At 68.4% G+C, this 229,667-nt stretch carries 221 protein-coding genes, 2 tRNA genes, 1 other RNA gene and 2 pseudogenes (2 of these 226 cut by a window edge); 83 read left to right on the top strand and 143 right to left on the bottom strand.

What is annotated here, in order from left to right:
• A protein-coding gene (locus AU197_RS19000; RefSeq protein ID WP_064404341.1) for an RDD family protein crosses the window boundary here: on the top strand, positions 1-254 show its 3' portion. 229 nt of this gene lie to the left of the window's left edge; the window shows 254 of its 483 coding nt (coding positions 230-483); its start codon lies off the left edge, out of view; its stop codon occupies positions 252-254.
• A gap of 43 nt (positions 255-297) precedes the next feature.
• Here the strand turns inward: AU197_RS19000 and AU197_RS18995 are convergent, their stop codons facing one another.
• Together AU197_RS18995 and AU197_RS18990 are read right to left on the bottom strand one after the other, a co-directional pair.
• Entirely contained in the window at positions 298-1,740 is a 1,443-nt protein-coding gene (locus tag AU197_RS18995; protein ID WP_064404338.1) for a GntP family permease, read from the bottom strand.
• Positions 1,741-1,853: 113 nt separating this feature from the next.
• Positions 1,854-2,357, bottom strand: a complete 504-nt coding sequence (locus tag AU197_RS18990; protein ID WP_064404336.1) for a gluconokinase — start codon at positions 2,355-2,357, stop codon at positions 1,854-1,856.
• Positions 2,358-2,481: 124 nt separating this feature from the next.
• Between AU197_RS18990 and AU197_RS18985 the strand changes: the two genes are divergently transcribed.
• From AU197_RS18985 to AU197_RS18975, 3 genes are all read left to right on the top strand, one after another.
• The gene (locus AU197_RS18985; protein WP_064404334.1) at positions 2,482-3,195 is read left to right on the top strand and encodes a FadR/GntR family transcriptional regulator; all 714 of its coding nucleotides are present in this window, start codon (positions 2,482-2,484) and stop codon (positions 3,193-3,195) included.
• A gap of 56 nt (positions 3,196-3,251) precedes the next feature.
• Positions 3,252-4,136 (top strand): SCO6745 family protein, encoded by an 885-nt coding sequence (locus AU197_RS18980; RefSeq protein ID WP_064404332.1) that lies wholly within the window; start codon positions 3,252-3,254, stop codon positions 4,134-4,136.
• A 90-nt stretch (positions 4,137-4,226) separates the two neighbouring features.
• Positions 4,227-4,553: a YnfA family protein gene (locus AU197_RS18975; protein ID WP_064404330.1), complete on the top strand. Its 327-nt coding sequence runs from the start codon at positions 4,227-4,229 to the stop codon at positions 4,551-4,553.
• Between the two features lie 93 nt (positions 4,554-4,646).
• On the opposite strand, the gene AU197_RS18970 is transcribed toward AU197_RS18975, so the two are convergent.
• Entirely contained in the window at positions 4,647-6,602 is a 1,956-nt protein-coding gene (locus tag AU197_RS18970) for a DUF7064 domain-containing protein (RefSeq protein ID WP_064404328.1), read from the bottom strand.
• A gap of 42 nt (positions 6,603-6,644) precedes the next feature.
• Positions 6,645-8,153, bottom strand: coding sequence for a carboxylesterase/lipase family protein (locus AU197_RS18965; protein WP_064404326.1), 1,509 nt, complete (start codon positions 8,151-8,153; stop codon positions 6,645-6,647).
• Between the two features lie 85 nt (positions 8,154-8,238).
• Here AU197_RS18965 and AU197_RS18960 point away from each other — a divergent pair, with 85 nt between their 5' ends.
• Positions 8,239-8,913, top strand: a complete 675-nt coding sequence (locus AU197_RS18960) for a hypothetical protein (protein ID WP_064404324.1) — start codon at positions 8,239-8,241, stop codon at positions 8,911-8,913.
• A 9-nt stretch (positions 8,914-8,922) separates the two neighbouring features.
• Here the strand turns inward: AU197_RS18960 and AU197_RS18955 are convergent, their stop codons facing one another.
• The 6 genes from AU197_RS18955 to AU197_RS18930 form a co-directional block, all read right to left on the bottom strand.
• A complete protein-coding gene (locus AU197_RS18955; RefSeq protein ID WP_064404322.1) occupies positions 8,923-10,017 on the bottom strand; it encodes an LLM class flavin-dependent oxidoreductase in 1,095 nt (364 codons plus the stop codon).
• Between the two features lie 7 nt (positions 10,018-10,024).
• Positions 10,025-11,038, bottom strand: coding sequence for an ABC transporter substrate-binding protein (locus AU197_RS18950; RefSeq protein WP_064404515.1), 1,014 nt, complete (start codon positions 11,036-11,038; stop codon positions 10,025-10,027).
• Between the two features lie 27 nt (positions 11,039-11,065).
• Positions 11,066-11,788, bottom strand: coding sequence for an ABC transporter ATP-binding protein (locus tag AU197_RS18945; RefSeq protein WP_064404320.1), 723 nt, complete (start codon positions 11,786-11,788; stop codon positions 11,066-11,068).
• On the bottom strand, positions 11,785-12,507 hold the full coding sequence (locus tag AU197_RS18940; protein WP_231745031.1) for an ABC transporter permease: 723 nt from the start codon (positions 12,505-12,507) through the stop codon (positions 11,785-11,787). The genes AU197_RS18945 and AU197_RS18940 overlap by 4 nt, the downstream gene beginning before the upstream one ends.
• A 207-nt stretch (positions 12,508-12,714) precedes the next feature.
• Positions 12,715-13,398 (bottom strand): hypothetical protein, encoded by a 684-nt coding sequence (locus AU197_RS18935; RefSeq protein WP_064404319.1) that lies wholly within the window; start codon positions 13,396-13,398, stop codon positions 12,715-12,717.
• Positions 13,399-13,497: 99 nt separating this feature from the next.
• Positions 13,498-13,839 (bottom strand): hypothetical protein, encoded by a 342-nt coding sequence (locus tag AU197_RS18930; RefSeq protein WP_231745030.1) that lies wholly within the window; start codon positions 13,837-13,839, stop codon positions 13,498-13,500.
• A 125-nt stretch (positions 13,840-13,964) separates the two neighbouring features.
• Here AU197_RS18930 and AU197_RS18925 point away from each other — a divergent pair, with 125 nt between their 5' ends.
• Positions 13,965-14,300 carry an RNA polymerase-binding protein RbpA gene (locus tag AU197_RS18925; protein ID WP_064350208.1) on the top strand — a complete coding sequence of 112 codons (336 nt, stop codon included), beginning with the start codon at positions 13,965-13,967 and terminating at the stop codon, positions 14,298-14,300.
• A 105-nt stretch (positions 14,301-14,405) separates the two neighbouring features.
• On the opposite strand, the gene AU197_RS18920 is transcribed toward AU197_RS18925, so the two are convergent.
• Genes AU197_RS18920 through AU197_RS18905 form a run of 4 tightly spaced genes read right to left on the bottom strand, consistent with a single transcriptional unit; the run spans position 14,406 to position 18,894 of the window.
• Entirely contained in the window at positions 14,406-15,182 is a 777-nt protein-coding gene (locus AU197_RS18920; protein ID WP_064404318.1) for a polyprenol monophosphomannose synthase, read from the bottom strand.
• On the bottom strand, positions 15,179-16,816 hold the full coding sequence (gene lnt / locus AU197_RS18915; protein WP_064404315.1) for an apolipoprotein N-acyltransferase: 1,638 nt from the start codon (positions 16,814-16,816) through the stop codon (positions 15,179-15,181). The genes AU197_RS18920 and lnt overlap by 4 nt, the downstream gene beginning before the upstream one ends.
• Positions 16,809-18,395, bottom strand: coding sequence for an amidohydrolase (locus tag AU197_RS18910; RefSeq protein WP_064404312.1), 1,587 nt, complete (start codon positions 18,393-18,395; stop codon positions 16,809-16,811). Before AU197_RS18910 ends, lnt begins: the two co-directional genes overlap by 8 nt.
• A gap of 13 nt (positions 18,396-18,408) precedes the next feature.
• Positions 18,409-18,894 carry an FxsA family protein gene (locus AU197_RS18905; RefSeq protein WP_064404310.1) on the bottom strand — a complete coding sequence of 162 codons (486 nt, stop codon included), beginning with the start codon at positions 18,892-18,894 and terminating at the stop codon, positions 18,409-18,411.
• 47 nt (positions 18,895-18,941) lie between these two features.
• Here AU197_RS18905 and AU197_RS18900 point away from each other — a divergent pair, with 47 nt between their 5' ends.
• Positions 18,942-19,649 carry a dienelactone hydrolase family protein gene (locus AU197_RS18900; RefSeq protein WP_064404308.1) on the top strand — a complete coding sequence of 236 codons (708 nt, stop codon included), beginning with the start codon at positions 18,942-18,944 and terminating at the stop codon, positions 19,647-19,649.
• Here AU197_RS18900 and AU197_RS18895 read toward each other — a convergent pair.
• From AU197_RS18895 to AU197_RS18860, 8 genes are all read right to left on the bottom strand, one after another.
• Positions 19,633-20,031, bottom strand: a complete 399-nt coding sequence (locus AU197_RS18895; RefSeq protein WP_064404306.1) for a PPOX class F420-dependent oxidoreductase — start codon at positions 20,029-20,031, stop codon at positions 19,633-19,635. The genes AU197_RS18900 and AU197_RS18895 overlap by 17 nt on opposite strands.
• Before the next feature lie 2 nt (positions 20,032-20,033).
• Entirely contained in the window at positions 20,034-20,414 is a 381-nt protein-coding gene (locus tag AU197_RS18890; RefSeq protein ID WP_064404303.1) for a PPOX class F420-dependent oxidoreductase, read from the bottom strand.
• Between the two features lie 9 nt (positions 20,415-20,423).
• Positions 20,424-24,005 (bottom strand): cobaltochelatase subunit CobN, encoded by a 3,582-nt coding sequence (cobN, locus tag AU197_RS18885; protein ID WP_064404301.1) that lies wholly within the window; start codon positions 24,003-24,005, stop codon positions 20,424-20,426.
• A 347-nt stretch (positions 24,006-24,352) separates the two neighbouring features.
• Positions 24,353-25,816, bottom strand: a complete 1,464-nt coding sequence (locus tag AU197_RS18880) for a flavin-containing monooxygenase (RefSeq protein ID WP_064404299.1) — start codon at positions 25,814-25,816, stop codon at positions 24,353-24,355.
• A 63-nt stretch (positions 25,817-25,879) separates the two neighbouring features.
• Positions 25,880-26,845, bottom strand: a complete 966-nt coding sequence (locus AU197_RS18875; protein WP_064404297.1) for a glycine betaine ABC transporter substrate-binding protein — start codon at positions 26,843-26,845, stop codon at positions 25,880-25,882.
• Complete coding sequence (locus AU197_RS18870) at positions 26,842-27,612, bottom strand: ABC transporter permease (RefSeq protein ID WP_064404295.1); 771 nt, start codon at positions 27,610-27,612, stop codon at positions 26,842-26,844. The genes AU197_RS18875 and AU197_RS18870 overlap by 4 nt, the downstream gene beginning before the upstream one ends.
• On the bottom strand, positions 27,609-28,811 hold the full coding sequence (locus tag AU197_RS18865; protein WP_064404293.1) for an ABC transporter ATP-binding protein: 1,203 nt from the start codon (positions 28,809-28,811) through the stop codon (positions 27,609-27,611). Before AU197_RS18865 ends, AU197_RS18870 begins: the two co-directional genes overlap by 4 nt.
• Complete coding sequence (locus AU197_RS18860) at positions 28,808-29,455, bottom strand: ABC transporter permease (RefSeq protein WP_064404292.1); 648 nt, start codon at positions 29,453-29,455, stop codon at positions 28,808-28,810. Before AU197_RS18860 ends, AU197_RS18865 begins: the two co-directional genes overlap by 4 nt.
• 149 nt (positions 29,456-29,604) lie before the next feature.
• Here AU197_RS18860 and AU197_RS18855 point away from each other — a divergent pair, with 149 nt between their 5' ends.
• The 4 genes from AU197_RS18855 to AU197_RS18840 are packed head-to-tail and all read left to right on the top strand — an operon-like array spanning position 29,605 to position 33,801.
• Entirely contained in the window at positions 29,605-30,525 is a 921-nt protein-coding gene (locus AU197_RS18855; RefSeq protein ID WP_064404291.1) for a TauD/TfdA dioxygenase family protein, read from the top strand.
• A 55-nt stretch (positions 30,526-30,580) separates the two neighbouring features.
• Positions 30,581-31,696: a precorrin-3B synthase gene (gene cobG / locus AU197_RS18850; RefSeq protein WP_064404510.1), complete on the top strand. Its 1,116-nt coding sequence runs from the start codon at positions 30,581-30,583 to the stop codon at positions 31,694-31,696.
• A 9-nt stretch (positions 31,697-31,705) separates the two neighbouring features.
• Entirely contained in the window at positions 31,706-32,332 is a 627-nt protein-coding gene (locus tag AU197_RS18845; RefSeq protein WP_064404289.1) for a precorrin-8X methylmutase, read from the top strand.
• Positions 32,329-33,801, top strand: a complete 1,473-nt coding sequence (locus tag AU197_RS18840) for a precorrin-2 C(20)-methyltransferase (RefSeq protein ID WP_064404287.1) — start codon at positions 32,329-32,331, stop codon at positions 33,799-33,801. Before AU197_RS18845 ends, AU197_RS18840 begins: the two co-directional genes overlap by 4 nt.
• 9 nt (positions 33,802-33,810) lie before the next feature.
• Here AU197_RS18840 and AU197_RS18835 read toward each other — a convergent pair whose 3' ends face one another.
• Genes AU197_RS18835 through AU197_RS18825 form a run of 3 tightly spaced genes read right to left on the bottom strand, consistent with a single transcriptional unit; the run spans position 33,811 to position 38,151 of the window.
• A complete protein-coding gene (locus AU197_RS18835) occupies positions 33,811-36,375 on the bottom strand; it encodes a multicopper oxidase domain-containing protein (protein ID WP_064404285.1) in 2,565 nt (854 codons plus the stop codon).
• A complete protein-coding gene (locus tag AU197_RS18830) occupies positions 36,372-37,460 on the bottom strand; it encodes a DUF8744 domain-containing protein (RefSeq protein ID WP_064404284.1) in 1,089 nt (362 codons plus the stop codon). Before AU197_RS18830 ends, AU197_RS18835 begins: the two co-directional genes overlap by 4 nt.
• Entirely contained in the window at positions 37,453-38,151 is a 699-nt protein-coding gene (locus AU197_RS18825) for a helix-turn-helix transcriptional regulator (protein ID WP_064404282.1), read from the bottom strand. The genes AU197_RS18830 and AU197_RS18825 overlap by 8 nt, the downstream gene beginning before the upstream one ends.
• Before the next feature lie 58 nt (positions 38,152-38,209).
• On the opposite strand from AU197_RS18825, the gene AU197_RS18820 reads away from it, so the two are divergent.
• The 3 genes from AU197_RS18820 (at position 38,210) to AU197_RS18810 (ending at position 41,155) form a co-directional block, all read left to right on the top strand.
• Complete coding sequence (locus AU197_RS18820) at positions 38,210-38,968, top strand: DUF2249 domain-containing protein (protein WP_064404280.1); 759 nt, start codon at positions 38,210-38,212, stop codon at positions 38,966-38,968.
• A 24-nt stretch (positions 38,969-38,992) separates the two neighbouring features.
• Entirely contained in the window at positions 38,993-40,063 is a 1,071-nt protein-coding gene (locus tag AU197_RS18815; protein WP_064404279.1) for a phosphotransferase family protein, read from the top strand.
• A 162-nt stretch (positions 40,064-40,225) separates the two neighbouring features.
• Positions 40,226-41,155, top strand: coding sequence for a VOC family protein (locus AU197_RS18810; protein WP_064404277.1), 930 nt, complete (start codon positions 40,226-40,228; stop codon positions 41,153-41,155).
• 8 nt (positions 41,156-41,163) lie between these two features.
• On the opposite strand, the gene AU197_RS18805 is transcribed toward AU197_RS18810, so the two are convergent.
• From AU197_RS18805 to dprE2, 4 genes are read right to left on the bottom strand one after another with little or no spacing between them, the layout of a single operon-like run.
• Positions 41,164-41,907, bottom strand: coding sequence for a cobalt-precorrin-6A reductase (locus AU197_RS18805; protein WP_064404276.1), 744 nt, complete (start codon positions 41,905-41,907; stop codon positions 41,164-41,166).
• Entirely contained in the window at positions 41,907-42,662 is a 756-nt protein-coding gene (gene cobM, locus AU197_RS18800) for a precorrin-4 C(11)-methyltransferase (protein WP_064404274.1), read from the bottom strand. The genes AU197_RS18805 and cobM overlap by 1 nt, the downstream gene beginning before the upstream one ends.
• The gene (locus AU197_RS18795; protein ID WP_064404272.1) at positions 42,659-43,840 is read right to left on the bottom strand and encodes a bifunctional cobalt-precorrin-7 (C(5))-methyltransferase/cobalt-precorrin-6B (C(15))-methyltransferase; all 1,182 of its coding nucleotides are present in this window, start codon (positions 43,838-43,840) and stop codon (positions 42,659-42,661) included. Before AU197_RS18795 ends, cobM begins: the two co-directional genes overlap by 4 nt.
• A gap of 28 nt (positions 43,841-43,868) precedes the next feature.
• Complete coding sequence (gene dprE2 / locus AU197_RS18790; RefSeq protein ID WP_064404270.1) at positions 43,869-44,627, bottom strand: decaprenylphospho-beta-D-erythro-pentofuranosid-2-ulose 2-reductase; 759 nt, start codon at positions 44,625-44,627, stop codon at positions 43,869-43,871.
• A gap of 35 nt (positions 44,628-44,662) precedes the next feature.
• Between dprE2 and AU197_RS18785 the strand changes: the two genes are divergently transcribed.
• Complete coding sequence (locus AU197_RS18785) at positions 44,663-45,088, top strand: F420-dependent biliverdin reductase (RefSeq protein ID WP_064404268.1); 426 nt, start codon at positions 44,663-44,665, stop codon at positions 45,086-45,088.
• Between the two features lie 7 nt (positions 45,089-45,095).
• On the opposite strand, the gene AU197_RS18780 is transcribed toward AU197_RS18785, so the two are convergent.
• On the bottom strand, positions 45,096-46,223 hold the full coding sequence (locus tag AU197_RS18780) for a M24 family metallopeptidase (protein ID WP_064404267.1): 1,128 nt from the start codon (positions 46,221-46,223) through the stop codon (positions 45,096-45,098).
• Between the two features lie 69 nt (positions 46,224-46,292).
• Here AU197_RS18780 and AU197_RS18775 point away from each other — a divergent pair, with 69 nt between their 5' ends.
• Positions 46,293-47,249, top strand: coding sequence for a 5'-3' exonuclease (locus AU197_RS18775; RefSeq protein ID WP_064404508.1), 957 nt, complete (start codon positions 46,293-46,295; stop codon positions 47,247-47,249).
• Positions 47,250-47,261: 12 nt separating this feature from the next.
• Here AU197_RS18775 and AU197_RS18770 read toward each other — a convergent pair whose 3' ends face one another.
• The 7 genes from AU197_RS18770 to pafA all read right to left on the bottom strand — a co-directional run bounded on the left by AU197_RS18770 (position 47,262) and on the right by pafA (position 55,572).
• Positions 47,262-48,083 (bottom strand): DUF4333 domain-containing protein, encoded by an 822-nt coding sequence (locus AU197_RS18770; protein ID WP_064404264.1) that lies wholly within the window; start codon positions 48,081-48,083, stop codon positions 47,262-47,264.
• A gap of 60 nt (positions 48,084-48,143) precedes the next feature.
• The gene (locus AU197_RS18765; protein WP_156434480.1) at positions 48,144-50,912 is read right to left on the bottom strand and encodes a DEAD/DEAH box helicase; all 2,769 of its coding nucleotides are present in this window, start codon (positions 50,910-50,912) and stop codon (positions 48,144-48,146) included.
• Positions 50,902-51,852, bottom strand: coding sequence for a twin-arginine translocase subunit TatC (gene tatC, locus AU197_RS18760; protein ID WP_064404260.1), 951 nt, complete (start codon positions 51,850-51,852; stop codon positions 50,902-50,904). Before tatC ends, AU197_RS18765 begins: the two co-directional genes overlap by 11 nt.
• 51 nt (positions 51,853-51,903) lie before the next feature.
• Positions 51,904-52,167 (bottom strand): Sec-independent protein translocase subunit TatA, encoded by a 264-nt coding sequence (tatA, locus tag AU197_RS18755; protein ID WP_064404258.1) that lies wholly within the window; start codon positions 52,165-52,167, stop codon positions 51,904-51,906.
• 35 nt (positions 52,168-52,202) lie between these two features.
• Positions 52,203-53,162 (bottom strand): helix-turn-helix transcriptional regulator, encoded by a 960-nt coding sequence (locus AU197_RS18750; protein WP_064404256.1) that lies wholly within the window; start codon positions 53,160-53,162, stop codon positions 52,203-52,205.
• Positions 53,159-54,148 carry a helix-turn-helix transcriptional regulator gene (locus tag AU197_RS18745; RefSeq protein ID WP_064404254.1) on the bottom strand — a complete coding sequence of 330 codons (990 nt, stop codon included), beginning with the start codon at positions 54,146-54,148 and terminating at the stop codon, positions 53,159-53,161. The genes AU197_RS18750 and AU197_RS18745 overlap by 4 nt, the downstream gene beginning before the upstream one ends.
• Before the next feature lie 65 nt (positions 54,149-54,213).
• Positions 54,214-55,572: a Pup--protein ligase gene (gene pafA, locus AU197_RS18740; protein ID WP_156434473.1), complete on the bottom strand. Its 1,359-nt coding sequence runs from the start codon at positions 55,570-55,572 to the stop codon at positions 54,214-54,216.
• Between the two features lie 164 nt (positions 55,573-55,736).
• Between pafA and AU197_RS18735 the strand changes: the two genes are divergently transcribed.
• Genes AU197_RS18735 through AU197_RS18725 form a run of 3 tightly spaced genes read left to right on the top strand, consistent with a single transcriptional unit; the run spans position 55,737 to position 58,485 of the window.
• Complete coding sequence (locus tag AU197_RS18735; RefSeq protein WP_064404251.1) at positions 55,737-56,012, top strand: DUF7162 family protein; 276 nt, start codon at positions 55,737-55,739, stop codon at positions 56,010-56,012.
• A complete protein-coding gene (locus AU197_RS18730; protein ID WP_064404249.1) occupies positions 56,009-57,577 on the top strand; it encodes an alpha/beta hydrolase in 1,569 nt (522 codons plus the stop codon). The genes AU197_RS18735 and AU197_RS18730 overlap by 4 nt, the downstream gene beginning before the upstream one ends.
• A gap of 20 nt (positions 57,578-57,597) precedes the next feature.
• Positions 57,598-58,485: an alpha/beta fold hydrolase gene (locus AU197_RS18725; RefSeq protein ID WP_156434472.1), complete on the top strand. Its 888-nt coding sequence runs from the start codon at positions 57,598-57,600 to the stop codon at positions 58,483-58,485.
• Between the two features lies 1 nt (position 58,486).
• On the opposite strand, the gene prcA is transcribed toward AU197_RS18725, so the two are convergent.
• The 4 genes from prcA to dop all read right to left on the bottom strand — a co-directional run bounded on the left by prcA (position 58,487) and on the right by dop (position 61,928).
• The gene (prcA, locus tag AU197_RS18720; RefSeq protein WP_064404244.1) at positions 58,487-59,230 is read right to left on the bottom strand and encodes a proteasome subunit alpha; all 744 of its coding nucleotides are present in this window, start codon (positions 59,228-59,230) and stop codon (positions 58,487-58,489) included.
• Entirely contained in the window at positions 59,227-60,147 is a 921-nt protein-coding gene (prcB, locus tag AU197_RS18715; RefSeq protein ID WP_064404243.1) for a proteasome subunit beta, read from the bottom strand. Before prcB ends, prcA begins: the two co-directional genes overlap by 4 nt.
• Complete coding sequence (locus AU197_RS18710) at positions 60,144-60,338, bottom strand: ubiquitin-like protein Pup (RefSeq protein WP_064393943.1); 195 nt, start codon at positions 60,336-60,338, stop codon at positions 60,144-60,146. Before AU197_RS18710 ends, prcB begins: the two co-directional genes overlap by 4 nt.
• Before the next feature lie 93 nt (positions 60,339-60,431).
• The gene (gene dop / locus AU197_RS18705) at positions 60,432-61,928 is read right to left on the bottom strand and encodes a pup deamidase/depupylase (protein ID WP_064350045.1); all 1,497 of its coding nucleotides are present in this window, start codon (positions 61,926-61,928) and stop codon (positions 60,432-60,434) included.
• Positions 61,929-61,968: 40 nt separating this feature from the next.
• On the opposite strand from dop, the gene AU197_RS18700 reads away from it, so the two are divergent.
• Both AU197_RS18700 and AU197_RS18695 read left to right on the top strand, forming a co-directional pair.
• Positions 61,969-63,138 carry a hypothetical protein gene (locus tag AU197_RS18700; RefSeq protein WP_064404240.1) on the top strand — a complete coding sequence of 390 codons (1,170 nt, stop codon included), beginning with the start codon at positions 61,969-61,971 and terminating at the stop codon, positions 63,136-63,138.
• 30 nt (positions 63,139-63,168) lie between these two features.
• On the top strand, positions 63,169-64,326 hold the full coding sequence (locus tag AU197_RS18695; RefSeq protein WP_064404239.1) for a hypothetical protein: 1,158 nt from the start codon (positions 63,169-63,171) through the stop codon (positions 64,324-64,326).
• Here the strand turns inward: AU197_RS18695 and AU197_RS18690 are convergent.
• Both AU197_RS18690 and arc read right to left on the bottom strand, forming a co-directional pair.
• Positions 64,308-64,934: a hypothetical protein gene (locus tag AU197_RS18690; RefSeq protein WP_064404237.1), complete on the bottom strand. Its 627-nt coding sequence runs from the start codon at positions 64,932-64,934 to the stop codon at positions 64,308-64,310. The two genes, AU197_RS18695 and AU197_RS18690, sit on opposite strands and share 19 nt — an antisense overlap.
• A 105-nt stretch (positions 64,935-65,039) precedes the next feature.
• Positions 65,040-66,881, bottom strand: a complete 1,842-nt coding sequence (gene arc, locus AU197_RS18685; RefSeq protein WP_064404236.1) for a proteasome ATPase — start codon at positions 66,879-66,881, stop codon at positions 65,040-65,042.
• A gap of 145 nt (positions 66,882-67,026) precedes the next feature.
• On the opposite strand from arc, the gene AU197_RS18680 reads away from it, so the two are divergent.
• Genes AU197_RS18680 through AU197_RS18670 form a run of 3 tightly spaced genes read left to right on the top strand, consistent with a single transcriptional unit; the run spans position 67,027 to position 68,377 of the window.
• Positions 67,027-67,518 (top strand): MTB12 family secreted protein, encoded by a 492-nt coding sequence (locus tag AU197_RS18680; RefSeq protein ID WP_064404234.1) that lies wholly within the window; start codon positions 67,027-67,029, stop codon positions 67,516-67,518.
• Between the two features lie 7 nt (positions 67,519-67,525).
• Entirely contained in the window at positions 67,526-68,074 is a 549-nt protein-coding gene (gene lppK, locus AU197_RS18675) for a lipoprotein LppK (protein ID WP_064404232.1), read from the top strand.
• Positions 68,075-68,080: 6 nt separating this feature from the next.
• The gene (locus tag AU197_RS18670; protein ID WP_064404230.1) at positions 68,081-68,377 is read left to right on the top strand and encodes a DUF503 domain-containing protein; all 297 of its coding nucleotides are present in this window, start codon (positions 68,081-68,083) and stop codon (positions 68,375-68,377) included.
• A gap of 53 nt (positions 68,378-68,430) precedes the next feature.
• On the opposite strand, the gene AU197_RS18665 is transcribed toward AU197_RS18670, so the two are convergent.
• Positions 68,431-69,264 (bottom strand): tRNA (adenine-N1)-methyltransferase, encoded by an 834-nt coding sequence (locus AU197_RS18665; protein WP_064404227.1) that lies wholly within the window; start codon positions 69,262-69,264, stop codon positions 68,431-68,433.
• A gap of 74 nt (positions 69,265-69,338) precedes the next feature.
• Between AU197_RS18665 and AU197_RS18660 the strand changes: the two genes are divergently transcribed.
• The 6 genes from AU197_RS18660 (at position 69,339) to AU197_RS18635 (ending at position 73,069) form a co-directional block, all read left to right on the top strand.
• On the top strand, positions 69,339-70,226 hold the full coding sequence (locus tag AU197_RS18660; protein WP_064404225.1) for a RecB family exonuclease: 888 nt from the start codon (positions 69,339-69,341) through the stop codon (positions 70,224-70,226).
• 67 nt (positions 70,227-70,293) lie between these two features.
• On the top strand, positions 70,294-71,091 hold the full coding sequence (locus tag AU197_RS18655; RefSeq protein WP_064404223.1) for a thioesterase family protein: 798 nt from the start codon (positions 70,294-70,296) through the stop codon (positions 71,089-71,091).
• A gap of 199 nt (positions 71,092-71,290) precedes the next feature.
• Positions 71,291-71,575, top strand: coding sequence for a YiaA/YiaB family inner membrane protein (locus AU197_RS18650; protein ID WP_064404220.1), 285 nt, complete (start codon positions 71,291-71,293; stop codon positions 71,573-71,575).
• 46 nt (positions 71,576-71,621) lie between these two features.
• Complete coding sequence (locus AU197_RS18645; RefSeq protein ID WP_064404218.1) at positions 71,622-71,942, top strand: ArsR/SmtB family transcription factor; 321 nt, start codon at positions 71,622-71,624, stop codon at positions 71,940-71,942.
• Positions 71,935-72,435 carry an SRPBCC family protein gene (locus AU197_RS18640; RefSeq protein WP_064404216.1) on the top strand — a complete coding sequence of 167 codons (501 nt, stop codon included), beginning with the start codon at positions 71,935-71,937 and terminating at the stop codon, positions 72,433-72,435. Before AU197_RS18645 ends, AU197_RS18640 begins: the two co-directional genes overlap by 8 nt.
• Position 72,436: 1 nt before the next feature.
• Positions 72,437-73,069, top strand: a complete 633-nt coding sequence (locus AU197_RS18635) for a flavodoxin family protein (RefSeq protein WP_064404215.1) — start codon at positions 72,437-72,439, stop codon at positions 73,067-73,069.
• A 1-nt stretch (position 73,070) separates the two neighbouring features.
• On the opposite strand, the gene AU197_RS18630 is transcribed toward AU197_RS18635, so the two are convergent.
• From AU197_RS18630 to metH, 9 genes are all read right to left on the bottom strand, one after another.
• Positions 73,071-73,622 (bottom strand): nuclear transport factor 2 family protein, encoded by a 552-nt coding sequence (locus AU197_RS18630; RefSeq protein ID WP_064404213.1) that lies wholly within the window; start codon positions 73,620-73,622, stop codon positions 73,071-73,073.
• 26 nt (positions 73,623-73,648) lie between these two features.
• The gene (locus AU197_RS18625) at positions 73,649-75,028 is read right to left on the bottom strand and encodes an FAD-containing oxidoreductase (protein WP_064404211.1); all 1,380 of its coding nucleotides are present in this window, start codon (positions 75,026-75,028) and stop codon (positions 73,649-73,651) included.
• Between the two features lie 16 nt (positions 75,029-75,044).
• Positions 75,045-75,527: a DUF4126 family protein gene (locus AU197_RS18620; protein ID WP_064404208.1), complete on the bottom strand. Its 483-nt coding sequence runs from the start codon at positions 75,525-75,527 to the stop codon at positions 75,045-75,047.
• 63 nt (positions 75,528-75,590) lie between these two features.
• Positions 75,591-76,442, bottom strand: coding sequence for an ATP phosphoribosyltransferase (gene hisG, locus AU197_RS18615; protein WP_064404206.1), 852 nt, complete (start codon positions 76,440-76,442; stop codon positions 75,591-75,593).
• A 65-nt stretch (positions 76,443-76,507) separates the two neighbouring features.
• Complete coding sequence (locus tag AU197_RS18610) at positions 76,508-76,789, bottom strand: phosphoribosyl-ATP diphosphatase (protein WP_064404205.1); 282 nt, start codon at positions 76,787-76,789, stop codon at positions 76,508-76,510.
• Positions 76,790-76,805: 16 nt separating this feature from the next.
• Positions 76,806-78,365 carry an FAD-binding protein gene (locus AU197_RS18605; protein ID WP_064404505.1) on the bottom strand — a complete coding sequence of 520 codons (1,560 nt, stop codon included), beginning with the start codon at positions 78,363-78,365 and terminating at the stop codon, positions 76,806-76,808.
• On the bottom strand, positions 78,362-79,819 hold the full coding sequence (locus AU197_RS18600) for a sugar porter family MFS transporter (protein WP_064404204.1): 1,458 nt from the start codon (positions 79,817-79,819) through the stop codon (positions 78,362-78,364). The genes AU197_RS18605 and AU197_RS18600 overlap by 4 nt, the downstream gene beginning before the upstream one ends.
• Before the next feature lie 57 nt (positions 79,820-79,876).
• Positions 79,877-80,560, bottom strand: coding sequence for an HAD family hydrolase (locus tag AU197_RS18595; RefSeq protein WP_064404202.1), 684 nt, complete (start codon positions 80,558-80,560; stop codon positions 79,877-79,879).
• A 5-nt stretch (positions 80,561-80,565) separates the two neighbouring features.
• A complete protein-coding gene (gene metH / locus AU197_RS18590) occupies positions 80,566-84,315 on the bottom strand; it encodes a methionine synthase (RefSeq protein WP_064404200.1) in 3,750 nt (1,249 codons plus the stop codon).
• Positions 84,316-84,733: 418 nt separating this feature from the next.
• On the opposite strand from metH, the gene AU197_RS18585 reads away from it, so the two are divergent.
• The gene (locus AU197_RS18585; protein WP_197415602.1) at positions 84,734-85,600 is read left to right on the top strand and encodes a PAC2 family protein; all 867 of its coding nucleotides are present in this window, start codon (positions 84,734-84,736) and stop codon (positions 85,598-85,600) included.
• Between the two features lie 4 nt (positions 85,601-85,604).
• Here AU197_RS18585 and AU197_RS18580 read toward each other — a convergent pair whose 3' ends face one another.
• Genes AU197_RS18580 through AU197_RS18545 form a run of 8 tightly spaced genes read right to left on the bottom strand, consistent with a single transcriptional unit; the run spans position 85,605 to position 91,952 of the window.
• Positions 85,605-86,483: an SDR family oxidoreductase gene (locus AU197_RS18580; protein ID WP_064404196.1), complete on the bottom strand. Its 879-nt coding sequence runs from the start codon at positions 86,481-86,483 to the stop codon at positions 85,605-85,607.
• 49 nt (positions 86,484-86,532) lie between these two features.
• Positions 86,533-87,771 (bottom strand): cysteine--1-D-myo-inosityl 2-amino-2-deoxy-alpha-D-glucopyranoside ligase, encoded by a 1,239-nt coding sequence (gene mshC / locus AU197_RS18575; RefSeq protein WP_064404194.1) that lies wholly within the window; start codon positions 87,769-87,771, stop codon positions 86,533-86,535.
• 57 nt (positions 87,772-87,828) lie between these two features.
• Positions 87,829-88,608, bottom strand: a complete 780-nt coding sequence (locus tag AU197_RS18570; RefSeq protein WP_064404192.1) for a 3'(2'),5'-bisphosphate nucleotidase CysQ — start codon at positions 88,606-88,608, stop codon at positions 87,829-87,831.
• Between the two features lie 4 nt (positions 88,609-88,612).
• Positions 88,613-89,446, bottom strand: coding sequence for an SCO1664 family protein (locus AU197_RS18565; RefSeq protein ID WP_064404190.1), 834 nt, complete (start codon positions 89,444-89,446; stop codon positions 88,613-88,615).
• Positions 89,430-90,017: a DUF3090 domain-containing protein gene (locus AU197_RS18560; RefSeq protein WP_064404188.1), complete on the bottom strand. Its 588-nt coding sequence runs from the start codon at positions 90,015-90,017 to the stop codon at positions 89,430-89,432. Before AU197_RS18560 ends, AU197_RS18565 begins: the two co-directional genes overlap by 17 nt.
• A gap of 46 nt (positions 90,018-90,063) precedes the next feature.
• Complete coding sequence (locus AU197_RS18555; protein ID WP_064404186.1) at positions 90,064-90,768, bottom strand: histidine phosphatase family protein; 705 nt, start codon at positions 90,766-90,768, stop codon at positions 90,064-90,066.
• Positions 90,765-91,595 (bottom strand): undecaprenyl-diphosphate phosphatase, encoded by an 831-nt coding sequence (locus AU197_RS18550; protein WP_064404503.1) that lies wholly within the window; start codon positions 91,593-91,595, stop codon positions 90,765-90,767. The genes AU197_RS18555 and AU197_RS18550 overlap by 4 nt, the downstream gene beginning before the upstream one ends.
• 45 nt (positions 91,596-91,640) lie before the next feature.
• Positions 91,641-91,952 carry a hypothetical protein gene (locus AU197_RS18545; RefSeq protein ID WP_064404183.1) on the bottom strand — a complete coding sequence of 104 codons (312 nt, stop codon included), beginning with the start codon at positions 91,950-91,952 and terminating at the stop codon, positions 91,641-91,643.
• A 126-nt stretch (positions 91,953-92,078) separates the two neighbouring features.
• Between AU197_RS18545 and AU197_RS18540 the strand changes: the two genes are divergently transcribed.
• The 3 genes from AU197_RS18540 to AU197_RS18530 are packed head-to-tail and all read left to right on the top strand — an operon-like array spanning position 92,079 to position 94,460.
• The gene (locus AU197_RS18540) at positions 92,079-93,128 is read left to right on the top strand and encodes a YncE family protein (RefSeq protein WP_064404182.1); all 1,050 of its coding nucleotides are present in this window, start codon (positions 92,079-92,081) and stop codon (positions 93,126-93,128) included.
• Positions 93,125-93,394, top strand: a complete 270-nt coding sequence (locus tag AU197_RS18535) for a DUF5703 family protein (RefSeq protein WP_064404180.1) — start codon at positions 93,125-93,127, stop codon at positions 93,392-93,394. Before AU197_RS18540 ends, AU197_RS18535 begins: the two co-directional genes overlap by 4 nt.
• Positions 93,395-93,401: 7 nt before the next feature.
• A complete protein-coding gene (locus tag AU197_RS18530) occupies positions 93,402-94,460 on the top strand; it encodes a quinone-dependent dihydroorotate dehydrogenase (protein WP_197415601.1) in 1,059 nt (352 codons plus the stop codon).
• Here the strand turns inward: AU197_RS18530 and AU197_RS26785 are convergent.
• The 3 genes from AU197_RS26785 to AU197_RS18520 all read right to left on the bottom strand — a co-directional run bounded on the left by AU197_RS26785 (position 94,457) and on the right by AU197_RS18520 (position 96,583).
• Positions 94,457-94,585, bottom strand: coding sequence for a hypothetical protein (locus AU197_RS26785; protein WP_286145565.1), 129 nt, complete (start codon positions 94,583-94,585; stop codon positions 94,457-94,459). The genes AU197_RS18530 and AU197_RS26785 overlap by 4 nt on opposite strands.
• A gap of 104 nt (positions 94,586-94,689) precedes the next feature.
• Positions 94,690-95,220 (bottom strand): YbhB/YbcL family Raf kinase inhibitor-like protein, encoded by a 531-nt coding sequence (locus AU197_RS18525; protein WP_064404176.1) that lies wholly within the window; start codon positions 95,218-95,220, stop codon positions 94,690-94,692.
• A gap of 19 nt (positions 95,221-95,239) precedes the next feature.
• Entirely contained in the window at positions 95,240-96,583 is a 1,344-nt protein-coding gene (locus AU197_RS18520) for a M20/M25/M40 family metallo-hydrolase (RefSeq protein ID WP_064404501.1), read from the bottom strand.
• 100 nt (positions 96,584-96,683) lie between these two features.
• On the opposite strand from AU197_RS18520, the gene AU197_RS18515 reads away from it, so the two are divergent.
• Positions 96,684-96,772, top strand: a tRNA-Leu gene (locus tag AU197_RS18515).
• Positions 96,773-96,774: 2 nt separating this feature from the next.
• On the opposite strand, the gene AU197_RS18510 is transcribed toward AU197_RS18515, so the two are convergent.
• From AU197_RS18510 to AU197_RS18480, 7 genes are all read right to left on the bottom strand, one after another.
• A complete protein-coding gene (locus AU197_RS18510) occupies positions 96,775-100,725 on the bottom strand; it encodes a bifunctional nitrate reductase/sulfite reductase flavoprotein subunit alpha (RefSeq protein ID WP_064404174.1) in 3,951 nt (1,316 codons plus the stop codon).
• 5 nt (positions 100,726-100,730) lie between these two features.
• Complete coding sequence (locus AU197_RS18505; RefSeq protein WP_064404171.1) at positions 100,731-102,161, bottom strand: nitrate/nitrite transporter; 1,431 nt, start codon at positions 102,159-102,161, stop codon at positions 100,731-100,733.
• 179 nt (positions 102,162-102,340) lie between these two features.
• Complete coding sequence (locus tag AU197_RS18500) at positions 102,341-103,837, bottom strand: DUF222 domain-containing protein (RefSeq protein ID WP_064404170.1); 1,497 nt, start codon at positions 103,835-103,837, stop codon at positions 102,341-102,343.
• Between the two features lie 76 nt (positions 103,838-103,913).
• Complete coding sequence (locus tag AU197_RS18495) at positions 103,914-104,663, bottom strand: alpha/beta fold hydrolase (protein WP_064404165.1); 750 nt, start codon at positions 104,661-104,663, stop codon at positions 103,914-103,916.
• Positions 104,664-104,672: 9 nt separating this feature from the next.
• Positions 104,673-107,945, bottom strand: a complete 3,273-nt coding sequence (locus AU197_RS18490; protein WP_231745028.1) for a helix-turn-helix transcriptional regulator — start codon at positions 107,943-107,945, stop codon at positions 104,673-104,675.
• Between the two features lie 72 nt (positions 107,946-108,017).
• Complete coding sequence (locus AU197_RS18485; protein ID WP_064404162.1) at positions 108,018-109,559, bottom strand: phospholipase D family protein; 1,542 nt, start codon at positions 109,557-109,559, stop codon at positions 108,018-108,020.
• On the bottom strand, positions 109,556-111,103 hold the full coding sequence (locus AU197_RS18480) for a phospholipase D family protein (protein WP_064404160.1): 1,548 nt from the start codon (positions 111,101-111,103) through the stop codon (positions 109,556-109,558). Before AU197_RS18480 ends, AU197_RS18485 begins: the two co-directional genes overlap by 4 nt.
• A gap of 42 nt (positions 111,104-111,145) precedes the next feature.
• Between AU197_RS18480 and AU197_RS18475 the strand changes: the two genes are divergently transcribed.
• Positions 111,146-111,880, top strand: a complete 735-nt coding sequence (locus tag AU197_RS18475; protein ID WP_064404159.1) for a type 1 glutamine amidotransferase — start codon at positions 111,146-111,148, stop codon at positions 111,878-111,880.
• Here AU197_RS18475 and AU197_RS18470 read toward each other — a convergent pair.
• Positions 111,859-113,208 carry a TIGR01777 family oxidoreductase gene (locus AU197_RS18470; protein WP_064404157.1) on the bottom strand — a complete coding sequence of 450 codons (1,350 nt, stop codon included), beginning with the start codon at positions 113,206-113,208 and terminating at the stop codon, positions 111,859-111,861. The genes AU197_RS18475 and AU197_RS18470 overlap by 22 nt on opposite strands.
• A gap of 95 nt (positions 113,209-113,303) precedes the next feature.
• Here AU197_RS18470 and AU197_RS18465 point away from each other — a divergent pair, with 95 nt between their 5' ends.
• Entirely contained in the window at positions 113,304-113,975 is a 672-nt protein-coding gene (locus tag AU197_RS18465; RefSeq protein WP_064404155.1) for a phosphoribosyltransferase, read from the top strand.
• 16 nt (positions 113,976-113,991) lie between these two features.
• Here AU197_RS18465 and AU197_RS18460 read toward each other — a convergent pair whose 3' ends face one another.
• The 20 genes from AU197_RS18460 to AU197_RS18365 form a co-directional block, all read right to left on the bottom strand.
• Positions 113,992-114,312, bottom strand: a complete 321-nt coding sequence (locus AU197_RS18460) for a hypothetical protein (RefSeq protein WP_064404153.1) — start codon at positions 114,310-114,312, stop codon at positions 113,992-113,994.
• A 26-nt stretch (positions 114,313-114,338) separates the two neighbouring features.
• A complete protein-coding gene (gene wag31, locus AU197_RS18455) occupies positions 114,339-115,142 on the bottom strand; it encodes a DivIVA-like cell division protein Wag31 (protein WP_064404149.1) in 804 nt (267 codons plus the stop codon).
• 206 nt (positions 115,143-115,348) lie between these two features.
• Positions 115,349-115,639 carry a YggT family protein gene (locus tag AU197_RS18450; protein WP_064349985.1) on the bottom strand — a complete coding sequence of 97 codons (291 nt, stop codon included), beginning with the start codon at positions 115,637-115,639 and terminating at the stop codon, positions 115,349-115,351.
• Positions 115,640-115,749: 110 nt separating this feature from the next.
• Positions 115,750-116,385 carry a cell division protein SepF gene (locus tag AU197_RS18445; protein ID WP_064404148.1) on the bottom strand — a complete coding sequence of 212 codons (636 nt, stop codon included), beginning with the start codon at positions 116,383-116,385 and terminating at the stop codon, positions 115,750-115,752.
• Positions 116,386-116,398: 13 nt separating this feature from the next.
• On the bottom strand, positions 116,399-117,202 hold the full coding sequence (locus AU197_RS18440; protein WP_502687889.1) for a YggS family pyridoxal phosphate-dependent enzyme: 804 nt from the start codon (positions 117,200-117,202) through the stop codon (positions 116,399-116,401).
• The gene (gene pgeF / locus AU197_RS18435; RefSeq protein WP_064404146.1) at positions 117,199-117,906 is read right to left on the bottom strand and encodes a peptidoglycan editing factor PgeF; all 708 of its coding nucleotides are present in this window, start codon (positions 117,904-117,906) and stop codon (positions 117,199-117,201) included. The genes AU197_RS18440 and pgeF overlap by 4 nt, the downstream gene beginning before the upstream one ends.
• Positions 117,907-117,925: 19 nt before the next feature.
• Complete coding sequence (gene ftsZ, locus AU197_RS18430; RefSeq protein ID WP_064404144.1) at positions 117,926-119,065, bottom strand: cell division protein FtsZ; 1,140 nt, start codon at positions 119,063-119,065, stop codon at positions 117,926-117,928.
• Positions 119,066-119,245: 180 nt separating this feature from the next.
• Entirely contained in the window at positions 119,246-120,193 is a 948-nt protein-coding gene (locus AU197_RS18425) for a cell division protein FtsQ/DivIB (RefSeq protein ID WP_064404142.1), read from the bottom strand.
• Positions 120,190-121,593: a UDP-N-acetylmuramate--L-alanine ligase gene (murC, locus tag AU197_RS18420; protein WP_064404497.1), complete on the bottom strand. Its 1,404-nt coding sequence runs from the start codon at positions 121,591-121,593 to the stop codon at positions 120,190-120,192. Before murC ends, AU197_RS18425 begins: the two co-directional genes overlap by 4 nt.
• Before the next feature lie 38 nt (positions 121,594-121,631).
• The gene (gene murG, locus AU197_RS18415; RefSeq protein ID WP_064404140.1) at positions 121,632-122,798 is read right to left on the bottom strand and encodes an undecaprenyldiphospho-muramoylpentapeptide beta-N-acetylglucosaminyltransferase; all 1,167 of its coding nucleotides are present in this window, start codon (positions 122,796-122,798) and stop codon (positions 121,632-121,634) included.
• Positions 122,795-124,300 carry a putative lipid II flippase FtsW gene (ftsW, locus tag AU197_RS18410; protein WP_197415600.1) on the bottom strand — a complete coding sequence of 502 codons (1,506 nt, stop codon included), beginning with the start codon at positions 124,298-124,300 and terminating at the stop codon, positions 122,795-122,797. The genes murG and ftsW overlap by 4 nt, the downstream gene beginning before the upstream one ends.
• 15 nt (positions 124,301-124,315) lie before the next feature.
• Positions 124,316-125,794 (bottom strand): UDP-N-acetylmuramoyl-L-alanine--D-glutamate ligase, encoded by a 1,479-nt coding sequence (gene murD, locus AU197_RS18405; protein WP_197415587.1) that lies wholly within the window; start codon positions 125,792-125,794, stop codon positions 124,316-124,318.
• Positions 125,787-126,866: a phospho-N-acetylmuramoyl-pentapeptide-transferase gene (gene mraY, locus AU197_RS18400; RefSeq protein ID WP_064404135.1), complete on the bottom strand. Its 1,080-nt coding sequence runs from the start codon at positions 126,864-126,866 to the stop codon at positions 125,787-125,789. The genes murD and mraY overlap by 8 nt, the downstream gene beginning before the upstream one ends.
• Complete coding sequence (locus AU197_RS18395; protein WP_064404133.1) at positions 126,863-128,368, bottom strand: UDP-N-acetylmuramoyl-tripeptide--D-alanyl-D-alanine ligase; 1,506 nt, start codon at positions 128,366-128,368, stop codon at positions 126,863-126,865. Before AU197_RS18395 ends, mraY begins: the two co-directional genes overlap by 4 nt.
• Complete coding sequence (locus AU197_RS18390) at positions 128,365-129,876, bottom strand: UDP-N-acetylmuramoyl-L-alanyl-D-glutamate--2,6-diaminopimelate ligase (protein ID WP_064404131.1); 1,512 nt, start codon at positions 129,874-129,876, stop codon at positions 128,365-128,367. Before AU197_RS18390 ends, AU197_RS18395 begins: the two co-directional genes overlap by 4 nt.
• A 66-nt stretch (positions 129,877-129,942) precedes the next feature.
• The gene (locus AU197_RS18385) at positions 129,943-131,856 is read right to left on the bottom strand and encodes a peptidoglycan D,D-transpeptidase FtsI family protein (RefSeq protein ID WP_064404128.1); all 1,914 of its coding nucleotides are present in this window, start codon (positions 131,854-131,856) and stop codon (positions 129,943-129,945) included.
• Positions 131,853-132,845, bottom strand: coding sequence for a cell division protein FtsL (gene ftsL / locus AU197_RS18380; protein WP_064404127.1), 993 nt, complete (start codon positions 132,843-132,845; stop codon positions 131,853-131,855). Before ftsL ends, AU197_RS18385 begins: the two co-directional genes overlap by 4 nt.
• Positions 132,842-134,008 (bottom strand): 16S rRNA (cytosine(1402)-N(4))-methyltransferase RsmH, encoded by a 1,167-nt coding sequence (gene rsmH / locus AU197_RS18375; RefSeq protein WP_197415599.1) that lies wholly within the window; start codon positions 134,006-134,008, stop codon positions 132,842-132,844. The genes ftsL and rsmH overlap by 4 nt, the downstream gene beginning before the upstream one ends.
• Positions 133,983-134,414 (bottom strand): division/cell wall cluster transcriptional repressor MraZ, encoded by a 432-nt coding sequence (gene mraZ, locus AU197_RS18370; protein ID WP_064349961.1) that lies wholly within the window; start codon positions 134,412-134,414, stop codon positions 133,983-133,985. Before mraZ ends, rsmH begins: the two co-directional genes overlap by 26 nt.
• A 296-nt stretch (positions 134,415-134,710) precedes the next feature.
• Entirely contained in the window at positions 134,711-135,115 is a 405-nt protein-coding gene (locus AU197_RS18365) for an SCO2097 family morphological protein (RefSeq protein WP_064404124.1), read from the bottom strand.
• 229 nt (positions 135,116-135,344) lie between these two features.
• Here AU197_RS18365 and AU197_RS18360 point away from each other — a divergent pair, with 229 nt between their 5' ends.
• The 4 genes from AU197_RS18360 to AU197_RS18345 all read left to right on the top strand — a co-directional run bounded on the left by AU197_RS18360 (position 135,345) and on the right by AU197_RS18345 (position 139,471).
• Complete coding sequence (locus tag AU197_RS18360; RefSeq protein WP_064404122.1) at positions 135,345-135,941, top strand: GNAT family N-acetyltransferase; 597 nt, start codon at positions 135,345-135,347, stop codon at positions 135,939-135,941.
• 103 nt (positions 135,942-136,044) lie between these two features.
• Positions 136,045-136,680: an LppM family (lipo)protein gene (locus tag AU197_RS18355; RefSeq protein ID WP_197415598.1), complete on the top strand. Its 636-nt coding sequence runs from the start codon at positions 136,045-136,047 to the stop codon at positions 136,678-136,680.
• Between the two features lie 116 nt (positions 136,681-136,796).
• Positions 136,797-137,885 (top strand): bifunctional (2E,6E)-farnesyl/geranyl diphosphate synthase, encoded by a 1,089-nt coding sequence (idsA2, locus tag AU197_RS18350; protein WP_064404119.1) that lies wholly within the window; start codon positions 136,797-136,799, stop codon positions 137,883-137,885.
• 2 nt (positions 137,886-137,887) lie between these two features.
• On the top strand, positions 137,888-139,471 hold the full coding sequence (locus AU197_RS18345) for an alpha-(1->6)-mannopyranosyltransferase A (RefSeq protein ID WP_064404117.1): 1,584 nt from the start codon (positions 137,888-137,890) through the stop codon (positions 139,469-139,471).
• Here the strand turns inward: AU197_RS18345 and AU197_RS18340 are convergent.
• Positions 139,392-139,796: an Rv2175c family DNA-binding protein gene (locus AU197_RS18340; protein WP_064404496.1), complete on the bottom strand. Its 405-nt coding sequence runs from the start codon at positions 139,794-139,796 to the stop codon at positions 139,392-139,394. The genes AU197_RS18345 and AU197_RS18340 overlap by 80 nt on opposite strands.
• A gap of 67 nt (positions 139,797-139,863) precedes the next feature.
• Here AU197_RS18340 and AU197_RS18335 point away from each other — a divergent pair, with 67 nt between their 5' ends.
• Positions 139,864-141,054 (top strand): protein kinase domain-containing protein, encoded by a 1,191-nt coding sequence (locus AU197_RS18335; protein ID WP_064404115.1) that lies wholly within the window; start codon positions 139,864-139,866, stop codon positions 141,052-141,054.
• An 11-nt stretch (positions 141,055-141,065) separates the two neighbouring features.
• Here AU197_RS18335 and AU197_RS18330 read toward each other — a convergent pair whose 3' ends face one another.
• The 3 genes from AU197_RS18330 to AU197_RS18320 are packed head-to-tail and all read right to left on the bottom strand — an operon-like array spanning position 141,066 to position 143,881.
• The gene (locus tag AU197_RS18330) at positions 141,066-142,451 is read right to left on the bottom strand and encodes a class II 3-deoxy-7-phosphoheptulonate synthase (protein ID WP_064404113.1); all 1,386 of its coding nucleotides are present in this window, start codon (positions 142,449-142,451) and stop codon (positions 141,066-141,068) included.
• Between the two features lie 33 nt (positions 142,452-142,484).
• A complete protein-coding gene (locus AU197_RS18325; RefSeq protein ID WP_064404111.1) occupies positions 142,485-142,982 on the bottom strand; it encodes a polyadenylate-specific 3'-exoribonuclease AS in 498 nt (165 codons plus the stop codon).
• The gene (locus AU197_RS18320; protein WP_064404108.1) at positions 142,982-143,881 is read right to left on the bottom strand and encodes a hypothetical protein; all 900 of its coding nucleotides are present in this window, start codon (positions 143,879-143,881) and stop codon (positions 142,982-142,984) included. The genes AU197_RS18325 and AU197_RS18320 overlap by 1 nt, the downstream gene beginning before the upstream one ends.
• Positions 143,882-143,992: 111 nt before the next feature.
• Between AU197_RS18320 and AU197_RS18315 the strand changes: the two genes are divergently transcribed.
• On the top strand, positions 143,993-145,276 hold the full coding sequence (locus AU197_RS18315) for a glycosyltransferase family 87 protein (RefSeq protein WP_064404106.1): 1,284 nt from the start codon (positions 143,993-143,995) through the stop codon (positions 145,274-145,276).
• A 6-nt stretch (positions 145,277-145,282) separates the two neighbouring features.
• Here AU197_RS18315 and AU197_RS18310 read toward each other — a convergent pair whose 3' ends face one another.
• The 5 genes from AU197_RS18310 to AU197_RS18290 all read right to left on the bottom strand — a co-directional run bounded on the left by AU197_RS18310 (position 145,283) and on the right by AU197_RS18290 (position 148,606).
• Positions 145,283-146,008, bottom strand: coding sequence for a lysophospholipid acyltransferase family protein (locus AU197_RS18310; protein WP_064404105.1), 726 nt, complete (start codon positions 146,006-146,008; stop codon positions 145,283-145,285).
• Between the two features lie 83 nt (positions 146,009-146,091).
• Positions 146,092-146,481 (bottom strand): hypothetical protein, encoded by a 390-nt coding sequence (locus AU197_RS18305; protein ID WP_064404495.1) that lies wholly within the window; start codon positions 146,479-146,481, stop codon positions 146,092-146,094.
• Entirely contained in the window at positions 146,478-147,737 is a 1,260-nt protein-coding gene (locus AU197_RS18300) for an ArsA family ATPase (RefSeq protein ID WP_064404103.1), read from the bottom strand. The genes AU197_RS18305 and AU197_RS18300 overlap by 4 nt, the downstream gene beginning before the upstream one ends.
• A gap of 1 nt (position 147,738) precedes the next feature.
• A complete protein-coding gene (locus AU197_RS18295; RefSeq protein WP_064404101.1) occupies positions 147,739-148,176 on the bottom strand; it encodes an SRPBCC family protein in 438 nt (145 codons plus the stop codon).
• 40 nt (positions 148,177-148,216) lie between these two features.
• Positions 148,217-148,606 (bottom strand): hypothetical protein, encoded by a 390-nt coding sequence (locus AU197_RS18290; RefSeq protein ID WP_064404099.1) that lies wholly within the window; start codon positions 148,604-148,606, stop codon positions 148,217-148,219.
• 92 nt (positions 148,607-148,698) lie between these two features.
• On the opposite strand from AU197_RS18290, the gene AU197_RS18285 reads away from it, so the two are divergent.
• Positions 148,699-150,498, top strand: a complete 1,800-nt coding sequence (locus AU197_RS18285) for an AMP-dependent synthetase/ligase (protein ID WP_064404098.1) — start codon at positions 148,699-148,701, stop codon at positions 150,496-150,498.
• Here AU197_RS18285 and AU197_RS18280 read toward each other — a convergent pair.
• The 4 genes from AU197_RS18280 to AU197_RS18265 all read right to left on the bottom strand — a co-directional run bounded on the left by AU197_RS18280 (position 150,486) and on the right by AU197_RS18265 (position 153,922).
• Positions 150,486-151,622: a glycosyltransferase family 4 protein gene (locus tag AU197_RS18280; protein ID WP_064404097.1), complete on the bottom strand. Its 1,137-nt coding sequence runs from the start codon at positions 151,620-151,622 to the stop codon at positions 150,486-150,488. The genes AU197_RS18285 and AU197_RS18280 overlap by 13 nt on opposite strands.
• Before the next feature lies 1 nt (position 151,623).
• Positions 151,624-152,475: a hypothetical protein gene (locus tag AU197_RS18275; RefSeq protein WP_064404096.1), complete on the bottom strand. Its 852-nt coding sequence runs from the start codon at positions 152,473-152,475 to the stop codon at positions 151,624-151,626.
• On the bottom strand, positions 152,444-153,565 hold the full coding sequence (gene ripC, locus AU197_RS18270; RefSeq protein WP_064404095.1) for a peptidoglycan hydrolase RipC: 1,122 nt from the start codon (positions 153,563-153,565) through the stop codon (positions 152,444-152,446). Before ripC ends, AU197_RS18275 begins: the two co-directional genes overlap by 32 nt.
• A 153-nt stretch (positions 153,566-153,718) precedes the next feature.
• On the bottom strand, positions 153,719-153,922 hold the full coding sequence (locus tag AU197_RS18265) for a hypothetical protein (RefSeq protein WP_064349930.1): 204 nt from the start codon (positions 153,920-153,922) through the stop codon (positions 153,719-153,721).
• A 111-nt stretch (positions 153,923-154,033) separates the two neighbouring features.
• On the opposite strand from AU197_RS18265, the pseudogene AU197_RS18260 reads away from it, so the two are divergent.
• Positions 154,034-155,821 (top strand): annotated as a pseudogene (locus tag AU197_RS18260) (DEDD exonuclease domain-containing protein); the annotation flags it as partial.
• Here the strand turns inward: AU197_RS18260 and trpD are convergent.
• The gene (gene trpD / locus AU197_RS26090; protein WP_231745021.1) at positions 155,759-156,826 is read right to left on the bottom strand and encodes an anthranilate phosphoribosyltransferase; all 1,068 of its coding nucleotides are present in this window, start codon (positions 156,824-156,826) and stop codon (positions 155,759-155,761) included. The pseudogene AU197_RS18260 and the gene trpD overlap by 63 nt on opposite strands.
• 67 nt (positions 156,827-156,893) lie before the next feature.
• Between trpD and ctaE the strand changes: the two genes are divergently transcribed.
• The 4 genes from ctaE to qcrB all read left to right on the top strand — a co-directional run bounded on the left by ctaE (position 156,894) and on the right by qcrB (position 161,365).
• Complete coding sequence (gene ctaE / locus AU197_RS18245) at positions 156,894-157,505, top strand: aa3-type cytochrome oxidase subunit III (RefSeq protein WP_156434469.1); 612 nt, start codon at positions 156,894-156,896, stop codon at positions 157,503-157,505.
• A 121-nt stretch (positions 157,506-157,626) separates the two neighbouring features.
• Positions 157,627-158,448, top strand: coding sequence for a cytochrome bc1 complex diheme cytochrome c subunit (qcrC, locus tag AU197_RS18240; protein WP_197415597.1), 822 nt, complete (start codon positions 157,627-157,629; stop codon positions 158,446-158,448).
• Positions 158,445-159,659 (top strand): cytochrome bc1 complex Rieske iron-sulfur subunit, encoded by a 1,215-nt coding sequence (gene qcrA, locus AU197_RS18235; protein WP_064404091.1) that lies wholly within the window; start codon positions 158,445-158,447, stop codon positions 159,657-159,659. The genes qcrC and qcrA overlap by 4 nt, the downstream gene beginning before the upstream one ends.
• Positions 159,656-161,365, top strand: a complete 1,710-nt coding sequence (qcrB, locus tag AU197_RS18230; RefSeq protein WP_064404090.1) for a cytochrome bc1 complex cytochrome b subunit — start codon at positions 159,656-159,658, stop codon at positions 161,363-161,365. Before qcrA ends, qcrB begins: the two co-directional genes overlap by 4 nt.
• Before the next feature lie 31 nt (positions 161,366-161,396).
• Here qcrB and AU197_RS18225 read toward each other — a convergent pair whose 3' ends face one another.
• The 4 genes from AU197_RS18225 to ctaC form a co-directional block, all read right to left on the bottom strand.
• The gene (locus AU197_RS18225; RefSeq protein ID WP_064404089.1) at positions 161,397-162,068 is read right to left on the bottom strand and encodes a DUF2561 family protein; all 672 of its coding nucleotides are present in this window, start codon (positions 162,066-162,068) and stop codon (positions 161,397-161,399) included.
• Positions 162,068-162,931: an MmpS family transport accessory protein gene (locus AU197_RS18220; RefSeq protein WP_064404088.1), complete on the bottom strand. Its 864-nt coding sequence runs from the start codon at positions 162,929-162,931 to the stop codon at positions 162,068-162,070. The genes AU197_RS18225 and AU197_RS18220 overlap by 1 nt, the downstream gene beginning before the upstream one ends.
• A 213-nt stretch (positions 162,932-163,144) precedes the next feature.
• Positions 163,145-163,564, bottom strand: coding sequence for a cytochrome c oxidase subunit 4 (locus AU197_RS18215; protein ID WP_064404087.1), 420 nt, complete (start codon positions 163,562-163,564; stop codon positions 163,145-163,147).
• Between the two features lie 9 nt (positions 163,565-163,573).
• Positions 163,574-164,641, bottom strand: a complete 1,068-nt coding sequence (ctaC, locus tag AU197_RS18210; RefSeq protein ID WP_064404086.1) for an aa3-type cytochrome oxidase subunit II — start codon at positions 164,639-164,641, stop codon at positions 163,574-163,576.
• 128 nt (positions 164,642-164,769) lie between these two features.
• On the opposite strand from ctaC, the gene asnB reads away from it, so the two are divergent.
• On the top strand, positions 164,770-166,701 hold the full coding sequence (gene asnB / locus AU197_RS18205; protein ID WP_064404085.1) for an asparagine synthase (glutamine-hydrolyzing): 1,932 nt from the start codon (positions 164,770-164,772) through the stop codon (positions 166,699-166,701).
• Here asnB and AU197_RS18200 read toward each other — a convergent pair whose 3' ends face one another.
• A complete protein-coding gene (locus AU197_RS18200; protein ID WP_064404084.1) occupies positions 166,702-167,676 on the bottom strand; it encodes a carbohydrate kinase family protein in 975 nt (324 codons plus the stop codon).
• Positions 167,677-167,807: 131 nt separating this feature from the next.
• Here AU197_RS18200 and AU197_RS18195 point away from each other — a divergent pair, with 131 nt between their 5' ends.
• Positions 167,808-168,440, top strand: coding sequence for an Rv0361 family membrane protein (locus AU197_RS18195; RefSeq protein WP_064404083.1), 633 nt, complete (start codon positions 167,808-167,810; stop codon positions 168,438-168,440).
• 16 nt (positions 168,441-168,456) lie between these two features.
• Here AU197_RS18195 and AU197_RS18190 read toward each other — a convergent pair whose 3' ends face one another.
• Positions 168,457-168,831, bottom strand: a complete 375-nt coding sequence (locus AU197_RS18190; RefSeq protein ID WP_064404082.1) for a HesB/IscA family protein — start codon at positions 168,829-168,831, stop codon at positions 168,457-168,459.
• Between the two features lie 135 nt (positions 168,832-168,966).
• Here AU197_RS18190 and AU197_RS18185 point away from each other — a divergent pair, with 135 nt between their 5' ends.
• The 5 genes from AU197_RS18185 to AU197_RS18165 all read left to right on the top strand — a co-directional run bounded on the left by AU197_RS18185 (position 168,967) and on the right by AU197_RS18165 (position 172,396).
• Positions 168,967-169,653, top strand: a complete 687-nt coding sequence (locus AU197_RS18185) for a DUF3043 domain-containing protein (protein ID WP_064404081.1) — start codon at positions 168,967-168,969, stop codon at positions 169,651-169,653.
• 5 nt (positions 169,654-169,658) lie between these two features.
• On the top strand, positions 169,659-170,189 hold the full coding sequence (locus tag AU197_RS18180; RefSeq protein ID WP_064404080.1) for a bifunctional adenosylcobinamide kinase/adenosylcobinamide-phosphate guanylyltransferase: 531 nt from the start codon (positions 169,659-169,661) through the stop codon (positions 170,187-170,189).
• Positions 170,186-171,241, top strand: a complete 1,056-nt coding sequence (gene cobT, locus AU197_RS18175) for a nicotinate-nucleotide--dimethylbenzimidazole phosphoribosyltransferase (protein WP_064404079.1) — start codon at positions 170,186-170,188, stop codon at positions 171,239-171,241. Before AU197_RS18180 ends, cobT begins: the two co-directional genes overlap by 4 nt.
• A 3-nt stretch (positions 171,242-171,244) precedes the next feature.
• Positions 171,245-171,967, top strand: a complete 723-nt coding sequence (locus AU197_RS18170) for an adenosylcobinamide-GDP ribazoletransferase (RefSeq protein WP_064404078.1) — start codon at positions 171,245-171,247, stop codon at positions 171,965-171,967.
• 96 nt (positions 171,968-172,063) lie between these two features.
• Positions 172,064-172,396, top strand: a complete 333-nt coding sequence (locus AU197_RS18165; protein ID WP_064404077.1) for a DUF732 domain-containing protein — start codon at positions 172,064-172,066, stop codon at positions 172,394-172,396.
• Between the two features lie 21 nt (positions 172,397-172,417).
• Here the strand turns inward: AU197_RS18165 and AU197_RS18160 are convergent, their stop codons facing one another.
• Positions 172,418-173,524 (bottom strand): branched-chain amino acid aminotransferase, encoded by a 1,107-nt coding sequence (locus AU197_RS18160; protein ID WP_064404076.1) that lies wholly within the window; start codon positions 173,522-173,524, stop codon positions 172,418-172,420.
• Positions 173,525-173,546: 22 nt separating this feature from the next.
• On the bottom strand, positions 173,547-174,641 hold the full coding sequence (gcvT, locus tag AU197_RS18155; RefSeq protein WP_064404491.1) for a glycine cleavage system aminomethyltransferase GcvT: 1,095 nt from the start codon (positions 174,639-174,641) through the stop codon (positions 173,547-173,549).
• A gap of 45 nt (positions 174,642-174,686) precedes the next feature.
• Between gcvT and AU197_RS18150 the strand changes: the two genes are divergently transcribed.
• Together AU197_RS18150 and AU197_RS18145 are read left to right on the top strand one after the other, a co-directional pair.
• On the top strand, positions 174,687-175,772 hold the full coding sequence (locus AU197_RS18150; protein ID WP_064404075.1) for an adenylate/guanylate cyclase domain-containing protein: 1,086 nt from the start codon (positions 174,687-174,689) through the stop codon (positions 175,770-175,772).
• A 17-nt stretch (positions 175,773-175,789) separates the two neighbouring features.
• Positions 175,790-177,313 (top strand): leucyl aminopeptidase, encoded by a 1,524-nt coding sequence (locus AU197_RS18145; protein ID WP_064404074.1) that lies wholly within the window; start codon positions 175,790-175,792, stop codon positions 177,311-177,313.
• A gap of 70 nt (positions 177,314-177,383) precedes the next feature.
• Here AU197_RS18145 and AU197_RS18140 read toward each other — a convergent pair whose 3' ends face one another.
• Both AU197_RS18140 and AU197_RS18135 read right to left on the bottom strand, forming a co-directional pair.
• A complete protein-coding gene (locus tag AU197_RS18140; protein ID WP_064404073.1) occupies positions 177,384-179,153 on the bottom strand; it encodes an SDR family oxidoreductase in 1,770 nt (589 codons plus the stop codon).
• A gap of 51 nt (positions 179,154-179,204) precedes the next feature.
• A complete protein-coding gene (locus AU197_RS18135) occupies positions 179,205-179,561 on the bottom strand; it encodes a hypothetical protein (protein ID WP_064404072.1) in 357 nt (118 codons plus the stop codon).
• 158 nt (positions 179,562-179,719) lie between these two features.
• On the opposite strand from AU197_RS18135, the gene sucB reads away from it, so the two are divergent.
• From sucB to AU197_RS18105, 6 genes are read left to right on the top strand one after another with little or no spacing between them, the layout of a single operon-like run.
• Positions 179,720-181,570: a 2-oxoglutarate dehydrogenase, E2 component, dihydrolipoamide succinyltransferase gene (sucB, locus tag AU197_RS18130; protein ID WP_064404071.1), complete on the top strand. Its 1,851-nt coding sequence runs from the start codon at positions 179,720-179,722 to the stop codon at positions 181,568-181,570.
• 19 nt (positions 181,571-181,589) lie between these two features.
• Positions 181,590-182,495, top strand: coding sequence for a TIGR01777 family oxidoreductase (locus AU197_RS18125; protein ID WP_064404070.1), 906 nt, complete (start codon positions 181,590-181,592; stop codon positions 182,493-182,495).
• Positions 182,496-182,505: 10 nt separating this feature from the next.
• On the top strand, positions 182,506-183,186 hold the full coding sequence (gene lipB, locus AU197_RS18120; RefSeq protein ID WP_064404069.1) for a lipoyl(octanoyl) transferase LipB: 681 nt from the start codon (positions 182,506-182,508) through the stop codon (positions 183,184-183,186).
• Positions 183,186-184,112 carry a lipoyl synthase gene (lipA, locus tag AU197_RS18115; protein ID WP_064404068.1) on the top strand — a complete coding sequence of 309 codons (927 nt, stop codon included), beginning with the start codon at positions 183,186-183,188 and terminating at the stop codon, positions 184,110-184,112. Before lipB ends, lipA begins: the two co-directional genes overlap by 1 nt.
• A gap of 4 nt (positions 184,113-184,116) precedes the next feature.
• Positions 184,117-184,869, top strand: a complete 753-nt coding sequence (locus tag AU197_RS18110; RefSeq protein ID WP_064404067.1) for a DUF4191 domain-containing protein — start codon at positions 184,117-184,119, stop codon at positions 184,867-184,869.
• Between the two features lie 30 nt (positions 184,870-184,899).
• On the top strand, positions 184,900-186,678 hold the full coding sequence (locus AU197_RS18105; RefSeq protein WP_197415586.1) for an amidohydrolase: 1,779 nt from the start codon (positions 184,900-184,902) through the stop codon (positions 186,676-186,678).
• Between the two features lie 24 nt (positions 186,679-186,702).
• Here the strand turns inward: AU197_RS18105 and AU197_RS18100 are convergent, their stop codons facing one another.
• Positions 186,703-187,185, bottom strand: coding sequence for an RDD family protein (locus AU197_RS18100; protein ID WP_064404489.1), 483 nt, complete (start codon positions 187,183-187,185; stop codon positions 186,703-186,705).
• Positions 187,186-187,340: 155 nt separating this feature from the next.
• Here AU197_RS18100 and glnA (AU197_RS18095) point away from each other — a divergent pair, with 155 nt between their 5' ends.
• The 3 genes and pseudogenes from glnA (AU197_RS18095) to AU197_RS18085 all read left to right on the top strand — a co-directional run bounded on the left by glnA (AU197_RS18095) (position 187,341) and on the right by AU197_RS18085 (position 190,410).
• Complete coding sequence (glnA, locus tag AU197_RS18095; RefSeq protein ID WP_064404065.1) at positions 187,341-188,777, top strand: type I glutamate--ammonia ligase; 1,437 nt, start codon at positions 187,341-187,343, stop codon at positions 188,775-188,777.
• Positions 188,778-188,864: 87 nt separating this feature from the next.
• A pseudogene (locus AU197_RS18090) lies at positions 188,865-189,284 on the top strand (DoxX family protein); the annotation flags it as partial.
• A gap of 160 nt (positions 189,285-189,444) precedes the next feature.
• Positions 189,445-190,410, top strand: a complete 966-nt coding sequence (locus AU197_RS18085; RefSeq protein WP_064404063.1) for an asparaginase — start codon at positions 189,445-189,447, stop codon at positions 190,408-190,410.
• Here the strand turns inward: AU197_RS18085 and AU197_RS18080 are convergent, their stop codons facing one another.
• The 7 genes from AU197_RS18080 to AU197_RS18050 all read right to left on the bottom strand — a co-directional run bounded on the left by AU197_RS18080 (position 190,411) and on the right by AU197_RS18050 (position 199,582).
• Entirely contained in the window at positions 190,411-191,271 is an 861-nt protein-coding gene (locus AU197_RS18080; RefSeq protein WP_064404487.1) for a TIGR03619 family F420-dependent LLM class oxidoreductase, read from the bottom strand.
• A complete protein-coding gene (locus AU197_RS18075; RefSeq protein ID WP_064404062.1) occupies positions 191,268-191,900 on the bottom strand; it encodes a PaaI family thioesterase in 633 nt (210 codons plus the stop codon). The genes AU197_RS18080 and AU197_RS18075 overlap by 4 nt, the downstream gene beginning before the upstream one ends.
• Positions 191,901-191,916: 16 nt before the next feature.
• Positions 191,917-194,883, bottom strand: coding sequence for a bifunctional [glutamine synthetase] adenylyltransferase/[glutamine synthetase]-adenylyl-L-tyrosine phosphorylase (locus tag AU197_RS18070; RefSeq protein ID WP_064404061.1), 2,967 nt, complete (start codon positions 194,881-194,883; stop codon positions 191,917-191,919).
• 26 nt (positions 194,884-194,909) lie between these two features.
• A complete protein-coding gene (glnA, locus tag AU197_RS18065) occupies positions 194,910-196,250 on the bottom strand; it encodes a type I glutamate--ammonia ligase (protein WP_064404060.1) in 1,341 nt (446 codons plus the stop codon).
• 63 nt (positions 196,251-196,313) lie between these two features.
• Positions 196,314-197,510, bottom strand: coding sequence for a DUF1214 domain-containing protein (locus AU197_RS18060; protein WP_064404059.1), 1,197 nt, complete (start codon positions 197,508-197,510; stop codon positions 196,314-196,316).
• Positions 197,511-197,522: 12 nt separating this feature from the next.
• On the bottom strand, positions 197,523-198,662 hold the full coding sequence (locus tag AU197_RS18055) for a sulfotransferase family protein (RefSeq protein WP_064404058.1): 1,140 nt from the start codon (positions 198,660-198,662) through the stop codon (positions 197,523-197,525).
• 5 nt (positions 198,663-198,667) lie between these two features.
• Positions 198,668-199,582, bottom strand: coding sequence for an NAD-dependent epimerase/dehydratase family protein (locus tag AU197_RS18050; RefSeq protein WP_064404057.1), 915 nt, complete (start codon positions 199,580-199,582; stop codon positions 198,668-198,670).
• A gap of 26 nt (positions 199,583-199,608) precedes the next feature.
• Between AU197_RS18050 and AU197_RS18045 the strand changes: the two genes are divergently transcribed.
• From AU197_RS18045 to AU197_RS18025, 5 genes are all read left to right on the top strand, one after another.
• Positions 199,609-200,205: a VOC family protein gene (locus tag AU197_RS18045; protein ID WP_231745019.1), complete on the top strand. Its 597-nt coding sequence runs from the start codon at positions 199,609-199,611 to the stop codon at positions 200,203-200,205.
• Between the two features lie 38 nt (positions 200,206-200,243).
• Entirely contained in the window at positions 200,244-201,176 is a 933-nt protein-coding gene (locus AU197_RS18040) for an acyl-CoA thioesterase (protein WP_064404055.1), read from the top strand.
• Between the two features lie 9 nt (positions 201,177-201,185).
• On the top strand, positions 201,186-201,965 hold the full coding sequence (locus AU197_RS18035; protein WP_064404485.1) for an SDR family NAD(P)-dependent oxidoreductase: 780 nt from the start codon (positions 201,186-201,188) through the stop codon (positions 201,963-201,965).
• Between the two features lies 1 nt (position 201,966).
• Complete coding sequence (locus AU197_RS18030) at positions 201,967-202,569, top strand: TetR/AcrR family transcriptional regulator (protein WP_082696731.1); 603 nt, start codon at positions 201,967-201,969, stop codon at positions 202,567-202,569.
• 94 nt (positions 202,570-202,663) lie between these two features.
• A complete protein-coding gene (locus tag AU197_RS18025; RefSeq protein WP_197415585.1) occupies positions 202,664-203,452 on the top strand; it encodes a hypothetical protein in 789 nt (262 codons plus the stop codon).
• 49 nt (positions 203,453-203,501) lie between these two features.
• Here the strand turns inward: AU197_RS18025 and AU197_RS18020 are convergent, their stop codons facing one another.
• Together AU197_RS18020 and AU197_RS18015 are read right to left on the bottom strand one after the other, a co-directional pair.
• Entirely contained in the window at positions 203,502-205,019 is a 1,518-nt protein-coding gene (locus AU197_RS18020) for an alpha/beta hydrolase (protein ID WP_064404054.1), read from the bottom strand.
• Positions 205,020-205,064: 45 nt separating this feature from the next.
• Positions 205,065-206,456 carry a WS/DGAT/MGAT family O-acyltransferase gene (locus tag AU197_RS18015; protein ID WP_064404053.1) on the bottom strand — a complete coding sequence of 464 codons (1,392 nt, stop codon included), beginning with the start codon at positions 206,454-206,456 and terminating at the stop codon, positions 205,065-205,067.
• A 161-nt stretch (positions 206,457-206,617) separates the two neighbouring features.
• Here AU197_RS18015 and panB point away from each other — a divergent pair, with 161 nt between their 5' ends.
• Positions 206,618-207,451: a 3-methyl-2-oxobutanoate hydroxymethyltransferase gene (panB, locus tag AU197_RS18010; protein WP_064404052.1), complete on the top strand. Its 834-nt coding sequence runs from the start codon at positions 206,618-206,620 to the stop codon at positions 207,449-207,451.
• On the opposite strand, the gene AU197_RS18005 is transcribed toward panB, so the two are convergent.
• A complete protein-coding gene (locus AU197_RS18005; RefSeq protein WP_064404051.1) occupies positions 207,448-208,227 on the bottom strand; it encodes an enoyl-CoA hydratase/isomerase family protein in 780 nt (259 codons plus the stop codon). The genes panB and AU197_RS18005 overlap by 4 nt on opposite strands.
• A 76-nt stretch (positions 208,228-208,303) precedes the next feature.
• Between AU197_RS18005 and AU197_RS18000 the strand changes: the two genes are divergently transcribed.
• Positions 208,304-209,785: a CYTH and CHAD domain-containing protein gene (locus tag AU197_RS18000; RefSeq protein ID WP_064404050.1), complete on the top strand. Its 1,482-nt coding sequence runs from the start codon at positions 208,304-208,306 to the stop codon at positions 209,783-209,785.
• Between the two features lie 18 nt (positions 209,786-209,803).
• Here AU197_RS18000 and rnpB read toward each other — a convergent pair.
• An RNA gene (rnpB, locus tag AU197_RS19395) (RNase P RNA component class A) lies at positions 209,804-210,222 on the bottom strand.
• 59 nt (positions 210,223-210,281) lie between these two features.
• Between rnpB and AU197_RS17995 the strand changes: the two genes are divergently transcribed.
• Together AU197_RS17995 and AU197_RS17990 are read left to right on the top strand one after the other, a co-directional pair.
• Positions 210,282-210,722 (top strand): helix-turn-helix transcriptional regulator, encoded by a 441-nt coding sequence (locus AU197_RS17995; RefSeq protein ID WP_064404049.1) that lies wholly within the window; start codon positions 210,282-210,284, stop codon positions 210,720-210,722.
• A gap of 24 nt (positions 210,723-210,746) precedes the next feature.
• Positions 210,747-211,184, top strand: coding sequence for a VOC family protein (locus AU197_RS17990; protein ID WP_064404048.1), 438 nt, complete (start codon positions 210,747-210,749; stop codon positions 211,182-211,184).
• A 674-nt stretch (positions 211,185-211,858) separates the two neighbouring features.
• On the opposite strand, the gene lpqN is transcribed toward AU197_RS17990, so the two are convergent.
• Both lpqN and AU197_RS17970 read right to left on the bottom strand, forming a co-directional pair.
• The gene (gene lpqN, locus AU197_RS17975) at positions 211,859-212,548 is read right to left on the bottom strand and encodes an envelope biogenesis lipoprotein LpqN (protein ID WP_064404045.1); all 690 of its coding nucleotides are present in this window, start codon (positions 212,546-212,548) and stop codon (positions 211,859-211,861) included.
• Between the two features lie 107 nt (positions 212,549-212,655).
• Positions 212,656-214,143 (bottom strand): HNH endonuclease signature motif containing protein, encoded by a 1,488-nt coding sequence (locus tag AU197_RS17970; protein ID WP_064404044.1) that lies wholly within the window; start codon positions 214,141-214,143, stop codon positions 212,656-212,658.
• Between the two features lie 128 nt (positions 214,144-214,271).
• Between AU197_RS17970 and AU197_RS17965 the strand changes: the two genes are divergently transcribed.
• Complete coding sequence (locus AU197_RS17965) at positions 214,272-214,988, top strand: 2OG-Fe(II) oxygenase (RefSeq protein ID WP_064404043.1); 717 nt, start codon at positions 214,272-214,274, stop codon at positions 214,986-214,988.
• Between the two features lie 3 nt (positions 214,989-214,991).
• On the opposite strand, the gene AU197_RS26500 is transcribed toward AU197_RS17965, so the two are convergent.
• Together AU197_RS26500 and AU197_RS26495 are read right to left on the bottom strand one after the other, a co-directional pair.
• A complete protein-coding gene (locus AU197_RS26500) occupies positions 214,992-215,618 on the bottom strand; it encodes a class I SAM-dependent methyltransferase (RefSeq protein ID WP_064404042.1) in 627 nt (208 codons plus the stop codon).
• Entirely contained in the window at positions 215,605-216,561 is a 957-nt protein-coding gene (locus AU197_RS26495) for an NAD(P)/FAD-dependent oxidoreductase (protein WP_064404041.1), read from the bottom strand. Before AU197_RS26495 ends, AU197_RS26500 begins: the two co-directional genes overlap by 14 nt.
• 46 nt (positions 216,562-216,607) lie before the next feature.
• Between AU197_RS26495 and AU197_RS17950 the strand changes: the two genes are divergently transcribed.
• The gene (locus AU197_RS17950) at positions 216,608-217,180 is read left to right on the top strand and encodes a helix-turn-helix domain-containing protein (protein WP_064404040.1); all 573 of its coding nucleotides are present in this window, start codon (positions 216,608-216,610) and stop codon (positions 217,178-217,180) included.
• On the opposite strand, the gene AU197_RS17945 is transcribed toward AU197_RS17950, so the two are convergent.
• Genes AU197_RS17945 through cobC form a run of 4 tightly spaced genes read right to left on the bottom strand, consistent with a single transcriptional unit; the run spans position 217,177 to position 221,139 of the window.
• The gene (locus AU197_RS17945) at positions 217,177-218,265 is read right to left on the bottom strand and encodes a bifunctional RNase H/acid phosphatase (RefSeq protein WP_064404039.1); all 1,089 of its coding nucleotides are present in this window, start codon (positions 218,263-218,265) and stop codon (positions 217,177-217,179) included. The two genes, AU197_RS17950 and AU197_RS17945, sit on opposite strands and share 4 nt — an antisense overlap.
• The gene (locus AU197_RS17940) at positions 218,262-218,999 is read right to left on the bottom strand and encodes a zinc ribbon domain-containing protein (RefSeq protein ID WP_064404038.1); all 738 of its coding nucleotides are present in this window, start codon (positions 218,997-218,999) and stop codon (positions 218,262-218,264) included. The genes AU197_RS17945 and AU197_RS17940 overlap by 4 nt, the downstream gene beginning before the upstream one ends.
• Positions 219,000-219,001: 2 nt before the next feature.
• Positions 219,002-220,120, bottom strand: a complete 1,119-nt coding sequence (locus AU197_RS17935; protein ID WP_064404037.1) for a Nif3-like dinuclear metal center hexameric protein — start codon at positions 220,118-220,120, stop codon at positions 219,002-219,004.
• A complete protein-coding gene (gene cobC, locus AU197_RS17930; protein WP_064404036.1) occupies positions 220,117-221,139 on the bottom strand; it encodes an Rv2231c family histidinol phosphate aminotransferase CobC in 1,023 nt (340 codons plus the stop codon). Before cobC ends, AU197_RS17935 begins: the two co-directional genes overlap by 4 nt.
• Positions 221,140-221,203: 64 nt before the next feature.
• Here cobC and AU197_RS17925 point away from each other — a divergent pair, with 64 nt between their 5' ends.
• The 3 genes from AU197_RS17925 to AU197_RS17915 are packed head-to-tail and all read left to right on the top strand — an operon-like array spanning position 221,204 to position 223,189.
• Positions 221,204-221,875 (top strand): HAD-IA family hydrolase, encoded by a 672-nt coding sequence (locus AU197_RS17925; RefSeq protein WP_064404484.1) that lies wholly within the window; start codon positions 221,204-221,206, stop codon positions 221,873-221,875.
• A complete protein-coding gene (locus tag AU197_RS17920) occupies positions 221,868-222,362 on the top strand; it encodes a low molecular weight protein-tyrosine-phosphatase (protein WP_064404035.1) in 495 nt (164 codons plus the stop codon). The genes AU197_RS17925 and AU197_RS17920 overlap by 8 nt, the downstream gene beginning before the upstream one ends.
• Entirely contained in the window at positions 222,362-223,189 is an 828-nt protein-coding gene (locus tag AU197_RS17915) for an SURF1 family cytochrome oxidase biogenesis protein (protein WP_064404034.1), read from the top strand. Before AU197_RS17920 ends, AU197_RS17915 begins: the two co-directional genes overlap by 1 nt.
• On the opposite strand, the gene AU197_RS17910 is transcribed toward AU197_RS17915, so the two are convergent.
• Positions 223,143-224,117 (bottom strand): cobalamin biosynthesis protein, encoded by a 975-nt coding sequence (locus tag AU197_RS17910; RefSeq protein WP_064404033.1) that lies wholly within the window; start codon positions 224,115-224,117, stop codon positions 223,143-223,145. The two genes, AU197_RS17915 and AU197_RS17910, sit on opposite strands and share 47 nt — an antisense overlap.
• A 36-nt stretch (positions 224,118-224,153) precedes the next feature.
• Between AU197_RS17910 and AU197_RS17905 the strand changes: the two genes are divergently transcribed.
• Positions 224,154-224,981, top strand: a complete 828-nt coding sequence (locus tag AU197_RS17905; protein ID WP_064404032.1) for an oxygenase MpaB family protein — start codon at positions 224,154-224,156, stop codon at positions 224,979-224,981.
• A 25-nt stretch (positions 224,982-225,006) separates the two neighbouring features.
• Positions 225,007-225,402: a VOC family protein gene (locus AU197_RS17900; RefSeq protein WP_064404031.1), complete on the top strand. Its 396-nt coding sequence runs from the start codon at positions 225,007-225,009 to the stop codon at positions 225,400-225,402.
• A gap of 29 nt (positions 225,403-225,431) precedes the next feature.
• Here the strand turns inward: AU197_RS17900 and AU197_RS17895 are convergent, their stop codons facing one another.
• The 6 genes from AU197_RS17895 to AU197_RS17870 all read right to left on the bottom strand — a co-directional run.
• Entirely contained in the window at positions 225,432-226,472 is a 1,041-nt protein-coding gene (locus AU197_RS17895; protein ID WP_064404030.1) for a hypothetical protein, read from the bottom strand.
• Positions 226,473-226,567: 95 nt separating this feature from the next.
• The gene (gene putP / locus AU197_RS17890) at positions 226,568-228,088 is read right to left on the bottom strand and encodes a sodium/proline symporter PutP (RefSeq protein ID WP_064404481.1); all 1,521 of its coding nucleotides are present in this window, start codon (positions 228,086-228,088) and stop codon (positions 226,568-226,570) included.
• A 60-nt stretch (positions 228,089-228,148) separates the two neighbouring features.
• Positions 228,149-228,220 (bottom strand) — tRNA-Val (locus tag AU197_RS17885).
• A 45-nt stretch (positions 228,221-228,265) separates the two neighbouring features.
• On the bottom strand, positions 228,266-228,730 hold the full coding sequence (locus AU197_RS17880) for a peroxiredoxin (protein ID WP_064404029.1): 465 nt from the start codon (positions 228,728-228,730) through the stop codon (positions 228,266-228,268).
• A 28-nt stretch (positions 228,731-228,758) separates the two neighbouring features.
• The gene (locus tag AU197_RS17875; protein ID WP_064347257.1) at positions 228,759-229,187 is read right to left on the bottom strand and encodes a DUF3052 domain-containing protein; all 429 of its coding nucleotides are present in this window, start codon (positions 229,185-229,187) and stop codon (positions 228,759-228,761) included.
• 135 nt (positions 229,188-229,322) lie between these two features.
• Positions 229,323-229,667, bottom strand: the 3' portion of a protein-coding gene (locus AU197_RS17870; RefSeq protein ID WP_064404478.1) for an Rv2240c family protein. The gene runs 156 nt beyond the window's last position; the window shows 345 of its 501 coding nt (coding positions 157-501); its start codon lies beyond the right edge, outside the window; the stop codon is at positions 229,323-229,325.

Below are 229,667 nucleotides of genomic sequence, written 5' to 3'. Positions count from 1 at the left end.
AGGCCGGCATGGGCTCGACACCGGGCAAGAAGATTCTCGGCCTCACCGTCCGCGGTCCCGGTGGGGCGGCCAAGCCGTCCGCCGCGCAGGCGGCCATTCGCAACTCGTGGACGCTGCTTCCGATCATCCCGTTCGTGGGCGGACTGCTAGGCGTCATCGCGATCATCGTCATCGCCGTGACCATCAGCGGCAGCCCGACCAAGCAGGGCAAGCACGACGAACTCGCCGGCGGTACGCAAGTCATCAAAGGCTGACCGTCACCAGCGGTCGACCCATTGACCCGCAACTACTTTGGGGTCAGATCACCAGCCACAGGACGAGGCTGAACGCGAATGCGGTGAGGCCGAGCGTGGTCTCCATGACCGTCCACGTCTTCAGCGTGGTCTTGACGTCCATCCCGAAGAAGCGGCTCACCAACCAGAAGCCCGAATCGTTGACGTGTGAGAGCACCGTTGCTCCGGCGGCGATGGCGATGACCAGCAGGGTGAGGTGAAGACCGCCCAAGCTCGCCTCGGCCGCTGCCGCGCTGATCAGCCCGGCCGTCGTCGTGATGGCGACCGTGGCCGATCCCTGGGCCACGCGCAGCAGCGTCGCGATGATGAAGGCCTGGACGATCAGCGACATCCCCAGACCCGACAGGGAATCGCTCAGTGCGCTGCCGATGCCGCTCAAGCGCAGTACCCCGCCGAACATGCCGCCGGCCCCGGTGATCAAGATGACCGAGCAGATGGGCCCCAGGGCTTTGTCGTAGAGGGCGCTGACCTCATCCATAGACCGACCGCGCCGCAGACCCAACACCACGGCCGCCACGATCACGGTGATCAGCAGCGCGACGCTCGTGTTGCCGAGCAACATGAGATACCGCACCCACGTGGCGTCCTCTTCCAGGATCCCGGCGGTCACCAGTGTGTCGAGAACGGTGTTGAAGGAGATCAACACGAACGGCAGAAGCAGCACGCCGAGCACAGAGACGAAGGACGGAGCGGTCCGGGCCGCGGTGGCCACGCCTCCGGCGCCGGACCCGTCGGGGGCGCCGGCGTCGCGCTCGGAAGTCGATGTCCCGCCGTTCATCTCGCCGAACAAGGCCGTCGGAACGTCGACATGCACCCGGCGCCCGATTGCCCGGGAAACCAGCAGCACGCCCACGTACCAGGACAGAACGGCGACCGGGGCGCCGACCAGCAGCGTGACACCGATGCTCGCCCCCAGCGCCTCGGCCGCCGCGACCGGTCCCGGATGGGGTGGCACCAGGGCGTGCATGGCGGCGAACGCGCCTGCGGCGGGCAGACCGTAGAACAGCAGCGACCCCCCGAACCGTCGCGCGACGGTCATGATGATGGGCAGGAACACCACCAGGCCGGCATCGAAGAAGATCGGGAAGCCGAACAGCAGCGCGGCGACTCCGAGCGCGAGCGGCGCCCGCTTCTCACCGAACCGGGCGATGAGGGTGTCGGCCAGAACCTGTGCCCCGCCGGTGACTTCGAGTAATCGACCGAGCATCACGCCGAAGCCGACGAGCAGAGCCACCGAGCCGAGGGTGTTGGAGAAGCCGTAGCTGATGGCGTCGGGAACGTCGCCCACCGGAATGCCCGCGGCCAGCGCCGTGAGCACGCTGACGAGCACCAACGCCACGAAGGCGTGCAACTTGACCTTCATGATCAGAAACAGCAGGACCGCCACCGCCCCCGCGGCGATCAACAGGAGCGTCGTCGCTCCGTAAGCGGGATCGATTGCTTCCATCAGGCCTCCGAACAGTCAGTGCCGGGCAGTTCCGGACATTTCACGCCTATCAATGGATGGTCGAAGTGCCTGACTGGCATCGTCTTCGGCCATCGGTGCGTCGGTCACGTGTCTTACCGATCGGCCGAACCCGTTGCCGACACATAACTCTCGACGATGGCATCGATGCTCTGGTCGACGTCGATGTCGACGCCGTGCTCATCGGACCCCAGCGGTTCGAGCGTCTCGAATTGAGAAGCCAGCAACGATGCCGGCATGAAGTGACCGGGGCGGCTGGCCTGTCGCCTGCCGATGACCTCGGGAGTCCCGACCAGATGCAGCAGTTCCATCTCCGGGCAGTGGCGCCGCAATTGGTCCCGGTACTTGCGCTTGAGCGCCGAGCAACTCATCACCCCACCGGTCGCGCAGCGGTCGGCCAACCACTCCCCGATCGCTTCCAGCCACGGATAGCGGTCGTCGTCGTCGAGCGCCTCACCGGCCGTCATCTTCGCGATGTTGGCAGGCGGATGAAAGTCGTCCGCGTCGGCGAACGGTACGCGCAAGCGCTGCGCGAGGGCCGCACCCACTGTCGACTTGCCTGAACCCGACACGCCCATGACCACGATCGGAGCCGCCATTACCTCCACCTACCCGGTTGTGTTTGGCATCACACAGCATGCCCCAATAGGCATACGATTGCAATAGCATCACGTATTGGTATGTCTTTACGGCTGATGGTCGATCGTATGGAACGATCTATTTGTGGCGTCTCAACCAATCGTCGGCGCGCTGCATGGCAATCTTCTCAAGGCGCTGGGCACCGCGATCGTCTCCGGTGAGTATCCCGCCGGGCAGGTGCTAACCCTCGACGGGGTCAGCTCGCGTCACGGGGTGTCGCGCAGCGTCGCGCGCGAGGCGATCCGGGTGCTCGAATCGATGGGCATGGTGGAGTCACGGCGGCGGGTGGGCATCACGGTTCAGCCTTCGGAGAAGTGGAATGTCTTCGACCCCAGACTGATTCGCTGGCGCCTGGACGCCGGCGACCGGGCCGCTCAGCTCCTCTCGCTGTCCGAGCTACGCCGCGGATTCGAACCGGCGGCCGCCGCGCTCGCAGCGCGGCGGGCCGGTCCCGAACAGTGCCGAATCATGGCGGCCGCCGTTTCGGACATGGTCGTGCACGGCCGCGCGGGCGACCTCGAGGCCTACCTGGAGGCCGACAAGCTGTTTCACCGGACCATGTTGGAGGCCAGCGGCAACGAGATGTTCCGGGCGTTGGACGGTGTTGTCGCCGAGGTGCTCGCCGGGCGAACCCACCACGGGATGATGCCCTCGAAGCCGAACCCGGCCGCCATCAACCTGCACGACGAGGTGGCGCGCGCGATCAGGATGCGCGACGAGGCGGCGGCCGAACACGCCATGCGGGCGATCATCGACGAAGCCAGCTCGGCGGTGTCCGAGGATCCCCCGGGCCGCTGACCCGTCGTGATCGGCCCGCGGCGAGCGCGGATCGGGGCCAGTGGTTAACTGCCGACGTGGACAGGCAACCATCGTTGGCGCGCCGATTCTTCGATCGACTCGAACCCGTGCACGCCGTCACCTACTTCGCGCCGGAAGCTCGCGCCGCCCTCGACGGCCTCGGCTACAAGGGATTCTGGATGGGCTATTTCGGGGCCAGGTCGGCGCCGCTGGGCGAGGTGCCACCCGAGGTGGTCACCGCGGCGTTCTACAACTTCGCGCCGCAGCGGGTGGCCAAGGCCCTTCCGGCGGCGTGGCAGGTCGCTCCCCCGGCGGAGGCGCTGCGCGTGCGGCTCGAGTCCGCGGTGGCGGCGCTCGAACGCTACGGCGTCGGACAGGGCGACGATGTGGCGACCGCGGCTGACTTGTTGGCGAAAGCCGCGCGCAACGCCGCGCTCGACGGTCGATGCCTGTTCGCCGCCAACGCGTCGCTGCCCTGGCCGAACGAACCGCTTTCCAAGCTCTGGCATGCCACCACGTTGCTGCGGGAACAGCGCGGCGACGGTCACATCGCGGTGCTCATCAGTCACGGGATCTCCGGTCGCGAGAGCAACATCCTGCACGCCGCTGCGGGTCGCGTGCCCAAGGAGATGATCATGCGCAGCCGCGACTACGACGACGAGCAGTGGGCCCTGCACCGCGGCCGGCTCGCCGAGCGCGGGCTGCTCGACGGTGATGAGCTCACCGACGCCGGCCGCGACCTCAAGCAGCGGATCGAGGACGACACCGATCGGTTGGCGTTGCCGGTGCTCGACGCGTTGAGCGACGACGAGATCGAGACGCTGTTCCGCACGCTGACCCCGATCACCCGCAAGGTGGTCGCCGCCGGTGACCTGCCCGCCGCGACGCCGATGGGCCTGAACCGCGACGACCTCGACGACGACAGCGCCCACCTGGCATAGCCCCTTCGTGCCGCGACGGTGCGTGTCTGCACACGACACGCCGCGCCATGACATCATTTTGCGCACGCTCACGGCACGCTGAGTGACGTGATGGTGCTCAAGTCGGTGATGCTGTTCGTCCTTGCCGCCGTGCTCGAGATCGGCGGCGCGTGGCTGGTGTGGCAGGGCGTGCGTGAGCACCGCGGGTGGTGGTGGATCGGTGTGGGCGTGATGGCCCTGGGCGCTTACGGTTTCGTCGCCGCGTTTCAGCCCGACGCCCATTTCGGCCGGGTACTGGCGGCGTACGGCGGAGTCTTCATCGCCGGTTCGCTCGCGTGGGGCATGATCGCCGACGGCTTTCGGCCCGATCGGTGGGACGTCACCGGTGCGCTGATCTGTCTGGCCGGGGTCGGTCTGATCATGTACGCCCCACGCTAGCGCACGCTCGCTGCGGCGCGAGGGTGCGGAAAACGTCGAATTTCCGCGGCGTGTCGTGTGCAAACACGCACGCTCGCACAACAAAGATGGAGGCTAGGGCTGGTTGCGGTTCCACTCCAGCCAGCCCACGCCCTTGCGGCCGTCGGCGGTCGTGACCGTCGCCCACGCGCGAGGGAAATGGCTGATCCGGCCGTCGGGTGATTTCAGCAGCACCGGAGCATGGGCGCGCACCTCGGCCGTGACGGTGACATCGCCGGGCGCCAGCGTCAGCGTCGTCTTCACCGGTAAAGCGTTGTCGGCGAACGTCTCTCGGGCGGTGACGCTCTGCAGTTCGATCAGCGGCTCGCCGGTCGACTGCACATAACCGATCCCGAGCGGCGGAGCGCCGGGGATGCGGATGTCGACACCGTGCAGATGGGTGCCGTCGTCGAGGTGCAGCGCGCTCCACACCCAGTCCATCGCCCACCAGTCGCGCACACCCCACGAGTGGTCGCGCTGGCCCGGCACATCGGTGAACGTGAATTCGCGACCGTCGACGGATACCGTGCCCGACACCGAACACGGTATCTCGTAGCGGGGCGTCACCCGGTACAGATACGGCGTGCCGGTGGTGGTCCACTCGAGTTCCATCGACACGTCGACAGGACGGCCGGATTCGTTGCGGAGCAGCCCAGCCGGATCGTCGTACGCCTGGCCGCGGCCACGCATCGTGACGCGGACGGTCTTGAGCGGTTCGGTGGGGGTCAGCGTCAGTTCGATCGCATCGGTGCCCTCGAAGTCGAGCAACGCATAGGTCGGGATGTCCGGACCACACACCAGGCCGTTGACCCAGGAGGTCTTGAGGTTCGGGTACAAGCCGAGACGTATCCAGCCGCCGATCTCCTGCTGCGGGTCGACGAAGTCGTAGTACCAGCTCTCGTTCCACAGCGGCTCGTCACCGGGCGGATGTTCACCCTCGTCGTCGGCCGTGGGTGTAAGGGGTTCGGGCGCAACCGGTTCCGGGAGTATGCTCAGCGCGTTGACGTCGATTACGTGCTCGCAGTGGCGCTGCAGCATCGTCATGAACATCTCGTCACCGCGCTCGGTCTGCTCGACCAGCATCGAGGAGATGATCGCCATCATCACCCCGAAGAAGGTCTGCCTGCGCACGCCGTCGCGGACGTCCTCGAAGCTGATCGGCGCGTCGGGACCCAACGCCTGGTGGTAAGCGTCCAACAGCGCGTCGTAGTGCTCGCGGCGCAACTCGACAGGGAGCGCACAGCCCATGAAGTACGCCACGTCGGTCATCGCCGGACCCCAGGTGACCGTCTGCCAGTCGACGACTGTCAGCGGCCGGTCGGCCCCGGCCTGCCCGAACAGCATGTTGTCGAGCCGGTAGTCCCCGTGCACGAGCCCCTTGACCCGGTCGTCCGCCGACTCCGCGGCCAGATACCCGTCGAAGCTCGCGAGCAGTCGCTCGCACACCTCACGATGCTCGGGCGCGATCTTGTCGGCGTAGCGCTCGGCGAAGCCCGCGTACAGGTTGGCGATCAGCGCCTGGTTGACCGGCGCCTCCCGGTTGAGCCACTCGGCGCTCGCGGCAGCGGGATCGCCGAGCAGCGGTCCGTGCAACCGGCCGAGCTCGGACAGCGCCAGCATGGCCTGTTCGACTGAGGCGCCGCGGATCTCGTCTCCGACGGTCGCGGGTCCCGCGTCACCGAGTAGCAGATGGAAGGCGCCCGTTTCGGGGTTGAATGCCGACGAAAAGCACGGCGCCACCGGTCCCCCGATCCGCGGCGCGATGTCGGTGTAGAACCGCACCTCGCGTTCGTAAAGGCCCAGCGCCAAACCGGTCTGCCTGCTGACCGGGTCGGTGGCGGCCACCTTGAGCACCACGGTCGCGGGGCCGGTGTCCGCACCCGCGTACGTCAGCGCGACGCGGTAGCACTCGCTCATCTGGCCCGTCCCGATGCGCTCGTAGGAGAAGTCCGCGACCGCTGAGCCGATCGCGGACGTCAACCACTCGGCGCTCAGTTCTGCGGGGCGCTCGACGACGTTGATGGTGGGCACTCATTCCTCCGTGTGACGATTCGTGGTCGCTGGGCGCCAAGGTTAACGCGAGACCAGCGAGATGTTCTCCCACGCCTCCCTGCGGGCGGCGTGCGGGTCGAACTCGATGCGTGGGCGCTGATCGAAGACTCGCACGGCGCGGTCTGCGCCGGTGTAGGCGGGCCAGTCGGCGCCGGGAACTCCGGTGCGGGCGAATTCGCGCCAGCGGCGTTGGACGTCATCGCTGACACGCAAAGCGGTTCTGCGGTCACCGGCCGCGGTGAGCAGACGGCCGAACCCGCTGCGGTACACGTCGAATACCGCCAATAGCTCGGTGGCGTGCGTGGCTCCCAGGCCCGACCAGCGCAACGAGCGCGGCGCGTAGTCGTAGCGGTACAGGTAGGTCGGCGCATGGCGGCTGTGGGCTTCGGCGATCTGCCAGGCGGCCGAGCCGAACGCGAAATCACCGCCGAATTGGATGCATGCCCTCGGGCTCGGATAGTCCGGGTATGCCGCGGTGATGCGTTCCCGCTCTTCGGGTTCCGCTTCGGCGAGCAGCCGTTCGATCATCGGCTCCGACATGGGTAGCAGCTTGAGGAAGCGACCGAAGAGGTTGGCCTCTTCGGCATTGGTCCCGACGATCAACGGAAGCTGGTGCCCCTTACCGCTGCGCATCGCCTCCACCGGATCCTCTGGCAGGTAGTCGGTTCCGCTCGTCGGCCCGGCCGCAAAGGCGCCGAGCATCTCGCGCTGGCCGTGTTTGATGAGCTCTTCGAACGCATGGACCAGTTCGGCCGGCCGCGCCGCCATCACGGCGTTGGCGCCGTCATCCTGCCCCGCGCCCAGCATGGCGGCGAACCGGCTCGCGTACTGTGCGGCCACATCCGGGGTACGCACCATTCCCGCCGCCGGACTCTCCGAGATCGCCTTGGCGAAAAGGCCTTTCGCGGCGGGCACCGCAAGCAGCGTGGCCACGGCGTGCGCTCCGGCGCTCTCGCCGAAGATCGTCACGTTGTCGGGGTCGCCGCCGAACACCGCGATGTTCTCGCGCACCCAGCGCAGGGCCATCACCAGATCGCGCAGATACAGGTTGTCGTCGATCGTGACGTCTGAGTTCGACAGCGACGACAGGTCCAGACACCCCAACGCACCCAGGCGGTAGTTGACCGATACGTACACGCATCCCTTGCGGGCCAGCGCCGCACCGTCATAGATCGGGGTGGCCGAGGTCCCCATGAAATAGCCGCCGCCGTGGATGAAGACCATCACCGGCAGCGCGGCGTTCTGCCGCTTCTTCGGGCTGACCACGTTCAGGGTCAGGCAATCCTCGCTCATCGGCTGGTATTTGCCGGGTGCCAGCATGGTGTACATGCGTTGCTGGGGGGCGCAGTTGCCGTATCCGTGGCAGTATCGGACCCCGCGCCACGGCTGCACGGGCTGGGGTGCGCGCAGCCGCAGCGGGCCCACCGGCGGGCGCGCGTAGGGAATGCCGCGCCAACGGTGCACGCCGTCGCGGGTGAACCCCTCGATCGTGCCGGAGGCGATGGTCGCGCGGACGGTGTGTTCGTGCATCACCCGACGTTAGCAATGACCTTGACGCCGGGCCTCCCGCCGCGCCTGGCCTGCGATTGCGTATCGGCCCGCTAGCCTGGCCGGTATGCGAATGGCAGTGCTGATCGCGGCTGTGCTGTTGGCGGGGTGTTCGACGACGACGGGCGGACAGGCCGAACGGATCGAACCGATTCCACCGTCCCCGTCCGCGAGTTCGCCCACTCCGACCACGACCAAACCGAAGCCGACCGCTCCGCCAGCCGCCGGCGCGCCGATCGGCGACGTGGTGGCCTGGGTCGAAGCCGGCGAGCCTGCGGCGCCCGGCCAGTACCACTCGGCCATCCGCGACGGCCAGACGACGGACCTCGGCGAGGACGTCGCGTTCACCACGCCGTCGGGCAAGACCAGCTGCATGACCGACAGCCAATACGCCGACGGGGCGCTGGCCTGCCTGGTGGACCTGGTCAACCCGCCACCGCGGCCGGATGACGCGTACGGCGAGTGGAAGGGCGGCTGGGTCGACTACGACGGCACCAGCGTGACCGTCGGCTCCGTGCACGGAGACCCCGGTCGGTTCACCGCCGGCGAAGGCGCCGAGCTGCCGTACGGACGGGTGCTGTCCTTCGGGGACTACCGCTGCCGGACCGACACCGTCGGACTGTTCTGCGTCAACTACGCCCATCAGTCCGCGGTCAAGTTCAGCGACGCGGGCATTGAACCCTTCGGCTGCCTGCAGTCGGTCACCGCGCCGCCGCAGACCGGCCAGAAGTTCAGCTGCTGAGCGCGTGCGCTAGGCCACGCCCTTGCGCTTCAGCAGCGGCAGCACGCCTTCGGCGAACCAGTAGGCCTCTTCCAGGTGCGGGTAGCCCGACAGGATGAACTCGTCGAAGCCGAGCGAGTAGTACTCGTAGATCAGATTGGCGACCTCCTCGTGGCTGCCGACGAGCGCCGTGCCCGCGCCGCCGCGCACCAATCCGACGCCGGCCCACAGGTTCGGGTAGATCTCCAGCTGATCGGTCCGACCGCCGTGCAGTGCGGTCATCCGCCGCTGCCCCTCGGACTGCGACTTGGCGTGCAGCGCAGTGGCGTTGGCGATCTGATCCGCGCTCAGTCCCGACAGCATCTCATTGGCGACCGCCCATGCGGCCGCCGAGGTGTCGCGGCTGATGGTGTGCAACCGGACGCCGAACCGCACGGTGCGCCCGCGTTGTTCGGCGAGTTCACGGACGCGTGCGATCTTGGCGGCCGCGTCATGCGGGGGTTCGCCCCACGTCAGGTACACGTCGACGTACTGCGCGGCGATGGGCAGCGCGGCCGGCGAGGATCCGCCGAAGTAGATCTGCGGCAGGGGATCCGGCGGCTCCGACACTCGCGCATCGGCGACTTTGTAGTAATCGCCCTCGAAGTCCAGCGAATCCCGACGCCAGATGGAATCGACGATGTGGAGGAACTCCCCCGTTCGCGCGTAGCGCTGGTCGTGGTCGAGCCAGTCGCCGAACCTCCGCTGTTCGAGGTCGTCACCGCCGCTGACGATGTTGAGCAGCACCCGCCCCTCGGAGAACCGCTGGAGCGTCGCGGCCTGCTGCGCGGCGAGCGTGGGCGGCGTCAGCCCCGGACGGAACGCGACCAGGAACTTCAGCCGCTCGGTCTCGGCCAACAGGGCCGATGCGCTCAACCACGCGTCCTCGCACCAGGTTCCGGTCGGGGTCAGCACCCCTTCGTAGCCCAGCCGGTCGGCGGCGCGGGCAACCTCGGCGAGATAGCGCCGCGTCGGCGGGCGATAGTTGGCGGGCACCGTCTGCTGTGACGACGCGTGCGACGATCCGACGATGGACCGGCTGTCTCCGGCGGTGGGCAGGAACCAGAAGAACTTCGCGGAAGACATGTCGCTCCTAATCGCGAGTCAGGTAGAGCGGCTTGAGCACCTCGGTATAGCGGCGGTCGACCCATCGTTGGAATACCGGTGCCGCCGCGATCTGTTCGGACTCGGCGAACAGATCGGCCATCTCCTGCTCGGATGCGATCAGTTCGTCGGACAGGTCGGTGGGCAACCGCAGGCTGCGTCCTTGTGCGAGCCCGGCGACGGCGGGATCGAGGCCGACTTCCTCGCCGTAGCGCTTCGCCCACTGCTCGCGGTTGTCGTCGGCCCACCGGACGGCCTTGGCGTACCGCTGCAGCAGATCGCTGAGCGCGGTGTTGCGCTTCGGGTCGGCCAATGCGGCGTCGGAGGCGATTCCGAACCCGGCACCATTGGTGACACCGGTGGCTCGGGCGATGCTGCGCACCGCCAAGTCGGTTTCAGCCTGTGCGGTGTAGGGATCCCAGACGGCCCACACGTCGACGCGGCGCTGGGTGAACGCCGACAGGGCGTCGGCGGGTTGCAGGAACACCAGTTTGACATCGGCTACACCCAACCCGGCGCGGTCGAGTTGAACGAGCGTATGGCCGTGTGCCGAACTGCCTTTGGCGACCGCGATGCTCTTCCCACGCAGGTCGGCCACGCGTTGGATGGGCGCATCGGCGTGGACGAGAATCTGGTCCCCGTATCCACCGCCGTCGTATGCCGACACCACCTTGACCTTCGCGTTGGACGCGGCGCCGAAGATGGGTGGTGTGTTGCCCGTGATCGCGAAGTCGATCTTCCCCGCGGTGGCTGCCTCGATCTGGGGCGGACCGGACGTGAACGTGGAGAAGTTGATCGAGTACGGCAGGCCGTCGAGGGCGCCCGATGCGCGCAGCAGCGCCTCGGTGCCGCCCTTCTGGTCGCCGACGTTGAGCGTGAGGCCGGCGAGGTCGGACAACGCCACCGTGGCCGGCGCTTCCCGGGCACCCGCGCTGTCCTGCCGCGACACGCATCCGGTCGCCAACAGGCCGATGAGCGCGAGCACAGCGACGACTTTGGACATGACGATCCCCTTCGGTTGCATACGGTTTCAGCTCTGTACGCCGAGCTTCTCGAGCAATTCGGCGCGATGGTTCTCCGCGCCTATCGAGGTGCGCGGATCGGCGATGTCGAGTGTGTGGGTGACGCGCCCGTCGTCGAGCACGAGCACACGATCGGCGAGCGCGACGGCCTCGTCGACGTCGTGGGTGACCAACAGCACGCCGAAGCCGTGCTCACGCCACAGGTCGAGCAGCAGCTCGCGCATGCTCAACCGCGTCAACGCGTCCAACGCGCCGAACGGCTCGTCGAGCAATAGCAGATCGGGTTCGGCCACCAGAGCGCGAGCGAGCGAAACCCGTTGTGCCTGACCGCCGGAGAGCGTCAGCGGCCATGCGTCGGCACGATCGGCGAGCCCGACATCGGCCAGCGCGCGCTCCGCGCGCGAACGGGCCTGATCCTTGGGCAGCCCGCTGCGGGTGAGGCCGTACTCCACGTTCGTGCGCACATCCCGCCACGGGAACAGCCGCGGCTCCTGAAAGGCCAACGCGGGCGGCCCCGACACGACACGTTTCCCGCTGTGTTCGGTCGACAGGCCCGCGAGCACCCGCAGCACGGTCGACTTACCGGATCCGCTGCGGCCGATCAGCGCGACGATCTCCCCGCTGCCGATCCTCATCGACACATCCACGAGCACGTGGTGCTTGCCGTACCACTTGTCGACGTGCCTCAGTTCGGCCGCGGTGCGGACTTCTCGTGCGGTGGCCAATGTCATGAGCGGTACCTCAATGCACGTCGTTCCAGGACCCGGACGATCGCGTCGGTACCGATGCCGAGCAACGCGTACACGATCAGGCCGAAGATGATGATGTCGATGCGCAGGAAGTCGCGGGCGTTGTTGATCAGGAAGCCGATCCCGCTGTCGGCGTTGATCTGCTCGGCGACGATCAACGTCAGCCATGCGATCGCCAACGACTGCCGGAAACCGACGAGCACCTGGGGCGCCGCGCTCGGCACGATGATGCGCCAGAACCGCTGCCAGAACGAAAACCCAAGCACCTGAGCCGTTTCGAACAGTTTCGGGTCGACCTGTCGAATCGCCGAGAACGTGTTCAGGTACAGCGGGAAACTGACACCCAACGCGACCAACAACACCTTGGGCAATTCGCCGATGCCGAACCACAGGATGAACAGCGGGATCAGACCGAGATGGGGCAGCGCCCTGATCATCTGCATGGGCGGGTCGATTCCGGCCTCCACCCACCGCGACAGGCCAACGGCCGTCCCGAGCGCGACGCCCAGAACACCTCCGAGCACCAGGCCCTCGACCACCCGGATCCCGGAGACATGCAGCGCATCGGCGAGTTGGCCGTTGCGAACAAGCTCCACGCCCGCCTCGAGGATCAGCGACGGAGCGGGCAGCACGTCCTGGGGAATCACCCCGACCGCGCTGAGAAGCTGCCACAGCGCAAGCAGTATGACCGGTGACGCCAACCGAAAGGCGGCCCACTTATGGTGCCGCCGAGCGTGATTCGCGGCCGGTCCAGCTGTGATGGGCGAATTGGGCGCGGCGAGGTCTGGCGGGGCTGTCACGGTGATCTGACGCTACGGAGGGCCGCGCGGGACCTGAAGGATTTGATTCGGGGTGAACGAAAGACACAAGCCGCGCCGGGCGCACCGGCGCGGCTGTGACGCGGGTTGTCAGTTCAAGCGGAACGCACCCGTGACGAGGGTCGGGGTCACGTCCCTGCCGTTGATCCTGGAGCTCATCGCCCCGTTCGACAGGCGGGTGATCTGCTGTGCCTGCTGCAGCTGGCGTTTGTTGCGGACCTCGGCGCGGAACTGGGCGTCGTTGAGTTGTTGGATGTCGGCCTGGTCGAGCGTGCCGCTGAACCCGTTGATCTGCACACCGACGGCCGAGCCGTCCTCGCGGACCACCCATGCCGCGCGCGCGCCGTCGAGATCGGCGGTATACACACCGGCCTCACCGGACACCGGTGCCGCGGTGAACTCGTAGGTCACTCCGTTCATGGTCAGGTCGCCATCGACGTCGGCGCCGTCGAACTGCGCGGTCAGCGTGTCACGGAACCTCGACGTGAGGTCGATCTTGCCGTCGGTGTGGTTGCCGAAGAACCACGCTTCGTCATTGCTGCCGTTGCAGGCGTAGGCGGCGAGCTCACCGCCGTCGACGGAGATGCCGATGGTCATCGGCTCGCCGTCGGGCGATTTCATGTCCGCGACGTAGCGGGCCGACTGTGGAAACGCCCGGGCGTCCGCCGTCGACTCCGATGGCGAGCCGCCCGAGCAGGCAGTCAAGGTGCCGAACACGAGCGTCGCGCTGATACCCACCAACAGCGTGCGGGTCCATCTCTTCTTCAAAGTCATGGGGCTGGTCCTATCGGGCCGAACTGACTGGTCATAGCAACGACGAGCCAGCACCCGGCTGGGTTCAAGACGCAGCGAAATTACCGGGGAACCCGGCTGTCAGCGCCAACCGTCGGCGGCCTTGGCCGCCGTCATCAATGCCTCGCACAGTTGGCGCAGTTCACCAGTGTCGGCGCCTTCCCCGACTGCGGTGGCAACGTCCTCGGCGGCACATCGGACCTGGTAGATGCGGTCGGAAAGCTCGGCGGCCTCGTCCGCTGTGAGGACAACCGCGTCGGGGGCCAGCGACGTGCCCTTGATCACGCTGCGCTGTTCGTACGCGCGTTGCCGGCACGACTGCCTGCAGTACTGCCGACGCCTGCCCAGCCCCGCATCGCCGACCTCCCGCCCGCACCAGCGGCAGGCCTGAGGGCGGAGCCGCCTCTTGATCCCGGTTGCCACAGGCCAGACTGTAAACCGAGGGGCAACGGTTTCCCGGTATCATGGTGGGTCGAGTCGGGAACTTCACAGCATGCTGCGGCGTTGATGATTCGGACAATTACGCGCTGATCGAGGAGTGTTTGACGATGGCTGATCGCGTCTTGAGGGGAAGTCGCCTCGGAGCCGTGAGCTACGAGACCGACCGCAACCACGACTTGGCGCCGCGTCAGGTCGCGCGGTACCGCACCGACAACGGCGAGGAGTTCGACGTTCCGTTCGCCGATGACGCCGAGATTCCCCACACCTGGCTGTGCCGCAACGGCATGGAGGGCACCCTGATCGAGGGTGACGCACCCGAGCCGAAGAAGACCAAGCCGCCGCGCACGCACTGGGACATGCTGCTCGAGCGCCGGTCGATCGAGGAGCTCGAGGAGCTGCTCAAGGAGCGGCTCGACATCATCAAGGCCCGCCGCCGCGGCTGATCGCCGCGCTCGGCGAGCGACCGCTTTGCGTCACGAAATCACGGCGTGTCGCCGTGCAGACACGGTCGCTCGCGGGTGTTGAGGGTTGCTCGCGGTTGTTGAGGGTCAGCGTGTGACGCGGGCGCCACGGCCGCGGTCGATGCGGCCGCGCAGACCCCACTCCGCGACCTTGAACAACGCCTCGCGGATATTGGACCCGCTCATCTTGGACTGACCGAACTCGCGCTCGGTGAAGGTGATGGGCACCTCCACGACGACAAACCCGTTGTTGATCGTGCGCCAGGTCAGGTCGATCTGGAAGCAGTAACCCTTCGAGTCGACCGCGCTCAGATCGATCTTCTCCAGCGCCTCGCGACGGTAGGCGCGGTAGCCGGCGGTGATGTCGTGGATGTCGACGCCGAGCAGGACGCGCGAATAACCGTTGGCGGTACGCGACAGCAGCAGGCGGCGGCGCGGCCAGTTGCGGACCTCTCCGCCGGGCACATAACGCGAGCCGATCACCAGATCGGCACCGCCGTCGATGGCGTCGAGCAACCGGTAGAGCTGTTCGGGCGGGTGGCTGCCGTCGGCATCCATCTCGACCAGCACCGCGTACTCGCGGCTCAGCCCCCAGGCGAACCCGGCCAGGTACGCCGCGCCCAGTCCGCCCTTGGCATTGCGGTGCATGACGTGGATGCGGTCGGGGTCCGCCAGGGCGAGTTCATCGGCGAGCCTGCCGGTGCCGTCGGGGCTGCCGTCGTCCACGATGAGGATGTGGACGTCGGGCCGCGCCTTCTGGACACGCTCGACGATCAGCGGAAGGTTCTCCCGCTCGTTGTACGTGGGGATGATGACCAGCGTGCGCTGGCTGGGTCGCTCCCCCGGGTCCCGGCCCGTCGTCATGTGGCTCCTCTGTCTGTGGTGCCGCCGCCCGCGCGGCGTCGCACAAAGCCTTCATTGTGCAGCATCGCGACGATCAGGCTGCCCACGCCGAGGGCGATGAGCAGCCCCTCCACCAGCGGCCCGAACCGTGTCGCGGCGCTGAGCTGGGACTTCAGCCGTACGGCGGAGTCCAGGTAGGCGGGTTCGTAGAACGCGGTGCGAGCCAGCTCACGGCCGTCCGGCGCGATGACCGCGCTGATCCCCGTGGTGCCCGCCACCACCACGTAGCGGTCGTGTTCGACCGCACGCAGCCGGGCGAAGGCGAGTTGCTGTTCGCTCATCGACTCGGTGAACGTCGCGTTGTTGGACGGCACGACCAGCATCTGCGCGCCGTTGCGCACCGACTCGCGGGGCGCCCGGTCGAAGATCACCTCCCAGCAGGTGGCCACCCCCACCGGCACGCCGGCGGGGTGCACGACGCCCGTTCCGTCGCCCGGTACGAAGTAGCCGGCGCGGTCGGCGTACTCGGAGAAGTTGCGGAAGAACCCGCGCCACGGCAGGTACTCGCCGAAGGGCTGCACGATCTGCTTGTCGTGGCGCTGGCCGGGGCCGCTGCCCGGATTCCACACGATCACCGAGTTCGTCGTGGCCGGCTCCTCGGGCGTGGCGCCGGGCGCCTCGACCACCGCGCCGACGAGGATCGGCGCGTCGATGGCCGCGGCGGCGGAGGAGATCAGCTCACGGGCGTCCGGGTTGGCCAGTGGATCGATGTCGGAGGAGTTCTCGGGCCAGACAACGAACATCGGCCGCGGCGCCCGCCCCGCCCGCACATCCTCGGCCAGCCGTAGCGTCTCGCGGACGTGGTTGTCGAGCACGGCGCGACGCTGGGCGTTGAAGTCCAATCCGAGCCGGGGCACATTCCCCTGGACGACGGCGACGGTGACCGATTGCTCGTCGCCCGCTCCGAGACCGGACTGCCGCACATGCGGCCACGTCAGCGCGGTGGCCAGCAGTACCGCGCTGATACACAAGCCGGGTACCACCACGGCCGGCGGCGCGGTCTGTGCGTCGTCGCGCCGCCACCATTGCACAACCTCGAAAACCATTGCCGTCAAGCTGAACCCGACGAGCACGACCGCGAAAGACAGCAGTGGCGCCCCGCCGAATTGGGCGATCGACCGCAGCGGGCTCTCCGTCTGGCCGTACGCGACGACGCCCCACGGGAATCCGCCGAACGGCACCGTGGACTTGAGCCACTCCTGCGCGGCCCACAGCCCGGCGAACCACAGCGGCCAGCCCGGCAGCCGGCGAACCACCACAGCGGCCGCGGCGAACAGCGCAGGGAACACCGCCTCGGCGAGCGACAGCCCGATCCACGGAAAGGGTCCGACGAACGCCCCCACCCATGGCAGCAGCGGCAGGTAGAACGCCGCCCCGAACAGGAACCCGTAGCCGAATCCGCCTCGCACCGTGGTGGTCTCGCGTGTCAGCACCCATGCCAGCAAGGCGAACGCGACGAAGCCCAGATACCACCACCCGAACGGCGGAAAGCTCAGACACAGCGCGACACCGGCGACGATCACCACGCCCAGCTGCGGCAACCGGTCGACCAGCGCCAGGCCGAACCGCCTTGCCTTCGAGGCAGTTTCAGCCATGAATGACGACACCTCGGTGGACGGTCTGCCGACACCGGGGTGGCGGGCCGTCGAGTCGCGGCAACGGCGGCACCCGCGACCGCCGATCGGTGGACCACCGTTGCACCGCGTCGGCGGGTGCGCTGACCTCGAGCTCGTCGGCCTCCCAGATCGCGTACGACGCCGGCGCACCGGGAACCAGGGTGCCCGCCAACCCGTCTCGCACCCCGGCGGCGCGCCACGCGCCGCGGGTCAGTGCTGCGAACGCGGCGCGCGCCGAGAGCGCACTGCCCGGCGTCCGGTGTCGCGTCGCCGCGCGCAGCGTCGCCCAGGGGTCGATCCCGGTGACGGGGCTGTCCGAGCCGAAGGCGAGGGGCACGCCTTGGGATGCTAACAGCGCGAACGGGTTCAGCGATCTGGCTCGCGGCACCCCGAGACGCTGGGCGTACATGCCGGTTTCGCCGCCCCAGAGCGCATCGAAATTCGGTTGCACGCTGGCCAGCACGCCCCAGGCGCCGAGCTTGTGCGCCTGGGCTGAGGTGACCATCTCCAGGTGTTCGAGCCGGTGCCCGCACCGCGCGACCGCGGGAGCGCCCGAGGATGCGACGACGGATTCGAGGGCGTCGACCACAGCGCTCACCGCGGCGTCGCCGATCACGTGGAAGCCGGCTGTGATGCCCGCCTGCGTGCACGCCTGCAGGTGTGCGGCGATGGCGTCGGGGTCGAGGTAGGTGTTCCCCACGCAGCCGGGCGCGTCGTCGTAGGGCTGCTGCAGCCAGGCGGTGCGCGAGCCCAGCGCCCCGTCGACGAACAGGTCACCCGCCAGCCCACGGGCGCCGGTGCGGTCGATCACCGCGCGTGCCTCCTCGGCCGTGGTGACCGCTTCACCCCAGTAGCCGACGACCTCGACGCCGTGGCCGAGGGCGCGGATCTCGTCCCAGTCGTCGAGGCCGCCGATGTCGGGTCCCGCGCATTCGTGCACCGCGACGATGCCGTGCGCAGCCGCCGCGTCGAGTGCGGCGGTGCGCGCCGCGTCCCGCTGTCGATCCGTCAGTCCGGCCCGCGCGGCGGCGCGAACCAGGTGATGGGCATCGCTGGTGAGCGGTCGCTGCGGGTGGTATCCGGCTGCGCCGGCGAGGTCGGGGCACAACGTGCGCAGCGCGGTGGACGCCGCGGCGGAGTGCACGTCGACCCTGGCCAGGTAGGCCGGCCGGTCCCCCACGACGGCGTCGATGTCGTCGGTGCTGGGCGGGTTGCGTCGGGGCCAGTTCGACTCGTCCCAGCCGTGCGCCCAGATCGGCCCCTCGGGGTGGCTTCTGGCGTGGTCTGCGAGCAGTTGCAGGCAGTGCTGAAGCGAGGCGGCGGACCGCAGGTCGAGCCCGGAGAGGGTGAGACCGGTGGCGGTGAGATGGATGTGACTGTCGACGAAGGCGGGTGCGACGAAGGTGCCGTCGAGGTCGATGACCTGCGCGTCGGGAAATTGGTTCCGGCCGACGTCATCGCTGCCCAGCCATGCGATCACGCCGTCGCGCACGGCCAGCGCCGTGGCGTCGGGCATGGCGGGGCTGTGCACCCGCCCGTTGAGCAGAAGGGTCGTCACCTACGGGAGGTTCTCACAGGTCGTCGTCGGGGCGCGGCGCGCGCTCCACAGCGGGCGGTTCGACGTCGACCACATCGACGACCTCGCCGTCGACGTAGTCGTGCCGCCTCGCGGTCGCTCCCCAGCCCGCCACCCCTGCGGTGATCAGCGGCATCCGGCGCGCGGCCAGCGCGGTCAGCATCGGACGTGCAGCCGCCCGCGTCGGGGGCAGCAGGAGCAGCGCGCCCACGACCGAGCTGGCCAACCCCGGGATCACGACCAGCACGGTTCCGACCGCGACGAGGATGCTGTCGGCGGCCGCACCGTGCACGGTCGCCGGGGTCAGGCCCGAACGCAGCCGGCCGACCTGGCGTCTGAGCTGCGATCCGGCCAGCGCGAAACCCAGCACGAACGTCGTGAGCAGCAGCAGTAGCGTCCAGCCGATGCCGATCGTCGACACCAGGGCCACCACGACCGCGGTCTCGATGACCACATAGAGGACAAACAGCCGCATCGCCATATGCGGTCAACGTCCGGACGCCTCCGGGGGTTCCGTAGATTGGCGGTGTGGCCACGATCAAGATCGACACACCGGGCGGTCCGATCGACGCGTTGTTCTCGACGCCTGAGGGCGACGGGCCGTGGCCGGCGATCGTGGTCGTGCACGACGCGATCGGGTATGGACCGGACAACGATTCGATATCGGCGCGCATCGCCGACGCGGGCTACGTCGCGATCACCCCCGACCTGTACTCGCGCGGCGGCCGCGCACGCTGCATCACCCGGGTGTTCCGCGAACTGCTGAGCAAGCGGGGTCGCGCGCTCGATGACATCCTCGCCGCCCGCGACCATGTCCTGGCGCTGCCCGAGTGCACGGGCGCCGTCGGCATCGCCGGCTTCTGCATGGGTGGGCAGTTCGCGCTCGTGATGTCACCGCAGGGGTTCGGCGCGTCGGCGCCGTTCTACGGCACCCCACTTCCCCGTCGTCTCGACGAGACGCTGACCGGGGCGTGCCCGATCGTCGCCAGTTTCGGCAGGCGCGACCCCATCGGCATCGGCGCGGCGGGTCGGTTACGAAAAGTCGTCGCGGACAAGGAGATCCCGGCAGATATCAAGGTGTATCCCGACGCTGGGCACAGCTTCGCTAACAAGTTGCCCGGGCAGCCGTTGTTGCGGATCACCGGGTTCGGGTACAACGAGGCGGGCGCCGACGACGCCTGGGGACGGGTGTTCGCGTTCTTCGGCCAACACCTGGCCGCTACCCCGCGGGGCTGACCGCGGGCTGGATCTCGATCCCGATGTGCACCTTGTCGATACCGCCGCGGATGAGCGCCTGCGGAATCCACCACCACGCGTGCCACCAATAGCGCCGGGTGACCTTGTCGAAGACGCGGCGGGTCTCTTCCTTCGGCAGCACCCTGGCGGTCGCCTCGACGGGCTCACCTTTCGGTTTGCCCAGCGCCGTCGACTTCTGGATCGTCACCCGAGGGGTGTTGTTGATGCGCTTGGTCTTCCACGATCCGTCGTCGGTGATCACCAGCAGTTTGTCGCCCTCGGAGGCGCCCCAGATCGGGGTGGGCTTCGGTTTGCCGTCCTTGGTGAAGGTGGTCAGCAGGATGTATTTCGAGCGGGCGACGTCCTCGAACGTGTCGGCCATGGTCAGCCCGGCTGGATCTCGATGGTCACGTTGTTCTTCATTCCCCCGCGCAGCTTGGAGAAAACGTTGAACGTCTTGCCCAGCAGCCCGTAGCGCTTGCCGATCGCGTCGTAGGTCGCGGCGTTGGCGGACTTGTCGAGTATCGCGGCGACGGCTTCCACCGCCTCACCCTTGGGGTTGCCGCGCATGTCGCACGGCGCGATGGTCACCCGCGGGGTGTTGCGGATCCGCTTGACCTTCCACGACGTCTCCTGCGTGATGGCGATCAGCCCGTCGCCCTCGGGCACCGCCCAGATCGGTGTGGGCTTGGGCCGGCCGTCCTTGGTGAACGTGGTCAGCAGGATGTACTCGGACTTGGCGACATCGGCGAACGTGGCAGACACGTCACCAACCTAGCCCTCCAGGTCGCCCTCGGTCTCCAGCAGCACCTTGCGCAAACCGTCGAGCGTCACCTGCTCGGGCGCCGCCCACATTCCCCGGTCGGCGGCCTCCAGCAGTCGTTCGGCCATACCGTGCAGAGCCCAGGGATTGGACTCGGTCATGAACTTGCGGTTCTCGTCGTCGAGCACGTACTCCGCCGAGAGCCGCTCGTACATCCAGTCGGCCATCACCCCGGCGGTGGCGTCGTAGCCGAACAGGTAGTCGACGGTGGCGGCCATCTCGAAGGCACCCTTGTAACCGTGCCTGCGCATCGCGTTGATCCAGCGCGGGTTGACCACGCGCGCGCGGAACACCCGGGTGGTCTCCTCGGACAGAGTGCGGGTCCGCACCGCGTCGGGCCGGGTGTTGTCGCCGATATAGGCGGCGGGGTCCTTGCCGGTCAACGCGCGGACGGTGGCGATCATGCCGCCGTGGTACTGGAAGTAATCATCGGAGTCGGCGATGTCGTGTTCGCGGGTGTCGGTGTTCTTGGCCGCCACCGCGATTCGGCGGTACTGCCGGCTCATGTCATCACTGGCGGCGGCCCCGTCCAGACCGCGGCCGTAGGCGAATCCGCCCCACGCCGTGTACACCTCGGCCAGGTCGGCATCGTCGCGCCAGTTGCGGCTGTCGATCAGCTGCAGCAGCCCGGCGCCGTAGGTGCCCGGCTTCGATCCGAAAATTCTTGTGGTGGAACGTCGTTGGTCGCCATGCTCGGCGAGATCGGCCTGGGCGTGGGCGCGCACATAGTTATCTTCGGCTGGTTCGTCGAGTCCGGCGACGAGCGCCACGGCGTCGTCGAGCATCGTGACGACGTGCGGGAAGGCGTCCCTGAAGAACCCGGAGATGCGCACGGTGACGTCGATGCGGGGCCTGCCGAGGTCGGCCAGCGCGATCGGTTCGAGATCGACCACTCGCCGCGACGCCTCGTCCCACACCGGGCGCACACCCAGCAGGGCGAGCACTTCGGCGATGTCGTCACCGGCGGTCCGCATGGCGGACGTGCCCCACACCGACAGCCCGACCGACCGCGGCCAGTCGCCGTAATCCTCGCGGTACCGGGTGAGCAGCGAATCGGCCATCGCCACACCGGTTTCCCAGGCCAGCCGTGACGGCACCGCCTTGGGGTCGACCGAGTAGAAGTTTCGCCCGGTGGGCAGTACGTTGACCAGCCCGCGCAGCGGCGATCCGGACGGGCCGGCCGCGATGAAGCGCCCGTCGAGCGCCCGAAGGATCTGGGCGATCTCGTCGGCTGTGCCCGCGAGCCGCGGCACCACCTCGGTGGCGGCGAATCGCAGCACCGCGGCGACGTCGGCGTTGTCGGTCAGATCATCGACCACCTCGGGGTTCCACCCCGAATCCTGCAGCGCGGCCACCAGTTTGCGGGCTTGCTCTTCGGCGGCATCGACGGCGGCGCGTTCGTCGTTGCCGTCCTCGGCCAGCCCGAGTGCCTGCCGAAGGCCCGGCACCGTCTGCTCACCGCCGAACAGCTGGCGGGCCCGCAGGATCGCCAGCACCAGGTCGAGTTCCTCCTCGCCGGCCGGGGTCTGCCCGAGGATGTGCAGCCCGTCGCGGATCTGGACGTCCTTGATCTCGCACAGCCACCCGTCGACGTGCAGCAGCATGTCGTCGAACGAGTCCTCCTCGGGTCGCTCCTCCAGCCCTAGGTCGTGGTCCATCTTCGCGGCGCGTATCAGCGTCCAGATCTGCTGGCGGATCGCGGGCAGCTTGCCGGGGTCGAGCGCCGATACGTTCGCGTGCTCGTCGAGCAACTGCTCCAAACGGGCGATGTCACCGTAGCTTTCGGCGCGTGCCATGGGCGGGATGAGGTGGTCGACGAGGGTGGCGTGGGCGCGACGCTTGGCCTGGGTGCCCTCGCCGGGGTCGTTGACCAGGAACGGGTAGATCAGCGGCAGGTTGCCCAGCGCGGCATCGGATCCGCAGGCCGCCGACATGCCCAGCGTCTTGCCCGGCAGCCATTCGAGATTGCCGTGCTTGCCCAGATGTACGACCGCGTCGGCGCCGAACACCGACTCGATCCACCGGTAGGCGGCCAGGTAGTGGTGGCTGGGCGGTAGGTCCGGGTCGTGGTAGATGGCGACGGGATTGTCGCCGAATCCGCGCGGCGGCTGCACCATCAGCACGACGTTGCCCGCCTGCAGCGCGGCGATGACGATCTCGCCGTCGGGGTCGGCGCTGCGGTCGACGAACATCTCCCCCGGCGGCGGACCCCAGTGCTCGACGATCGCGTCGGTGAGCTCGGCAGGCAGCGTGGCGAACCAGTCGCGATAATCCTTGGCCGACACCCGGATCGGGTTGCCTTCGACCTGTCCTTCGGTCAGCCAATCGGGGTCCTGGCCGCCGCGTTCGATCAGGGCGTGGATGAGCGCGTCGCCGTCGCCGGCGTCGAGGCCGGGGACATCATCGATGCGGTAACCGTGTTCGCGCATCGCGCGCAGCAGGGCGACGGCGCTGGCTGGGGTGTCGAGGCCGACGGCGTTGCCGATGCGCGCGTGTTTGGTCGGATAGGCGGAGAACACCACCGCGATCCGCTTGTCCTGCACCGGGATTGCACGCAGCCGCGCGTGCCGCACGGCCAGCCCGGCGACTCGCGCGCAGCGTTCGGGATCGGGCACGTAGGAGGTCAGGCCCTCGTCGTCGATCTCCTTGAACGAGAACGGCACTGTGATGATGCGCCCGTCGAACTCCGGCACGGCGACCTGCGTCGCGACGTCGAGCGGTGAGAGCCCGTCGTCGTTGTTCTGCCACTGCGCACGTGGACTCGTCAGGCACAACCCTTGCAGCATCGGAATGTCCAGGGCAGCAAGATGCGCGACGTTCCACGCGTCGTCCGCGCCACCGGCCGACACGCTCGACGGGGTGGCGCCACCCGCGGCGAGCACCGTCGTGATCAGCGCGTCGGCCGTACCGAGCTGCTCGAGCAGGTCCGCGTCGGCCGTGCGCAGCGACGCACAGAACACCGGCAGCGCTCGGCCACCGGCACCCTCGATCGCATCGCACAGCGCCTCGACGTAGGCGGTGTTGCCCGCGAGGTGCTGGGCGCGGTAGTACAGCACCGCCACCGTGGGACCGTCGCCGCCGCCGTCGCGGGGCACGATGCCCCACAGCGGTGTGCTCTCGGGCGGCGAAAACCCGAAGCCGGTCATCAGCAGGGTGTCGCACAGGAACGCGTGCAACTGACGCAGGTTCGACACACCGCCCTGAGCCAGATAGACGTGCGCCTGCAGCGCGACCCCGGCGGGCGTGGTCGAGTGACCCATCAACTCCGCGTCGGGTGACTGTTCGCCGCTGACGACGACCGCGGGCACGCCGCTGGCCACCACCTCGTCGATGCCGTCCTGCCAGGCGCGGTAGCCGCCGAGGATTCGCACCACCACGATGTCCGCGCCGCCCAACAGTTCGGCGAGCTCACCGTCCACCAGTCGTGACGGGTTGGCCCACCGGTAGTTGGCGCCGCTGGACCGTGCCGTGACCAGGTCGGTGTCGGAGGTGGACAACAGCAGGACGGTCGGGTCCGAGGAGGGGTGAGCCACGCACCATTCCTACCCCACGCCCTATCCCCACTCGCGACGGTGCGTGTCTGTCGACGACACGCCGCCCTGCATCAGACATTCACGCACGCTCGACGGTCATCGATCGTGCGCAGTTGCCGAAACGGCTAGCGGCGGTTCCAGCGGCCGTAGGTGCTCTGCGGATAGGGCAATCCGAGGGCGGCGATGAGTACGACCAGAAGAGCACCGAACACGATGAGTTCGAACATCGTCGTTCCTTCCTGACGCTTACTGCACACGCGTGCAGTAATCCGGAACTTACGACGTCAGCCGGCGTTTGAGACCGACTTGTGTGGCACGGATCACTAGAGGTTCTAGTGTGACCACCGTCACTTTTCGGCGGTGTGGACGGTGAAGTCGGACAGCACCGGCGAAGCCAACAGCCGGCGGTGACGAACGGGTTCCCAGGGGAACAGCTCGGGCAGACCGTTCTTGTCGAGATACCAGCTGTTGCAGCCGGTCGTCCAAACCGTCCGCGGCATAGCGGCTTTCATCTCCTCGTTGTAATCCTTGGTGGCGACGTCGGTCGGCGCCGCGGCAGTGATGTCACCGTCGCGGATGCGCTCGATCCACCACATCGCATAGTCGGCCTGGTTCTCGGCGATGATCACCAACGACTGTTGCCCGATCGGAGAGTGCGGACCCATCAGCATGAACAGGTTCGGGAACCCCGGCACCGCGACCGACCGGTAGGCCTGCGGCCCGTCTGCCCAGGCTTCGCCCAGCGTCAGCCCGTGCTCGCCGATGATCTCCATCGGACGCACATAGGCGTGGGCGTCGAAGCCGGTCGCGACCACGAGCAGATCCACCTCGTGCAGTGTCCCGTCCGCGGTGACGACGCCGTTGGGCTCGATGTGATCGATCGGCTCGACGACGACGTCGACACCCTGCTTCTGCACGGACTGGTAGTAGTGCCCGGCCGCGACGATGCGCTTGCACATCGCCTGGTAGTCCGGGGTCAGTTTGCTGCGGAGCTCGGGGTCGCGCACCGAGAGAGTGAGATTCCACCGGCACAACGCCGATACCAGTCGTCGGCGAAATCCCGGCTTGACCATGGCTTTGGCGAAGAAGTTCTCGTAGACGGCCTGCCAGAAGCGGTAACCGAGGCGGCTCATCGCCGGGAAGCGCCGAAGCGCTGCCTTGGTGATCGGCGAGTAGCGCGGGTTCGGGAACGGGAAGACCCACTGCGCGGTGCGTTGGAAGATCGTCAGACCGCGCACGTTCCCGCCGAGTTCAGCCGTGATCTGGACACCGGTTGATCCCGTCCCGATCAGTCCGATCCGCTTGTCCTGCAACGGCACCGAGTGGTCCCAGCGCGACGAGTGAAACATCGGGCCGGCGAATGTGTCCAGTCCGGGGATGTCGGGATAGCGTGGCACGCGCAGGATTCCGGTGGCGGTGATGAGGATGTCGAACTCTTCGGTGCCGCCGGCCGTGGTGAGCCACCACTTACCGTCGCGGTACTGCGCCGATGTCACCGCTGTACCGAAGCGGATGTGGGACCGGATGTCGCGTTCGGTGGCGACCTCCATGAAGTAGGACTGCACCTCGCTGCCGGGGGGCAGGAGCCGCGTCCACTCGGGATTGGACCGGAACGTATACGAGTAGAAGCGCGACGGTACGTCGCAGTGGAGTCCGGGGTAGGTGTTGTCGCGCCAGGTGCCGCCGACCTCGTCGGCTTGTTCGAAGATCGTGAAGGTGTCCACGCCGGCGTCCTGCAGCTTGGCCGTCATGCAGATCCCCGACATGCCCGCGCCCACGATCGCGACGTTCACCGCCCGCTTCACTGCCATCGAGCCCCCCTTCGGTTATCGGAAGGCTACGCCTGACCAGCGCCGTTGTTGCCGCAAACGGGGCTATGGGACGGTGACGAAACCCTGAGCCACCATCCAGTCGCGCGCCACCACGCTCGGGTCGCGACCCTCCACGTCGACCTGCTTGTTCATCTCCATGATCGCCTCGTTGGTCAGCGCGGCCGTCACCGGCGCCGTGACCTCCGCAATCTGCGGATGTGCTTCGTAGAAGGCGCGTTTCATGGTCACCGACGGGTTGTAGTGGGCGAAGAACTGCTTGTCGTCGACGAGTACGACGAGGTCGAGCGCGGCGATGCGGCCGTCGGTGGTGAACACCTCACCGAAATCGCACTGCGTTCCGTCCGCCGTGGCCTGGTAGATGATGCCGACCTGGAGTACCGGCGTCTGCGCCCGCGCCGGATCGAACCCATAGGCCGCCGCCATTCCGGGGAAGCCGTCCTGTCGGGCCCGGAATTCGGTGTCGACGCATGTCCGCGCCGCCGCCGGGTCGCGCTTGACCAACTCGGCGTACTGCGAAAGCGTGTGCACCCCGGTCCGTTCGACGACCGCCCTGCCGGCGGCCAGTGCGTAGGTGTCGTCCATCGGCCCGGGCGGCAACCACACCATGTCGTTGCGAGCCAGGTCCTCGTCACGGACGGCCTCGAATTGCCTGCGACTGTCGGGGATCGGCTTCTCATGGCCCAGATAATTGATCCATGCGTTGCCGGTGAACTCGTAGGCGACGTCGACCTGACCCGACAACTGCGCTTCCCGGGTGCTGCGTGAACCCACGATGCCGGTGAGGTCACGGACATCGGCTCCTGCGGCGGTCAATGTGAACTCCAGGATGTATCCGAGGATCACCTGTTCGGTGTATTCCTTGGAGCCCACCGTGATTCGCACACCATCGAGCGCCTCGACGGGTTGGATGGAACCCGGCCCCACCTCGAGCGGCACGGTGCTGCCCGCGCCCAGCCCGCACCCGGTGAGCAGGAGGCAGGCCACCGCGACCATGGCGCGGCGGATCATCGAAGACCCTTGGGATTGAGGTAGAACTCGGCCAACCCGCCCAGCCAGTCGACCAGCAGGGCAAGGCACACCGCGAGCACGCTGCCGAGGATCAGGGTCACGTTGTCCTGCAGCTTGTATCCGGTGTCGATCAGGATGCCCAATCCGCCGGCGTTGACGAGGAAGCTCAGCGTTGCGGTCCCCACCGCGAGCACCAACGACGTGCGCAGCCCGGCCAGGATGTACGGAATCGCCAGCGGCATCTCCACCCGTGTCAGCACCGAGCGTCGCGACATGCCCTGTCCCAGCCCGGCGTCCACCAGCGACCGGTCCACCTGGTTGATGCCGAGGATGGTGCTGGCCAGCACCGGCAGCAGCGAGTACAGCGCGATCGGAAGGACGCCGATCCAGAACCCGGTCCGGCCGGTCCACAGAAACAGCAGCACCAGCAACCCGATCGCCGGCGCCGCCTGGCCGATGTTGGCGATGCCCATGAACAACGGGCGCAGCAGTTTCGCGCCGGGCCGGGTGAGCAGCACCCCGAGCGGAACCCCGATGGCGAGCACGATCGCGGTGACCGCCACCGTGATCAACAGGTGCTGCCAGATCAGCGTGGCGATGTTGGCGGGGTTGATGTTCTCCTGCTGAGTGGCGGTCAGGTCGCGGTTGAACGCCCAGAACACGACGGCGGCAGCGATGACCAGCACCACCACGGGCTGGATGAGCAGTCGTCTGCGCTCACCGGGATCGGCGCGCGCCGATCGAGCGGTGTCCGTGACCGCGGTCATGGTTGTCCGCCCGTGTCGGCCTCCGCCGACGCCCGCAGCCAGGTGATCGTGTCGATCAGGGTGTCGAGTGTGACAACGCCGGCGTACCGGCTGCCCGGGCCCGCCACGACGGCCGACGCGTGTTGTTGCGCAAGGATCGCCTCCAGCGCGTCTTCCAGGGTTGACTGGGTGCTGACCACGTCGAGCGATTCGACGACGTCGGCAAGCGCGGTCGTGTGCTCGAGCCTGCTCTCCCGCACCCAGCTGACCGGACGCTCACGGTCGTCGAGCACCACGGCCCAATCGAACTCGCTGCCCGCCAGGGTCTTTCGTACCTCATCGATCGAATCCGTCTGGCGCACCGAGGGATGCGGCCGCAGCTCGACGTCCTTGATCCGCATCAGACCCAGCTGGCGCAGCGACGCGCCGGACCCGACGAAGCCGGCCACCGTGTCGTCGGCGGGACTGGCCAGGATGTTCTGCGGAGTGTCGTACTGCAGCACCTTGGACTGGTTGCCCAGCACGGTGATCCGGTCACCGAGTTTGACGGCCTCACCGAAGTCATGGGTGACGAAGACGATGGTCTTGCGCAGTTCGCCCTGCAACCGCAGCAGCTCATCCTGCAGCGTGCTGCGGGTGATGGGGTCGACCGCGCCGAACGGTTCGTCCATCAGCAACACCGGAGGGTCGGCGGCCAACGCGCGCGCAACACCCACTCGTTGCTGCTGCCCGCCGGACAACTGGCGCGGGTACCTCTCGGCGTACTGGCCCGGCTCCAGCCCGACCATGTCGAGCAGTTCGTCGACCCGTTCGGCGATGCGTTTGCGGTCCCAGCGCAGCAACCCGGGCACCAGGCCGACGTTCTGCCGGATCGTCATGTGCGGAAACAGCCCGGCCTGCTGGATGGAGTAACCGATCGAACGGCGGAGCTCGGTCGGGCGGATCGACATCGCGTCCTTGTCGCCGATCATGATCGTGCCCGACGTCGGCTCCGACAGCCGGTTGATCATCCGCATCATCGTGGTCTTCCCGCAGCCGGACGGGCCGACGAACACCACGATCTCACCGGCGGGGATCTCGAGCGACACATCGTCGACCGCAGGACGGTCGGAACCTGGATAAACCTTCGAGACGTGATCCAACACGATGCGCACACCGGTGCTGCCGTTCGGGTCCCCCTCTTCCGGCACGACTTGCGCTGTCTTCGAATGCCCTGTCATCGAATGCCTTTCGACGTGGTGAGGCGGCCGATCAGTACGAGCACCGCATCGAGCGTGAGCGCGAGGATGACGATGAGCAGCGTCCCGGCCAACGCCATGGGGACGGCCGTCGGGCTGCCCACCCGCGCCAACCCGGTGAAGATCAGGTTCCCCAGCCCCGGTCCTTTGACATAGGCGGCGATCGCCAGCACGCCCATCGACATCTGGGTGCTGATCCGCATGGCCGACAGGATCGACGGCCACACCAGCCGCAGTTCCACCCTGGCCAGCGTGTCGAGCCTGCTCATCCCGATGCCCCGCGCCGCGTCGGTCAGCGCAGGGTCCACCGCGTTGAGGCCAACGATCGTGTTGCGCACGATCGGCAGCAGTGAGTACAGCACCAACGCGGTGATGCTGGGTACCACGCCGAGTCCGAACAACGGGATCAGCAGGCCCAGCAACGCGAACGCCGGGACGGTCATGATCACGCTCGAGGTCGCGGTGGCGAGGTTGGCGGCCATCGGGTTGCGGTAGGTCAGCACACCGATCACCACACCGACGATCGTCGCGATGAGCACACTTTGGACGACCGCACTGACGTGCTGGTAGGAGTCGAACGCCAGCTGCGCTTGGTGGGCCCAGATGTAGTCCCACAGTGCCCTCACGGCGGTGAGCTACCCGATCTTGATCCAGCCGAAACACCTGCCCGGTTCGATTCGCGCTGAGTCCAACGGTTGGCGTCACATGTTCGGCACGGCAACGTGATCACCACTTTTCATCATTTGGAGGTTTCCACGTGCCGTCATCTCTGCGGATGGTCAAGCTCGGCGCCCACATCGGTGCCCGGATCGAGGGTGTCGACCTCAACGCGGGGGTCGATCCGGGAACCGCGTCGGCGATCAACTCGGCGCTGCTCGAACACAAGGTGGTCTTCTTCCGCGACCAGCACGGTCTGGACGACGACGGTCAGCTCGCCTTCGCGCAGGCGTTGGGCACCCCCACCACGGCACACCCGACGGTGACCTCGCGCGGTGAGCGCTTCTTGCCCATCGATTCCCGTTACGACAAGGCCAACAGTTGGCACACCGACGTGACGTTCGTCGACCGGATTCCCAAAGCATCGATCCTGCGCGCCATCACCCTGCCTCCGTACGGCGGCACGACGACGTGGGCGTCCACGGAGGCCGCCTACGACCGTCTGCCGGCACCGTTGCGCGCGTTGGCCGAGAACCTGTGGGCCGTGCACACCAACCGGTACGACTACGCCACACTGCACGACGAGCCGGACGCGGCGCCCACTGCCGAGCAGCGGTCGTACCGCGACGAATTCGTCTCCGACTATTACGAAACCGAGCACCCCGTGGTCCGGGTGCATCCGGAGACCGGAAAGCGGGTGCTGTTGCTCGGCCACTTCGTCAAGAAGTTCGTCGGGCTCGGATCGACCGAGTCGGCCACCCTGTTCGACCTCTTTCAGGCGCGAATCACCAAACTGGAGCACACGATTCGGTGGAGCTGGCAGCTCGGCGACGTGGCGCTGTGGGACAACCGCGCCACCCAGCACTACGCCGTCGCCGACTACGACGACCAGTACCGCCGGCTCAACCGCATCACCCTGGCCGGTGACATCCCGGTCGACATCCACGGCAGGCGCAGTCGCGCCGTCGTCGGCGACGCCTCGGCATATTCGGCGGTGGAGGGTGTCCCGACCACGCAGACCGAGGCCCTGGCCAGCTGATCACTCCCCTGCACTACCTGTGTTTGCGGGGTCGGCCACGGGCTACCGTGAACTCGTGGCCAGGACCCGCGACCAGGACGCCTGCCCCGGTGCGCTGCAGGTGCATCGGGCCGCGGACGGTGCGCTGGCTCGGATGCGGCTGCCGGGCGGGGTGATCACCGCCGCGCAATTGGAGGTGCTCGCACGGGCGGCCGCCGACTGGGGCGCTGGCACGCTGGAACTCACGTCGAGGGGCAACCTCCAGATCCGCGGCGTGACCGACACCGGGGCGGTCGCCAGCGCCGTGGCGGCCGCCGGTCTCCTGCCCTCCCCGACCCATGAGCGCGTGCGCAACATCGTCGCCTCACCGCTGTCGGGCCGGGTGGGAACGAGCGCCGACATCCGTGGAATGGTGACCGAACTCGACGACGCCATCCAGGCCGAGGCGGAACTGGCCGCCCTGCCCGGCCGGTTCCTGTTCGGCATCGACGACGGGCGCGGCGACATCTCCGGTCTCGCGCCCGACGTCGGCGTGCACGCCGGGGCAACCGAGGCCGCGCTGCTGTTGGCCGGGCGCGACACCGGTGTCCGGGTGCCGAGACAGACGGCGGTGTCGACGATGATCGACGTCGCCCGGCGCTTTACCGCCGTACGCGGGAACGCTTGGCGCGTCAAGGAACTCAGCAATACCGATGTGCTGCTGGGTGAATTGGCGCCGACCGTGGATCCGGGTGCGACGCGGCCCGCGGTCACCCGCCCGCCTGTCGGTTGGCTCGAACAGCACGACGGACGCATCGCGTTGGGCGCCGCGGTCCCCCTCGGTGTGCTGCCCTCCCGGACGGCGGAGTTTCTCGCCGCGATCGAGGCGCCGATGGCCATCACGCCGTGGCGCTCGGTGCTGGTCTTCGACCTTGCCGAGGACGTTGCCGACGTCGCGCTGCGTGTGCTCGCCCCACTGGGGTTGGTGTTCGACGAGAACTCGCCCTGGCTGTCGATCAGCGCGTGCACGGGGCGCCCCGGCTGTGAGCACTCGCGCGCCGACGTCCGCGCGGACGCCGCCGCGGCCGTTGATCAGCCGGCCGCGGGTCACCGGCACTTCGTCGGATGCGACAGGGCCTGTGGCAGCCCGCCCACCGGGGAGGTGCTGGTGGCAACCGGAGACGGATACCGGACGCGCGACGCTCACCCGTAGGGTGATCGCGTGCTCGACTACATCCGCGATGCCGGGGAGATCTACCGGCAGTCTTTCGCGACCATCCGCGACGAGGCGGACCTGACGCGATTCCCCGAGGATGTCGCCCGGGTGGTTGTGCGGTTGATCCACACCTGTGGCCAGGTCGACGTCGCCGACCATGTCGCGTACCGCGATGACGTCGTCGGCAGGACCCACGCCGCGCTGGCCGCCGGCGCCCCGGTGCTGTGCGACTCGTCGATGGTCGCCGCGGGGATCACCAGGTCCCGGCTGCCCGCCGACAACGAGGTGGTCTCGCTGGTGGCCGATCCGCGCGCGGCCGATCTCGCCGCGCGCCTGGGCACCACCCGGTCCGCCGCGGCCATCGACCTGTGGGCCGACCGGCTCGGCGGTGCGGTGCTGGCGATCGGCAACGCGCCGACGGCGTTGTTCCGGCTGCTCGAACTCCTCGACGAGGGCGCCCCGACTCCTGCGGCGGTGCTCGGTGGTCCGGTCGGCTTCGTCGGTTCGGCGCAGTCCAAACAGGAACTCCTCGACCGCCCCCGCGGGATGTCCTATCTGGTGGTGATGGGTCGTCGCGGCGGCAGTGCGATGGCCGCCGCGGCCGTGAATGCGATTGCGACGGAACGGGAATGAGCGCGACGCGAGGAACGCTCTGGGGCGTCGGGCTGGGCCCCGGTGATCCGGAACTGGTGACGGTCAAGGCGGCGCGGGTGATCGGCGAGGCCGACGTCGTCGCGTACCACAGTGCGCGCCATGGAAAGAGCATCGCGCGCGGTATCGCCGAACCGTACCTGCGGCCCGGTCAGATCGAAGAGCACCTGGTCTATCCGGTCACCACCGAGACGACCGACCACCCCGGCGGCTACGCCGGCGCGATCGAGGACTTCTACCGCGAAGCCGCCGAGCGCATCGCCGCCCACCTGGAAGCGGGCCGTAACGTGGCCCTGCTCGCCGAGGGCGACCCGCTGTTCTACAGCTCCTACATGCACATGCACACCCGGCTCACCGAACGGTTCCACGCGGTCATCGTGCCGGGGGTGACGTCGGTCAGCGCTGCGTCGGCGGCGGTGGCCACTCCCCTCGTCCAGGGTGACGAGGTGTTGACGATCCTGCCCGGCACGCTGCCCCCCGACGAACTTCAACGCAGGCTCGCCGATACCGACGCGGCGGTGATGCTCAAGCTCGGGCGTTCGTATCCGGCTGTGCGCGAGGCGCTCTCGGCGACCGGTCGGTTGGACGACGCGTTCTACGTCGAACGGGCCAGCACGTCGCAGCAGCGGGTGTTGGGCGCCGACGAGGTCGACGCCTCCACGGTGCCGTACTTCTCGCTGGCCATGCTGCCGGGACGACGCGATCAACAGGCGCCGACCGGAAGCGTCGCGGTGGTCGGACTGGGCCCGGGCAGCACCGACTGGATGACCCCGCAGTGCCGTCGTGAACTCGCCGCGGCCACCGACCTAATCGGTTACGGCCCCTATCTCGACCGGGTGGGAAACCGGGCAGGCCAACGCAAACACCCCAGCGACAACACCGATGAGCCCGCCCGCGCCCGGCTGGCGTGCACCTTGGCCGAGCAGGGCCGCACGGTCGCGGTCGTGTCATCCGGCGACCCGGGGGTTTTCGCGATGGCGACCGCGGTGCTCGAGGAGGCCAAGCAGTGGCCGGGGGTCTCGGTGCGGGTGATACCGGCGATGACGGCGGCGCAGGCCGTCGCCAGCCGGGTCGGCGCGCCGCTGGGCCACGACTATGCGGTGATCTCGCTGTCGGACCGGCTCAAGCCGTGGGACGTGATCGCCGCGCGGTTGACCGCGGCCGCGGCGGCCGATCTGGTGCTGGCGATCTACAACCCGGCGTCCAAGACCCGCACCTGGCAGGTCGGTGCGATGCGCGAGTTGCTGCTCGAGCACCGCGATCCGGGCACTCCGGTGGTCATCGGCCGCGACGTCTCCGGCTCCGGCGAGGAGGTCAAGGTGGTGCGACTGGCGGACCTGGACCCCGGCGACGTCGACATGCGCTGCCTGCTGATCATCGGCTCGTCGCAGACCCAGTGGTACACCGATGACGGTGACCGGGTGTTCACACCGCGCCGCTACCCGGAGTGAGTCTCGGATCTACCCGGGTTGCGCCGTGACCTCGATGATCCCGTGCGCGCCGCGTTCGGCGTCGACCATCGCGTGGGTGACGAACGGATAGCGCCCGGGCTGATCGAAGCTCAGCTCCACGAAACCGCCTTGGGCCGCTGATAATCCGAGGACCTGCGCGCCGCCGGGGCCTGGCCGCAGCCGGTAGTCGCCCTCGGCCCACACGGTGTCGAACTGGCCACCGACCACGTGGAAGGAGCTGGCGCGGTTCGGCCCGGCCGCCAGCACCCAGATCCGCACCCGCTCCCCGATCCGGGCGGTCAGCGGCGCGTGGTCGTACTGGTTGGCGTAGCCGTTGAAGACCACCAGGTCGGGCTTTTCGGCGACGACCTTGTCGGCGTCGACTTCGCCGCCGGGCGGACCGAGGTAGAACTCGGACTGCACGAGAAGGTATTCGCGGTCCACGGGTGCGAGGTCGGGCGGGTCGATGATCACCGCTCCGAACATGCCGTTGGCGATGTGCACCGACATCGGCATCGTCGAGCAGTGATACATCCACACGCCGGCACGGTTCGCGCCGAACCGGTAGACGAGGCGTTCGCCGGGTTGGATGGTGCGCATCGGCACGTCCGGGGCGAGCGCCCCGGCGTGGAAGTCGATCGAGTGCCCGATCGTGCCGTCGTTGACGAGGGTCACCTCGAAGACGTCGCCGACCTTGCCCCGCAGCGTCGGTCCGGGCGCCGAGCCGCCGAATGTCCACTGGCGCTGGGTGATTCCCGGCGACACTTCGCGCTCGACCTCGGTGACCGTCAGCGTGACGCGGTGGTTGGGCGTCGCGGCGGCCAAGGCGGCGTCACGCGGCACGAAATCCGGGCCGGCCGCCGCGGCAAGACTGCGCGCGACGTCGTCACCGGCGATCGACTCCGGTGCCGTCTCGTGGTGTTCCGAATGGTGGATTCCGGCCGCCCGCACCGACATGGTCATTCCCATCTGGCGGTGCCCGGCGATCGAGCACCACCCGTCGAGGTCGGCGCCGATCACGCCGGCGTCGAGGACGGCTCGCTCTCCCGGTGCGAGGCGGCCGGTCCTGGTGCCGTTCGACAGCACCAAGTCGTGGTGATCGGATCCGCCGTTGACGAGTGTGACCTCCAGCCGGTTCCCGGCGGGTACCGAGATGGTGTCGGGCACATAGCGCATGCCCTCGATGCGCACCTCGACCTGTGTCGTCTGCCCCGTCGCAGGCACCGATGCCGACGGCGCGGTCGCGACTCCGATCGCCGACGGGTCCGCGGCCACCGCGGCCGCTGCGGTGAGCACGACGACGCCCAGGCCGGCGGCCGCGACGCCGAGGCGATAGCGCGCCGGCGGCCCCGGCGGGGGCGGTCCCGGCGTCGACGGTGTATCGCGGAGCCTGCGTGCCTTCCACACCGCCCGCACCAGCAGCGGCAGGAATGCTGCATATGCCGTCAGCACCAACACCGACGCCGCCACCCGCAGCAGGCTCGGAGTCGGCAGTACACACAGCAGCAGTGCGAAGTTGGCGACGGCGAGCCGCCACGGTGCGCCGCGTTCCAATTCGATCGTCGCCGCGATGGAGGCAGCGCGACCGCCGACGACGATGGTGGTCAGGTAGCTCAGCGAGCCCAAGAGAACCTGCACCAGGAAACCCGCGAGCACGGACACGGTGAGCAGACCCGCCCGGTCGAGCAGTGCGGACCACGTCGGCGCGGTGGCGAACGCGAGCACGGCGTAGGCCAGCGACCCCACCAGCCACACCACACCGGCCAGCACCGACAGCGTCGGGAAGGTGCTCGGCCGCTTACGCCGCAATTCGTCGAGATGCGGCCACAACACATAGAGCGTGGCCGTCAGGTAGCCGAGCGCTCCCGCGGCGGTGAGAAGTGGTGAGCCGACAAGCGCTCCCGCCCCGGCGATCGCCAATCCACCTGTGAGAGGGGCCAACCCGCGGCGGGCGGCGACCTCGACACCGTCGGCCATCCGGGTGCGCAGCATCGTCGGCCACAGCGTGACCAAGGTACCGAGCACCGAGAGCCCGAGCCATCCGAACAGGTTCACCGCCGCGTGGGCGATGACGATCCGGTCGTAGGTGGTCCCAGGTAGGGCCGGGTTCGCCATCGCCACGCCCAGCCCGGCGCCGATCGAGAGCAGCACGGCGGCAGCGACGTAGTAACGCACGGTGTCGTCGAAGCGCGCCGGCAGTGCGCGCCGAAGCTGGCGGATCAGCGTCACGCAGTGGGCCAGCGCGACGGCGCCGACGGCAACCCCGCCGGTCAGCACCACCGGCCACATGCCGGTGGGCACGCCCGTGACCACCGCCACCGCCCCCGCGTTGAACACTGCGATGCGCCACGCCTGCCCGGCTCGCGACGAGTCCGGCGGACGCCGCAGCAACGCATCGGTGAAATGGCGGCTCCAGATCAGGATCGCATTACCGGCGGCGCCGAGACCGAGCAGATGGATCAGCAACCAGCCGGACACCGGCAGGGACCGGTGCACGAGGGCGACCACGACAAGTGCTGCCAGCCAGGCGAATACGACGGTGCCTACTCGCAGATGCCATCGTCCGCGGTTCATGCCGGCACCCCGGTCGGCCGACGCGTCGTCGCGGCATGAACCGCGATCCCGGCGAAGGCGAGCACGGCCACGATGTTGAGTACTCCGCCGGCTTGTAGCGCCCACTCGACACCGCGTACATCTCCGATGACCGTCCGCAGCAGCAGCGATGCGTGCAGCAGTGCCACCGGGCCGTACATCAGCGGCGTGTACGGCACCGGGACGCGCAGCACCGCGGGCATGATGACCGGTGCGTGCGCCATGATCATCGACAAGACGAATCCGAGCATCACCGCGTGCACGACCGCGTCGTAGCCGCCGGAGCGCACCGGACCCACCACCAGCCACGCCAGGCCGGAAACCGCCAACCATCCGTACCCGGCCAACAGGCACACCGCCATGTAGCGCGTCAGGCCCGTGGTGTGAACGGTGCGCCTGGCGACGTCGAATCGCAGCAGCCAGCCTGTGATCGCCAGTACCGCGGCGCCAAGAAGCACAGAACCTGCTGTCGGCCAGATTGTTTGAGCCACCACCCCCACGACCAGCGCCGCCGTTGCCGCGAGGAGGGCAACTTCGGCGCGGGTGCCGAGCATCGCCACCCGCGCCAGTTCGAGGCGCTCGCCCGCGATGGTCAGGATCAGGAACCCGGCCAGCCAGCCGAGTAGCTCCGAGACCGGCACGCCGGCCGCCCACAGCAGAGCCGCGCCGGTCGCCAGGAGCGCGCCGGCCGCCTGCACCAGCACCGCCACGTCCCAACTGCGCCGCCACAGCGGCACATAGACCGCCACGAGCAGTCCGGCTCCCGCCAGCAGGGCGAGGTCGGCCAGGCGTCGCGGCGCCGGACTGACGAGCAGAACGGCGCCAAGACCCAGGAACCCCGGTGCGAGGTAGCACCACCGCCGGCCCGAGGCGACCGCGCGTTCCACCGCGATCACGGTGCCCACGAACCCGAGCACCAGCAGAATCCCGTGCACGTCGGCCAATCTCGCGGTGCCGATCGGGGCCGGTAGTCCGAGTTGCAGCAGCCCCGCGTCCAGCCCGGCCAGCAACGCGAATCCGCCGGGCACCAGAAACAGCGCGCGGGCGGGAATCCGTCTCTCAGCCATGGTTTTTCACCACCGGATCGGGAAGGAACAACCGGCAGGCGCCGGGCTCGGCGAACGGGATGAGGTCCAGGCCGGGCCCGGTCGGCGCGTCGATGCTCTGCAACAACCCCTCGACGATGCCGAGGTGGACCTGGCAGACCACGCTCGGATAGCGACGGGCCGCGTCGAGCAGCGGACAGCGGCGCAGCGCCACCCCGCGCTCGGCGCCCTCGTCGTCGGGGGCGAAGCCCAGCCGGGCCAGCGCTTCGAGGACCGCTTGGCGCGCATCACCGTCGGTGCGTGCCGCCTCGTCGGCCAGCTCGCGACCCCACTCGATGCCGGCGGCGCGAGCGTCGCGTTCGGGGTCGGGGCTGGTGCGGGCGAGGTGTCCGGCGAGGGCGGTGGCAAGACCCGCGTAGTCACGGACCCGAACCGCGGGGTCGGCCGCCGAGGGCCGATACAGCGCCGCGGGCCGGCCGCGCCCGGCGGCGGGTTCGGTGGCGCGCTCGACGAGGCCGAGGTCGACGAGCGCGTCCAGGTGCTCGCGGACGGTGTTCTGGTGCAGCGACAGTTGGGCCGCCGCATCGACTGTTCGGATCGGGGCGTGGGCCCGCACGTGCTCGAGCACCCTCAACCGCTGCCCCGACAAGGGCACCGGACCGGTCGCCGACGGTGTCGGCGAGGGCCCCAGGGGCGATCCGGTATTTACCACGGAAATTATTGTAGTAAATTGCTGGGTGTAGGACCAGCACAGCCGAAAGGAATCCATCATGACTGTCAACGAGCTGATCGTCGCCACCACACCCGCGGACGCGGAGGCGGCCGAGACGGTCAAGAATCACCACGCTGAGCTGGCCGGATACCTCACGGCGCTGACGGAGGCGATGGTGTCGGCGGCTGAGCGCGGCGCCGGCTTCGACGCGGCGCGCGCCGCGGCCGTCGAATTTCTGACCGGCGAGTTGCTGCCACACGCCAGAGCCGAAGAGGCCCGCCTCTACCCGGCCGCCGCCCACACCGAACGGGCCCGGCCGCTGATCGAGTCGATGATCGCCGCGCACCGCGTCATCGGCGACCTGGTGGACCGGGTTCGCACCGAACGCTCACCCGTGCGTGCGGCCGCGGCGGGGCACGCTCTGCGGGTCGTGTTCGAGGCCCACCTCGTCGACGAGAACGACCGGATCCTGCCGATTGTCGCCTCCGACCCGGAAATCTCGCTCGCCGATTCCCTCGACGGAATGCACGAACTGATCGGCGGCGACCACCATGCCGAAGGCGGCCACAGCTGCGGTTGCGCAGCCGACGCCGAAGAGCCCGTGCTCGACGTACGCGACGTACCGCACTCGATTCGGCACGCCACGGTATTCGGCGCATTCGACGCGGTTCCTGTCGGCGCCAGCATGGTGCTGGTCGCGCCTCACGATCCGGTGCCGCTACTGCACCAGCTGCACGACCGCACCGCCGGCCGGATCTCGTTCGACTATCTCGAACGTGGGCCCGAATCGTGGCGGCTGCGCCTCACCCGACTCTGACCCGAGGGTGTTAATGTCCGGCGCGTGACATCCGCACTCGCCATTCCACGGGGGCCCGAAGATGTAACGCCCGCGTGGCTCGGATCGGTGCTGGGAGCTGACGTCGACACGGTCGCGGTCACGCCGATCGGAACGGGCCAGACCGGCGCCACCTATCGAGTGTCGGCGACATACGGCGCGGACACCGACCTGCCCGCCTCGTTCGCGATCAAGCTGTCGGCGCAGGACGACGCGGTGCGGGAGCGGGTGGCGCTGGGATACCGCTCCGAGGTCGAGTTCTACTCGCTGATCGCCGACCGGATGCGCATCCCCGTCCCGCGCAGTTTCCATCAGGACATCTCCGAGGACGGCACCGACGTCGTGCTCCTGCTCGCCGATATGGCGCCCGCGGTACAGGGCGACCAGATCGCCGGGTGCAGTGTTGTCGAGGCGCAGCTTGCCGTCGAAGCGCTGGCCGGACTGCACGGCCCGAGTTGGTGCGCGCCCGAGTGGATGGACCTGTCCGCCATCGTCATGCCCAAGCCCGGCGACACCGAGGCGGCCAAGGGCATGGGTGACGTCTGCAAGATGGCCGCCGACATCGTGATCGACCGCCTTGGGTCCTCGATAAGCCCCGAGGACCAGGAAACACTCTCCGCGGCAATGGCTTCGGTCACCGACTGGCTGATGGCCGAGCCAGACCGTTATGCATTGATGCACGGTGACTACCGTCTCGACAACATGCTGTTCGACCCCGACCACACCCGCATCACGGTGGTCGACTGGCAGACCATCGGTATCGGCCTGCCCGCGCGCGACCTGGCGTACTTCACCGCGACCAGCCTCGACCCGACCGTGCGCGCGCAGATCGAGCGTGACCTCGTCGAGCGCTACCACCGCGCACTGATCGGATACGGCGTCGGCGACTACGACCTCGAAACCTGTTGGAACGACTACCGCTTGGGCGTGGTGCAGGCACCGCTGCTCGTGGCGCTCGGCACGGCGTTCGCGACGTCGACCGAGCGCGGCGACGAGATGATGCTGGCGATGTTGAGTCGCGGTTGCCGGGCCATCCGCGAACTGCAGACCCTGGAGCTCATCGCGTCCTACCGGTAGGCCAGCGGATGCAGTGAGAAGTCGCTGCCCACCCGTGGCACCGCGGAGTCCGTATGAACGTTCTCGGGCGCTGCGACGTTGAAGTCTTTGGGATCGCTGGATCGAGGGCATCAGAAACCTTCGCCATTTGACGCAGACTCCCCAGACTTCTCGAGGAGCACCATGGCATTGCACGGCTTGGCCAAAGCCACCATCGGCGTACCCAACGTCGACGAAACCGTCTCCTACTACACCGAATTCGGCCTCACGCACCGCGGGGGCGGCGTGTTCGCCACCCGCAACGGCGGTGACCAACTGGAGATCAGGCATTCACCGAGCCGCCGGCTGGTCGAGCTGACCGTCGCGGCCGACGACGAAGACGACATCGCGCGCATCGCCACACGGATAGCCACCTTCGGCGCCGAGGTCCTGTGCTCGACGGTCATGTGCTCGACGTACGAACCCGTCACCGGCACGCGGGTCACCGTTGAGATCCGGCCCCGGGTCGTCGTCGAACCGGCTGTCGCTGCCACCGCGTACAACGGCCCGGGACGCATCGACCGTTGGGGCCGCGCACCTTTCATCGCTCGGCGGGGACCGGTACAGCCGAGCAGGCTCGGTCACGCGGTGATCGGTTCCGTCGACCTCGAAACGACGATGCGGTTCTTCGTCGACGGCCTGGGATTCAAAATCAGCGACTACATGGGAGACAAAGCCGCATTTTTACGCTGCTCCGTCGAGCACCACAACCTGCTGGTCATGGCTGCGCCGGTCAACTTCATGCATCACACCAGTTGGCAGGTGGACGACATCGACGAGGTCGGCCGCGGCGCTCAAGCGATGCTGGAGGGTCATCCCGAACGCCATGTCTGGGGTCTCGGGCGCCATTACGCGGGCGCGAACTTCTTCTGGTATCTGAAGGATCCGGCGGGCAACTTCTCGGAGTACTACTCCGATATGGATACCGTCCCGGAAGACGAACTGTGGAGCCCCGAGGTGCTGCACGGTCTGCAGGGCCTCTACGCCTGGGGGCCGCCACCTCCGCCGTCGTTTCTCGAGCCCGAGGACCTCGCCGCCTTGATGGTCGGCGCCCATTCTGCTGCGCGGCAGTGAGCCGGCGGTCAGTCGCCGGCCGCTGCCGTCCGAAAAGCCGTGACCCAGTCGACCGCCTCGTCCACCGTGGCGACGCTCGTCACTCCCGCCGGCAGGGGTGGCCGCTGCACCATCACCACCGCGACCCCGAGCGTGGCGGCGGCATCCAGCTTGGGTCGCGTCATCGACCCGCCGCTGTTTTTGGTGACCAACGCGTCGATGCGGTGCTCACGCAGCAGGGCCAGTTCGTCGTCGTAACGGTACGGCCCACGCGACAGCACGACCTGATGACGCAACGGCAGGTCCTCGACATCGGGTGCGGTGACGGCGCGGATCAGAAACCAAGCCTCGACGTCCCGGAACGCCGCTGTGCCAGACCGGCCGGTGGTCAAAAAGACCCGCTGAAATCCCTCGGCGGCAACGACCTTCGCGGCCTCACGATCGTCTTCGACGAGGATCGCGTCACCGGTGGGCCAAGCTGGACGCGCCAACACCAGGTGCGGCAACCGTAGCTCGCCGCAGACGACGGCGGCGTGGGCGGACATCGTGGCGGCGTACGGGTGCGTGGCGTCCACGACGGCGTCGACCTGTTCGTCGCGCAGCCACCTCCGCAGGCCGTCGGTGCCGCCGAACCCGCCCACGCGCACCTGGCCGACGGGCAGCGCGGGGTCGGGTACCCGCCCGGCGAGTGAGCTGATCACCTCGAAGTCGGGGTGTAGCCGCGAGGCGAGCGCGCGGGCCTCCGAGGTGCCGCCCAGCAACAGGATTCGCATCAGTGCCGCCCCCGCCGAACCCGCCCCGACGAGTACAGGTAGCTGTCGGCGAACTCCTCGGCCGCCAGCACATCGCCGGCGACGATGACCGCGGTGCGAGTGATTCCCGCCGCCTTGGTCTGCGTGGCGAGATCCTCCAGCGTGCAGCGCACCACCTGCTGCTGGGGCCACGACGCGAATGCGACCACCGCGCAGGGCGTTTCGGGCCGATAGCCGCCGGCCAGCAGCTCGGTGACGATCGTGTCGATCTGCGCGGCGGCAAGGTGCAGCACCAGGGTGGCGCCGGGCGCCGACAGTGTCTGCAGGTCCTCCCCCGGCGGCATCGCGGTCGACAGGGTGGCCACCCGGGTCAGGGTGACCGTCTGCGCGACGCCGGGAACCGTGAGTTCGCGGCCCAGCGCGGCGGCGGCCGCGGCGAATGCCGGGACACCGGGGACGATTTCGTAGTCGATTCCGAGATCGTCGAGGCGGCGGCACTGTTCGGCCAGAGCGCTGTAGATCGACGGATCGCCGGAGTGCAACCGCGCCACATCGAGGTTCGCGGCGTGGGCGTCGGAGAGTTCGGTGATGATCTGGTCGAGTGTCAACGGCCCGGTGTCGACGACACGCGCGTCCGGCGGGCACAGCGCGAGCAGGTCCTCGGGCATGATCGAACCGGCGTAGAGGCAGACCGAGCAGCGCTGCAGCAGTCGCTGCCCGCGAACGGTGATCAGGTCGGCGGCACCGGGGCCGGCGCCGATGAAGTAGACGGTCATCGCTTGGTCACCGCCCACTGCGTGACGGGCATGGCCGGGCGCCAGCCGGTGAAGCCGCCGAGCGGTTCGCCGCGGTGGTGCTCGAAGCGCCGGAGCTCACCGCCTTGTCGGGAATACCATTGGGCGACAAGCATTTCTGACTCCACCGTGACGGCGTTCGCGACGAGCCTGCCGCCGGACGGCAAGTGGTCGAAACAGGCTTCCAGCAGGCCGGGTTGGGTGATGCCGCCGCCGATGAAGACGGCGTCGGGTGCCGGGACGGAGTCGAACGACGCGGGCGCATCGGCCTGCACCTCGACGCGGACGCCGAATGCGACGGTGTTGTCGGCGATGCGTTGGCGGCGCCGCTCGTCGCGCTCGAATGCCACCGCGCGGCAACCAGACCCGCTGCGACACCATTCGATCGCGATGCTGCCCGATCCGGCCCCGACATCCCAGAGCAGTTGTCCCGGGCGCGGTCCCAGGGCGGCCATCGTCACCGCGCGCACCGGTTGTTTGGTGAGCTGCCCGTCGTTGGCGAACAGGTCGTCGGGCAGCACGCCGAGACGCCGCTCGTCGGGCAGGTAGCGCACCGCGACCACGTTGAGGTCGTCGACGTCACCGGGAGGTCGCGCCGCCCACTCCCGTGCCGTGGCACTCCGGCGCCGCTCGGCGGGGCCGCCCAGTTGCTCGAGCACGCTGATCTCGGAGTCGCCACGGCCGGTGTCGGTCAGCAGACGCGCCAGCGCCGCGGGAGTGGAACGATCGCGCGACATGACGACGGCCTGCCCGCCGCGGCGCACCGCGGTGTGCGGTTCGCTCGATACCAGGCTGATGACCTCGGTGTCCTGCACCGACCAGCCCACCCGCGAGCAGGCCAGGGTCACCGACGACACGTGCGGCAGCACCGCGACCCGGTCCGCGCCGTACAGCCGGATCAGCGAGTTGCCGACACCGTGCAGTAGTGGGTCACCGCTGGCCACCACGTGCACGTCACCCTCGGCCCCGTCGAGCAGCGTCCGCAGCGCGGGCAGCATCGGTGACGGCCACTCCCGGCGCGCAGCGGTGACGGTGTCGTCGAGCAGCGCCAATTGGCGCCCCGAGCCGTAAATCACGGTGGCCCTGGTGAGTTCGGCCTTCGCGACCGGCGACAGTCCGGGCATGCCGTCGGCGCCGATGCCCACCACGATGATCGTCATCGCCACCCTCTGCTCTTCGCGCAAGCGCTCATCGCCGCAACCTCCGCCACACGAACCGCGGCGTCATCCGGAACGCCAGCGCCAACACGGCGAGCGACGCGGGCACCCACACCGTGGAGCGGCCCTTACGCAGCGCGCGGACGGTGGCGTCGGCGACCTGGCCCGGTGTGCTGGACAGCGGCGCGGGCGTCATGCCCTCGGTCATCCGCCCGATCACGAACCCCGGCCGAACCACCAGCAGCTGCACCCCCGAGCCGTGCAGCGCGTCGGCGAGCCCGCTGCAGAACCCGTCCAGCCCGGCCTTCGCGGACCCGTAGACGTAGTTGGCGCGTCGCACCCGAACGCCGGCCACCGACGAGAACGCGACGATCGCCCCGGCGCCCGCAGCGCGCATCGTGTCCGCCAGCACGGTCAACAGGCTGACCTGGGCGACGAAGTCGGTGTGCACGATCGCCGCGGCGTGCGCGGGATCCTTCTCCGCGCGGGCCTGATCGCCGAGGATGCCGAAGGCCAGCACCGCGGTGTCGATCGGGCCGTGTTCGGCGACGATCGACTCGACGAGCGGCCCGTGCGAGTCCAGGTCGTCGGCGTCGAACTCGCGCACGTGCACGGCCGCGGCGCCCGCCGCGCGAACAGCGGCCACCTCCGCCTCCAGCTCGCCGGAGCGGCGCGCCGCCAGCAGCACCGCCGACCCGGACGCCAGGCGCGTGGCCACCTCGAGGCCGATCTCGCTGCGCCCGCCGAAGACCACGACCAGGGGCGGACGGGAGTCAGCCGTGTCTGTCATGGCTGCGATTATGTCCTGCGCTACGGTGAAGCTCGATGGCCCAGTCCAGTCGCCGGGCAACCACCCGGCTCACCACCGACGCGCTCGCATTCCTGTCCGAGCGTCATCTGGCGATGCTGACGACCCTGCGTTCGGACAACTCCCCGCACGTCGTCGCCGTCGGTTTCACCTTCGACCCGACCACCCACATCGCCCGCGTCATCACCAGCGGCGGTTCGCAGAAGGCCGTCAACGCCGAGCGGCAGGGTGTGGCCGTGCTGAGCCAGGTCGACGGTGCGCGGTGGTTGTCGCTTGAGGGCAAGGCCACGGTCAACACCGATCCCGACGCCGTCCGCGACGCCGAACTGCGCTACGCGCAGCGGTACCGCACACCGCGCGTCAACCCGAAACGCGTCGTGATCGAGGTTCGTGTCGAGCGGGTGCTGGGCTCCTCGGGGCTGCTGGACCGCGTCGCCGACTGACCGCGAACTAGGTGATCGGCACGACCACCAGCTCGTGTGGCCGGCGGTTCACCGGCTCGGCCCCCTCGCCGGTGACGATCACGATGTCCTCGATGCGCGCGCCCCACTCGCCGGGAAAGTAGATGCCCGGCTCGACGGAGAACGCCATGCCCTCCTCGAGGGCGAGCGTGTTACCGGCGACGATGTAGGGCTCCTCGTGCACCGACAACCCGATGCCGTGGCCGGTGCGGTGCACGAAAGCGTCGGCCAGACCCTCGCCGGCCAGCACGTTGCGGGCGGCGGCGTCGACCTGTTCGGCGGTGGCCCCGGGCCGGACGGCCTCGACCGCGGCCCGCTGGGCGCGCTGCAGCACCGCGTAGCGACGCGAGACCTCGGCATCCGGTTCGCCGATGCTGTAGGTACGGGTGCAATCGGAGTTGTAGCCGGGCTCGTACGGCCCGCCGATGTCGACGACCACGATGTCACCGGCGCGCAATTCGCGGTCCGAACATTCGTGGTGCGGGTCGGCCCCGTGCGGCCCGGAACCGACGATGATGAATGCGACTTCCGAATGCCCCTCGGCGACAATGGCTTCCGCGATATCGGCGGCGACGTCGGCCTCGGTGCGGCCGGGCACCAGGAAGTCGGGGACCTTGGCGTGGACCCGGTCGATGGCCGCCCCCGCCGTGCGCAGCGCGTCGATCTCGGCCGGGTCCTTGATCATCCGCAACCGGCGCAGCACGTCGGTGGCCAGCACCGGCACCGTTCCGAGGACCTCGGCGAGCGGAAGCAGGTGCAGTGCGGGCATGGAGTCGGTCACCGCTACCGCCGGCGTCCCGCCGCCCAACGCCTCGCCCACAAGCGCGTACGGGTCGTCGCCGTCGACCCAGTCGCGCACCGTCAAGCCGAGGTCGGGCACCGCCGACTCCTTGAGCGCGGCCAACTCCAGCCGAGGCACCACGATGGTCGGGGCGCCGTCGGCCGGCAGCACCAGCGCCGTGAGCCGTTCGAAGGTCTGCGCGCGGGAACCGACCAGATAGCGCAGGTCATACCCCGGCGTGATGACCAGGCCCGCCAAGCCGGCATCGGCGGCGGCGGACGCGGCGGTACGCAGCCGGGAGGCGTAGACATCGGTGCTGAATCGGTTGGCCGTCATGGGATTCAGGCTAATCCGCGCCCGGATAGCCGACGACGGGGCTCGTCGACCGCGCTACTGTCAGTGACCGTGGCCGCTCCCCTCGTTCTGCTCGACGGCGCCAGCATGTGGTTTCGCTCCTATTTCGGGGTGCCCAACTCGATCACCGCGCCGGACGGGCGCCCCGTGAACGCGCTACGCGGCTTTCTCGACGCCATGGCGACGGTGATCACCCGCGAGCGCCCCGGCCGGCTGGTGGTGTGCCGCGACGACGACTGGCGACCGCAATGGCGCGTCGACCTCATTCCGTCCTACAAGGCGCACCGCGTGCTCGAGGAGAACCCCGAGGGTGAGCCCGACGTCGAGGAGGTGCCCGACGACCTCACCCCCCAGGTCGACATGATCTTCGAGATCCTCGACGCCTTCGGCATCCCGACCGCGGGCGCCGCCGAGTGCGAGGCCGACGACGTGTTGGGCACCCTGGCGGCGGCCGAAGAGCGCGATCCCGTCGTGGTGGTCAGCGGGGATCGCGACCTGCTGCAGTTGGTGCGCGACGAACCGGTCCCGGTGCGCGTGCTCTACCTCGGCCGCGGACTGGCCAAAGCCACCAAATGGGGTCCCGAGGACGTGGCCGAGACGTACGGAGTACCGGTGGAGCGGGCGGGTCCGGCGTATGCCGAACTGGCTCTGCTGCGCGGTGATCCGAGCGACGGACTGCCCGGCGTGCCCGGCATCGGAGAGAAGACCGCCGCGACGCTGCTGGCACAGCACGGCTCGCTGGAGAAGATCCTCGCTGCGGCGAACGACCCGAAGTCGAAGATGAGCAAGGCGCACCGGACCAAGCTGCTCAAGGCCGCCGACTACATCGAGGCGGCGGCCCCAGTGGTCAAGGTGGCCACCGACGCCGAACTGGACTGGTCGACGCCGAACGACACGCTGCCGCTGGCCGCCGAGCATCCGCGAAAGGTCGTCACACTCGCAGAGACCTACGGCGTCACATCGTCGATCGGTCGCCTGCAGAAGGCCCTCGACGGGCTCGACGGCTGACGGCGAGCGGTCCTACTTGGGCCTGCCGACCTCGTAGGTGCCCTTGTCGTCCTGGAAGGTCACCGTCACCTGGCGCTTGGTGCCGTCGATGCTGACCTCGCAGTTGAAGGTGCCGCCCTTCTCGACCGTCGGATTCTGGCCGTCATTGCACTTGACGTCCTTGACGTTGGTGGCGCCGTATCCGTTGGCCTCGTCGGTGAGAATCTGCTGCACCCCGGACTGCGCGGCGTCGATGTCGAGCTTGGTGGTGACGAAGAAGCCCGGCTTCCAGAAGCCCATGACCAGCACGACCGCGACGATGACCGCCGCCAGTAGGCCGATCACGCCGCCGATCACGGCCAGCGAGCGCTTCGAACCCTCTTCGGCGCCCGGGGTGCCGTACTGCGGGTACTGGCCGAACTGACCCGGCTGCTGGCCGTACTGGCCGGGCTGCTGACCGTACTGGCCGGCCTGCTCGCCGTACTGGCCGGGCTGCTGCTGATAGCCCGGCTGGCCGGGCTGTGCGTATGGCTGCCCGTAGTGCGGCTGCCCGTACTGCCCGGGCTGCTGATACGCCTGCGGGGTGTACTCACTGGGCTGCTGTCCGTACTGCTCACCACCCGGGTACTGCTGCGGCGGCTGATACGCCGGCTGCTGGTACTGCGGGTACTGCTGCTGGGACTGCGACGGGTCGTAGGCGGGCGGCTGCCAGCTGGGCGCCGCCTGGGTCGCATCGCCGCCCTGAGGTTGCCACGGCTGGTTGGCCGATGGATCGCTGGACGGCTGGTCCGAAGGCTGTTCCGGCTGCTGGCCTGGCCACGACTGCGTCGGATCAGATCCCTGCGGTCCGCTCATATCACTCCTTGTTCACCCGCGGCCGAGCCGCGAATACCTGGGCGTCTTGCCCCCGACACATTACCCCGCATCAACAGCGACGACGCCGCGTCGAACGTCGTTTATCGCGCGTTTCGCGGCGCCGCGCAACGCGGCGCTGGGTGCGGCGTTACGCACCTGGTCGAGCAGGTCGAGGACCTGGCGACACCAACGTACGAAATCACCGGCCGACAGCGGCGATCCGCTGCCCGTGGCGTCTGAGGCGGCCAGCGCACTGGTCAGATCGCCCGTGGTGGCCCACCGGAAGATCGCGGCGACGAAGCCGTCATCGGGTTCGCGGCTGCCCGTGATGCGGTGGCGCTGTTCGTCGGCGCGCAGCTCGGTCCACAGCCGCTGCGTCTGGTTGAGGGCGCGGCGCAGTCTGCCGGTCGGGATGTCGAAGCCCTCGCGAGCACCCGGCGTGTCGCCGCGCGCCTCGTAGAGCACCGCGGACACCACCCCCGCCAGCTCGGCGGCGTCGAGCCCCTCCCAGATGCCGGTGCGTAGGGCCTCGGCCACCAGCAGGTCGCTTTCGCTGTAGATCCGGGCAAGCAGGCGACCGTCGTCGGTGACCTGGGGATCGTCCGCGGCGCCGCTGATGAATCCGCGTTCGGTCAACAGCACCACGATTCGGTCGAATGTTCGCGCCAGCGAATTGGTCGCTGCGGCCACCTTCTGCCGGATTTGTTCGTTGTCGCGTTCGATGCGCAGGTACCGCTCGGCCAACCGCGCCTTGTCCTCCCGGTCGGGCCGGTTGTGGACCGGATGGGCGCGCATTTGCTCGCGCAGCGTCGTCAATTCGGGGTCGATGTCGCGTTCGGCGCCGCCTCGTGCGGGTCCGCTGCGCTTGCCTTTTCTCGACGGCACGTCGAGGCGTTCGGCCGCAGAGGTGAGCGCGGAGGCGAGGTCGCGCCGTGCGCGCGGATTGCGGTGCTCGACGCGTTTGGGCAAGGGCATGGTGCCCAGCGGCGCCGACGTTCCCGCGTAGTCGGCCGACGAGATCCGTCCGGCCCAGCGGTGTTCGGTCAACACCAGCGGGCGCGGATCCTCGTCGTCGCGGGCGGCTTCGAGCACGACGGCCAAGCCGCCGCGTCGACCGTGGGTGATCGTGATGATGTCGCCGCGGCGCAGCGAGGCCAACGCCTCGTTGGCCGCCCTGCGTCGTTGCAGCCGTGAGGCGCGGGACTGGGCGCGTTCGCGTTCGGAGATCTGCATCCGCAGCCGGACGTAGTCGAGGATCGAGTCATCGCCCAGTTCGGCGCTGATTTCGGCCTGCAGCCGCTCGCCGCGCTCGATGCCCCGGCGCAACCCGACCACCGAACGGTCGGCCTGGTACTGCGCGAACGAGCTCTCCAGCAGTTTGTGCGCCTGCGCCGGACCCATCTGCCGGACGAGGTTGATGGTCATGTTGTACGAAGGCGCAAACGAACTGCGCAGCGGGAACGTGCGGGTGGATGCCAGTCCGGCGACCTCGGCCGGTTCGACATCAGGGGTCCACAGCACCACGGCGTGGCCCTCGACGTCGATGCCGCGCCGGCCCGCCCGCCCGGTCAGCTGCGTGTATTCGCCGGGCGTCAACGGCACGTGTTGTTCGCCGTTGAACTTCACCAACCGCTCCAGCACCACCGTGCGTGCGGGCATGTTGATGCCCAATGCCAGTGTCTCGGTGGCGAACACCGCCTTCACCAGGCCCGCGGAGAACAGTTCCTCAACGGTGTGGCGGAACACCGGCAGCATGCCGGCGTGGTGGGCGGCCAGCCCGCGCAGCAGGCCTTCGCGCCACTCGTGGTAGTCGAGGACGATCAGATCGGATTCGGGCAGATCTCCGCAGCGCCGGTCGACGACCTCGGCGATGCGGGTGCGTTCCTCGTCGGTGGTCAACCGCAGCGATGACCGCAGGCACTGCTTGACCGCGGCGTCGCATCCCGCCCGCGAGAAGATGAATGTGATTGCGGGCAACAGCTCTTCGCGGTCCAGCGTGGCGATCACCTCGGGCCGCGACGGCGGCCGGTACATGGTCGGCCGGCCCCGGTTGCGGCCGCGACCGCGCGGCTGCCAGTCCGCCAGCCGGTCGGCTTCACGCCGATGTGCGATGTGGCGCAACAACTCCGGGTCGACAAGCAGCTCCCGGTTCGGTTTCGTTGTGCCGCGAGCCGCCCGGGTGGCGCGGTAGTCGAACAGGTCGAACAACCGCTTGCCGACCAGGACGTGCTGCCACAGCGGAACCGGACGGTGTTCGTCGACGATGACCGTGGTATCCCCGCGCACGGTTTGGATCCAGCCGCCGAACTCCTCGGCGTTGCTGACCGTCGCCGACAGGCTCACCAGCCGCACCTCGTCGGGCAGGTGCAGGATGACCTCTTCCCACACAGCGCCGCGCATGCGATCCGCCAGGAAGTGCACCTCATCCATCACGACATACGAAAGACCCTGCAGCGTCGAGGAATTCGCGTAGAGCATGTTGCGAAGGACCTCGGTGGTCATGACCACCACGTCGGCGTCGCCGTTGACCGACTGGTCGCCGGTGAGCAGTCCGATCTTGTCCGGGCCGTAGCGCAGCACCAGGTCGTTGTGCTTTTGGTTGCTCAGCGCCTTGATCGGCGTGGTGTAGAAACACTTTCCGCCCGCCGCCAACGCGAGGTGCACGGCGAACTCACCCACCACCGTCTTGCCCGCACCGGTGGGTGCGCACACCAGCACGCCGTGCCCGTTCTCCAGTGCCTCGCAGGAGCGACGCTGGAAGTCGTCGAGCGCGAAGGCCAACTGTTCGGCGAAGCGGGTCAGCTCGCAGCCCGATTCGCTAGGTGGCATCGTCATCGACCACGTGCCGTGCGGACGTCGGCACGGTGCGGGACGCCTCGACGGGTTCGGCGGGCTCGATCGGCGCCGCCACATCGTCGGAGATGTCCTCGAGCGCGGCCCGTCGCGCCTTGCGCCGGTCGTGCAATCGCGCGATCTGAATAGCGAACTCGAGCAGCACCGTCAGGGCGAGCGCCAGTGCCAGCATCGAGAACGGATCCGATCCGGGGGTGAACAGCGCGGCGAAGACGAACAGCGCGAAGATCAGGCCGCGGCGCCACGCCTTGAGCCGTTCGTAGGTCAGCACTCCGACGGCGTTGAGCATCACGATCAGCAGCGGGAACTCGAAGCTGAAACCGAAGACCAGCAGCAGATTGATCAGGAAGCCGAAGTACTGATCGCCCGACAGTGCGGTGATCTGGACATCGCTGCCGACGGTCAGCAGGAAGCCCAATGCGGTCGCCAACACCACGTAGGCCAGCACCGCGCCCGCCGCGAACAGCACGGCGCCGACGGTGACGAATGCGACCGCGAACCGGCGCTCTTTCTTGTACAGCCCGGGGGTGATGAAGGCCCACACCTGATAGAGCCACACCGGGCAGGCCAGCACGATGCCCGCCGTCAGCGCGACCTTCAATCGCAGCATGAACTGGTCGAAGGGCGCGGTGGCCAGCAGTCGGCATTCGTCGCCGGGTGCGATGGTCGCCCGCGACGAGGCGGGCAGATCGCAGTACGGGCCGCGCAGCCAGTCCCCGAGGCTGGGCAGCCCGAACACGCCGTGGCTGTACCAGAGAAAGCCCAGAATCGTCGTGACGACGACGGCGGCCGCCGAGATCAGCAGCCGGGTGCGCAGCTCGTGCAGGTGCTCGACCAGCGACATCGTGCCATCGGGGTTGACCCGCGAGCGCCGTCGGCGAGGATCGAGCTTCTTGAACAGTCCTGGGGTCTGCACGGCATGCCTACTTACGCGGCAGCGTGGCCGCGGTCAGTCGATTCTCGACGGTCAGGCGGGACGTTTGTCCGAGGGATGCTCGGTTGCCGGAGCCGTTGCGTTGTCCGGAGCGGCGTTGTCGACCCGCTCCGAGGCGATCGGAGTGGCCGGCGGCGTGTCCGACTTGGAATCGGCCTGCATCTCCTTGATCTCCGATTTGAAGATCCGCATCGACTTGCCGAGCGAGCGCGCCGCGTCCGGGAGCTTCTTGGCACCGAAGAGCAGCACGAATACGGCGATAACGATCACCCAGTGCCAGGGTTGTAGACCGCCCATTTAGGTCACCTCCAGACGTCGCGGCCAGTCTACCGTCACTCGGCCTGCGCGCCGTATGCCCGCAGCGCCGCTTGCGCCGATTCCCGCACCCTCTCCGCAAGATGGGCGGGTTCGAGCACCCGCACGGCCGACCCGAATCCGAGTACGAACCGGGCCATCCAGTCGTCGGAGGCGTAGGTCATCGCGGCCTCCCAGCCCCCGTCGGGCAGTTCCCGGCTCACCCGCAGCGGGTAGTAGTCGAACATCCACGCCGCCGACCGGTCGATCAGCAGGAGTGCTGAGGGCAGCGAGGGATCCGCGTCGAACAGCGAGGTGTCCGGTTCGGCCTGCACGGCCGGTGGTGGCGGCGACGAGGGCTCGCCGAGCACCTGCGCGTCGACGATGCGGTCGAAACGGAACAGCCGCACACCTTCGGCGGTGCGGCACCACGCCTCCAGGTAACTGTGGTCGCCGACCAGGACCACACGGATCGGGTCGACGGTGCGGCTGGTCAGCACGTCGTGCGAAGCCGAGTAGTACTCGATGGCCAAGGCGTACCCGTCGCGCACCGCCTGCCGCACCGCCGCGGCCGCCTCACTCTCGATCGGCGCGGGCTCCTCGACCGCCGCGCCGTCCTGACCGACGGTGCCCGCGGCAGACTCGATCTTCGCGATCGCGCTGCGCGCCGCCTCCGGGTCCACCATGCCCGGTACCTCTGCCAGCGCGCGCAGCGCCACCAGCACGCCGGTCGCCTCCGGCGAGGTCAACCGCAGCGGGTGGTCGATACCGGCGGTGAACGTCACTTCGATTGTGTCGCCGGAGAATTCGAAGTCGATCAGATCACCGGGTCCGTATCCGGGCAGCCCGCACATCCACAGTTGGTTCAGGTCCTCGCGCAACTGCTTGACGCTGACGCCCAGATCGGAGGCCGCCTCGGCGTAGGTGATCCTCGGGTTGGCCTGGAAGTACGGCACCATGTTGAGCAGCCGGACCAGCCGCGTCGACACAGCCGTCATGCGCGATCCGCCTGCGCGCTCAACCGGGCCACCACGTCGTCGCGCAGCGACTCGGGCTCCAGCGCCACCGCGTCGGGACCGTAGCTGGCGACCTCGCGCGCCAACCGGTCGAACATTCCGATGTCGATGGTGATCACCTCGCCCGCGCGGCCGTTGTGTGTCTGCGGGGTCGCCGAGATGGCCCGTCGCCGCAGCGCGGTGCCCTTGCCCTCGGCGATCCACACCCGCGCCTGGCCGCCCGACGGCCACTCACCCACTGCGCGTTCCACCACTTCGCGTAGGTCTACGCCCGCAGGCCGCTTGACCGCACCGGGTGGGCCGACCGTGGTCACGTCGGTGCCGATGCGGGAGAGCCGGAACGTCCGCGTCGCGTCGCGATCGCGGTCGTGGCCCACCAGGTACCAGCGGCCCCGGTGAGTGATGACGCCCCAGGGTTCGACCGTGCGGGTGGTGTACGGATCGCTGCGCGACGGTCGGTGCGGAAACTGCACGGCTTGTCCGGAGTCGATGGCGGACAACAGGATTCCGAGCACCTCTTCGGAACCGCGCAGCCCAGGCAGGGCCGCCGTCGACGTAATCGCCGGTGCGGCCTCCACGGCGTCGATGTCGATGCCGGCCGCGCGCAGTTTCAGCAACGCGCCCTGGGTGGCGGTGATGAGCTCGGGCGATTCCCACAACTGGGTCGCCACGGCGACGGCGGCCGCCTCGTCGGGAGTCAGTTCGACGGTGGGCAGCGCGTAGGCCTCGCGGTTGATGCGGTAGCCCTCGGTCGGGTCGAACTGCGAAACCCGTCCCGTCTCCAGCGGAATCCCCAAGTCGCGCAACTCGTTCTTGTCGCGCTCGAACATGCGCGAGAAGGCCTCGTCGCTGGCGCTGTCGGCGTATCCCGAAACCGTCTGACGGATTCGCTCGGCGGTGATGAAGTTCCGCGTCGACAGGAGCGCGATCACGAGGTTCATCAGCCGCTCGACTTTGGAGATCGCCACTCGACCCAGCTTAGGGTGTCCGGCCCGCACAGCGAGCGCTGCGCCTGGTACCAGTTTCGCGAGACTTACATCGAGGCGATGAGTCGCTTGACCCGCTCGTCGACCGACCGGAACGGATCCTTGCACAGCACCGTGCGCTGCGCCTGATCGTTGAGCTTGAGGTGCACCCAGTCGACGGTGAAGTCGCGGCCGGCTTCCTGGGCGGCGCTGATGAACTCGCCGCGCAGTTTGGCCCTGGTGGTCTGCGGCGGCGTGTTGACGGCCGCCTCGATGTCCTCGTCGGTGGTGATCCGCGCGGCCAGGCCCTTGCGCTGCAGCAGATCGAACACCCCGCGGCCGCGCTTGATGTCGTGATAGGCGAGGTCGAGCTGGCTGATCTTCGGGTCGGACAGCTCCATGTTGTAGCGGTCCTGATAGCGCTGGAACAGCTTTCGTTTGATGACCCAGTCGATCTCGTTGTCGACCTTGGCGAAGTCCTGGCTCTCCACGGCGTCGAGCTGACGTCCCCACAGGTCGACGACCTGCTGGATCTGCGTATTGGGCTCGCGGCTCTGCAGGTACTCGACCGCGCGGGAGTAATACTCGCGCTGGATGTCCAGGGCGCTGGCCTGCCTGCCGCCCGCCAGACGCACCGGGCGCCGGCCGGTCAGGTCGTGGCTGACCTCGCGGATGGCCCGGATCGGGTTGTCCAGCGAGAAGTCGCGGAACGCGATACCGGCCTCGATCATCTCCAGCACCAGCGACGCGGTGCCCACCTTGAGCATCGTGGTGGCCTCGCACATGTTCGAGTCGCCGACGATGACGTGCAGCCTGCGGTACTTCTCGGCGTCGGCGTGCGGTTCGTCGCGGGTGTTGATGATCGGGCGCGACCGGGTGGTGGCGCTCGACACGCCCTCCCAGATGTGCTCGGCGCGCTGGCTCAAGCAGAACGTCGCGGCCTTGGGGGTCTGCAGCACCTTGCCCGCCCCGCAGATCAGCTGACGCGTGACCAGGAACGGCAGCAGCACATCGGAGATGCGTGAGAACTCCCCTGCCCGCACGATCAGGTAATTCTCGTGGCAGCCGTAGGAGTTGCCCGCCGAGTCGGTGTTGTTCTTGAACAGGTAGATGTCGCCGCCGATGCCCTCGTCGGCCAACCGCTGTTCGGCGTCGATCAGCAGATCCTCGAGCACCCGCTCACCCGCGCGGTCATGGGTGACCAACTGCGTGAGGCTGTCGCACTCGGCGGTGGCGTACTCGGGATGGCTGCCCACGTCCAGGTAGAGCCGGGCGCCGTTCCGGAGGAAGACATTCGAACTGCGGCCCCACGACACCACTCGGCGGAACAGGTAGCGCGCCACCTCGTCGGGGCTGAGCCGACGATGGCCGTGGAACGTGCAGGTGACACCGAATTCGGTCTCGATGCCCATGATCCGTCGCTGCACCTCATCGAGACTACTTGTTGCTCGGCGGTCACGGAGGGCAAGCCGCGCCGAAGAACGCACCCGACATCGGGTTGACACCCTCTGCGCGGTCCGTAAGGGCCGCGCCCGTCGAAGGCCTGTGGATAACTTCAGCAGCGTGGCCGCCGATTCTGTCAGCATGAGCCATGGGGGAAATCGTCGAGGTCGACGTGTCGCAACTGCGCACCGTCGCCGACCGGGTCATGACCGCCGCCGACCGGATCGCCGAGATGCGTTGGCCCGAATTGCATCCGGATGAGCTTGCCGGCGCGGCCGTCGCCGAGGTCGCCGCGACGTGTTCGGTGGCACCCGGGCTCGCCGAGGTCGTCGCCAACATGCGTGGCTGGGCGCTCGCGGCGCGGATCTCCGCGGACGCGTTCGAACGCGCGGAGCTGCGCACCGCCGCCCGCCTCGGGAAGTGACGCTGCCGACCGTCGGCCAGGCCGAAGCGTGGTCTCCCGGCGCGCTCGGTCGGCTGGCCGACGTCTGGGACCGCAACGCCCGCTTCGTGTGCGCGCACGTCGACTCCTTGGCGGCCGACTTCGGTTTCTGGTCCGGCGCGGCCGCCGATACGGCCCGCCATCGCGCGAAAGGCATTGTCGCGACTGCCGACACGCTCTCGCGCGCACTGGTGCTCGCGGCCGCGGCGGCCCGCGACGGCGCCGCCCAGCTCAGCGCGGCCCGGGCCGACGTCATGGCCGTGGTGGCCACCGCGCGCACCGAAGGGTTCGCCGTCGACGACGCCGGGTCGGTCGCGGTACACGACCCACCGTCGTCGCTGCTGGTCGCGCTGTCCGGAGGTGTGCCGTCGGTCGCCGTCGAGATGCTCACCGTGCGTGCGGTCGAGCTGACCGGCCGACTCGCCGGGGCACTGAACCGCCTGGACGCCGCCGACGCCGACGCTGCCGCCGACATCGCCGAGGCGTTCGCCATCCCGGCTGCCGGTCATCAAACCGCCGATGCCGGCGTCGTCGCCGCATGGCCCGTCACCAGCCAGGACCGGATCGCCGATCAGATCGCGGCCATGACGCCCGAGCAACGGCAGCGGTTGGTCGAGGAATTCCCGTCCCAGGTCGGCAACACCGACGGTGTGCCGTGGCAGATGCGGGTCGAGGCCAACCGCACCAACGTGGCCCAAGCCGTGCTGCGCGAGCCCGACCCGCAGCGGCTGGCGGTGTACCGCGAGCTGCTCGGGGAGATCGACGATCCCGCAGGTGGACCCGTCCGCTCAGACCGCCAGGTTCTGGCGTTCGATCCCGGCCGTTCATCGCTGGTGGAGCTGCACGGCAACGTCGCATCGGCCTCCAGCGTCGCGGTCCTCGTGCCGGGGCTGAACACGACGATCACCGGGTCGGCGGCCAACGCCGAGACGGCGCGCAGGTTCGTCTCGGCGACCCGCGGCGACGTCGCGACCATCACCTATCTCGGCGGGCCGTTTCCGCGCGGTGACAACGTCGTGGGCGGTTTGGCGGCGGCCGCCGACCCGCGCTATGCGCTGGCCATGGCACCGCGGCTGGTCGCCTTCACCGAGGACGTCGACCGCACGGTCGACTCGACCGGCCGCCGCATCCCGGTCACCGTTGTCGGTCACTCCTACGGTGGATCGATCGTGGGCACCGCCGAGGCGCTGGGCATGACCTCGGACCGCACGATGTACGTGGCCGCCGCGGGAGCGGGCGTCGGGGTGCACGATCCCGGCGACTGGCACAACAGAAACCCGCATGTGCTGCGTTTCTCCATGACCCCACCCGGGGACTTCATCGGGGCGGTGCAGGGCATCCCGGGCGGACCGCACGGCGCCGACCCCGATGAGATGCCCGGTGTGATCCGGTTGCCCGCCGGCCGGTACGACGACGGGCGGCCGATGGCCGGTCCCGGCGCCCACTCCGACGTGCTGAACGCGCCCTCGGACGCGTGGCGCGCGATTCTGGGGGTCATCACCGGTGATATCGGCGGGGATCGTGCAACCTCACGACAACCGGGATGACATCTGGCCAGAATAAGCCGGTGTGGTCGCGCAGCTCGCCCGTCGACGGGTTCCGGCTGGCCTATGACCGGTTCGGCACCAGCGGCGCGCCGCCGGTGGTTCTGCTGCACGGCTGGCCGGGCAACCGCCACGACTATCGCCGGGTGGTGCCCCTGCTCGGGGATGCCGCCGATGTCATCGTGCCGGACCTGCGCGGGTTCGGCGGCTCGGACAAACATGCGGTCGCCATCCGGCACTTCTACAGCGCCACCGCACAGGCCGGCAGCGTCATCGGGCTGATCAAGGAGCTCGAACTGTCCGAGGTGGTGCTCGCCGGCTATGACGTCGGCAGCCGCGTCGCGCAGAGCATCGCTCGCATGCAGCCGGATCTGGTGCGTTCCCTGGTGCTGTCCCCGCCGCTGCCCGGGGCCGGCGACCGCGTCCTGACCGCGAAGGCGCAGAGCGAGTTCTGGTATCAGTCCTTTCACCAGCTGCCACTGGCGGGCCAGCTGCTCGACGGGAACCCCGATCTGGTCCGCGACTACCTGCGTCACTTCTGGACGCATTGGTCCGGGCCGGATTTCGCCGTCTCCGAGGACGATCTGGAACGACTGGTGTCCGACTACGGTCTGCCCGGCGCGTTCACCGCGTCGATCGCGTGGTACCGCGCGGGTGCCGGGATGATCGCCCAGTCACTCACCGAACTGCCGCCCGAGCGTGCCATCAAGATCCACACACCCACCGATGTGGTGTGGCCGCACCATGATCCGCTGTTCCCGGCCGAGTGGTCGGACCGACTCGGGCACTACTTCACCGATGTGCACGTGCACTTCGCTTACGACGCAGGACATTTCACGCCGCTGGAATGCCCGGAGCAGTTCGCCGAACTCATCCTCATCCGGGCGCGGCCGACCCCGGCCGCCGGCTGACCTACTCCCCTGCGGGTTCGGCGTCCTGCGGAGTCTCCTCCGCCGGAGGCAGCAGCGCCTCCAGTGCGGCACCGGTGATCCGGCGGAACGCACGGCGGGGCCGGTTGGCGTCCAGGATCGCCACCTCGAGCGTCGCGGGTCCCAGCACGCGCTGTTCGGAGCCGCCGTTGCCCGCGGCGTGCAGCGCGTCGATGGCGATCTTCACCGCATCCTGCAGGCCGGCGTTTTCCGTGTAGGAGTCGTTGAGGGCGGCGATGATCGGTTCCGTCGTTCCGCCCATGACCACGAAGTGCGGCTCGTCGGCGATCGACCCGTCATAGGTGATGCGGTACATCTCCGGAGGTTTCGACTCGCCGTAGTGGGCGACCTCCGCGACACACAACTCCACCTCGTAGGGCTTGGCCTGCTCGGTGAAGATGGTGCCCAGCGTCTGGGCATAGATGTTGGCCAGCTGACGGCCGGTGACGTCGCGGCGGGCGTAGGCGTAGCCGCGGGTGTCGGCGTACTGGATGCCGCCGCGGCGCAGGTTGTCGAACTCGTTGAACCGCCCGACGGCCGCGAATCCGACCCTGTCGTAGAGCTCGCTGACCTTCTGCAGCGAGCGCGACGGGTTCTCGGCGACGAACAGCACGCCGTCGGCGTAGGCCAGTGCCACGACGCTGCGCCCCCTGGCGATACCTTTGCGCGCGAGCTCGGAACGCTCGCGCATCGCCTGTTCGGGCGAGATGAAATAGGGAAAACTCACGAATCTCCCCGCGCATCGGTCGAACGGTGGACGGCGTCGGGGCCGAATGTGTCAGCGCGCGAACGGTTTTCGATCACCAGACGGGCGAACTCGGCGATGCGCTCCTCGGTCACCTCTTCGGCGCCGTCGGCATCGATGATCACCGCGGTCGGATAGATACCGCGCACGAGGTCGGGCCCGCCGGTCGCCGAATCGTCGTCGGCGGCGTCGTACAGCGCCTCGATAGCCACCCGCAACGCCGAATCTCCGTCCGTCACTTGCGAATACAACTTCTTCATCGACGACTTGGCGAAGATGGACCCCGACCCCACCGACTGGTAACCCTCCTCCTCGAAGTTCCAGCCGCCCGCCGCGTCGAAGGACACGATGCGCCCCGCCGCCTGCGGGTTGGGGTCGTCGACGTCGTAGCCGGCGAGCAACGGCAGCGCGACGAAACCCTGCAATGCCGCACCGAGGTTGCCGCGCACCATGGTCGCGAGCCGGTTCACCTTGCCCGGGAAGGTCAGCGCGACGCCTTCCAGCTTCTCGTAATGCTCGAGTTCGACGGCGTAGAGGCGGGCGAACTCGACGGCGATGGCCGCCGTCCCGGCGATGCCCGTGGCCGTGTAGTCGTCGGTGATGTACACCTTCTGCACATCGCGGCTGGCGATCATGTGGCCCTGGGTGGCGCGGCGGTCACCGGCCATGACCACGCCGCCGGGGAACTTCAGCGCGACGATCGTGGTGCCGTGCGGTGCGAAATCGGCGTGCACATCCCCGGGTTGGGCGCCAGCACGTTGCGCGGGAAGCAGTTCGGGCGCCTGGCGGCGCAGCAGTTCAGAGAAGGACGAGAGGTCCACGGGGACAGAGGGTGCTACCGGGTAGCGGGTGCCAGAAGAAAGAGGTAAGGCCGGCTGATCGCGTTGCGGCCAGGTCACTGTCCACCCTTCTGTACGTATGCGCGAACGAAGTCCTCGGCGTTCTCCTCGAGAACATCGTCGATCTCATCGAGCAGGTCGTCGGTGTCCTCGGCCAGCTTCTCGCGACGCTCCTGCCCGGCGGCCGTGCTGCCGGTGAGGTCGTCGTCCTCGCCGCCACCACCGCCACGCTTGGTCTGCTCCTGAGCCATCGCTGCCTCCTGCGTAAGTTGTCGGCGGGCTCACTGCTGCCCGCCGTGACTCCACATTACCGGTCGCCGCGCCGATTGCCTGCGATAGCGCGCCTAATTGGTGAGCTGTTCTACCAATTCGACGGCGCTGTCCACCGAGTCCAGCAGAGCTCCGACGTGCGCCTTACTGCCTCGCAGCGGCTCCAGGGTGGGGATCCGGACGAGCGAATCACCGCCCAGATCGAAAATCACCGAGTCCCAACTGGCCGCCGCGATATCGGCCCCGAAGCGACGCAGGCACTCACCGCGGAAGTACGCGCGCGTATCGGTCGGCGGGTTGTCGACCGCGTCCAGCACCTGCTGCTCGGTGACCAGCCGCTTCATCGACCCCCGGGCCACCAGCCGGTTGTAGAGGCCCTTGTCCAGCCGCACATCGGAGTACTGCAGGTCGACCAGGTGGAGCCGCGGCGCCGACCAGCCCAGGTTCTCGCGGTGGCGGAAGCCCTCGAGCAGGCGCAGCTTGGCCGGCCAGTCCAGGATCTCCGCGCACTCCATCGGATCGCGTTCGAGCAGGTCGAGCACTTCGGCCCACATCTTGACGATGTCGGCCGCTCGCGGGTCGGGATCGCGGCTGTCCACGAGCTTGGCCACGCGGTCGAGGTACATCCGTTGCAGCGCAAGGCCGGTCACCTCGCGACCGTCGGCCAGCGCGACGGTGGCGCGCAACGACGGGTCCCGGCTGATCACATGCACCGCGTGCACGGGACGGGCCAACGCGAGATCGCTGAGATCCATCCCCTCCTCGATCAGGTCCAGCACCAGCGCCGTGGTGCCGAGCTTGAGATACGTCGAGGTCTCCGACAGGTTCGCGTCGCCGATGATCACGTGCAGCCTGCGGTACTTGTCGGCGTCGGCGTGCGGCTCGTCGCGGGTGTTGATGATGCCGCGCTTGAGCGTGGTCTCGAGGCCGACCTCGACCTCGATGTAGTCCGAGCGCTGCGACAACTGGAAGCCCGGTTCGTCGCCGGAGGGACCGATGCCCACGCGGCCCGAACCGGTCACGACCTGTCGCGACACCAGAAACGGGGTCAGCCCGGCGATCACCGCGGAGAACGGGGTCTGCCGGCTCATCAGGTAGTTCTCGTGCGACCCGTAGGAGGCACCTTTGCCGTCGACGTTGTTCTTGTAGAGCTGCAGTTTCACTGCGCCGGGCACGCTGGCGACGTGCCGTGCGGCGGCCTCCATCACCCGCTCGCCGGCCTTGTCCCAGATCACGGCGTCCAGCGGGTCGGTGCACTCGGGTGCGGAGTACTCCGGATGGGCGTGGTCGACGTAGAGGCGCGCGCCGTTGGTCAGGATCATGTTCGCCGCGCCGACCTCGTCCGCGTCGACGACCGGCGGCGGGCCCGCCGACCGGCTGAGGTCGAAACCGCGGGCGTCGCGCAGCGGCGATTCCACCTCATAGTCCCAGCGCGTGCGCTTGGCGCGCTGGATCCCGGCCGCCGCGGCATACGCGAGCACGGCCTGGGTAGAGGTCAGAATCGGATTCGCGGTCGGGTCGGACGGCGACGAGATGCCGTACTCGACCTCGGTCCCGATAATCCGTTGCATGTCGTCAAGCCTAGGTGACGGCGGAAAGTAGCCTGCGACCGTGCCATCCGATCCGGTCGATCCCGCCCCCGTCGATGCGGCACGCCGTCAGGCCGCCGAACGGTGGTTCCTCGTGCACGGCCTGCCTGCGGTGCTGCGGCCCAGCCGTTCGGTCCGCCAACTGTGGTCGCGGTCGGCCCCCGCCCTCTCCGCACTCGCTGTGCTGATGGCCAACACCGTCGCGGTGGTGGCGTTGACGGGCAAGCACGCGATCGACATCGACGGACGGCCCACACGAGGCGAGTGGTTCGTACTGGTGCTGCTGATCCTGGTGCTGCCGGCGGCAGCGGCGCTGGGCTGGTGGGTGTCGCGCATCGGGCTTCAGCGCGGTCGGCTCGCGGCCGCGGCGGTCGCCGTCGCGGTCGCGGTGCTCGGCGCTGTGTTCGGCGGCCCCGGCCCGTATCTGTCGCGGAACCTGATGTGGGTGGCGGTGGCCGTCGGCGCGATCCTGGCGCTCACCGCGGCCGGTGTCGGCTCGATACTCGGGTGGGCCGCCCGGGTGACCCTCGCGCACCTGAGCGCGGCGGGGTCGCTGCTGCTGCGCGCTCTGCCCGTGCTGCTGCTGACCTTCCTGGTGTTCTTCAACTCGCCGGTGTGGCTGATGGCGGCGACGATCTCGCGCACCCGGCTGTGGTTGGCGCTGTGGTTCCTCACGGCGATCGCGGCGGCGTTCGTCGCGTCGGTGATCGTGGACCGGTTGCGCCCCACGGTCAACGCCACCGATCCCGACCCCGCGCACGCCGCGAAGCTGGACGGCACTCCGTTCGCCGACATGCCCGATCCTGCGCAGGTGAAGCCGCTGAGCCGGCCCGAACGGTGGAATGTGTACTTCGTGCTCGCGGTCTCGCAGTTGGCCCACATCCTGGTGGTGGCGACGGTCACGGCGCTGTTGTTCCTCGTGTTGGGGTTGATCCTGCTCTCCCCCGAACTGCTTGCGGCCTGGACGCGCAACGGTTCTGCCGACGGGCGGTTCCTCGGCATGACGATCCCGGTCCCGGATGCGCTGATACAGGTGACGCTGTTCCTCGGAGCGCTGACGTTCATGTATGTCAGCGCCCGGGCGGTGGGCGACGACGCCTATCACGACCGCTTCATCGCCCCTCTGCTCGACGATCTGTCGCTCACACTGACCGCCCGCAACCGGTACCGGGCCGCCGTTCCGGCGCGGTGAGCGCCCCCCGGAGCGAATCTCCCGCACAATATGCCCGTGTCGGACATGCGTCGGGTGCACGACTGGTTCCTGCATCGCGGTCTGCCGCTGGTCCTCACCCGACGCGTCCGCTCCGGCGCGTTGATCGAACGCTCCGCCCCGATGGTCAGCGGTGTCGGAGCGGTGATCTCGCTGACGATGCTGCTGGCCGATCTCACCGGAAATGATCCGGACATTGGCTACGCGATCCGGTTGGGAGTGCTGACCGCACTGTTGGTGTTGGCCCCCTTCGGGTTACATCTGCTGCACCGCATCGGCACCGCGCGCGGTGAGGCCGGACGACGGTCGGCGGCGTTGGTGGTGATGGCCGTGTTCGTGTTGGGGCTTCCGTTCGCCGACAGCGGCTTTTCGGGCATCGCGGCTGTCGAGGCGGTGGGGTTCGCGGTCGTCGCCGTGGTCGCGATATGGCTCACCTATCTCGGCATCGGGGCGATCGCTCTGTGGGCGCTGCGATTCGCCTGGGTACAACTCGGTGCGCTCGGAACACTCATGAGCCGGGCGTTGCCGCTGTTGATGCTCACTGTCGTCGTCTACTTCACCGGCGAGCTGTGGCAGCTGGCCGCCCGCATGCCGCGTCAACGGCTCTGGCAGACAATCGGTTTCCTGGCGCTGGTCGCGCTGATCTTCGTGGTCACCACGATTCGCGACGAAGTTCGGGCGCTGCGCGAAGATCGCGCCGAACAAGACGATCCGGCCAAGCTGCTCGAAGGCACACCGCTGGCCGTCGAGCCCGGAACCCGGCTGGAACGCACGCCGCTGTCGCTGGCCGAACAGATCAACGTCGTTGCGGTGATGGTGTTTTCGCAGACGATCCAGGTCGTGTTCTTCACGGCTGGACTGTTCGCCTTCTTTCTCGCACTGGGTATCGTCGCCGTCCCCGACGACGTCGCGGTCCTGTGGGCGTCGGAGCAGACATGTCCGGTCGGCCAACCGCCCTGTCCGGGAACGTGGTTCGGGGTCAACGTGCCGGTCCCGCAGACCATCGTGCACGTATCGCTCTTCGTCGCCGTGTTGTCCGGGTTGTACTTCACCGTCAGCACCAGCGTGGACCCGCTGTATCGCGAGCGCTTCTTCGAGCCGCTGATCGCCGACGTCGCGGTCAGCCTTGCCGGCCGAGACGCCTACCGCGCCTACGCCTGCAACGAATAGCTGTTGGCGAGATCGTCCTGCGTCACGCAGGCGTCCTCGGTGGCGGTGTCGACGACGAGCGGCGATGTCGGAATGCGCGCTTGATACGTCCAGCCCTCGGGCAGCGACAGCCTGCCCGCGAGGCCGGGGAGGTCGCTCAGCGACAGCGACGGGTCGACCGTCTGGCTGAACGTCTGCATGACCCACCGCCGGCCGTCCGGATCGACGAGTTCATAGATCTCCCGACCCGCATCGAACGTGAAGACCGCCTTACGGTCCAACCGGGTCAGCTGATAGGGGGCCGGGTTCATCGACGCGAGCTTGACGGTGGCTTGCCGCAGCATCTCGATTCCACCGAAGCTCTTGCGCTCCAATGTCTCCCGGCCCCTCTTGCCGATGCTGCTCATCAGCCAGTACCGCGGGCCGTTGAGCAAGGTGGCTACGGCGCCGTTCTCCCGGGCGATGGCCTTCGCGTCGAGCGCATTCCACAGATCGGCCGGGCAATCGTTCAGCGGAAAAGTGTTGTACACCGTGGCTTCGGCGCCGGACGGCGTGGACTTGACGAGCAGCACTTCGCCGTACCGCTTGCCGAAAACACCGTCCGTGACCGACAGGTCGTCCTCGGACATGACGCGACGGTATCCCTCGACGCGCGCGAACGTGCGCGAATTGCTGCATAACCGCGGGCGTGCCGCGTGCAAACACGCACGCTCGCGCCACCAGGAGCGGACGAGCTACAGGTACTGGCCGAGGTTGGACTCGGTATCAATAGCCCTGCTGGCGCTCGACGACTTCCCGGTGACCAGCGTGCGGATGTAGACGATCCGCTCGCCCTTCTTGCCCGAGATCCGTGCCCAGTCATCGGGATTGGTGGTGTTGGGCAGGTCCTCGTTCTCGGCGAACTCGTCGACGATCGAGTCCAGCAGATGCTGGATCCGCAGACCCTTGCTGCCGGTCTCCAGCACCGACTTGATCGCGTACTTCTTGGCCCGGTCGACGACGTTCTGGATCATCGCGCCGGAGTTGAAATCCTTGAAGTACATGACCTCTTTGTCACCGTTGGCGTAGGTCACCTCGAGGAAGCGGTTGTCGTCGATCTCGGCGTACATCCGGTCGACGACCTTCTCGATCATCGCCTTGATCGTCAGCGACCGGTCGCCGTCGAACTCCGCGAGGTCGTCCTCGTTGACCGGCAGTTCTTCGGTGAGGTACTTGCTGAAGATGTCCTGCGCCGCTTCGGCATCCGGACGCTCGATCTTGATCTTCACGTCCAGGCGGCCTGGCCGCAGGATCGCCGGATCGATCATGTCCTCGCGGTTGGAGGCGCCGATGACGATGACGTTCTCCAGTCCCTCGACACCGTCGATCTCCGAAAGCAGCTGCGGCACAACCGTCGTCTCCACATCCGAGCTCACACCGGTGCCACGGGTGCGGAAGATCGAGTCCATCTCGTCGAAGAACACGATCACCGGGGTGCCCTCGGAGGCCTTCTCCCGCGCACGCTGGAAGATCAGCCGGATGTGACGTTCGGTCTCACCGACGAACTTGTTCAGCAGCTCCGGACCCTTGATGTTGAGGAAGTAGCTCTTCGCCTCGCGGGCGTCGTCGCCACGGACCTCGGCCATTTTCTTGGCCAGCGAATTGGCCACCGCCTTGGCGATCAGCGTCTTACCGCAGCCGGGCGGACCGTAGAGCAGAACACCCTTGGGCGGGCGCAGCGAGTACTCCCGGTACAACTCCTTGTGCAGGAACGGCAGTTCCACGGCGTCGCGGATCTGCTCGATCTGGCGACCCAGGCCCCCGATGTCGTTGTAGCTGACGTCGGGCACCTCCTCGAGCACCAGGTCCTCGACCTCAGCTTTGGGAATGCGCTCGAAGGCGTATCCGGCCTTGGTGTCGACCAGCAGCGAATCACCCGGCCGCAGCTTGCGCGGTCGGCTGTCGTCGGCCAGGTCGTCGTCGTACCCCTCGGGCAGGTCCTCGGCCGCGACCAGCGGCTCGGCGAGCCAGACGATGCGCTCCTCGTCGGCGTGCCCGACCACCAGCGCGCGGTGTCCGTCGGACAGGATCTCGCGCAGGGTGCTGATCTCGCCGACCGCCTCGAAGTTGCCGGCCTCGACGACCGTCAGGGCCTCGTTGAGACGGACGGTCTGACCTTGCTTGAGCGACTTGGTGTCGATGTTCGGCGAGCACGTCAGCCGCATTTTGCGTCCGGACGTGAAGACGTCGACGGTGTCGTCGTCCTGAACCCCCAGCAGCACGCCGTAGCCGCTCGGCGGCTGTCCCAGGCGGTCGACCTCTTCGCGCAATGCGAGCAGCTGCTGACGGGCCTCCTTGAGGGTCTCCATCAGCTTGGCGTTGCGGGCGGCGAGCGAGTCGATGCGAGCCTCGAGCTGGTGGACATCGCGGGCGCTGCGCAACCCGCTCTGGGGGCCTACCGCGTTCTCCAACTGCTCTCGCAGGACAGCGGCCTCCCGGCGGAGCTCCTCGAGCTCGGCCGCGTCCTCACTGGACAAGCCGGATCCTCGGGCGTCAAAACCCTCCGCGAAAGCGTCAGAACGCTCTGATTCACTCATATTGCGCCCCTCCCCGCACCGAGAGTTGGTGCAGTAACAACTTCAAAGCTACCGGCGATTCAGCCTTTGTGTGCGGTGTAGCAATTCGACACACCTGCACCACTGTTAACCTCTCTGATGTGTTGGGCCGATCGAAAGGAAAATCGTGACCCTGAAAGCCCTCGTTACCGGCGTCGCAGCGGTCGCTGTCGTCGGCGGCGCCGCGGCGGGTGTGACTTCAATTGCATCCCCCAATCTGGCCGCCACACCGACCGTCACCCCGGTCGTTTGGGACATCCCGATGCCGCAGGCACCGGCTCCCGAACTCGAAGGCCCGCTTCTTCAGACGCTGCAGGCGCTCGGCACATCCGGGACCGCCGCCAGCAAGGCGCCGTACATCCAGGGTGGCATCGGACGCATCGAGAGCCGCGTCGCCGACACCAAGCTCCGTGAGGCGGCCGCCGAAGGCAAGTTCCCGTTGACCTTCGCGCTGGCGAACATCGACCAGAACGGCCCCGTGGTGTCGGCCGATGTCACCGCGACCTCCGCCACCGGCGGCACGGCCAGCCAGAACATCCAGTTCGTTCCGGGCCCGAGCCCGACCGGCTGGCAGATGGCCAAGCAGTCGCTGATGGCGCTGCTGGCCGCCGTCGGCTAGCAGCCCGGTGCGTCGCACCACTCGTTTCGCAGTCCTGAGCGCCGTCGCATTTGCGGCGGCGCTCGGGCTTTGCGGATGTGGCGCCGACGAGCCGCAGACGCCACCCCCCGCCGCGACCGAGCCGCCGCCGGTCGCCACGTCACCGACGGTGCCGGCGCCGGACCCAGGGTCCACGAGCGCGCCCCTGCCGCCGCCCGAGGCGCTCACCGACGTGCTGGCGCGCATCGCCGACGCCAACGTTCCCGGAGCCGAGAAGCTCTACCTGATCGAGGACGCCACCGCGGCCGACGGTGAATCGATGGACAAGTTCGCCACCGCGCTGCGCGACGGCGGCTACGCGCCGGCCACCTTCGAGGCCAGGGATCTGACGTGGTCCGACGGCGCGAACGGCGTCGTGCAGGCGACGATCACCGTCCGGACCGCCAATCCGGCGGCGGGCGAGTTCACGTTCCCGATGCAGTTCCGCCTCGCCGACAACCAGTGGCAGCTGACCCGTTCGACGACCGACGCCCTGTTGCAGTTCGGCCCGGCCCCCACGCCCACACCGACGCCGTAGCCGCCGATGTGGATCGGCTGGCTCGAATTCGACCTACTGCTCGGTGACGTGCGATCGCTCAAGCAGAAGCGCTCCGCGATCCGGCCCGTGATCGCCGAACTGCACCGCCGGTTCGCCGTTGCAGCCGCCGAAACCGGCGCCCACGAGCTGCACCGGCGGGCCAACATCGGGGTGGCTCTGGTGGCCGCCGACCGCGGGCATGTCGTCGAGGTGCTCGACGCGGCCGAGCGTCTGGTGGCCGCTCGCCCGGAGTTCGAGCTGTTGTCGGCCCGCCGCGGCCTGCAGCGCAGCACCGACGAATGACGCGCGCCCCCACGGGTTGATCGCACTCGCCGAGGGGGAACCAGCCCGCCGACTCAGCTGCCGAGCTGCCGTTTACGCCGCAGCGGCATCGGCGCCACCGCCCCCGGCGCCAGCTTGCGCACGCTGACCAGAAACGCGGTGTGGCCGCGCATCGTGTGCTGTGGGCGCACCGCCAGGCCGACGACGTGCCAGTTGCGCTGCATGCTCTCCCACGCCCGGGGTTCGGTCCAGCACTGCTGCTCACGCAGCGCCTCGACCACTCGCGACAACTGGGTGACGGTCGCGACGTAGACCATCAGCACGCCGCCGGCGACCAGCGCGTCGGCGACCGTGCCCAGCACCTCCCAGGGAGCGAGCATGTCGAGCACCACGCGGTCGACCTCCGGTCCGCTGTAGGTGGTCAGGTCGGCGATCACCAGCTCCCAGTTCGCCGGGGCCTCACCGAAGAAGGTCGCGACATTGCGCTCGGCGTGGTGAGCGTGGTCCTCGCGGACCTCGTAGGAGGTCACCCGGCCCTCCGGGCCGACGGCCCTCAGCAGCGAGCACGTCAGCGCGCCGGAGCCGGCCCCGGCCTCCAGCACCCTGGCGCCGGGGAAGATGTCGCCCTCGTGCACGATCTGGGCGGCGTCCTTGGGGTAGACCACCTGGGCGCCGCGCGGCATCGACATCACGTAGTCGACGAGCAGCGGCCGCAGCACCAGGAACTGGTCGCCGTTGGTGGATTTGACCACGCTGCCCTCGGGCAGCCCGATCACGGAGTCGAGGGCGATGACGCCGCGATGGGTGTGGAACTCACCGCCGGGCGCCAACACCATCGTGTAGTGACGACCCTTGGCGTCGGTGAGCTGCACCCGATCGCCGACGGCGAACGGACCGGTCCTTGGCACAGTCGTTCAGCCTGCCAGTTGACGCGCCGCCGCGGGTATCGGGGGTTGTCGGACACCGGTCTTAGGCTGGCGCTATGAACGACCGGGGTGAGCAGGAGCGTCGACGCCCGGCGCTGTCTCCCTCGCGGGCCGCCGACTTCAAGCAGTGCCCGCTGCTGTACCGCTTCCGCGCGATCGACCGGCTTCCCGAACCGTCCTCGGTCGCCCAGGTGCGCGGTTCGGTGGTGCACGCGGCGCTCGAGCAGCTGTACGCGCTGCCGGCCGCTCAGCGCCGTCCGGAGACCGCGATGACGCTCGTGGAGCCGGCCTGGGACCGCATCGTCGCCGAGCACCCCGGCATCGCCGACGAATTCGCCCCCGAGGTGCGGGCCGCGCTGTTGACGGAGGCGCGCGCGCTGCTGGCCGGCTACTACCGGTTGGAGGATCCCACCCGCTTCGACCCGGACAGTTGTGAGCAGCGCGTCGAGGTCGAGCTCGCGGACGGGACGCTGCTGCGCGGCTTCGTCGATCGCATCGACGTCGCCCCGACCGGTGAGCTGCGGGTGGTCGACTACAAGACCGGCAAGGCGCCGCCCGAAGCGCGCGCACTGGCCGAGTTCAAGGCCATGTTCCAGATGAAGTTCTACGCGGTGGCGCTGCTGCGCTCGCGCGGCGTGTTGCCTGCACGGCTGCGGCTGCTGTACCTGGCCGACGGTCAGATCCTCGACTACACCCCGGACCTCGAGGAGCTGCTGCGGTTCGAGAAGACCCTGACCGCTATCTGGCGGGCCATTCAGAACGCCGGGGCCACAGGCGATTTCCGCCCGCAGCCCTCGGCGATGTGCGACTGGTGTGCCCACCACGCGCACTGCCCCGTGTTCGGCGGTACCCCGCCGCCGTATCCGGGTTGGCCCGAGGCACCCGACGAGGGGTCGCCGACCGCCGAGGACATCGTGCTTGGCGCCGCGGAGCCTGCCGCGTGATCGCCCGAAGGCGACCGCGAGCAAGGATCGCAGCGCAGCGAGGACCGGAGGGAGCGGGAGCCGAGGCATGATCGACTGCCACTACCGGCGCATCGGCACGGACGACGAGTTCGAGATCTTCGAGTCCACCGACGGCACCCGCAGCAATTGGAATCCCGACATTCAGCACGGCTCACCGCCGTTGGCGTTGATGACCAGGCGCATCGAGGAACTGGCCGCCGATTCCGGACTGCGCATCGGTCGGTTGACCCTGGACATCCTGGGCGCGATATCCGTCGAGAAGGTGTGGGTCCGGGCGTGGGTCGAACGTCCGGGCGCCCGAATCTCACTGATGGCCGCCGAGATGTTGCAGACCCGGCCCGACGGCACACGGCGCGCGGTTGCCCGCGTGACGGCATGGCTGTTGGCGACCAGCGACACCGCCGACGCGGCCACCGACCGCTATCCCCCGCTCGTCGAGGGCGAGGCGGCACAAATTCCCCACGGCTGGGTCGGCGCCAAAGGCTATCTGGAGACGGTCAGCTGGCGCCGGCAACACGAAACCGGCGAGACGGGCAATGTCGTGTGGCTGAGTCCACTTGTCCCACTTGTTGATTCGGAGCCGACAACGGCGTTGCAGCGGCTTGCCATGGTCGTGGACAGCGCCAACGGCGCAGGTGCGGCGTTGGACCCGGAGTCGTTTGTGTTCATGAACACCGACACCGCTGTGCATCTGCACCGACTGCCCACGGGCGACGACTTCGCGGTGCGCGCCCGCGGCTCGATCGGCCCGGACGGCATCGGGGTGACCACGGCGGAGCTCTTCGACCGGCAGGGGTTCATCGGCACCTCGGCGCAGACGTTGTTGGTGCAACGGCGCCCGTGACCACCGATCTCCACTGGCAGTTCGACCTCGTAAGGGCGCCGGCGATCCCCGCGGGGCGAGGACTCCGGGCACACCGTTGCGCACACCGCACCGTGGGTGAGCGTCAAGTTGACCAAGCTGCGCCCAAGGCGCGCGGCGAACCGGAAGCTCGGGTAGTTCTACCTACCCACACCGTCTGCTGTGCCTGCACGCTGGCGACATGGACACACCAACCACCGCTCGGACCACAGCCGCCTACTTCCTGCAAGCCGCCATCGCCTTCGGCGTGAGCCTGCTCGGCATGCTCGGCGGCATCCTCTTCCTGCCGTTGGACCCGTGGCAGCGACTGTTCCTCGCCATGACCGCCCTCTTCCTGGTCACCAGTTCGTTCACGCTGGCCAAGGTGATCCGCGACCAACAGGAAGCCGCCACCATCCGGGTCCGGCTCGACGAAGCCCGGATCGAGAAGCTCATCGCCGAACACAACCCGTTCCCCACAACCTGAGTTGTATGCGTTTGCATCTATATAGATGTTCTGCAATACTAGCCGCATGGACGTCTTCGAAGCGGTCGCCGAACCGAGCCGGCGCGCGCTGCTCGACCAGCTCGTCGACGGTGAACGCACGGCGGGCGAACTGGTCGCGAGCCTGCCCGAGCTGACCCAGCCGACGGTGTCGCGGCATCTGCGGGTCCTTCGCGAGGTCGGGCTGGTGGAGGTCCGGCCCGACGCGCAGCGCCGCATCTACGCGCTGCGCGTCGACGGCCTCATGGCGATCGACGATTGGATCGCGCGCTACCGGCGCATCTGGACCGACCACCTCGACGCCCTCGAACGCCACCTGGAAGCCAAACACGGGAGTTCCGATGAGTGACCGCAACGGCCGACTGACCGTCGACGGCGACCGCGCCGTCCTGACCTTCGAGCGCCGGCTGCCCTTCCCCGTGGAGGCGGTGTGGTCGGCCATTACCGATCCCGACGAACGCCGAGAATGGCTGGGCGCGACCACGATCGAACCGCGCGAGGGCGGCACGATCGATATGGTGCCCACCGGACCGCCGTTGCCACCCGACCGGATGCGCGTGACAGGGCGCATCCTGGTGTGGGACCCGCCGTACGTCCTGGAACACGAATGGCGCCAACCGATCGTCGAGGACAGCACCGTGCGCTACGAACTGACCCCCGACGGATCCGGCACCCTGTTGCGGTTCACCCACCGCGGGCTCGGCGTGCGCAACGCCGGCGGCTTCCTCGGCGGCACCCACGCCTATCTCGACCGCCTGCAGGCCCACCTGGAGCACGAACCGCTGCCGGACTGGCTGACCAGGCGCGCTGAGATCAACAACTCGCCGACGGGAGCGAACTGAGATGACACACAACGGATCTGACATCGCCGCTCCCGCGGTGGCGGTTGCCTACCACTCGGGTTTCGGGCACACCGCAACGCTCGCCGAAGCCGTGGTCGGGGGCGCGCGCGACGCCGGTGCGGCCGTCACGCCGATCGCCGTCGATCGCATCACCGACGCCGACTGGGACGTTCTCGACTCGGCCGACGGCATCGTGTTCGGCACCGCCACCTACATGGGCAACGTCTCCGCGGCGTTCCAGGCTTTCGCCGAGAAGACCGGACGGCGCTGTGTCACCGGCGCCTGGCGCGACAAGGTGGCCGCCGGGTTCACCAACTCCGGCGGCAAGAGCGGCGACAAGCTGAACACCCTTGTCTCGCTGGCGGTGTTCGCCGCACAACATCACATGCACTGGGTCAGCCTCGGCCTGCCCCCCGGCTGGAATCATTCGCATGCGAGCGAGAACGACCTCAACCGACTGGGTTTCTTCCTCGGCGCCGGCGCACAGACCGACGTCGACGCCGAACCCGAGGCGGTCCACCCCGCCGATGTCGCCACCTGCCGTCACCTCGGTCACCGATTCGCTTTGGTGACAAGGCAGTTCATCGTCGGACGGTCGGTCACTGCCGCGGCGTCATCCCCTGCGGCCTCGTAGGTCACCCACGTTGTTCGCGCGGAAACGCGGTGAAGAACGCATACGAAGGGTCCTGTGCGTCCATGCGCCCGTTGGCCAGCTTGCCGGACACCGGGTTGTTGTCATCGGTGACTAGCGGCGACGAGAACTCGTGTGTCCAATCGGCGACGCATTTGCGGTGGGCGAACTTCCACTGACCTTCCCGCTTTGAGTAACGGTCCAGATAGCGGCCGCCGGTGATCAGCACATGCCCGACTCCATCACGCTCGGCACGGTGGTAGGCGACCACGTAGGCCTCCCCCTCGGCGGTATCGGGGCCGGTGATCCGGATGAGGTGATTCGTGACGTTGTGCTGCAATGCCGCCAGCCCCCCGAGTAAGGCCCCTATCGAGTCGACGAACTCGTCGGCGGTGTTTGTCGGGTTGAAGCCGTGTTCGTCGCGGGCGCCCTGCTCGTACAGGGAGGCGGCCAATCCAACGTCGCCGCGATCCATCGCGCGACAGTAGTGAAGAACGAGATCGCGGATCTCGTCCTTGGCGATCAGCGCATCGAGGTTCGACACGGCGGTGGGCATTCCTCGACGATATGCGATCGCCGGCCTTAGGTCAGCGGCGTCATCTCTTGCAGCATCGTGGGCACCAGTTCGCTGACCGTCGGGTGGATGTGCATCGTGCGTGAGATCGCGGTGTAGGGCTTCTTGGCGGTCATGATGTCGAGGATCGAGTGGATCACTTCATCACCGCCGACGCCGAGGATCGCCGCGCCGAGGATCTGCTCGGTCTTGGCGTCGACGACGACCTTCATGAAGCCCTGCGTCTCCCCCTTCTCCACCGCACGGCCGACGCGGGTCATCGGGCGCTTGCCGACCAACGCCTTTCGCCCCGACTTACGCACCTGAGCCTCGGTCATCCCGGCCCGGCCCAACGGCGGGTCGATGTAGAGCGCATACGTGGTGATGCGGTCGCTGACACGGCGCGGGTCGTCGTCGAGCAGGTTCGCCGCGACGATCTCGAAGTCGTTGTACGACGTGTGCGTGAAGGCGCCTTTGCCGTTGCAGTCACCCATGGCCCAGATGTGTTCGACATTGGTGCGGAGCTGATCGTCGACGACGATATAACCGCGCGAGTCCGTTTCGACCCCGGCATTCTCCAAGCCCAGGTCGTCGGTGTTCGGGGTGCGGCCGACCGCGACGAGCAGATGGGTTCCCGCGATGGGCGCCGCGCCGTCACTCGGGATGACCTCGAAGCCGCTGTCGGTCTTGGTGAATCGGATCGCGTCGGCACCGAGGACCACGTTGATGCCCTCGGCTTGCAGGATGTCTTTGACCGCGGCCGAGACGTCCTCGTCCTCGCGCGAGGTCAACCGTGGTCCCTTCTCGACGACGGTGACCCCGGCGCCGAAACGCCGGTACATCTGCGCGAACTCCAGCGCGATGTAGCTACCCCCGATGATGACGAGATGTTCGGGAACCGTGTCGAGTTCGAGAATGCCGACGTTGGTCAGGTAGTCGATGTCGGCGAGCCCGGGCATATCAGGTGCGACGGCGCGACCGCCGACGTTGAGAAAGATCTTGTCCGCTGACAGCACCCGGTCGTCGACTCGGATCGTGTGGGGATCGGAGAAGCGGGCGTGGCCGCGGATGAACGTGCATCCGTCCATGCCTTCGAGCCAGGACTCGACGCCGTCGCGGTCGCCGACCACGATCTTGTCCTTGCGTGCCTTGACCTTCGCCATGTCGACGCGGATATCGCCTGTGCTGACGCCGTATTCGGCGCCGCGGCGGGCAAGATGGGCGGCGTGCGCGCTGGCAACCAGCGTCTTGGTCGGGATGCATCCATAGTTCACGCACGTCCCGCCGACGAGTTTGCGTTCGATCACCGCGACCGTCTGCCCCGCCTCGGTGAGCCGGCCCGCCAGGGGTGGTCCGGCCTGCCCGGCACCGACGATGATCGCGTCGAATCGTTCTGTCACTTCAGCCATTTCAAACGGCATCTGTTCACACCAGGCTGGCCAGGAACACGATCAGGAAGCCGCCGCCGACCGCGACGACGTCTTCGAGGATCGCGCCCGGGCGGTCTTGACCGTTGCGCAGGTCGGCGAAATGCTGACGTGCCGCCGCGCCGCCCATCGTGCCGAGCACCGCGCCGATGACACCCGCGCCGAGCGCACTGAACGTGTGGAAGTACGCACTGCCGATCACCGCGCCTGCGAAGGCGCCCGTGATGAGACGCGTGGCGAACTGAGGAGTCGTCTTGCGGCTGGGAGTGTTCGGAAGCTGATCGGTGACCAGTTCGACGAGCAGGAAGATGGTCAACACGGTGACGGTGATGGGATGTGCCATCCACTCCGACCATTTCCCGTCCACGTCGATCCACCCCAGCAGTGCGCCCCAGGACACCACCGCGGGGGCGGTGAGTGCGCGCAGGCCAGCGATGACGCCGATCAGCATTGCGAGTACCAGAATCAGGACCTGCGTCATGGCGACCTCCGGTGTTGTGGACCTCCGGACGCTAACACGCAGGCCGCGCGGGTTCCCGTCGAATCAGAGGCGACAGAATCGGATGTCGGAGGCCAAGATCGCCTTGGCGCCGATGGCGGCGAGTTCATCCATGATCTTGTTGACGTCGCGACGCGGCACCAGAGCCCGCACCGCCACCCACGCCGGGTCGGCGAGCGGAGCGATCGTCGGCGACTCCAGTCCGGGAGTCACCGCAGTCGCCCTGTCGAGGACGCTGCGCGGGCAGTCGTAATCGAGCATCAGGTACTGCTGGCCGCGAACCACACCCTGTACACGGGCCACCAACTGAGCGCCGGTGGGGCTGTCCGGTGCGCCGTCGCGCTCGATCAGCACCGCCTCGGAATCACACAGGGAGTCGCCGAAGGCCACCAGGTTGTGCAGTGCCAGCGTGCGGCCGGAGCCGACCACATCGGCGATGGCGTCGGCGACGCCGAGCTGCACGGAAATCTCCACCGCGCCGTCGAGCCGGATGACCGTCGCCTCGATGCCGTGCGCCGCCAAGTCTTTTCGCACCAGGTTCGGGAACGCCGTCGCGATCCGCTTACCCGCCAGATCCTCGACCCGCCAATCGCGTCCGGCTGGGGCCGCATACCGAAACGAGGACGAGCCGAAGCCCAACGCCAACCGCTCCCGCACCGGCGCATCCGATTCGGCGGCCAGATCGCGTCCGGTGATCCCGAAATCCAGCTGACCCGACCCGACGTAGATCGCAATGTCCTTGGGCCGCAGGAAGAAGAACTCGACGTTGTTGGCCGGGTCGACGACCGTGAGGTCCTTCGTGTCGGTGCGGCGCCGGTAACCGGCCTCGGAGAGGATCTCGCTCGCGGGTTCGGAGAGTGTGCCCTTGTTGGGTACGGCGACGCGAAGAGCAGACATCGGCGATGAGCCGCTTGCGCGAAGAGCAGACATCGACGATGAGCCGCTTGCGCGAAGAGCAGACATCAGAGCTTCCCGTAGACGTCGTCGAGGGTGAGGCCGCGCGCCAGCATCAGGACCTGTGTCCAGTACAGGAGCTGGCTGATCTCTTCGGCGAGGGCGTCATCGCTTTCGTGTTCGGCGGCCAGCCACACCTCGCCGGCTTCCTCGAGGATCTTCTTGCCGATCCCGTGGACGCCGCCGTCCAGCGCGGCGACGGTGCCGCTTCCGGCGGGGCGGGTCCGGGCGCGTTCACTGAGCTCAGCGAACAGGGCGTCGAAGGTCTTCACGGCACGCGATTGTGTCACGCTCGGAGGTGTCGGGTCACGCCGGTTTGTCCGGCGACGGTGACGTACGCGCCATGTGCAGTGCGGCGCGGTGGCTGAACAACAGCGACGCCCCGATCGGATTCCCGCCGCCGGGGTAGGTCTCGCCCGAAACGGCCGCCATCGTGTTGCCGGCCGCGTACAGCCCCGGGATGGGCCGCTCGGAGGTGTCGAGGACGCGCGCGTCGGTGTCGGTGCGCAGCCCGCCCTTGGTGCCGAGGTCGGATATCCCGAACGCCGCCGCGCGGTAGGGCGGGGTGTCGATCGGCACCAGCAATGAGGCGCCACCGGTGAAGGCGCGGTCGAACGATTCGCGCCCGCGACCGAAGTCCTCGTCGACGCCGCGTGCCGCGAACCCGTTGAACCGGCGCACGGTGTCTTCCAATTGCGTTGCCGGAACACCGATCTGGTCGGCTAATCCGGCCAGCGTGTCGGCATGCACCCACAGCCCCGCGGCCCGGTACTGCTCGGTCGGCGAGAACGACACGTTGGTGGCCATCACGGGCGGCTGCTCGCCGGTTCGGCTGTCGTAGATCATCCAGTACCGCGACCCCACCGCGCCGTCGCGCATCGCCGCCAGGACCGCGCGACCCAGCCGGTCGTAGGCCGCCGACTCGTTGACGAAGCGGCGGCCGGACCGGTCGACGAAGATGCCGCCGGTGAAGCACAACGCGAACGCCGCGCGGCCGTCCGGATGGATCAGCCCCGGCGACCACCACGCCTGGTCCATCAGGTCCATGCCTGCACCGACGGCGATCGCGGCCCGATGCGCCAAGCCGGTGTTGGCCGGGGCGCCCATGGTGTCGCGGGCGTACCCGGGGACGCCGAATTCGGCCCGCATCTCGGCGTTCTGTTCGAAACCGCCCGTGGCGAGAAGCACGCCGCGCCGAGCCGTGATCGTGCGGCGCTCGCCGTTGTGCTCCACGACCGCTCCGACCACGCGCCCGGCCTCCACGACCAATTCGACGAGGCTGGTGGACAGATGGGCGGTTACTGCCGGGTTGTCGGCCATCGCCCACAGGAACCGTCCGACCAGCGCCCGCCCGCCGGTGAGCAGATCGGGCTGCGGCGCCCCGAGGCGCTCATGGTCCAGCGGCCCGCGGACCCGGCCCGCGAACCGGCCGAGGCGCTCGTCGGGCACCGCCTTGGAGACGATGTGGCGCATGCCGTCGTTGCGGGCCCCGGCCACCGAACTGTAGTAGTCGGGCCACGGCAGGATCTTGAACGCGAAGTGCTCGTCGCGTTCGAGGTAGTCGATCAGCGCGGCACCGCCGCGGACGTAGGCCTCCTGAAGTGCCGCGGGTGTGCGGTCGCCGACGACCTGGCGGTAGTACCGCAGCGCCTCCTCGATCGTGTCGTCGCACCCGGCGCGGGCGAGCACCGCGTTGCACGGATACCACATTCCGCCGCCCCCGGAGTAGGCGAAGGTACCGCCGAACTGGTCGGTCGCCTCCACGATGGCGACCGAAAGTCCCTCTCGCGCAGCGGTATAGGCTCCGGCCAGTGCCCCTGCGGAGCCGGCGACGAGGACGTCGACCGACTCGTCGATGCCGGTCAGACGCTCTCCTGCTGCGGTGCGGTCTCGTTGCCCATGTCCTCGAGGTGCTTGCCCTTGGTTTCGGCGACGTACTTCCACACGAACAGCAGCGACAGCACCGCGCAGATGGCGTAGAAGCCGTAGGCGAGGCCGAGTGAGAAGTCACCGAGGGCCGGGAACGACGCCGTGATCGCGCAGTTGGCGATCCACTGCGCCGCAGCGGCCAGGCCCAGCGCGGCGCCGCGGATGCGGTTGGGGAACATCTCCCCGAGCAGCACCCAGACCACCGGGCCCCACGACATACCGAAAGAGACGACGAACAGGTTGGCCGCAATCAACGCGATCAGCCCCGCCGTATCCGAGGGATCCGGTTGGCCGTTGACCACCGGCGCGGTGCCGAAAACCACCGCCATCGTGCCGAGGGTGACCGCCATGCCCGCCGACCCGACCAGCAGCAGAGGCTTGCGCCCGACCTTGTCGATGAGCGCGATCGCGATCAGCGTGGTGACGATGTTGGTCACCGATGTGACCACGGTGATGGTGAAAGCCTGGCTCTCCTCCCAGCCGACGGACTCCCAGAGCACATTGGAGTAGTAGAAGATCACGTTGATGCCGACGAACTGCTGGAAAATCGACAGGAACACCCCGACCCAGACGATGCCGTAGATTCCGCCGGTCGGTTTCCTGAGATCCGACCATGACGGCGGTTTCTCCGACTTCAACGACTCCTTGATCCGGGTGATCGTCAGCTCGAGGTTCTTCTCGCCCAGCAGTCTGGTCAGTACCTTCCGGGCCTCCGGGATGCGGTATGTCGCAACCAGATAGCGCGGCGACTCCGGGATCGTGAACGCCAGTGCGCCGTAGACGACCGCGGGAACCGCCATCACCAGGAACATCCACCGCCACGCTGCCATGCCCAACCACAGCTCCTCACGGGCACCGCCGGCGATGTGCGCCAACAGGGCATCGATCGCCAGCGAGACGAAGATGCCGGTGACGATGGCCAGCTGCTGCAGCGAACCCAACCGACCGCGGATCCGGGGCGGTGAGGTCTCGGCGATGTAGGCCGGAGCGATGACCGACGCCACGCCGACGCCGATGCCGCCGACGACGCGGAAGAGCCCGAACATCCAGATGTTCGTGGCCAGGCCGGTGCCGAAGGCGCTGATGAGGAACAGCAGCGCGGCGAGTTTCATCACCGACAGCCGGCCGATCTTGTCGGCGAGCCGGCCGGCGACCACCGCACCCAGCGCCGCGCCGATCAGGGCCGCGGCAACGGCGACGCCCGTCACCGCCTTGGTGGTCTGGAAATGGTCCTCGACTGCCGCCACCGCGCCGTTGATGACCGCGCTGTCATAGCCGAACAGCAGGCCGCCGAGCGCCGCCACGGACGCGATGAGGACCACGCGGCCACTGTGTTCGGAGTCCTCGTAGTCCACGCCTGTCGAGGAGTCACCAGCGGGTCCGTGAGTCATGTGAGACCTTTCCGCAGCATGGCGTGATGGACGTCACATTCAATCACAGACCGGTCGTCAGGCGGTGCGTTCCCCAGGGCTCGTCACCAGTTCGGAATGCACCCGGCGGAGGTCGGCGGCGCGCAACCCGACGAGCGAGGAAACCTGGCGTCGGCGTGGCCCGGTGGGTACCGCTACGTCGTTGGGCACCACCAGCACCGGGCATCCGGCACGTTCGGCGGCCGCCGAGCCGGTGACGGAGTCTTCGACCGCCAGGCACGCGGCCGGATGGACGTCCAGCAGCGCCGCCGCACGCTCGTACACGTCGGGTGCGGGTTTGCCGCGGGTAACCTCGTCACCGCAGACCGTCACCGAAAAGTAATGCGCGCCAATGCTGTTCAACGCCTTATCGGTCAATGCCCGCAGCGTGTTCGTGACGAGTGCCATCGGAACTTCTTCTGCGGCAAGCTCTTCCAGCAATTCCCGGGCACCGTCGCACCAGGGCAGGCCACCCTCGAACAACTCTGCGGTGTACTCGTGCAACCATCGGCTCGACTCGGCCATGGCGCGCGGATCCTGGTCCAGGCCGAGGTCGGTGTACACGGTTCGAATGGTGTCTTCGGCCGAGCCCCCGACCAGCGCCTCGCGTACCTGCGGGCTCAGTTCGCCGCCCAGCTCGGCGTACAGCGCAGCAAGCGAGACGTCCCACAGCTTTTCCGAATCGACAAGTGTGCCGTCCATGTCGAACAGCACGGCTCGCATAGGCCTCAGTCCTCCGGGTTGTAGCCGAGGTTGGGCGCGAGCCAGCGCTCGGCCTCCTTCAGCGTCCACCCCTTGCGCTTGGCGTAGTCGGCCACCTGGTCCTGCGCCAGCCGGCCGACCACGAAGTACTGCGACTGCGGGTGCGAGAAGTACCAGCCGCTCACGGCCGCGCCCGGCCACATCGCCATCGCATCGGTCAGCTCGATGCCGGTGCGCTTCGTGACGTCGAGCAGGTTGAACAGCGTCGTCTTCTCGGTGTGCTCCGGGCAGGCGGGATAGCCGGGGGCGGGACGGATACCCACATATTTCTCGGCGATGAGCGCGTCGTTGTCCAGCTGCTCCTCGGGCTGATAGCCCCAGAACTCCTTGCGGACCCGCTGGTGCATCCGTTCGGCGAACGCCTCGGCGAGCCGGTCGGCCACCGACTCCAGCAGGATCGCGCTGTAGTCGTCCAGCGCCGCCTTGAACTCCATGATCTTGTCCTGGCTGCCGAGCCCCGCGGTGACCGCGAAGGCGCCGATGTAGTCGGCCAGACCCGTTTCCTTGGGGGCGACGAAATCGCCGAGCGACCGGTTCGGGATGCCCTCGCGGTGCTCGCCCTGCTGGCGCAGGTTGTGCAGCGTGGTCAGCACCTCGGTACGGGTCTCGTCGGTGTAGAGCTCGACGTCGTCGCCGACCGCGTTGGCGCAGAAGAATCCGATCACCCCGTTGGCGGTCAGCCACTTCTCCTTGATCAGGGTGTCCAGCATCTCCTGGGCGTCGTCGTAGAGCTTGCGCGCCGCCTCCCCCGTCGCCGGGTTGTTGAGGATGTCGGGGAACCTCCCCTTCATCTCCCAGGCGTTGAAGAACGGCTGCCAGTCGATGTACTCGCGCAGCTCGGCGAGGTCGTAGTCCAGGAATTCGCGCACACCCAGCCCCTGTGCGGGCGCAGGCGGCGTGTAGCCGTCCCAGTCGATCGGCGTCCGGTTCGCGCGGGCCATCTCCAGGGTCAGCATCGGCCGCTCGTTCTTCTGGGCGTGCCGTTCCCGCAGGGACGCGTAGTCCTTCTCGGTGGCCTCCAGCAGGGCCGGCCGCTGCTTGTCGTCGAGCAGCGCGGCGGCCACCGGGACCGAGCGCGACGCGTCCTTGACCCAGACCACCGGACCGCTGCGGCGCGGCGAGATCTTGACGGCCGTGTGGGCCCGCGAGGTGGTCGCACCGCCGATGAGCAGGGGGATCTGCAGGCCCTCGCGTTCCATCTCGACAGCGAAGTTGCTCATCTCGTCGAGGGACGGCGTGATCAGGCCGGACAGCCCGATGATGTCGGCGTTGTGCTCCTTGGCCGCGTCCAGGATCTTCTGGGCGGGAACCATCACCCCGAGGTCGATCACTTCGAAGTTGTTGCACTGCAGGACAACCCCGACGATGTTCTTGCCGATGTCGTGCACGTCGCCCTTGACGGTCGCCATCACGATCGTGCCGTTGGTGTCTTTGGTTCCGGTGGTACCGGCCTCTTCCTTCTCCGCCTCGATGAACGGCAGCAGGTAGGCGACGGCTTTCTTCATCACCCGGGCCGACTTCACGACCTGGGGCAGGAACATCTTGCCCGACCCGAACAGGTCGCCGACGACGTTCATACCGTCCATCAGCGGGCCCTCGATGACCTCGATCGGGCGCCCTCCGGCGTCCGCGATCTCGGCGCGCAGTTCCTCGGTGTCCTCCTCGACGTGGGCGTCGATGCCCTTGACCAGGGCGTGCGTGATCCGCTCGCGGACCGTTAGGGAGCGCCACTCCGCGGCGGACGGATCCTCCGATTTCTCGGTGCTGTTGAACCGCTCGGCGATCTCGAGCAGGCGTTCGGCCGCATCCTCGCGACGGTTCAGCACGACGTCCTCGATGCGCTCCCGCAGTTCGGGGTCGATCGAGTCGTAGGGCACCAGCGCACCGGCGTTGACGATGCCCATGTCCAGGCCCGCCTTGATGGCGTGGAAGAGGAACACCGCGTGGATCGCCTCGCGGACCGGGTTGTTGCCGCGGAACGAGAACGAAACGTTCGAGATGCCGCCGGAGAGGTGCACCCCCGGCAAGTTCTCCTTGATCCAGGCGCACGCCTCGATGAAGTCGATCCCGTAGGTCGCATGCTCCTCGATGCCGGTGGCCAGCGCGAAGCAGTTCGGGTCGAAGATGATGTCCTCGGCCGGGAAGCCGACCTCCTCGGTCAGGACCCGGTAGGCGCGGCCGCAGATCTCCTTGCGGCGTTTGAGGTTGTCGGCCTGCCCCTGCTCGTCGAAGGCCATCACCACGACGGCGGCGCCGTACTTGCGGCACAACCGTGCCTCGCGGATGAACTTCTCCTCGCCCTCCTTCAGGGAGATCGAGTTGACGATCGGCTTGCCCTGCACGTTCTTCAGGCCCGCCTCGATGACCTCCCACTTGGACGAGTCGATCATCACCGGCACGCGGCTGATGTCGGGTTCGGACGCGATCACCCTGGTGAACCGGTCCATCGCGGCGACGCCGTCGATCATGCCCTCGTCCATGTTGATGTCGATGACCTGCGCACCGACCTCGACCTGCTGCAGGGCCACCGACAGCGCGGTGTCGTAGTCCTCGGCCTTGATCAGGTTGCGGAATCGGGCCGAACCGGTGATGTTGGTGCGCTCACCGATGTTGACGAACAGGGTGTCGTCGTCGATGTTGAGCGGTTCCAGACCCGACAGCCGCGTGGCCACGGGAATCTCGGGCACCTGGCGCGGCGGCTTGCCCTCCACGGCCTCGGCGATCTTGGCGATGTGCGCCGGCGTCGTTCCGCAGCAGCCGCCGACGAGGTTGACGAAGCCCGCTTCGGCGAAGTCGGCGACGTAGCCGGCCTGGCGTTCGGGGGTCTCGTCGTACTCGGCGAAGGCGTTGGGCAGTCCGGCATTGGGGTAGCACGAGACGAACGTGTCCGCGATGCGGGATATCTCGGCGATGTAGGGCCGCATCTCCGGTGCGCCCAGGGCGCAGTTCAGGCCGACCGCCAGCGGCTTGGCGTGCCGGATCGAGTTCCAGAACGCCTCGGTGACCTGGCCGGACAGTGTCCGCCCGGACGCGTCGGTGATGGTGCCCGAGATGACCACGGGCCAGCGGCGCCCGCGCTCCTCGAACAACGTCTCCAGGGCGAACACGGCGGCCTTGGCGTTCAGGGTGTCGAAGATCGTCTCGACGAGGATGATGTCGGCGCCGCCGTCTACCAGGCCGTTGGCGGCTTCGAGGTAGGCCGCGACCAGCTGGTCGTAGGTGACGTTGCGGGCCCCGGGGTCGTTGACGTCCGGTGAGATCGACGCGGTCCGCGTGGTCGGCCCCAATGCTCCGGCGACGTAGCGGGGCCTTTCCGGGGTGCTGACGTCGTCGCAGGCTTTCCGCGCCAGCGCCGCGCCGGCGTGGTTCAGCTCGTAGCTGAACTCCTCCATGCCGTAGTCGGAGAGCGAGACCGCGTTCGCGTTGAAGGTGTTGGTCTCGATGATGTCGGCGCCCGCGTCGAGGTACTCGCGGTGGATCGCCTCGATGATCTGCGGCTGCGTCAGGTTGAGCAGGTCGTTGTTGCCCTGCACATCGCTCGGCCAGTCCTTGAACCGCTCGCCGCGGTACCCGGCCTCATCGGGCCGGTCCCGCTGGATCGCCGTGCCCATCGCGCCGTCGATCACCATGATCCGCTGGCCGAGGGTCGCCGTCAGTTCGTCGGTGCAGTCGGGGCGGATGTTCGGCGTCAAAGTGTTCGACTCAACGGCGGTCATGCGCGCTCCTTCCCTGAGGAAGGCGTCCTTGCGTCTGCCGAGCGTGGCGGATAGCGGTGAACACCCCGAATCCGTTGCAACGCCTCTCGACAGGGAAAGTCTACGTTGTCATCCAATCGATTTTCGGACGCCCGCCTCGACGTGGCGATCGAGTCGGCGGATCTTGTCGGCACCGTCGTCGACATAGTGGTCAACCAGATTGCCGCCGAGCATATTTCGGCTCTGCGGGAAGCCGGGGGCACATCGCGCGGCCACCGATCCCGAAGGCGTCGAGCATATCGGTCCGGTGGGCGCGATCCGTCACATCAGCCACGGATCCAGGGTAGTCGGCGAATCAAGTGGGCACGTGTGGCGATGGCGCTCCTACCCGCCTGTGAGGGCTTACGCTGGCGTTGTGACCTTGTCGGATGCGAGCGGTTTGAGACCGCCCGACCTGCCCGAACTGAACGACACGATCGTCGTCGCGGCGTTCGAAGGCTGGAACGACGCCGGCGACGCGGCCAGCGATGCGGTGGCGCACCTCGACGCGATCTGGGAAGCCGAGACGATCATCGAGATCGACGACGAGGCCTACTACGACTACCAGGTCAACCGACCGGTGATCAGGCAGGTCGACGGGGTCACGCGGGAACTGGTGTGGCCGTCGATGCGGATTTCGCACTGCCGTCCGCCGGGCTCCGACCGCGACATCGTGCTGATGCACGGCGTGGAACCCAACATGCGCTGGCGCACGTTCTGCTCGGAGTTGTTGGCGATCGCCGACAAGCTCAACGTGCAGACCGTCGTCATCCTCGGCGCCCTGCTGGCCGATACGCCCCACACCCGGCCGGTGCCGGTCTCGGGTGCGGCCTACTCGTCGGATTCCGCCGCGGTGTTCGGGTTGGAGGAGACGCGATACGAAGGCCCCACCGGCATCGCGGGCGTCTTCCAGGACGCGTGCGTGCAGGCCGGAATTCCCGCGGTGACGTTCTGGGCCGCGGTGCCCCATTACGTTTCCCAGCCGCCGAACCCGAAGGCGACAGTCGCCCTGCTGCGTCGCGTCGAGGATGTGCTCGACATCGAGGTGCCGCTGGCCGACCTGCCGACCGCGGCCGAGGAGTGGGAGCAGGCGGTCTCGGAGATGACCGCCGAGGACGACGAGATCGCCGAGTACGTGCAGTCGCTGGAGGAGCGCGGCGATGCCGAGGTCGACATGACCGAGGCGCTCGGCAAGATCGACGGCGACGCGCTGGCCGCCGAGTTCGAGCGCTACCTGCGCCGCCGCGGCCCCGGATTCCGGGGCTGAGGGGTCAGCGCTTTTCCAGCGCTTCGGTGCGTGCGCTCATCGAACGGCCCAGCGCGGCCACCTCGGCGTCCATCTTCGGCAGCAGTTGGGGTACCGACTTGAGGGCGGCCCGCTCCCCCAGCCGGGACGCCAGGACCGGCTTGAGCCAGCGCATCAGACCCACGAACCGTGGGCAGTTGATCTGGCGTTTGCGCTCTTCGATGCCTTTGACGAACAACTCCCCGCACTCGCGCACCGACGTGGTCTTGCCCAGTGGTCCGGGCAGGGTGTCGAGCATCGCGCGAGCACTCGGCAGGTCCGACCGGCTCTCCTGCACCAGCGGGGTGTCGATCCAGAGCATGTGCGCCGATCCGACGTCGACGCCGTGGTGGGCCACCTCCAGGCGCAACGCGTTGGCGAAGTGCTCGACCGCCGCCTTGGAGGCGTCGTACGGCGCCATACCCGCCGATGCCGCGTAGGCGGCGGCCGAGGACACGATCAGGACGTAGCCGCGGCGGTCGATCACCGACGGCAGCGCGGCCCGCACGGTGTGGAACACGCCGACGACGTTGACGTCGATCAGCGTCTTGAACGCCTCCGGATCGACCTGCAGCACCGACCCGTAGGTCGCGATGCCCGCGTTGGCCATCACGACGTCGATGCCGCCGAACCGCTCGACACCCGTGGCGACGGCGGATTCCATCGCGGCCAGATCACGCACGTCCGCGACGGCCGTGACCACGCCCTCGTTGCCGAAGCGCGCGGCGACCCGCTCGAGCCGGTCCCCGTCCAGGTCCGTCAGCACCAGCTTCGCGCCCTTGTCGTGCAGGCGGCGCGCCACCTCTTCGCCGATACCGTTCGCCCCGCCGGTGATCAGGACGACTTTGCCGTTCACAGCAGCCATGCGCGACAACGTACCTCGCCCAGCGACCCGGCGGACGGGACTGGCCGTTCTAGAGCCGAATACCCAGCAAGGCGTCGACGGCGGCCGCCACCGTGCGCCCCGCCTCGGGATCGTGGCCGCCGTAGCTCAGCGCGTCGGTGGTCCAACCATCCAGCGCGGCAAGCGCTTTCGGAGTGTCCAGATCGTCGGCCAGGTACCGGCGCACCCGGTTGACGACGTCGGTCGCATCCGGTGCGCCGGGCAGCGCGACCGCCGCGCGCCACCGAGCCAGCCGCTCGACCGCCTCGGCGAGCACGGCGTCGCTCCAGTACCGGTCGGCGCGGTAGTGACCGGCGAACAGGCCGAGCCGGATCGCCGCGGGGTCGACACCTTCGGCGCGCAGGCGCGAGACCAGAACCAGGTTCCCGCGGCTCTTGCTCATCTTGTGGCCGTCCCAGCCGATCATGCCGGCGTGCACGTAGTGACGCGCGAATCTGCGCTCCCCAGTGACGGATTCGGCGTGTGCGGCGGAGAACTCGTGGTGCGGGAAGATCAGGTCGCTGCCGCCGCCCTGGATGTCGAGGTCGGTGCCGATGCGGCTCAGGGAGATAGCGGCACATTCGACGTGCCACCCGGGTCGGCCCGGCCCGAACGGCGACGGCCAGCTCGGCTCTCCCGACCGTTGTGCCCGCCACAGCAGCGCGTCGAGTTCGTCCCCCTTGCCGGGCCGCTCGGGGTCGCCGCCGCGTTCGGCGAACAGCCGGCGCATGGTGTCGCGGTCGTATCCGGACTCGTAGCCGAACTGGGCGGTGGCGTCGGCGCGGAAGTAGACGTCGGGGTACTCGGCGTCCTCGACGACGTAGGCAGCGCCGGATGCCAGTAGCTTCTCGACGATCTCGATGACCTCGGCGATGGCCTCGGTCGCGGCGACGTAGTCGTGCGGCGGGAGCACCCGCAGCGCCGCCATGTCCTCGCGGAACAGCTCGGTCTCCCGCTCGGCGAGCTCGCGCCAGTCGACGCCGTCGCGTTGCGCGCGCTCGAACAGCGGGTCGTCGACGTCGGTGATGTTCTGCACGTAGTGCACCCGCTGGCCCGCGTCCAGCCAGATGCGGTGGACGAGGTCGAACGCCAGATAGGTGGCCGCGTGGCCGAGGTGCGTCGCGTCGTAGGGCGTGATCCCGCAGACGTACATCGTGGCCGTCTCGCCCGCGCTGACGGGCCGGACCTGTCGATCGGCGCTGTCGTAGAGACGTAGCTGGGGTCCCCGGCCCGGCAGCGCCGGGACGACGGGGGCCGGCCACGAATTCATGGTCTCGACTCTAGGCATCGGCTACACCGACACCGCGAGCGGCCGTTCCATTCCCGGTCAGTCCCGCCAGCGGCCCCGATACGCCGACAGAATCTCCTTGAGCAGCGCCTCGCGCAGCTCCGGTCGACACATCAGCAGGTCGGGCAGGTAGGGGTCGCGTCGGTTGTAGACCAGCTCCGAGCCGTCTATACGCGACGCGTGCAGGCCCGCGGCCTGCACCACCCCGGCGGGCGCGGCCGAATCCCACTCCCACTGGCCACCGGCGTGCAGATAGGCGTCGACGTCACCGCGCACCACCGCCATCGCCTTGGCACCCGCGGACCCGATCCGCACCAGTTGGATGTCCATCCGGTCGCGCAGCCACCACAGCACCGGTGGGGGCCGGTTGGAACTGGCCGTGATGAGGATGGGGCCGTCGTCGCGCGGTGGCGGCGGGGTGACGGTGTCGGTGCGGTACACCTCGTTGCGGGCGGGCAGCGCGACGGCTGCGTCGGTGATGCGCCCGTTCGGGCGGCCGTCGCGTCGCCATAGCGCGATGTGCACCGCCCAGTCCGTGCGTCGCGGCATGGAGTACTCGTGGGTGCCGTCGACCGGGTCGACGATCCACACCCGGTCGGCATCAACGCGAGACAGATCGTCGACCGCCTCCTCGGAGAGCACCTTGTCGTCGGGCCGCGCGGCGCGAAGCCGATCGAGGATCAGCCGGTTGGCCAGCTTGTCCCCGGTGTCGCCGAGGTCATACGGGTCGTAGAAACCCACTTCTTCGCGAACCCTCAGCAGCATCTCGCCCGCCTCGGCGGCCACCTCGGCGGCCAACGCCGCATCAGTCTGGGTCATCGATTCAGAACGCCGGCCACGGGATCGGGCGCCGACGATCGGGTGTGGGCATCACCGGATCTGTCAGCAGCGCAACGGTTCTGGAGAGCAACGCAGCGATCTCCCGCTCGGTGATGAGGGTGCACAGTTCGTCGGCCAACTCGTCTCTGAGCTGATCGCGCAGCGCGGCCACCGATTCCAGCGTCTGGTCGTCGACGGGTTTACCGGCCCAGCCCCACAGCACGGTGCGCAACTTGTCCTCGGTGTGCAGGGTCACGCCGTGATCGACGCCGTAGACGCGGCCGTCGACGCCGGACAAGATGTGGCCGCCCTTGCGGTCGGCGTTGTTGACCAGCACGTCGAACACCGCCATCCGGCGCAACCGGTCGTCGTCGGCGTGCACCAGGGTGACCTCGTCCCCCGCGTAGTCGTAGGCCTGGAGGATGGGGAGGAACCCCGGCGGAATGCGGCCCGCCGGAAGCAGATCCACCAGATCCGGGCCCACGGGCCGTTCGTCGTCGACCTCGTCGCCCGGCTGGTCCACCCACAGCTGCACCATGCCCTCACCCGCGGGCCCCTCGCGGATGATGGTGTAGGGCACGACGTCCCACCCCAAAGCGGCCGACACCAGGAACGCTCCGCGCTCACGGCCGGCCAGTGTGCCGTCGGGGAAGTCCCACAGCGGCGCCTCGCCCGCGACCGGTTTGTAGACGCAATGCACTTGCTGTGTACCGAGATTCGCCTCGCACAAGAACGTCGCGTTGCTGGCCGATCGGATCCGCCCGATGACGGTCAGTTCACCGCGCCGCAACACCTCCTCGCGGACCGCATCGGTCCCGCCGTCAGATGTCGGTGTCATCGTCGGACTCGGCGAAGGCGCCGCGCCGATAGCCGTTGGTGCGCACGCAGATGTGACCTTCGGGGTCCAGCGGTTCGTCGCACAGAGGACAGGGCGGGCGGCCTGCCGAGATGACCCGGTTGGAGCGCGTCGCGAACTCGCGCGCGGATTCCGGTGTGAGGAACACGCGGACCGCGTCGGGCCCCTCCTCCGCGTCGTCGAGCACCACCGACGCGTCGAACTCGGTCTCCGACACCGCGAGGAGTTCGACGACGACCGTCTGGGCTTCGGAGTCCCAGCCCAACCCCATCGTGCCCACGCGGAATTCGGCGTCCACCGGCGTGATCAGCGGGCTGAGGTCCTCGACCTCACCGGTGTCGGGCGGGATCGGCGTCCCGAACCGGCGATTGATCTCCAGCAGCAGCGCGGCAATCCGTTCGGCGAGCACGGCGACCTGCTGCTTCTCCAGAACCACCGAGACGACGCGCTTGTCGTGGACGGCCTGCAGGTAGAACGTGCGGTTGCCGGGTTGGCCGACGGTCCCGGCCACGAATCGGTCGGGTGTGCGGAAGACGTGGATTGCGCGGGCCATGGCACTTCCCAAAATACCGGTTGGGGCTTGTCAGCCGTAATTGCGACTAGCCGGTGGACCCGCCGACGACGGCGTCGCTCGGCGGCACCTCGCCGTCCTGGGCGTCGCTCGTGGCGGGTTTGGGTACCAGCCCCGACGTGAGTTGGTCACCAGTGTGGTTGACGTGGATCACGAACGGCCGCACCGCCGTGTAACGGATCACGCTCATCGACGCCGGGTCGGCGGTGATGCGCTGGAAGCTGTCGAGATGGGTGCCGAGCGCGTCGGCGACGATGGCCTTGATCACATCGCCGTGGGTGCAGGCGACCCACAGCGCGTCGCCCTCATGCTTTTCGGCGAGTCGACGGTCGTGCTCGCGTACTGCGGCCACCGCGCGCGCCTGCACATGGGCCAGGCCCTCTCCGTCCGGGAACACCGCGGCGCTGGGTTGCTGCTGCACCACCGCCCACAGCGGCTCCTTGACCAGGTCGCCGATCTTGCGCCCGGTCCAGGCCCCGTAGTCGACCTCCGAGATCCGGTCGTCGACGATCGGCGTCAGGCCCAGCGCCGCGGCCAACGGTTCCACGGTTCGTTCGCACCGCAGCAGCGGCGAGCGCACGATCGCGCGGATCGGCAGTGCACCGATGCGGGTCGCCACCGCCTGCGCCTGTTCGCGGCCCTTGTCGTCGAGGTCGACGCCCGCCGAGCGCCCCGCCAGCGTGTGGGCGGTGTTGGAGGTGGAGCGGCCGTGCCGCAGCAGGATCACCGTCACGTCGCTGCCACCACACCCGTCCCCAACAGGATCAGCACCACGGTGCCCAGCATGACGCGATACCCGACGAACCAGTACATGCTGTGCCTGACCAGGAACCGCAAGAACCAGGCCACCGCGGCGAAACCGACGACGAACGCGATCACCGTCGCCACGAGCAACTGCGGACCGGTGGCGCTCATCCCCTCGCCGACCGGATGGAACGCATCCGGAAGCGAGAACAACCCGGAGGCGAACACCGCGGGAATCGCCAGTAGGAAGCCGAACCGGGCAGCCAGCTCGCGGTTGAGGCCGAGAAAGAGCCCGGCGCTGATCGTCGCGCCGGAACGGGACACGCCGGGCAGCAGGGCCAGGCACTGCGCGAATCCCACGATGATGCTGTCCTTCCACGTCAGCTGTTCGACGGTGCGCGCCTGGCGGCCGAAGTACTCGGCGGCGGCGATGACGGCCGAGAACACGATCAGCGCGATCGCGATGGCCCACAGATTGCGAGCGCCGGTGCGGATCTGGTCCTTGAACAGCAGCCCGAGAACGGCGATGGGGATGGTTCCGACGATCACGTACCAGCCCAGCCAGTAGTCGGCGTTGCGGTGCGCGGTGACGAACAAGCCGTTGAACCAGGCCTTGACGATGCGCCCGATGTCCTTGGCGAAGTAGAGCAGGACCGCGAATTCGGTGCCCAACTGGGTGACGGCGGTGAACGACGCCCCGGCATCGTCGGCGAAGAACACTCGTGACGTGATCGCAAGATGCCCCGAGGAGCTGACGGGCAGGAACTCGGTCAACCCCTGCACGATCGCGAGAACGACGACCTGCACCCACGACATCGCCGGCACGTCGGTCACGACGACGACCGTACCGTGGGCGCGGTGTCAGCGGCCGGTGCGTGCCACCGGCTCTGCCGAGGCGACGAGATCACGCACCGCCGCGCCTACGCTGCGCCGGTCAGTGAGGTCGATGTCGGTCAGCTTGCGGCTGGAGGTCGCGACCACGTCCTCTTCGTGCGGAACGGGGCCGGCCAGCCGCGGGCGGTAGATCTCGACGACCAGCATCTGTCGCTCGACGTGGAACGAGAAGCTGCGGCCGTCTCCCACCTGGCCGAACCCGCTGGCGTACAGGCCGGTGGTCATGTCCTCGATCACAAACTCCCGGGCGCCCAGTGCGCGGTCGGCGGCGAGGGTCATGATCGCACCATACCGTTGACGGAGCCGCCAATTGTGGGGGCACGACGAGCGGACGAAGGCCCACGCGGGGTCTGCCTAGACTGGCCATTCAGTCGATTCACCGTACGCACGACCGAGAGCTACCCGTTGCCGCCACCTGTAAACACCTTGAATCAGCCGATTCGCCGGATCGTGGCGGCACTGGCAATCCTGCCCGCATTTGTGCTGGTCGGCGGCTGCTCGTCCGACGGCTCCGACGCTCCTGCCACCATCGCACCCGCGCAGGCCGCGGTGTCCCCGCCGGTCGCCGGCCGGCCCGACGGTGTGGTGCGGCCGTTGGCCGCGGATGCGCAGGCGGCGATCGTCGACGCGGCGAGCGGCGCATTGGCCGTCCTGGCGCCCGAGCCGGCGGACCGATCGCAGGTCACGGTGTTTCCCCGGGACGGCGCGAACGCGGCGACGGTGCCGTTGTCCAGTCCCGCCACGGCGATGACCGGCGGCGACGACGGCCATGTCTACGCGGCGACGCGCGGCGGCTACCACCGGATCGACCTGGCCGGCCGCACCGCCACCACGGTCGAGGTCGAGGGCCTGTCCGACACCGAGTTCACCGCGATCGCCCGGCGCGCGGACGGCCGGCTGGTGCTGGGCAGCGCCGACGGCGCCGTCTACACGTTGGGCTCGGACACCGCCGTCGCCGCTGAGCTGAAGATCTTTGCCCGTGTCGATGCGCTTGTCACACAAGGGAATACGACCGTCGTGCTGGACCGCGCTCAGACCTCGGTGACGGCGCTCACCGAGGACGGCGCCCAGCAGGCGCAGGCGCTGCGGGCGGGCGAGGGCGCGACGACGATGGTCGCCGACCCGGTCGGTCGGGTGCTGGTGGCCGACACCCGCGGCGAGGGACTTCTGGTCTTCGGCACGGACCCGCTGATCCTGCGTCAGCGGTATCCGGTGCGTGGCGCCCCCTACGGCCTTGCCGGGTCGTCGACGCTGGCCTGGGTGTCGCAGACAGCGGCGAACGAGGTCGTTGGCTACGATCTGGCCACCGGCATTCCCGTCGAGAAGGTGCGATATCGAACCGTGCAGCAACCGAACTCCCTGGCTTTCGACGAATCCTCTGGCACGCTGTATGTGGTGTCCGGATCAGGAGCGGGTGTGCAGGTGATCGTCGACGCGGCGAGAGCGCACGCATGAGCGCACTCCACCGCGGACGGATGCCGGCGGCTTGGGAGGATGCCGTCAAGTCCGACCACTCGGACGACTACGAATGGATACCCCTGCGGCTGCCGCCGGACGTCACGCGGGTCAGCGCCTCGACGCGGTTGTCGATCGAGGCCGAATACCGCGGCTGGGAGCTCACCCGCGTCAGGCTCTACACCGACGGTTCGCGACGGGTCTTGCTGCGCCGCAAGAAGACCGCGGCCGGCCGGATGGATATTCCCGAGCAGCCCGCACAGTGATCCGATGATGTACCGCACGCTGCGGCGGGCGCTGTTTCTGGTCGCGCCCGAACGGATTCACACGTGGGTGTTCGCCGTGCTGCGAACCGTCACCTATCCGTCGTGGACCAGGCGCGCGTTGAGACGGTGGTTGGGACCCCGCGATCCGGTACTGGCCAGCACCGTGTTCGGCGTCCGGTTCCCCGGACCGCTGGGCTTGGCCGCCGGATTCGACAAGGACGGCAGCGGACTGCACACGTGGGGCGCGCTGGGCTTCGGGTACGCCGAGGTGGGCACCGTGACAGCGCAGGCCCAGCCCGGCAATCCGAAGCCGAGGATGTTCCGCCTGCCCGACGACCATGCGCTGCTGAACCGGATGGGATTCAACAACCACGGGGCCGGTGAGCTCGCTGTGAGGCTGGCCCGGCACGTCCCCGATATCCCGATCGGGGTGAACATCGGCAAGACGAAGGTCACTCCGCCGGAGGCGGCGGTGCAGGATTACGCCACATCCGCTCGCCTGCTGGGACCGCTCGCCTCGTTCATGGTGGTCAACGTCAGCTCACCGAACACGCCGGGGCTGCGCGACCTGCAGGCGGTGTCGTCGCTGCGGCCGATCCTGGCCGCGGTGCTGGCCGAGACGTCGACACCGGTGCTGGTGAAGATCGCACCTGACCTATCCGACGACGACGTCGACGAAATCGCCGATCTGGCAGTCGATCTCGGCCTGGCAGGCATCGTCGCCACCAATACGACAGTGTCGCGTCACGGCTTGGTCACCCCGGGCCTCGACGAGTTGGGCCCGGGCGGGATCTCGGGGCGGCCGGTGGCCCGGCGTTCGGTCGAGGTGCTGCGCAGGCTCTATCGCCGCGTCGGGGACCGCCTCGTGCTGGTCAGTGTCGGCGGCATCGAAACCGCCGACGACGCGTGGGACCGCATCATCTCGGGAGCCTCACTGCTGCAGGGCTACACCGGGTTCGTGTACGGCGGCGGGCTGTGGGCCAAGGGCATCCACGATGGAATCGCCCGCCGCCTCCACGAGGGGGGCTTCGGCTCACTGGCCGAAGCGGTGGGTTCTGCGGCCTAACTTGCGCGCTTGCGCTTGCGGATGAACTCACCCGCCTCGGCGTCGCGCTGACGCTTCTCGGCGCGCCGCTCTTTGAGGGACCGTTCGGCCTTCTTCAGGTTCTTACCCGGTTTCTTGTCAGCCATTGTCGCTCCTTAAGCAGAAGTGGCAATCACTCACCTGCGACCATACGTCAGTTCCTCAGAAAAGCCAGTCGCACGGGTAATCGAAGCGCGCCGAACGGATTTCGCTAGTTCTGTTCGTAGGTCGCGTGGATCAACGCCCGGGCGATCGCCTGCTGGAACAGGTTGAAGCCGAGGTATGCCGGAGTCGCGTCCTCGGGCAGGTCGAGCTTTTCGACGCCGACGGCGTGCACCGCGACGATGTAGCGGTGCGGGCCGTGTCCCGGCGGCGGGGCGGCGCCGATGAAGCGCTTGAGACCGGCGTCGTTGCGCAGCGTGAGCGCATCGCCGGGCAGGCTGCTGCCGTCGCCGGCGCCGGCGGGCAGCTCGGTGGCGGTGGCGGGCAGGTTGGCCACCGCCCAATGCCAGAATCCGGATGCGGTCGGGGCGTCGGGGTCATACACCGTGACCGCGAAGCTACGGGTCTCCTCGGGGAAACCCGACCACGTCAGGTGCGGCGACACGTCGTTGCCGCCGGCACCCATGATGCCGCTGACCTGGTCATTACCCAGCGCGTCGCCGTCGTTGAAGGTGTTCGAGGACAGCTTGAACGAGGGCAACTCGGGGAGGAACTCGTACGGGTTGTAGTCAAACGCCATGACTCGTCCTTTCGTCGATTCAGCAGTGCAACAGGAAGTGTTCGAGAACCTGGGTACCGAACGTCAACGCGTCAACGGGTACCCGTTCGTCGACGCCGTGGAACAGCGCGGTGAAGTCGAGGTCGGGCGGCAACTGCAGCGGCGCGAACCCGAAGCATCGAATCCCCAACTGCGCGAACGCTTTAGCATCCGTCCCGCCGGAAAGCATGTACGGCACGATGCGGGCGTCGGGGTCCACCGACAGGATCGCGCCGTTCATCGCGTCGACCAGGTCGCCGTCGAAGGTGGTCTCGTACGACGGCAGTTCGGTGACCCACTCGCGGGTGACGTTCGGGCCGATCAGCTCGTCGACCTCGCGTTCGAAGGCCGCCTGGCGCCCCGGCAGGATCCGGCAGTCCACCACCGCTTCGGCCGAGGCCGGGATGACGTTGGCCTTGTAACCAGCCTTGAGCATGGTCGGGTTGGCGGTGTCGCGCAGGGTCGCGCCGACCACGCGGGCGATCGGGCCCAGCTTGGCGATTGCGCCGGGCAGATCCGGCGAGTCGACGTCGAACGAATATCCGGTCTCCTCGGTGACAGCCGCCAGGAACTGGCTGACCGCGTCGGTCATCACCAGGGGGAACTCGTGGCGGCCCAGCTTGGCCACCGCTTCGGCCACCGCGGTCACGGAGTTGCTGTCGTGAATCATCGAGCCGTGACCGGCGTGGCTGCGCGCGGTCAGCTTCATCCAGTTCATCGACTTCTCGGCCGTCTCGACCAGGTAGAGGCGTCGCTCCCCGCCGTCCTTGCGCGGCACCGTCAGCGAGAAACCGCCGACCTCACCGACCGCCTCGCTGACGCCGGCGAACAGGTCCGGGCGGTGCTTGACCAGCCAGTGCGAGCCGAACTTGCCGCCGGCCTCCTCGTCGGACAGGAACGCAAAGATCAGGTCGCGCGGCGGGGTGATGCCCGCCCGTTTGAAGTGCCGCGCGATCGCGATCATCATGCCGCACATGTCCTTCATGTCGACGGCGCCGCGACCCCACACGTAGCCGTTCTCGACCGCGCCGGAGAAGGGGTGCACGCTCCAGTCGGCGGCCTCGGCGGGCACGACGTCGAGGTGGCCGTGCAGCAGCAGTGACCCGCGCGAGCTGTCGGCGCCTTCGAGCCGGGCGAACACGTTGCCCCGGCCCGGCGCGCCTGCCTCGACGTATTCGGTGGCATAGCCGACCTCTTCGAGCTGTTCGGCCACCCAACGCGCGCATTCGGCTTCGCCCTTGGTGGTGGCCGGGTCGCCGGTGTTGGACGTGTCGAACCGGATGAGCGTGCTGACGAGGTCGACGACCTCCGCTTCGGCGTTGACGGGACCAGTCACAGTGCTAATGGGTAGTGCTCCTCTCGTCCGCCACCATTCGTACCATTGACCTGGCGGCTGGGTTTGGGTCACGCCTCGGTGATCCGATAGCCTTAGCTGCCCACGACGAGTCCGAGTGGCGGAATGGCAGACGCGCTAGCTTGAGGTGCTAGTGCCCTATTAACGGGCGTGGGGGTTCAAGTCCCCCCTCGGACACCAGGTCAGTACACGTCACGCACGTAGCGCTTGGTCGCGACCAGCTCACGCTTGTAGTCGTGGGCCTGTTCGTGTGACATCCCACCGTGCCGCTCGATGATCGTGGTCAATGCGGCGTCGACGTCCTTGGCCATGCGGGAGGCATCACCGCAGACGTAGAAGTGCGCGCCGTCGTCGAGCCAGCGCCACAGCTCGGCGCCCCGGTCGAGCATCCGGTGCTGGACGTACACGCGCGAGGCCTGGTCGCGGGAGAACGCGAGGTCGAGCCGGTCGAGCAGCCCGTCGCGGGCCATGTCCTCGAAATCGTCGCGGTAGTAGTAGTTCTGGTCGCGGTGCTGCTCACCGAAGAACAACCAGTTCCGGCCGCGGTGGCCCAGCGCCCGTCGCTCCTGTAGGAAGCCGCGGAACGGCGCGACGCCCGTGCCGGGGCCGACCATGATCATCGGCACCGAGCCGTCTTCCGGCGGGCGAAAGTGCGGTGAGCGCTGCAGGAAGACCGGCGCCGTCGATGCGCGGTCGGCCAGGAACGTCGAGCAGACGCCGCCACGACGGCCGCCGTCGGCCCCGCGGTAGCGCACCACCGACACCGTCAGCTGTACCTCGTTGGGGCTGACCAGCGGACTCGACGAGATCGAGTAGCTGCGCGGGGTGAGCCGGACCAGCACCTCGCGCCATTCGTCGGGATCGGCGTGCACGACGAACTCCTGGACGAGGTCCAGGCCGTTGCGGCCGATCAGCCATTTGTCCAGCTTGGCCTTGGGCGCGCGCAACGGCTTGGCGTCGCGGCTGTGCTCGCCGATGAAGCGCACCAGGTCGGGCGTGACCCGGCAGAAGTCGAAGTGCGAAGTGAGCGCGTCGCGCAAGGTCAGCTCGGCGCCGTCGATCTCGACGGTGTGCTGAGGCGGCATGCCGGTGGCCGCAAGCCACGCGTCAACCGTGGCCGGGTCGTTGGTGGCGCACACCCCCAGCGAATCGCCTGCGGCGTAGGTGACGTCGTATTCGGAGATGTCGAAACCGAACTGGCGCACCTCTTTTCGAGAGGCGGGACCGTTGAGCACCACGTTGCGGGACAGTGGAACCACGAGGGGACGCGCGCGGGTGAACGGCTGCGTGACGGTGGCCGGCCGCACGAGCGTGGTGACACCTCCCGTCGGTGGCGAGGTATCGATGCCGGGGGTGAGCAGGGCGGTGACGTCGTCGGCCCAGCGTCGCATCCGCTCGTCGTCGTAGGCCTCGCAGTCGGCGCGTTCGAGCAGTCGCACGGCGCCGAGATCAGCCAGCCTGGCGTCGACGGCCTTGGCGTGTCCGCAGAAGTCGTCGTAGGCCCGGTCGCCGATGCCCAGCACCGCGTACCGCACGCCGGTCAACGGCGCCGCCTCATCGGATGCCAGCCGTTCCCAGAAGCACGCACCGTTGTCGGGCGGCCCGCCATCGCCGAACGTGCTGGTGACGACGAGCACGTCACGGGCCGCCACCAGGTCCGCGGGGGCGACATCGTCCATGTTCACCAGCTGGGCGTTGCCGAGCCGCTCGGCGAGCCGCGAGGCGACGTCCTCGGCGTTGCCGGTTTGGGACGCCCACAGCACGAGCGGCCCGTCATCGAGTTGTGTTCGGGCGGCCGGTTCTTCGGCCGGGCGGTGGGCCTGCCCCGCGAGCAACCCGTTGATCCACTGACGCACCTCGGTACAGACGGGCGCCGAATCGGGCAGCACAGGGACCTCCGCGCCCGCCTCCGCCAGCCCGCTGAAAAACCCTGACACGTAGAGCGATTCCTGCTCGGTGAGCGTCGGGGACGCGACGGGCCGCAGGTCGACCGCGCACACCTTGAACTCGGGTTGCAGCGAGTCGGGGTCGACCGCGTCGTTGGTCAGCGCGTTGACGGTCAGGTTCTCACCGTGGTCGTCGTTCCAGTGGAACGGCGCGAAACAACTGCCGGGGCGGACGCGTTCGGTGACGGCGGCGGGCAGGACCGCGCGCCCGCGCCGCGTCGTGAGCTCGACGGGTCGCCCGTTCTCGATGCCCAGCCGAAGCGCGTCCTCGGGATGGACCTCGACGAACGGCTCGCCCGTCAGTTTGTTCAGCGACTCGACCCGTCCCGTCTTGGTCATGGTGTGCCACTGGTGCTGCAGCCGACCGGTGTTCAGCACGATCGGATATTCGTCGTCGGGCAGTTCCCGGGCGTCCATGTGCGGGCGGGCGTGGAAGACCGCCCGCCGCGACGGGGTCGCAAAGGCCAGTCGGGGTGTGCGCCCATGCTCGTCGACGAAAAGGTCCTGGCTGACGCCGTCGTTGAGGTAGCGGATGGGATGGCGATCCTGCGGATCGTCGGGTGGGCATGGCCACTGCACCGGTGTTTCCCGCAGCCGGGCGTAGCTGGCGCCGCGAATGTCGTAGCCGGTCTTGGGGTTCCAGAACCGTCGGATCTCGTCGAAGATCTGCTCGCTGGAGTTGTAGGCGAAGTGCTCGCCGAATCCCATGTGCGTTGCGACCTGGCAGATCAGCTGCCAGTCGGGCCTGGCCTGTCCGGGCGCCGGGATGGACTGCTGCAGCAGCGTGAGGTTGCGCTCGGAGTTGACCATCACCGCATCGGATTCCGCCCACATGGTCGCGGGTAGCACGATGTCGGCGTAGGCGTTGGTGGCGGTTGCGCTGTAGGTGTCCTGGGTGATGACAAGCTCGGCGGTTCGCAGACCGTCGATGACGGTGGACCGGTTGGCCACGCTGGCAACGGGGTTGGTGCAGATGATCCAGCAGGCCTTGATGTCGCCGGCTGCGAGCTGCCGGAACATGTCGACGGTCCCCGGGCCCACGTCGGTGCGGATGGTGCCCGGCGGTAAGCCCCACTGCTTCTCGACGAACGCGCGGTCCTGCGCCGAGGTCACCGAGCGCTGCCCCGGCAAACCCGGCCCCATGTAACCCATTTCGCGTCCACCCATCGCGTTGGGTTGTCCGGTCAGCGACATCGGGCCGCTGCCCGGGCGGCAGATCGCGCCGGTCGCCAGGTGCAGGTTGCAGATCGCGTTGGTGTTCCAGGTGCCGTGTGTGCTCTGGTTGAGCCCCATCGTCCAGCAGCTCAGCCACTCCCCCGCCTCGGCGATCATCCGGGCGGCGAGTCGGATGTCGGCCTCCGCCAGGCCCGTGGCCTGAGCGACGCTTTCGGGCGTGTAGTCGGCGAGGAACGCCGGCATCCCCTCCCAACCCTCGGTGTGGGCGTCGATGAAATCGCGGTCGATGTCGCCGTTTTCGACCAACAGATACAACAGCCCGTTCAGCAGCGCGAGATCGGTGCCGGGTTTGATCTGCAGGAAGAGATCGGCGCGTTCCGCGGTCGTCGTGCGGCGGGGGTCGACAACGATCAGCTTGGCGCCGGTCTTGAGCCGATCGGCCATCCGCAGGTAGAGGATGGGGTGGCAGTCGGCCATGTTGGACCCGATGACGAAAAACAGGTCGGTGCAGTCGAAGTCGGCGTACGAACCGGGTGGCCCGTCGGCGCCCAACGATTGTTTGAAACCGGTTCCCGCGCTTGCCATGCACAGCCGCGAGTTCGACTCGATGTGCACCGTGCGCAGGAATCCCTTGGCCAGTTTGGTCGCGAGATACTGCGCCTCGATGGACATCTGGCCCGACACGTAGAGCGCGACCGCGTCGGGGCCGTGCTGCTCGACGATCTCCCGCAATCGTCGACCCGCCTCGGCGACTGCGTCGTCGACGGGTGTGGGGACCAGTTCCTCGTCACGGCTGGGCCGCAGCATCGCCGAGGTCAGCCGGCCGTCCGCGGCGCGCATCATCTCGGCGTGGGTGGCCCCCTTGGTGCACAGCCTGCCGAAATTGGCCGGATGCAGCTTGTCCCCGGTGACCCGCGCGATGACGGGGTTGCCGGTCTCGCGGTCGGTGGCGGTGTGCACCTCGATACCGCAGCCCACGCCGCAGTACGAACACGCCGTCCGAGTAGCCATGGGCGTCAAGCGGGCACCGGTGCGGTGGCGCGGCCGACCTGCTCGCCGGCGCCGGCCCGCGAGGTCTGCATGCGCAGGAACACGAACCACGTGACGATCGCGCAGATCACGTAGAACCCGAGGAACACCCAGAACGCGTTGGTGGCCGACTTGGCGTCGCTGACGTACGAGGCGCGCAGGACGACGTTGATGAATACGCCGCCGAGGGCGCCGACCGCACCGGCGAAGCCAATCAGCGCGCCGGACATGCTGCGCGACCAGGCGGCCTTGTCCTCGCGGCTCCATTCGTCGCGGCCCTGCGCCTTGGCCTCGAAGATCGAGGGGATCATCTTGTACGTCGAGCCGTTGCCGATGCCCGAGAGGATGAACAGCAGGATGAATCCGGTGACGTAGGCGGCCATCTGCCCGGCGGTGGCCGCGCCCGCCATGCCGTCGTCGAGAACGCCCGCCGTCACCAGAATTCCGGCGGCGAAGATCATCGCGACAAACGTGTAGAGCGTGATCCTGCCACCCCCGATCCGGTCGGCCAGCTTGCCGCCGAACGGGCGTGAGATGGACCCGAGCAGTGGGCCGATGAACGCGATCTGGGCGGCGTGCAGCGAGGCCTGCGCCGGGGTGTCGCCGCCTGCGAGGAAGTTGATCTGCAGCACCTGGCCGAAGGCGAACGAGAAGCCGATGAACGAGCCGAACGTGCCGATGTAGAGGAAGCTCATCACCCAGGAGTGCTTGAACCGCAACGCCTCTGCCATTGCGCCGAGGTTGGACCGCTGGTTGCCGAGGTTGTCCATGAACAGCGCCGCCCCCAGCGCGGCCAACGCGATCAGGACAAGGTAGATGGCGCAGACGATTTCGGGGGCGGTGTTGCTGACGGTGGCGATCACCAGCAGGCCGACCAGCTGGATCACCGGCACGCCGATGTTGCCGCCGCCGGCGTTCAGGCCGAGCGCCCAGCCCTTGAGCCGCTGCGGGTAAAACGCGTTGATGTTCGTCATCGAGGAGGCGAAGTTACCGCCGCCGACTCCCGCCACCGCTGCCACGATCATGAACGTGGTGTAGGACGTGCCGGGGTTGCTCATCGCCCACAGGGTCAAGACGGTCGGTATCAACAGCAACAGGGCGCTGACGATGGTCCAGTTGCGCCCACCGAAGCGCGCGGGCGCGATGGTGTAGGGGATCCGCATGAACGCGCCGACCAGGGTGGGCATCGCGACCAGGTAGAACTTGCCCGCCGCGTCGATGCCGTAGACGTCCTGGGGCATGAACAGCACCATCACCGACCAGATCGACCACACCGAGAATCCGACGTGCTCGGCGAAGATGGACCAGATCAGGTTCCGCTTGGCGATGTCCTTGCCGCCCGACTCCCACGCCTCGACGTCCTCGGCGTCCCAGTGTTCGATGGTGCGGCTGCGGCTCAGAGTCTTCACGGGCACCAGAGTCGCCCGAACCCATTCCGCATCCGTTGCGTCATCGTGACGTAAACGTCAACTCCAGCTCACATACGTAACGGATACGCGTGCGGGGTGCACGAAACCAAGCCGAAACAAATGTGGCCGGGGCCACTCCGCGGCATCTTCAAATGGGCGGCCGCACCTCGGCGAAAGCGCCGCAGGTTTCAGAAGGGCGCCGGTCGCCGGTTCCTCGCGCGTTCGGCCTTGATTCGCGCGGCGTATTCGGCGGCGCGGCTACGCCGTCGCAGCGGCATCATCAGCCCGCGGTCGCAGACCGTCGGCGGCGAGGTCGGCGGTGGAGGAAGGTCAGCGGTCGTCGTATCCCACGTCGGAAAGAACAGCTTGCTTCCGGGTTTAGTGGTGTATTTCCGACCGCTCGGCGAGGTCCAGATCACCGTGCCGTCTGGCAGCTGAACATCGTCCCATCCACCAAATGTCTTGGCTAGATGGTGTTTTCGACACAGGCACTTGAGATTTGACGCATGTGTGGGACCGAACGGATACGGGGTGGTGTGGTCGATGTCGCAACGATCGGCTGGCGCGCTGCAGCCAGGGGCCCGGCAGTGCAGATCTCGCATGCGCACGAACTGGGCCAAGTCCGCGGACGGGCGGTAACGCGGCTCGGGCTCGTCGCTGGGCAGTTTGATCGGACGGATCTTCGCGCCATCGCGGATCAGTTGGGCCAGCAACGGTGCAGGCAGGATGTCCTCGCCGAGGATGAGTGCTGTGGGCGGCTTGGCCTTCGACTCGCCGGCTGTCGGGGCAGGTCCCTGGGACTGGCGGGCTGTCGGGGCAGGTGCCTGGGACTGGCGGGCTGTCGGGGCAGGTGCCTGGGACTCGCCGGCTGTCGGCTGCTGTAATGCCGCTTCGGCCGCTGACCGCTCGGCGAAAACGTTGACGACGACGTTCGACGACCGCGGCACGTCAGCCGACGGACACGTGTCAGATCCACAGCGGCACGCGAGGCGGTCATTGCCCGAGATCATCGCACCGATGGCATCCGATCGGCGCTCACCGGCGGATCGAGGATCGGCATCGCACAGGCCCTGCACCATTGCGGCGATGCGACGTTTGAGAACCGCCCCATCCGTGGCCAGCAGCCGGCCCCACACCGACGTGGTTCCTGCCGGATCGTCGATGTTGCCGACCGAGAAGTCTCTGCTGCGCATGGTTGTTTCGCCGTGGCGCAAGGCTTCTGGATCGTACCGCTCGACCCACGCGTCAATTGCCCTCTCGAGCTTGTCATCGGACAGCCGACCCCATTTCGTCGCGCCTTCTGCAAGGGCAGCGTCGATCAAGGCCAGCGCCTCATCGTCGTAAACGAGCTGTGTGCGCCACGTGAGCGCCGAGACGACCCGGGAGTTGATGGCGCCCTGCAGATACAGCGCCGCAACGCGCGGAAGCCGGTCCCGAAGTGCGATCGCTATGCGCATCTGTGCCGAGGCCCGCCTGTGGCCGACGGTCATAGCGGCCGCGACTTCGGCGGCGGCCGCATCCCAACCGTCGAATGCTGCTCGGTCGTCATCGTCGACCCGGCGGCGGGCGAGTTCGGCGATGGCCGCCAGCCGCCGGGCTCCCGCCCTTGCTTCGGCCCGCGTGCTCTCCTCGATCGCAGCGACGACGGCCGCGTCGTCAGCCTCCGAGAACTCTGAGTCGAACATGTGTTCGAGTATGCCACGGCCCACCGACGCGTTGACTCATCAGAAATGCGCGCGAACGGCTGAGCCGACACGACCGTCAGTCAGCGGCGGTCTCCCAGAAGCGCGTGAGCACCTCGGCCCCGAGCGCCGGATCCTGGACCATCCACCAGTGTCCGAGCCCCTCGAGAACTTCGGTCCGCGCGCCGGCACGCTCGGCCGCCCGGCGGCGCATGTCGTCGGTTCCGACGTACGGATCCTCGGTGGCGAGTATCGACAGGCCGGGCCGCGACGCGGCGGTGCCCAACCCCCGCCCGGACTCGCGAAGAACCGGCTGGGCGGCCGATCGGTACAGCACCAGGATCGCGCGCCCCATCTCCGGACCCTGCGCCTCCGCCAGCGATGTGGCGACGTCGGCGGGAAGGCCGAGCTCGGCCAACTGCGCGGAGCGCTCCTCGACGGTGCCGCCCATCATCGCCTCGACCAACTCCTCGCCGGCACCCGGCGTCTGCCATACCTGGGCCAAGTCGTGCCAGACGTACTCGGGGTCGAACAGCCCCACGACATCACTGGCCCAGGTGCGCAGGAGCTCCGGTCGGTGCATCGCCACGTTCAGGACGTGTCCGCCGCCCCAGTCGTGCCCGACCAGGTCAACCGGTTCGTCGAAGCGCTCCAGCTCGCGCTCGAGCCAGTCGCGATAGTCGAGATACGTCGCGCCGAAGCCGTCGGGCACTGGTGCGCCGAACCCGGGCGGGGAGAGCCGCACCACGTCATCGCGGCCGAGCGCATCAACCAACGGACCCCAGATCGCATCCGTCTCCGGAATGCCATGCACCAGAACGACTGTCATACCGCGATCCTAGGCGTGCCGCGCGGCCTCCTGAGCCAGCTGCACGCGCGACGCCAGTCCCAGCTTGGTGTAGACGTGGGTCAGATGCGTCTGCACCGTCCGATGAGACACGAAAAGCCTTGCGGCGATGTCCTTGTTGCCGAGCCCCTCGGCAACCAATCGGACCACGCCGAGCTCGGTCGGCGTCAGAGATTTCCAGCCGCTGGCCGGGCGTTTGCGCCCACCGCGTCCGCGCAGCGCGTACGCGATCGCCTCCTCGACGGACAGCGCTGCTCCTTCATCCCACAAAGACTCGAAGTCGTTCTCGCCCAGGGTTTCGCGAAGCTGCGCGATCGCCGCCGCATACGTCGCGTCGTGCACCCGGAGCCGGACCAATCCCGTGCGTGCGCGCATGGCGTCGGCGGCGCCCAGGAATCGCGCCGCACTGCGATGGTCGCCGGCCGCACCTGTCAACTCACCGAGCACCTCGAAGGCATCGGGGGCGACCTGATAGGTCTGATGGCCGGCAATGCAGTCGAGCGCTCGGCGCAGATCCTCATCGGCCTGCACCAGTTCACCCTGCGCCGTCGCGACACGACCGCGGATTACCAGGGCGCGCGCCAGATGCCACCCCTGCATCAGCAACACGTCAACGTCCGCGTACTCCCTGGCGGCGCTTAGATCACCTCGAGCGAGTGCCAGCAATGCCAGCGGATTGACGTTCGTTATCGCGGTTTCCGGCTGCGCGTTGATGCGCTGCCACGCCAAATCACACGCTTGCCCAGCCGCATTCAGATCGCTTTCGGCGAGAGCCGCATAAGCCAACGCCGCGTACGCCCACGGTTCGAGATAAGGACCGACCGTGGATGCCATTTCAGTGGCCGCCTCGGCCAGACTCCGCCCCACGGCGGAATCACCCGTCAAGGCGTGCGCGTGCGCAAGAGCGATGCGCGCAAGGAGGCCGTGCAGCACGTCTCCCGATGCATCGGCCTCGGCGAGCAGTGCCTGCAACGAATCTATGCCGAACTTCAGATCGCCCTGCTGAAACGACGCCATCGCGGGGCCCCAATAGCGGTTCGTGCGCGACATGAACACGTCTCCGACTTCCTCGGCCAGCGCCCGGCCCTCCTCGCCGGCTTTCCGCGCCGCCACCGGATCTCCGACAAGGATGGCGACGAGGGCCTTCCAACCGAGGATCTGGCACAGTCGCCACCGATCGTCCAACAGCCGTGCCAACCCGAGTGCTTCGTCGATATACGGGTAGGCCGCCTGCGCATCGAACGTGGCCACGCCAACACACGACACCAGCACCCGAAGCAACAGCGCGGGGTTGTCGAGCTCCCTCGCCGTCGCCAGGGCCTGTTCGAGATCATCCGTGACGCCGACCGTGACCGCCCACGCGTGGAGCACCGCCCGATCGGCAATCGCACTGAGCCGCGCTACAACGTCGGACGCCCCTACCGGCGCCGGATCGTTCAGCACGGCGTTGAACCAGGACAACCCCTCTTGGACCCGCCCGCGCATGAGCCACAGCGGCTGCAGTGAGCTTGCGAGGCGCAACGCCGCGTCGACGTCCTGCCCCTCGCGGCTCCACGCGAAAGCGGCACGGAGGTTGTCGATCTCGATTTCGGCCTGGGAGACCAGGCGTTCGTACTCGGAACAACCAGGTGCCTCCAGCCGCGCTGTCATCGAGGTGTAGTGATCCCGGTGGCGGCCGCGCACGGTGTCGGCTTCACCGGACTCACCGAGTTTGTCCAACGCGTACTGGCGGACCGTTTCCAGTAACCGGTATCGCACTCGCCCACTGGAACTCTCGGCCAACACCAGCGACTTGTCGACCAGGAGCATCAGCAGATCCAGTACCTGAAAGCGCTCGACCTCTCCGCCCGTGGCCACCGCTTGCGCGGCCTCGAGATCGAAGTCTCCGGCGAACGCCGCCAGCCGCCGGAAGACGACACGCTCGGGTTCGGTCAACATCTGATGCGACCAGTCCACGGAGGCCTTGAGTGTCTGCTGGCGGCGCACCGCTTTTCGTGATCCGCCCGTCAGCAGACGGAACCTGTCGTGCAGGCCGTCGAGGATCTCCCGGACGGACAGTGCGCGGACCCGGGCGGCCGCCAACTCGATGGCCAGCGGCATGCCGTCCAAACGCCTGCAGATCTCGCCGACGACGGCGAGTTCCTCGTCCGAGGGAGTGAAATCCGACTGAACATGTCGGGCGCGGTCGATGAACAGCTCGACGGCTTCGTCCTCGATCGACAGGGACGCCACCCGCCAGATGAGTTCGCCCTCGACGCCGATCGGCTCACGGCTGGTGGCCAGCAGGGTCAGGTTCGGACACCGCTCCAGCAGCGTGGTGATCAACTCGGCGCTCACCTCGAGGAGGTGTTCGCAGTTGTCGAGCACTGCGAAACCCGGGCGCTCGCCGATGAATTCGACGATGCTGTCCATCGTCGAGCGGCCCGGTTGATCCGGGACACCGAGTGAGCGCAGCACGGCGACGGGAACGAGGTCCGCATCGCTGATCGGCGCCAGGTCCACGTACCAGACCGGTCGCCCTTCGATGCGATCCGCGATCTGCACGGCCAGCCGTGTCTTGCCCACCCCACCCGCGCCCGTCAGCGTCACCAGCCGGCTGCCGGTCAGGAGCTCACCGATCTCGCCGATCTGCTTGCGGCGCCCGATGAATCGCGTCAGTTGCGCGGGTAGGTCAGGCCTCACCGCGGTCTCGGCGATGCGCAGCGGCGGAAAATCGTTGCGGATGTCGGGGTGGCACAACTGCACGACGCGTTCCGGGCGCGGGAGGTCGCGCAGCGGATGGGACCCGAGATCGGTGAGCCATGCGCCGTCGGGCAGATAGTCGATCACCATGGACTCGGTCGCGCCGGTGAGCACCGTCTGTCCGCCGTGCGCGAGATCGCGTAGCCGCGCCGTACGGTTGATGGTCGTGCCGATGTAGTTAGATTCGTCGCGTAGCTGGATTTCACCGGTGTGCAGGCCGATGCGCAACCGAATCGGGGCCAGCGGCGCCTGCTGCAACGCCAGTGCGCAGGCCACCGCATCGCTGGCCCGGGCGAAGGCCAGCACGAAGCTGTCGCCCTCCCCCTGCTCGACGGGGCGGGCGCCGTTGTGAAAGACGATGAGATCCGCCAATGTCGCGTCGAGCCGCCGGATCGCAGCGCGCATTTCTTCGGGCTGCGAGTCCCATAACCGCGTCGAACCCTCGACGTCGGCCAGCAGCAACGTCACCGTTCCGGTCGGCAGCCCGCTCACACCAAGTTCGCTCCACTCGAGTGCGCTCATGCTAGCCAGCATGCGACCCGGACGTAGGGCAAACATCAGCGCAAACGCGTACTTTTGCGCCCTGGCTGCGGGCTACAACCGTCGTTTCAGCCGGTCCCTGTACGATCGGCCGTCCGGGTCGTACATGAACCGGTAGGTCGGCTCGGCCCACAGCCGGGTCAACAGCCCGAGGCGTTCGGCCTTGTGCGGACGCAACCGCCCCGGCGGTCTCGGACCCCGCCGACCGGACGCGTACCACGCTTCCAACGCCTCCGCCGCATCGACGATCTCGCCGACCGCGGTGGCTGGGTCGACAAGCCCGCCGTCCTGGCTGCCGTCGTCGGCGCGGTCCAGGTGCTCGCGCATCAACCGCAACCGCAGATCGCGGGCGAATTCGCCATCCTCGTCGAGCACCGCGCAGGACAGCTCGCTGTCGTGGGTCCACGAGCGCCGGTTGAAGTTGTCGCTGCCCGAGCATGCCCACACGTCGTCGATCACGCACACCTTCGCGTGCACGTACACCGGTGTGCCCTCGTGGTTCTCGACGTCGAACACGTGCACCCGTTCCGGTGCGGCGCGGTGACACGTCTCGATCGCCTGCCACCGGCCGACCTGGTTGGGCGGCAGGGCCAACCGGCCATCGACGTCGGGATAGCGCGGCACCACCGCGAGCAGATGCAGTTCGGGGTTGTCCCGCAGCGCGGACGCGAACAGGTCAGCCACCCGTTTGGACCACAGATACTGGTCCTCCAGGTAGATCAACCGGCGCGCACGTGGCACCGCCTTGCTGTAGGCGCGCGCGATGCTGCGCTCCCCGTTCGGTGCGAAGTCGTAGGCGAAATGGGCGTCCGGGTAGGTGCGCAACACCTGCACCGTGTGCGGGCCACACCGCGGCGGGTCCGGCGGTTGCTCGGGCAGCGGATCGGCCGTCATGTCCGCGCCACCGAACTTGTCGCGCAGCCACGCCAGCGGGTTCAGCATGTCCAGCGACGCGGGATCGTTCCACCGCTCGCGAAACGTCAGGTCCAGCGCACCCACGACCGGCCCGTGCAGGCGCAACTGCACGTCGTGCCACGGCGGATGCTCACCGTAGCGCGGCGACATCTCGATCGCCTGGGGGTCGCCGCGGTGCGAGGCGTCGTCGCGCCGCGAGTGACACAGATCGATGCCCCCCGCGAACGCCACATCGCGCTCCGGCTGACCGGGATGGCGGATCACGACCAGCTTCTGGTGGTGCGAACCGCCGATCCGCACCCGCTGATCCAACAGGACCTCCCCGCCGGCCTCCTCGATGTGCTCACCGAGATGGCGGTTCTCGTCCTCGCTGTAGGACAGCTCGTCCAGATGCGATCGCCACACCAGACCCTTGACCACCACCCCGCGTTCGGCTGCGCGGCAGAACAATTCGCGAACGGTCGGACCGTCCTCGCGCATCTTCTGGTCGGGGTCCCCACGCCAGTCGGTGAAGAACACGTAGTCGCCCGCCCCCAGCGCCTCCACCTCGGTGGCGAGGTGATCGAAATAGGTCGACCCGTGCACCAGCGGTTCGACGCGGTTGCCGTCGCACCACGCCGGGATGTCCGACGCCGGGTTGCCGCGCTCCTGCGCGGTCAGGAACCACTCCTCGACGTTCACGGCCGCCTCCGCAACAGCCGGTCGCGATACGAGCGACCGTCGGGGTCGAAGATCATCCGGTAGGCGGGTTCGGCCCACAACCGCGTCAGCGGATCGACCCGCTCGCTCTGGTGCGGTCGCAGTCGGCCCGGCGGCCTCGAGCCGGTGCGGCCCGATCGATGCCACTGCTCCAAAGTGTCTGCGCACCCGGCGATCTCAGCGACAGCGGTGGCGGGGTCGAGCAGCCCCTGGTCCTCGCTGCCGTCCTCGGCCCGGTCGAGATGCTCGCGCAGCAACCTCAGCCGCAGGTCTCGCGCGAAGCTGTCGTCGGCGTCGAGCACCGCGCACGACAGTTCGCTGTCATGCGTCCACGACCGGCGGTTGAAGTTGTCGCTGCCGATGCAGGCCCAGGTGTCATCGATGATGCATACCTTGGAATGAACGTAAACCGGTGTGCCCTCGTGGTTCTCGACATCGAACACGTGCACCCGGTCGGGGGCGGCGCGTCGGCACGCGTCGAGCGCGAGCTGGCGCCCGACCAACGTGGGCGGCCGGCCGAGCCCACCCTCCAGGTCGAAGTACCGCGGCACGACGGCCACCAGCTGCAACTCGGGGTTGGCGGTCAACGCCTCGACCAAGAGGTTGGCGATCTCCTCCGACCACAGATACTGATCCTCCAGATAGATCAGCCGCCTGGCGCGTCGAATCGCTTTCGTGTAACCGCGCGCAATGCTGCGCTCGCCCTCCTTGGCGAACTCATACTGGATCAACGCGTCACCGTACGTGCGCAGCACCTGTACCGCATGCGGCCCGCACTCCGGCGGGTCCGGCGGTTGGTCCGGTAGCGGGCGTCGCCGCTCGTCCTCTCCACCGAACCTGTCGCGAAGCCACGCAAGCGGGTTGAACAGATCCAGCGGCGCCCGCGCGGTCCACCGCTCCCGGAACGTGACGTCCAGCGCGCCGATGACCGGGCCTCGCACCTGCAATTGCACGTCGTGCCACGGCGGCCGCTCCCCGTATCTACTCGACATCTGCACCGCCTGCGGGTCGCCGCGGTGCGACGCGTCGTCGCGGCGCGAGTGGCACAGGTCGATGCCTCCGATGAACGCCACGTCGCGGTCCGGTGCGCCGGGATGGCGCAGCAACACCAGTCGCTGATGATGCGATCCGCCCACCAGGACCCGCTGATCGAGCAACACCTCCCCGCCCGCGCGTTCGATCGTCTCGGCCAGGTGGCGGTTCTGCTCCTCGTTGAACTGCAAGCGATTCGGATACGACCGCCACATCAGGCCCTTGACGAGCACACCACGCTCGGCCGCCGCGCGGAACAGTTCGGCGACGGTCGGGCCGTTGTCACGCAACCTCTGGTCGGCGTCACCGCGCCAGTCGGCGAAGAACAGGTGGTCTCCGGCACCGAGCGCCTCCACCTCCGTGACGAGCCGATCGAAGTAGGACACCCCGTGAATCAAGGCCTCAGCCTGGTTGCCCTCACTCCAGGTCGGCAGCCTCCAACTGGGGTTGCCGCGTTCACCGGAGGTGAGGAACCATTCGGCCAGCACTGACACCCCGTGGAGTGCCCACTCGACGGTGGATCTACGCGCGAAATAATGGGGCTCGTGACGGCAAAGGTCCTGTTCCTCTACAACGAGCACATCGCCCCCGAAGGCCTGCTGGGCGAGGCGTTCGTCGACGAGGGCTTCGACGTGCACACCTTCGAGGTGGTGCCCGCCGAGCGTGCACACTCCCCTTCCGGCCACGTGGCGTTCCCCGACCCGACGAACTACGACGCGATCGTGCCCCTCGGCGCGCGCTGGCCCGTCTACGACGACGCGCTGCGCAGCACCTGGGTCGGCGAGGAGATGGCGATGATGCGCAGCGCCGCCGACGCCGGTATCGCGATCCTCGGCATCTGCTTCGGCGGACAACTGCTGGCGCAGACGTTCGGCGGAACGGTCACACGGTCGCCGTCACCCGAGATCGGTTGGTATGACGTCGAGTCCGCCGATCGCGGGTTGGTGCCCGACGGCCGCTGGTTGCAGTGGCACTACGACCGCTGGACGCTGCCGCCCGGCGCCACCGAACTGGCCCGCACCGCCAACGCATCTCAGGCGTTCCTGCTCGGCCGCGCGCTCGCGCTGCAATTCCATCCCGAGGTCGACCTCGAGCTGCTGGACCGATGGTTGGCCGACGACGAAATCGGCGAGATCGCGGCGTTCGGCCTCACCCATGACCAATTGCGCTGCCAGACAAGCTCATTCGCCCAAGATGCGGCCGTCCGCGTGCGGCGTCTCGTCCACGGTTTCGTGACGCGCCTGGTCGATCAACCGCGGCCGAGCTCGTGAGCGAGCGCGCCGTCGAGGGACGGATGCCGGAAGCGGTGTCCCAGCGCCTGCAGGGCGGCGGGCAGCACTCGCTGATTGGCCTCGGCGAGTTCGCGGGCCCCCTGCTCCCCGAGCAGTAGCCGCGGCCCGAACGACGGAACGGGCACCACCGCGGGACGATGCAGCACCCGCGCCAACGTCCTGGTGTAGTCGGTGTTGCGCACCGGATGAGGAGCCACCGCGTTGACCGGACCGGCCATCCGGTCGTCGTAGAGCGCGCGAAGGTAGACGTCGAGCAGATCGTCGAGCGCGATCCACGCCAGCCATTGCCTGCCATTACCCAACCGGCCACCCAGTCCGGCGGCGAACAACGGTCGCATCAGCCGCAGCGTGCCGCCACGCGCGGACTGCACGACTCCCGTCCGGACGGTGACGACCCGCAGGCCCGCCTCGGCGGCAGGAGCCGTCGCAGCCTCCCAGTCGCGGACCACCTCGGCCAGGAAACCGTCGCCGACCACGCTTTCCTCGGTGAGCGCCGCATCACCGCGGTCGAAACCGTAGATGCCGACCGCCGAGGCACTGACGAAGATGCGCGGCCCGTCCTCGGTCCGCGCCGCCGCCTCGGCGAGCCGCCGGGTCGGTCCGACGCGGCTGGCGCGGATCGCGTCCTTATGGGCGTCGGTGAACCGGCCGGCAATGGACGCGCCCGCCAGGTGCACGACCGCGTCGACGCCGGCCAACAGTCCGGGATCGGGCCGGTCGGGGTTCCACTGCCGTTCGTCGGGGCCCGTCGCTGCCCGTCGCACCAGCGAGATCACCCGGTGGCCTCCCGTGCTCAGGAACGCGGTCAACGCCGATCCGACCAGACCCGACGCACCCGTGACCGCGACGGTGAGCGGTGCAAGCCCGGCGTCGGCGGCGTCGCGGTGGGCCGCCAGGTCGTCGGTCAGCTGGCGGTGGCGGTAGGCGAACATCGGCCGCAACGCCGCCCCCGGCACCGGTGCCTCGACGCGGTCGTACACCCGGGTGCCGCCGGAGGCCTCACCGAGCTCGTGGATGTGGGTCCACCGGCCGACCAGGCGCGGCGGCCACGACGCAGGCCCGTCCGAGGACAGCACGTCGACAAAGCGGCGCGGCGGGTCGTAACGCTGCGGGTCGTGTTGGGCGATCCAACGCAGACCACCCGGCAACCCGAGCACCGCGCGCCCATCGGCCAGCGATCCCGCTTCCGCGATCACCTTCATCGGCTGCCACGGCGGGACCAGCCGCCTCATCGCGCCGGGTCGTGCGTGCCACGCGAACACCTCGTCGCGCGGGTGCTCGACGACGCTCTCGTATTCGATTCCCATGTCTTGATATTCGTCGCCGTCATGCCGATGGATTGCCTTCGGGTGGGGTACCCACGGTCGTAGTCTGACAAGGTCCCGACATCGAAGCGACTGTCATGAACGGATGGAGCGGGCTCGCCCGCCGAAGCGGCAAGCGCCTGTATCAGAACCGCGGTGAGGCCGGCGAGGTCCTGGCCGGTGAGTTGTCGTCCTACCGCGGCCACGATGTGGTGGTACTGGGTCTCGCGCGTGGCGGCGTTCCGGTCGCCTGGCAGGTGGCGCGCTCGCTCGACGCTCCCCTCGACGTCTTCCTGGTCCGCAAGCTCGGGGTGCCGCAGTGGGAGGAATTGGCCATGGGCGCGTTGGCCAGCGGCGGCGGCGTGGTGATCAACGACAATCTCGTCCGCAGCCTCGGCATCGGCGACGAGGCGATACAAGCCGCGATCGCTCGCGAGACCGACGAGTTGCATCGCCGCGAGCGGGCCTACCGGGGCGACCGGCCACCCCCGGAACTGGCGGGCAGGACGGTGATCCTCGTCGACGACGGGATCGCGACGGGAGCCAGCATGCTCGCCGCCGTGCGCGCCGTGCGGGCCAAGAACCCGGCGCGCGTCGTCGTGGCGGTGCCGGTCGGGCCGCCGTCGGCGTGCCGGGATCTGGCCAAGGAAGCCGACGACGTGGTCTGTGCGTGCATGCCCCCGGGCTTCGAGGCCGTCGGGCAGGTGTTCGCCGACTTCCATCAGGTCAGCGACGACGAGGTCCGCGAACTGTTAGCCGACGGGAATTAGCAAGGGTTGCAACGGTTTAACGTCGGTCTTCGCCGGAGTCTGCTTGTTCGACGACCGTGGTCTCGTCGTCGGCGCCGGGCTCGCCCGCGTATTCGGGTTGCTCGGTCTGATCGTCGGGATAGTCCTCGTAATACTCCGGGTCGGCATCGGTCGGAGCGTCGGCGGCCGTGTCGGCCTTGCGGCCCGACCGCTCCCGCACCGCATCGACGATCAGAAGCACGACACCGATCACGCTGGCCGCGATACAGACCCAGGCGATCAGTTCATTGCTGGTGACAACCGCTGTCACCAGCGCCGCGAGGCCGATGACAGCGAGGACGAGCGCAACGATCAGCATTGATCAACCCTAGGCCAAACCGGGGTTCAGTTGTTTCCCCGGTTGAACTGATTGAAGCCGCCACCGTCGTTTCCGGCGCTCGAGTCGACGGGCGCGGCCGAACCGCGCTGGCCGAGCTCCTCGAGCTGGGACTCCAGATAGGTCTTGAGCCGGGTGCGGTACTCACGCTCGAACGTGCGCAACTGTTCGAGGCGACCCTCCAGCACCGTGCGCTGCTGATTGATGGTGCCCATGATCTCGGAGTGCTTGCGCTCCGCGTCGGCCTGCAGGGCGTCGGCCTTCTCCTGCGCCTGGCGCAGTTGCGCTTCCGAGCGGGTCTGGGCGTCGGCCAGCATCGCGTCGGCGCGCTGGCGAGCATCCGCGACGGTGGTCTCGGCGGTCTGCCGCGCCTCGCTCACCAGGGCGTCGGCCTGTGCCCGCGCGTCGGCGAGCAGCTTCTCCGACTCGGCCTTGGCGGTGCTGGTCAACCGGTCCGCCGTGTCCTGCGCGAGGCTCAACACCTTGGCCGCCTTCAACGCCTGGTCCTCACTGGCCTGGGCCGAGGGCGCCTCGTAGACCGGCTGCGGCGTCGGAGCGGGCTCGGGGGCGGGCTGCTCGTAGACGGGCATGGCCTGTGTCGACTGCCCACCGCCGCCGGAGCGGGCAGCAGCCAACTCCTGGTCCAGCTCGGCGACACGCTGCCGGAGATCGGTGTTCTCCTCGATGAGCCGCGTCAGCTCGTTCTCGACCAGATCGAGGAAGGCGTCAACCTCGTCCTCGTTGTAGCCGCGCTTGCCAATGGGTGGCTTGCTGAACGCGACGTTGTGAACGTCGGCGGGTGTGAGCGGCATTGTCGCCCCCTATTGAAGTCTGGACAGTCAACCGGTCTCAAAGTGTAGAGCGTGGGTGGAACGTAACTGGCGTCCATCCTGTCACACCAGCCGCGGCCGTAGCAGAAGAGGATGAAATTAAGAGCGAATTTCAAACACGGCCGGAGACCCCGCGACCATTCCGTCGCTCAATTTCTTCCGGGCAAAGGTCCGTTGCGTGCGTGGTCTCAGGCCGCTGCGCCGAAGGCCAGTTGCATGCCGATGAAGGCGACCAGCAGCAGCACCATGATCGACAGGTCGAACCGCACCGCACCTATCGTGAGCTGGGGAATGAGCCGCCGCAGCAGCTTCACCGGCGGGTCGGTCAGCGTCATGATGATCTCGAGGATCACCACGGTGGCGCCCTTGGGGTGCCAGTCCCGGGAGAACGAGCGGATGAACTCGACCACGACCCGCGCGATCAGCAGCAGCCAGAAGACGAACAGGGCGAAGCCCAGGATTTCAAAGAAGAGCGACAACGCCGACGGTCCTCACTACGGGCACAGGTGTGACTTCTACAACAGGCTCGATACAGGCAGGGTCGCGCTCAAGCCCGCACGCGACGCCAGCCTACCCGTCGGCGAGGCGCCTACTGATAGGAGTAGAAGCCGGCCTCGGCGATGCGGCGCCGCTCCTCGGCCGTCACGTCGATGTCTGCCGGAGACAGCAGGAAAACCTTCGTGGCGACCTTGTCGAACGAGCCCCGCAGCGCGAATGCCAGGCCTGCGGCGAAGTCGACGAGGCGCTTGGCGTCGGCGTTGTCCATCGACACCAGGTCCATGATCACCGGGGTTCCGTCACGGAACCGTTCGCCGATGGTGCGGGCCTCGCTGTAATCCTTGGGCCGCAGCGTGGTGATCTTCGCCAGCGGGCTGCCGGCCTCGAACAACTCGGCCATCCTGCGGGGGTCCATGGCCAGCGCGCCGCGGGTGGCACCGCGCATCGGCGCGAAACGTGGTGCGGGACGCTCGAACTCGCGCGGTGCGCGCAGTCTCGGCTCGAAACGATCCTCGTAACCGCGGTAACCGCCGGGCGCGTCGTCGTAGTCGCGGTCGTCGTAACCGCGGTGTCCCGGACCGTAGCCCTCGTCGTCGAAGTGGTCGTCTCTACTACGGCGCGAATATCCACGGGAGGCGCCGCGGTCGTCGTCCTCGTAGTACTCGTCGTCGTAGTCATCCATCGGGGCCATACCGAAGTAGGCCTTGACCTTGTGAAGTGTGCTCATCGTTCGACCCTTCTCATGCCCTGGACTCTGGTGTCTGTGATGAAGATGTGACTGGAGTGACTACTTCTGGTGACGGTAAAGGACGTTGTCCCAATAACGCGGTACCGACACGCACACATGTCGAGCCGTGTTTGACCGCCGCTTCGAGATCGTTCGACATCCCCGCCGACAACTCCAGGCGCTGCGCGAAACCGGCCTGGACCCTCTTGTACTCGGCGTTCACGCGCGCGAACGCCGCGTCCGCGTCCTCGCCGAGCGGAGGAATCGCCATCAGGCCGGCGAACGCCAACCCGGATGCGGCGTGCGCGGCGGCGCACAGCTCGTCGACGGCGTCGGGCCTGTCGATGTCGACACCGCCGCGGCTCTCGTCCCCGTCGAGGCTCAGCTGGATGAAGACGCGCAGCGGTTCACTTCGTCTGCCCTCGTCGAGCGCGGTGGACGCCGCGCGGCTCAGCGCCTCGATCAACCTGCGGGTGTCGACCGAATGCGCCGCGTACGCCCAACCGGCAATGGACCGCGCTTTATTGCGCTGTATCCGCCCGACCATGTGCCAGCGAATGGGTCCGATATCCGGAATGGAAGCGATTTCTGAGACTTTATTCGACGCTTCCTGTTCGCGTGATTCACCGAAAGCCTCGCAACCCAAACGACGAAGAATAACGACATCGTCGGCGGGGAAGAATTTGGTTACCGGTAACAATTCAATTTCGGTGATTTCGCGTCCCGCGGCACCGGCGGCGGCGGCGAGCCGTTTGCGCACGGCCGCCAGCGCTTCGCTCAGCTCGGCTGCGCGGGATGACGGCACGGTGTCGCTCACTCCATCCACACCAGCGAGGCCAGCCGTCCGGTCGGGGCGTCGCGTCGATGGCTGAACAGGTTGCGGTCCTCGACCGTGCAGCGAGGATCGACGTCGATGGCGGTGACGCCCAAAGTCGTTAATTGCCGGTGGATTCCGGCTCGCAGGTCCAGCGCGGGAGTGTTCTTGGCGCTCGTCGTGCGGCTGCCGGGCAACGCCGCTTCGACCTCGGCGGCCATGGCCGCGGGGACCTCGTAATTGCGCCCGCTCGCCGCGGGACCGAGCAATGCCGAGATGTCCTCGGCGTGCGCGCCGAGCGACAACATCACCTCGACGGTGCGCGCGACGACCCCCTTGTGCGCACCGACGCGCCCGGCGTGCACGGCGGCCACCACGCCCGCGCGGGCGTCGGCCAATAACACCGGAACGCAATCGGCGGTCACCACCGCCAAAGCCAATCGCGGTGTGGCGGTGACCAATGCGTCAGTTTTCTCGAAAGGTCGATCCGGGGCTTCGTCGACCACGACGACGTGATCGCCGTGCACCTGATCCATCCACACGATTGCGTCGTCGCCCAATCCGATGGCGTCGCCGAGCCGTTTGCGGTTGGCGGCCACGGCCGCCGGATCGTCGCCGACGTGATCGCCCAGGTTGAAGGTGTCGAACGGCGGCGCGGAGACGCCGCCGGCCCGTGTCGTGGTCACGCGCCGTATGCGAGCCGTCACGGTCGCCAGTATTACCGGATCAGTGGCGCATGAACGGCGGCACGTCGACGTCGTCGTCATCGTCCCCGCCGATACTGACCGTCGCGCCGTTGGTGTGGACCGGCACGCTCGCCGGATCGGCGGGCTCGAACAGCGATGTGCTCACCTTGCCGGCCTTACCCGGGACGATCCCCTGGCCTTCGGCCGGGCTGACCACCGGTTTGCGTCCCGGACCGGCGGAGTCGAAGCCCGCCGCGATCACCGTGACCCGCACCTCGTCGCCGAGCGAGTCGTCGATCACCGTGCCGAAGATGATGTTCGCGTCGGGATGAGCGGAGTCCTGCACCAGCGACGCGGCCTCGTTGATCTCGAACAGGCCCAGATCGCTGCCGCCCGCGACCGAGAGCAGCACACCCTGCGCCCCCTCCATCGACGCCTCCAGCAGCGGCGAGTTGATCGCGATCTCGGCGGCTTTGAGCGCACGGCCGTCACCGCGCGCGGAACCGATGCCCATCAGCGCCGTGCCCGCCCCGCTCATCACGCCCTTGACGTCGGCGAAGTCGACGTTGATCAGGCCGGGCGTGGTGATCAGGTCGGTGATGCCCTGGACACCGTTGAGCAGCACCTCGTCGGCGCTGCGGAACGCGTCCATCAGCGACACCGCGGCATCGCCCATCTGCAGCAGACGGTCGTTTGGGATCACGATGAGCGTGTCGCAGCTCTCCCGCAGCGCCTGGATTCCGTTCTCGGCCTGGTTACTGCGCCGCTTGCCCTCGAACGAGAACGGCCGTGTCACCACGCCGACGGTCAACGCGCCGAGCTTGCGCGCGATCGACGCCACCACCGGCGCGCCACCCGTGCCGGTGCCGCCACCTTCGCCCGCCGTGACGAACACCATGTCGGCGCCGCGCAGCAGTTCCTCGATGTCGTCCTTGGCGTCTTCGGCGGCCTTACGCCCCACCTCGGGGTCGGCGCCCGCGCCGAGACCGCGTGTGGAGTCACGGCCGACATCGAGCTTGACGTCGGCGTCGCTCATCAACAACGCCTGGGCGTCGGTGTTGATGGCGATGAACTCCACGCCTTTGAGGCCCTGCTCGATCATCCGGTTGACGGCATTGACTCCGCCGCCACCGATGCCGACCACCTTGATGACGGCGAGGTAGTTGTGTGGGGGGGTCATCGCGATCCCTTCCTCCCAAGTTGTCCGACGACACGCCGACCTTTTGGCAAACCCTAAACCTCAACCAGAGGGTTATAGTTATGTCAAGTTGTTCCGCGCAACCAGAACGGTAGGGCGAGGTCGCGACCTAGCGATGCAGGCGCGCCGACACGCGCGACAAATTTTTCGTGCAACGTCCGGTCATTTCACCGTCGGCAGGTCGGGACTCGACACGTCGTAGGTCTTACCCGGCTGAGTGAGCAGCGCCCCGAGTTTGAGTGCCTTCTCCTCGGTTCGGTCGGTGGTCCCCCACACCACCTCCCTGCCGTCGATGAGCTGCAGGGTGATGGCCGCGACCGAGGGGGCCGCGACGCGGGCGACCTGCGCGGCGACCTCCGGGCGCAGCGACGTCATCACCTGCAGCGCCGCCTTGGTCGGTTCGTCGTTGGGACCGGGGTTCTCGGTGTCGAGGTAGGGCACCCCCGGCGGCGGAGGGCCGATCGCGAAGTCGACGCCGTCGCGGTCGAACAGGTGCGGTCCGTCCGGATAGTCCTTGACCACCACCGGCACTCGCTCCACGACGGTGATCCGCAAGGTCGACGGGTACTGGCGCTGAACCCGCGCGCTGGCGATCCGCCGGATCGCGGCCACCCGTTCGGCGACGCTGTCGGTGTTCACCTGCAGCAGCGGCGTGCCCGGCGCGACGGCCGCCGCCGCGACGATCTCCTCCTGTGTCACCGCGCCCACACCGGTGACCACCGTGTTGCGCACCGCCATGACCGGGGTGAAATACAGCACCAGCCCGAGTCCGACGACGATGACGCTGATCAGCGCCGACCACATCAGCACCTTCAGGCCGCGGACGGTTCCTCGCCGCAGCTTTCGGGTCTGGTCCGCGGGCTTGCCCAGAGCACGCCGCTTGGCCTCCCTGCGGGCCTCCTCGATCGCCATCGCACGGGCCTGGGCCGCGCGGCGCTCCTCGCGCTCGCGACGCGCGCGCCGGCGCGGACCTTCGAAATCCGTTGCCTCGGGCGGTGTTTCCGCCTCTTGCGGCGTCTCCTGCCGCGGCGCGTCCTGCTGCGGCTCGGGCTCCACAGCGGGCTCGGGGGGCTCGTGGGGCTCCGGGTCACGGTCGCTCGGCCCGGTCATCGCGACCCCGGTGTGCTCCGGTTGGCCTTGACGCGCAGCGCGGTGAGGATCTCCGGGCCGAGCATCGTGACGTCACCGGCCCCCATCGTGACGACGACGTCGCCTGGCGCGGCGGCCTCGGCCACCCGCGCCGACACCGCCGAGAAGTCCGGCACATAGGTCCCCGGCACGCTGACGTGCTCGACGATGCTTGCGCCGCTGACCCCGGCGACCGGCTGCTCGCGAGCGGCGTAGACGTCGAGCACGAACACCTCGTCGGCCGCGTCGAGCGCCTGTCCGAATTCGCGTGCGAATGTCTGTGTGCGCGAATACAAATGGGGCTGGAAGACGACGATCGAACGACCACCGGCCTGCTCGGTGACGGTCCGCAGCGCACCGAGGGTGGCACGCACCTCGGTCGGATGGTGCGCGTAGTCGTCGAAGACCCGCACACCGTTGGCTTCTCCGACCAACTCGAACCGGCGCCGCACCCCTTCGAAACCGGCCAGCCCGTCGAGCACCGCATCGACCGGCGCCCCCGCCTCGACCGCCGCGAGCGTCGCGCCGATCGCGTTGAGCGCCATGTGTCGCCCCGGCACCGCCAGGCGCATCGCCCGCGGGTGCGGCTCGCCGGCGAGCTGGATGTGCGTCACCGCGCCGGTGTCATGCTGTTCCCAGTTCACCAAGGTGCCCTGCAGCGGGCGGCTGGGGTCGCTGCCGTAGCGCAGTACGCGGATGCCCAACTCCTCGGTGCGCTCGGCGAGCGCCGCGGCGCCTGGGTCGTCGGTGCAGACCACAAGCGCGCCACCGGGTTTGAGGCGTTCGACGAAGTCGTCGAATACCGCGCCGTAGGCTTCGGCGCTTCCGAAGAAGTCCAGATGGTCGGCCTCGATGTTCGTCACCACCGCGACATCTGGGCTGTACTCCAGCAGTGAGCCGTCGCTTTCGTCGGCCTCCGCCACGAAGACGTCGCCGCTACCGTTGTGGGCGTTCGTGCCCGCCTCGCCCAGATCGCCGCCGACCGCGAACGACGGGTCGAACCCGCTGTGCTGCAACGCCACGATGAGCATCGACGTCGTCGTGGTCTTACCGTGCGTTCCGGTCACCATCAGCGTGGTGTGGCCGTCCATCAGCTTGGCCAGGACCACCGGCCGCAGGATCACCGGGATACCGCGTCGACGGGCTTCCACCAGTTCGGGATTGGTCTTGGGGATGGCCGCGTGGGTGGTCACGACGGCGGTCGGCCCGCCGGGCAGCAGGTCCAGCGAGGAGGCGTCGTGCCCGATCCGGACCGCGGCGCCGCGGGCCCGTAGTGCGGCCACCGCCCGCGACTCCTTGGCATCGGAACCCGACACCAGCCCGCCGCGGTCGAGCAGGATGCGCGCGATGCCCGACATGCCGGCGCCGCCGATGCCCACCATGTGCACCCGCTGCAGCTCCTCGGGCAAGGACTTCGGTTTCACCGCAGACCCTTTCGGGGTTCGGCTCGGGCCACCTCCATGGCGATCTCGGCAACCCGCCTTGCCGCGTCGCGGTGACCGGCCAGCGCGGCACCGGCCGTCATCGTCTGCAACCGGCCGGTGTCGGTGAGCAGGTCGACGACGGTCTCGGCGACGAAAGCCGGCGACAAATCGGCATCGTCGACGAGCAGCCCGCCGCCCGCCTCGACCACGGGAAGCGCGTTGAGCCGTTGTTCGCCGTTGCCGATCGGCAGCGGAACGTACACCGCGGGTAACCCCACCGCGGTCAGCTCGGCGACCGTCATCGCGCCGGACCGGCACATTGCCACGTCGGCGGCGGCGTATGCGAGGTCCATCCGGTTCAGATAGGGCACGGCAACATACGGCGGATCGCCGTCGGCGGGGTCGCGCAGATCGAGTGTGTTTTTCGGGCCGTGGGCGTGCAGCACCGAAATGCCCGCCGCGGCAAGATCTTTGGCGGCCCCCGAAACGGCCCGGTTCAGCGACTGCGCGCCCTGTGAACCGCCGAACACCAACAGCACCCGGGCGTCGGGGGCGAAACCGAAGTGGGCGCGCGCCTCGGCCCGTAAGGCCGTGCGGTCCAAGGAGGTGATCGCCGCGCGCACCGGCACCCCCACCACCTCGGCGGTCCGGCCCAGTCCGGGGTCGGCAACGGCAGAGAGCACCCGCCGCGCCGAGCGCGCGCCGACCCGGTTGGCCCAGCCCGCGCTGGCGTTCGCCTCGTGCACCACCACCGGCACGCGCCTGCTTCTGCGCACACTGCGCGCCGCCAGATAGGCCGGCAGCGCGACGTAACCGCCGAAGCCGATCACCACGTCGGCCTCGACCTCGTCGAGCAGCGCCCGGGTCTGCCGTACCGCCCGCCGCACCCGCAGGGGCAGGCGCAGGAGGTCACCGGAGAATTTGCGCGGCAGCGGCACCGGCGTGATCAGCTCGAGGTGGTAGCCGCGTTCGGGGACAAGTCGGGTCTCCAGGCCGCGCTCGGTGCCCAGGGCGGTGATCCGCACGCCGGGCACGAGTTCGGTCAGGGCGTCGGCCACCGCCATCGCCGGTTCGACGTGTCCCGCGGTACCACCGCCCGCGAGCACCACGGATACTCCCCGGTCGTCCCCCGGCCGCCGAGGGACGGGACCCGTGTCGTTCACCCGTAACGCTGACCTTCCAGTGCGCGCCGCCGGCTGCTGTCCGTGCGACCGCCTCCATGATGCCTTGCCGCCCGGGCCGTCTTACCGGCCGTCTGGCGTTTGCGCGCGGTTTTGGGTGTCTGCCTGGCCGCGGGCTTGGGCGCCCGGGTCCGTTTAGGCGCGGGGCGTTTACCGGGTCGTTCCGAGCCGCGCCGGTTGAGCCGGTCGCGCACCGCCTCGGTTCGCGACGGCACGTAGGGCGCCGGTAGCGGCAGCCGGAGCAGCCTGTTGACCCGGTCGTCGCGTCCGGCCCGCAGCGCCGCCACCGCCTCCGGTTCGTGCCGCGCCGCGCTTGCCATGATGCCGATCATCAGAAGCGTTGTCGCCGTGGATGTTCCACCTGCCGAGATGAGGGGCAACTGCAGCCCGGTAACGGGGAGCAGGCCCACCACGTAGCCCACGTTGATGAACACCTGGCCCATGATCCACAGCGTCGCGGTGGCGGTGAGCAGGCGCAGGAACGGGTCCGCCGAGCGCCGCGCGATGCGCATACCGGTGTAGGCGAACAGGCCGAACAGGCACAGCAGGCCGCCGGCGCCGATGAAGCCGAGTTCCTCGCCGATGATCGCGAAGATGAAGTCGTTGTGCGCGTTGGGCAGGTAGTTCCACTTGGCCGCGCCCTGGCCGAGGCCGTCGCCGAACACGCCGCCGTTGGCCAGCGCGAACCGTGCCTGGCGGGCCTGATAGCCCGAACCCTGCGTGTCGGCGCCCGGGTTCAGCCAGGACTGCACCCGCGCCGAGCGGTACCCCTCGGCCATCGCCAGCACCGCGGCCGACACCACGACCATGAACAGCGAGGACACGAACACCCGCAGCGGCAGGCCGGCGTACCACAGCAGGCCCAGCAGGATGATGCCCAGCGACACCGTCTGTCCGAGGTCGGGCTGGGCGACGATGAGCGCCAGCGCCACGAACGCGGCCGGCACGAGCGGAATCAGCATCTCCCGCAGCGAGGCCTGTTCCATGCGGCGCGCGGCCAGTAGGTGCGCGCCCCAGATGGCGAACGCGATCTTGGCCAGCTCGGAGGGCTGCATCGAGAACCCCGCGATCACGAACCAGCCGCGCGAACCGTTGGCCACCGTGCCGATGCCCGGGATCAGCACCAGGATCAGCAGCACAATGGTCAGCGCGAAGCTGGAGAACGCCATGCGCCGCATCAGTTGCACCGGGATCCGCATCGCGACGTAGAACGCGAACAGCCCGACGACCGTCCACATCACCTGCTTGGCGAACACGACCCACGGTGACCCGTCCTGGTCGTAGGAGTACACCCCGGACGCCGACAACACCATCGTCAGACCCAGCGTGGTCAGCAGCGCGGCCACCGCGATGATGAGGTGAAACGACGTCATCGGGCGACCGAGCCAGGCCCCGACCCGGGTTCGAGGGCCGGCGGTTGCGGACACCGGCTCGGCCGGTTTGTCCTCGGCGCCCGTCCTGCGGAGCCGCAGCCGGGTCAGGATGGTCGTCATCGGCGACTATCGGGTCAGGGCGCGCACGGCGTCGGCGAACGCGTCGCCGCGGTGGCTGTAGCCGCTGAACTGGTCGAAGGAGGCGCCGGCGGGGGCCAGCAGCACCGTGTCGCCGGACCGGGCCAGACCTCGGGCGGCGTCGACCACTGCGGCCATGATCGCGTCACCGGACTGCGCTTCGCCGAGTCTGATCACATCAGTAACAGGACTAACATCCGACCCATTTGTCCCTTGCACCCCAAAATCCTCCCCCGTCACAACCTCGATGACGGGTACATCCGGGGCGTGTCGCGATAACGCCTCGGCGATCACGGCCCGGTCGCGGCCGATCAACACCGCTCCGACCAGCCGCTTCGCCATCGAAGCGAGCAGTTCGTCGACCGAGGCGCCCTTGAGCAGGCCGCCGGCAACCCACACCACCCGCGGGTACGCGGCAATCGATGCCTGCGCGGCGTGCGGATTGGTGGCCTTCGAGTCGTCGACATACGTGACGCCGTCAACCGTGCCGACCACCTCCGCGCGGTGTCTGCCGACCCGGAACCCGGCGAGCGCCTCGGCGATGGCCGACGGTGGTACGTCGACCGCGCGGGCCAGCGCCGCGGCGGCGAGCGCGTCGAGCACGCCCACGGGACCGGCCACCGGGATCGACGCCGCGTCGGCCAGTGCCCATCCGCCCTCGGGCGGCTCACCGAAGGCGTTGTCCACGAGCCTGCCGCCGACGACGCCCAGTTCGCCCGGCCCGGGTTCGGCCAACCGGAACCCGACGCGAGTCGGAGCGGCCGCCGTGTCCAGGAGCCCCGCGGCCACCGGATCGTCGAGGCCGACCACGGCGACGCGGCCGTCGAGCACACGGGCCTTGGCGCGGGCGTAGGCGGCCATGGACCCGTGCCAGTCGAGGTGGTCCTCGGCGACGTTGAGCACCACACCTGCGTCCGGCCGCAGCGACGGCGCCCAGTGCAGCTGGAAGCTGGACAGCTCGACGGCGAGCAGGTCGGACGGTTCGGCGAGGACGTCGAGCACGGGGTTGCCGATGTTGCCGCACAGCACCGCGGATCGCCCGGCGGCGACGAGCATGGCGTGCAGCATCGACGTCGTCGTGGTCTTGCCGTTGGTCCCGGTGACCACGAGCCAGCGCCGCGACGGCCCGAACCACCCCGCCCGGTCCAGCCGCCAGGCCAGTTCCACGTCGCCCCAGACCGGCACGCCCGCCGTTGCGGCCGCGGCCAGCACGGGCGTCGTGGGCGCGAACCCGGGACTGGTGATGACGAGCGCGTACTCGCCGATGGTGGCCTGGGCCTGCGCGGTGGTGACAACCCTGGCGGGGGTGATCAGCCGCTGCAACGCCAACGGATCGTCGTCACAGATCGTCAGCCGCACGCCGGTGGGCTCCAGCACGGCGCTCACCGAGCGGCCGGTCAGGCCCGCGCCGGTGACCAGCACCCGGGCGCCGGGGACCAGCGGCTCGAGATGGGTCATGTCAGGCACCGACGGTCGTCAACCACTCGCTGTAGAACAACGCGACGCCGAGCCCGCAGGCGATCGCGGTGAGCAGCCAGAACCGGATGATCACCGTGGTCTCGGCCCACCCCACCAACTCGAAGTGATGGTGAAACGGCGCCATGCGGAACACCCGGCGGCCCGTCGTGCGGAACGCCAGGATCTGCACGACGACCGACACCACCTCGGCGACGAACAGGGCCCCGAGCACCACGGCCAGCATCTCGGTGCGGCTGGCCACCGAGAGCCCGGCGATGATGCCGCCGAGGGCCAGCGAGCCGGTGTCGCCCATGAAGATCTTGGCAGGCGCGGCGTTCCACCACAGGAATCCGATGCAGGCGCCCGCGGTGGCGGCGGCGATGATCGCCAGATCCAGGGGGTCGCGCACGTTGTAACAGCCCAGGCCCGGGCTCGTCGCACAGGCGTTGCGGAACTGCCAGAACGTGATCAGCACGTAGGCCGCGCACACCATCGCCATCGCACCCGCGGCCAGCCCGTCCAGCCCGTCGGTGAAGTTCACCGCGTTCGACCACGCGCTGACCACCACGATGCAGAACAACACGAACAACACGGGCGGCAGTGTGACCGTGGCGATCTCGCGCACATAGGACAGTTCGGCGCTGCCGGGCGTCAGCCCGTCGGCGTTGCGGAACTGCAGGGCCAGCACACCGAAGATCACGGCGGCGGCCAGGATGCCCACGGTCTTGGCGGTCTTGTTGAGCCCGAGGTTGCGGGAACGCCGGATCTTGATCAGGTCGTCGACGAATCCGACGACGGCCAGCGCGCTGGCCAGAAACAGCACGAGCAGGCCCGACGCCGACGGTCCCCGGCCGTCGATCACGACGCCGACGAGGTGGGTGCCCAGGTAGCTGGCCCAGATGCCTGCGACGATCGCCACGCCACCCATCGAGGGTGTGCCACGCTTCTTGGCATGGGTGGGCGGCCCGTCCTCGCGGATCTCGTGGCCGAACCCCTGCCGGGTGAACAGCCGGATCAGCACCGGGGTGAGCAGGATCGAAACCGTCAGCGCGATGCCGACGGCGATGAGGATCTGCCTCATGCGTTCGGGTCCCGGGGTTCGGCGAGCAGCGCTTCGGCCAGCGCGCCGAGACCGGCCGCGTTCGACGCCTTCACCAGCACCACGTCGGAAGGTTGCAGTTCGGCGCGCAGCAGTTCCAGCGCCGCGTCGGTGTCGGGGACCATGGTGGCCTCAGCCCCCCACGATCCCTCCATCACCGCGCCGTGGTGCATGGCGCTCATGGTCCTCCCGGTTCCGACGACGATGAGTCGTGACACATCTAAGCGCACGGCCAGTCGACCGATGCGGTCATGCTCGGATATCGCGTCGTCACCGAGTTCGGCCATCTCGCCGAGCACCGCCCAGCTGCGCCGGCGGCCCCCGCCTTCGCGGGCCATCCACGCCAGCGCCTTGAGGCCCGCGCCCATCGAGTCCGGGTTGGCGTTGTAGGCGTCGTTGATGACGGTGACGCCGTCGCTGCGGGTGGCGACCTGCATGCGATGTCCGGACACCGGACCGGCGGTGGCCAGCGCGGCGGCCACCTGCTCGAGGGAGGCGCCGCATTCCAGCGCCACGGCCGCCGCGCACAGGGCGTTGGACACCTGGTGGTCACCGTGCACGGCCAGCGCGACGTCGACCCGGTCACCGCCGGCGTGCAGGGTGAACCGTGGCCTGGCCAGCTCGTCGAGCGTGACCGCATTGGCCCACACGTCCACCTGGCGGCCGGCCGGCTCCCGCGACACCGCCACGATGCGCGCGGCGGTCTTTGCGGCCATCGCGGCCACCGCACTGTCGTCGACATTGAGTACGACGGCCCCAGATGCCGGAACTGCTTGCGGCAGTTCGGATTTGGTCTCGGCGATGGCCTCCCGCGAACCGAATTCGCCCAGATGTGCGGTGCCCACGTTGAGCACCACCGCGATCGAGGGCGGGGCGATCGCGGCCAGCGCCGCGATGTTGCCGCGATGCCGAGCCGACATCTCCAACACCAGGAAGTCGGTGGACGGCGTCGCGCGCAGCACCGTCCAGGGATGTCCGAGTTCGTTGTTGAACGAGCCCGGCGGCGCGATCACCTCGCCGAGGGGGGCCAGTACCGCCGCGACCAGATCCTTGGTCGAGGTCTTACCCGAGGATCCGGTGATACCGATGATCGTGAGCTTGCCCGCGACGAGTTCGGCGGCGACCGCAGCGGCCAGCTTGGCCAACGCCGCGAGCACGGCTGCCCCCGAACCGTCGACGTCGTGTTCGAGTACGCCCGCCGCCCGGTCGGACGTCTCCGGTGTCGGATCGACGACGATCGCCGGCACCCCGACCGGGCGGGCGGCCAGCACCGCGGCCGCCCCGGCCCGCACCGCCGCGGCGGCGAAGTCGTGTCCGTCCGAGCGGGCTCCCGGCAGCGCGAGGAAGAGACCGCCCGGTGTGACGGCCCGCGAGTCGAACTCGACGGTGCCGGTGACCCGGGTGATGGCGGCGTCCGCTTCGGAGATGTCGGCGATCCGGCCGCCGACGATCTCGGCGATCCGGGCCAGCGTGTAGTCGATCATGACCGGCGTCCGTCGAGGGCGCGCGCCAACTCCTCGCGGTCGTCGAAGGGTCGGGTGACCCCGGCGCTGGTCTGCCCTGCCTCGTGGCCTTTCCCCGCGACGAGCACGACGTCCCCGGGTCGCGCCCACGCCACCGCGTGCTCGATCGCAGCGCGGCGATCGCCGATCTCGACGACCTCCGCGGGGCCCTCCGCGCCGGCCAGGATCGCCGCGCGGATCTCGGCGGGATCCTCGTCGCGGGGATTGTCGTCGGTCACCACCACCAGATCGGCCAGTTCGGCGGTGACGCGGCCCATCGGCCCCCGCTTGCCGGGGTCGCGGTTACCGCCCGCGCCGAACACGACCGCCAACCGGCCGTCGCCCTGCGCCCGCAACGTCTCCAGCACGGCCTGCAGGGCGCCCGGCTTGTGCGCGTAGTCGACCAGCGCCAGGAAATCCTGGCCGCACTCGACGGGCTCCATCCGCCCCGGCACGGTCGCGGTGCGCAGGCCGGGCACGGCCTGTTCGGGTGACACACCGACAGCGTCGAGCAGCGCGATCGCGAGCAGGCAGTTGGCCACGTTGTAGCGCCCGGGCAACCCGATCTGCAGATGATGGTGCACCCCCGCCGGGTCCACCGCGACGAACTCCTGCGCGTTGCGTCCGACCGTGCGGACGTCCTCGATGCGCCAGTCGGCGACCCGGCCGGTCGCGCTGACCGTCACCGGTTCGCGGGCCAGCCTGGCCATCTCCCGGCCGGCATCGTCGTCGACGCACAGCACGGAAAGGTCTGCGTGAGTGGGGGATTCGGGAGCGAACAGTCGCGCCTTGGCCTCGAAGTAGTCCAGCATCGTCGGGTGGAAGTCGAGATGGTCGCGGGACAGGTTGGTGAACCCGCCGACCGCGAAGCGCACCCCGTCGACGCGGCCGAGGGTGAGCGCGTGGCTCGACACCTCCATCACGACGGTGTCGACGCCCTGCTCCACCATCACCGCGAGCAGGGCCTGCAGATCCGGTGCCTCGGGCGTGGTGAGGACGCTGGCCTGATCGCGTCCGTCGATCCGGATGCCGACGGTGCCGACGAGTCCGGCCACCCGCTGCGCCGATCGCAACCCGGCCTCCACCAGATAGGTGGTGGTGGTCTTGCCGGAGGTGCCGGTGACCCCGATGACCCGCAGCCGCTCGGACGGCCGCCCGTACACCTCGGCGGCCAGCGCGCCCAGCACCGACCGCGGAGCCGGATGGACCACGACGGGTGTGTCCACCTCGGATCCCAACAGCGTCAGCCCGTCGGGGTCGGTGAGGATCGCCCCCGCACCGCGTGCGATCGCCTCGCCGGCGTAGCGGGCCCCGTGCGAAGCTGCGCCCGGCAGCGCCGCGAACAGGTCACCGGGTTCGACGTCCCCGCTGCGCAGCGTGACGCCGGTGACGCGGACGTCCGGTACGGCACCGCCCGCGGGTACCGCCTGGACCTGCCCGGCCAGTGGCCCGAGCGCCGCGCCGGCGGGATGGCTGGGTCGCAGGTTCATGGCGTTGACACAGTACCCAGTCGCCTGTGCGGCCTCCGCGTCATATCGGCGCCGCCGGTGCGCTCGTCAGTCGGCTACCAGGGTCAATCGCGAGTCGGGATCGGGCGACAGCGGCACGTTCTCGCGCTGCAGCAGCCAGGAGGCGATGTTGTGGAACAGCGGCGCCGATGTGGTGCCGGGCTGCCCGTCGGCCGTGCGCTGCGGGTGGTCCATCATGATGGCGACGACATAGCGCGGGTCGTCGGTGGTGGCGATGCCGGCGAAGGTGATCCAGTAGACGTCGCTGTAGTAGCACCCGCAGGCGGGGTTGATCTGCTGGGCGGTGCCCGTCTTCCCGGAGATCTGGTAGCCCTCGACGGCCGCCTGCGACCCCGTGCCCTGCTGCACCCCGGTGGGGTCGCGCTGCACCGTGGCCCGCAACATGTGCCGCACCGTCTTGGCGGTCTCCGGCGAGACCACCCGAACGCCCTCGGGGCGAGGCTCGTCGGTGCGGGTGCCGTCGGCGGCGATGGTGGTCTTGACGATGCGCGGCGGGACCCGCACCCCGTCGTTGGCGATCGTCTGATACATGCCGGCCATCTGGAGCAGGGTCATCGAAAGGCCCTGTCCGATGGGCAGGTTGGCGAATGTGCTGCCCGACCACTGGTCGATCGGCGGGACCAGGCCCGCACTCTCGCCCGGCAGCCCCACCCCGGTGCGCTGACCGAGGCCGAATTTGCGGACCATCTCGAAGAAGCGCTCCGGGCCGAGTCGCTGCGCCAGCATCAGCGTGCCGACGTTGGAGGACTTACCGAAGATGCCCGTCGTGGTGTAGGGCATCGTCCCGTGTTCCCAGGCGTCCCCGACGGTGACACCACCCATGTGGATCGACCCCGGGACCTGCAGCACCTCGTCGGGATGCGACAGCCCGTACTCGATGACCGATGCGGCGGTGACGATCTTGTTGACCGAACCCGGTTCATAGGGCGAGGACACCGCGGGGTTTCCGAGCTGGCGGTGCTCCTGCCTGCCGATGTCCTGGCTCGGGTCGAACGTGTTGTCGTTCGCCATCGCCAGCACCTCGGCGGTCTTCGCGTCCAGGACGACCGCCGAGACGTTCTTGGCGCCGGACAGGTTTTTGGCCTGCTGCACCTGCTGTTGGACGTAGAACTGGATGTCGTCGTCGATGGTCAGCATGACCGTGGAACCGTCGACCGCGTCGTGGCGGTTGCGGTAACTGCCCGGAATGACCACACCGTCGGAGCCCCGGTCGTAGGTGATCGAGCCGTCCGTACCCGCGAGCACGGCATCGAGGGAATCCTCCAGCCCCAGCAGCCCGTGACCGTCCCAGTCGATGCCGCCGACGATGTTGGCCGCCAGCGAGCCGCCCGGGTACTGGCGCAGGTCCTGGCGCTCCGAACCGACCTCGGGGAACTTCTTGGTGATCGCCTCGGCGATGGCGGGGTCCACCGCCCGCGCGAGATAGACGAACGTCTCGTTGCTCTTGAGCTTCTTGAGGACGGTGGCCGAGTCCGGCTTGTTGTTCAGCCGCAACGCCACCTCGGCGGCGATGTCGCGCAGCCTGCGGTCGGGTTCGGGCGCCTCCGTGCTTTTCGCCCTGGCCTCCTCCAGTTGCTTGCGGACCCGTTGCGGCTGGAAGGTCAGCGCGCGCGCCTCGATGGTGAAGGCGAGCTTGTCGTTGTTGCGGTCGACGATCGCCCCGCGCACGGCCTTGTCGACGTCGGTCACCTTGAGCTGGCTCGCCGCCTCGGCCCGCAACCCGTCGGCGCGCGGCACCTGAAGGTGGAACAGCTGCCCCGCCGCGACGATCAACACCAGGAAGATCGCCGCGTTGCCCACTCGATGCCGGAACACGAAAGATGCGCTGCGCAGCCCGGTTTCGGTGATCGGAGCACGAGTCCGTCTGGCTTTGGCCGAGCGCTCCTGAGAACCGGCCGCCGCCGGAGCGGCCTTGCGGGCCCGGCGCTCGCCGCGGCTCATGCGACGGGACCAGCCGGAGGCGCGGGCGCAGGCGGCACGACCGCGGGGCTGAACTGTTCGGCGCCGGGTACGGGACCCGGCAGCAGCTGCGGGTTCGGGATGTGCAGCGCGTCGGGCGGGACCATCGGCGCGGCCGGCGGGACCACCGGCCCCGGTACGGCACCGGGCGCCGGCGGCTGCCCCGGAAGCGACTGCGGCACAGGGGTGGGCGCCGTCCGCGTCGGCATCCGGACGGTGACCTCGCGGGGATCGACGACCCGCGGTGCGGGCGGGCGCGGTCCCGGTGGGGGCGCCTGCGGTGTCGCGTCGGGCAGCGGTGTGTTCAGCGGCGGCGGCGGAACGCCTTCTGCCGGTTTGGGCGTGCCGACCACCACCCAGTTACCCGCCGGATCCTGCACCAGGTGGGCGGTGTCGCGGGACGGGATCATCCCGAGCTCACGCGCGGCTTCGGCCAACGCCGGGGCGGCCTGCGCCTCCAGCACATCGCGCTCGAGGGCTTCCTTCTGTTGCAGCAGAGCCTGATTCGTCTCGCGAGCGTTGCCCAGTTGATAGGAGCGCTCGGCGGCATCGGTGGACAACCACAGCGTCGTGCCCAGGCCCATCCCCAGCGACCCGATCACCAGCACCACGAACGGCACCCTGGCCACGAGGGCCCGCGGGCTGAGCTCCACCGAGGCCAGCCTGACGATGATGCGCTGGCGTAACGGTGTCCGAACGACCTTCGGTGCCTTGGCCTTACGTGCCTTGGCCCGCGCCTTTGCCTGGCTGGCGCTCTTGGGCCTGCCCGGCGCGCCGACCGGACGCGGGATGGGGTTGGTCTGGGGCGCCGAGCGCTGGGGCCGCTGCTCGCGGCTCGGCTTGCGCCGCGCCTGCGCGTCCGTCGAGCGCCGCTGAGCACCGGTGCGGCGACGTTCGTCGGCGCCGCGGACCCCTTTTGCGCGCTTGGTCTGCTTGGCCCCTTTGGGCTGTTTGGCCTGCTTGGCGTTCACCTGGGTGCCCCCACCTTCTCCAGTGCTCGTAGCCGCACGGGCGCGCTACGCGGGTTCCGTTCGATCTCCTCGGGAGCTGCACGCTCGGCACCGCGAGTCAGTGCGACGAACTTCGGCTCATGCCCGGGTAGTTCCACCGGTAGGCCTGGAGGCGTCCTGGACGCCGTTGCGGAGGCGAAGGCCGCCTTGACGATGCGGTCCTCGAGGGACTGGTAAGCCATCACCACGATGCGCCCACCGGGCGCCAGAGCGTTCAGCGCCGCGGGCAACGCGTCGCGCAGCGAGTCCAGTTCGCCGTTGACCGCGATCCGAAGCGCTTGGAACGTGCGCTTCGCCGGGTGCCCGCCGGTGCGGCGCGCCGGGGCCGGAATCGCCTGGTACAGCAGCTCGACCAGCTCCCCGGTGGTCCGGAACGGCTGGCGGGCGCGCCTGCGGACGAGTTGGGCCGCGATCCGGCTCGCGAAACGTTCCTCACCGAATTCACGCAGGAGCCGGGTCAACGATTTCTGGTCGTAGGTGTTCACCACATCGGCGGCGGTCAGTTCCGCGTCGGGATCCATCCGCATGTCCAGTGGCGCGTCGGCGGCGTAGGAGAACCCGCGTTCGGTGCGATCGAGCTGCATCGAGGACACGCCGAGGTCGAAAAGGACCCCATCGGCCTGGCTCGCCCAGTAGCCGTCGTCCCCGAGCACCCCGCCGATGCCGTCGTACCGCGTGCGGACCAGCATCACCCGATCACCGAACCGCGACAGGCGTTCACCGGCGATCCACAACGCATCGGGGTCGCGGTCCAAGCCGATCAGCCGCAGACCGGGCAGCTCGGTCAGGAAGCGCTCCGCGTGTCCGCCGGCTCCGAGAGTGGCGTCGACCAGCACCGCACCCTCACCGTCGGAACTTTGCCGCGTCAGTGCGGGGGTGAGCAGTTCGACGCAGCGGTCCAGCAGGACGGGAACGTGTCCGTGATCGCTGCTGCGCCGTTCCATCGCCGCGCCTCCCTCGCCTCCACCCGAAACCCCTGCACCGGGGTCCCTGTCCGAGAGCACGGACCTGGCGTCGGGGAAGTACGCCAGGGCCGGTTCGGGCAGAGGCCGCGATGCACGGGCTGGATGCCTGTGCCTGCCTCGACTCGTCGCCGAATCAGATGATGTCGTGCAGAGCTTCATCGGTGGCCGCGGAGAAGTTCTCTTCATGGGTCTGCTGGTACTCCTGCCATGCGGCGGAGTCCCAGATTTCCAGGTAGTCGACCGATCCGATCACCACGCAGTCCTTCGACAGGTTCGCGTAGCGGCGGTGATCGGCCGACAGCGTGATTCGGCCTTGTGCGTCGGGATGCTGTTCGTCGGTGGCGGCGGCCAGGTTCCGCAGGAATGCGCGTGCTTCCGGGTTGCTACGCGATGCCTGCGACGCCCGTCGGGCCAGCTTCTCGAACTCGGCGCGCGGATAGACGGCAAGGCTGTGATCTTGGCTTTTGGTGACCATCAACCCTCCTGCCAGCGCGTCGCGGAACTTGGCGGGCAGCGTGAGCCGCCCCTTGTCGTCGAGCTTCGGCGTGTAGGTGCCGAGAAACATCTCGCCACCTCCCCGCCGGTCAACAGAGCCCCGGTCGCTCCGTTGTCCGCCACTTTACCCCACAATCCCCCACCTTCCACCATTTGTGCCACGAATTTCCTGGTGAGTCCCCACGCTGCGCCCCACACCGGGCGGCGTGCGGCTGGCGACGCCCCGGGTTTGAGCGCTATCGGAGGAAAAAGCCCAGGTCAGAGTCGGGTGGGCCGACTGTGGGGCTCAGTGGGGCGATCGGCGGCCGAACACACGAAAAAAGGGGCAGTCCGCCATGCGGGCTGCCCCTTGTGTCGTGTCGGTTCCTATTCGTCGAAGCGACGCCGGAAGCGATCCTCCATGCGGCTGGCAAACGACCCACCCGCGCCCTTGCCCCGCTTCTGCCGGGCGGCGCCCGGTTCGGCGACCGACCGGTCGCGGCCACCGGGAACCCGCGGGCCCGTGATCGCGAACACCACACCGCCGAACATCACGATGAAGCCGAGAACCGAGAGCACCGGAAAGCCACTGATCTGGGTGGCTGGGATCGCGACACCGGACACCAGCATCGCGAGCCCGAGCACGAAGAGCGCGGCGCCTTGAAGGCGACGCCGGGTCGAAGGTGCGCGCAGGGTTCCGCCGCGGACACTCGAAGCGAACTTCGGGTCCTCGGCATAGAGCGCGCTCTCGATCTGGTCGAGCATGCGCTGCTCATGATCGGAGAGTGGCATTCGTCCCTCCCTCGGAACCCAGGGGCCCACCGCGGCCAACTCATTGTTCAAAGTCTTGTGTGCCCGCCTTCACGGGCATCTAACAGTCATGATACGAGGTCGATCTGAGCCGTACCACCTTGTTCGACGCCCGATTGTATGACGGACGCCGCCGCGTGAGAGGCGCAGGCGGATCCACTCGATAATGGTTGGGACGGCACCGCCCCGACCCGCGGAGAGGCAGACACAGTTGGCGACATTTCTCATCGATCTGTCGCCGAGCGATATGCAGCGCCGACTCGGTGACGCGCTCGCGGTCTACGTCGACGCGATGCGCTATCCGCGCGGCACCGAGGCCCAGCGGGCGTCGATGTGGCTCGAGCACACCCGCAGGCCCGGGTGGAAGGCCGTCGCGGCGGTGACCGTCGGCCAAGCCGAGGACCCCCCCGGCGAGGCCGAACTGGCCTCCGCCCCGATGGTCGGCATCGCCTACGGCTACTGCGGCGCCCCCGACCAGTGGTGGCAGCAGCAGGTGGTGGCCGGGCTGCAGCGGGTGGGCACCGATCGCAACTCCATCGCCGCGTTGATGACCAGCTACTTCGAACTCACCGAACTGCACATCCACCCCCGCGCTCAGGGCCACGGGCTCGGTGAGGCGTTGGCTCGCCGACTGCTCTCCGACCGCCAGGAGTCCCACGTGTTGTTGTCGACGCCGGAGATCAACGGTGAGGCCAACCGGGCCTGGCGGCTGTACCGCAGGCTCGGCTTCACCGATGTCATCCGTGGCTACCATTTCGCGGGCGATCCGCGGGCTTTCGCCATCCTGGGCCGGTCACTGCCGCTCTGACACGGATTTGATGTCGCCGACGCCTCGGCTCGCCTCGGTCTGGCACGATGACCACGTGCCGGCCCGCCCCCGCAGCAGCAGAACCCGCTTGCTCGCACTCGTGATGCTGATCCTCGTCGTGCTTCCGACCGCCGTCGGCTGCGTCCGGGTGCGGGCCTCGATCACGGTCTCCCCCGACGACCGGGTGTCCGGTCAGATCATCGCGGCGGCAAAGCCGCGCAACGCCGACGACAAGGGCCCGCAGCTGCTGAACAACCTGCCGTTCGCCAGCAAGGTGGCGGTCTCGGAGTACAGCCGCGACGACTACGTCGGGTCCCAGGCGGTGTTCTCCGACCTCACCTTCGCCGAACTGCCTCAGCTGGCCAACATGAACCGCGACGCCGCCGGTGTCGACCTGTCGTTGCGCCGCGCCGGTGACCTCGTCATCCTCGAGGGTCGCGCCGACCTCACGTCGCTCAGCGACTCCGAGGCCGACGTGTCGCTGACCGTGTCGTTCCCTGGCGAAGTCACCTCGACCAACGGTGATCAGGTGTCGGCCGAGATCGTCGAGTGGAAGTTGCGGCCGGGTGTGGTCAGCACAATGAACGCCCAAGCCCGCTACACCGATCCCAGCGCGCGGTCGTTCACCGGCGCCGCGATCTGGCTCGGCCTCGGCTCCTTCGTCGTGGCCGCCATCATCGGGGCGCTGGCGTACGTGAGCCGCGACCAATCGCCCAAAGTGGGCGAAGCCCGCGAATAGGGGCCGGGACGGCCCGGGCCGCACCCCTCCTCACTTGCTCGGACCACACACGCAGGCTCTACGCTGAAGGCGTTCGGGGCAGGGTCGTCGCACAGAGAAAGGGGCGCCCGCTGAGCGTGCATGCCACGGCACCGTCAGCCGTCGAGCTGGCCGGCGCCGTCACCGACCAGCTGCGGGATTATCTGCAGGAGCGTCGCAGCGAATGCGCCTACATGGGCGACGACTACGCCGAAATGACCGCCGCACTGGAGGAATTCGTGCTGCGCGGCGGCAAGCGGTTGCGGCCCGCATTCGCCTACTGGGGCTGGCGGGCGGTCGCCGACCGGCCCGAGAATCCCCTCGACCCGGATGTGCTGCGGCTGTGTTCGGCGCTCGAACTGCTGCACGCCTGCGCCCTCGTCCACGACGACGTCATCGACGCCTCGGCGACCCGCCGCGGGCTGCCGACGGTGCACCGGTTGTTCACCGAGCGCCACCGCACACACGGCTGGCGCGGCTCGGCCGAGCAGTTCGGCATGTCGGCGGCGATCCTGCTCGGTGACCTGGCGCTGGTCTGGGCCGACGACGTCGTCGCCACGGCCGACCTGCCCGCCGACGCGGCCGTGCGGGTCCGCCGCGTGTGGAGCGCGATCCGCACCGAGGTGCTCGGCGGGCAGTACCTCGACATCGTCGCCGAGGCCAGTGGAGCCGACTCGGTGGCCTCGGCGCTGACGGTCAACATCTACAAGACCGCCTCGTACACGATCACCCGGCCGCTGCAGCTCGGCGCCGCCGCGGCCGCCGACCGGCCCGACGTCCAGGCCGCCTTCGGAGAGTTCGGCACCGACCTCGGCGTGGCGTTTCAGCTGCGCGACGACGTGCTCGGGGTGTTCGGGGATCCCGCGGTCACGGGCAAGCCGTCCGGTGACGACCTGCGGGCAGGCAAGCGCACCGTGTTGCTGGCCGAGGCGGTCGAGCTGGCGGAGGAGACCGACCCCGCGGCGGCGAAACTGCTACGCACCTCCATCGGGTCGACGCTGTCCGATGCCCAGGTCAAGGAACTGTGCACGGTGATCGAGTCCGTCGGCGCGCTGGCCGCGGTGGAGAACCGCATCTCCGACCTCACCCGCCGCGCGCTGGGCGCCCTCGATTCCGCCGCCATCGACGCCCATGCCAAAGCGGGGTTGTCCGAGCTCGCTCGATTGGCCGCGAACCGAACCGCATAACGATGACGACCTCCCCCTCGACCTCATCGACACGGCCGTCGAAAGCCGGCTTGACTCAGCATGTTTCGCGGTTGGCCTCGTTCGCGACATCGCCGCAGGCCCAACCCGCCCGGCTGGGCTTCGTCGGCGCCGTCCTGATCACCGCGGGAGGGTTGGGTGCGGGCAGCACGCGACTGCACGACCCGCTGCTGGAGTCGCTGCACCTGTCGTGGCTGCGGTTCGGACACGGGCTGGTGCTGTCGTCGATCCTGTTGTGGGGCGGTGTCGCACTGATGCTGGCGGCGTGGCTGTGGCTGGGCCGCCGGGTGGTCGACCGCACCGCGACCGAGTACACGATGGTGGCCACCACCGGCTTCTGGCTGGCGCCGCTGCTGCTGAGCGTCCCGCTGTTCAGCCGCGACACCTACTCTTACCTCGCGCAGGGGGCACTGCTGCGAGACGGCCTCGACCCGTACGCGGTCGGACCCGTCGACAACCCGAACTCGTTGCTGGACAACGTCAGTCCCATCTGGACCACCACGACTGCGCCGTACGGGCCGGGTTTCATCCTGATCGCCAAGTTCGTGACGATGCTGGTCGGCAACGACGTCGTCGCGGGCACGATGTTGTTGCGGTTGTGCATGCTTCCCGGCTTGGCGTTGCTGATCTGGGCCGCGCCGCGGGTGGCCAGGCACATCGGCGCCGACGGCGCGACCGCGCTGTGGATCTGCGTGCTCAACCCGCTGGTGATCATCCATCTGATGGGCGGAGTGCACAACGAGATGCTGATGGTCGGCCTGATGATGGCCGGCATCGCCCTGACATTCTCCGGACGCCACCTCTGGGGCGGGGGCCTGATCGCCGCCGCGGTTGCGGTGAAAGCGACCGCGGGACTGGCACTTCCGTTCATGGTCTGGGTGTGGGCGCGCGACCTGCGAAACAGGCGCGACTTCTCGGCGGTCAAGGCGTTCGTGGTGGCGACAACGGCCTCGGCGCTGATCTTCACCGCGGTGTTCGCGGTGCTGTCGTTGGCCGCCGGTGTCGGACTGGGTTGGCTCACCGCCTTGGCGGGCTCGGTGAAGATCATCAACTGGCTGACCCTGCCCACCGCGGCGGCCAACGTCATCAACGCCGTCGGCGGCCTGTTCCTGCCGGTGAACTTCTACGCGGTGCTCGACGTCGCCAGGATTATCGGCATCGCGCTCATCGCGCTGTCACTTCCGTTCGTGTGGTGGCGGTTTCGGCACACCGACCGCGAGGCGCTGACCGGTATCGCGGTGGTGATGGTGATCGTGGTGCTCCTCGTGCCCGCGGCGCTGCCCTGGTACTACACCTGGCCGTTGGCCGTGGTGGCCGCGCTGGCTCAGAGCCGGCGGTCGATCGCGATCATCGCGGGCCTGTCGACGTGGATCACCGTGATCTGGAAACCCGATGGGGCACACGGGATGTACTCGTGGCCACACGTGCTGCTGTCGGTGGCGTGCGCCGCGGTGGCGTGGTACTCGCTGAAGAACGCGCCGCGAGCGGTCAATAAGCCATCGCCTGCGCCCGGCGCACCACCTCACGGGCCTGATGCGAGTGAAGAGCATCAACCGGCCGAGCGTTAGCGAGATCGTCGGTCGTGCCGTCGCGCCTGATGGTCAGGGAGGCGTCGGGTGTGAACAGCCAGCGCACGATCTCGGTGTCGTGGTAGCCCCCGTCGCGCAGCACGACGAGTAGTCCGGGCAGGCTCTTCACGACGTGGCCGGTGTCGTCGAAGAACACCTTCGGAACCACGACCGCGCCGCCGCGCCGGACGCCGATCAGATGGCCGTCGCGCAACTGTTGCTGCACTTTCGTCACCGCGACGCCGAGCATCTCGGCGACGGTGGGTAGGTCGTAGACGTCCTCGGCGGGATCGAGGACATCCTCGGAGGCCGGAATGCTGCTCACCACACCGAGTCTAAATCCGGTAACCGTCGGCCGTAGCGGCAAAGCAGGCGGTGTCGCGCTCCGTAACATGTCTGCGGTGGAGGCCTACCCGCGGACGGACCCGCTGCCGGGAACCGTGCTCGACGGTCGGTACCGCGTCGACGTGATGATCGCGACCGGAGGCATGTCCGCTGTGTACCGCGGACTCGATCTGCGGCTGGATCGCCCGGTCGCGCTGAAGGTGATGGACAGCCGGTATGCGGGTGACTCGCAGTTCCTGACCCGCTTCCAACGCGAGGCACGCGCGGTCGCGCGACTGACCGATCCCGGCCTGGTCGCGGTGTACGACCAGGGCGGCGGCCGCATGGGCGGCCCGCCCCCCTTCCTGGTGATGGAACTCGTCGAGGGCGGCACGCTGCGCGAACTGCTGCGCGAACGCGGGCCGATGCCTCCACATGCCGCCGCCGCGGTACTGGGCCCGGTCCTCGGCGGGCTGGCCGCGGCGCACCGCGCAGGCCTGGTGCACCGCGACGTCAAACCCGAGAACGTGCTGATCTCCGACGATGGCGACGTCAAGATCGCCGACTTCGGTTTGGTGCGGGCCGTGGCCGAAGCGAAGATCACGTCGACCAGCGTCATTCTGGGCACCGCGGCGTATCTGTCCCCCGAACAGGTCAGCACCGGCGACGCCGACACCCGCAGCGACGTCTACTCGGCGGGCATCCTGACCTACGAACTGCTGACCGGTCGCACTCCGTTCGCGGGCGACTCGGCGCTGGCCGTGGCGTATCAGCGCATGGACAACGACGTCCCGGCACCGAGCTCGGTGATCGCGGGCGTTCCCGCACAGTTCGACGACCTGGTGTTGCGCGCCACCGCACGCGATCCGGCTCGGCGCTACGCCGATGCCCGGGAGATGGGTGACGACCTGGACGCGATCGTCGACGAACTCGGCTTGCCACCGTTCCGGGTCCCCGCGCCGCGCAACTCCGCCCAGCACGCCTCGGCGCCCCTGCATCCTCCGCCGCCCGCGCCTGCGGCCCCACCCGCGTCACGCCAGGCGACCCGGACGCTACCGCGCGACGACTGGCAAGCCCCCGAACCCGAGTACCAGCCGGTGTCGGGACGGTTCGCCGGAATCGAGCTCGAGGAATTCCACTGGGCGCGGCAGCGCTCCAGGCGCGCACTGCTCGCCTGGGTGGTCGCCGTGATCACGCTGACGGCGCTGATCGCGGCGGCCGCGTGGACGGCCGGCAGCAACCTGACCAACCTGATCTAGTCGGACTCCGACTAATCGCGCAGCATCTCGGCGACCAGGAACGCGAGCTCCAGGCTCTGCTGGGTGTTCAAGCGCGGATCGCACGCCGTCTCGTAGCGCCCGGCGAGGTCGGCGTCCGAGATGTCCTGCGCCCCACCGAGACATTCGGTGACGTTCTCACCGGTGATCTCGACGTGGATGCCCCCGGGATGGGTGCCCAGCGCCCTGTGCACCTCGAAGTAGCCCTGGACCTCGTCGACGATGCGGTCGAAGTGGCGGGTCTTGTAGCCGGTCGAGGACTCGTGGGTGTTGCCGTGCATGGGATCGCACTGCCAGATCACCTGATGGCCGGTGGCCTGCACCTTCTCGATGATCGGCGGCAGCAGGTCCCGCACCTTGTTGTTACCCATGCGGGTGACCAGCGTGAGCCGGCCCGGCTCGTTGTTCGGGTCGAGGCGTTCGACGTACTCGACGGCGAGCTCCGGTGTCATGGTCGGGCCGAGCTTGACCCCGATCGGGTTCGCGATCACCTCCGCGAACGCGATGTGTGCGCCGTCGAGCTGACGGGTGCGCTCGCCGATCCACACGTAGTGCGCGGACAGGTCGTAGAGCTTCGAGCCCTGATCGGTCTCCGACAGCCGCAGCATCGCGCGCTCGTAGTCGAGCACCAGCGCCTCGTGGCTGGCGTAGATCTCGGCGGTCTCCAGGTTGCGGTTGTCGACCCCGCACGCGCTCATGAACGTCAGCGCGCGGTCGATCTCACCGGCCAGCGCCTCGTACCGGGCACCGGCGGGCGACGTGCGGACGAACTCGCGGTTCCAGTCGTGCACCAGGTGCAGCGACGCGAGGCCCGAACCGGTCAGGGCACGCACCAGGTTCATCGCGGCGCTCGCGTTGGCGTACGCGCGGACCAGCCGCGACGGGTCATGCTCACGGACCGCGGCGTCGGGCGCGAAACCGTTGATCATGTCGCCGCGGTAGGACCGCAGGCCCAGCGCGTCGATGTCGGCCGAACGCGGTTTGGCGTACTGGCCTGCGATGCGGGCCACCTTGACCACCGGCACGCTGGCGCCGTAGGTCAACACCACGGCCATCTGCAGCAACGCGCGCAGGTTGGCCCGGATGTGGGGCTCGGTGTTGTTGACGAAGGTCTCGGCACAGTCGCCGCCCTGAAGCAGGAACGCCTCGCCGCTGGCAACGGCGGCCAGCTGGCTCTTGAGCCGTTCCACCTCGGCGGGCACCGTCACCGGAGGCACGCTCTCGAGCACGGTGCGCATGTTCTTCGCCGCCTCGACATCCCAGGTCGGCTGCTGCACCGCGGGCTTGGCGAGCGCGGCGTCGAGCCGCTGCCGCAGCTCATCGGGCAGCGGCGGCAACGAGGGCAGCTGTTCGATGGGTACGTCGACGGTCCAGTTCACCCGTTCATGGTAACGGCCCGCGACATGTGCTTTTCACCGCTGGCCCGGCGCTTCACCGGTGGTCATCAGCTGGAAGCGCCGCAAATTGTGGCGAGCGTCGACCAACGCGTCGTGGGCGTCCCGCGGGCGCGGCGGCATGCGCGGCGAACCGCGCTCCTCCCAGAACTGGCGCAGCTCTCGGGTGAAGCGCGGTATCGCCGGTGGAAGATCGGTCATCGGACCCCACAGCTGGCACAACACGACATGGTCGTAGGCGCCCACCCAAGCCCACAGCTCGATCGGCTCGTCTCCGTCGACCCCGAAGAAGTCCTCCAGCTCCGCGCGGATCTGCCTGCGCGAGCGCCACAGCTGCGACGACGGCGGTGGGAGCTTGGGCAACACGTGTTTACGGACCCAGCTGCCTGCCCGCTCGGGGTTGAATTCGGTTGACACCGCATAATATTCGCGACCATCCTCGGCGACGACGCCGATCGAGATCAGGTCGATGGTGCGCCCGTTGTCGATGAATTCGGTGTCGTAGAAGTAGCGCACTACGCGTGCTCCTTCTCGGGCTCGGCCGAAACTGACCGATCCTTGGGGGCGGGCGCGGCGTGAATCTCGCGGTCGAGCTGCTCGTCGACCAACGCGTCGTCGGGAAACTTGGGCATACCCGCGATCGCGTCCTGCAGCCACAGCTTGGCCTGCACCACCGGTCGCCGCAGCCAGCGCTCGCGCTCCAGCGCCCGGTGCATCTTGCGCGGGCGGTTGGTGTAGCGCCACCGCGCCCACGGCGCGTGCGGCCTCGACAACCGGATCGCCCCGACGAACAGCAGCGGGGTCACGAACATCCCTACGAGCCCGGTCCACACCTTGCCTTTGAGCAGCACGATGACGGCCAGCAACAGCGTCAGCACGGCGGCCACGACCACGCCGGCCCGCGCGATCAGCGAGTGATCGTTGCGCCAGATGTCGATGTCGAAGAACGACAGCGGGTTGAAGCCCAGGATCAGCAGCCCCGCGACGGCGACGGCGGCGAAGACCGCATCGACCGAGGTTCTCCCGTCCTCGGCCCAGTACACGTCCTGCAGATGCAGGATCAGCGCGAACTCGTCCAGGACCAGCGCTGCACCGATTCCGAAAAAGATTGCCGCCGCCGTGAATTCGGGTACTCCCCCGTCGACACCCAACGTCACCATCGTCACACCGGAGATCATGACCAGGACCACGCCGATCACCACGTGGTGGATGTGCAGCCCAGCGCCCTGTGCCTTGGAAACAGAGATGTTGCGCGGCTGCCACCACTTGCGCGGCGCGTCGCTGTCGGCATGCCTGCGGATGTACCGCACGATCGTGCGGGTGACGAAGAACGTCAGGATGAACGCGATCAGGCAGTACACGAGCGGCACCCGCGCATGTGGGACGCCGAATATGAGGTGTAGGTCCGCGAGCACCCAGAAAACTTACGCCGACCGCCGCGCACGCGAGGAGCAGAATGACCAGCGCGTGTCGTGCCCGGGATACCGGCCGACGCGCCGGGGTGCCCCGATAGTCTGGTCAGCGACATGAGTACGTGGCGGTCGCCCGGCGGGGCTGGTTGGGGGCCAACGCTCGCCTGGCGGCTGTTTCAGCTGCTGACCCTGGCGGGGTTGGCCTGGGCCGGCTGGCGTGTGCTCGGCCGGGTGCCCTACCGCATCGACGTGGACGTGTACCGGATGGGCGGGCAGGCCTGGCTGGACGGTCGCCCGCTCTACGCCGACGGAGCGATGTTCCACACCCGAGGCGGCCTCGATCTGCCGTTCACCTATCCCCCGCTGGCCGCCGTGGTGTTCTCGCCGTTCGCGCTGCTGTCGCTGGAGGCGGCCAGCGTCGCGATCACGGTGACCACCCTGGTGCTGCTCATCGTCGCGGTGACGATCGTGCTGCATCGCTGCGATGTCTGGTCCCAGACCTCGGTGACGGCCGAACCCGCGTGGTTACGGCAGGCGTGGCTGGCCGCGGCGATCGTCGCCCCGGCGGTGGTCTATCTGGAGCCCATCCGGTCGAACTTCGACTTCGGCCAGATCAACGTCGTGCTGATGACGCTGGTGATCGCCGACTGCGTGCCGCGGCAGACACCATGGCCGCGGGGCATGCTCCTGGGGCTGGCGATCGCCCTGAAGCTCACTCCGGCGGTCTTCCTGCTGTATTTCCTGCTGCGCCGCGACGTTCGCGCGCTGATCGTCACCGCGCTCTCCGCCGTCATCGCCACCCTGGTCGGGGTGGCGTTCGCCTGGCGCGACTCCCTGGAGTACTGGACCGAAACCGTGCGCAACACCGATCGCATCGGGACGGCAACCCTGAACACCAACCAGAACATCGCGGGAGCGCTGGCTCGGCTGGGGCTGAGCGAAGGACCGCGGTTCATGTTGTGGACCGCGGCGTGCTTCGCGATGCTGGCGATCACCGTGTGGGCGGTGCGACGCCTGCTCAGAGCCGATGAACCGGTGCTGGCACTGATCTGCGTGGCGATGTTCGGGTTGGTGGTGTCGCCGGTGTCCTGGTCGCACCACTGGGTGTGGTCGCTGCCCACGCTGCTGGTCACGGCGCTGGTGGCCTACCGCAAGCGGCATGCGGCGCTGGGCCTGGTGGCGGCCGCGGGATTCGCCTTGATGGTGTGGACGCCGATCACGCTGATGCCCGAGCATCAGGAGACCGCCGCATCGCTGTGGCGTCAGCTGGCCGGCGGGTCCTATGTGTGGTGGGCGATCGCGGTGATCGTGGTGGCCGGCACCGTCGCGGGTCCGATCAATTCCGCGATACGCAGCAGGCCGGTCGTCGACGCGGCGCCGGTACCTGCGGTCAACTAGGCGGGCTCAGCCGGCGGCTACCTCCGGCATGCGGGCCGACGGCTTTGTCGTGTCGTCGGCCCTGCCCTCCTTGATGTCGGCGGCGTAGAGGTCGACGTACTCCTGACCGGACAGCCGCATCAGCTCATACATCACCTCGTCGATGACGGCGCGCTCGATGAAACGGTTGCCCGCCAGCCCCTCGAACCGGCTGAAGTCCATCGGCGCGCCGAACTTCACCTGGACCCGACCGAACCGCCACATCTTGCTGCCGGGCGGGTTGACGACGTCGGTTCCGATCATCGCGACGGGAATGACCGGCATACCGGTCTCCAGCGCCAGCCGGGCCAGGCCGGTCTTGCCCTTGTAGAGCCGGCCGTCCGGTGAGCGGGTGCCCTCGGGGTACATCCCGAGCAGCTTGCCCTCGCCGAGGATCCGCGCCGCGGTGTTCAACGCGCTCTGCGCGCTGTCGGCGTCTGTGCGGTCAATCGGCACCTGACCGGCGACGGTGTAGAACCACCGGGTGAACCAACCCTTCAGTCCGGTCCCGGTGAAGTACTCGGCCTTGGCCAGGAATGTGATCCTGCGGGTCACCACGAGCGGCAGGTAGAAGCTGTCTGCGACCGCAAGGTGATTACTGGCCAGAATCGCCGCGCCGGACGACGGAACATGGTCCAGCCCTTCGACTTTCGGCCGTCCCAGCAACGACAGCAGGGGCCCCATGAAGATGTACTTGAACAGCCAATACCACATGGGCCCTCCCGGTGATCGAACACCGGCCGGTGTTCTGCGACAACTTTACCCACGCACTGTGGATGCGACCACAGCGCGCAAGACTACTCCTCGACAGTCACGGGAATGTGCTGATATCGCCCGGGCGTGGGCGGTGGAGCCGAGCCGTTCGGGCCTGGGTCGCCGGGCGGGCCGGGCGGGCCGTCCGGCGGCACATCGGGCCCCGTCTGGCCATCTCCTGCCTGGTCCAGAATCGCCCGGACCACGGCCAGCAGGGCGACGCTGTGCTCGGCGACGACGGTGAGCAACGGATGCTGTTCACCCGCCGCCAGGGCCGCGATCGCACACACCGGGCACCAGACCTGCTGGCACTTGCCCGAGGCCCCGGCCGTCGCACGGGCCGCGACCAGACGCACCGCCGGGTCGAGCCTGTCGAGAATGGCCTGCGCGAGTGCCCGCAATTCCGGTCCGAGATCGCCGTGTGGCGTCGTCACTTCGGCCACACCTCCGGATTCGGTCGGAACCGCACGGTCAACTCACACCCTCGCAGTTGTGCGTCCACGACGACGCATCGTCGCAACACGGACGCCAATCGGACCCGGCGCCGCAATCCGCCGGCGCCGACTATCAGATCGTCGTCGACCCGGCCCAGCGTTAACGCCGAGGAGTCGACCTGCGGCAACTCTAGCCGCAACCGGTACACCGATTCGAGGCCGGAGCCCGACTCGCGGTCGACGATCGGGCGCAGCGGCCCCGGTGGGGGCGACCCGTCGCGGCGCCGTGCGCTGTCCAGTAGTTCACCGAGCGCCTTCGCGCCTATCGGCTCGCCGGCCAGATGCGGAACCAGGACGAGCTGGACATCGCCGATGGTCGCGTCGAGCTGGTCGAGGACGGCCCGCTGCTCGGATATCCGCTCGGTGTACCAGTCGAAGGCGGGATGTTCGGGCAGGTTGCGATATTCGAACGAATCGTCTTGCACCAGTATCTGGTTGACGATCAGCTCGGCCACCTCGACGCCCATCAGCGCCAACGAGCCCAGCGTGCGGGCGGCCTCCGCGGCCACCACCCGCTCGGCGGTCATCACCAGATGGGCGCTGACCTTGGAGCCGTCGGTGAGCATCGCGCTGAGCGATTCGGTGCCCGCGCTGATGCGTTCGAACAGTGCGACGACGGCCGCCGACTGCGGGTCGTCGAAGCCGGTGGACAGCCGCCGATGCCGCGGCCACGCCCGCTCCAGGTACAGTCCGAACGTCGCCGGCAGGGTGAGCATGCGCAGCGCGTCGGCGGTCGACGCGCAGTCCACCACGATCCGATCCCAGTTTCCGGAGGCCGCCAATTCGCCGACCTCGTAGAGGCCGAGCACTTCCTGAACACCCGGTAACGCCGAAAGCTCCTCGGGGGCAACACTTCCCAGCTCAGACTCCGGGAACCTGTCGGACAACAGGCCCGCGATGTCGCGCCACCGTGCCTCGAGAAGCGCCAGCGTGTCCAACGCCAGCGCGTCCAGTGATCCACCACCGGCGTCGGCGTCGTCGGTGAGCACCCGGGTCGGCTTGCGCACACCGGTCGGCGTCACGGTCACCCCGAGCACGTCGCCGATGGAGTGCGCCTGATCGGTCGAGACGATCAGCACCCGCAGCCCCGCGCGCGCGTCACGCACGGCGGTGGCGGTCGCCAACGTCGACTTGCCGACCCCGCCCTTACCGACGAACAGATCGATCTTGGCGACAGGCGGGCCGGGGGGCTTCAGCTCACTCAGCCTCGACTCGTTTCTTGAGGTCCTTCAACGCGGTGTCCGTGAGGCGCCGTTCGGCTTTTCGCTTCAGCAGCCCGATCATCGGAATGATCAGGTCGACCGACAGCTCATAGGTGACGTCGGTTCCTGATCCCTTGGGCGACAGGCGATATGCGCCTTCCAACGACCTCAGCAGCGAGCTGGACACCAGCGACCACGTCACCGACTTGCGGTCAGGCGGCCAATTGTAGGACAACACCATGGTGTCCTTGAGGACAGCGGCGTCCAGCACGAGCCGTGCGGTCTTGGGATAGCCGTCGGCGTCGGCCTCGAGCACCTCGGTCTCCTTGTACTCGGCCACCCAGTCCGGATAGGACCCGATGTCCGCGATGACGTCCATGACCGTCGAGGGATCGGCATCGATGTAGATGGTCTGCGCCGTCTTGTCCGCCACGTTGAAAATCTACCCTCCCCTGTTGTCGACGGCCGAGGCCTCAGGCCAACGGTGAAACACCCACCGGGCGCGTGGCCTCCAGCCGCTGCTTCACCTCGAATGCCATGTTCTTACCCGCGACCCGCCGCCGGTGGTTCATCTTCGCCAGATTCATCTTGGCCAGCTGCCACGCCGCCACCCCCGCCGGCTCGGCGTGCAGAAAATAGTGCAGCACGACACCGTCGAGAACCGGCTCCAGCCAGATTTCCATGGTCCCGACGAGCGCCCCGGTGACGGTCCACCGGTGCCCCTTGTCGCCTCGGTCCTCCACCACCGTCAGGCGCAGGTCCGGCCACCAGCGACGCCAGCTCGCAGAATCGGCGACGTACCGGCCGACCTCGGCGGGGTCCGCCGCGACGAACGTGTCGTCCGCGATCTGAATGCTGTTCATGGCATACCAGCTTCACATACGAGCCTGCTCGTCCGGACCCCGGCCGACTAGGGTGGATACGGCAACAGCAGCCGTATCGAGAGGTCAAGACCGTGCGTGAGTTCAGTGTGCCCGCGTCCTTCACGGTGGAAGAGCACGACAATGTCGTGCGCGCCGTGTTCGACCATGAGCGCGACGATCCCGACCATGTGATCTTCCAGCGCCTCGTCGACGGTTCGTGGACCGACGTGACGTGTAAGCAGGCCGCCGACCAGATTCGCGCCGTCGCGCTCGGTTTGATCGCCAAAGGCGTGCAACCCGGTGACCGCGTGGCGCTGCTGTCGGCCACCCGCTACGAATGGCCCATCCTGGACTTCGCGATCCTGGCCACCGGTGCACTCACCGTGCCGATCTACGAGACAAGTTCGCCCGAACAGGTGAAGTTCGTGCTCTCGAACTCCGAAGCCGTTGTGCTGATCGTCGAGACCGACGCGCACGCCGACAGGATCGAGCACCTCGAGGAGGAACTGCCCGGGCTGCGGGAAGTGCTGCGCATCGAAAGCGCGGGCAGGTCGGCGTTCGACGAACTCGCCGAGGCGGGAAAGACGGTCGACGCCAGACAACTCGACGAGCGGTTGGCCGGGCTCAGGGCCGCCGACCCCGCGACGCTGATCTACACCTCGGGCACCACCGGTCAGCCGAAAGGCTGCCAGCTGACCCACTCCAACCTGGTCTACGAGATCCGCGGCTCCAAGGAGTGCTTCCCGTCGCTGCTGACCAAGGGCGAGCGCATGCTGGTGTTTTTGCCGCTCGCGCACGTGCTGGCCAGGGCGATCACGCTCGCGGCCCTCGCCAACAAGGTGACCTTGGGCTTCACCAGCGACATCAAGAACCTGGTGCCGACGTTCGCGGTGTTCAAGCCGACCCTGGTGGTATCGGTGCCGCGGGTGTTCGAAAAGGTCTACAACACCGCCGAGCAGAACGCCCGCAGCGACGGCAAGGGCCGAATCTTCGAGATGGCCGCCGACACCGCGATCGCGTGGAGCAAGTCGCTGGACACCGGCAAGCCCGGCCTGCTGCTGCGCGCCAAACACGTAGTGTTCGACCGCCTGGTCTACGGCAAACTACGGGCGGCGCTGGGCGGTGACTGTCGGGCCGCCATCTCCGGTGGCGCTCCGCTGGGCGCACGGCTCGGCCACTTCTACCGCGGCGTGGGGCTGACGATCTACGAGGGCTACGGCCTGACCGAGACCAGCGCCGCGATCACCGTCAACCGAATCGACAACCTCAAGGTCGGTTCGGTCGGAACGCCGTTGCCAGGCAACAGCATGCGCATCAACGACGATGACGAGTTGCTGGTCAGAGGCGGCGTGGTGTTCAACGGCTACTGGAAGAACGAGGAGGAGACCAAGGCCGTCTTCTCCGACGGCTGGTTCCACACCGGTGACCTCGGCGCGATCGACGACGACGGCTTCTTGACCATCATCGGGCGCAAGAAGGAGATCATCGTCACCGCGGGCGGTAAGAACGTCGCCCCGGCGATCCTCGAGGACCGGTTGCGCGCACACCCACTGATCAGCCAGGCGATGGCGGTCGGCGACGCCAAACCCTTCATCGGCGCGTTGATCACCCTCGACCCCGAGGCCATCGAGGGTTGGAAGGACCGCAACAACAAGACCGCGAGCGCGTCGTTGGAAGACCTGGCCACCGACCCAGATCTGGTCGCGGAGATCGACAACGCGGTCAAGGACGCCAACCAGGCGGTGTCCAAAGCCGAGGGGATCCGCAAGTTCCGCATCCTGGCGGTGGACTTCACCGAAGACACCGGCGAGTTGACCCCGACGATGAAGGTCAAGCGCAAGGTGGTGGCGCAGAAGTTCGCCAGCGATATCGAGGCGCTCTACTCGGGATAGAGCAGGTTCGACAGTCGCTTCGCCTGAGTGTGCCACTGCCAGTTGTCGACCACCCAACGCCGACCCGCCGCCCCCATCCGCACTGCACGGTCGGGATCGGCCAGCAGGTCGCTGACGGCCGCCGCGATCGCGCCGATATCCCAACCGTCGACCACCACGCCGGTCTCCCCGTCGCGCACGGTCTCCGGCGCACCGCCCGACCGGCCCGCCACGACCGGGACCCCCGTCGCGGACGCCTCCAGGTAGACGATGCCGAGACCTTCGACGTCCAGTCCGGCGCCGCGGGTCCGGCAGGGCATCGCGAACACGTCGGCCATGGCGTGGTGGGCGGGCAACTCGTCGCCGGGAACGGCGTCGGTGAAGACGACGTTGTCGGCCACCCCGAAGCTGTGCGCCAGCTTGTGCAGGGTCGACCGGTAGGGCCCGCCGCCGACAATCACCAGCGCCGCATCGGGCACGCGTTGTCTGATGGCGGGCATCGCCCGGATCAGCATGTCCTGCCCTTTGCGCGGAACCAGGCGCGACAGGCAGACGACGACGGGACGGTCACCCAGCCGGTAGCGGGCCCGTAACTCGGCTCGCGCGACTTCGTCGGGCGCGAACCGGTCGGTGTCGACGCCCGGCGGCAGGTGTTCGAGCGCGGCACCCGGCCCGAACGCCGAGGCGAACCGGCGCCGGGTGTACTGGCTGACGTAGGTGACCGTATCGGTACCGGATCCGATGCGCCGCAGGGCGTTTCGAGCCAGGGGCAGCATCGACCAGCCGACCTCGTGACCGTGCGTGCTGGCGATCACCCGGCGTGCGCCCGCGCCGCGGGCCAACGGCGCCATCAGCGCCAGCGGGGCCGCCGCACCGAACCAGACCGTCTCGGCGGCGGTCTGCTCGATGAGGCGCCGCATCCGGCCGCTGACCGACGGCTCGGGCAGCATGAGGGTGGTCGGGTGCCGCACGACCCGGTACGGCGCGTCGCGGTCGAACTCGTCGGCGCCCTTCCACTTCGGCGCGTACACCGTCAGCGTGTGCCGCCCCTCGACCTGGAGGTGGTCGACCAACGCCTGCAGATACGACTGGATGCCACCGCGCCGCGGCGGAAAGTCGTTGGTGACCAACAGAACCCGTGTCACGTCAGCGACTCGCCCACTGCCGCCACTCGGTGAGCACCGCACCGAGGTCCATCCCCAGGGTGTCGCGCACCGCCGTCGCGACGTCGGGGTGACCGGGTGCGCAGGCGCGGTGGTACAGCCCGAGCAGCGTGGCCGCGCCGAAGCGGTCGGCGACGAACCTGCTGAACCACCAGGCCCGGTCGTAGGCAAGCGAACGGTCCGGCCCGGACAGTTCGGCGTCACCGGGCAGGCTGAGAAGCGAGGGGTCCGGTCTCGGTGCCACCGGTCTGGCCACGAAGTCGGCCACGCCCTCGGTGAGCCAACGGGGTGCGTCGGATGCGGTTCGGGCGCGGGCCGCGTAGTGAAACAGCTCGTGGCGCAACACGATTCGCAGGGCGGCGTCGCTCAGCTCGGCGGCACCGGGGGCGAACGTGATCCGCTCGGCGGTGGTGGTGGCCGCGGTCTCGGCGTCACCGCCGCCGATCGCCGCGAACTGCGCGTCGGTGCCCGCGACTGCGATGACGATCTCGGGCGGCCACTGTCGCCCCCAGAACCCGGTGACCGCCGCGGCGGCGCCGTCCATCTCGGCCTCGATCCGGGACAGCAACGGCTCGGTGCGCGGTCCGCCGAGGTTAACCATCCCGACCGCGCGACCATCGGTGAGCGTGCGGACGCGTGAATCCGCGGTCGGCGTGGTCAGCGACGCCGGAGTGGCAGGCGTGGCGACCACCGGCCCGGACGGGGCCTCGGAGCGGCCGACGATCAGCAGCGCGAAGATGAGTTCGGCGATGAGGAGCGCCGCGAGCCGGGACCTGCTCCTCGCGTGCGCGACACCCCGGCGATCAGTAACGGCGGACGTTGTAGATCGGCGCATTGTCCACCGGGGCGACTCGCACCGGCGTGCCGTAGGTCGAGGCGTGCACCATCATTCCGTCACCGATGTAGATGGCCGAGTGCGACGCGTCGGAGTAGTAGTTGACGACGTCACCGGGCTGCATCTGATCCTGCGAGACCGGCTGACCGCCGCGGGCCAGCGCCTGGCTGGAGTGCGGCAGCGAGATGCCGGCCTGTTGGAACGCCCACATCACCAGCCCCGAGCAGTCGAATGCGCTCGGTCCGGATCCGCCCCACGAGTACGGCGAGCCGATACGGCTCAACGCGGCCTGGATCACGGTGGCGGAGTGTCCGCTTCCCGGGGCCGCGACGTCTCCCGGCGGGATGGCGCCGGGCGCCGGCGGCGCGGCCAGGACCGCGGGGTCACCGCCGGGGGGCACCGGCGCGGGCGCGGGCACCGGAGGCATGGGCGGAATGGCGGCGAGCGCCTCGCGCTGGTGCGGTGTCAACGCCTCGTACTGCGACTTCACGACCGCGATCTGCACCTGCAGCGTGCTCTGCTTGGACTGGAGATCGGCCCGGACGGCGGCGGCCTGCTCGGCGGCCGTCTTCGCCTCGGCGGCCGACTTCGCGGAGGCCTCTTCGGCCAGGGCGGCCTGCCTGCCGATCTCGCGGTAGCTCTTCATCTGCGCCGACATCTCGGCGGCCATCACACGTTGCACCGACAACTGATCGATGAGGCCCTGCGGCGAGCCGGCGGTCAGGATCGCGTCGAGTCCATCGGTTCTGCCGCCCATGTATTGGGCCGCGGCAACCCGGTTGACGGCGGTCTGGAAGTTTGCCAACTGTTCGCGGGCCGCGTTCGCCGCTGCCGCATCGGCGGCGTGCTTGGCCTCCGCGTCCCGCTGGATGGCCAGCTTGTTGTCCAGATCGAGCTGCGCCGAGTGCATCGCCTCGGTGGTCTGCTCGGCCTGTCGCGACAGTTCGTTGAGCTTCGCCAGCGCATCATCGGCTGGATCGGCCTGCACACTGACCGCGAAGAGGCTTGCGAAAAACGTGATACCGACTATCGCGCTGACGAAGGGGCGAAGGAACCCACGAATGATCACGCGCGTGCGGTCGAGCCTCAAGATTTTGCGTCCTTCAACTTCCGGAACGATGCCGTGTCGAATAGCCCTTAGGTCTCAGACAGGTTACGAAACGGCATCGGGGTTGTCCAACAGAAGACGCAAATTTAACAGGCAGCTCATATTTCGTTTCGTCGCCCGCCACGCCGCGTGTCATCAGGCGACACCTGAACTGCCTTCCCGGCGGATGGGTACCAGCCGCAGCCGCGGCGCCAGGCCGACATCGGCAAGCACCTCCAGCGCTCGACGTTCGTCGTCCAGCAGGGTGTCGGGTACGCCCAGCAGAACACTGACGACGCAGTCCTGACAGCCCGGTCCGCGGACCGCGCAGTCGTCGCAGTCGATCTTCACCGTGCCCACGAATGGCTCCTCTCGGTCGGTGCGGTCCGCACGCTATCGGGAGGTACCGACAAGTCTTTTCGCCCCGCGTGGCAACCCGCAGGTGTCGGTGGGGTTTTCTACCGTCGACCCGTGAGCCAGCTCAGCTTCGCCGACGTCGATCGGCAGGCTGACGTCTCGTTGCACGACACCACGTTCGTCGTCGTCGACCTCGAGACCACCGGAGGCCGCGCCAGCGGCGACAATCACGACCAGATCACCGAGATCGGTGCGGTCAAGGTGCGCGGTGGCGTCGTGCTCGGCGAACTGGCCACGCTCGTGGACCCGGGCCGCAGCATCCCGCCGCAGATCGTGGCGCTCACCGGGATCACCACCGCGATGGTGTGCAACGCGCCGCGCATCGAGTCGGTGCTGCCGGCGTTCCTGGAGTTCTCGCGCGGGGCCGTGCTGGTGGCGCACAACGCGGGCTTCGACATCGGGTTTCTGCGGGCCGCCGCCGAACGCGCTCAGATCGCCTGGCCACGGCCGCCGGTGCTGTGCACGGTCAAACTGGCGCGCCGAGTCCTCACCCGCGACGAGGCCCCCAGCGTGCGCCTCTCGGCGCTGGCCCGCTTGTTCGGCGCGAGCACCACCCCGACGCACCGCGCACTCGATGACGCCCGCGCCACCGTCGACGTCCTGCACGGGCTGATCGAGCGCGTCGGCAACCAGGGCGTGCACACCTACACGGAGTTGCGGTCCTACCTGCCCGACGTCACCCCGGCGCAGCGGCGCAACCGCCACCTCGCCGCTGCTCTGCCGCCCTCCCCCGGCGTCTACCTGTTCCGTGGCCCAGGCGCCGAGGTCCTCTACGTCGGCACGGCCGTCAACCTCCGGCGACGCGTCGGGCAGTACTTCAACGGCTCCGATTCGCGCACCCGCATCAAGGAGATGGCCTCGCTGGCCACGGCGGTCGACCACATCGAATGTGCGCACGAGCTCGAGGCGGGCGTGCGCGAGCTACGCCTGCTGGCCGCGCACGCCCCGCCCTACAACCGCCGGTCGAAGTTCCCGCACCGATGGTGGTGGATCACGCTGACGGACGAGGCTTTTCCCCGTTTCTCGATCGTGCGCGCCCCCAAACACGATGCGGTGATCGGCCCGTTTCGCGCTCGCGCCGACGCCGTCGACACCGCGGCCCTGCTGGCCCGCTTCACCGGGGTGCGGACGTGCACCAAGAAGCTGGGGCGCAGCGCGGTGCACGGCCCGGCCTGCCCCGAACGGGAGTTGTCTCCGTGTCCGGCGCCCCGCGACGCGGGCACCGACCAGTACGCGGAGACGGTCGCGCAAGCGGCCGATCTGATGGCAGGCCGCGACGGCCGGGCGCTCACAGCGGTGCTTGCCGCGGTCGCCGACCTCGCCGACCGCGGCCGCTACGAGACCGCGGCGCGCCTACGCGACCACGCCGCCGCCGCGATCGACGGGTTGTGGCGAGGCCAGCGACTGCGGGCTCTGGTCGCCGTCACCGAGTTGGTGGCGGCACGCCCCGACGGCAGCGGTGGTTGGCACCTGGCGGTGATCCGCAACGGCCAACTGGCCGCGGCGGGAAACGCGCCGCGCGGTGTGCCCCCGATGCCGGTGGTGGAGGCGATCAGTGCCGGCGCACAAGCGGTTCTGCCGTCGGCGGCCCCGTTGGGCGGCGCGCTGGTCGAGGAGACGGCACTGATCGCGCGGTGGCTGCACCAACCGGGGGTACGCATCGTGCGCACCGAGGACGGCTACTGCTCGCCGGTGCATGCGGCGGGCCGGTGGGCGGCGTGGGCCGCGGCGGCGCGCTCGGCGCGGCGCGCCGCGGATCAGGTCGAGAGGACAACGCGCTCAGGCTTTTTGAGTGAACCGCACCCAACGCGCGAGGAGTTGTTCGGCCGCCCCGGAATCGATGGCCTCGGCCGCCTTGGCCAGCCCGCTCTCCCAGGCCGGCAACCATTTGGCGTCGCTGGCTAGTCCCGCGTGCGCCACCAAAGCGCCTGCGGCGTTGAGGATCACCGCGTCGCGCACCGCACCGGGTGCACCGCCGAACACCGCGCGCACCGACGCCGCGTTGGCCTCGGCGTCGCCGCCGACCAGTTCGGAGATCTCGGCGCGGGCGAACCCGAACGCGGCCGGGTCGAACTTCAGCCGCTCGACCGTGCCCGCCTGTACCCGCCAGATCGTGCTGGTCGTGGTGGTGGTGAGCTCGTCCAGACCGTCGTCACCGTGAACCACCAGCACGCTGGAGCCCCGGGCGGCGAACACGCCGGCCATCACCTCGGCCAGATCCTCCCAGGCACAGCCGACCAGTCCCGCCCGCGGCGAGGCCGGATTGGTGAGCGGACCGAGCAGGTTGAACACCGTCGGCACCCCGATCTCGCGGCGCACCACGCCGGCGTGCCGGTACGAAGGATGGAAGTGCGGCGCGAACGCGAACCCGATGCCGACCTCGGTGACGCTGCGCGCGACTTCCTCGGGCCCCAGGTCGATGCGCACCCCGAGCGCCTCGAGCGTGTCGGCGCCGCCGGACAGCGACGACGCGGCGCGGTTTCCGTGCTTGATCACCGGCACGCCGGCGGCCGCGACGACGATGGCCGCCATCGTCGACAGGTTCTGGGTGTTGGCGCCGTCCCCGCCGGTACCCACGACGTCGACCGTCGCCGTGCCGATCACGTCGGTGGGGACGCGGCGCGCGTGTTTGAGCATGGTGTCGGCCAGTTCGGTGACCTCCGCCGACGTCGGGCGCTTCATCCGCATCGACACCCCGAAGCTCGCGATCTGGGCAGGCGTGGCCGCGCCGGTCATGATCTGGTCCATCGCCCACGCCGCCTGGCCGTTCTCCAGCGACTGAGCGGTGGTGAGACGACCGAGGATCCGGGGCCAGGTCAGGGAATCGGGATTTTTCGCAGAAGCCACCACGCGATTATGACGAAACGCCGACCCGGGTGGAGATCGACAACTACAAAGCGTCATACTTGCTCCTGTGACGAGCGCTGTAGGTACCTCCGGAACCGCAATCACGTCGCGAGTACATTCGCTGAACCGGCCGAACATGGTCAGTGTCGGCACCATCGTCTGGCTGTCCAGCGAGCTGATGTTCTTTGCTGGACTGTTCGCGATGTACTTCACCGCGCGTTCGCAGGCGGCAGGCGAATGGCCGCCGCCACCGACCGAGCTGAACCTCATGCAGGCCGTGCCGGTCACCCTGGTGCTGATCGCCTCGTCGTTCACCTGCCAGATGGGTGTGTTCGCCGCCGAACGCGGCGACGTCTTCGGGCTGCGCCGCTGGTACACGCTCACCTTCGCGATGGGGCTGTTCTTCGTCCTCGGCCAGGGCTACGAGTACATCGAACTGGTCAAGCACGGCACCACCATCTCCAGCAGCGCCTACGGCTCAGTGTTCTACCTGGCCACGGGTTTCCACGGATTGCACGTGATCGGCGGCCTTGTCGCGTTCGTCATCCTGCTGGCCCGCACCCGGATGAGTAAGTTCACTCCGGCGCAGGCCACGGCGGCGATCGTGGTGTCGTACTACTGGCACTTCGTCGACATCGTCTGGATCGCTTTGTTCGCCGTCATTTACTTCGTCCGATGATCGGCCTGCCGATGTGTCCGATGATCGACTCGTCGATGTCTCCGATGATCGACTCGTCGATGTCTCCGATGATCGACTCGCCGATGTGTCCGTTGATCGGCTTGTCGTGCCGATCGATCCGATGAGAAGGAGTTCGATGACCGACAAGTCGCGCCGTCGGCTACGCCGGCGCCTGTCAGGTGCTGTGCTGCTGCTGCTCGGACTGGGCGTCGCCGGTGGTCTGGCTGCCACGTTGACGCCTACGCCGCAGGTCGCCGTCGCCGATGAATCTCAGTCGGCGCTGTTGCGCACGGGTAAGCAGCTGTTCGACACCTCCTGCGTGACCTGCCACGGCGTCAACCTCCAGGGTGTGCCGGACCGCGGCCCCAGCCTCATCGGCGTCGGCGAGGCGGCGGTCTACTTCCAGGTCTCGACCGGGCGTATGCCCGCGATGCGCGGTGAGGCGCAGGCCCCGGAGAAGGCCCCGCTGTTCGACGAGGCGCAAACCGACGCGCTCGGCGCCTACGTGCAGGCCAACGGCGGCGGACCGGTGGTCCCGCGCGACGACAACGGACGCGTCGCACAGGAGTCGCTGCTGGGCGATGACGTCGCCCGTGGCGGCGACCTGTTCCGGCTGAACTGCGCGTCGTGCCACAACTTCACCGGCAAGGGCGGCGCCCTGTCGTCAGGCAAGTACGCACCCGACCTCGGCAACGCCACGCCCGCGCAGATCTACACCGCGATGCTCACCGGCCCGCAGAACATGCCGAAGTTCTCGGACCGGCAGCTGTCGCCGGATGAGAAACGTGACATCGTCGCCTACGTCCGCGAGTCGGCGGAGACGCCGAGCTACGGCGGCTACGGCCTCGGCGGGTTCGGCCCGGCGCCCGAGGGCATGGCGGCCTGGATCATCGGCATGGTCGCCGTCATCGTTGCGGCCCTGTGGATCGGAGCGCGAGCATGAGCGAGCCGGGCAACGGCACAGAGAACACCCCGAAGGGCACCGACGCACCCGGTCAGGCCGGTGTACCCGGTCAGCCCACCGACGCCGAACTGGCAGCGATGACGCGCGAGGAGCTGGTCGAACTCGGCGGCAAACTCGACGGCGTCGAGATCGTCTACAAGGAAGACCGTTGGCCGGTCCCCGACACCAAGGCCGAGAAGCGCGCCAGCCGGGTGGTCTCGTACTGGCTTCTGCTGGGCGGCTTTTCGGGCCTGGCCCTGCTGCTGGTCTTCCTGTTCTGGCCGTGGGAGTACGTGCCTTACGGCTCCGAGGGCGAGTTCATCTTCAGCCTCACCACGCCGCTGTACGGGTTGACGTTCGGGTTGTCGATTCTGGCGATCGGCATCGGTGCCGTGCTGTACCAGAAGAAGTTCATCCCCGAAGAGATCTCGATCCAGGAACGCCATGACGGCGCCTCCCCCGAGATCCACCGCAAGACGGTCGTGGCGAACCTGACCGATGCGTTGGAAGGCTCGACGATCAAGCGGCGCAAGCTGGTCGGCCTCTCGCTGGGTATCGGCCTCGGCGCGTTCGGCCTGGGCACGCTGGTGGCGTTCGCGGGCGGTCTGATCAAGAACCCGTGGAAGCCCGTCGTTCAGACCGCCGAAGGCAAGAAGGCCGTGCTGTGGACCTCCGGGTGGACGCCGCGGTACGAGGGCGAGACCATCTTCTTGGCCCGCTCCACCGGCAGCGGCACCTTCGTCAAGATGCGACCCGAGGATATCGACGCCGGCGGCATGGAGACGGTGTTCCCGTGGCGCGAATCCGACGGCGACGGAACGACTGTCGAGTCGCACCATCACCTGGCCGAGATCGCGATGGGTGTGCGCAATCCCGTCATGCTGATCAGGATCAAGGCGCAGGATCTGCCCCGGGTGGTCAAGCGCAAGGGTCAGGAGAGCTTCAACTTCGGCGACCTGTTCGCCTACACGAAGGTCTGCTCACACCTGGGCTGCCCCTCTTCGCTCTACGAACAGCAGTCGTATCGCATTCTCTGCCCGTGCCACCAGTCGCAGTTCGACGCGTTGCACTTCGCTAAACCCATATTCGGCCCGGCTGCGCGCGCGTTGGCGCAGCTGCCCATCACCATCGACCAGGACGGGTATCTCGTCGCCAACGGCGACTTCATCGAACCCGTCGGGCCGGCCTTCTGGGAACGGAAAACAGCATGAGTCCGAAATTGCCGAAACCGAACCTCGCCGAAATCGCGGCGGGCCAAGGGAATGCCATCGATTCCCGCTACCACCCGTCCGCGGCGGTGCGCCGCCAGCTGAACAAGGTGTTCCCGACCCACTGGTCATTCCTGCTCGGTGAGATCGCGCTGTACAGCTTCATCGTGCTGCTGATCACGGGCGTGTATCTGACGCTGTTCTTCGACCCGTCGATGGCGGAGGTCACCTACGACGGCGTGTATCAGCCGCTGCGCGGTGTCCAGATGTCGAAGGCCTACGAGTCGACGCTCGACATCAGCTTCGAGGTCCGCGGCGGACTGTTCGTCCGTCAGATACACCACTGGGCCGCACTGCTGTTCGCCGCGGCGATCATGGTGCACCTGGCTCGCATCTTCTTCACCGGCGCCTTCCGGCGCCCGCGCGAGGCCAACTGGGTCATCGGCGCCCTGCTGTTGATCCTGGCGATGTTCGAGGGCTACTTCGGTTACTCGCTGCCCGACGACCTGTTGTCCGGCATCGGACTGCGCGCCGCGCTCTCATCGATCTCGCTCGGCATGCCGGTGATCGGCACCTGGTTGCACTGGGCCTTGTTCGGCGGCGACTTCCCCTGCGGCGGTGTCGGATACGAATGTGCGACCGACGGATTCTGGATTCCCAGGATGTACGCACTGCACATCCTGCTGATCCCGGGAATCATGCTGGCGCTCATCGGACTTCACCTCGCCCTGGTGTGGTTCCAGAAGCACACCCAGTTCCCCGGCCCGGGACGCACCGAGACCAACGTCGTCGGCGTGCGCGTCATGCCGGTGTTCGCGGTGAAGTCCGGCGCCTTCTTCGCGATGACCGTCGGCATCCTCGGCCTGATGGGCGGGCTACTGACGATCAACCCGGTCTGGAACCTGGGGCCGTACAAGCCATCTCAAGTGTCGGCGGGTAGCCAGCCGGACTTCTACATGATGTGGACCGAGGGTGTGGCGCGTATCTTCCCGCCGTGGGAGCTCTACTTCGGCAACTACACCGTCCCGGCGTCCACCTGGGTGGCCCTGTTCATGGGCCTGGTGTTCACGCTGCTGATCGCCTACCCGTACATCGAGAAGAAGCTCACCGGCGACACCGCGCACCACAACCTGCTGCAGCGTCCGCGTGACGCCCCGGTGCGAACCGCGCTGGGGTCGGCGGCGATCGCGCTGTACATGCTGTTCACGCTCTGCGCGATGAACGACATCATCGCACTGAAGTTCCACATCTCGCTGAACGCGACGACGTGGATCGGCCGCATCGGCATGGTGGTGCTACCCGCGATCGTCTACTACATCGCCTACCGCTGGGCTGTCGGCCTGCAGCGCAGCGACCGGGAGGTGCTCGAACACGGCATCGAGACCGGCATCATCAAGCGGCTGCCGCACGGTGCCTACATCGAGCTGCACCAGCCGCTCGGTCCGGTGGACGAGCATGGTCATCCGATTCCGTTGGAGTACCAGGGCGCTGCCATCCCGAAGCGGATGAACAAGCTGGGCTCCGCGGGCGCGCCGGGCACCGGCAGCTTCCTCACGGCCGATCCGATCGAGGAGCACGAGGCGCTCACCGCGGCTCTGCACGCCGGCGAGCGCAAGGCGCTCACCGCGCTGGCCGAGCACCAGGCGCGCGGCGGCTCGTCGAACGGACATGGCTCGCGGGACGGAGACTCGTCCAACGGGCACCACTGAGGCCGCCCCCGGCAAATTACCGAAGAAGGACTTACGCGCCCTGCTGATCGAGCAGGGCGCGTAGTTCTTTGAGGTAGAACCACGGCACGACGGGCATGGCGAGGGTGACCAGGGCGGTCAGCGCATAAAAGACCCAGGCCGCGACATTGCTGTCGACCGCCATCAGATAGGTGGCCACACCGATCGCCACCATGGCGATGCCGATCGCGCAGGCGATCGCCACCGCGCAGCGCAGCCACAGCAGTTCCACGGCCGTGGACGGCGGCTCCGGAGCCTCGAGCGTGCGCTCCTGGCGCGGCGCCGCGTACGACAACTTCTCGGTGGGCGGTGTGGGGTCCATCGGCCGCGCCCGACCCGGGGCCGGTGAAGCGGCGGGTGCGGGGCCCGCCCCTTGCGGCTGCGGCGATTCGGCGAGCGCGTCCCGTCGGGCGCGCAACAGCAGCGGGACCGCTCCGATGATCACCAGCGCGGAGATCCCGATGACGGTGTAGAGCAGCCACGGCGTCCCGGCATCCCCGGACGGCTCCGTCTGCCCCTGCCCGAGGTCCACCAGCGCCACCGTCGCGGCGACCCCGGTCCCCAGGGCCACCAGCCAGATCGCCGCACACGAGCCGAGCAGGATGCGATCGGTGCGGTCGAGTTCGCTGGGGTCCAGTGCCGGGGTCAACCGCGAGCGCCCCGACGCGTCGGTTTCGTACGTCATCAGCAGCTGGTCTGTGCGGCGTTGTTGGTGTTCGACGACAGCACGGTGCCGTCACTGGTGGTGATCGAACAGTTCAGCCGGCTGACCAGGAACAGGCTCGACGCCTGCACCGAGCCGACCTCGGACTGCGAGATCGGGGTCACGGTCAACGACCACGGGATGTAGACGTTGCGCTGGGTCCGGCTACGGCCCGACGCGTCGATGTAGGTCACGGTGATGATGTCTCCCGGTGCTTTGGTTCCCGTCACCGAATAGGTGACCTGTCGCGGGCCCGAACGGGTCGTCGTGGGTGGGGGCGGCGCCGGCGGCGGCGTGGTCTCCGGCGGCGGTGGCGGCGGTTCGACGGGTGCGGGCGGCGGAGGCGGCGGCTCCTGAGTCACCGTCACGGTCTCGGGCGGCGGCGGCGGTGGCTCTTCGCTCGGTGGAGGCGGCGGAGGCGGCGGAGGCGGCGGCGGCGTGGTCGTGGTGATCTCGTCCTGAACCGGCGGCGCCACGGTCGTTGTCGAGGTCTCGGGTATCGCGAGGTTGTCGGTGTCGGTGCGCGTCACCAGTACCGAAACGGAGACCACCAGCGCGATGGCCGCGATGATCGCCGCCACGCCGACGACCCACGGCCACCGTGGCGGTGCGGGTTGGTCGACCGGCTCGGACTGCTCATAGTTGTCGTAGTCGTACAGCGACGAGTCGGCCGGCACGTACGGGCCCGCGGTGAACTGCTCGGACTCCGGCGCCGAGTACGCCCGCGAATAAAAGTCCGTATCGCTGCTATCCGGCGCAGGCTGGTCACCGCCGGCCTGGTCCGACTCCCGACTCGGCTCCCGGATATCCGAACCTTCGTCATCCGGGGGATTCGGCCCGCTCATGTACGCCTATCCTTCTCGACTACTCAACCGGCGCGGCACGCCACAGACTCCCGGCTCAGCGGCGGCGACTGACCGTGCCTCGGCAACACTACCCAACCCCGTAACCGGGCGTGATCACCCGCCACGGTTCCCGACGCAACTGGTGGTCCGATTGTGACCTTGGCTGAGGCCCTGTCCGCCCGCGCCGTTCGGCACGGCGGCAGGTTCGACGGGTCAGTGCTTCTCAGGACCGGTGTAGTACTCGAACGTCAGACCCGCGACCGTCGTGATCACGAAGCACGCGCCTGCCACGATGAGCCACGGCAGCCACAGCGCCACCCCGACCGCGGCGATCGATGCCGACAGCGCGACCATGACCGGCCACCAGCTGTGCGGGCTGAAGAAACCGAGCTCACCGGCGCCGTCGCTGATCTCGGCGTCCTCGTAGTCCTCGGGGCGGGTGTCCAGGCGCCGTGCGACGAACCGGAAGAACGTACCGGTGATCAGCGTCAGGCCGGCGGTCAACACCAGCGCGGTGGTGCCGGCCCATTCGATGCCGCCGTACTGGAACATCGCGGTCAGCACCGCGTAGACGATGGCGGCGAGAACGAAGAACGCGGTCAGGAACTCGAACAGCCGGGCTTCGATATGCATGTGGTGTCCCTACTTGCTGGCCTGCGTGAGCTGGGGCGCCAGTTCACCGCGACGGGTGTCGAACGGCTTGGTGGTGACGGCGGTCGGCGGCTGGTTGATCGCCTGCAGCGCCTGGGCGTTGGTCTTGCCGTCGATGCGCTGCTGCAGATAGGCCTTGAAGTCGTTGGGCTCCACCACGCGCAGTTCGAAGTTCATCATCGCGTGGTAGGTGCCGCACATCTCGGTGCACCGCCCGACGAACGCCCCGGTCTGGGTGATCTCGCTGATCTGGAAGGTGTTGTCGGAGTTGTTCGCCCGCGGGTTCGGCATCACGTCGCGCTTGAACAGGAACTCCGGCACCCAGAATCCGTGGATGACGTCGGCGGAGGCGATCCGGAACTCGATGCGCTTACCGGACGGCACCACGAGCACCGGGATCTCCGAGGAGGAACCCAGCGTCTCGACCTTGTCGAACGCCAGATACGAGCGGTCTTGCGGGTGCTTACCGGCGATGACACCGAATTCGGGCTGGTGTGAGCCTTCCTCGCCGCCGTGCTCACCCTCCAGACCCTCGGGTCCGGAGGCCACGGCGGCCGCGCGCTCGGGGTCGGCGCCGTCATAGGTGAAGGTGCCGTCGGAGAAGTCGACCTTGTTGTAGCCGAACTTCCAGTTCCACTGGAAGGCGGTGACGTCGACGACGACCTCGGGGTTCGACTCCTCGTGCAGCATCCTTTCCTGCACCACCACGGTGAAGTAGAAGAGCACCGAGATGATCAGGAACGGGATGACGGTCAGCACCAGTTCCAGCGGCATGTTGTAACCGAACTGGCGCGGCAACTCGGTGTCGGTCTTCTTGGCCCGGTGGAACGCCGAGGACCAGAAGATGAGTCCCCACACGATGGCACCCACGACCAACGAGGCGATCACCGAACCGATCCACAGTTCGCGGTTGACGTGGGCTTCGGGCGTGATGCCCTTCGGCCAACCCAGGCCCAGCACCTCGGACCAGCTGCAACCGCTGAGCAGCAACGCCGTAGCACCCAGGACGACTGCCAGCGACGCGGTCCGCGCCACCGCCTTCAGCCCGCGAGGTGTCACGTTGGAGCCTCCTAGAAGTCAGTGACGCGCGACCGCGGTGCGGTCAATTTCTGGAGCGAATACTACGCAGCGTAGACCACGCCCGGGTGCAGGTCTCAACACACCTCGCCATTAGGCATACTGGCGCCGTGTGCGGACTGCTGGCCCTGGTACGTGACCCGTCCGCTGACGTCTCCCCCGCGCTGATCGACGCGGTGTCCGGCGCGTCGCACCTGATGCGTCATCGCGGCCCCGACGAGCCGGGGACCTGGTCCGATGACCGGGTGGTGCTCGGTTTCAACCGGCTGTCGATCATCGACATCGCCCACAGCCACCAACCCCTGCGGTGGGGACCGCCGGACACGCCCGACCGCTATGTGCTGGTGTTCAACGGCGAGATCTACAACTACCTCGAACTACGCGAGGAGCTGACGGCCCGGCACGGCGTGACGTTCAACACCGACGGCGACGGTGAGACGATCATCGCGGCGTACCACCACTGGGGCACCGACGCGCTCACCAGGCTTCGCGGCATGTTCGCCTTCGCGCTGTGGGACACCGTCGTCGGCGAGCTGTTCTGCGCGCGCGACCCGTTCGGCATCAAGCCGCTCTACCTGGCCACCGGCCCGGGCGGCACGGCGGCGGGCAGCGAGAAGAAGTGCTTGCTCGAGCTGACCGAGGAACTGGACCTCGATCTCGACATCGATCAGCGGGCCGTTCAGCACTACACGGTGCTGCAGTACGTCCCCGAGCCGGAGACCTTGAACGTCGGGATCCGGCGGCTGGAGTCGGGCAGCTACGGTCGGGTGCGGCCGGGCGGCGAACTCGAGGTCACCCGCTACTTCCACCCCCGGTTCTCCCCTGTGCCGTTCGCCGCGGGCCGCGAACAGCACCGCTACGACGAGATCACCGCGGTGCTCGAGGATTCGGTCGCCAAGCACATGCGTGCCGACGTGACGGTGGGCGCGTTCCTTTCCGGCGGCATCGACTCGACGGCGATCGCCGCGCTGGCCATGCGGCACAACCCGCGGTTGATCACGTTCACCACCGGGTTCGAACGGGAGGGTTTCTCCGAGGTCGACGTCGCGGTCGCCTCGGCAGAGGCGATCGGCGCCCGGCATGTGACCAAGGTCGTCAGCCAGTCGGAGTTCGTCGACGCGCTGCCCGAAATCGTCTGGTATCTCGACGAACCCGTCGCCGACCCGGCGCTGGTGCCGTTGTTCTTCATCGCCCGCGAAGCCCGCAAGCACGTCAAGGTGGTGCTTTCCGGCGAGGGCGCCGACGAGCTGTTCGGCGGCTACACCATCTACCGGGAACCGTTGTCGCTGAAGCCATTCGAATACCTGCCGCGGTCGGTGCGGCGGTCGCTGGGGCGGGCGTCGCGCCCGCTGCCCGAGGGGATGCGCGGCAAGAGCCTGCTGCACCGCGGTTCGCTCACGCTCGAGGAGCGCTACTACGGCAATGCGCGCAGCTTCTCCGACGAGCAACTGCGCGCGGTGCTTCCCCGGTTCCGCCAGGAGTGGACGCATACCGACGTGACCGCGCCGGTGTACGCCGCGTCGCAGGGTTGGGACCCGGTCGCGCGCATGCAACACGTCGACCTGTTCACCTGGTTGCGCGGCGACATCCTGGTCAAGGCCGACAAGATGACGATGGCCAATTCGCTCGAACTGCGGGTGCCCTTCCTCGACCCCGAGGTTTTCGCCGTCGCTTCCCGCCTGCCGTATGACCAGAAGATCACCAGGGCCACAACGAAATTCGCATTACGACGGGCATTGGAACCCATCGTTCCCGAGCACGTGCTCAACCGGCCCAAGCTGGGCTTCCCGGTGCCGATCCGGCACTGGCTGCGGGCAGGCGAACTGCAGGACTGGGCGTACTCGATGGTCAACTCGTCGCAGGCGGGCGAGCTGGTCGACCTTGCGGCGGTCCGCACGATGCTCGACGAACACCGCGACGGCACAAGCGATCACAGCCGCCGGCTGTGGACCGTGCTGGTCTTCATGCTGTGGCACGCGATCTTCGTCGAGCACAGCATCACCCCGCAGATCGGCGAGCCGACCTACCCGGTGCAGCTGTAGCTACTTGAGCGCCTGCGAGATCTCGGTGGCCGCTTCGTCGCCGTAGGCGTCGCCGAGGCGCTGGATCGCCTCGTCGCGGTTCCAGCTCCACTCCTGCGGGCCAGGCGCCTCGAACACGAGCACGGCCACCAGCGAGGCGAGCTGCGCCGACCGCTCCAGGCTCAGCCCGGCGCTGCGACCGGTCAGGAAGCCGGCCCGGAACGCGTCGCCGATGCCGGTCGGATCGGCCTGGTGCTTCTCGGGCACCACCCCGACGTGGATGAAGGTGCCGTCGGAGCTGACCAGGTCGACGCCCTTGGGGCCGAGCGTGGTGACGCGCAACCCGATCTGGCTCATCACCTGGGCCTCGCTCCAGCCCGACTTCTGCAGCAGCAGGTCCCACTCGTAGTCGTTGGTGAACAGATAAGTGGCGCCGTCGATCAGCCGGCGGATCTCCTCACCGGACAGCCGTGCCAGCTGCTGGGAGGGATCGGCGGCGAAGGGCAGGCCGAGCTTGCGGCACTCCTCGGTGTGCAGAAACATCGCCTCGGGGTCGTTGGCGCCGATGATCACCAGCTCGGGGTCCCCGATCCGCTTCGCCAGCTCGGCCAGCGAGATGTTGCGCGCCTCCGACATCGCACCGGGATAGAACGACGCGATCTGCGCCATGGCCTCGTCGGTGGTGCACACGAACCGCGCGGTGTAGGCGTCCTCGGAGATCAGCACGCTCTCGGTGTCGACGCCGACGGCTTCCAGCCAGCTGCGATAGTCGTCGAAGTCGCGGCCGACGGCGCCCACGAGCGCGACGTCACCGCCGAGCACGCCGATGGCGAAGGCCATGTTGCCCGCCACGCCGCCGCGGTGCATGACGAGGTCGTCGACGAGGAAGCTGAGCGAGACTTTCTGCAGGTGGTCGGGCAGGAGCTGTTCGGAGAATTTTCCGGGGAACCGCATCAGATGGTCGGTCGCAATCGATCCGGTCACCGCAATTGTCACGAACTACACCCTTCATTGTTAAGTCGCCTAGGTAATTGTAGTGCGCTAACCTGCCTACAAAAGACACGCCCGCCTCGTAAACAGCACTGTAGACAGGCACATTCCTACGTACATCTCGGGGGAGCAACTCTATGACCGGTCCGTACCCGCCCGAATACGGCGCTGGACCGACCGGCCCGCAAATGTATCCGCAATCTCTTCCGTATCCGGAAAATGTGCCGTCGGCGTATCCGGGCATGCTGCCGCCGCCGGTGCCGTACCGCAAGAAGAGGAAGTGGCCGATCGTGCTGGCAGCGGTGGTGGTCGTCGCGTTGGTCGCATCGGTCGTCGCGATCATCGCGATGGCGGGCGGAAACGAGGAGCCGGCCGGTTCCACCGCGCTGAGCGAATCCTCCGCAACCGCCGCTATCCAGGACTACCTGGACGCCCTGACCAACGGTGACGACGAGAGCGTCGCCCGCCACACCCTGTGTGGGCTGTTCGATGCGGTGAAGGAGAAGCGCTCGGACCTGGCGCTGGCGCGCTTGTCGGGTGATGCGTTCCGCAAGCAGTACAGGCAGGCCGAGGTGATATCGATCGACAAGATCGTCCAGCCGTCGCCCCACCAGGCGCAGGTGCTGTTCACCATGCGGGTGACGCCGGCGGGCGGATCGCGCCGGGAACAGAGCGACACCCGGGAACAACAGGCCGTCGCTCAGCTGTTGGCGCAGGACAACGAGATCCTGGTGTGCTCCTACCTGCCGCGCACGTCGGGGCAGTACTGACCGAACGGGTCGAACGTCAGTTGAACGAGTCGCCGCAGGCGCACGAGCCGGTGGCGTTGGGGTTGTCGATGGTGAAACCCTGCTTCTCGATCGTGTCGACGAAGTCGATGGTCGCGCCCTGCACGTAGGGGGCACTCATCCGATCCACCGTCAGGTTCACGCCGCCGAACTCCACGGACAGGTCACCGTCGAGCGACCGGTCGTCAAAGAACAGGTTGTAGCGCAGTCCGGCGCATCCACCCGGCTGCACGGCGATGCGCAGGGCGAGGTCGTCACGGCCCTCCTGGTCCAGCAACGCCTTGGCCTTCGCGGCAGCGGCGTCGGTCAGGATCACGCCGTGGGCGGCGGTGGCCGTCCCGGGGGTTCCTGCCGACTCTTCCTGAACTGTCATTACGTCTCCTGTAGGCCTCATTGTCGTGGCGCGTACCAGTCAACGGTACCTCGTCTCGACGCTATTCCCGAGTTCTGTCCCCAGCCCTCCTCCCCAGGCAGTGCCGCCCCTCACGACAGAAGTAACCTGGCAGGCGTGAAGCTGCTGGGCCGCAAGAAAGACGACAAGCCGACCGCCGACGCATCGGGCGCCGATGTGTCGGAGAACACCGGCGCCGAAGCCGCGGCAACCGCCCGGCCTGGCGGCACCACCCCGCCCAAGGGCAGGCCGACCCCCAAGCGCACCCAGGCGGCCCGCAAGCGCGGCCCGGTGGCACCGGCCCCGATGACGGCGGCCGAAGCGCGTCGCCGCCGCAAAGAGATGCGCAACACGATGACCCGCGAGGAGCGCCGCGAGGAGAAGGCGGCGCGTCGCGAGCAGATGAACGAGCGCCGCGAACGGATGATGGCCGGCGAAGAGGCCTACCTGCTCCCCCGCGACAAGGGACCTGTGCGCCGATACGTCCGCGACGTGGTGGACGCCCGCCGCAACGTGCTCGGGCTGTTCATGCCGTCGGCCCTCGGTCTGATCTTCGTGATGCTCGCGGTGCCCTCGGTCCAGGTGCAGCGCCTGCTCTCCCCCGCGATGCTCGTGCTGGTGCTGATCATGGTGATCGACGGCTTCATCCTCGGTCGGCGGGTCAACCGGCTGGTCGACGAGAAGTTCCCGAACAACACCGAAGGCGGCTGGAAACTCGGCTTCTACGCGGCCAGCCGCGCCTCGCAGCTGCGTCGCATGCGCGCACCGCGCCCGCAGGTGAACCGCGGCGACAAGGTCACCTGAGCCCGGTGCGCACCCTGGTGCTCGGCGGCATCCGGTCAGGTAAGTCGCAGTGGGCCGAGGCCGCGCTCGCCGACGAGGCGACCGGCGCGCAGCCGGCGTGCTACCTCGCCACCGGACCTTCGCCCACCGATGATCCCGAGTGGGCGGCCCGGGTGGCGGCCCACCGAACGCGCCGCCCGGATCGGTGGTCCACCGTCGAAACCACCGACGTGGCAACGCAATTGCGCACACACGCCGTCGCGACCCTGATCGACGACATCGGTTCATGGCTGACCGCGGCGATGGACCGATCGGGCGCGTGGACCGGCGGCTCGGTCGCGGCGGACGTCGAAGACCTGCTCGACGCGGTCGGCGGCTTCCCCGCTCCGCTGGCGATGGTCAGCCCCGAGGTGGGCCTGACCGTCGTACCGGCGACGGCGGCCGGTCGCCGCTTCGCCGACGAACTGGGAGCGCTCAACCAGCGCCTCGCCGCGGCCTGCGACCGGGTCGTGCTCGTCGTCGCCGGCCAGCCACTGGCCGTCAAGGAGCCGGTGTGACGGACTTTCCCGCCGTCCAGCCACCCGACGCCGAGGCCGCGGCCGCCGCCCGCGCGCGCCAGGACCAACTCGCCAAACCCCCGGGGTCCCTTGGCAGGCTGGAAGAGCTCGCGGTCTGGATCGCGTCGTGCCAGGGCGTGTGCCCGCCTCGGCCGCTGGCACGCCCGCGGGTGGTGGTGTTCGCCGGCGACCACGGCGTCGCCTCGTCAGGGGTTTCGGCCTACCCGCCGGACGTCACCGCGCAGATGGTCGCCACCTTCGACGCGGGCGGCGCGGCGATCAACGTGCTCGCCGAGGCCGCGGGCGCGAGCGTGCGGGTCGTCGACATCGCGGTCGACACCGATGAGCCGCATTCGTCGTCGATCGGCGCGCACAAGATACGTCGGGGCAGCGGCGACATCACGGTCGAAGACGCGTTGAGCGCCGATGAGGTCGCCGCCGCACTACAGGCCGGCCGCCGCATTGTCGACGACGAGGTCGACTCGGGTGCCGACCTGCTGATCGCGGGCGACATGGGTATCGGAAACACCACTCCGGCAACGGCTTTGATTGCGGCGCTCACCGACACCGAGCCCGTCGTGTTGGTCGGACGAGGCACCGGTGTCGACGACACGGGTTGGGCGCGCAAGGCCGCCGCCGTCCGTGACGCGCTGTACCGGTGCCGCAACAGCCTCTCCGATCCCGTTGGGCTGCTGCGTATCTGCGCCGGCGCAGACCTCGCAGCGATCGCCGGGTTCTGCGCGCAGGCGGCGGTGCGACGGACACCGGTGCTGCTCGACGGTTTGGTGGTGACGGCGGCAGCACTGCTGGCCGAACGCCTCGCTCCCGGCGCCCGCCAGTGGTGGCAGGCCGGGCATCTGTCCACCGAACCCGCCCACGAGGTGGCCCTGAACCGGCTGGGACTCGAACCGATCGTCGACATGCGCATGCGCCTCGGCGAAGGCACCGGGGCCGCCGTCGCACTGCCCATTGTGCGAGCAGCGGTGGCCACGCTGTCGTCGATGGCGACTTTCGACGAGGCCGGCATCACGCGTGTGCCCCGGGAGAGCTAGCGCGTGATCCGTTCGCTTGCAGGGGCTTTCGCGTTCGGCACCATCGCACCGGTACGCAGTACGGCTGCGGTCGGTCGCGGCGCGTTGACGGCGCTGCCGGTGGCCGGCGCGGCGATCGGCGGGCTGGCGGCGGTCACGGTGTGGGCCGGATCGTGGGCATTCGGGTCCGAAGCGCTGGCCGGGGTTCTGGCGGTGGCCTTCGTCGTGGCCGCGACGCGCGCCCTGCACATCGACGGACTCGCCGACACCGCCGACGGTTTGGGTTGTTACGGCCCGGCGCAGCGCGCCCTCGAGGTGATGCGGGACGGCTCGGCGGGCCCCTTCGGCGTGGCCGCGGTGGTTCTGGCGATGCTGACGCAGGCCTTCACGTTCGGCGGCTTGACCGCCATCGGACTGGTGGTGGCGGTCACGTCCGGGCGGGTGGCGGCGGTGCTGGCGTGCCGTCGGGGCGTGCCTGCCGCGGCGGGAAGTGCGCTGGGCGCACGGGTGGCGGGCACCCAGTCGTCGGTGGTCATCGTCGCGTGGACCGTCGCCGTGGCGGGGTTGGCCGCGCTGGCGGGCCCCCGACCCTGGCAGGGGCCGCTGGCCGTCGTCGCCGGGCTCGCGTGCGGCGCGGTGCTCGTGGCGCACTGCGTGCGGCGCTTCGGCGGGATCACCGGCGACGTGCTCGGCGCCGCGATCGAGCTGACGACGACGATCACGGCTCTGGGCCTCGCCATCCGCTGAGCCGGCCCGTTTCAAGAAGTCGCCAAGAATCCGCCAAGGGCAACATCGCAGCCTTTCGGTACCCGCGAGGGCCCCACCACCGAAAGGAACCGTGACATGTTCGATCTGAGCCGTATCACCATTGCCGTCGCCGCCACCGTCGGCGCGCTGGGCACCGCCGCGGTCATGACCGCGGCAGCCGCGGCGGCCAACACCGTCGACGACACGTTCATCGAGGTCATCAACCAGCAGGGCATCAAGCCGCCCTCCAACGCGGAGGCGATCAGCGTCGCGCACGACGCATGCTCGGTGATCGATCACGGGGGTGACCTGAGCGCCGCGATCACCGAGGTCTCCGACGTGACCAAGCTCGATTTCGAGGACTCCGCGTTCTTCGTCGGGGCCGCGATCGCGTCCTACTGCCCCGAGCACGAGAGCCTGATCGGCTGACGGTGGGGCGGGTGGCCCGGCTCAGCCGAGTCGGGCCATCCAGCCGTGCGTATCGGCGAACGTGCCCCGTTGGATCCCGGTCAACGTGTCGCGCAGCGCCATCGTGATCTCCCCCGGCCCGCCGTCGGCGATGGTGAACTCGCCTTCTGCGTGCTTGACGGTGCCGACGGGGGTGATCACCGCGGCGGTCCCGCACGCGAACACCTCGGTGATCTCGCCCGCAGCCGCTTTCTTCTGCCACTCGTCGACGTCGATCTTGCGTTCCTCGACGGTGAACCCCGCATCGGATGCCAACTGCAGCAACGAATCTCGCGTCACACCGGGCAGGATGGAGCCACTCAGCTCGGGCGTGACCAGGCGTGCCGACCCGCCGCTGCCGAAGACGAAGAACAGGTTCATCCCGCCCATCTCCTCGACATAGCGGCGTTCGGCGGCGTCCAACCACACCACCTGGTCGCAGTCGTTGTCCGCGGCCTGGGCCTGGGCGAGCAGCGAAGCGGCATAGTTGCCGCCGAACTTGGCGGCGCCGGTGCCGCCCGGGCAGGCCCGCACGTATTCGGTGGACAGCCACACCGAAACCGGTTTGATACCGCCCGTGAAGTACGCGCCTGCCGGCGAGGCGATGACCATGTAGCGGTATTCGGTCGCCGGGCGCACACCGAGTCCGGGCTCGGTGGCGAACACGAACGGCCGCAGATACAGCGACTCTTCACCACCGGCGGGCGGGACCCATTGCTCATCGACCGCGACGAGCTGGCGCAAGGACTCGATGAAGACATCGTCGGGCAGTTCGGGGATCGCGAGCCGCCGAGCCGACGTCCGCAGACGACGCGCGTTGGCCTCCGGCCGGAACGACACGACCGACCCGTCCGCCCAGCGGTACGCCTTGAGGCCCTCGAAGATTTCCTGCGCGTAGTGCAGCACGATCGCCGACGGGTCGAGTTCGATCGGTCCGTACGGGAGCACGCGCGCGTCGTGCCAGCCCTGACCCTTGTGCCAGTCGATCGCGACCATGTGATCGGTGTGATAGCGGCCGAATCCGGGGTCGGCCAGGATCGACGCCCGTACCTCGTCGCTCGCCCGGTTCGCGTTGCGCTCAACCGTGAACTCGAGGGGGCCGTCAGTCATGCAGCGATTGTATATCCGCGCGCTACCGGGTTTTTGCCGCGACGAACGGGGGCTTGACCACCTCGCACTCGACCGCGCGACCGCGGACGTCGACGGCGACGCGGTCGTCGTCGGTGATGTCGGCCGCGGTGTCGATCAGCGCCAGTCCGATGCCGACTTTCAATGTGGGAGAAAAGGTTCCCGATGTCGTCACGCCCACGGTCCGGTCACCGTCGAGCACGTTGAGGTCGGCGCGCAGCACTCCGCGGCCGACGGCCTTCACACCGCGCAGCAGCCGGGCCGGGCCGGTCTCCTTCTCGGCCAGCAGCGCGTCGCGCCCCCAGAACGCCTCCTTGCGCCAGCCGATGGCCCACCCGCAGCGGGCCTGCAATGGCGAAAAGTCCGGCGACAGTTCGTGGCCGTGCAGCGGATATCCCATCTCGGTGCGCAGGGTGTCGCGGGCACCCAGACCCGCGGGCTCGCCACCTGCGGCCGTGACTGCCTCCAACAGCGCGTCGAAGACCACGCCCGCACGGTCCCACGGCGGCAGCAGCTCGTAACCGTGCTCGCCGGTGTAACCGGTGCGGCAGACCCGCACGGGTACCCCGGCGAACTCGGCATCTGCGTAGCCCATGTAGTCCATGTCGGTGGGCAATCCCAAACCGCCGACCGTCTCGGCCGATTTCGGCCCCTGGACCGCCAGCACCGCGTAGGACCGGTGCTCGTCGGTGATCGTGAGGCCTGCGGGCGCCCGCTCGCGCAGCGCTTGGACGACCGCGGCGGTGTTGGCGGCGTTGGGCACCAGGAAGATCTCGTCGTCGGAGACGTAGTAGGCGATCAGGTCGTCGATCACCCCACCGGAGTCGTTGCAGCACAACGTGTATTGCGCCTTGCCCGGGCCGATCCGGCGCAGGTCGTTGGTGAACGCGGAATTGATGTACTCGGCCGCGCCCGGCCCGCGCACCAACGCCTTGCCCAAGTGGCTGACGTCGAACAGCCCGACGGAGTTGCGAGTGGAGCTGTGTTCGCTGACCGTCCCCGCGTACGAGACGGGCATCAGCCAGCCGCCGAACTCGGCGAAGTTCGCCCCCAGTTCGCGGTGGCGGTCTTCCAGTGGGCCCTTCAACACGTCGGTCACGCCGATCCACCCTAATGGGGCCGCGGAGTTGGCACACTTGTGCAGGTGGTCGACCTCGACGCGCTGCAAGCCGCCGGGATCGCCGACGCGCATGCGCGCGCCGGACTGATCGCCTACCTCGACTCGCTGGGCTTCTCCGCCGAGGACATGGTCGATGCCGAGCGCCGTGGCCGGCTCTTCGGCCTGGCCGGCGACGTCCTGCAGTGGTCGGGGCCGCCGACATACACGCTGCGGGCGGCCGCCGAGCAGCTCGACGTCCCGCTCGCCGACCTCGCCCAGGCCTGGCAGGCGCTCGGTCTGCGCGTCGCCGGAGACGATGTGCCCGCGCTGAGCCGCGCCGACATCGACGCGCTGGAGTCGTGGCGGACGATCAGCTCGGTCACGGGCCCCGACGCCGCGCTCAACTTCCTGCGGATCATCGGCGCGGCGATGGCGCGCCTCGCCGAGGCCAGCGGAACGATGATTCGACTCGCCCAGCCCGACCTGCTGATGACGCACACCCACGACGAGCTCACCACCGCGCGCGCCTACCGCTCGGTCGCCGCGCTCGTGCCCGGCATCTCGGCGCTGATGGACTCGGTGTGGCGCCACCACATCACCAGCGCCAGGGCGTACTTCGAGGACGTCATCCACGATGCGTCGGCCATGGTGACCTGCGGCGTCGGGTTCGCCGACCTGTCGGGGTTCACGGTGCTGACCCAGCGGTTGAGCCCGACGGAGCTGTCGGATCTGCTGGTCGAGTTCAGCGGCGCGGTGAGCGATGTGGTGCACGGCGACGGCGGCCGGGTGGTCAAGTTCATCGGCGACGAGGTGATGTGGGTGAACGCGAGCCCGGAGCAGCTGGTCCAGGTCGCGACCGATCTGGTCGAGTATCCGAGGGCCCGCGAGAGCGGTCTGGGCGTGCGCGCCGGGCTGGGCTACGGGCTGGTGCTCTCGATCGGAGGCGACTACTTCGGTACCCCCGTCAACCTGGCAGCGCGGCTGGTGAGCGCCGCGGCGCCCGGCCAGGTGCTGGCCGCGCGTGATGTGCGCGACGCGCTGCCCGACCACCCTGCGGCTCAGCTGGAACCCTTGACGCTCAAGGGGTTCGAGGGCCCGGTCACGGCCTACGACCTTCACGCCGGCCGCTGAAGCTAGGGTGGGGATTCGTGAGCCCTGCAACCTCCGGATACCAGACCCCGACCGTCACCGTCGCCACGTCGCTGCCCAAACGCAAAGCCGACGGCTCGGTGCTGATCGTTCCCGTGGTGAACGGGGACGACGACACAGCGGCGAAGGTGATGCCCAGTCCGTTCCTCGACTCCTCGGCCGTCGCCGAGATCGAGTCCGCGCTGGCGGCGCTGGGCGCCAAGGGCGGCAGCGAGCAGGTCACACGCGTCGTCGCACCGCCATCGCTTCCGGTGGGAAGCGTGCTGGCCGTCGGGCTGGGCAAGCAGCGCGACGATTACCCGGCCGATCTCGTCCGCCGTGCGGCGGGTGTGGCGTCTCGTTCGCTCAACGGCACCGAGTCGGCGCTGACCACGCTGTCGGGTGTGGACCTCGCGGCGGCGGTCGAGGGCCTGATTCTCGGCGCATACCGGTTCAGCGACTTCCGCAGCGACAAGACCGCACCCAAGGACGCCGGCCTGCGCGAGATCACCGCACTGGCCCCCGACACCAAGTCCGGCACCAAGGAGGCCGCACAACGTGCCGCCGACATCGCGACCGCGGTGGCCACCGCCCGCGATTTCGTCAACACCCCGCCCAGCCACCTGTTCCCCGACGAGTTCGCCCGGCGCGCAAAGGCTTTGGGCGAAGCGGCCGGACTGTCGGTCGAGGTCCTCGACGAGAAGGCATTGGAGAAGGCCGGTTACGGCGGCATCATCGGCGTCGGCAAGGGTTCGTCGCGGCCACCGAGACTGGTGCGGCTGACCCACAAGGGCGCCAAGCGCAAGGGCAAGCGTGTCGCGCTGGTCGGCAAGGGCATCACCTTCGACACCGGCGGCATCTCGATCAAGCCCGCGGCGAACATGCACCACATGACTTCGGACATGGGCGGCGCGGCGGCCGTCATCGCCACGGTGGTGCTGGCGGCCAAGCAGAAGCTGCCCATCGACGTGATCGCGACGGTGCCGATGGCCGAGAACATGCCGTCGGCCACCGCGCAGCGCCCGGGCGACGTGTTGACGCAGTACGGCGGCATCACGGTCGAGGTGCTCAACACCGACGCCGAAGGCAGGCTGATCCTGGCCGACGCAATCGTGCGCGCGGGTGAGGACAAGCCCGACTACCTGATCGAGACCTCGACGCTGACCGGCGCCCAGACCGTCGCGCTGGGCGCCCGGACCCCGGGGGTCATGGGCAGCGACGAGTTCCGCGACCGGGTGGCGAGGCTCTCGCAGGCGGTCGGCGAGAACGCGTGGGCGATGCCATTGCCCGAGGAACTCAAGGACGATCTCAAGTCGACGGTCGCCGATCTCGCCAACGTCAGCGGCTCGCGCTTTGCCGGCATGCTCGTCGCGGGGACCTACCTGCGCGAGTTCGTGCCCGACGGCGTGCAGTGGGCCCATATCGACATCGCCGGCCCGGCGTACAACACCGGAGGTCCGTGGGGGTACACCGGCAAGGGTGGTACGGGTGTGCCGACGCGGACGATGTTCGCGGTCCTGGAAGATATAGCCGCGAGCGGGTAGACCCTTCCGCCGAGACCGACAAAATGGCGGCTTTTACTCGCAAAAAGCAGCCAATACGTCGGCTTCGGCGCTAGACGACCTTGCCGCGCGCGGTGCTGCGCATCACCTGCGGCAGCAGGTGCGCGACGCCGTAGACGATGTGGGCCTCCGGGGCGACGGGGCGGATCGGCTTGTTCTTCTTGACCGCCGAGACGATCGCGTTGGCGACCTTGTCCGGCCCGTAGCGGCGCCGGGAGAACGCCTTCTCGAGCTGCGCGCGACGGGCTTCGACCTTGTCCCGCTTGGAGGCGGGCGTGTCGAACCGGGTGGTGTGGACGATGTTGGTGTCGATGACGCCCGGGCACACCGTGGTCAGGCCGACGCCGGCCTGATCGAGTTCCGCGCGCAAGCAGTCGCCGAACATGAACACCGCCGCCTTGCTCGTGGCATAGGCGTTCATCGACTGCTGGGGTGCGTAGGCCGCCATCGAGGAGATGTTGACGACGTGCCCGCCAAGCCCGCGATCGACCAGTCGGCGGCCAAAGGACCTGCAGCAGTTGACGACTCCGCCGAAGTTGATGGCCAGCACGCGGTCGAACTCCTCGCGCGGGGTGTCCAGGAACATGCCCGCGTGTCCGACACCGGCGTTGTTGACGACGATGTCGGGCACCCCGTGCTCTGCACACACCTTCTCGGCGAACCGCTCGACGGCGTCGGCGTCGGACACGTCGACGGTGTAGGCGTGCGCGATTCCACCGCGCGCGGCGACCTGGGCCGCGGTCTCCTTCACGGTGCCCTCGTCGACATCGCTGACGACGATCTCGGCGCCCTCGCGGGCGAACGCCAACGCGGTCGCACGGCCGATGCCGCTACCCGCGCCTGTGACGGAAACCAGTGTGTCGCTGAAGTATTCGCGTGGCCGGCCGACCTGGGCGCGTCGGAGCTCACGCGCGGGTGGGTTGCCCTCGAGATAGTCGACGAGCTGTTCGACCGACCTGGCGACGGCTCGCGGATGCGACATCGGCGACCAGTGCCCGGCGGCAATGTCGCGACGCCACAGCCGCGCCACCCATCGGGCGGTGTCCTCGTAGACGTGCGGGCGCACGAAGGGATCCCTGGTGTTGACGATCAGCTGCACCGGGACGTCGACGTAGTGGTCTTTGCGCCCCGGCCCCATCGACCGCAGGTAGTTGGCGCCGTAAACCTTGACGCCCTTCGCGGCGTCGGCCTTGTAGGTCTCCGAATGGTGCAGTTGCTCGCGCGGGATGCCGTCGCGCACCAACAGGATTTGGCGCACGAACTCGGCGACGAAGGCGCGCACCGCCAGCGGAGCCACCACCGGAATCGAGAAGAACCCCATATAGGCGAAGGACAGGAACTGGCTGAGCGCGTGCACGAAGCGACGGGGACGCCAGGGACGCATCAGGCTGGCCGTGATGAAGATGTTGAGGTGGTCGATGCTCGGACCCGAGATCGAGGTGAACGACGCGACCCGGTCGACGGCGCCCGGACGGGCCAGGTACTCCCACATGGCCGCCGAGCCCCAGTCGTGGGCGAGCACGTGCACCGGTTCGCCAGGGCTGACAGCGGCGACGACCGCTGCGAAGTCGTCCGCGTACGCAGACATGCGGTAGGCTGAAACCCGTTTGGGCCCAGTTGATTCCCCTACACCGCGGTTGTCATAGCGCACGATGTGGAAGCGGTCCGACAGCAGCGGCACCACACCGTCCCACAGGACGTGCGTATCGGGCCACCCGTGCACGAGAACCAGCGTGGGACGGTCGGGGTTGCCCTCTTCGTAGACCGCGATCCGCACGTCATCCGTGCTGTCGACGAACCGCTGCTGCGCGTTCTCCCCCATCACACCTCCCGTGAATTGGTGGGACCGCCGGTACCGTAGCAGTGTCGATGGTCAGCGCTCGTCGAGCTCCCGTCGCGCTGCGCGTCGGCGCTCGATGCGACGTTTCTCGTCGTAGTCCCGCATCCGTTGCGGATAGCCGACTTTCTGTACGTCGTAGACCGGGATCTTCAACCGTTCGGACAACCGCCGGGCGCCGGCGTCTCCCCCGGCGCGCCGCCGCGTCCACTCCCCATCGGCGGCCACCAGCACCACGGTGACGTCGGTGACGGTGGTCTTCGGTTCCACGAATGCTTCCACCCCGGTGTGCGTGGCGACCCACTGCCGGAGATAGTTCAGATCCGCGGCGGGGTCGCCACCCGAACCCGCGCCTTTACGCTTTCCGCGCCGAAACCTGTCGAGGACTCCCACTCGCGTCCGCGCTCCCTCCGATCACCTCTTTCCGATAGTGCCAGAGGAGTGCGTCGGACGGTCTGCGGCGAACTGCGCGTCCGGACGTGACAGGATGGGTATGCAGACAATCACCCAGCACGACTGACGACCGTTCAAGGGAGCGAGGGAGTCAATCAATGGCCATCTCCGTTCAGATGCCCGCACTCGGTGAGAGCGTTACCGAGGGGACTGTCACCCGATGGCTCAAGCAAGAGGGTGACACGGTCGAACAAGATGAGCCGCTGCTCGAAGTCTCCACCGACAAGGTCGACACCGAGATCCCCGCGCCCGCTTCCGGTGTGCTGAAGAAGATCATCGCCCAGGAGGACGACACCGTCGAGGTGGGCGGTGAATTGGCGGTCATCGGTGATGCCGACGAGGACGGCGACTCCGGAGCTTCGGACGACTCGCAGGACGCGTCGCAGGACGAAGACGAAGGGTCCGAAGACCAGGAGCAGCCCGCCGAAGAGGAGAAGCCGGCCGAGGAGCCGGCCGCGCAGTCCGAGCCCGCCGCCGAAGAGACGGAAGAAGAGCCGGAATCAGAACCCGAACCCAAGGCCAAGCCCCAGAAGTCCTCGGGCGAGGCCACGCCGGTGCTGATGCCCGAGCTCGGCGAGTCGGTGACCGAAGGCACGGTGACCCGCTGGCTCAAGAAGGTCGGCGACAGCGTGGAAGTCGACGAACCGCTGCTCGAGGTGTCGACAGACAAGGTCGACACCGAGATTCCCTCTCCCGTGGCGGGCACCTTGATCTCGATCACCGCGGAAGAGGACGACACCGTCGAGGTGGGCGGCGAGCTGGCCAAGATCGGTGATGCCGACGCCGAGGCCGAAGCCGAACCGGAACCTGAGCCGGAGCCCGAACCCGAACCCGAACCCAAGGAAGACAAGAAACCCGAGCCGGAGGAAGAGAAGAAGCCGGAATCCAAGCCGGAACCGAAGTCGGAGTCCAAGCCCGAGCCCAAGGAAGACAAGAAGCCCGCGCCCAAACCGGAACCCGAGTCCGAGCCGCAGCCGGCGAGCGAGTCGGGGCCCTACGTCACCCCGTTGGTGCGAAAGCTGGCCGCGGAGAACAACGTTGACCTCGCGAGCGTGAAAGGCACCGGGGTCGGCGGCCGCATCCGTAAGCAGGACGTGCTCGCGGCCGCGGAGGCGGGCAAGGCGCCGGCGGAGTCGACCGAGAAGGCGGCCGGGTCTCCCGGCAGATCGGCTGCGGCGGCGACGGCTCCCGCGGGCTCCGATGCGTCGGCGGCTTCGCTTGCGCACCTGCGTGGCACCACCCAGAAGGCCACCCGGATCCGGCAGCTGACGGCGAAGAAGACACGCGAATCCCTGCAGGCGACAGCGCAATTGACGCAGACCCACGAGGTCGACATGACCAGGATCGTGTCGCTGCGCGCGCGGGCGAAGGCCGGTTTCGCCGAACGCGAGGGCGTGAACCTGACCTACCTGCCGTTCATCGCCGTCGCCGTCATCGACGCACTCAAGGCGCACCCCAACGTCAACGCCAGCTACAACGAGGAAACCAAGGAGATCACCTACTACGACGCCGAGCATCTCGGCATCGCGGTCGACACCGAGCAGGGTCTGCTCTCGCCGGTGATCAAGAACGCCGGAGATCTGTCGCTGGCCGGGTTGGCCCGCGCGATCTCCGACATCGCCGCGCGCGCCCGCTCGGGTGACCTCAAGCCCGACGAACTGTCCGGCGGAACGTTCACGATCACCAACATCGGCAGCCAGGGCGCGCTGTTCGACACGCCGATACTGGTTCCGCCGCAGGCGGCGATGCTGGGAACCGGCGCGATCGTCAAACGGCCGCGGGTGATCGCCGACGAGTTCGGCAACGAGTCGATCGGCGTGCGCTCGGTGTGCTACCTGCCGCTGACATACGATCACCGGTTGATCGACGGCGCCGACGCCGGACGCTTCCTGACCACCGTCAAGCGTCGCCTCGAAGAAGGCGCATTCGAGGCCGATCTCGGTCTCTAGAACACCTCCAGAGGATCTCGTGTCCGAACCCGTCATTGCGATCGCGGGATCATCCGGTCTGATCGGCACGGCTCTGGTCTACGCGCTGCGCGCCACCCACCACCGGGTGCTGCGGATCGTCCGGCGCGCGCCGTCGAACGCCGACGAGGTGTTCTGGAACCCCGACACCGGCGAATTCGATCCCGCGATGCTGGCCGGGGTGGACGGCGTGGTCAACCTGTGCGGGGTGAACGTCGGCGAGAAGCGATGGTCGGGCGCCTTCAAGCAGAGCCTGCGTGACAGCCGCATCGGACCGACCGAGGTGTTGGCGACCGCGGTCGCCGAGGCGGGGGTGCCGGTACTGATCAACGCCAGCGCGGTCGGCTACTACGGCGACACCGGGCCGCAGATCACCGACGAGACCGCCCCCGCAGGCGACGGGTTCCTGGCACACCTGTGCGTGGACTGGGAGGCGGCCACCTGGCCCGCCCGCCAGGACGGCGCCCGAGTGGTGCTCGTGCGGTCGGGGCTGGTGTTGGCGCAGGCCGGGGGGATGCTCGGCAGGCTCAAGCCGCTGTTCTCCCTGGGTCTGGGCGCTCGACTGAGCAACGGCCGCCAGTACATGCCGTGGATCAGCCTCGAGGACGAGATCCGGGCGCTGCTGTTCGCGATATCGCACGACGACCTGTCCGGGCCGGTGAACCTCACCGGACCGGCGCCCGTCACCAACGCCGAGTTCACGACGGCGTTGGGCCGCGCGGTCAATCGCCCGACACCGCTGATGGTGCCCGGGTTCGCGTTGCGCGCCGCGCTGGGCGAGTTCGCCGACGAGGGTCTGCTCGGCGGTCAACGCGCCATCCCGGCCGCGCTCGAGCGGGCCGGATTCGTTTTCCACCACAACACCATTGGTGAGGCGTTGGCCTTCGCCACCGCGCGCCCGGAGTAGCGTCGTCGTCATGACGCATTCGATCCGGTCGGCGACAGTGCCGGTCGAGGTGCGCCGACTGGGCTCGGTCGACTACGAGAGCGCCTGGCAGCTGCAGCGAGCGATCGCCGACCAGCGCGTGGCGGGCGGCCCGGACACCCTGCTGTTGCTCGAGCACCCGCCGGTGTACACCGCCGGGCGGCGCACGCTCGCCGAGGAGCGGCCGCACCCCGGCGTCGGTGGCACGCCCGTCATCGACACGGACCGCGGCGGAAAGATCACCTGGCACGGTCCGGGCCAACTCGTCGGCTATCCGATCATCGGCCTGGCCGAACCGCTCGACGTCGTCAACTTCGTTCGGCGACTCGAGGAGTCGCTGATCAAGGTCTGCACCGACCTCGGAGTGCCGACCGGCCGGGTGGAAGGCCGCTCGGGTGTGTGGGTCGCGGCAGACGACAAGGGCCCGGCCCGCAAGATCGGCGCCATCGGCATCCGGGTGTCGCGGGCCACCACCCTGCACGGTTTCGCGCTCAACTGCGACTGTGACCTGTCGGCGTTCGGCGCGATCGTGCCGTGCGGCATCTCCGACGCCGGCGTCACTTCGCTGTCGGCTGAACTGGGGCGTCGGGTCGGGGTCTCCGACGTGATCGACCCGGTGGCCGATGCCGTGTGCGATGCGCTCGACGGGCGGCTAGAGGTAGCGTTGACGTAGTGACTGTCGCCCCTGAAGGTCGGAAACTCCTGCGTCTCGAGGTTCGCAACGCCGAGACGCCGATCGAGCGCAAGCCGCCGTGGATCAAGACCCGCGCCCGGATGGGCCCGGAGTACCAGGAGCTCAAGGCGCTGGTGAAGCGCGAGGGTCTGCACACCGTCTGCGAAGAGGCCGGCTGCCCCAACATCTTCGAATGCTGGGAGGACCGCGAAGCGACGTTTCTGATCGGCGGTGAGCAGTGCACCCGTCGCTGCGATTTCTGCCAGATCGACACCGGCAAGCCGGCCGATCTCGACCGCGACGAGCCGCGCCGGGTGGCCGAGAGCGTGCAGGCGATGGGACTTCGGTACTCGACCGTGACCGGTGTGGCCCGCGACGACCTGCCCGACGGTGGCGCGTGGCTGTACGCGCAGACCGTCCGTGCGATCAAGGAGCTCAATCCCAACACCGGCGTGGAGTTGCTGATCCCCGACTTCAACGGTGACCCCGACCTCTTGCAGCAGGTATTCGAATCCCGTCCAGAAGTGTTGGCGCACAACGTCGAAACGGTTCCGCGGATCTTCAAGCGCATCCGGCCCGCATTTCGCTACGAGCGCAGCCTCGACGTGCTGACCGCTGCCCGCGAATTCGGGCTGGTGACCAAGTCCAACCTGATCCTCGGGATGGGCGAGACGCCCGAGGAGGTGCGCGTCGCGCTGACCGATCTGTACGACGCGGGCTGCGACATCGTCACGATCACGCAGTACCTGCGGCCGTCGGTGCGCCACCATCCGGTGCAGCGTTGGGTGCACCCCGACGAGTTCGTCGAGCTCGAGAAGTTCGCGCAGCGCCTCGGCTTCGCCGGTGTGCTGGCGGGCCCGCTGGTGCGCTCGTCGTACCGTGCGGGTCGGTTGTACGCGCAGGCGAAATCGGCGTCCGTATCCTGAAGCAATGGCGAAAACCCGCAATCCCCAGGCACTGAAGGCCGCGAAGGCCGAAGCCAAGGCGGCTCGTAAAGCGGCGTCCAAGCAGCGCCGCAGCCAGTTGTGGCAGGCGTTCCAGATCCAGCGTAAAGAAGACAAGCGTCTGCTGCCGTACATGATCGGCGCATTCGTGCTGATCGTCGCCGCTTCGGTGGCGCTCGGGATCTTCGCGGGCGGCTTCACCACCTACATGATGATCCCGCTGGGCATCGTGCTCGGTGCACTGGTCGCTTTCATCATCTTCGGCAGGCGCGCGCAGAAGTCGGTGTACAGCAAGGCCGAGGGCCAGACGGGCGCCGCGGCCTGGGCGCTGGACAACATGCGGGGCAAGTGGCGCGTGACCCCCGGTGTCGCGGCCACGGGTCACTTCGACGCCGTGCACCGGGTGATCGGCAGGCCCGGCGTCATCTTCGTCGGTGAGGGATCGCCGTCGCGCGTGCGGCCGCTGCTGGCGCAGGAGAAGAAGCGCACGGCCCGGCTGGTCGGCGACACCCCGATCTATGACGTCATCATCGGCAACGGCGAGGGCGAAGTACCGCTGGCCAAACTGGAGCGTCACCTGAACAAGCTGCCCGCGAACATCACCGTCAAGCAGTTGGACGCACTGGAGTCGCGGCTGGCCGCGTTGGGCACGAAGGTCGGGCCCGCCGCTATGCCCAAGGGCCCGCTGCCGGCGCAGGCCAAGATGCGGGGCGTGCAGCGCACCGTGCGCCGCCGCTGACGGTTGCGGCGCGGGGGCCGGAGGCGCGATATGTGTACCGCCTGTGAGTGGGCACCCCATTTCTCTCGCAGGGCGGTGCTGCGCGCGGGCGTGGGGGTTCTGGCCGCAACGGCGGCGAGCGCATGCTCGGTCACGCCGAAGCCCGAGACCAGCACCGACAAAGCGACCGCGGACTTCGTCTTCCGCAACGGCCCGATCTACACCGTCGCCGGGCCGCAGCCGTGGACGCAGGCGGTCGCGGTGCGGGGAAACACCATCGCCCACGTAGGCGACGAGGCGGGCGCGATGGCGCTCGTCGGCCCCGACACCCGGGTCATCGACCTACAGGGGCGGCTGCTGATGCCCGGCTTCGTCGAGGGCCACATCCACCCGTTCCTCGGCGCCTTCCTCACCTCGGGCGTCGACCTGCAACTGCCGACCGCGGCCGACGCGCTCGCCGCGATCGAGCGGTACGCGGACGAGAACCCGACGGGCCCGGTGCGCGGATTCGGTTGGCGTGTGGACATGTTCGGCCCCGACGGACCCGACCGTGCCGACCTCGACCGCGTACTGCCCGACCGGCCGGGCTTCTTCTTCGCCATCGACGGGCACAGCCTGTGGGCCAACAGCAGGGCCCTCGAGATCGCCGGTGTGCACCGCGACACCCCGGACCCGATTCCGGGTTTCAGCTACTACGTGCGCGACGGCAACGGCGACCCGACCGGATACGTGCTCGAGGTGAACGCGGTTCTCGGACTGGTCGACGCGATCGAGCCGATCTCGCCCCAGACCATGGGACGCCTGCTCGAAGCCTGGCTGCCCATGGCGTCGGCGGCCGGCATCACGTCGGTCTTCGACGCCGGGGTGCCACCGATCGGCGACGATCAGGGCGCGCTGATCGGCCTGTACGCCGACATCGAGAAGCGCGGCGCGCTGCCGTTCCGCGTGGTGGCGTCCTACAGCGTGCGCTCGGCGCCGGTCGCCGACGCCGTGCAGAAGATGACCGAAATCCGCGACCGGTTCTCGACCGACCTGGTGCGCGCCGACGTCGTCAAGATCGTCGGCGACGGAACCCAGGGCGGTTACACCGCGTGGTTGATCGAGCCGTATGCGGACAAACCCGACTCCACCGGCGGATCGCCGTTCACCGAACAGCAGTGGCACGACCTCATCGGCCGGGTCGATGCAGCGGGCTTCGACGTGCACGTACACGCCTGCGGTGAGCGCACCGCCCGTGTCGCGCTCGACGCGATCGAGCGGGCCGCCGCCGCCAATGCCCCCCGCGACCGCAGGCACGCGGTGGCGCACCTGGTCTACGTCGAGGACCCCGACGGCCGACGCTTCGGCGAGCTGGGCGTCGTGGCGCAGTTCTCGGCCAACTGGATGTCCGCCGATCCCGACACGATGCAGAACATGGCCGCGCGCTACGGTGCGCCGCGCAAGGACCTCATGTATCGGCCGCGGGACGTGCTGATGTCGGGCGGGCGGATCTCGCTGGGCACCGATTGGCCTGCGGCGGGCTACTTTTCGACGTACAAACCGCTCGACTCGATCCAGATCGGTGTCACCCGTCAGTTGATCGGCGAGCCGGATGCGCCGGTGTTGGCGCCCGCCGACCAACGGCTGACCGTCGCAGAGGCGGTGCACGCGAACACGCTCGGCGCGGCCTACCAGCTCCGGATGGACGACAGGGTGGGTTCGCTCGAGGTCGGCAAACTCGCCGACCTCATCGTGCTCAGCGAAAACATCTTCGAGGTCGACCCGCACGACATCCACCGTGCGGACGTCACGATGACGATGATGAACGGCCAGATCCGCCACCAGAGCTGAGCGCCCCGACAAGCCCAACGGAACCTAGCGCCGAACCACCGCGGTGTTGGTGAAGCGGTCCTGGTAGCCGCGGAAATCCCGGTCGGTGAACAGCGCGGGTATGACGAAGAACACCAGCAGCCCGCGCACCGCGGCGCGGCCGATGCCGACGTGCTGGCGGTGGTCGATGGAGGCGACCCGTAGCCCCAGCGCCCACTGACCGGGGGTGAAGCCGTACAACCGCACCGAGACCATTCCCAGCACCAGCCACACCGCGGCGATGGACGTCGACCCCAGCGGTGAGTACAGCAAGGCCTCCTTGCTGATGAATCCGAGGTTCACCGCGAACCCCACCAGCCCATATGCGATGAACCAGTCGAGCATCAGCGCGGCGATGCGCCTACCGAAGCGGGCGATGGACCCCGGCCCGGTCTCCGGTAGACCGAGTCGCTTGCCGGGATAGTCGTCGGGTCCGGCGTCGCTGGTCGGATCCGGTCCCGACAGCCAGGACCCCAGTGTGCGGGCCATACACTGAAGGATATGGGACTCGAAGAAGTCCACCGGCCGCCCGCGACAGGCACCGACGTGATTGCGTAACTTCGGCGCAACATTCGGTTGACGACCGTGCAACATCGTGTCCTTAGCGTCAACCCGCGAGTTACTGGATAAAGGAGAAAACTCAGGTGGCAGAAAAGACGGCCGACGACATTCTCAAGCTGATCAAGGATGAGGATGTCGAATACGTCGACATCCGGTTCTGTGATCTGCCCGGCGTCGTTCAGCACTTCTCGATCCCGGCTACGGCCTTCACGCAGGACGTCTTCGAGGACGGCCTGGCGTTCGACGGCTCGTCGGTTCGCGGATTCCAGTCCATTCACGAGTCCGACATGATGCTGCTCCCCGACCCGGAGACAGCACGGATCGACCCGTTCCGCGCCGCCAAGACGCTGAACATGAACTTTTTCGTCCACGATCCGTTCACCCGCGAGGCCTACTCGCGCGATCCACGCAACGTCGCCCGTAAAGCGGAGAACTACCTCACCAGCACCGGCATCGCCGATACGGCGTACTTCGGCGCCGAGGCCGAGTTCTACATCTTCGACTCCGTGACCTTCGACTCCAGGATCAACGGCACCTTCTACGAAGTCGACTCCGAGGCCGGCTGGTGGAACACCGGCGAACCGGTCGAGGCCGACGGCAGCGCCAACCGCGGCTACAAGGTCCGGCCGAAGGGCGGCTACTTCCCCGTCGCGCCGTACGACCACTACGTGGACCTGCGCGACAAGATGGCCACCAACCTGATCAACGCCGGGTTCACCCTCGAGCGTGGCCACCACGAGGTGGGCACCGCGGGCCAGGCCGAGATCAACTACAAGTTCAACACGATGCTGCACGCGGCCGACGATGTGCTGCTGTTCAAGTACATCATCAAGAACACCGCGTGGCAGGCCGGCAAGACGGTGACGTTCATGCCCAAGCCGCTGTTCGGGGACAACGGGTCCGGCATGCATGCGCATCAGTCGCTGTGGAAGGACGGCCAGCCGCTGTTCCACGACGAGTCCGGCTACGCGGGACTGTCCGACCTCGCCCGCCACTACATCGGCGGCATCCTGCACCACGCACCGTCGCTGCTGGCGTTCACCAACCCGACGGTGAACTCCTACAAGCGTCTGGTGCCCGGGTACGAGGCCCCCATCAACCTGGTGTACAGCCAGCGGAACCGCTCGGCGTGTGTGCGCATCCCGATCACGGGCAACAACCCGAAGGCCAAGCGCCTCGAGTTCCGCTGCCCGGACAGCTCGGGCAACCCGTACCTGGCGTTCGCGGCGATGCTGATGGCAGGCATCGACGGCATCAAGAAGAAGATCGAGCCGCTGACGCCGGTCGACAAGGACCTCTACGAACTGCCCCCGGAGGAGGCCGCCAACATCCCGCAGGCGCCCACCTCGCTCTCGGCCGTCATCGACAAGCTCGAAGAGGACCACGACTACCTCACCGAGGGCGGCGTGTTCACCGAGGACCTGATCGAGACCTGGATCTCGTACAAGCGTGAGAACGAGATCCTGCCGGTCCAGATCCGGCCGCACCCGTACGAGGTTGCGCTGTATTTCGACGTGTAAGCAGACCGGTAAACATCTGTCGACACTTCGGGCCGGGCGAGTGAATTCACCCGGCCCGAAGTGCGTCTGCGCGTAGGGTCAACACGCATGACGACCACATTCGATGCCCGTCTTGCCAGCTACTCGTCTCCTGTTCTGAGCATCTTCCGGATCATCTTCGGTCTGCTCTTCGCGCTGCATGGCTCGCAGAAGGTGTTCGGCTGGCCGGTCGCGGCACCGATCCCGATCGAGGCGGGCTCGTGGCCGCTGTGGTGGGCCGGGCTGATCGAACTGGTCGCCGGCCTGTTGATCGCCGTCGGACTGTTCACCCGCATAGCGGCCTTCATCGCTTCGGGTGAAATGGCGGTGGCCTACTTCTGGCAGCACTGGCCCCCGCTCGAAGGCCCGCCCGCCAGCTTCTGGCCGATGGAGAACGGCGGCGAAGTCGTGCTCCTGTACTGCTTCGGGTTTCTGCTGTTGGCGACGACGGGCGCCGGCGCCTGGTCGGTCGACGGCAGGCGGCGGGTCGGCACGGGGGCACCGGGCCGCGTGGTGACCGGAACGGCGGCACCCGCCGCCACCGCTGCGCCGGTCCGGCGTCGCGGCCTGATGAGCCGCTTCCGGCGGTGACCCGGGGATGCGCAGAGGACTTCTGGCGACCGCGGTAGCGGTCGCGACGGTGACTGGCATGCTCGGCCCGGCGGCGTCACCGGCCGGCGCCCAGAACGCCCGCCTTGTCGTCATCACCACCGGCGGCACGATCGCGACGAGCACCGACTCCAGCGGTGTGCGGCGACCGACGGTCGGTGGCGACGAACTCACCGCCGGGCTGGACGTCGAAATCGTCGATCTGATGCAGAAGGACAGCTCGCAGCTGACCCCCGCGGACTGGGACACGATCGGCGCAGCCGCCAAGAACGCGGTGGAACGCGGCGCCGACGGTGTGGTCATCACGCACGGCACCGACACCATGGAGGACACCGCGATGTGGCTGGACGTCACGTACCGCGGCGCTCCGCCGATCGTGCTGACGGGTGCGCAGCGGTCCTCCGACGCCCCCGACGCCGACGGGCCCAAGAACCTGCGGGACGCGCTGACCGTCGCGGCGAGCCCGGCCGCTCGCGAACAAGGCGTGTTGATCGCGTTCGACGGCACCGTGTTTCAGGCACTGGGTACCCGCAAGATGGACACCGCGGGCCTCTCGCCGTTCGCGGGCGCACCCGTCGGCACGGTGGGCGGCAACACCTTCAACCTGTCCCAGCCGACGCGCCGGCCGTTCATCGCCGAGGTGTCGGCGGCCAACGCGCCACGGGTCGACATCGTGGCCGCCTATCCGGGCGACGGGTCCGGACCGATCGACGCCGCGGTCTCATCGGGTGCCCGCGGAATCGTGGTGGAGGCGTTGGGCTCCGGCAATGCCGGCGCGGGGGTGGTCGACGCGGTCCGCAGGCATGCGCCCGCCGGCGTCGCGTTCGCGATCTCGACCCGCGTCCCGACCGGCCCCGTCGAAGCGGAATACGGGCCCGGCGACGACATGGTCAAGGCGGGGGCGGTGATGGTGCCCAACCTTCGCCCCAGCCAGGCCAGGGTGCTGGTGATGGCGGCTTTGGCCGCGGGCCAACCGGTGGGCGATGTGATCGCTCGCTGGGGCTAGCTAGCTGTCGAGCCGAAGGTCCTTGCGGAACCGTTTCATTCCGTCGATCTTCTCGGCCGACGAGGCTTGCGGACCGGCGTAGAACATCCACGGCATGGTGATGATGCCGGTGATGCCGCAGGCCTGTGCGCGGTCGAAGTGATCGGGGGTGAACGCGTCGGTGAGCGGGGTCAGCACCTCGAAATCGTCCATGCTCAAACCTTTTTCGGCGCGCAGCTCGCGGAGCTTGGCGACACGTTCAAGGGCCCGGTCGGTGGTGATCAGGTCGCCGATCCAGCCGTCGTGGCGCGCCGCCCGGCGAAGCGCGACATCCGAGAGCCCCCCGACGTACACCGGGATCGGCGGCGGTGTCGGCTCCATCTCCAGCTTCGGCGTCTTGTAGAACTCGCCGTCGAACTCCGTCCAACCCGGCTTCCAGAGTTCCTTCATCAGGTCGAGCATCTCGTCGGTGCGCTTACCGCGCCCGGCGAACTGCTGGCCCATCAGCGTGAACTCCTCTGAGCACCAGCCGACGCCGATGCCGAGTTCGAGGCGGCCACCGGCCAGGACGGCCGCCGTGCCAATCGCCTTGGCCGCGGAGTACGGGTCGCGCATCGCGGGCAGATACACGGTGGTGACGAAGCGGATCTGCGAGGTGACCAGGGCGAGCCCACCGATCAGCACCCACGGATCGGGCCAGTCGGTGAACGCCTCCCAGCGCCTGCTGCCGTCTTTGGTGTAGGGGTAGGGCGTCTGCAAGGTCTCGAGGTTGACGACGTGATCCGGGATTCCAAGACCTTCGTAGCCGAGATCGTCTGCCGCCCTGGCGATCTCGACGACCTCCGCGGTGTCGAGGAAGGCCAGGCTGACATAGAACCTCATCCGGCGTCCCTCGCCCATGCCGGCTGGATGAACACACCCTCCGCCTCCACCGTGGGCCCCTGCGCGTCGAGCAGATATCCGCGGGCGAACGTCTTGACCCCCTCGGACCGCTCCACGAACGCCTCCGCACGCAGCGGTCCCAGCGGTGTGCCGCGCAGGTAACGCAGCGAGATGGTGCCGGTGAACTTCGGCCGGGTCAGACCGTCGCTGGCGGCCTCACCCAGCAGATGATCGAGCACCAGCGCGCAGATGCCGCCGTGCACCCACCCGGGTGGGCCCTCGTAGGCGCCGCTCAGCGTGAACTCGCTCCAACAGCGACCGTCGTCCTCGTGATGGATCACCATCGGGGGTGCGATCGCATTACGCAGTCCCACAGCGGGATTGGCCCATGCCAGCGGACGTCCGGTCTGCTCGTGGACCACCTGCACACTCGGGCGCTGGCTGCTCTCGAGGATTTGCGTGACGGCCTCGATCTTCGCCTGCGCCTCCGAGACGACAGTCTCGTCGATCTCGGTGTGCAGGCTCGCATAGATCAGTCTGCGCACCGCCTCGGTCAGCGGGCCGTACAGCGCACGCTGGCGCTCGTACTCCTCGTCCGTGATCACTTCGAACCCGAAATCCATGCTCATCGGCTATGCCCATCCACTATGTCTCACCACCGAAAACCTTGCGCACGACGGCTTTCGCCCGTCTCGTCACCCGCAGGTAGTTGTCGAGGAACTCTCCCCCGTCGTCGGTGTCCCAACCGGCGGCCACCGCGACGGCGTTGAGCTGACGTCCGGGCCCGGGCAGTTGGTCGGTCGGCTTGCCCCGCACCAGCACCAGTGCGTTGCGTGCTTTCGTCGCGGTCAGCCAGGCCTGGCGCAGCAGTTCGACGTCGCCCTCGGCGATCAGTTCGGCGGCGCCGATCGCGTTCAGCGACTGCAGAGTCGACGTGTTGTGCAGTGCGGGCACCTTGTGCGCGAAGCGCAGCTGCAGCAGCTGCACCGTCCACTCGATGTCGGCGAGGCCTCCGCGCCCCAGTTTGGTGTGCGTGTTGGGGTCGGCGCCCCGCGGCAGCCGTTCGGCGTCCACCCGAGCCTTGATCCGCCGGATCTCCTGCACCGCTTCGGCGGACACCCCGCCGGGTGGGTACCGGATCTTGTCGATCATCAACAGGAACCGCTCGCCCAGGTCCAGATCGCCCGCCACGCGGTGGGCCCGCAGCAGCGCCTGCACCTCCCACGTCTGCGCATACCGCTCGTAGTACGCCTGATACGAGGACAGGGTGCGCACGAGTGGACCGTTGCGACCCTCCGGCCGCAGATTGGCATCGACCTCCAGGGGTGGATCCGAACTCGGCGTCCCGAGCAGAGACCTCACCTGCTCGGCGACCGTCACCGCCCATTTCACCGCGGCCGATTCCTCGACGCCCGCTTCGGGTTCGCACACGAACAGCACGTCGGCGTCCGAACCGTAGCCCAGTTCGCCGCCACCGAGGCGGCCCATGCCGATCACCGCGATCCGGGCCAGCGGCCCACGGTCGGACTTCTGCGCGCGGATCACCGCTTCGAGCGCGGCCTGCAGTACCGCGACCCACACCGACGTCAACGCGCGACACACCTCGGTGACCTCGAGCATGCCCAGCAGGTCGGCCGAGGCGATGCGCGCCAGCTCACGTCTGCGCAACGTACGCGCCGCCGCGATCGCGCGCTGCGGGTCGGAATACCGTGCGGCCGAGGCGACCAACGCCCGCGCCACCGCCTCGGGTTCGGCGTCGAGCAGTTTGGGCCCGTTGGGGCCGTCGGCGTAGGACTGAATGACTTCCGGTGCGCGCATGAGCAATTCCGGAACGTAGGCCGAGGTGCCGAGTACCTGCATGAGGCGCTTGGCCACAGCCCCCTCGTCGCGCAGCGTCGCCAAGAACCACCGCTGTTCGGACAGCGCGTCGCTGATGCGACGGTACGACAGCAGCCCCGCATCCGGATCGGGGGTGTCCGACAGCCAGTTGAGCAGTGTCGGCAACAGCACCTGCTGCACACGACCGCGGCGGGCGCTGCTGCTTGTCAGGGCGGCCAGGTGTGTCAATGCGCTCTGCGGGCCCTCGTACCCCAGTGCGGCCAGCTGCCGTTCGGCGGCCGCCTGGGTCATACCGTCCGAAATGCTCAGTGCCGGTTGCCCGACGGACTCCAGCAGCGGTTGGTAGAACAGCTTCTCGTGCAGCCGCGACACCCGCAGGCTCTGGCGCTTGAGCTCTTCGCGCAACACGCCCAGCGCATCGCGTGTGCCGTCGGGCCGCACGTGTGCCGCCCTGGCCAGCCAGCGCAGCGCCTCGTCGTCGTCTTCGTCGGGCAGCAGGTGTGTGCGCACCAACCGCTGCAGCTGCAGACGGTGCTCGAGAAGGCGCAGAAACTCGTAGGACGCGGTCAGGTTGGCGGCGTCGTCGCGCCCGACGTAGCCGCGTTCACCGAGCGCGGCCAGCGCGGCCACCGTCGACGCGACGTGCAGCCGCTCGTCGTTGCGGCCGTGCACCAATTGCAGGAGCTGCACGGCGAATTCGACGTCGCGCAGCCCGCCGGTGCCCAGCTTGATCTCCCGCGAACGTTGTCCGGCGGGCACCAGTTCCTCGACCCGCCTTCTCATCGCCTGCACCTCGGGGACGAAGTCCTCGCGCTCACAGGCCGACCACACCATCGGCATCAGGGCTTCGACGTAGGCCTGGCCCAGTTCGGGGTCGCCCGCGGCCGGCCGGGCCTTCAGCAGGGCCTGGAACTCCCACGTCTTGGCCCAGCGCTGGTAGTAGGCGACGTGCGAGTCGAGTGTGCGCACCAGTTGGCCGTGTTTGCCTTCGGGCCGCAGCGCGGCGTCGACTTCGAAGAAGGCGTCGGCGGCGAACCGCATCAGCTCGCCCGCCACCCGGGTCGCCACCGCGTTGGCGGGCTCGGCGACGAAGATGACGTCGACGTCGCTGACGTAGTTCAGTTCGCGCGCACCGCATTTGCCCATCGCGATGACGGCGATCCGGGGCGGCGACTCACCCCCGGTCGTCTTCAACGCGAGGTGCAGAGCGGCGGCCAGCGCCGCGTCGGCGAGGTCCGAGAGGTGCTCGCCGACGGTCGGGAAGGGCAGGACCGGTTCGTTCTCCACCGTTGGCGCCAGGTCCAGGCTGGCCAACACCAGCAGCCGGTCGCGGTACAGCTTGCGCAGCGGATGCAGCGCGGCCGAGGTATCCGACGCCTCGTCGGCCAGCGCGACGAACATCTCGCGCAGCGCGTCGCGGGTCGGCAGGGCGACGTCACCGGCGAGCAGGCGCCAGTCCTCCGGATTGGCCACGAGGTGGTCACCGAGGGCCAGCGAGGAACCCAGCAGGCTGAACAGCCGGCCCCGCAGGCTCTTGTCGGTGAGCAGGGCGCGGTTGAGCTCGTCCCAGCCATCCCCCAACGCCTCGGCCAGCCGGACCATCGTGCGCAGCGCGGTGTCGGCGTCGGGGGCACGCGACAACGACCACAGCAGCTCGACGTGCGCGTCGGTGTTCCACCCCAACACCTCGAGATCCGCGGGCGCGGTGGGTTCGACGAGCCCCAGCCGCCCTACGCTCGGCAGCTTCGGACGCTGCGTCGCTGGTTTGGCCACGCCTAAAAGGTATCTCGCCTAGTCACCTACAGAGACAGGTAGGCCTTCAGCTCGAACGGTGTGACGTGGCTGCGGTAGTTCTCCCACTCCGCGCGCTTGTTGCGCAGGAAGTAGTCGAAGACGTGCTCGCCCAGAGCCTCCGCGACGAGCTCGGAGTTCTCCATCTCGGTGAGCGCGACCCCGAGGCTGCCTGGCAGCTCTTTGTAACCCATCGCGCTGCGCTCCTCCGGGGTCAACGTCCACACGTTGTCCTCCGCCTCAGGCGGCAGCACGTAGTTCTTCTCGATACCGCGCAGACCCGCGGCCAGCAGCACCGCGAACGTCAGGTAGGGGTTGCACGCCGAGTCGGGGCTGCGCACCTCGACGCGCCGCGACGACGCCTTCCGCGGGGTGTACATCGGCACCCGCACCAGCGCCGAGCGGTTCGCCGCACCCCAGGACGCCGCCGTCGGGGCCTCACCGCCGTGTACGAGCCGCTTGTAGGAGTTCACCCACTGGTTCGTGACGGCGCTGATCTCCTTGGCGTGCTCGAGGATTCCGGCGATGAACGACTTGGCGACGTCGGAGAGCTGCAGCGGGTCGTCGGGGCTGTGGAAGGCGTTGGTGTCGCCCTCGAACAGGCTCATGTGCGTGTGCATGGCCGATCCGGGGTGCTCGGCGAACGGCTTCGGCATGAACGACGCCCGCACGCCGTCCCCGAGCGCGACCTCCTTGACGACGTAGCGGAACGTCATCACGTTGTCGGCCATCGACAGCGCGTCGGCGTAGCGCAGGTCGATCTCCTGCTGGCCGGGCGCGCCCTCGTGGTGGCTGAACTCCACCGAGATGCCCATCTGCTCGAGGGCGTCGATGGCGTGCCTGCGGAAGTTTGGCGCCGAATCGTGCACGGCCTGGTCGAAGTAGCCGCCGTTGTCGGCGGGCACGGGCGGGGTGCCGTCGTCCTCGCCGGGTTTGAGCAGGAAGAACTCGATCTCGGGGTGGACATAGCAGGAGAACCCCAGATCGCTGGCCTTGGCCAGCTGCCTGCGCAGCACGTGGCGCGAGTCCGCCCACGACGGGGAGCCGTCGGGCATGGTGATGTCGCAGAACATCCGCGCCGAATGGTGCCCGCCCGAACCGTCGGCCCACGGCAGCACCTGGAAGGTGGACGGGTCGGGGCGGGCGACCATATCGGCCTCCGATACCCGGGCGAAGCCCTCGATCGACGAGCCGTCGAAGCCGATCCCCTCTTCGAAGGCGCCCTCGAGTTCGGCCGGCGCGATCGCGACCGACTTGAGGTATCCGAGCACGTCGGTGAACCACAACCGGACGAAGCGGATGTCGCGTTCTTCCAGCGTGCGCAGCACGAATTCCTTCTGCCGATCCATGACCGCAGCGTAGGCACCGGCTGTTAAATCGGTGTTACACGGCGGCTGCATTCGGTGGCTTGATCACCAGATGCGGCGCATCTGCGCACCCGTTCGACGGTGCCGCAGCTGGGCTCGCCGCTCGTCGGGGGTGAGCACCTCCGTGCCCGCCGGCAGATGGGCGAGTACGTCGGCGACCGGCACCTTCGTGACCGTGATCTCGGGGAACTGCTCGGCCTTGTAGAACCGCGCCTGCAGGATCCCCCACGGCCAGTCGGCCTTGTCGAGCCAGTTGTGCACGCCGGGATCGCGCTTGGACACCACGCCGCGGAACCAGCCGTCGGCGTCGATCCGCGCCTGCACGTCGTTGAGGCTGGATTGCCGGTTCACCCAGTCCACGGTCGAGAAGCGGTCGTCGGCCACCAGGATCTGCCAGTAGTAGCAGTTGGCCGGCACCGGAAACTCGACGACCAACGCCTCGTCGTCGGCGATCTGATGGATGCCGTCGTAGTAGGCCTGTTTGGTCGCCAGGCCACCACCCTGTTGGATCCACTGCGATCGCAACAGCACGTTGAAGCCGTGGTGCTCCCGGTAGTACCGGACCAGTTCCATGTCGAAGTCGATCATGCCCTTGATCCAGTCGCCCAATTCCGAGAACCGCCGCGCGATCTCGGCAGGCGACATGTCCTCACCCGCGTCGTCGAGGCGATTGATGGCGACCTGGGCGTCGATCTCGGTGTTCCAGTCGCAGGCGCATTTGCGCATCAGCAGCTTGCCGACCTCCGGGTTGAGTGGCCACCAGTCGCCGTCATAGGAGTCGGGACGTTCGGCGGACATGATCACGCGGAAGGAACCGTCCTCGGCGATCGTCAGGTCGTCCAGGTCGTGGGTGATGGCCTGGAACTTCATCTGCCGCTCGACACCCTTGAGGCTCTTCATCATTCCGGGCGCCTGCTGGGTGATCTCGACGAACCGCACCGTGCCGCGACGACCGGTCAGCTCGTACACGCCGGAACCGTCGACCTCGGCGGACAGGTAGACGTAGTCCGGGTTGGGCCCGCCCTGGTTGCAGGCGTAGTTCCACAGCGGCATGAACACCGGCCGCCGGGAATCGGTGTAGACGTGGCACAGGTAACCGCACGCCAGGATCGACAGGGCGAGCTTGTTCATGTCCTGGATCTCGGCTTCGGAGGCGCCGTCGGGTCGCCACGTCGCCAGCAGGTGGTCGGCGACCCCTTTGAGCGCCTCCATCTGGATGTCCCAGCTCGGCAGGCTGGTCATAACTGAGCCTCCTCAGGCCTCCACGGCCACATCGAAGTGCCGGATGTAGAAGTCGTAGTCGGATCGGATCTGGTCGACCGAGAGGCCGAACTGTTCGGCGGTGTATCGGTGTGTGCCCTTGGCCCCCACCGCGTTGGCGTCCTGCCACTCGAAAATCGCCTGCGCGACAGCGGGTTCGAGCTCCAGACCCAGCCATTCGTAGACGCGGCGGATCGTGCCCCCCGGATCGGCGACCAGTTCGCGGTGATGGACGTCGAGAAATCGCTCCTCCCCGATGCGTGCGCGTTGGGCGATCGCACTCTCCATACCCTCACGCAGGTGATCGCTCACCTCGCGGCCGAGAGCGCGCAGGTCCCGCTGTCCCGCTGCGGGCGGGAAGATGGTCGACACCAGGCTGGTGTAGGACGGCACCACCTTGGCGGGGTCGCGATGCGTCATCACGAACCGCACGTCCGGATAGGCCCTGGCGAGCGCCTCCAGATGGAACTTGTGGTGGGGCGCCTTGAACAGCCACAGCCGGGGTGGGCACTTCGACCCGAGCAGCTTGACGACTCTGCGGTGGTAGGCGTAGGTCTCGGTCAGATCGGCGCGCCGCCACCACGATCGATAACCTGCCACCGGCAGCGTCATCTGCTGGCCGTGGAACGCCATTCCGAGGATTTCGGTGTCCTCCATGGTGGCGTCGACCTCGAAGATGTGCATCACGGCCTGCGCGGCGGGGCGTTCCTCGTGCATCCGGATGAACGCCTGCCTGCGCGGGTCGTCGGCCTCGCCGCCGGCGAGCGGCGGAGGTACGGGCTGATTCTGCTCCCAGCCACGCAGACACCGGAACTGCGGATCGAGCGAGAGCATGTCGGCCAGCGCTGTGGTTCCGGTTCGCGGCAGCCCGTTGATGTCGACGGGCCCGCAGATGCCGACGTCCTCGACCTCGGGGTGCGTTCGGTAGTAGGCCTCGACATCGAGACGGTTGACCAGCCTCCGGCGTAGATCGCCGATGACCGCGGCGTCTGTGCCGGGGTCCAGGTCGCCGTCGCGTTCCAGGCTGTCCAGCAGCACGGCCAGCCCGTCGCGAAAATCTCCGGGGCCGAAGTCCGCGTGCCCGCATTCGGCGACCGCTTCGTCGAGCAGCCGCTGCGGATCGGGATAGCGCATCGGCCTCAGGCCTCGACGCGATCGGGGTAGTGGTGAGCTGCCATGGCGCGCAATCCGTTCCGCCAGTCGACGGTGCAGGGGCCGGTGATCGACGCGCGCTTGGTGTGGTCGCCGACCGAGCCGACGGAGGCACCGGGAACCGGCTGCACATCCACCTGCGGCGAGACGCCGAGGAGCTCGCCGAAGTACGCACACCACTGCTGGACGCTGACCGCGCTGTCGCCGGCGAAGTTGACGATCGTGGCGGGAACTCCCGCCGCGTCGAGCAGCGCCGGAATCTGGGCGTTGATGTCGTCGTAGTGGATCGGGCTGTAGGGCAACGGGTCCCAGCGAGCGACGACGGGCCGGCCCTCGGCGATGGCCTGCAGGTGCCAGAGCGGCAGGCCGCCGCGCTCACCGTACGCGCTGCCCATCCGCGCGATGACCGTGGGTATGCCGAACTCGCGGGCACAATACCGGGCGACGGCCTCCTCGGCGATCTTGACGATGGAATACGGTCGCGGGCTGGGCAATCCGGCGTCGCCGATCGGATCGTCCTCACGGAACGGATGCCAGGGGTCGGGATGGGGTTTGTAGACGGTGACGGTGGACATCACCAGCGCGGCCTTCGCAGCACGGCAGTGTGACAGCAGCAGTCCGGTGCCTTCGGCGTTGACGCGCAACCCCTGCTCGTAGTCTTCGCCGAAGTCGGCGGCGATGTGCAGGAGGTACGTGAAATTGGTTGGCAGGTCGGTGAAGTCGCCGACACCGAGATCGATGCTGCGGGTGGTCAGGCCCAAGGCCTCGACCTCCTCGCGCGCGGCGCTGTCGGAGAACCTCGCGATCCCCCACACTTCGTTGTCGCGAGCGAGCGATTTCGCGACACCGTAAGCGATACGACCGGCCGGCCCCGTGATGAGAACCCGTTCCCCGCTCAGCATTGCGCTGCCGTGCCATGATCGTGCGCATGGACCTGTTCGAACAGCCATGGCCCGAAGGCGATTTTCGGTTCTTTCAGCTCGGGCACGTCGTCGACGACATCATCGGGGCCGCCGCCGCTTGGGCGCGTGCGTTCGGGGTCGGGCCGTTCCACGTGCTGCCCATCGCCGACCAGGTGGCTGATTACGGGGGCGAGATCCGCACCGTCCGGATCCAGGTCGCGGTGGCCCAGGCGGGCCCGGTCCAGATCGAGCTCATCCAGCAGCACTGCCGGACGCCGAGCATCTACTCCGAGTGGAGCCACCACGGAACGAGCTCGTTTCATCAAATAGCCACGCTGACACAGGATTACGTAGCCAAGACGGCACACTTCGCGTCGCTGGGTTATCCGATTGCCGCACAGAGCACGGGTGGTGGTTTCCGCGTGGCCTACATCGACACCGTTGCGGATTTCGGGTTCTACACCGAGATCGTCGAGGCTCCCCCCGCCTTTGTCGACCAGGTGCGCAGCATCTCCGAAACCTGCGCCGAATGGGACGGCAGCGATCCGGTCCGCATCATGACCCGCGACGGCTACCGGGTGCCGGAGGATTCCAGGGGCCACCCCCGGACTCTAAAGTCTTAGAGACAACGGTGGCAAGCATCTGGCAGGATCCACCCGTGATGGCCACCGATGAAATCGACCCGCTGACCGACCTGTCCGGCCCGCTACGGGGAACCGTGCTGGAGAAGGCGGTGCTCGAATCCCTGGACACCCTCGAGCGGGCGTTGGATATGAAGCCGTTGGGCGACAACCACTTTCAGGCATCCAACGAACGGGACCGCTTCGGGCGGATCTTCGGCGGCCAGTTGCTCGCGCAAGCCCTCTATGCGGCATCGCGCACCGTCGACGAGCACGCGCCACATTCCCTGCACGCCTACTTCGTCCAGACCGGCGCCTCGGACACCCCGGTCGATATCGCCGTCGAGGCCGTGCGCGACGGACGATCGATGGCGACCCGCCGGGTCACCATCGCCCAGGGCGAGCGCACCCTGCTGACAGCCCTTGCGTCGTTTCACACCAATCCCGCCGAACCCGAACTCGAGCGCCCGCAGCCCGATATGCCGGCACCGGAGGAGATGCCGCTGCTGCAGCACTGGGTGCACCGGGTCCCCCCGCAGCTTCGGGATAACGCGCAGAACTGGATCGACGTCCCACCGGCGGTGGAGATGCGCATCGCGGAGCCGACGAACTTCCTGGGTGGCAGGCAGACGCCCGAGTCCCGGTCGCACTGGATGCGGTTGCCCCGTCCCATCGGTGACGAGCCCGCGCTGCACAGCGCGATGCTGGCGTACGCGAGCGACTATCTGCTGCTGGACATGGCGTTGCGCAACCACCCGCACCGCGCCGACTACACGTCGATCGCGGCGGTCAGCCTCGATCACGCGTTGTGGCTGCACCGACCCGTCCGCTTCGACGACTGGCACCTGTACACCCAGGACACGGTGGCCGTCACCGGGCACCGCGCGCTGATCCGCGGGACCATCCGTGACGCGGCGGGACGCACCGTGGCCAGCACATCCCAGGAAGTGCTGATCCGTCCGATCGCGAGGTAGGTGAGCGGCGTGACCGACGACGTTTTCGATCTCCGCGGACGTGTCGCGTTGGTGACCGGCGGCGGCACCGGAATCGGGGCCGCGACCGCGATCTTGCTGGCGCACCACGGCGCCGACGTGGCGATCGCCGCGCGCACGGTGGCCGACCTGGACCGCACCGCCGCGCAGGTGGAGGCCGCGACCGGGCGCCGATGCCTGGCGGTGCCGACCGACGTGAACGTCGAGGATCAGGTGGTGGCGATGGTTGCCCGCACGGTCGACGAACTGGGTCGGATCGACATTCTGGTCAACAACGCGGGCGGGACGCGGATGAGCCCGCTGCGGGACATCCCGATGCGCGGATGGGACAGCGTGTACGAACTGAATGTGCGCTCGGCCTACGTGGCGACGCGGGAGGCCGGGAAGCACTTCCGCGCCCAGCGCCGCGGCGCGATCGTGAACATCTCCTCGGACGCCGGGCTGCACGGCGTGAAGGGCGGCGCGCACTACTCCTCGGCGAAGGCCGCGTTGCAGATGTTCACCCGAGTCACCGCCGCGGAATGGGGCCGCTACGGCATCCGCGCGAACTGCATCGCGGTCGGCGCCATCGCGTCCGAGCGGGTGGTCGAGGCGTGGCGGGTCGCCGGCATCGATGAGGCCGAGTTCGCGAAGGTCCCGCTGGGCCGGGCGGGGCGCCCCGACGAGGTGGCCCAGGCGATCCTGTTCCTGGCCAGCGACGCGTCGTCCTACATCACCGGCCAGACCGTCGCGGTCGACGGCGGCCCGATGCTCGGCGGCATCCCCGACTGACATGGCAGCGCGTCGAACCCCGGACGGCCGACAGCGCCGTCGCGAACTCTGCGACGCCGCGATCGGGCTGCTCGCCGAGCACGGCGCCAAGGGGCTGAGCCATCCGCGGGTCGACCGTGCGGCGGGTGTGCCGGAGGGGAGCACTTCGTACTACTTCCGGACCCGCAGCGCGCTCATCCGCGCGGTCGCCGAGCGGGTCGCCGAACTGGACCTGGCGGACCTGCGCTCGGTCACCGCGGCCGACGTCGGCACCTCCCGACAGGCCGCGGTCACGCGATTGGCCGCCGTCGTGATGAAGTCGCTGACCGGCGACGGCCTCACCCGCACCCGCGCGCGCATCGAACTACTCCTACAGGCCAATCGCGATCCCGCCATTTCGGCTGTGTTCCATGCGAATTCGCAGACCTACCTCACATTGCACCGCGAGCTGGCCGAACGCTCGCGGCCGGCTGACGCCGATCCGTCCACAGTGGCCGACCGGGCCCTGCTCACCGTGATGTTCATCAGCGGACTCATGCTCAGCGCCGCGGCCGGCCGTCAGCCGGTGATCGAGCGGAAGCGCCTGGAGCTTCTGCTCGCCCAGATCGCCACCAGCGGATCCTGACCGTGACACACCGAGGTTTGGCCGACGCACCGCGCGGGTAGCCGATTTTTCGTTCGGGGGGTCGCGCCGCAGATATCCGATGCGAGGAGCGACCATGAATCTCAAAAGAACAGCATTCTCTCTGGGCCTGGCCGGGGCGTTAGGCGGCTTCGCCGCACTCGGCTTGGGGGTAGGCGCCGTGCACGCCGACCCGAAGTTCCCGTCCCCGCCGGTGCCGCCCATTCCGGCGCCGCCACCGATTCCCAAGGTCGAGGTGCCGCGGGTCGAGGTACCCCGTGCCCCGAACGTCGACGTGAATGTGCCGCGAGTCGACGTGAATGTGCCGCGCGTCGAGGCGCCGCGGGTGCCGGACGTCGACGTGAACGTGCCACCGGTCGACGTGCCGCCGCTGCCCAGGGTGGACCTGCCGCCGGTCCCGAGGCCCGCCGTCGACGTCGATCTGCCGGATCTGGAGCCGAACCTGCCCGACATCGACGCCTACTTCGGGTTGCCGGGCGCTCGGATACCGCCCGGACAGCTGAAGAACGCGGCCACCATCAACGGGGTGCCGAACCCGTTCTACGGCATCCCGCCCGGACAGCTCAAGAAGATGCGGACCGTCCAGGGTTACGAGAACCCGTTCTTCGACGAGGCACCGGGCCACTGGGAGATTCCGCAGTGGGCTGTGCCCGACGTCTGGCCGGGCGTGCCGGGGGTCGGCGACTACTTCGGATTGCCGGGTGAACAGATCGGCCCCGTCCAGCTGAGGGCGGAAGCCACCATCAACGGCGTCCGCAATCCCTTCTACGGCATCCCGCCGGATGAGCTGCGGAAACTGCCGACGGTGCAGGGTTTCGAGAACCCGTTCTTCGACGGAACTCCGGGTCACTGGGAGATCCCGTAAGGCCACCAGCGCAGGCACGCGGCGGCCATACGACCCGATCCGGCCCTGATCAGTCCGAGGAGCAGGTGGTGTCGGCCGGCGGCAGCGCCAGGTCGACGAGGTAGTTGGTCGCGATGTCGTCGACGCACTTGTTGCCCTGGAACACCACGGTGTGCTGGGTGCCCTGGAACGTCACGAGCGTCCCACCGAGCTGCTTGGCCAACTCCACGCCCGCCTGATACGGCGTAGCGGGGTCGTTGGTCGTCGACACCACCAGCGTCGGGGGCAGCCCCTCGGCCTGGAGTTCGTGCGGTTCGCTCGTCGGCGGCACCGGCCAGAACGCGCACGTGCCCAAGGGTGCGTGCCCGGTGAACTCCCCGTAGCTCATGAACGGCGCCGCCTCGCGCACCCGGCGGTCCTCCTCGACGACCTTCGCGCGATCGGTCACCGCGGGCTTGTCAACGCAGTTGACCGCCACGCGGACGTCGGTGGAGTTGTTGTAGTGGCCCTGCGCGTCGCGGCCCATATACAGATCGGCCAGCGCGAGCATGGTGTCGCCGGTACCGCGTTTCATCTCGCTGAGCGCCTGCGTCAGGTGCCGCCACAGGTCAGGCGAGTAGAGCGGGAGGATGGTGCCGACGATCGCGTCGGAGTAGCTCAGGCCGCGCGGGTCCCGCGTCCGCAGCGGCTTTTCCACCAGCGGGTCCACCAGGCTGTGGTAGACGTCGTTGGCCTTCGCCGGATCGGTGCCCAGGGGGCAAGCGGTGTTCTTCGCACAGTCGGCGGCGTAGTCGTTGAACGCGGTCTGGAAGGCCGCGGCCTGACGGACGTTGGCCTCGGTGGGATCGGCGTTGGGATCGACCGCCCCGTCGAGGACCATCGCGCGCACCTTGTCCGGATAGTTCTCGGCGTAGGTGGCGCCGATCCGGGTGCCGTAGGAGTAGCCGAGGTAGGTCAATTTCTCGTCACCGAGCGCTTGGCGCATCGCCTCGAGATCCTTGGCCACGTTGACGGTCCCGACGTTGGCGAGGAACTCCTTGCCCATCTTGTCCTCGCAGCGCGCGACGAAGTCCTTGGTCTCCTTCTCGATCTCGGCGACGCCCTCCGGCGAGTAGTCGACCTGGGGCTCGGCACGCAGCCGGTCGTTGTCGGCGTCGGAGTTGCACCACAGCGCCGGCGTGGAGTTCGCAACCCCACGCGGATCGAAGCCGACGAGGTCGAAGCGCTCCCGCACCGATTCGGGCAGCGAGCTGACCAGGCTCGCTGCGGCCTCTACCCCGGACTCCCCCGGGCCCCCGGGGTTGATGATCAGCGAGCCGATCTTGTCGCCGGTGGCCTTGAACCGGATCATCGCGAGACGGGCGACGTCACCGTCGGGCTGCTCGTAGTCCACCGGGACCGACAGCATTCCGCATTCGGCGTCGGCGGGGATCCGCGATTCGTCGGACTGGTTCGTTTGGCATTTGGCCCATTCGATCGGGGTGCCTGGCGGCGGCACCGCGACGACGGCCCGGCCGTCGACCAACTGGCTGCATCCGGTGGCCGCGAGCAGCACAGTGGTCGCGATGACCCCGATCTTGGCGTTCATGGCTCAACATGCTGCCATGAACCCTCATCGCCGCTGGCTAGGGCGCTATCGCGTGGCGGCCAACAACTCGTCGAGGGCCGCGGTGAAGTCGTCGGCCATGTCCCACAGGTCGGGCAACAGTTCCGGACAGGACACGATGCCCACGTTCAGCGACCCGGTCAGCGACATGACGGTGATGTTGAGGCCCGACCCGTGGAAGATCGGCCCCAGCGGATACATCGCCTTGGCCTCGCAACCCAGGTAGTACAGCGGCACCTGCGGGCCGGGGACGTTGGAGATGACGAGGTTGTGCACCGGCCGCGCGCCGCTCAGCCGGCTCGAGGCGTAGACGCGCATCGCCACACCGAACACCGCCGGGGCGGCGAACTGCGTCCAGTCCTGCAGCAGCGTCGCGCCGATTGCCGAACTGTGTTGTTTGGCAACCGAATTAGCCTCGGCGATCGACTTCAGCCGGGCCGCCGGATCCTCGATGTGGGTCTCCAGTCGCGAGAACATCCCCGACACCTGGTTGCGGCCGGGCCGATCGGACTTTTCGTGCACCGAGACCGGCACCATCGCGACCAGGGAGTTCTCCGGCAGTTGGCCGCGGTCGGCGAGGTACTTGCGCAGCACGCCGGAGACCAGCGCCATCACCACGTCGTTGACCTTGACCCCGAAGTGGTTCTTGACGGTCTTGATGTCCTCGAGATCCAGTTGCGCGAAGGCGACGTTGCGGTGTCCGGTGACGTTCATGTTGAACACCGTCCGCGGCGCGGCGAACGGCGGCGCCATCGAGTTACCCGAGCGGGCGCGGCGGACCGTGTCGACCACCGACGAGACCGTCATCGGCAGGGTGCTCGCCAGCTTCAGCGGCCGGGTGGCGAACTTGACCGCGCCGGTGACCGCGATCTCCAGTGAGCTCGCGTCGCCTGGGCCGTCGACGGGATCCGGCGGCAGCGAGTCGGGTTCGGTGCTGCACAGCTGCGACATCAGGCTCGCCCCGGTCACGCCGTCGACGCCTGCGTGGTGCACTTTCGTCATCACCACCAGACGCCCGCCGTCCTGCGGGTCGGTTCGGTCGATGTTCTCGATCACCCACTTCTCCCACAGCGGGCGGCTGCGGTCGAGCGGCAGCGAGGCGATATGACCGCAGATCTCCGCGAGCTCGCGGGGGCCGCCGGGCGCGGGCAGGCCGATGCGATGCAGATGGCGGTCGACGTCGAAGTCCTTGTCCTCCACCCACACCGGATGGTCGAGGTTGAACCTGCTGTCGGCCAACTTCTCGCGGAACTCCGGCATCGCCTTGATGCGCTGGTTCAACTCGTCGCGAAACCGGTCGAAGGTGTAGCCGCCGGGCATCGTCGAGGTGTCGAGTTCGAGGATCGAACACACATGCAGCGGCTGCTGCGCGGTCTCGAGGTACAGGAAGCTGGCGTCGAGCCCGCTGAGCCGTTGCATGTCGGAATGCTATGCCCGGTGACGGCGGGTGTGAGCAAATCCACTCAACAGCCCTTTTAACATCTCGGACACCAAGTGGCAGACTTGGTGGGTCAGACGAACCCGGGGACCGTGCATCGGCCTCGAGGATTCGACCCGACCCACCCAATTGGGGGACAACGATGTCTGAGCAGACCGTGTACGGGACTGCCTCCGCACCTCGCACCAAGATCCGCACCCTGCATCTGCAGAAATGGAAGGCCGAAGGCCACAAGTGGGCCATGCTCACGGCCTACGACTACTCCACGGCCCGCGTCTTCGACGACGCGGGCATCCCGGTTCTGCTGGTCGGCGATTCGGCCGCCAACGTCGTCTACGGCTACGACACCACCGTGCCCGTGACGATCGACGAGTTGACCCCGCTGGTACGCGGCGTCGTGCGTGGTGCGCCGCACGCGCTGATCGTGGCCGACCTGCCGTTCGGCAGCTACGAGGGCGGCCCCCAGCAGGCGCTGGCCACCGCGACCCGCTTTCTCAAGGAGACCGGTGCGCATGCGGTCAAGCTCGAGGGCGGCGAGCGCGTGACCGAGCAGATCGCCACCCTGAGCGCGGCTGGAATTCCGGTGATGGCCCACATCGGGTTCACCCCGCAGAGCGTCAACGGCCTGGGCGGCTTCCGGGTCCAGGGCCGCGGCGACGCCGCCGAGCAGACCATCCACGACGCGATCGCCGTGCAGGAAGCCGGCGCGTTCTCCGTCGTGATGGAGATGGTGCCCGCCGAACTGGCCACCCAGATCACCGGCAAGCTGACCATCCCGACCATCGGCATCGGCGCGGGCCCGAACTGCGACGCGCAGGTGCTGGTGTGGCAGGACATGGCGGGTATAACCAGCGGCAAGACGGCCAAGTTCGTGAAGCGCTTCGGCGACGTCGGCGCCGAATTGCGCCGCGCCGCAGAGCAATACGCCGCTGAGGTGGCCGGCGGAGTGTTCCCCGCCGACGAGCACTCCTTCTAGGCGAACTCGGCCTTCCGCTTGGCCAGGAAGGCGTCGACGCCTTCTCGCCCGTCGCTGGAGACCGCGCGGGTGGCGATCAGCCGGCCCTCGAGTTCCATCTGCTCCTCGAGCCCGTTGCCGAACGTTCCGAGTAGCAGCTGCTTGACCCCGCCGTTGGAACCGGCCGAGGTCGCCGCCATCTGATCGGCCAGCTTCGAGGCGCGGTCGGCCAGCTCCGCGTCGGGAACGACCTCGGTGACCAAGCCCCACTGTGAGGCCTCCTGGGCCGTCAGGCTTCGGTTGGTGAGCATGAGTTCCTTGGTCTTGGTGATGCCGACAAGCCGCGGAAGGTAATAGGAGGCGCTGCCGTCGGGGCTCAAACCGACCCGGGTGTAGGCCATCGTGAACGATGCCGACTCGGCGGCCAGCACCAGATCACCGGTCACCGCGAGCGAGAATCCCGCGCCGGCTGCGGTGCCGTTGACGGCGGTGATCACGACGGCGTTCATCCGGGCGAACGTCGAGATCGCGCGGTGCAGGTCGTCGGCGACGCCCTTGATGTGCGCGCCGCGGTCGGGCGCCGACGCGAAGTCCTTCAAATCACCACCGGCGCAGAAGAACCGGCCGGAGCCGGTGAGCACCACGACCTTGGTCGCATCGGTGTCGCACTGCTTGGCCGCCGCGGCCAGCTCACGAGTCATGGTGCCGTTCATGCCGTTTGCAGCATCGGGCCGATTCAGCGTGATACGGGCGATGGCACCGGTCTGCTCGAAGGTCAGCGTTTCGTATTCGGTCACAGCAGGGACACTATCGCCTCTGTGGCCGAGATCCGTTCCCCCGTGTTCACCTGCATGTGGCAATCTGTCTCGCACCATGGGTAAATCCAGCGGCAAGTCGACGCGGCACCTGGAGGTCGAGCGCAAGTTCGACGTCGGCGAATCGACCGTGTCTCCGTCGTTCGAAGGGTTGTCGGCGGTGGCGCGGGTCGAAGGATCCCCGGCGCACCATCTCGAGGCCGTCTACTTCGACACCCCCGATCACGACCTCGCGGCGCGGCGCATCACACTGCGCAGGCGCACCGGCGGGCCGGATGAGGGATGGCATCTCAAACTTCCCGCAGGCCCTGACGCTCGCACCGAGGTCAGGCAGCCCCTCGGAGGCGAGAACGAGGTGCCCGAGGCGCTGCGCGACATCGTGCTGGCCATCGTGCGCGACCAGCCGCTGCGCCCGGTCGCGCGCATCTCGACCCGGCGCACCGTGAACCTGCTCTACGGTCCCGACGGGACGCCGGTCGCGGAGTTCTGCGACGACGCGGTGACCGCGTCGGCCGAACCGGGTGGTCCGGAACAGGCGTGGCGCGAGTGGGAACTCGAACTGACCGACGGCGCCGATCGGGAACTGCTCGACCGGCTGTCGAACCGGCTGATCGATGCCGGCGCCGAACCCGCGGCCAGCGGTTCGAAGTTGGCGCGCGTGCTGGCGGAATCCGCAGCGCCGGAGGACGCTTTGCGACCGGCCGACGCCGACGCCGTGCACCGGGCCGTGGCCGAACAGGTCGAGCAGCTGATCGAGTGGGACCGCGCGGTGCGCGCCGACGTACCGGACTCGGTGCACCAGATGCGGGTGACGACACGCAAGATCCGCAGCCTGCTGCAAACCTCCCGGGACGCGTTCGGCATCTCCGATGACGCCTGGATTCTCGACGAGCTCAAGCAGCTGGCCGGGATTCTGGGAGTGGCGCGCGACGCCGAAGTGCTGGCCGAACGCTACGAGGAGGCCCTCGGTGAGCTGCCGGCGGAGTTGGTCCGCGGGCCAGTGCGCGAGCGATTGGTCGACGGGGCCAAGCACCGCTATGCGGCCGGGCTGCGCCGGTCGCTGATCGCGATGCGGTCGCAGCGTTACTTCCGGCTGCTCGACGCGCTCGAAGGGCTCGTCGCCGCAAAGCCGGCGCTGCCGCAGGACGAGGACGAGCGCACCCAGGCGACGATCGACGCGGCGTACAAGCGGGTGCGCAAGGCGGCGAAGACCGCAGCCCGGGCCGACGAGGACAAGGACGAGGCATTGCATCGAATCCGTAAGGGCGCCAAACGTCTTCGCTACGCAGCAGCGGCGACCGGCGCGGCCAAGGTGTCGGATCGGGCCAAGAGCATTCAGTCGCTGCTCGGTGACCACCAGGACAGCGTGGTCAGCCGCGCGCACCTCAGTCAGCAGGCCGATGCCGCGCACGCCGCGGGCGAGGACACGTTCACCTACGGTCTGCTGTTCCGGATGGAGGAGGAACTCGCGCACCGCTCCCGGGAACAGTTGGACGATGCGCTCGCCAAGCTCGCCAAGGCGGTGCGCAAGGCGCGCTGACCCGGCCCGGCCAGGGGGCGGATGAGTTGGCCTGTAAGCCGGATTCTGTCCCGCACCACCGCGGCTGACCGCGGCGGCGAGGTGGCGACCATCCATCTGGACACACCGTCGCCGGGTGCCTCGAGCGGCCTACCCGCAGGCTCGGGCGAGCAACCCTCGGGCGCCTGCGCGGCCGCAACCGGGTTGCGGCCTTCTTGGCCTTGCTTCGGGTGGGGTTTGCCTAGCCACTCCGGTCACCCGGAATGCTGGTGCGCTCTTACCGCACCGTTTCACCCTTACCACTCCGGATCCGAAAACCCGGTGGTGGCGGTCTGTTTTCTGTGGCACTTTCCCGCGAGTCACCTCGGATTGCCGTTAGCAATCACCCTGCTCTGTGAAGTCCGGACTTTCCTCGAAACCCAGGTGTACCTGGATTCCGCGGCCGCCCAGCCAACTCATCCGCGGGTTCAACGTACTGCGTGTCGCCGCTGTTCCGCGAGTTCGACATACTTGGTGCATGGCGCAGGTGCCTCCGGCGCGCTATCTGATGCGCGCCAAGGATCTGGTCGACGCGCGGTACGCCGAGGCGATCACCGTCGACGACCTCGCCGCGGCCGCGGGACTGTCCCGCGCGCACTTCAGCCGCATGTTCACCCGCACCTTCGGCGAGACACCGCGGGCATACCTGCAGACCCGCCGCCTGGAACGCGCCGCGGCGCTGCTGCGCTACACCGACCGCTCGGTCGCCGATATCTGCGTGATGGTGGGGTTGCAGAGCGTGGGGTCGTTCACCACCAGCTTCGCCCGCGTGTACGGGCTGCCCCCTGCCGCGTACCGCGCGAGCCTGCCGCCGGCGGCCATCCATGCCCGGGTTCCGAGTTGCATCCTCAAACGCGACACCCGGCCGCCAGCCGACAGCCGGGTGCGCAAGACAGCACACGGGGAGAAGACGAAGTAAGCCGAGCGACCGTAGCGTCGAGCCATGTTCAAAATCGCAAGCGCCCACCTGTGGGTACACGATCAAGAAGCGGCACTGAAATTCTGGACTGAGAAGGTCGGTATGGAAGTGCGGCAGGATGTTTCGCTGCCCGATGTCGACGGCATCTTTCGGTGGCTGACGGTCGGCCCGCCGGGCCAGGACGATGTGTCGATTGTGCTGATGGCCGTGCCGGGTGAACCGGTCATGGACCCGCCGACCCGTGAACAGGTGCTGGATCTGACCGCCAAGGGATTTGCGGGCACGGTGTTTCTCACGACGGAGAATTGCCAGGCCTCCTATGAGGAAATGCGTTCGCGCGGAGTCGAGTTCACCGAGGAGCCACACGAGATGCCCTACGGCATCGACTGCGGGTTCCGCGATCCGTCGGGCAACAGCGTGCGTCTGACTCAACTCGCGGACATCTCCGCCGTCACCGGATAGCACACGTGCGGATCACCACCGCCGCGCTCGCCCGCGTGGCGTGTGGTGGTGGGCGGGATTCTGGTCGTGCTCGGCCTGATCCCGCCCGTCCACGCGTTCGTCGAATTCGCCAGGGCCGGTGGCACACCCATGCCCGTCGCGCCGACCGAGCGTCTGGTCGTGACCGGGTTCAACCGGTTCGTCCGACCTACGGGGCACAGTACGAGGCGTATCGCGCGAACGTTCGCGCGTGGATTCCCCGGCTGAGTCCGTGGACGGGCTGACCGGGGACGGTTGCGGCAGGTGTCAGCGGTTGCGGCAGGTGTCAGCGGTTGGGCCAGGTCGTGCGCGGTGCCGGTCCCCCCGGCGGTGCGGGTTTGATGTTCGCGCCCGGGACCTGCGAATTTTGCCAGGCCGCTATGCACAGTCCGATCCTGCCGGGTTTGCACCAGCCGCCCGTGCCCGAGACCCCCAGTGAGGTCTGGGACTGGTCCCAGCACACCCCGGTGCGCTGGTCCCACACCTCTCCGGCCGTGCATTGCGCGTTCGCCGCAGGCGCGGTCACCAAGGAGGTCGAGAGCAGCACGGCGCTACACACCGAAGCCAGTAAGAGCACTGGAGCCGTGTTCCGGAACTTCATATCGATGCGTCTCCGTCGGTAAGCGGGTCCTTTGGGTATCGGATGGTGCGGGCGGTCATGACGGCGGGGTGATAGTCGTCTGGTCATCGATCACCTTGATGGCGTCGAGTACCGCGTTCTGTTCGGCCTCGAGACTGTCCGCGTTCAGTTGCAGGACGAACACACCGTCCGTCGCCGGCACGACGACCGTCCTCTGCGCGACGAATCGCTTCTGCCCGTCGTTCATGAACGTGCCCGCGTACGAAAGGGCATCGAAGCCACCGATTTTGCCCCTCGCCGGTTCTGCCAATGGCTTGAACTCGGCCATATCCTCCAACTGCTCTGGGGCGTATTCAAGGATCTTCGCCTGATCTACGTTGCCGGTCAGCTTCGAGGCGATCGCGTACACGTCCGGCGGATCATTCGGATCCTTCGGGCTGTCGTAGACGATGGCGCCGTAGGCCCATTCCGGCGTCGTCTCACCCGCGTCGCTCCATCCGGGCGGGATCGGGAAGTTGAAGGTCGGGGTTCCGGGTTCGCCGGGTTTGATCGGTGTCTCCGCGATATCGCTCTCGGTGACGTACTCGTTGATCGTGTCGTCATCGTCGTCGCGCGGCGGGCTGGGTGCGGCCGACGTGCCGGTCTCGCTAGTAGCCGGGGTCGTCGTCGTGGCCGCCGTGTCATCACTCGAACCACAGCCAACGAGCCCCAGGCTCAGAGCGATCGCCAACAGGCCCGCCGTCGTCGCTACAGGGAGGTTCTTCATCGACTCGCTGTCTCCTACGGTCCTTGGTCCAACCACAGAGGGTTGATCTTGAAGGGCAGCTTAGAGACGTGCCTGCCGGAAATTGGCTACTTCGTGAATTTCGACGCTCAGAAGGGTGGCGGCTTGTAGTTCGCGGCGAGCCACGCTTGGCGTCGTTGCTCCTCTTCGGCGATCAACTCGCTCCGACGTCGCCGCTCGGTGTTGATGCGGTCACGGCGGTCCTGTTCGCGGGTTTGCCTGCGACGCGGCATCATTGCCATGCGGTCGGGGTTCTCCGGCGGAGGCGTGCCGATCTCGAGCGCGCCGGTCGATTGTCCGAGCGTGGGAAACATGCTCGCGCCGTGGGGTTCCGACCGGTACACGTGTCCGGTCGGAGCGGTCAAAACGATTGTGCCGTCGGACAATTGCTCTTCTCGCCAGCCACCAGGGCCGGTATAGAACGTCTTGATCAGATGATGAATGCGGCAGTAGTGCTTGGTGTTCGACGGATGCGTCGGACCGTGGGGCCACGGCACCGTATGGTCCACATCGCAGCCGGCCACCGGCTTGTCACAGCCAGGCCAGCGACACGTCAGGTCCCGCCACTGCAGGAACTCGGTCAACTTGGCGCTGGGTCGATACCCGGCGCTCGGTCGGGCGCTCGCGCTGGTGCGATCCCCCGCGCTGGGGCGATCTCCGGTGTCTGCACCGGCACTGCCGGCCGGCATGCCCACCGGCTTGAGTTCGGCGTGACGCGCCAGATCGCGCACCGACTCGGCGGGCAGCACCCCGAACCCGCGTAGATATCCCGGCTTGTCGCTGGTTCCATCGACGGTGCCTTGTTCGGCCAGAATATGGATCACCGCTGCGGACGCCGCGGCACGCTCGGTGCGCGCGGGACAGTCGTCCGATCCACACCGGCACGCCAGCGTGGCCTCGAGCCGCGCCAGCGGGCCGCAGGCGTCGGCGCGACGCTGGGCGACCGTCCGCGGATCGTTCTCACACACGGTGGCCGCCAAGGCATCCAACCGTGCAGTCAAGGCCGCACCGTCTTCGGCGCGCAGCCTGCCCGTGAGAAATGCCAATCCGGCACAATCGGCGGGACTGACGTCGACGTAGCGATGCTTATCGGCTTCCGGCGGCACTCGGACCGCGGCCGGATCGAAGTCGGCGATGAACATATCGATGCGGTCACGCAGCTTGGGCTTCGACAGCTTCATCCACTTCTCGACCCGCCAGGCCAACGCCTCGTCCAGCCTCACCATGACGTCGTCGTCGACATTCTCGGTGCGCGCGACGATCGTTGAGACCATCCGGTAGTCGATCATTCCCCGACAGAACCGTCTGAGCACCTGTGGCAGCCGATCCCGCAGCGCGATCGCGACCTGGACCTGACCGACCGCGCGGGCATGGCTGATGTTCTGCACCGGCGCGATCTCGGCCGCCACCGCGGCGATCGCATCGGCGACGTAGAACCGCGACTCCACCATCTCCGGATTGCGCCGGGCGAACAGCTCGCCCACTAGTTGCAGCCGCCTACCCATGGCCGCCGACTCCTCGCGCGCCTCTTCACCCATGACGGTGATCAGATCGGCATCCGAAGGTACTTCGAACATACTTTCGATACTACTCGCACCCCCGACGAATCTGAACGCCGAAACCAGCGCCCTGTGAATGAATTCCCGCTTGGGGATGACCTCACAGATTGTCGCCCCGCGAGCGTCTGCTGGGTATGCAACGCCACATGGCGCACACGCGATGGCACGCTCGCGTCGACACCGCCGACTGGGAGGCCGTCCAGGCCGAACTCGACGCGACGGGGGGCGCCCTTCTGCCCCGGCTGCTCACCAAGCGTGAAGCCGCGACGCTCAAGCGGCTTTACACCGCCGACGAGTTGTTCCGTTCCACCATCGACATGGCTCGGCACCGGTTCGGCCAAGGCGAGTACCGGTATCTGCGCGAGCCCTACCCCGAAGTGGTCGAGGCGCTCAGGCAGGCCTTGTACCCGCGGCTGCTCCCCATCGCGAGGGATTGGTGGTCCAGGTTGGGTAGACCGACGCCGTGGCCGGACGATTTCGGTGACTGGCTCGACTTGTGCCACGCCGCAGGCCAGACGAGATCGACCGCGCTCATGCTCAAATACGGTCCGGGCGATTGGAATGCACTGCACCGAGACCTATACGGCGACTTGCTGTTTCCTCTGCAGGTCGTGATCAATCTCAGCGAGCCGGGCGTCGACCACACTGGCGGCGAGTTCTTGCTGGTCGAACAACGCCCCCGCGCTCAGTCCCGCGGCACCTCCACACTGTTGCCGCACGGGCACGGCTACGTCTTCACCACCCGAGAGCGGCCCGTGCGATCAGCCCGCGGTTGGTCCGTCGCGCCGGTGCGCCACGGCGTGTCCGTGGTGCGCTCGGGTGAGCGCTACACGCTCGGGCTCATCTTCCACGACGCCGCGTAGCACCTACCTGCGCCGCAGCACCATCACGTTGTCCGACCACAGTGCGGGGTCACCGTCCGGCGTCGTCACCTCGCGCATCGGCGTAGTGATCTGAGCCGGTTCCCATTCGGAATCAGGCAGATTCAGCGCCGCGACGACCTCCTCGGGCGGTGTGAACGTGTGGTGATGATCATGCAGTTCGGAAAGCCACGGCGGCGGTGTGCCGTGATCGACGATGAGCATGAGTCCGCCCGGTCGGACCGCCCGGGCGGCTGCGGTGAAGATCGCCGTCCGGTCAAGCGGAAACGTCGAGTGCAGGAACTGTGCGTTCACCAAATCGAATTCCCCGCCGGGGAAGCTCTGCGACAGGTCATGCTGCTGAAAGTCGATTCGATCCGCCACCCCGCGCGCCGCGGCATCCTCGGCCGCACGCCGCAGGGCGGTGTCGGCGATGTCGACGGCAACCACCCGCCATCCCCTCTCGGCGAGCCACATCGCGTCGCCACCCTCACCGCTGCCCAGATCCAGCGCGATACCGGGTTCGAGGTCCGACACCACCTCGACGAGACGGACGTTCACCCGCCCGCTCCAGACGCGATTGCGTTCGCTATAGCGCTCTTCCCAATGCTGTTTGGCGTCAGGCGTTGACATTTCGGCTCCCTTCCGGAACAACGGCGGGAAAATCCTCTTCCACCAGGCTCTGCACGACGGCGGCGGCCGCCGCCGAACCAGCGGCCACGGCGGAGGCCACCTGCGGCATCTGCGCGATCAGGTCGCCCGCTGCGAAAACCCCCGGCGCACTGGTGCGATAGAACCCGTCGACGTGAACCGGATTGTGCGCGACCGGTGTCGGCTCGCCCGGAGCAACGCCGAGTTGTTCGGCCAGCGACGAGCGTTGGTGAAGCGTCGTCGCGACCAGGATGCCGGCCCGGGGCAGCCGGCCGCCGTCGGCGAACATCACAGCATCCAGACTCCCACCGGCGGCTGCCAGTTCGACCACCACCCGTTCGTCGACCCTCACACCCGCAGCCACCAGCCGTTCGCGCTGTGCGAGATCGAGATCGGCGGGGCCATCGGTGAGCAGGATGACGTCGTCACTCCACAGCCGCAACAACAGCGCCGTATGCACCGCCCGCTCACCACGCGCCAGCACGGCCAGCGGCTGATCGCGCACCTCCCAGCCGTGGCAGAACGGGCAGTGGAACGCGGACCGGCCCCACAGCTCCGCCAGCCCGGGAAGCGGCGGCGGCCGGTACTGCATGCCGGTGGCCAGCACCACCCTCCTGGCGCGCTCGACCGTGCCGTCGTCCGACTGCAGGACGAACAGTTCGTCGGCGCGTTCCCCGCCGGTGACTTCCGCCGTTCGCACTTCGACCGACGGATACTCCGACAACTCCCGGCGCCCCAACGCATACAGTTCCGCCGGCGGTCGGCCGTCGTGGCCCAGAAGCCCACCGATGCCGTGCGCGGGGAGGTTGCTCTGCGCGCCACCGTCGATCAGCAGTGTGCGACGACGGGCCCGGCCCAGCACCAGCGCGGCGCTCAACCCGGCGGCACCGCCGCCGACGACGACGCAATCCCAAACCCTGTCCATGCGACCACCTTGCAGCCGATGCATGAAACTGCCAAGCTTTCTTGCCATGCAGGCAAAAGACGAAGACAGCGTCGACACGCGGGTACGACGCAGGCTGCGCGAATTGCGCACCCAGCACGGCCTGACGCTCGAGGAGGTGGCCCGTCGGTCGAACATCGACGTGTCCACGCTGAGCCGGCTGGAGTCCGGCAAGCGCCGCCTCGCCCTCGATCACCTACCGAGACTGGCCGCGGCGTTGTCGGTGAGCACCGACGAACTGCTGCGTGCACCGGAAGCCGAGGATCCGCGTGTGCGCAGCGGATCCCATACCGCACATGGCATCACGTACTGGCCGTTGACCCGCCAGGCCGCCGGCGGCCTGCACGCCTTCAAGATCCGGATCAGCGCCCGCCGGCGCAACCCGCCCGCCGACCTCCCGGTGCACGAAGGCCAGGACTGGATGTACGTGCTGTCCGGCCGACTGCGTCTCATTCTGGGCGAACGCGACTTCACGGTGAAACCCGGTGAAGCCGTGGAGTTCTCGACGTGGACGCCGCACTGGTTCGGCGTCGTCGACGGTCCGGTCGAGGCGATCACCATCTTCGGACCGCACGGCGAGCGGCTCCACCTACACGACTAATCCAGGTAGGCCGTCTGATTGACCAAGCGCACCGACGCCGCACCGTCGGGATAGAACTCGGCGATCGACAGCGACGCGAGATCCAGGTGCAGTCGGAACAGGATGTTCGGGCCACCGTCGAGCGCCATCCGCAGCAGCGTCTTGATGGGCGTCACGTGCGAGACCACCAGCACCGTCTCCCCCGCATGCTCGGAGAGGATCCGCGCCCGTGCCCTGCCGACCCGCTCGGCGGCGGAGTCGAAGCTCTCACCATCGGGAGGCGCCAGGGAAGTGTCGCGAAGCCAGCGCCGGTGCAGGTCGGGGTCGCGTTCGGCCGCTTCGGCGAACGTCAGCCCCTCCCAGGCCCCGAAGTCGGTCTCGATGAGATCGTCGTCGACGGCCACATCCAGGCCCAGCACCTTGGCCGCCGCCGCCGCGGTGTCGTACGCCCGCTGCAGCGGTGACGTGACGACCGCCGCGACACCCCCGCGCTGTCCGAGGTAACGCGCGGCGGCCTCGGCCTGCCGACGCCCGAGATCGGTCAGCGCCGGATTGCCGCGCCCGGAGTACCGGCGGTCGACCGACAACTCGGTCTGACCGTGACGCAGTAGCAGGAACCGCGTCGGCGCACCGCGCGCACCGCTCCACGCGGTCGGGTTCGACGCCTGCTGCGGCCTCGATTGCTCGACGCCCGAGGGCAGTGCGGCCGCGGCGTCCATCGCCTCGTTGGCCAGCCGGTCGGCGTGGCTGTTCTCCGCGCGCGGAATCCATTTGTAGGTGACCCGGCCGAAGCGGGTGGCCAGCGCCGTGGCCTGCTGATGCAGGGCCGCGATGTCGGGATGCTTGACCTTCCACCGGCCCGACATCTGCTCGACCACGAGCTTGGAGTCCATCAGCACGTCGACCTCGGTGGCGCCCAGGCTCGCCGCCTCGCTCAGACCGGCGATCAGCCCGCGATACTCGGCGACGTTGTTGGTGGCGTGGCCGATCGCCTCCTTGCTCTCGGCGAACACCGTGACATGATCGGCCGACCAGACCACTACCCCATAGCCCGCCGGACCCGGGTTGCCGCGCGAGCCACCGTCCGCCTCGACGATGACCTTCACGCGCCAGAACCCTTGACGCGCAGAAGGATTGCTCCGCATTCCGGGCAGCGGAGCACCTCGTCGTCGGCCGCCGCGGAGATGCGGGCAAGCTCGCCCTTGTCGATCTCGATGCGGCACGCCCCGCATCGGCGCCCCTGAAGTTGTCCGGCTCCCGCGCCGCCGCGGGCACGCTGCTGTTCGTAGAGCTTGACCAAGTCGGGATCCAGTGTCGCGACGAGTTCGTCGCGGCGAGAGAGGCTCTGATGACGCTGCTGATCCAGTTCGGTACGCACGTCGTCGCATGCGGTCTGCGCGGAACCCAGCTCGTTCTGCAGCTCGTCCATACTCGCGAGCGCGGCGTGCTGGTCGCGCTGCAACTCCTCACGGCGCTCCATCACCTCGAGTTGCGAATCCTCCAGCGCCGCTTGCCTGCGCTCCAGGGTGTCGAGTTCGTGCTGCAACTCGGTGAGCTGCTTGGCGTCGACCGAGCCGCCCGACAGCAGTTTGCGGTCACGGTCCTCGCGCTGGCGCACCGAGTCGATCTCGGATTCGAACTTGGCGATCTGCGCGTCGAGATCCTCGATGGCGATCTGCAATGCCGCCAGTCGGTCATTGGCCTCCCGATGCGCGGCCTGGACCTCCTCGAGCCGCTGCTGTTCGGGGAGGTTCTTCACCCGATGCTCCAGCCGCGCAAGGGCGGCATCGAGCTCGGCCAGCTGGGACAGCGACTGTTGTTGAACGACTTCTGCTTTCATGCTCATCTCTCGACATTCCATGGGTCGGTGCGCACATCGGACACCCGCACCGGAAGCGCTTCACCGAAATGGGCGCCCAGCAGGTCGGCGGCTTGGTGGCACCACGGGTGTTCACTGGCCCAGTGCGCGACATCCACGAGCGCGACCTGCGAAGCGCGTCGGTGTTCATCGGCGGGGTGGTGCCGCAGGTCCGACGTCACGTACGCGTCGACGCCCGAGCGGGCGACCAGGCCCAGCAACGAGTCACCTGCACCCCCGCACACGGCGACCCGCGACACCTCCGCGTCCGGGTCACCGGAGGCACGCACCCCCCACGACGTGGCGGGCAGCCCTTCGCGCACGCGAGACACGAACGCCGACAACGGTTCAGGACGGTCCAGCACGCCGATGCGTCCCAGCCCGGCATTGCCGGGAATCGGTGCCAGCGCGAAGACGTCGAACGCGGGTTCCTCGTAGGGATGCGCGCCGCGCAGCGCCGCCAGGACGTGCCCGCGCAACCGCGCTGGGGCAATCACCTCCACCCGGTCCTCGGCGACGCGCTCGACGGATCCGACACTGCCGATCGCCGGTGACGCGCCGTCGTGCGGCAGGAACTGCCCGGTGCCGGTCGTGGTCCAGCAGCAGTGCGAGTAGTCCCCGATGCGTCCGGCGCCCGCGGCGAACATGGCTTCCCGCAACGCCTCCGAGTTCTCGGCCGGCACGAAGACAACCCACTTGTCCAGGTCGGATTCCGCGCTTGCCGGCGCGAGCACCTCCTGGACGCTCAGCCCGAGCGCTTCAGCCAGCGCGTCGGAGACGCCCGGCGAGGCCGAGTCTGCATTGGTGTGCGCGGTGAACAGCGCCCGGCCGCTGCGGATCAGTCGATGGATCAGGTCACCCTTGGCGGTGTTGGCCGCCACGGTATCGACTCCGCGCAGCAGCAGCGGATGGTGAGCCAGCAGCAGACCGCGGTCGGGTACCTCGGCGACGACGTCGGCGGTGGCGTCGACGGCCACCGTGACCGTCTCAACGGTCTCCGACGGGTCACCGCAGACCAGGCCGACCGAATCCCAGTCCTGCGCCAGCTCCGGCGGGTACGCCGCCTCCAGCACGTCGATGATGTCGGACAGCCGGACGCTCACCGCAACACCTCGCCCATCGCCTCGACCAGCGTGGGCCACTCCGGACGGACCGCGGCGCGCAGGAACTGACCGTCGAGCCCGACGAACGTGTCGCAACGACGTACGGCAATGCCTCTGCGGTCCAACTGTTTTCGCATCAGCTCGGCATCCGGGACGCAGAACAGGACGAAGGGGGCCGAACCGGTGACGACATGCACGCCGATGCTAGTCAATCCGGCCACCATCTCTGCGCGCACCTCTGCCAGCCGTCGGGCGGCTCGGTCGGCCTCGGCCACCGCCTCGGGCGCGCTACATGCGGCGACGGCCTCGAGTTGCAGGGTGCCGAGGGGCCAGTGCGCACGGCGTGCCGTCAACCGTGCCAGCACGTCGGGAGCGCCGAGGGCATAGCCGACGCGCAGCCCGGCCAGCGCCCACGTCTTGGTCAGGCTGCGCAGCACAACGACGTCGGGGAGTGCCTCGCCGGCCAGCGACTCGGGCTCGCCGGGAATCGCGTCGGCGAACGCCTCGTCCACCACCAGAATGCGGCCGGGCCTGCGCAGGGCGAGCACCTGCTCGCGGGTGTGCAGCACGCCGGTGGGGTTGGTCGGATTGCCGACGACGACGAGGTCGGCGTCCTCGGGCACCGCGTCCGGGGTCAGCGTGTACGGCGCCTCCAGCACGACGTGTGCGAAGGGCGTTCCAGCGGCAGCCAGCGCCGCCTCCGGTTCGGTGAACGACGGCGCGATCAGGGCGGCGCGCCGCGGCTGCAGGTCGGCCAGTCGCGCGAACCCCTCGGCCGCCCCCGCCAGCAGCACGACCTCGTCGACGGCGCGGTCGTGCCTGCGGGCGACCGCGTCGCGCGCCCGCAGCTCGTCGGTCGCGCTCGGGTACCGGGCGAGGTCGGTCAACCGGGCCGCGAGGCGGTCGACCAGCCAGGACGGTGGCTCATCGGCGCGGACGTTGACAGCGAAGTCCAGCATCCCGGGCACCACGGCCTGATCGCCGTGATACCGCGCGGCTGCACGCGACGGACTCACCACATCACGACCCTAGTGCGCTGGCCGCGGTGGTTCTGCGATCGGGGAGAATGGGGCCGTGACCGACATGCTGGCCCCCACGACTACGGCGACCCGCCCCCAATTGGTGATCTTCGACCTCGACGGCACCCTGACCGACTCGGCGCAGGGCATCGTCTCGAGTTTCCGCCATGCCCTGGGGTCGGTCGGCGCCGTGGTGCCCGACGGAGACCTGGCCGGCATGATCATCGGCCCGCCGATGCATCACACCCTGCAGGGCCTCGGGCTCGGCGACCGCACCGACGACGCGATCGAGGCGTACCGCGCCGATTACCGGACCCGGGGGTGGGCGATGAACCGGGTCTTCGAGGGCATCCCGGCGCTGCTCGCCGATCTGCGCGCGGCCGGCGTGCGCCTGGCCGTGGCCACCTCGAAGGCCGAGCCGACCGCGCAGCGCATCCTCGCCCACTTCGGTCTGGCCGACTGCTTCGAGGTCATCGCGGGCGCCAGCGTGGACGGTTCGCGCGCACGCAAGGTCGACGTCGTCGCTCACGCCCTGGCCCAGCTGGGCGACATCCCCGAGCGCACGCTTATGGTCGGTGACCGGTCACACGACGTGGAAGGCGCCGCCGCGCACGGCATCCAGACCGTGGTCGTCGGATGGGGCTACGGGAAGGACGATTTCGACGGGCCCGACGCCGCGACGGCCGCCGTGCACGTCGCCTCGGTCGCGGACCTGCGCGAGGTGCTGGGTGTCTGAACCTCTGCACGTCACCTTCATCTGCTCGGGCAACATCTGCCGGTCGCCCATGGCGGAGAAGATGTTCGCCCATCAGATCTCCGAACGCGGGCTGGGCCACGCGGTCCGGGTGACCAGCGCCGGCACCGGCGGTTGGCACGCCGGCGAGCCCGCCGATCGCCGGGCCAGCCACGTGCTGCGCGAGCACGGGTATCCGACCGCGCACCGCGCCGCCCAGGTCGACGAGGACCACATGTCGGCCGACCTCGTGATCGCGCTCGGCCGCAACCACGTTCGGATGCTCAAGGATCTGGGCGTACCCGCCGAGCGGATCCGGATGCTGCGGTCGTTCGACCCGCGTTCGGGCGCCCATCCGCTGGACGTGGAAGATCCCTACTACGGCGATCACGCCGACTTCGAGGACGTTTACACGGTCATCGAGGCGTCGCTGCCGGGCCTGCATGAATGGGTCGACGAGCAGCTCGCCGGCCGGGGGATCGCCAGCTGATGCGCCGGTGGTCCTTCCTGCTGCGGCCGTCATGGCTGGCGCTGTTCGTCGTGGTGGCCGCTTTCGCGTATCTGTGTTTCACCGTGCTGGCGCCGTGGCAGCTGGGCAAGAACACCAAGACCTCACGGGAGAACGCACAGATCGCGCACTCCTTGACCGCCGAGCCCGTCCCGGTGACCTCGCTTCTGCCGAACCAGGATTCGGCAGCCCCGAACGACCAGTGGCGGCGGGTCACCGCGACCGGCCGCTATCTGCCGGAGGCCCAGGTACTCGCGCGGCTGCGGATGGTCGAGGGCGAACCCGCATTCGAGGTGCTGGTTCCGTTTGCCGTGGACGGTGGGCCGACGGTGCTCGTCGATCGCGGTTACGTCCGACCGGTGCAGGCTTCGGGGGTGCCGGAGATCCCACCGGTGCCGGACGGCACGGTGACGATCGCCGCGCGGTTGCGCGACTCCGAGGGACTGGTGCAGGGCAAGGAGCCGTTCCGGCAGGACGGCATCCAACACGTGTACTCGATCAACAACGAGCAGATCTCGGAGATCACGGGCGTCCCGCTGGCCGGTTCCTATCTGCAGCTGGAGGCCGACCAACCGGGTGGACTGGGCGCGATCCCGCTACCACATCTGGACGCCGGACCGTTCCTGTCCTACGGCATCCAGTGGATAGCTTTCGGCATCATCGCGCCGATCGGGCTGGGCTACTTCATCTATGCCGAGCTGCGCGAGCGCAGACGCGAGAAGGCGGCTCGGGAGGCCGCGCAGGCGCGGCCCGAGGCTCCGCTCACGACCCAGGAGAAGCTCGCCGACCGGTACGGCCGACGGCGCTGAGCGCGACCGCCACCCCGGCGGCGCCCAGCTGCACCGCCCGCGACAGCCGCACAGCCCTGCGCAGGTCGGCCACCCGTGGCGGCTGGCCGTCGCCGAGCGTCGGCCGGATCTCCAGTTCGTGCGCGTACTGAGTGGGCCCGCCGAGTCGCACCCCCAGCGCGCCCGCAAAGGCGGCCTCCACCACGCCCGCATTCGGACTCGGATGGCGGGCGGCGTCGCGCCTCCACGCACGCAGCGCCGCGACGGGAGAGCCGCCCACCACGGGCGCGCATGCGGCCACCAGCACCGCCGTCGCACGGGCGGCGAGACGATTCAGCAGATCGTCGAAACGCGCTGCGGCCCAACCGAAGCGCAGATAGCGCGGCGAGCGGTGGCCGATCATCGCGTCCAATGTGTTCGCACCGCGGTACACCAGCACCGCAGGCACGCCCCCGACGGCGGCCCACAGCAGCGGCGCCACATGGGCATCGGAGGTGTTCTCCGCGATCGACTCCAGCGCCGCCCGGGTGAGTCCGCCCTCGTCGAGCACCGCGGGATCGCGGCCACACAGCGCGGGCAATAAAGCTCGCGCGGCGTCGACGTCGCCGCGGTCCAGATGGTGCGCCATCCGGTCTCCGGTGCGGGCAAGGGAGGTCCCGCCCAGCGCGACGAACATCGCCGCCGCCATGGTGACCGCGGTCGCGGCGGCCCCCCGACGCAACGACATCCTGTCCGCCGCGGTACCGAGCAGTGCCAGCGCGCCGAGCAGGGTCGCGGTGTGCATGACGCCGGCCGCACGGGTGTCGGCGTAACTGCGGACCTCCAATGCGGCTGCCGCACTGCCGAAGAGCGCGACGGGGTGTCCGCGCCGAGGGTCGGCGAACAACGAATCCGCGACACAACCGGCTGCGATCCCCACCACACGCGCGCGTGAGGTCGGTGCAAACACTCCGCGAGCGTCTCACAAGGTGATCTACTCGGATGCATGAGGTTCGGGCCACCGCGTCGGCCGAGACGCGTCGTCGATTTGCTCAATCCGGCCGCAGCGCTGGCACCGGCGGCCAACGTGATCATGCAGCTGGCCTCCCCCGGCGTCGGCTACGGCGTGCTGGAGAGCCCGGTCGACAGCGGCAACGTCTACAAGCGTCCGTTCAAACGGGCGCGCACCACCGGCACCTATCTCGCGGTGGCGACGATGGGCACCGAAAGCGACCGCAGGCTGATCCGCGAGGAGGTCGACCGCGTGCACGCGCTGGTGCGGTCGACCCCGTCAAGCCCGGTGTCCTACAAGGCGTTCGACCCCCGGTTGCAGCTGTGGGTGGCCGCCTGCCTGTACCGCTACTACATCGACCAGCACGAGTTCCTGTACGGACCGCTCGACGACGAGGCGGCCGATGCGATCTATCTGGACGCCAAGAAGCTCGGCACCACGCTGCAGGTGCGCGAGGACATGTGGCCGCCCGATCGCGCCGCCTTCGACGAGTACTGGAAACGCTCACTGGACGAACTGCGCATCGACGAACCCGTGCGTGAACACCTGCACGGGGTGGCCGCGATGGCGTTCCTGCCCGCTCCGCTGCGGCTGCTCGCCAGCCGGTTCAACCTCTTCGCCACGACGGGTTTCCTGCCGCACGAGTTCCGTGAGCACATGCGGCTGCCGTGGTCGGGGCGCCAGCAGCGCAGGTTCGAGGCGCTGCTGACCGTGCTGCGGGTCGCCGACCGCGTCATCCCGCGCGACGTCTGGATCCTCGGCTACCGGCTGTATCTGTGGGACATGCGGGCCCGGGCCCGGCGCGGCAAGCGAGTCGTGTGAACCGATCCGACAATCAGGAGGCACCATGCCCTTTCCGTCACTGAACCACGTCGCGCTGACCGTTCGTGACCTCGCGGTCAGCGCGCCCTGGTATCGGGAGCTGATCGGGGCCGAACCGGTCCTCGACGAACACACCGACACCGGATTCCGGCACATCGTCTGGCAATTCGACAACGGCACCCTGTTCGGCATCCACGAGCACGACCGGTCGGTGCCCGACGAGCAATTCACCGAATTCCACTCGGGGCTCGACCATGTCGGCTTCGGGTGCGCGAGCCGCAACGAACTCGAGGGGTGGGCGGAGCGCCTCGACAAGCTCGGCGTCGAACACGGGGACATCGTGGATGCGCCGTACGGCTCGGGGCTCAGCTTCCGCGACCCCGACGGCATCGCACTGGAGTTCTTCGCACCGCCCCGATAGCGGTCAGCCCGGTACCCCGTTGGAGTGCGTCAGCGTGCTCTTTCCTGGTCGAATCGTTGGCGTTGCCGCGCCCCGTATGCCGCCGCCTTCACGGCCTCGCCATCCTCCATGCCCGATCCCAGGGCGCCGCCGAGCGTGGCGATCGCCGCCACCAACCAAGTCACCACCAACACGGTTGAGAATCCGACGGAATGACCGATGTTTCGAGCGACCAACTCCGGCGGCAGCGTCCACCACGCCGTCACCAGTATCAGGACATACAGCCCGACGTGGAAGATGGCGACGCCGATCGTCAGTGTGACGACGGTCGTCGCGTTGTACAACACGGCTCGTTTGCGTTCACCGGCCGAATGCGGGCGTTCCCATAACTCGTGATCGAGGATGAGCCACGCAATCAAAGCGGCGGTCGCCAACACGGTCGCCGCGGTGAGCCGCCCGGGGACCATGGTGTCCGACAACTGCCAGATCGTCGGGTAGGCAAGGCTTACGGCGCCGGCGGCGAACGCCGCCATCATCACCTTGGACAGACCAGAGACCAACCGCCACGGGCGGTTGGCGTAGACCATGCCCATCAGGAGCCGCAGACGTGACAGTGCCGGCGGGGCGACGTAACGGACCACACCGTCGACCTGAGTTCGCTTCAGCCGCTTCACCGAAGGCATCTGCTCGTCCGAGCGGCCCGCGATCTCGGCAACGACCGCCTGCGCCAATTTCTTGATCCGGCGATCGATCGACAAGCCGCCCACCGCGGGAATCGAAATCACTCCCAACCGGTCAGGCAGGCTGATCTCGGCTGTCACCGGCGTCGTCCCCTGGCGTCGGGGCAGATCGGTCAGGTAGATGACGATGTCCTCCGGCTTGTCACCGGGTTCAATGGTGCGGATCACCTCGGAGACTTCGGCATACTCGTCGACCGGATACGCGTGATATCGAACCGACACATCACGCGGGCCGTCTTCCGCAGACTCGGCCGCCAGCGCATCGCGCAATGAATTCGACAGACGCTCGGCGATTGCCGCGGGAGCGCCGGGATCTGCGATCAGCAAGATTGACGACGGGTTCTCCGGCATCGCAATCGCGTACCCGCGCTCAGGGCAACCAAACGCCTGGGCGGGCGCGGCTGCGATCGGGCTTCAACTTCCTTCAACGGCAACCGATTCAGACGTCAGGCTGACGCCGCGGTTTCGCGCGCCTTCTCGGCCATCTCGGAGAATTCGGATTGGATCTCGTCGTCCTCGCGGGCGGTCATCAGCGATACGGCGACGGCGACGACCAGGCATGCGACGAAGCCGGGAACGATCTCGTACATCGCGCTCGACAGCGCCTCGGTCTGACCCCAGACGCCGACCACCACGGCACCGGCGATCATGCCGGCGATCGCGCCGGCCGACGTGAGCCTGCGCCAGAACAGCGACAGGATGATCAGCGGTCCGAACGCGGCGCCAAAGCCGGCCCACGCGAAGCCGACGAGATCGAGAATCGTGTCATCGGGGTTGAGCGCCAACAAAACCGCCACCACCGCGACCGTCAGCACCCCGAGCCGACCGAAGGTGACCAGCCGCTTCTGACTGGCCTCTTTGCCGAATGCCCGGTAGATGTCTTCGACCAGCGCCGACGAGCACACGATGAGCTGAGAGGAGATCGTCGACATGATGGCCGCCAGCACCGCGGCGAGCACCACACCGGCGACAAACGGGTGAAACATCACCTGCGCAAGGCGCAGGAACACGGTCTCGGGATTGTCCAGCGTCACACCTTCGCGGAAGAAGTACGCCAGGCCGGCCAACCCGGTGGTGATCGCGCCAGCGGAGGTGAGGACCATCCAGCTGATGCCGATGCGACGTCCTGCCTTGGCGTCGGCCGAGGAGCGCATCGCCATGAAGCGAACGATGATGTGCGGTTGCCCGAAGTAACCCAGGCCCCAGGCCGCCGCCGACACGATGGCAACGAGGCTTCCGCCGAAGAACAGTGACGTGCGGTGGATTTCGTCGCCGGGATCGGCGGCGTTGTGGGCGGCGTCGGCCGCCCGAACCAGATCGACCATCTCGCCCGGCCCGCCGGTGGCGATGATCGCGGCCACGGGGATCGTGACGAGCGCCGCCAGCATCAGCAGCCCCTGCGCGACGTCGGTGAGCGAAGCGCCCAGAAAACCACCGAACAGCGTGTAGCACAAGGTGACTCCAGCGACCAGGAGCATGCCCGTCAGATACGACGAGCCGAACGACGACTCGAAGAACACCCCGCCCGCGACCATGCCGGACGACACGTAGAACGTGAAGAACACCAGGATGATCGTGCCCGCCGAGATCCGCAGGACATGCGACTTGTCGCGCAGCCGGTTCTCGAAGAAGCTCGGCACCGTGATCGAGTTGTTGGCGATCTCGGTGTAGGCCCGCAGTCGCGGGGCGACAAACTTCCAGTTGAGCCAGGCGCCGATCACCAGCCCGATCACGATCCACGACTCGACCAGGCCGGACGCATAGATCGCGCCGGGCACGCCCAGCAGCAGCCATCCGGACATGTCGGATGCGCCCGCGGACAGCGCGGCGACGGTCGGGGTGAGCCTGCGGCCGCCGAGCATGTAGTCGTCCAAGTCACTGGTCCGGCGAAAGGCGTAGAACCCGATCGCGAGCATCACGACGAAGTACAGGCCGATCGCCACCATCTGAAACGCGGTGTCAGATATGGGTCTTCTCGTTCCGTCGGAGGGACACGAACTTGCCCGCCGATCGTATGAGAAATTCGGTGGGCGCGGACGGTATCGAACCGCCGACCGCTGGTGTGTAAAACCAGAGCTCTACCACTGAGCTACGCGCCCCTGCAGGGCAAGCTACACGGCCATGACCTGCGACGAGAAATCAGCTCAACCGGAGCGCAACGCCGCCAGCGCGTCGGTCCACAGAGCCTGATCGCGGGCCTCCCCCGGCTCTTTCATCTCGGCGAACCGGACGATCCCTTCGCGGTCGACGACGAACGTGCCGCGGTTGGCTATGCCCGCGTCCTGGTTGAACACCCCGTAGGCCATCGCGACCTCGCCGTGCGGCCAGAAATCGGACAGCACGGGGAACGTGAAGCCGCTCTGCGTGGCCCAGATCTTGTGGGTCGGCGGCGGGCCCACCGAGATCGCCAGCGTCGCGGTGTCGTCGTTCTCGTATTCGGGCAGCCGGTCGCGGACCTCGTCGAGCTCACCTTGGCAGATACCCGTGAACGCCAGCGGGAAGAACACCAGCAACACGTTCTTGCTGCCTCGGAAATCGCTCAGCGTGACGGGCTGACCGTTCTGGTCCTTGAGCGTGAAATCGGGCGCCTCCGCGCCGACGGCGATCATCGGGGCCCTCTGGTCTTCGCGCAAGCGCTCATCCGCGCCGCCCCGCGGCCTTCGACTTCGGCTGCACCAGCCGGGTGGCGATCCAGTCACCGAGGTTGGCCGATGACGTCTGCATCAGGCCGGCGGTGGGCGCCGACTCGGCGACCTCGGCCGGCTGGACGTGACCCGGTTTACCCGTCTTCGGGGTCACCACCCAGATGACCCCGTCGTCGGCCAACGGGGTGATGGCGTCCATCAGCGCATCCACGAGGTCACCGTCGTCGTCGCGCCACCAGAGCAGTACGACGTCGATCACCTCGTCGGCATCCTCGTCGAGCAGCTCGCCGCCGCACGCTTCCTCGATGTCGGCTCGGATGTCGTCGTCGACGTCCTCGTCCCAGCCCAGTTCCTGTACAACCTGATCTTTTTGGATGCCCAGTCTGTGGGCGTAGTTCGGGGCGTCATCCGCCGCGACCACGGTCGGTCCTCCTTCAGCCGGCTCGGGCGCACGTGGCGCTCGGCATCTCCTAGGCGATTGTCTTGAGTCCTATCGTCGCACGAAGCAGTGCGCCCGCACGTGACTGGCAGCAAGGTTGGCCAGATATCCGCTCGATCAATACGCGGCGTCGCAGAGGTTGAGCGCGGTGGTCTTGGTGTCGTTGAGCCGGGTGATCGCGGCGTTGAACTCGTCGGGCCCGTAGTTGCCTGCGATCGCGGTGGCCACGCCTCTGGCCGCGTCGACCCAGCCGTTGAGCGCACCTGTGAGCTCGGGACCCAGCGGATCGGCGATGCTGCGCGCGACCATGTCGGCGCTGTGGTTCAGGGCGTCGATGGCGGGGGCTGCCTTGGCGGTCACGTCGCCCGCGCTCCGGTTGAACGCATCGACGTAGGCGTTGACCGCAGTGATCGCGTCGACGCTGGTGGAGCTCAGCGTCTCGCACGACGAGTGGATCGCCTC

The sequence above is a fragment of the Mycobacterium sp. IS-1590 genome, from assembly GCF_001500025.1.
GTDB lineage: Bacteria > Actinomycetota > Actinomycetes > Mycobacteriales > Mycobacteriaceae > Mycobacterium.
The sequence above is the reverse complement of the archived record's forward strand: the minus strand, read 5'-3'. Positions and strand labels throughout refer to the sequence as shown.

Coding starts and splice junctions, on each gene's coding strand:
- AU197_RS18995 (WP_064404338.1), bottom strand. CDS start 1,740: ATGGAAGCAATCGATCCCGCTTACGGAGCGACGACGCTCCTGTTGATC.
- AU197_RS18990 (WP_064404336.1), bottom strand. CDS start 2,357: ATGGCGGCTCCGATCGTGGTCATGGGCGTGTCGGGTTCAGGCAAGTCG.
- AU197_RS18975 (WP_064404330.1), top strand. CDS start 4,227: ATGGTGCTCAAGTCGGTGATGCTGTTCGTCCTTGCCGCCGTGCTCGAG.
- AU197_RS18965 (WP_064404326.1), bottom strand. CDS start 8,153: ATGCACGAACACACCGTCCGCGCGACCATCGCCTCCGGCACGATCGAG.
- AU197_RS18960 (WP_064404324.1), top strand. CDS start 8,239: ATGCGAATGGCAGTGCTGATCGCGGCTGTGCTGTTGGCGGGGTGTTCG.
- AU197_RS18955 (WP_064404322.1), bottom strand. CDS start 10,017: ATGTCTTCCGCGAAGTTCTTCTGGTTCCTGCCCACCGCCGGAGACAGC.
- AU197_RS18950 (WP_064404515.1), bottom strand. CDS start 11,038: ATGTCCAAAGTCGTCGCTGTGCTCGCGCTCATCGGCCTGTTGGCGACC.
- AU197_RS18945 (WP_064404320.1), bottom strand. CDS start 11,788: ATGACATTGGCCACCGCACGAGAAGTCCGCACCGCGGCCGAACTGAGG.
- AU197_RS18935 (WP_064404319.1), bottom strand. CDS start 13,398: ATGACTTTGAAGAAGAGATGGACCCGCACGCTGTTGGTGGGTATCAGC.
- AU197_RS18925 (WP_064350208.1), top strand. CDS start 13,965: ATGGCTGATCGCGTCTTGAGGGGAAGTCGCCTCGGAGCCGTGAGCTAC.
- AU197_RS18920 (WP_064404318.1), bottom strand. CDS start 15,182: ATGACGACGGGCCGGGACCCGGGGGAGCGACCCAGCCAGCGCACGCTG.
- lnt (WP_064404315.1), bottom strand. CDS start 16,816: ATGGCTGAAACTGCCTCGAAGGCAAGGCGGTTCGGCCTGGCGCTGGTC.
- AU197_RS18905 (WP_064404310.1), bottom strand. CDS start 18,894: ATGGCGATGCGGCTGTTTGTCCTCTATGTGGTCATCGAGACCGCGGTC.
- AU197_RS18895 (WP_064404306.1), bottom strand. CDS start 20,031: ATGGCCGACACGTTCGAGGACGTCGCCCGCTCGAAATACATCCTGCTG.
- AU197_RS18880 (WP_064404299.1), bottom strand. CDS start 25,816: ATGGCAGTGAAGCGGGCGGTGAACGTCGCGATCGTGGGCGCGGGCATG.
- AU197_RS18875 (WP_064404297.1), bottom strand. CDS start 26,845: ATGATCCGCCGCGCCATGGTCGCGGTGGCCTGCCTCCTGCTCACCGGG.
- AU197_RS18870 (WP_064404295.1), bottom strand. CDS start 27,612: ATGACCGCGGTCACGGACACCGCTCGATCGGCGCGCGCCGATCCCGGT.
- AU197_RS18865 (WP_064404293.1), bottom strand. CDS start 28,811: ATGACAGGGCATTCGAAGACAGCGCAAGTCGTGCCGGAAGAGGGGGAC.
- AU197_RS18855 (WP_064404291.1), top strand. CDS start 29,605: ATGGTCAAGCTCGGCGCCCACATCGGTGCCCGGATCGAGGGTGTCGAC.
- AU197_RS18840 (WP_064404287.1), top strand. CDS start 32,329: ATGAGCGCGACGCGAGGAACGCTCTGGGGCGTCGGGCTGGGCCCCGGT.
- AU197_RS18835 (WP_064404285.1), bottom strand. CDS start 36,375: ATGAACCGCGGACGATGGCATCTGCGAGTAGGCACCGTCGTATTCGCC.
- AU197_RS18830 (WP_064404284.1), bottom strand. CDS start 37,460: ATGGCTGAGAGACGGATTCCCGCCCGCGCGCTGTTTCTGGTGCCCGGC.
- AU197_RS18820 (WP_064404280.1), top strand. CDS start 38,210: ATGACTGTCAACGAGCTGATCGTCGCCACCACACCCGCGGACGCGGAG.
- AU197_RS18810 (WP_064404277.1), top strand. CDS start 40,226: ATGGCATTGCACGGCTTGGCCAAAGCCACCATCGGCGTACCCAACGTC.
- AU197_RS18805 (WP_064404276.1), bottom strand. CDS start 41,907: ATGCGAATCCTGTTGCTGGGCGGCACCTCGGAGGCCCGCGCGCTCGCC.
- cobM (WP_064404274.1), bottom strand. CDS start 42,662: ATGACCGTCTACTTCATCGGCGCCGGCCCCGGTGCCGCCGACCTGATC.
- AU197_RS18795 (WP_064404272.1), bottom strand. CDS start 43,840: ATGACGATCATCGTGGTGGGCATCGGCGCCGACGGCATGCCCGGACTG.
- dprE2 (WP_064404270.1), bottom strand. CDS start 44,627: ATGACAGACACGGCTGACTCCCGTCCGCCCCTGGTCGTGGTCTTCGGC.
- AU197_RS18785 (WP_064404268.1), top strand. CDS start 44,663: ATGGCCCAGTCCAGTCGCCGGGCAACCACCCGGCTCACCACCGACGCG.
- AU197_RS18780 (WP_064404267.1), bottom strand. CDS start 46,223: ATGACGGCCAACCGATTCAGCACCGATGTCTACGCCTCCCGGCTGCGT.
- AU197_RS18770 (WP_064404264.1), bottom strand. CDS start 48,083: ATGAGCGGACCGCAGGGATCTGATCCGACGCAGTCGTGGCCAGGCCAG.
- AU197_RS18765 (WP_156434480.1), bottom strand. CDS start 50,912: ATGCCACCTAGCGAATCGGGCTGCGAGCTGACCCGCTTCGCCGAACAG.
- tatA (WP_064404258.1), bottom strand. CDS start 52,167: ATGGGCGGTCTACAACCCTGGCACTGGGTGATCGTTATCGCCGTATTC.
- AU197_RS18750 (WP_064404256.1), bottom strand. CDS start 53,162: ATGACGGCTGTGTCGACGCGGCTGGTCCGGCTGCTCAACATGGTGCCG.
- AU197_RS18735 (WP_064404251.1), top strand. CDS start 55,737: ATGGGGGAAATCGTCGAGGTCGACGTGTCGCAACTGCGCACCGTCGCC.
- AU197_RS18710 (WP_064393943.1), bottom strand. CDS start 60,338: ATGGCTCAGGAGCAGACCAAGCGTGGCGGTGGTGGCGGCGAGGACGAC.
- dop (WP_064350045.1), bottom strand. CDS start 61,928: ATGCAACGGATTATCGGGACCGAGGTCGAGTACGGCATCTCGTCGCCG.
- AU197_RS18695 (WP_064404239.1), top strand. CDS start 63,169: ATGCCCGTGTCGGACATGCGTCGGGTGCACGACTGGTTCCTGCATCGC.
- AU197_RS18690 (WP_064404237.1), bottom strand. CDS start 64,934: ATGTCCGAGGACGACCTGTCGGTCACGGACGGTGTTTTCGGCAAGCGG.
- arc (WP_064404236.1), bottom strand. CDS start 66,881: ATGAGTGAATCAGAGCGTTCTGACGCTTTCGCGGAGGGTTTTGACGCC.
- AU197_RS18670 (WP_064404230.1), top strand. CDS start 68,081: ATGTGGATCGGCTGGCTCGAATTCGACCTACTGCTCGGTGACGTGCGA.
- AU197_RS18660 (WP_064404225.1), top strand. CDS start 69,339: ATGAACGACCGGGGTGAGCAGGAGCGTCGACGCCCGGCGCTGTCTCCC.
- AU197_RS18655 (WP_064404223.1), top strand. CDS start 70,294: ATGATCGACTGCCACTACCGGCGCATCGGCACGGACGACGAGTTCGAG.
- AU197_RS18650 (WP_064404220.1), top strand. CDS start 71,291: ATGGACACACCAACCACCGCTCGGACCACAGCCGCCTACTTCCTGCAA.
- AU197_RS18645 (WP_064404218.1), top strand. CDS start 71,622: ATGGACGTCTTCGAAGCGGTCGCCGAACCGAGCCGGCGCGCGCTGCTC.
- AU197_RS18640 (WP_064404216.1), top strand. CDS start 71,935: ATGAGTGACCGCAACGGCCGACTGACCGTCGACGGCGACCGCGCCGTC.
- AU197_RS18635 (WP_064404215.1), top strand. CDS start 72,437: ATGACACACAACGGATCTGACATCGCCGCTCCCGCGGTGGCGGTTGCC.
- AU197_RS18630 (WP_064404213.1), bottom strand. CDS start 73,622: ATGCCCACCGCCGTGTCGAACCTCGATGCGCTGATCGCCAAGGACGAG.
- AU197_RS18625 (WP_064404211.1), bottom strand. CDS start 75,028: ATGGCTGAAGTGACAGAACGATTCGACGCGATCATCGTCGGTGCCGGG.
- AU197_RS18620 (WP_064404208.1), bottom strand. CDS start 75,527: ATGACGCAGGTCCTGATTCTGGTACTCGCAATGCTGATCGGCGTCATC.
- hisG (WP_064404206.1), bottom strand. CDS start 76,442: ATGTCTGCTCTTCGCGTCGCCGTACCCAACAAGGGCACACTCTCCGAA.
- AU197_RS18600 (WP_064404204.1), bottom strand. CDS start 79,819: ATGACTCACGGACCCGCTGGTGACTCCTCGACAGGCGTGGACTACGAG.
- AU197_RS18595 (WP_064404202.1), bottom strand. CDS start 80,560: ATGCGAGCCGTGCTGTTCGACATGGACGGCACACTTGTCGATTCGGAA.
- metH (WP_064404200.1), bottom strand. CDS start 84,315: ATGACCGCCGTTGAGTCGAACACTTTGACGCCGAACATCCGCCCCGAC.
- AU197_RS18580 (WP_064404196.1), bottom strand. CDS start 86,483: ATGGCTGCTGTGAACGGCAAAGTCGTCCTGATCACCGGCGGGGCGAAC.
- mshC (WP_064404194.1), bottom strand. CDS start 87,771: ATGAATTCGTGGCCGGCCCCCGTCGTCCCGGCGCTGCCGGGCCGGGGA.
- AU197_RS18570 (WP_064404192.1), bottom strand. CDS start 88,608: ATGACCCAGACTGATGCGGCGTTGGCCGCCGAGGTGGCCGCCGAGGCG.
- AU197_RS18565 (WP_064404190.1), bottom strand. CDS start 89,446: ATGACACCGACATCTGACGGCGGGACCGATGCGGTCCGCGAGGAGGTG.
- AU197_RS18560 (WP_064404188.1), bottom strand. CDS start 90,017: ATGGCCCGCGCAATCCACGTCTTCCGCACACCCGACCGATTCGTGGCC.
- AU197_RS18550 (WP_064404503.1), bottom strand. CDS start 91,595: ATGTCGTGGGTGCAGGTCGTCGTTCTCGCGATCGTGCAGGGGTTGACC.
- AU197_RS18545 (WP_064404183.1), bottom strand. CDS start 91,952: ATGACCCTCGCCGCCGACCGCGCACTGGGCGCCCGGGAGTTTGTGATC.
- AU197_RS18535 (WP_064404180.1), top strand. CDS start 93,125: ATGAGCGCACTCCACCGCGGACGGATGCCGGCGGCTTGGGAGGATGCC.
- AU197_RS18530 (WP_197415601.1), top strand. CDS start 93,402: ATGTACCGCACGCTGCGGCGGGCGCTGTTTCTGGTCGCGCCCGAACGG.
- AU197_RS26785 (WP_286145565.1), bottom strand. CDS start 94,585: ATGGCTGACAAGAAACCGGGTAAGAACCTGAAGAAGGCCGAACGGTCC.
- AU197_RS18525 (WP_064404176.1), bottom strand. CDS start 95,220: ATGGCGTTTGACTACAACCCGTACGAGTTCCTCCCCGAGTTGCCCTCG.
- AU197_RS18510 (WP_064404174.1), bottom strand. CDS start 100,725: ATGGCTACTCGGACGGCGTGTTCGTACTGCGGCGTGGGCTGCGGTATC.
- AU197_RS18500 (WP_064404170.1), bottom strand. CDS start 103,837: ATGTTCGACTCAGAGTTCTCGGAGGCTGACGACGCGGCCGTCGTCGCT.
- AU197_RS18495 (WP_064404165.1), bottom strand. CDS start 104,663: ATGACAGTCGTTCTGGTGCATGGCATTCCGGAGACGGATGCGATCTGG.
- AU197_RS18490 (WP_231745028.1), bottom strand. CDS start 107,945: ATGAGCGCACTCGAGTGGAGCGAACTTGGTGTGAGCGGGCTGCCGACC.
- AU197_RS18475 (WP_064404159.1), top strand. CDS start 111,146: ATGGGGCTCGTGACGGCAAAGGTCCTGTTCCTCTACAACGAGCACATC.
- AU197_RS18470 (WP_064404157.1), bottom strand. CDS start 113,208: ATGGGAATCGAATACGAGAGCGTCGTCGAGCACCCGCGCGACGAGGTG.
- AU197_RS18465 (WP_064404155.1), top strand. CDS start 113,304: ATGAACGGATGGAGCGGGCTCGCCCGCCGAAGCGGCAAGCGCCTGTAT.
- AU197_RS18460 (WP_064404153.1), bottom strand. CDS start 114,312: ATGCTGATCGTTGCGCTCGTCCTCGCTGTCATCGGCCTCGCGGCGCTG.
- wag31 (WP_064404149.1), bottom strand. CDS start 115,142: ATGCCGCTCACACCCGCCGACGTTCACAACGTCGCGTTCAGCAAGCCA.
- AU197_RS18445 (WP_064404148.1), bottom strand. CDS start 116,385: ATGAGCACACTTCACAAGGTCAAGGCCTACTTCGGTATGGCCCCGATG.
- ftsZ (WP_064404144.1), bottom strand. CDS start 119,065: ATGACCCCCCCACACAACTACCTCGCCGTCATCAAGGTGGTCGGCATC.
- AU197_RS18425 (WP_064404142.1), bottom strand. CDS start 120,193: ATGACCGGGCCGAGCGACCGTGACCCGGAGCCCCACGAGCCCCCCGAG.
- murC (WP_064404497.1), bottom strand. CDS start 121,593: ATGGTGGGCATCGGCGGCGCCGGCATGTCGGGCATCGCGCGCATCCTG.
- mraY (WP_064404135.1), bottom strand. CDS start 126,866: ATGAGGCAGATCCTCATCGCCGTCGGCATCGCGCTGACGGTTTCGATC.
- AU197_RS18395 (WP_064404133.1), bottom strand. CDS start 128,368: ATGATCGACTACACGCTGGCCCGGATCGCCGAGATCGTCGGCGGCCGG.
- AU197_RS18390 (WP_064404131.1), bottom strand. CDS start 129,876: ATGAACCTGCGACCCAGCCATCCCGCCGGCGCGGCGCTCGGGCCACTG.
- AU197_RS18385 (WP_064404128.1), bottom strand. CDS start 131,856: ATGAGCCGCGGCGAGCGCCGGGCCCGCAAGGCCGCTCCGGCGGCGGCC.
- rsmH (WP_197415599.1), bottom strand. CDS start 134,008: ATGAAGCTCTGCACGACATCATCTGATTCGGCGACGAGTCGAGGCAGG.
- mraZ (WP_064349961.1), bottom strand. CDS start 134,414: ATGTTTCTCGGCACCTACACGCCGAAGCTCGACGACAAGGGGCGGCTC.
- AU197_RS18365 (WP_064404124.1), bottom strand. CDS start 135,115: ATGCCACTCTCCGATCATGAGCAGCGCATGCTCGACCAGATCGAGAGC.
- AU197_RS18355 (WP_197415598.1), top strand. CDS start 136,045: ATGCTGATCCTCGTCGTGCTTCCGACCGCCGTCGGCTGCGTCCGGGTG.
- AU197_RS18345 (WP_064404117.1), top strand. CDS start 137,888: ATGACGACCTCCCCCTCGACCTCATCGACACGGCCGTCGAAAGCCGGC.
- AU197_RS18335 (WP_064404115.1), top strand. CDS start 139,864: ATGTCTGCGGTGGAGGCCTACCCGCGGACGGACCCGCTGCCGGGAACC.
- AU197_RS18315 (WP_064404106.1), top strand. CDS start 143,993: ATGAGTACGTGGCGGTCGCCCGGCGGGGCTGGTTGGGGGCCAACGCTC.
- AU197_RS18310 (WP_064404105.1), bottom strand. CDS start 146,008: ATGTGGTATTGGCTGTTCAAGTACATCTTCATGGGGCCCCTGCTGTCG.
- AU197_RS18290 (WP_064404099.1), bottom strand. CDS start 148,606: ATGAACAGCATTCAGATCGCGGACGACACGTTCGTCGCGGCGGACCCC.
- AU197_RS18275 (WP_064404096.1), bottom strand. CDS start 152,475: ATGCGCCGATCTACAACGTCCGCCGTTACTGATCGCCGGGGTGTCGCG.
- qcrC (WP_197415597.1), top strand. CDS start 157,627: ATGAGAAGGAGTTCGATGACCGACAAGTCGCGCCGTCGGCTACGCCGG.
- qcrA (WP_064404091.1), top strand. CDS start 158,445: ATGAGCGAGCCGGGCAACGGCACAGAGAACACCCCGAAGGGCACCGAC.
- qcrB (WP_064404090.1), top strand. CDS start 159,656: ATGAGTCCGAAATTGCCGAAACCGAACCTCGCCGAAATCGCGGCGGGC.
- AU197_RS18225 (WP_064404089.1), bottom strand. CDS start 162,068: ATGACGTACGAAACCGACGCGTCGGGGCGCTCGCGGTTGACCCCGGCA.
- AU197_RS18220 (WP_064404088.1), bottom strand. CDS start 162,931: ATGAGCGGGCCGAATCCCCCGGATGACGAAGGTTCGGATATCCGGGAG.
- AU197_RS18215 (WP_064404087.1), bottom strand. CDS start 163,564: ATGCATATCGAAGCCCGGCTGTTCGAGTTCCTGACCGCGTTCTTCGTT.
- AU197_RS18195 (WP_064404083.1), top strand. CDS start 167,808: ATGACCGGTCCGTACCCGCCCGAATACGGCGCTGGACCGACCGGCCCG.
- AU197_RS18190 (WP_064404082.1), bottom strand. CDS start 168,831: ATGACAGTTCAGGAAGAGTCGGCAGGAACCCCCGGGACGGCCACCGCC.
- AU197_RS18165 (WP_064404077.1), top strand. CDS start 172,064: ATGTTCGATCTGAGCCGTATCACCATTGCCGTCGCCGCCACCGTCGGC.
- AU197_RS18160 (WP_064404076.1), bottom strand. CDS start 173,524: ATGACTGACGGCCCCCTCGAGTTCACGGTTGAGCGCAACGCGAACCGG.
- AU197_RS18140 (WP_064404073.1), bottom strand. CDS start 179,153: ATGGGGGAGAACGCGCAGCAGCGGTTCGTCGACAGCACGGATGACGTG.
- sucB (WP_064404071.1), top strand. CDS start 179,720: ATGGCCATCTCCGTTCAGATGCCCGCACTCGGTGAGAGCGTTACCGAG.
- lipB (WP_064404069.1), top strand. CDS start 182,506: ATGACGCATTCGATCCGGTCGGCGACAGTGCCGGTCGAGGTGCGCCGA.
- AU197_RS18110 (WP_064404067.1), top strand. CDS start 184,117: ATGGCGAAAACCCGCAATCCCCAGGCACTGAAGGCCGCGAAGGCCGAA.
- AU197_RS18105 (WP_197415586.1), top strand. CDS start 184,900: ATGTGTACCGCCTGTGAGTGGGCACCCCATTTCTCTCGCAGGGCGGTG.
- AU197_RS18100 (WP_064404489.1), bottom strand. CDS start 187,185: ATGGCCCGCACACTGGGGTCCTGGCTGTCGGGACCGGATCCGACCAGC.
- AU197_RS18085 (WP_064404063.1), top strand. CDS start 189,445: ATGCTCGGCCCGGCGGCGTCACCGGCCGGCGCCCAGAACGCCCGCCTT.
- AU197_RS18080 (WP_064404487.1), bottom strand. CDS start 191,271: ATGAGGTTCTATGTCAGCCTGGCCTTCCTCGACACCGCGGAGGTCGTC.
- AU197_RS18075 (WP_064404062.1), bottom strand. CDS start 191,900: ATGAGCATGGATTTCGGGTTCGAAGTGATCACGGACGAGGAGTACGAG.
- glnA (WP_064404060.1), bottom strand. CDS start 196,250: ATGGATCGGCAGAAGGAATTCGTGCTGCGCACGCTGGAAGAACGCGAC.
- AU197_RS18060 (WP_064404059.1), bottom strand. CDS start 197,510: ATGACCAGCCTGCCGAGCTGGGACATCCAGATGGAGGCGCTCAAAGGG.
- AU197_RS18055 (WP_064404058.1), bottom strand. CDS start 198,662: ATGCGCTATCCCGATCCGCAGCGGCTGCTCGACGAAGCGGTCGCCGAA.
- AU197_RS18050 (WP_064404057.1), bottom strand. CDS start 199,582: ATGCTGAGCGGGGAACGGGTTCTCATCACGGGGCCGGCCGGTCGTATC.
- AU197_RS18045 (WP_231745019.1), top strand. CDS start 199,609: ATGGACCTGTTCGAACAGCCATGGCCCGAAGGCGATTTTCGGTTCTTT.
- AU197_RS18040 (WP_064404055.1), top strand. CDS start 200,244: ATGGCCACCGATGAAATCGACCCGCTGACCGACCTGTCCGGCCCGCTA.
- AU197_RS18030 (WP_082696731.1), top strand. CDS start 201,967: ATGGCAGCGCGTCGAACCCCGGACGGCCGACAGCGCCGTCGCGAACTC.
- AU197_RS18025 (WP_197415585.1), top strand. CDS start 202,664: ATGAATCTCAAAAGAACAGCATTCTCTCTGGGCCTGGCCGGGGCGTTA.
- AU197_RS18020 (WP_064404054.1), bottom strand. CDS start 205,019: ATGAACGCCAAGATCGGGGTCATCGCGACCACTGTGCTGCTCGCGGCC.
- AU197_RS18015 (WP_064404053.1), bottom strand. CDS start 206,456: ATGCAACGGCTCAGCGGGCTCGACGCCAGCTTCCTGTACCTCGAGACC.
- panB (WP_064404052.1), top strand. CDS start 206,618: ATGTCTGAGCAGACCGTGTACGGGACTGCCTCCGCACCTCGCACCAAG.
- AU197_RS18000 (WP_064404050.1), top strand. CDS start 208,304: ATGGGTAAATCCAGCGGCAAGTCGACGCGGCACCTGGAGGTCGAGCGC.
- AU197_RS17995 (WP_064404049.1), top strand. CDS start 210,282: ATGGCGCAGGTGCCTCCGGCGCGCTATCTGATGCGCGCCAAGGATCTG.
- AU197_RS17990 (WP_064404048.1), top strand. CDS start 210,747: ATGTTCAAAATCGCAAGCGCCCACCTGTGGGTACACGATCAAGAAGCG.
- lpqN (WP_064404045.1), bottom strand. CDS start 212,548: ATGAAGAACCTCCCTGTAGCGACGACGGCGGGCCTGTTGGCGATCGCT.
- AU197_RS17970 (WP_064404044.1), bottom strand. CDS start 214,143: ATGTTCGAAGTACCTTCGGATGCCGATCTGATCACCGTCATGGGTGAA.
- AU197_RS17965 (WP_064404043.1), top strand. CDS start 214,272: ATGGCGCACACGCGATGGCACGCTCGCGTCGACACCGCCGACTGGGAG.
- AU197_RS26500 (WP_064404042.1), bottom strand. CDS start 215,618: ATGTCAACGCCTGACGCCAAACAGCATTGGGAAGAGCGCTATAGCGAA.
- AU197_RS26495 (WP_064404041.1), bottom strand. CDS start 216,561: ATGGACAGGGTTTGGGATTGCGTCGTCGTCGGCGGCGGTGCCGCCGGG.
- AU197_RS17950 (WP_064404040.1), top strand. CDS start 216,608: ATGCAGGCAAAAGACGAAGACAGCGTCGACACGCGGGTACGACGCAGG.
- AU197_RS17940 (WP_064404038.1), bottom strand. CDS start 218,999: ATGAAAGCAGAAGTCGTTCAACAACAGTCGCTGTCCCAGCTGGCCGAG.
- AU197_RS17925 (WP_064404484.1), top strand. CDS start 221,204: ATGCTGGCCCCCACGACTACGGCGACCCGCCCCCAATTGGTGATCTTC.
- AU197_RS17915 (WP_064404034.1), top strand. CDS start 222,362: ATGCGCCGGTGGTCCTTCCTGCTGCGGCCGTCATGGCTGGCGCTGTTC.
- AU197_RS17905 (WP_064404032.1), top strand. CDS start 224,154: ATGAGGTTCGGGCCACCGCGTCGGCCGAGACGCGTCGTCGATTTGCTC.
- AU197_RS17900 (WP_064404031.1), top strand. CDS start 225,007: ATGCCCTTTCCGTCACTGAACCACGTCGCGCTGACCGTTCGTGACCTC.
- AU197_RS17895 (WP_064404030.1), bottom strand. CDS start 226,472: ATGCCGGAGAACCCGTCGTCAATCTTGCTGATCGCAGATCCCGGCGCT.
- AU197_RS17880 (WP_064404029.1), bottom strand. CDS start 228,730: ATGATCGCCGTCGGCGCGGAGGCGCCCGATTTCACGCTCAAGGACCAG.